The following is a 164,441-nucleotide window of genomic DNA, read 5'->3' as shown; positions in this document are numbered from 1 at the left end:
AAGCCAACGGTGTGGCGATCATCGGTGCGACCGCCGCGACTTATAAGCCGGTCGCGGGGGATGCGGGCAAGACTGTCACGGTCACCGTGACCGGGACTAAGGCCGGGTATGCCACCGCTGCGAAGACGTCCGCGGCGACGGCGGCAGTCAAATAGGGACTTGAGCGGTCTGACTCACCGTCACTGACTGGCATTCCGACTCAGGGCGCCGCCGTACGGCGGTTCGCCTCTCCTGCCCAGAGTTAGCCATGCTGGGACTCTTGGGTTGTCGGGATCCGGTTTTGGGGCGTGGAGATAGTGATGACGGAGGACAACAGACCGGCGACACTACATGGCCCTTCCACGTTCATCGCGAAATGTGGACGGCCCTGCCGTTTGCAGCCTCAGTCAAGCAGCACCCAGGCGGCGTTGTTTGGCTGCAGCCAGCCGTCCCCGGCTAGCGCTGCGGCGCTGAGCAGCACGGTGCCGGAGGGCAGCTTTACGGGTTCGGTGCCCATTGCAACGGCGACGAGGAAGTGCTCATTGCGTTCGCACACGAGGAGGTTTCCGGCCTCGACCCGCCAGCTGCCGCCGTCGTCCGTGGTGAACACCTCGTTCTTCCACAACTGCCGGCGCAGCGCCAGCGCCGCCTTGGTGAGGTTCAGGGTGGACTGCCCGGCCTGCTCCTGACGCTCGACGGCGTGAGTTCCCCATCCCGCCGGGATCGGCAGCCATGGTTTCGCGGCGGTCTCAGAAAGCGAGAAGCCGTGGTTCAGCGTCGCGTCCTGGGTCCACGGCAGCGGGACGCGGGCGCCGTCGCGGCAGACGCCGCCGCGGGCCCACATCGGATCCACTCGGGCCTCGACGGGGACGTCGACCTCGGGCAGCCCGAGCTCCTGGCCCTGGTAGATGTAGGCGGCGCCGGGCAGTCCTAGCAAAGCCACGAGAGCCGCACGCGCACGGACGCTGCCGAGCTCGCCACTGCCAAAACGGGTCACGGAACGGACGATGTCGTGGTTTTCCAGCGCCCACGTGGGGGCTGCGCCGTGAAGCTGCCGGGCGGCTTCGAGCTCGTTGCCGACGGCAGCCCACGCCTCCGCATCCCAGCCGAGCTTCACGAACGCAAAAGCGAAGGCCTGCTGCATCTCGTCGGACCGGGTGTAGCGGGCGGCGCGGGACGGTTCCAGGTTGACCTCCGCCCACCAGCAGCCGGTGCGGCTCGTATTTCTCGGCGAGGGTACGCCAGCGGCGAGGTTGCCGGGATCGTACTTGGCCTTGACTTTGGCGAGGCGGGCGTAGTTCCCCGCGTAGGTGTCCTCGATGTGTGACTGGTCGTCGGCGTCGAGGAAGTTCACGTAGCCCGCACCGGATCCGAGGGGCTGGAGCTCGGCATAGTAGTCGCGCACCCACTTCCTATTGGCCTCATTGTGGGCCGGATCCTCCCAATGGCAGGCAATGTCCACTGCGAAGTCGGCGTCGCGGTACGGGAACGCGGTCTCGTCCCGCCCGACCCGCTGGACGGCACCGTTAATCGGGTAGAAGTGGTTGGCTGTCTGGATGCTCGGAATGGCCTCGCCGAACTTCTCGGCGACACGGACGACGTCGTCGGTCAGGCGGGGCAGGAATGCTGACTTCCAGTAGGCCTGCAGGCCCTTGGGATACATGGGGTCGAAGAGTGTGTTGAGCACCGTGTAGGGAAGCGGACCCAGGAAGGAGCCGGCGACGGGCGCAACGTCAAGGAACGGCTGCCATTGACGCTCCCCTTCGTCGTGGGGGCCCGCCCAGCCGCCCACCAGCACCACCACGGGCTTCCCGTGATATTCCTCAGGCAGGAAGGGGACAGGCGGTCCCTGGTGGAAGCCCAGGAACACTCCCATTTCCTCCGGGGCGGTGGCGATGTAATCCCGGTAAAGCCGTGCCACCGCGTCGGCGTGCTCCAGAAGGTAGATGATCACTCCGCCGTAGAGAACATCCACAGGGTGAAGGTTGAACTCAAAGGAAGTCACGACGCCGAAGTTGCCGGTCCCGCCGCGCAGCGCCCAGAAGAGGTCCTCGTTTTGCGTGTCGCTGGCGACCAGAAATTTCCCGTCGGCGGTCACTACGTCCGCGGATTTCAGGTTGTCGCACGAGAGCCCGTACTTGCGGGCGAGGTAGCCGATCCCTCCGCCGAGAGTTAGTCCAGCAACACCCGTTGATCCAATGATGCCTCCGGTAGTGGCAAGGCCGAATGCGCCCGTGGCGTGGTTGAAGTCCGCCCACGTCACTCCGGCTTCGGCCCGTGCGGTTGCATTGGCAGGATCCACGCGCACGCCCCGGCAGTCTGTGAAGTCGATGACGAGGCCGCCGTCGCAGGTCCCGAACCCGGGCGCGCTGTGGCCGCCGCCGCGCAGCGCCAGGTCCAGGCCGGTGTCCCGCGCGAAGTTCACGCCTGCAATGACGTCCGCGACTTGCGACACGCGCAGAATGGCCGCGGGGCGTTTGTCGATCATTCCGTTGAAGACGGCACGCGCGGCGTCGTAGTCCGCCTGATCGCTCGTGATGACCCGGCCCCGCACTTTCTCCTGGAGGGCCTGGAAAGAGCTGTTGTCCACCGTGTACTCCGATTCACCCGGGCGGGGCATGCCCGGGCAACTGGGCACGGCCGCTGGGGCAGTGCCGGGTCATTGGTTTATCAGCCGATGGGGCCCTGTGTCTGGGAGGGCAAAAGCCTATGCCGCAGGCTTCCACAGCGGCGGAGACCGGATGCACCTTGGCAACTCAGCATGGTCGCGCGGTTTGCCTTGGCGTGATTCAGAAACGAGGTTTGCCCTCGTCTCAACGGGTTACAGCACGGCTACTGGGTAAATTACTCCGGCCCCTAACGGCGGTCAATAACCTGATGCGCGGCTCCCGCCTTGACCGTTCGTCATGGACGCGGAATTGTCGCCCGGCGCTTGAGAGGCCGGGTGCCGGGCGGGCCGTTGCCGGGGCCGACCCCTGGCAAGGACAGGACCAGCCGTTGCTTGAGGGTGGGACTTGCTGTGCCTCTGTCATCCAGACTCGCGGCCATTTAGACTTTCAATCTAGGGCGCCTCGCCAGCTACGGCCAGGGCATCGACCACGAGTTGAATGTCTGCCGTGGCGTTTTTCTAGCGGGCGTTGCAACACTCAATGAATATTGGGAGTTGCGACGACCGTGTCGTCTTTGACGTCAGAACGACGAACCAGCAGGAAATACACGCGGGAGCAAAAGTACGAGTTTTTCTCGGTTCTGGATAGGGTCGGGAGTGTGGCCAGAGCTGCCGAGTCGCTGGGCTTGAGCCGGTACACGTGCCTGAAATGGTGCTGATGAGATGTGGAACGCAGGAGGTTCGTCTTGGCTGTAGCACTTGTACCGCGGTCTGACGCGGAGGTCCGCCCGTACCTCGACTCGCTGGGCTTGCCGGGGATTATTGATCTGCATGTGCACTTCATGCCTTCCCGGGTGCTGGAGAAGGTGTGGGCGTTCTTTGACCGCGTTGCGGACAGCGGGGCTCCCGCGTGGCCCATCGCCTACCGGGACTCCGAAGAGGAACGGGTGCGAACGCTGCGGGATATCGGAGTGAAGGCATTCACCACGCTGAACTATGCGCACCGGCCCGGCATGGCGCAGTGGCTCAACGACTACTCGACGGCGTTCGCCTCGCGCCATGCTGACGCCATCCACTCTGCCACTTTCTACCCAGAGCCGGGTGTGGAAACCGTCGTCGCGGACAGCTTGAAACAGGGCGCCCGAATCTTCAAGATACACATCCAGGTGGGAGGGTTCTCACCCTTGGACCCTCAGCTTGCACCCGCCTGGGAGCTCGTCCAGGACTCCGGTACGCCGGTCGTCATCCACTGCGGCAGCGGTCCGCACCCCGGGGAATACACCGAACCTGCACCCGTGCGCGAACTCGTCAAGAGGTACCCCTCGTTGGTGCTCATCATCGCGCACGCAGGCCTGCCGGAGTACCAGGAGTATGCCGAGCTTGCCGCAAACAATCCTCACGTCTACCTGGACACCACGATGGTTGGCACCTCTTACATGGAACAGGTCGCCCCGATCCCGCCCGGTTACCTGGACACGCTTGCCGGGCTGTCACACAAAGTTGTCTTGGGCACGGATTTCCCGTCGATTCCCTACTCCTACAGCCACCAGATTCAGGTACTCGAAGGCTGGGGACTCGGAAGCCAATGGATGAAAAATGTCCTCTGGCACACCCCGCAGGCACTCCTGGGGCTGGACCGGCTGCCCTAGCCACGCCTGCCTTTGCGGGCATCCGGCATCACCTTCATCCGCTGCCCGAACCCTGCCTCCGCCTGCGCCAGACGGACCGGGAGGTCGCCGCCGAAGGCGAGGCCGCCGTCGTCTTATCTTCCCCTGTGCTGCGCTGCGCCCGGACGCCCCGGCGGCTCACCTTCCGCAGGCGGAGGCTGTGCCGGCAGTCATTGCCCGCTCCTTCGAGCCGCGCGTACCGGCTCGCTGAGGCGCCCGCTGATGCGTGTTAAGTTAGTCGGTGCGCTGCCCGTTGATGATGGCGTCAGCGTTTTCGAAGGCCCAGGCCACCAGCGGAACCAGCAGGGCGCTCAGCTCATAGCCGCGCTCCGTGAGGCTGTAGTCCACCCGCGGCGGAATGACCGGCTGGGCTTTCCGGCTTACCAGGCCATCGCGCTCAAGGGTCTTCAGGGTCTGGGCCAGCATTTTCTCGCTGACACCCTCGGCGCGGCGTCGCAATTCGCTCCAGCGCTGCCCGCCCTCGGATAAGGCGAGCAGAATCAGTACGCCCCACTTACTGGTGATGTGGTCGAGCAGGGTGCGGCTCGGGCACCCGGCCGGGAACACGCCGTCGGCAAGAGCGGCGGGGAGGCGCATGGCGTGGGCAGGGTCAGCCGTACTAACTTCCATGCCAGTACCTTACCTCAAAGTGCGTACTCTCTTTCGGGAAGTAAGTTGAAGAACCCCTTGTTGTGATCGGTGATAGACCACCATCGAAAGGAAAATCCATGAGCATCGTCATCACCGGCGCAACCGGCCAGCTGGGCCGCCATGTAGTCGAGGCCCTGCTGGAGCGCAACGTTCCTGCGGCGGACATCGTGGCCACGGGGCGCTCCACCGAAAAGCTCGCGGACTTCGCCGCGCGCGGCGTCCAGGTCAAGGCCATGGACTACACCGATCCCGACTCCGTGGCGGAGGCGTTGAAGGGGGCCCAGAAGGTGCTCCTCATTTCCGGCAGCGAGGTGGGGCAGCGGGTGGAGCAGCACCGCACCGTCATCGAGGCCGCCAAGGCAGAAGGTGTCGAACTGCTCGCCTACACGAGCATCGCCAACGCGGACACCACCACGATGAAGCTGGCGGTGGAGCACCAGGAAACCGAGACCATCCTGCAGGAAGCGGGCGTTCCTTTCGTTCTGCTTCGCAATAGCTGGTACCTGGAGAACTACACCGATCAGCTGCCCGGCACGCTCGCGCAGGGTGGGATCGCCGGAAGCGCAGGGGAAGGCCGGGTCAGCGCAGCTTCCCGCGCCGACTACGCCCACGCCGCAGCTGCTGTGCTGGTAGCCGGGGACCAGGCCGGCAAAATCTATGAGCTGGGCGGCGACGAACCGTTCACCATGGCTGAACTCGCGGCGGAGATTAGCGCCGCCACCGGCAGGGAAATCTCCTATCAGGACCTCCCCGCGCAAGAGTACGCTGGAATGCTGGCGGGCGTTGGAGTGCCGGAGGCCTTCGCCGACATCCTGGCCGACTCTGACCTGGGGATTGCCCGGGGTAACCTCCTGGTCAGCACCGGAGACCTGCGCGCGCTGATCGGACGCCCCGCCATGTCCCTGGCCGAAGCTGTCCGCTCAGCAGCTGCCTCTGCCTGACCTGCAGCCGGGCGCCGCGGCCCTGACCAGTGCAAGCGGCCGCACCGCGAGAGCGATGTACCCCCGACTGATCAAGTCGCTTGGGGGCAGCCGCGTCGGCCTTTGTGCCAGCCGACCGCACCACTCGCAAGCGGAAGTGTGAAGTACAACTGCGGCCCCGGCTCCAGCGCGAGCTGGAATCGGGGCCGCAGGGCGCAGTTGGTGTGCGTGGGATGGTGGCCGGCGAACTGCAGCGACTCGTAGTTGCTGGTGACGCCGGGGACGAAGCCCAGGATGCCGACCAGCAGGAAGACGGCGCCGACGGCGAGGCTTGCCTTCTGGACGTTCGTCCGGACAGCGGTGCGAACTACCGGAAGCGCTGGGGGCAGCAGCTCAGGCCCCGAGCTCGTGAGCCAGTTCGGTGATGCTCGACGCCGAGAGGTCCCAATCGCTCTCCGGCGTCAGATCCGCAACCTGGCCCGGGCCGTATTCGGTAGGGCGGGCGATGAACGCCGTCGCCAGCCCGGCCTCGCGGGCGGCACGCAGGTCGTTGTTGTGGGCGGCCGCCAGCATCACCTCACCGGGCCTGAGGTCCAGGAACTCCGCAGTCCGAAGGTAGGCCGCCGGCAGCGGCTTGTACGTGCGTGTCATGTCCGAGCCAATGATCACGTCCCACGGAAGCCCGGCGTTTCTGGCCATGTCCAACAGCAGCGAGGTGTTGCCATTGGAGAGGGGACCCACGATGTAGCCGCGGCGGACGGCAGTCAGGCCCTCCACGCTGTCCGGCCATGGGGGCAGACGGTGCCAAGATGAGTTCAACTCCTCCAGGGTTCTTGCGTCCAGCCGATCCGGATCGAAGCCGTGGTGGCGGAGCACCTGGTCCAGGTTTTCGCGGTGGAGTGTGTCCAGGGTGGCGAATTCGCGGGAGCCGGAGCGGATGGCCTCCATTGCCGGCTGGTAGAGGGCGCGCCAGTCATCGGCGAATGCCTCGGCGTCGAGATGCTGCCCGTGTGTCGCGGCGAAGGCTGCCGCCTGCCGGGCGACGCCGGTACGCCAGTCCACCACTGTGCCGAAGGTGTCGAAGAGGACGGCCCGTATCCCGCACCCGGTTGATGGTGAACGGTATGGCTGGATCGTCATTTCTTGTTTCCTTCGAAATGTTTCCTGCCCGATAGTCTGGCAGTATGCGCACTGATTTCGATCCCGCTGCCACGTCCGCCCGCGATTTCTACCGGCTGCTCACCGCGGTGGTGGTGCCCCGGCCCATCGCTTGGGTATCGAGTGTTTCGCCGGAGGGCGTTGACAACCTTGCCCCGCACTCGTTTTTCACCGTGGCTTCCACAAATCCGCCCATCGTGCAGTTCACCTCGGTGGGGGAGAAGGATTCACTCCGCAACATCACCGAGTCCAGAGAGTTCGTGGTGAACCTCGCCCCGGCCGCGCTGCTGGAGGAGGTCAACGCCACCGGCACCAATTTTCCGCCCGATGTCAGTGAGTTTGACGCCGCCGGCCTCACGCGGGAGCCGAGCCTCACCGTGGGGGCGCCGCGGGTCAAGGAATCGCTGGCGGTGCTCGAATGCCGCCTGCACTCGGTCCTGCCGATGGGAGACTCCATCCTGGTCTTCGGCGAAGTGACGCACGCTGCCGTGAGCGACGCGGTTTTGGACGGCAGCCACCCTCGGATTGACCTGCTGGAGCCGCTGACCCGGCTGGGCCTGGACGAGTGGGGCACGCTGGGCACCATCCAAGAGCTCAAACGGATCCGGCTCAAGGACTGGCCGGGGCCTTTCCGCCCGAAGGCCTGAAACCCGTGAAGCCAGGCCGCGTTAGAAAGGGAAGGTGTGTCCTGCATGCAGGACACACCTTCCCTTTCGATGTACGGTGATCAGCCGAGGCCGAGCTGGACGAACACGAACCACACGAGGAGCGGCACCACACCGATCATCGCGATGGCCCAGAGCAGCAGCGCCCGGAAGAACATCCGCTCGTCCTTGGGCTGCGCGCTCGCCATCAGCAGGGCGCCGCTGGTGGACATCGGGCTCACGTCTACTACCGAGGAGCTGATGGCGATGGCCGTCACTACTCCGATGGGAGTGAGCAGCGGATCCATGGCGATGGGTGCGACCACCGGGCTGATGACGCCGAGAGTGCCGGTGGTGGAGGCAAAGGCCGAGACTATGGCCACCACGTAGCTGGTGATCAGGGCGGCAAGGGAGCTGTTGCCCAGGCCGGCGATGCCTTCCTGCAGATGCTTCAGCGCGCCCATCTTTTCCAGCATGCCTACGTAGGTGACGATGCCGGTCACCAGAATGATCGCAGACCACGGCATGCTTTCCACTGCCGGCTTCTGCACGCCCGAGTCCAGGACGATCAGCACTGTGGCAATGATCAGCGAAGCAACTCCGACGTCCAGGCCCAGGACCGTGGTGAGCACCAGAAGGGAGGCGATGCCCACCAAGGTGAGGATCCGCATCGGCGTCGCGGCTACCTTCTCGGGGCCGGTCCTGGTGGTGCTTGCGGCCGCCACAGAAGTGGGCGCCTGGGCGGTGAGCACAGCCGTTCCGGACCCGGACGGACCTGACGCGCTGCTTCCAGCGGGAGCGGCAGCGCCGCCGTCGTGCTTTGCATCCCCAGCCTCACCGGCCTGGTGACCTGCCTCGGCGTTGGCCAGGCGGCGCTTCATGATGGCCTGGACCAGGACGTAGGCAATCGCGGCCAGGATGGCATTGAAGACGAAGCAGTAAGCGTAAAGCTTGAAGGAACCGTCCGCGGCTCCGGCGCCCTCCAGCATTTTGTTGGCAAGCACCCCGAAGGGGTTGACCGGGGAGAAGGCTCCGGCGTTGGCGCCCTGGACGATAACCAGGCCCATGGCCAAGGTGCTGATGCCGAACCGCATGCCCAGCGCCAGGCCCACCGGCGCCACGATGGCGATGGCGGCGGGAGTGAATGCGCCGGCCGACGCCAGGACAGCCGTCAGCAGGAACATCAGGATGGGGACAAGAATCTTCCGGTCGCCGGCGAGTCGTTCAGCCCAGTAGGCCAGCAGGTCGATGGTGCCGTTGATCCGCACAATGGCGAAGAGCAGTGTGGCGCCCACCAGGATGAAGAACAGCCCGGCAGGGAACTGGCCGATGACGTCCTTGATGGACATGCCTGCCAGGAGGGTTCCGACGCCGAACGCGGCGACGGTGGCCAGCAGGCCGGCGTTGATCTTGGTGAAGGAACCGATGGCAAAGGCCGCCACCAGGACCAGGAACGCGATAAGTGACAGGGACATGGTGCCGGCCGCCTACGTGTTCGCCGGCGTGAGGACGCCGGCGCCGGACAGCAGGCTGCCGGCTCCGGTGATGGCGGGCTGGTGGCCGAGAGCCTTAAGGATCTCGTACGTGGTGGCGGTGGCGGCGGTGATGACCGGCAGTCCGAGCTCGTCCTCCACTGCCTGGACCGCAGCCAGCGACGGCATCTGGACGCAGGCGGAAAGCACGACGGCGTCCGCGCCTTCGCGCTGCAGGCTGCGGGCAAGGGCGGGCAGGTTCTGCGGATCAAGGCAGCCGACCTCGAGGTTGTCCGCCACCTCGAGGCTGATGGCGTCCAGTACGGTGATGCCGGAGCCCTCGATGTAGTCCACCACCATCTTGGTGAGCGGCTTCATGTAGGGGGTGATCATGGCCACCTTAAGCGCCCCGATTTCCTGCAGGGTGCGGACCAGGGCGCCGGCGCTGCTGGTGACGGGGGCAGGGTGCCCGTTGCCGGCGGCGGCGTCAGCGATGACTTTCTCCGAGCCCTCATGGGCTCCCGGACCCTGGGCCATGACGGCGACCAGGCAGGCGTAGGCGATGACGTCCACATCGGCGTCGGAAACTGCCTCGGCGCAGCCAGCTGCCTTACCCACCATGGCCAGTAGCTCTTCCCGGGTGACCTTCTTCATGCCGGCGCGGGCGGAGTGGAAGGTGTAGCTGTGTCCGGTTGCCTCGGCCTGGCGCCGGAACAGCTCGGGCAGCTCCGTCTCCATAGTGGTGTTGGAGCTGGGGACGATCAGTCCAACCCTGGAGGAGCCCGGGCGCTTGGGCTCCGGAGCGGTTTCGCAGGTGGCTTCGGGGATGCTCATGGTTTCTCCACGTCGTTGTGCTTTGGGGGCTTCGGAAAAACCCACTAGGTGGGTTCGGCTCCCATGATGTGGGTCACGTGAGTAGAATGTCAAATGGGTCACGTTCCGGGGCCCGCTTCCGACTTACTAGGCTGGAGGCTGCTAGCGGAAAAGTAATGAAGGGACGTTGAAACTGTGGCGACGGAGACGGGCGCCGGGGCCTCACCCCTGCTTGTGCTGCACAAGGTGGCGGAGATCCTGGACTGTTTTTCGGTCGAGGCTCCGGAACCGACATTGCAGCAGATCATCCGGAAGACGGGCCTGCCGTCCAGCACCTGCCAGCGGCTTGTGCAAAACATGCTGCGGGAAGGGTTCCTGGACCGCGACGGCGACCGGTACCGGATCGGCATCGGTCTGGTCCGCTGGGCTACCCCGGGAACGTTCGGGCTGGACGTGGTCCGACTGGTGAAGCCTGTCTTGCAGCAACTGCGCGACGAGACCGGTGAAACTGCCTGCCTGTATGTCCGGGACGGTGCGTTCCGGACCATAGTTGCCGTAGCGGAGACGCGCCACGTGGTGATGCGGCCGTTCATGGTGGGCATGGTTATGCCCCTGCATGCGGGAGCCCCGGGCAAGATTTTCTTGGCGTTCGACCCCGAGTCGTGGGGCGCCCTGGACGAACACGGACTGGACCGCTTTACCCCCGCCACGCCGGCCTCTTTGGAGCTGCTCCGGCAGCAGGCGGCGGTGGCGCGGGAGCAGGGATATTATGCGGCTTTCGGGGAACGGAACGAAGACGTGGGTTCCATCAGCGCACCCGTGTTCGACCACGCGGGGCGGCTCGCCTGCGCAGTAGGCCTGGGATTCCCGACCCAGCGGATTGGGCCCGCCGACGTGGAGCGGCTGGGGCCCATGGTGGCCCGCGCGGGCCTGGAAGCAAGCCGCGCGCTTGGGTATGACGGCAGTCAATCAGCAGGTTGATGTCGGTTACCGGTCAGCACTTCGCGGACGAGCCCGGTAGGCACATCTGGGAGCCGCGCCGCCGGCCATGATGCCGGGAAGCCCGCAGCCGGGCGCTGGCTCACCTCATGATAGCGACGGCTACAGACCCGACCGCCGGTTCAGGACCCACCCCACCGGATCAACTCCGGCTCGAGGCGAACCCAAGTTCCTCATGCGTCCTGGCAGAGTGCCTAGCAACCACACTCGCCTCAGCATTTAGCATCCGAAGACAGCCTTGGACCCTGTGGGTTCGCTGCCATACAACTGCGATGCCTCACCAGCGTCGATGGCCCTCGACGAAACGGAGCCCAACTACCGGCGGATCCAGCTCGACGGCGAAGCCTGCCCGCTCGTGGCGGCCCACGGGGAACGCCCGGAGGAGTTTTCGCTGTTCACCTCGCGCTGGGGCGTGCTGGCCGACGGCGGGAAGCTTCCCTTCCTCGACCAGCCTGCCCTCTTCGGGCTCCTCGCCGGCAGCGGCACCGGGGATCGCCTGGAGGAGGGGAAGTCCGTATTCGACGCGCCGCCGGAGCTCGTTGCCGAGCAACTCGCGATCCCCTCGGTCCAGGCATGGGCCAGGGAATGGTTCAGCTCGGCCGGCCTCGCCGCACCCGTGGACTTCGACGGGCCTTGCACGGGGTAGCCGCCCCTCTGGGACGTCGCCTTCACCGGGCGCCGATGTTCCCGGCGATGTGCTGCGCAATGTACTCGGCATCGCGGCCCACGCCCGCCACGATGGACGAGCCGTGCCCGGTCAGCCACGGCAACCCGACGGCGTACGACGGCGTACACGCCCGGGTGTTCGGTGACGCCGCGGGAGTGCCGGGGGTAGTTCCATTCGTCCAGCACCGGGATGTACAAGATGCTGAAATCCAGCCGGTAGCCCGTGGCCCAGAGGACCGACGTGACGTTGGCGGCCTCGAGATTCAGCCGCGCCGCCTCCGAGGGAAGCCAGTCGTCCTTACGCGGCGGCTCCGGCTCCGGTGCCGACATGCCCGTGGCGGCAATGTAGCTGTCGAACATCGGCTTCATCCGCTGGTAGAACGCCGCCTCCACCAGGCCCAGGCGTTCCGGAAGGTCATCACTGAAGACAAGATCGCCGTCGTCGGCCGCTTCCAAATGGCCGTGCAGCCGGACGCCGCGCCGGCCGAGGTCCCGCAGGTGGATGTCGTGGCCGCCGTCGGCGCCGGACACCAGCGGGTTGCAGGCGAACCTCGCCGCGGGGGAGGGCAACTGCCCCACGGTGAGGCCGTTCAGTCCGAAGTCGGGGCCGAATTGTGCAAGCTGCATCATCCAATAGAGGAGGTCCTGGCCGCGGTACCGGCGCGGTGCTTCCGGGCACGTGGACACCGCCAAGTGGATTTCGCGGCCGACGGCGAGCAGTTCCTCGGCGATCTGGCCGCCGGACTGGCCGGTGCCAACGATGAGCACGGCACCGTCGGGCAGTTGGCCCGGGTTGCGGTAGCTGTCGGTGTGAAGTTGCAGGATGTGGCCGGGGAGTTGCGCCGACAGTGCGGGGATTTTCGGCCTCTGGTAGCCGCCGGTGGCGAGCACCAGGTTCCTGGCCCGCCATTCGCCCTGGGTTGTGGCCACATTGAAGCCGCCGCCCTCCGCGGGCGCGATTCGCGTGACATCCGCACCCGTTCGGACAGGAGCGTCGATGCGCTCCGCATAGTGCCGGAAATGCTCGATGAGGTCATTTCGAAGCAAGAATGCTTCCGGGGCGGGGCCGTCATACGGCATGCCGGGCAGCGCGAGCGAGAAGTTCGGCGTGTTCAGGCAAAACGCGTCCCACCGGTCCTGCCACGCCCCGCCCAGCGTTTCGCGCCGTTCCAGCAACTGATGTTCGACGCCTTGTTGGGTGAGCCAATAGCTGGTGGCCAGGCCAGCCTGCCCGGCCCCGACAATCAGGGTGTTGAAGCTGTGCGGAGCCGCATGTCGGGCGGTTGCTTCGGTCGCCGTCGGGGTCTCCATGGTTCTCCTCCCGTAGCGAAGGGACAGGGATGGATTTGTTGGCAGGATATGCCCGCAGCGCCGCCGCGTACAGGTGCCCGACGACGGCGTGGGGCCGCTCCGCTGCGGGCGGCAGCCGTCGCAAACCTGCGCCGCCACCCACGGCATCAAGCCCCTGCAACGAGAACCTCGGTGTCGGGACGATGTTGGACAAGGGCAGAAGCTGTCACGACAAGTACGACTAGACATGGCGCCCTTAGCCTTGCCGAACTTTCGAACACCGGGGTACGCTCTGATGCCTCGGCCGTGTTCGGCCTGCAAATTGTACGCAGCCCACTCTGGGGGGTGGGCAGTCAGGGCATGACCCGTACGGTTATCGGCGCGCGTTCTCCTCCGATGCTTGGTGGCGCGCCATCAATGAAGAAGCCCAGCTTCTTACTCGATGGAGAAAAATCATGAACAAGACGATGCGGCGCCTTGCGCCTGCTGCGATGCTTACGGCCCTGATGCTCGCGGGAGCACAACCGGCTTCCGCCGCCGACTTTCCGACCTCCGACCCCGTTCCTGGCTGCCCAGGGTTTGACATCACCGTGAGCGGCACCAAAGGCGACCAGAGGGTGAAGGTGACCCGGGAGAAGAACGGTTTCATACGCACGGTTGCAGGCGGGAACGGCTTCATCCTGACCTTTACCAACGTGAAAACAGGCAAGGCCATCACGGTGCCCACGAACGGATCCGTGACACACACATTGGCGCCGAAGCCCCCCGCCACCGGAACGACCACGTTCACCCTGACGGGTCAAAATGTGTTTATTTTCTTCCCGACAGATACGGGTGGTACCCGCACGATTCTCTACACCGGTAGGGCTGTGATCACGAACGACGCGAACGGAAAGTCCACATTCCAAAGCGCCTCAGGAAAGCAGAGGAATCTGTGCGACTCCCTGGCCTAGGGCGTTTAACTGCTCTGTACGCCTGAAGACGGGGATGACCAGCAAGCTCAAGGCGTTTTGCTCCGACGTGGTCGCCTCCTCGGAGTGATAGGGGTTGTGGTTGCAGGCTGCCGCCGCACTGGTGGCAGCCTGCAACTGCGACAGGCAGGGCGACGGCAAATACCGCGGGCCCCTGGGTGGTGTTACATGTAACATTGACTCATGAGCGTCAGAGATCGTGTAGCACGGCACCGAGCTGCCATGCGGGAGCGGGGCTTCCGGCAGATTCAGATGTGGGTTCCGGATACGCGGACAGAGGAGTTTAGGCGTGAGGCCCGGCGGCAAGCGCTGGCAGTCGCGGCCTCCGACCATGCCAGCGACGACCAAGACTTCATCGAACAGATTGCGGAAGACTGGCCTGAGTGAATCGCGGTGAACTGTGGACGGTTTCGGGGGGAACATATGCGCAGAAACCCAGGCCAGCACTCATCATCCAGGATGACCTGTTTGCGACCTCGGAGTCAGTCACCCTTCTGCCGCTCACGACTCACTTGACGGATGCCCCGTTGCTGAGGCTGACTGTTGACCCCGGACAGCTCACGGGCTTGAAGCAACCCAGCCAGATCATGGTGGACAAGCTCACAACAGTGCGGCGTGCCAACCTCGGGGAGCGGATAGGCCGAATCGATTCCAAGACCATGGTTGCCGTTGAACAGTCCCTTGCCGTCTTTCTTGGGCTGGGGAATTGAATGGCTCAGCCCCTGAGCCATTCCAGAGCCGAGTCCCAGCGGATCAGTTCCTGTTCGAGGCGGACGGCTGGTCCGTAGTTGTCATTGCCAAGCGCCTGGTACAGCGCGGCTTCGTCGGTGGTCAACCGGGTCAGTGCAGCCCTCGACGGCGACGGCTCCCTGCCCCAGGCATCCCGGTGGGCGAGGAACGTTGCCTCATCCATCAGCACGCTGGCCACGAGCCTGGCGCGGAAACTTGTCCTCGCCGTAGGCATCCCGCAGGCCGAACAGCACATCGTCCAGGCTGTCGATGAGCTGCTGGCGGCCAAGGTTGCGCTGGTTGGGGCCGGTGAAGGCGGCCATGAAAAAAGAGACGGCGAGCGGCCCGTTCTGTGCGCGCAGCAGAGACCAGCCTGCATGGCTTTCACGCAGGGCGCTGATTGCGTAGTAGTCCATCCGGTCCTCGTGGTGTCGCCCGTCTCACATCCTCTGTTCACTCTAGAGGGCGCCGCGGACATTTTCTGTGGAGGAGAAGTCACCACGACCCGCAACGGGCGCCGGCAGATGAGACGGAACGTACCTTCGCTGGCGCCACGGCAGGCGGTGCTCGTCCAATCGCGGTGTTAGCCGAGGGTGTTCTGGTTCAGGGCGGACTGCCCTATCTTTTCCTATGGCCATGGGCAAGTCTTTTTCGTATGGCCATGGGCAGCAACGGCGCTCTGACCCCGACAGGAATTTCTACTCAGAAGGAGTGGGAACGGTCATGAATCGACGAACCAAAATCCTCTTTGGTGTGATCGCCTTGGTGCTGGTTGTCGGCGGGGTGACATTGTTTGTCTTCGACAACGCAAACAAGAGCAAGGCCGCGGACTACAACCCGCAGATCAACCCAGCAGATTTCACCACTGAAATCACCAACAAGTACTTCGCCCTCCCGGTCGGCAAAAAACTGACGTACGAGACCATGCAGCACGGAAAAGTCACCGAGAGGATCGAGATCGAAATCCTGCCGGAGACCGTGAACATAGCGGGTGTTGAGACTGTGGTCTATCTGGATAAGGAGTACAAGAACGGGCAGCTGGTAGAGGAAACCCGGGATTACCTGGCGCAACACAAAAACGGCGACGTCTGGTATTTCGGCGAGGACGTGGACAACTACCTAAATGGGATATTGGTGCACCACGCAGGTAGCTTTCGCCATGGAAAGGACGGGGCTAAAGCCGGCATCTGGATGAAGGCGGAGCAGCGGCCTGGCGACTCCTACAGGCAGGAATTTTACGTTGGTCACGCGGAAGACATGCGGGACACCGTAGCTACCGGCGAGACCGTCTCCACCAAGTCCGGCACCTACACCGATTGCGTCAAGGTCGACGACTGGACGCCGCTGGAAAAGAACTCTCGGGAGTATAAGTATCACTGCCCCCAGATCGGTGCGCTGGCCCTTACCGAGGACCTGGAAACCGGCAGCCGGTCAGAACTCGTGAACGTTGTCCTGCCCTAGCCTTCTACCTTTTTCGGCCAGGGCTTAGAAACCTTCGGCTCCTTGGGCGGCAGTCCGGCCACATACGAATAAGCCTTCTCCACCCAGGCCTTGGCCCGCGCCTCATCGCCGGAGCCCTCGGCGTTCCAGACCTCCGGCAGTCCGGTGTAGCCACCCATGGGGCGCTCCGGCGGCCCGAACGGAACGGTCCGCTCACTGCCTTCCAGTAGCTCCTTGTCCGCCTCGGCCAGCTTCACGCCGATGGTGGGGCCGAAGAGGCCGGCGAACATGTTCCCGTGCACGAACGCCCCGAGGTTTCCGAACATCGGCTTGATGACCACCTCGGGATGGTCCGGGAGCACCGAGCGGAAGTGCTCCTTGTCGGCGTCGGACGCTTTCGGCATTTCCATGGGTCTTCCTCCGGTAACTGACGGGCACGGCCTGGTCTTCCTGCAGGATATGCCTGCGGCCGGGCGCGGCCCAGGCGAGGCGCGCGGACGGCCGGCGCGGTGCCGGGCGGACGGCCGCGGACGATGGCCCGACGGGGCCGTGGTAATTGGTGTCCGGAATCTCCTGTATGGTTGATCCTGTTGTTGTGTTTATGCAGTTCGTAGTTCAGGCAGTACGCATGGTCGAAAGCCCATGTTCTTCTGAAGCAGCGGTTTTGAGCACCCCAAACAGGAGGACCCGAAAGTCGGGACAGTTCCTCCACCTTCACGAAGGACAAAAATAATGGCTACTGGTACCGTCAAATGGTTTAACGCTGAAAAGGGCTTCGGCTTCATTTCCCCCGATGACTCCTCACAGGACGTTTTCGCACACTACTCTGCGATCAACTCCTCCGGCTTCCGCTCCCTCGAAGAGAACCAGAAGGTCTCCTTCGAAACCGAGCAGGGCCCCAAGGGTCCCCAGGCCACCAACATCCAGGCTATCTAATTTCCTTAGATACCCGGGACCGTTAGGTTTCTAGCAGGGCCCGTCTTCGGACGGGCCCTGCTTTTGTTTAAGTCCACAGATCATCTCGTTGCCATCGGACGGTGTTAACGCCCCCGTCCCCGCCGGTTCACCCGGGCCGTCAAGGCTGGCTGCATGACTTCCTTCACCCGCCGCAATGTCCTCAAAGGTGCCCTCGCCGCCACGGCCGCGGCCGCCGTCGTCCCTGCTCAGGCAAGCACAGCCCAAGCAAGCGCCCGGCCCTCCGCCATCCCGCTGGTCCGGAACCGACTGACCCTTCCGTCCGGCATCGCCACCGGCGACGTCACCAGCGGCTCCGGCGTGCTGTGGTCCCGCGCGTCGGGCCCGGGACGGCTGGTGGCGAGCCTGCTTGCGGTCGACGACGGCGGGTCCCCGCTCCGCGGCGGCCGCGCCTTCCAGCGCGTGCTGCGGGGGAGCGCCGCAACGGCGGACACGGACTTCACCGCCCGGATCGACGCCGACCACCTGCCCGCCGGGACACACTTCGCCGTCAGCATGTACTTCGAGGACGCCGAAGGCAACGCCGGCGAAACCGTGCAGGGCTCCTTCAGCACCGCCTCCGGCAGGGGCCTGCTCAGCAGCGGGCGCCACTCCCGCGGCCAGAGCTTCGTCTGGTCGGGAGACACCGCCGGCCAGGGCTGGGGCATCAACGAGGACATCGGTGGCATGCGCGGCTACGCTGCCATGCACGCCACCCGGCCGGACTTCTTCATCCACTCCGGCGATACCATTTACGCCGACGGGCCCATCACCGCCCAAGTCACCGAGCCGGACGGGCAGATCTGGCGCAACCTCGTCACCGAGGAGGTCGCCAAGGTGGCCGAGACGCTCAACGAGTACCGTGGCCGGCACCGCTACAACATGATGGACAAGAACGTCCGGGCGCTCTACGCCGAGGTGCCCGTGATTGCGCAATGGGACGACCACGAAACCCACAACAACTGGTACCCGGGCCAGATCCTCACCGACAGCCGCTACACCGAACGCCGCGTGGACGTCCTCGCCGCCCGCGGCCGCCGGGCCTGGCAGGAATACCAGCCCATCGCCGGCCTCGGCAACCGCTTCACCGCGCGCAGCACCGGCTTCGAACCCGCCCGCATTTACCGCAAGATTGCCCGCGGACCGCAGCTGGACATCTTCTGCCTGGACATGCGCAGCTTCAAGGACCCCAACACGGACGGCAAGGAACCGCAGCTGATGCACATCCTCGGCCAGGAACAGGCCGACTGGCTGATCAAGGAGGTCAGCAAGTCCAAGGCCACCTGGAAGGTCATCGCCAACGACCTGCCGCTCGGTGTGGTCGTCCCGGACGGGCCCGTCAACCAGGAATCGCTGTCCAACCGCGACGCCGGCGCCCCCTTGGGCAAGGAACTCGAGATCGCCGGAGTACTTTCCGCGTTCAAGCGCAATCGTGTTAAAAACGTTGTCTGGCTCACGGCCGACGTGCACTACTGCGCCGCCCACCATTACGCGCCCGAGCGGGCGGCCTTCACCGACTTCGACCCCTTCTGGGAATTCGTGGCCGGGCCCATCAACGCCGGCACTTTCGGGCCCAACGCCCTGGACGGCACCTTCGGACCCGAGGTCGCCTTCTTCAAGGCCGGCGCCTACGCCAACGAATCCCCACGCAGCGGCGAAAGCCAGTACTTCGGCCACGTGGACCTGGGCGAGGACGACCTCTTCACCGTGAGCCTCCGCAACGCCAACGGCACCGTGCTTTGGAGCAAGGAACTGCAGCCGGAGCGGTGACGCGCTTTTTGGTCCGCTGGCGCGCCACCGCCGTCGACGTTCAGCTCCCGCGCAGCGGCCACGGACGCCACGGGCCCGCGACATCCCGCAGCCGGATCTCTGCGTCGTGGAGTCGGGTGGCGGAGACTGGGCCGGGTTCGCCGCTCCCGCTTTCCGAGCCGGAGCCGTCGAAGGCGGTGAGGGCGTATTCGATCCACCGCCGGCTGCCCACCGGGTAGCGTTCGGCGTATCCGCCGGCCGCGACCGAGAGCACCAGCCGCTCCATCCGGTCCGCCGTTGTCTCAGCCGTTTCGTCGCATGCGTCGCAGCCGCACACGGGAAACGGGAAGTCGTGCAGCACGCCGGCGTGGACCACGACGCCCGGATAGCCGGTCAGCACAAACGTCAGTGCCGCCGCTCCGGAACGCCGCGGGGTGACCCGGACCGCGTGCAGCACGTCCCGGACGTCGATCAGCAGGTCCCTGGCATGGGCCGGATCCTCATGGACCTCGACGTCGTACGCGGTAGCCAGATGGTCCATCAGGGCATGCGCGACGACGTGAAGTCCGGCGAAACGCTCGGGGTGGCTGTCCACGCTGTAGGAATCAGGATCGGGCCCCTCAGCGCCCCACTGCCGGCCGTAGGGAATGGGTTCCCCGTCCGCCGAGTAGTAGGTGGTCGTCGGCAGGTCCGGCCGGACATAGCGGGGCTGTCCTGCCGTCGGCGACACCGGAACGGGCTGCATTGCTGGGGACGAATCCACTTCCTCCCGGGCCCAGTCCAAAAGCGCGGAAACGAACCCGCGCAATGATTTCTCGTCCGCACTGCGCACAGCCACCAGCAGACGGTCGACGTCGAACTGCCGCTGCCGGTTTCCCACCGTGGCAGATGCGCCTTCGACGGCGGTCCACTGCGCGTCCGGTCTCAGGCGGGCGATGGCGTTCCCGGCGAAGACGGCCGCCGCGGCACTGAGCGTGCTGTCGTTTTCAAAGTGAGAGCCGAACGTGCGCAGGAACGCAATGAGCCGCTCAGGATCCGAGGCCAGTTCTTCGGCCCGGACTCCTCGGCCGGTGCAGAATTCGATGAACGGGGCATAGCCACCGAGGTGCCTGATCTTGGCCGGTTCGCCGTCCGGCGGTTGATACCGTGCCCTGCCCCGAGGCATTGGCTCAGGCAATCCGGATGGTTGCCCTTCGAACAAGTCCTCGGTTGGCCCCATACCGCGATCCTAGGGCACCGGGACAGCGCGATGGGTGGTTACTCAATTCCGGCGATGAGAGCTGTGCTCGGTGCGCAGTCCTGCGCTGTGCTGAAGTCGTGCCCGGGCTAATCGCCCTGGGGGATGATGATCCACAGCGCGATATAGACGAACTCACCCACGCCGAAAAGGCCGAAGAACATGAACCCGACGCGCACGAATGCCCGCGGGACCTCGAAGCGGTCGGCCAGGGCCGCACACACCCCGGCGAAGACCTTCCCGCGCCGGGGACGAACCAGGGTTGCTGCCATTTCGCCACCCTAGCACCGGGCGTCCGTCCCGTCAGCAGGAAACTTCGCGCTCGCGCAGCGGCGACACAGCGGCGACACAGAAGCGCCACATCCCCACGGCCTAGCCCGTCGTCAGAGCTGACCGCGCCGCGCCAGATACTCATTGAGGGCAGGGTTGTCGATGTCCTTGGCCAGCCACGGGATGGTCTCAGCGGCGGCGGCATCGCCCAGAACCGCCCGGTGCGAGTGCGCCCGGACCACCAGTTCGCGCAGGGCGCCGCGGCTGGCCATGGTGCCCAGCCGGTCGGCGTAGTCCCCGGCGGCGGGCGAGCCGGCGTCGATCGCGACCTCCGCGGCCGTGTCCAGCAGCCGCGCCCGGTACCAGAGGTACCAGGGCGTGGTATCCAGCCCGCGCTTGAGCCAGGACTCGGCCTCGGCCTGGTCATTCAGCGCCATGCTGAGCCTGGCCTTGGCCCCGGCGGCCAGGGTCAGGTAGCAGTGGTCGCCGGCGACGTCGGCCATCACCCACGAGCGGTCGATCAGGGGAGCGGCGTCCTCCAGCTTGCCGGCGGCGAGGAAGGTCTCGCCGCGGAGCCCGGCGACAAAGGGCTCGAACGCCGTCCAGTGCTCGGCCGCGATCAGTTCCTGGGCCCGGTCCAGGCATTCAGCCGCCGGCTCCAAATCCCCGCGCAGCAGATGCACCCGGCCGGTCAGGGCCTGGCTGAACGCCAGCAGACGGCGGCCTCCTGCGGCGGTGGCGAGCCGGCTCGATTCGGCCAGGGCCGCCAGCGCCTCGCCGTAATGTGCGGTGTCCGAGGCCGCCATGCCCTGGATGGCCAGGATCCTGGACCGTTCGTCGTCGAACCCGTCCGCGGCCCGGGCCGCCTGCTCCAGCCAGCCGGCCGCGCGGTCCGGAATGCCCCGCTGCACGGACAGGTACCCCAGCTCCCGGTACGCGGCCGCCGCCACCCGCGACGCCGGCCGCCCGGTATCGTGCGTTTTTGACAGCGACTCCGGGTCCAGTTCCTCCGACTTCAGCGCCTCTGTTTGTAATGCTCTGTGCAGGAGATCGGCCACCTCCGCGCCGCGTCCGCCGGCCTGATGGATCAGCGCCCCGGACAGCGTGACCAGGGATTCGGCCAGCAGATGGTGGTCACCGGTCCGCTGCGCGAGCTCAGCCGCGAGGCGTAACTGCTCCAGCCCGCGGTCCACCGAGCCTGCCGAAAGCGAGGCCTCGGCGGCATCGAGGTAGGACCGCACCGCGGCCGAGCTGGCCGGCAGCCCGGGCTCAGCCGGGGGCGCCGCGTCGGACAGTGCCCGGCGCACCTCCGCGGGCACGCCGAGCCCGAGCTCCCGGCGGTACAGCTCGCGGCACTTGTCGGCCTGCTCCCGCGCCCGCCGGTACTCGCCCAGGGACACCAGGGCCTTGATCAGCACGGCGTGGCAGTCGGCGTTGAAGGGGTCCAGGTGCAGCGCGCGGGTGGCGAGGTCGACGGCGTCGTCCGCCCTTCCGGCCGCCAGCGCGGCGAGCGAGGCCTCATACAGCAGCGTCAGGACGCAGTTCTCGAGCCGGTGCCGCTGGTCCTCCAGCCAGGATTCGAACACCGGGCAGTCCGCGAAGGCGAGACCCTCCAGGAGTTCGCCGTCGAAGGCGCGGGGGTCGGCGTCTTTGCTCGGGGCCAGGGCTGTAGTCACATCGCAGTGCCAGCCGGCGGGCAACGTGAGCCGCAGCGGGTCGCCGCCGACCGAGTCCGCGCCGAGGGTCCGCCGCAGCTCCGAGAGATTCCAGCGCAGGGCGCCGAGCGGGTCCTCGGCGTCGGGGAACAGGAGCGCTGCCGTCCGCGCACGGCCGGTGCCGCCCGGCTGAAGCGCGAGGTAGGCCAACACAGCCCACGCCTTGCGCCCCCGGGGCTGCCGGGGTGCGGTGCCAGCGGACTCGATCCTGGGCGGACCGAGGAGCCGAATCCAAGTCTCGGCCATATCAGTCATGCTACGCCGCTGGTGGGGGAGCGGGAGGGGCTGTCGGTCAGGGTGCTAGCCGGCGTGCGGCGGGGGAGATCCGGGCACGCGACCGTCGTCGAAACGCACACGATTCCGGGCGAAAAACCCTCACACGGTGGCTCACACGGTGGGCGCGGAAACTGGACTTGTCACCACAAGAGGACCGGAAACCTGAACCACCACCGCAGCCCGAACCCGCACCGATCACTCCGGAACCCGGCCCGAACAAACCTGATCCATCATCCGCCCCAACAACCAACTCCATCACTCGCCCGAGGTGCTTCTCACATGGATTTTGCCGCCATCCTGCTCGCCGGACTCCTGGTTTTCGCAGCCGTCTCCACCGTCGTCGCGGTCTTCCGTGACGGCCGGGGCCACACCCCGCCTGTCCGGTCCACCCGCCCGTGGATGGCCGGCAACCTCCCCAGCGAGCCGTACGCGTCCCTGCGGTCGCTGCGCTGACCGAGTCCCAGCAGCCACACGCCAGCAACCGCACGGGCCTGACCCCCCGCTTCCAGCATTGGAAGTAGGGGTCAGGCCCGACGTCGTGCGGTGCCTTTGTGGAGTTCAGTGCATCGTGGCGGCGTTCTGTGATCGCCTGGTGTCGCTCAACCGGGCGTTGAGTTGTCTTGCATCGCTACCGATTCGAGACGGGAAGGTTTCGAGACACCGAGTTAGCTGGGCACAACGGTGAGCAGCTGCTTCCTAGTAGCGTCGCGCTGAGGGACCCAGTAATCACGGAGAACACGAGGTCCTCAGTGGCCATCAGGCAACTTTGATCTAAGTTCTTCTGCACGGGCAGCGAGGGCCTGACGCTGGTTCCGGGTGAATCTTCTAACCTGCAGGTCGAGGACTACCAGGCTGCCCAACTCTCCCACACCCAACAGGTGACCCACCCGGCGCCTTGCTTCGTCCACGTCCTCTGAATCCTCAATTATCTGGAAGACCTCGTCACGCCGATCCATCGCCTGTACCAGGGCATCGAGGATCATCAATTCATCCCTTACATGCCGCTCATCCTCATCCATGCGGTGATTCTTGCACGACGGAAGTCATTGGGGCATTGCGTCCAGTTGGGGATCCTTCACCAGACGGCTCAGTGAAAACGAGGACCGAAGGCTATGGCATCCATATCATTGCCGTTACGATGGCGCTTTGAGGGACAGGATGCTGCTGATCATGTGCGGGACGACAGAGGTTCCCGCGCCGTGCTAAACCAAAAGCTGGAGACCGACTGACGGAAGGCTGGCGCCATGCGGAAACTGATCTACGGCATGAACCTGACACTGGACGGCTACATCGCCGCGGCCGGCGATGACATCGGCTGGAGCGGGCCGAGCGACGAACTCTTCCAGTGGTGGCTCGACCAGGAGCGGGCGAGCAGCCTGACGCTGTACGGGCGCAAGCTGTGGGAGACCATGAGCTCCTACTGGCCCACTGGCGACCAGCAGCCCAACGCCACCCCGGCGGAGATCGAATTCGCGCGGAACTGGCGGGACACGCCGAAGGTGGTGTTCTCCTCGACGATCGACAAGGTCGACTGGAACACCCGCCTGGTCACCGGCGACGCAATCGCCGAGATCACCCGGCTCAAGGCCGGGGACGGCGGCCCGATGAGCGTCGGTGGCGCAACGCTCGCCGGGGCCGCCATGCGGGCCGGGCTGATCGATGAGTACATGCTGGCCACCCATCCGGTCCTGGTGGGCGGCGGCACGCCGTTCTTCACTGCGCTGGACAGCTGGGTGAACCTGAACCTGGTGGAGACACGGACGTTTCCCGGCGGCGTGGTCCTGACCAGGTTCGAGACGAGGCGCTGAGCGCGATTCCTCTGCACGGTCGGGGAAGTGCACCCACCACCAGCCGCCCCATGGCGGAGCACGCGTTTCACAACGCATAGGTTACGAGGCGCTGGGGTTGCGCGACACCTAACCCGGGGCACCACGCCGATCCGGCCGTCAGTTCTTCGTCTTCAGTTCCTCGGCGAGCATCACGATGATGCCGCTGGGACCGCGGAGGTACGTGAGTTTGTAGACGTCCTCGTAGGTCGCGACGCCGCGTAGCGGCCGGCAGCCGTGCCTCGCGGCGATCTCAAGGGCTTCGTCAATGTCGTCGACCGAGAAGGCGACGCGGTGCATGCCAATCTCGTTGGGACGAGTGGGGCTCGTCTCGATTGCTTCGGGGTGGATGTACTCGAAGAGCTCGAGGCGTCCGTGACCGTCTGGTGTTTGGAGCATCGCAATTTTGGCATGGTTGCCATCAAGGCCCACGGCAGTATCGGTCCACTCACCGCTGACCGTGTCACGGCCGACGACAGTGAGACCGAGGTCAGTGAAAAAGGCGATCGTTGCTTCGAGGTCGCGAACGGCGATGCCGACGTTCTCAAGTTTAATGGCCATGCACCGCACGCTACCGAGTCGGGCCGATTAGCTCTAGTGGGGAGCTGGGACTCAATCGAACAAGTCCCGTGGGCAACCAGGGCAACGGTAGTCCTGGCATGGGCCAAACCCGAGCTGACGGCGGCGAACCCTGATGCGGTCGCCCTCTCAGGACCCGCTTACGTTCTATGCCCTTGAAGGAGCGTGATCCTCGTCAGTTGATGATTTCGCCTCGCTCGTCCGCACGGAGTGCTGCCAGGCGTTCTTTCCACGCCTGTAGCGCCTCGGGCGCCTGTCGTGTCCAGTCGGTGACTTCGCCGACGACCCTGAGCGGGGCACTGCTGCGATATGACCGGGTGGGGTTGCCGGGGAATTTCTTGTCGGTCACGTTCGGGTCGTCCTCGAATGCCCCGGTCGGCTCGACGGCGTAGACGCGCGGGGCGCCCTCACCCGCCGCGAGTTCCGCAGCGAGTCCCGCACCGTTCGGAAGAGCGGTGAAATAGATGTGATTCATCACGACTTCGGGACGGTAGTTCGACCTGAAGCCCGCCCTCAGCAGATCACCGTCCCGGAGGTCGGCTTTCGTGCCGTGAAAAAACGGACCCTCGTCCAGTGGTTCGCTCACAGATACAGCCTAATCCGACGACATCGCCGAACAGCCCCCGCCCCGGCAGACGCCCGATTTACGGGCGATGAGGACGCCATTTATTGCTGCGATAAAGCCGCCATCTATTGCGGCGATTCAGTCCAGTCAGTCCTGATGTTTGTATGCGGCCCGTAAGGGGATCCCTTGGCGGGCACTTGGTCGTGGACAGCCAGCAGATGCCCCGAAGACGAACATCGACCGTGCGTAGGCGCCTAACGGCATCTCGTGGAGTATAGGCTGCATGCCATGATGACCAACCAGCGCCTCAAGCCACTGCTCGAGCAGTACGACTGGGCGACGGAACGACTTCTCACTCGCCTCGCCGGGCCCACCAGCAACTCGGGTGATGACAGCGACGTCGACGTACCGGTACTGACGGACGCCGAGTACCTCTGGGAACCGGTCGACGCGTGCTGGTCCGTACGGAGGCGCGCCGATGGGCCCGGACCGGGCGCCGTCAAGCTCATCGGCGCGGGTGAGTGGGGGCGTGACGGCGCCCCCGAAAGTCCGTGGCCTCCGCCCCTCACGACGATCGCCTGGCGGCTTGACCACATCTCCGAGACGCTGTTGGGCCGATCCAACCACCTCGGGGGCGACCGAACGTTCGATCGGGCGACGTACGAATCACGACCAGATGCAGCCGGCGCTATCGAGAGGTTCCGGCAGGCCGCAGCCGACTGGCGCCGGGTACTACTCAGTGTGGATGAGTCCGACTATGACCGGACCGGGCTAAGCAGCTACCCGTACGGCAGCGATGCCGAGGAGACGTTTCCGTCGATCGTGTGGTGGGAGAACCAGGAGATCCTGCACCACGGAGCCGAGATCGCGCTGCTCCGCGACCTCTACGTTCACCGCGCTCAGTAGCGACGAGCGCGCACCGCGGACAGCGGACAGCTCAGCTGGCGGAGTCTCTACGAAGTCGGAAATTCCATGATTGTGTCCCGGGTCATAGAGAATTTAGCGTCATCTCGTGCACGAGATGATAAAGGGGATTACGTCCGCGTCGATGCATAGGCGCCCGCAAGCCGATCGCTCACCGGACGGTGGCGTTCTGTGCGTCCTCGGCATGATCGGGGTCGGACGAAGCTACGTGAAAGTCCACGACGTCGACGAATGCGTCGGCCGGCATAGCCGGGTAGTGCCGTCGAAGACCTTCGAGGTAGCCCTCGACTGTTCCACCGTTAGAAAGGCGGAGTCGTTCGGGAGTTAGGTCATTAATCCGGTACCGCTGGATCTCAAGGATCTTCCCACGCAGTGGTGGACACTCCGCATCATCCTCGAAATAGAAAATCGCAGGCCCAACTGCAATCCGCTCGTGCCAGCGGACCGAAGAGGTTTTCCGTCCGCTTGCGACCGCGTCATAGTAGCGCCGGTTGAACCGGAACACTCGCTCGGCCTGCGCATCTGGAAAGAAGTATGTGTCCGAAAGGAGCTTGGCGATAGAGCGCATCTGAGGACTAGCAACGGTTGGGACCGCGACAAGAATATCGAGGTGCAGATCGAGCATCACCTGCCGACAGCGGCCACACGGCGAAATGAGGCCACGTCCTCCATCGCCTGCGGCTGCCATCGCGACCAATAGACCAGCTTCGGCGGTTGCGGCAACCCCCAGCGTGACAAGCTCGGCGCAGGGTCCGCCGGTGAAATGATAGACATTCACAGCTGTGTGTATCCGGCCGTTGGTGTCCATGGCGGCGGCCGCCACGGTGTGGTTTGGGTCGTTACCGAGCGATCGAGCCAGCGCCTCGGCCGCCTCGATGACGCGGCGTTCCATTCCCGATGACGCGGCGTTCCATTCCCAAGGGTTCCATGAGTAACAGCATCCCATGAGCCGTGCGACTCGCTAAGGCGTCCGAAAGGTGATCCTTTACCGGGCGCCTCAGCTGTAGTCAGCGGTAACTGTTTTGGTTATTCCGTCGAGCCGGATCGGTCCTCCGTGGGGAAGGATCCATTGGGGTCGGGTGTGGCCGAAGGGAACTCCGACGCAGGTGACCGCGTCCGGGTTGTACGCGCTGACCTGCCCGATTATCACTTCGCTCTGTTCTGCGCGCAGTCGAGCTCGTTCGTCCGCTGCCGGGACAGGTGCCCCTAACCGGCTGACTGGTGGACGGGCGACCAGTACGCCGGCGGCGGCTTCGAGGATTCCTCTCTCGCCCAGGGCCCGCACCCATCCCTTCACCTCGCCCGCGGCAGGCAGTTCCTCGCTAGTTTCGAATAGCAGGATCGCCCCTTCGAGGTCGCCCACAGCAGGCATCCGGTCAGCCATCGCGATCTGGTCAATCACCTCGAGGCAACCGCCCCACGATCGTCCTTCCACGACCGTCTTCGGACCGGACCAGGTCCACGGTTCCGTTGCCTCGCGGACACCGAATTGGGTCAGAGCGCGGGGGTCTGTCCAGGAGATGCCGTAGTCTTCTGACTCTTCAGGATCGGTAAGCTCGATGGTTCCGCCTTCGATTAGTGCGGCGCGAAGCGAGACGAGGTGCACGTTATCCACTCGTGGACCTGCTCCTAGGTGCACCTGCGTGGAACCGCCGTAGTAGCTGGGGATCCCGAGGCCCCACAGGAAGTTGTGCAGGTTCGTGTTGTCGCTGTAGCCGAGGAACGGCTTCGGGTTGTCGGCGATGACCTCGGCATCGATGTGCTTGATGACGGTGATTTGGTCGTTGCCACCGATGGTCGCAAGTACTGCCCGGATAGTGGGGTCGGCGAACGCGGCAGTGATGTCAGCAGCCCGGGCTTGGGGGCTTGCGCCCAGTTGCCTTGTGGTTGCGTACTCGACTGGTATCAGCCCGGTGGTTTCCGTCAGTCGCTTCATAGCCTGCTCGTGAACAGCCTCCGAGACGGCTGGTGCCGCAAATGCTGGAGAGAGAATCGCAACCCGATCACCAGCGCCGGCCTTCGCGGGGGCAGTCAGTTTCTGTGACGTCATCAAAACATTAGAGCAGTCAGTCATCCAATCTCATGGCTTCCACGCCGGTCCGCAAGACGTCCGCTACGCCCACGGGAAGGACATCCCCAACACTTCGGCTAACCGCCCGGATCACACCAGCGCCCCAAGCTGGCAAGAAAACGGGCGCCGTGGTGCCCGTTAACCGATCCCTCACCGCGACAGGATGTTGCAGGTATCCCGCTGATCTAGCGGAATGACAGCGCGAGGCCGAGCATGGCGATGGCGAGTATTGGGAACAGCCAGTTTGTTACCTGAACGATTGCCCTCGCGCTTCGTCCGGCGCTGCCTGTCGTCCCGGTGAGCGGATCGGTGATGTCGTTGTCGTCCTCAGAGTGGGATGACCGGATGGTGTTCATGATTGAAAGTGCCACCATGACGAGAGCGCTTCCTATGAGCCAGGGCAGCGGGTCGATCGCTAGCCATGCTTCGGCCCGGCTCTTGGGAGTCGCGAAGGCTGAGAGGAGGCCTGCCACGACGCAAACAGCAGTGATTCCGATAGCGACCCAGATGCGCCGCATGACGGCGTCGAGGTAGAGCGGCAGGAGGGCCAGGAGTACGAGTGGTGTTGTGAGGAGAGCTAGCTGCGCAGGTGAAACCAGCAGCGGTTCCGACCCTGCCCAGGGGACCACTGCCTGGTTGAAGAGCAGGAAGGCCAGGAGCCCGAGCAGTGACGGCCAGAGTGCTTTTCGCACCCAGTCGTGCTTCGGTTCGGATGGGAGTTCAAGCGCGGCAGCGTAGTCCCGGGCTGGCCCGAACGCTTCCTCGGCCGGTTGGCCGGTATCGCCGAGGAGCTCCTTGGCGCTTGCGATGGTGTCTCCGATGGCACTCCCGTGCACCTGGCGCACACGTAACTCCAAGACGAGCTGGTCGAACCATTTCTTATCGTTGGTTTGCTGCGTCATGCGGGGATCTCCTTCGTGAGCCGCTCGGGGTCGAGGTAATGAGTGCTGGTGACGGCGAAGCGGAGCCAGTCAGCGCTCAGGCGGGTGAGTTCGGCGCGGCCCTGAGCTGTCAGTGCGAAGTATTTGCGGCCGGGCCCGCCGTCGCCGGCGCGCCAGTCCGTGGTTACCAGGCCGGCCGTCTCGTATCGGGTGAGGAGCGGGTACAGGGTCCCTCCCTTTACATTGCCGAACCCGTGCCGTTCGAGTTCGCTGATGATTGCGTATCCATATGAGGGCCCGGCGGACAGTGCGCGGAGGGCAAGGAACCCAAGTGTGGCTCGGAGCCAATCACTTGGCCAGTCCGCGCTTACTGTGGGTTGCGGATCAGAGGCCGAATCAGTCATGGCTAGATTGTCTATCTAAGTAGTTAGCCTGTCAATTGTGCCTTCGAGTGGGCGTGGATGGGCAATGGCGACACGAGCACTTGCCCGTAAGCCGGTCGTCCACCGATCAACCCAAGGACTATTTACGGGGCGGCGACGCTTAACTTCCGCGGTCGGCTATTCCCACAACCATGTCTCGAAACCTGCTGACTGAATCGGTGTTTTCACCGTTAGTTACGAGACACATCGAAGCAGCCTGTCATCACGACTCTGGACCGTCTCGGGCGATTCACCAAGCACATGCTCGCCCACGCTGACTAACTTCCGCGGTCGACACGCGACCCCGCCGGGTCACCGACAATCAGATTCGAAGAGCTGTCCGCCTGGTCGAAGGCAGTAAACCCGTTGCGGAGTTTGCCTGCGATCTCCGTAAAGCCGCTGGCATCCCGGCGGCAAGCCTTCTAGTTCCAGTTGAGGCCAAACTGTCGAGTGAGCAGAGCCTTCTGTCTAGACACCCACAGCGGCGCGGGAGCATCCTAAACGTGTGCGCGTTTCGGGAGGAGAGCGGCAACGGGGCAGGGAGATCCCGCCCCGGCTGGGGAATCCGGGGGAACCGGTGGACCGCTGGCTGTCGGATCCCACTTTCCAGGCGTGCGGACACGATCGGCGAGGGAAGCTGGTACCAGATCATGGACGAAACATCGGATACGCGGCAGAGACTGTCCAACCGCATCGACCAGAAGCAACGAGACCTTCAGTCCTACCTCGGTAGGGAACGACCGCGGCGCACGCGCCTGGCGAGCATCAGTATTGTGGGCAGCGCGCTGGCCGCCTCCCTCACGGCCGGTCCCGCCGTCGGGGGCACGGGGTTCACCGAAGCGGTGGCGAACATCTTCAACTTGGCCGACGACTCGATTGTGTGGCGCGGGCTGTGTCTGCTGGCGGTGATCTGTTCCGTTGCCGCGGCTCTGGCCACGAATTTTGCCACGTCCCGTTCGGTGGCGGACCGTGTGAGCGCGGCCGAGACCGCCAGCGCCCAGCTTGAGGGGCTGCAGGTCTCCCTGAACTTCGGCCACATCGACATCGACGAGGCCGTCAAGCTGTATCAGCAATATGCCACCCAAGTGGCCTTCGTGGAGGCATCGCCAACGCGGTGACTTTCCGCTACCGGTCCTTGGGGATGATGATCCACAGCGCAATGTAGACGAGCTCACCGACGCCGAAGAAGCCGAAAAACACAAAGCCGAGGCGGACCACGGTCTTAGAGATACCGAAGCGCTTCGAGAGGGCGGCGCACACTCCGGCGATAATTTTGCGGTTCCTCGGCCTGACCAGAGATCGTTCCATCCAGTCAAGCTAGCAGTGCCGTAGCAGCGAGTGAATAGCGCGGCGGGGGTGGCCGTTCCTGGGCGGTCATCGAGGGTGGCCGCGCTTTCCGCGCACTGCCGCCGCGCTCAGCCCTGAAACTCCGGCTCGACTTCCACGTCAACCTCGTCTCCGGCATGGATGCCGGCCGCGGTCCTGATGGCCTTCTTGACGGGTAGAAGGTACGAGTTGCTCTTGCTGTCCGGGAAGAGCGACGTCGACCACCGCTGCCCGGCGATGCAGGCGCTTACCTTCACCGAGCCGAAGCCCTTGCGGAACGGGGCGGTTTCGTCCCTGAGTTGCTCCGCAAGATCGGGCGGCAACGTGATGAAGTGCCAGCCGGCTTGCTCGGGGTAGTGCCACAGCTCGGCACGGAACGCGTACGACGTCGTCACGCTCCGAGTATGCCACGCGGGGCGAGGCTGGCTGCCGCATGCCTCGGATATCCACAACGCCGACATCTGGGCCTTGAGCGGCGCTGGACTTCTGGCAAGATGGCCAGCATGCAGACCGTCCCGGCTTACGACCTCCGGATCAGCATCCAAGGCACTCAGCCCGAGATCTGGCGCCGTCTCCTTCTGCCGGAGACCGTCACCGTCACACAGTTCCATGAGGCAATCCAGTGTGCGTTCGGATGGGAGGACCGCCACCTATATGGCATCCGCTGCCATGACCGCAGCGGCGAGCCCCGCGTCATTGTTGGCCCTGACGAGGCGGCAGATGGCATCGACGCGGAGCCGGCCGCCGGCGTCGTCCTCGCTGAACTGATAGATCCCCACGGGACCGAACTGGCTGATTTCGAGTACACATACGACTTCGGCGACGACTGGACGCACAAGGTGGAACTAGTGGGATCCGCACTGGTCCCGGAGGGGACCATCACATGCGTGGAGGGCGCCAACCGCGGCCCAGTAGAGGACTCCGGCGGTCCCGACGGCTACCGACGTCTGGCGGAGGTCCTCTCAGATGAGAGGCACCCGGAGTTCTACAACGCCGCCACCTGGTTTTCGGAGGTCACCGGCGAACGGGCCACGGCATTCGACGTGACAGCTTTCGACCTCGACGCCGTCAACCGGAGCCTCGGGCGGCTCAGCCTCCAGCTGTGGCCGCGGCCACTCACACCGGCCGAGCGGGACGCCGTGCTGCGCCCCATCATGTGGTTCCTGAAAAACTCGGCGGGGGAGGGGCTGGACCTGACGAAGAGCGGCTTCCTGAAGCCAGCGATGGTCCGGGGGACGCTGGATGAGCTCGGCTGGCACGACGAAATCATGGGCAAGGGCAACCGTGAACTCAACGCCACACACGTGCTCAACCTCCGCCTGCACCTGCTGGACTGGAAGCTGCTGCGAAAGCGCAACGGCCGGATGGTGCTCGGCACCGTGGGCAAGATTGGCCTTGAGGACCCGGACGCGCTCTGGGACTACATGGTTAAGACGATTGGAACCCCGCACAACGACGCCTTGAAACTCATGACCAGGCTTGCCACACACTGGCTGGTTCAGGGACCTGCCCCCTCCTACATGCTGCGCGACCAGGTCATCCTCACTGCCCTCGAAGGCTCCGGCTTCGTCAATCGGTCCGGGGACCCGATCCCGGACTCCTGGGCGTGGGACATCGACCGCACGGTGCGGGAATCCTTGGACTGCCTCCAGCTCACGGTCCCCGGCCCGCGCTTCGCGCTCGCCGAGAAAGAGCTGACCGCCGGTGGCCTGAAGTTCCTTCTCCAGGTACAGGCGCTGCTGGGGGACAGATAGCCGCCGGTGCGGCTAGCTCAATGAGTTCAAGAGCGGGGATGGCGGCAGTCGAACGTCCCATGTTCGGCGTGGTTACGCGCAGGTCTACAGGCGTGTGACCCACTACATAAAAGTCCGACGACGGCCGGCCGGCCTGTGGGGGCTGTTGGGGCGGCCGGATTCCGCGAGGTTCCGGGGATTATGACGCCAGGAGGCGTCTCAGGGGGCGGATTTGTGCAGGGTCCTCCCGGCGTGTAAAGTAATTCGAGTCGCCGCCGCTGATGCGGAAAGAAAGCGACCGACCCCCTTCTAAACAGCCTGAAAATGGTTCGCAAATTTGCGTTCCAAATAACGGTGGGGACCTTCTTGAGAGAATGTAAATCGCAGAAATGCGAATTTGCAAACACCGCCATCCCGTGGTGTGGTCTGGTTTTTACAGCTGGTTTCAAATTTTGTGCATTGTGTGCATCCCGTTTTCCCGGGGGCGCATGGTGTGTCTGTTTTACTTCAACGGAGAGTTTGATCCTGGCTCAGGATGAACGCTGGCGGCGTGCTTAACACATGCAAGTCGAACGATGATCCCAGCTTGCTGGGGGATTAGTGGCGAACGGGTGAGTAACACGTGAGTAACCTGCCCTTAACTCTGGGATAAGCCTGGGAAACTGGGTCTAATACCGGATATGACTCCTCATCGCATGGTGGGGGGTGGAAAGCTTTATTGTGGTTTTGGATGGACTCGCGGCCTATCAGCTTGTTGGTGAGGTAATGGCTCACCAAGGCGACGACGGGTAGCCGGCCTGAGAGGGTGACCGGCCACACTGGGACTGAGACACGGCCCAGACTCCTACGGGAGGCAGCAGTGGGGAATATTGCACAATGGGCGAAAGCCTGATGCAGCGACGCCGCGTGAGGGATGACGGCCTTCGGGTTGTAAACCTCTTTCAGTAGGGAAGAAGCGAAAGTGACGGTACCTGCAGAAGAAGCGCCGGCTAACTACGTGCCAGCAGCCGCGGTAATACGTAGGGCGCAAGCGTTATCCGGAATTATTGGGCGTAAAGAGCTCGTAGGCGGTTTGTCGCGTCTGCCGTGAAAGTCCGGGGCTCAACTCCGGATCTGCGGTGGGTACGGGCAGACTAGAGTGATGTAGGGGAGACTGGAATTCCTGGTGTAGCGGTGAAATGCGCAGATATCAGGAGGAACACCGATGGCGAAGGCAGGTCTCTGGGCATTAACTGACGCTGAGGAGCGAAAGCATGGGGAGCGAACAGGATTAGATACCCTGGTAGTCCATGCCGTAAACGTTGGGCACTAGGTGTGGGGGACATTCCACGTTTTCCGCGCCGTAGCTAACGCATTAAGTGCCCCGCCTGGGGAGTACGGCCGCAAGGCTAAAACTCAAAGGAATTGACGGGGGCCCGCACAAGCGGCGGAGCATGCGGATTAATTCGATGCAACGCGAAGAACCTTACCAAGGCTTGACATGGGCCGGACCGGGCTGGAAACAGTCCTTCCCCTTTGGGGCCGGTTCACAGGTGGTGCATGGTTGTCGTCAGCTCGTGTCGTGAGATGTTGGGTTAAGTCCCGCAACGAGCGCAACCCTCGTTCCATGTTGCCAGCGCGTAATGGCGGGGACTCATGGGAGACTGCCGGGGTCAACTCGGAGGAAGGTGGGGACGACGTCAAATCATCATGCCCCTTATGTCTTGGGCTTCACGCATGCTACAATGGCCGGTACAAAGGGTTGCGATACTGTGAGGTGGAGCTAATCCCAAAAAGCCGGTCTCAGTTCGGATTGGGGTCTGCAACTCGACCCCATGAAGTCGGAGTCGCTAGTAATCGCAGATCAGCAACGCTGCGGTGAATACGTTCCCGGGCCTTGTACACACCGCCCGTCAAGTCACGAAAGTTGGTAACACCCGAAGCCGGTGGCCTAACCCCTTGTGGGAGGGAGCTGTCGAAGGTGTGTGTGGGGTGTGTGGTACGGGGTTGTTGTTTGAGAACTACATAGTGGACGCGAGCATCTTTTATAAGAAGCAATTTCCAAGAATATGAACCTGGATCTGTCGCTGTGCCCTTTTGGGGGTGTGGTGGTGGTTTTCATGGTTCTCTCGTGAATTACTCCTTGATCTTTTGTGGTCAAGTTTTTAAGAGCACACGGTGGATGCCTTGGCATTAGGAGCCGAAGAAGGACGTAGGAATCTGCGATAAGCCTGGGGGAGTCGATAACCGGACTGTGATCCCAGGGTGTCCGAATGGGGAAACCCCGCCAGGGGCGCGAGCTGCCTGGTGACCCGCATCTGAACACATAGGGTGCGTGGAGGGAACGCGGGGAAGTGAAACATCTCAGTACCCGCAGGAAGAGAAAACAATAGTGATTCCGTCAGTAGTGGCGAGCGAACGCGGATCAGGCTAAACCGTTCCATGTGTGATAGCCGGCGGGCGTTGCATGGTCGGGGTTGTGGGACTTCCCACTCCAGCTCTGCCGGGCTGGGAAGGTGAGAGTGCAGGCATAGGTGAACGGTCTTGAAAGGCCGGCCGTAGAGGGTGTGAGCCCCGTAACCGAAATGTTGTGCACCGCCTGGTGAAGTATCCCAAGTAGCACGGGGCCCGAGAAATCCCGTGCGAATCTGTCAGGACCACCTGATAAGCCTAAATACTCCCTAATGACCGATAGCGGACCAGTACCGTGAGGGAAAGGTGAAAAGTACCCCGGGAGGGGAGTGAAACAGTACCTGAAACCGTGTGCTTACAATCCGTCGGAGCAGCCTTGTAGCTGTGACGGCGTGCCTTTTGAAGAATGAGCCTGCGAGTTAGTGTTACGTCGCGAGGTTAACCCGTGTGGGGAAGCCGTAGCGAAAGCGAGTCTGAATAGGGCGTTGCAGTGGCGTGATCTAGACCCGAAGCGAAGTGATCTACCCATGGCCAGGTTGAAGCGACGGTAAGACGTCGTGGAGGACCGAACCCACTTCAGTTGAAAATGGAGGGGATGAGCTGTGGGTAGGGGTGAAAGGCCAATCAAACTTCGTGATAGCTGGTTCTCCCCGAAATGCATTTAGGTGCAGCGTTGCGTGTTTCTTACCGGAGGTAGAGCTACTGGATGGCTAATGGGCCCTACAAGGTTACTGACGTCAGCCAAACTCCGAATGCCGGTAAGTGAGAGCGCAGCAGTGAGACTGTGGGGGATAAGCTTCATAGTCGAGAGGGAAACAGCCCAGACCACCAACTAAGGCCCCTAAGCGTGTGCTAAGTGGGAAAGGATGTGGAGTTGCGAAGACAACCAGGAGGTTGGCTTAGAAGCAGCCATCCTTAAAAGAGTGCGTAATAGCTCACTGGTCAAGTGATTCCGCGCCGACAATGTAGCGGGGCTCAAGTACACCGCCGAAGTTGTGGATTTCAGATATTAGCTAAGCCGCCCCTTTGTGGGTTGGTTCAGGCGTCTGGAGTGGTAGGGGAGCGTCGTGTGGGCAGTGAAGTCGCGGTGGAAACCAGCGGTGGAGCCTACACGAGTGAGAATGCAGGCATGAGTAGCGAAAGACGGGTGAGAAACCCGTCCGCCGGATGATCAAGGGTTCCAGGGTCAAGCTAATCTGCCCTGGGTAAGTCGGGACCTAAGGCGAGGCCGACAGGCGTAGTCGATGGACAACGGGTTGATATTCCCGTACCGGCGAAAAACCGCCCATGCTGAACAGGGGACACTAACCGCCCGAAACCTGCCCTAGCACCCTTCGGGGTGTGTGGGTTTTGGTGGAGCGCGGGACCTGATCCTGGGAGGCAAGCGTATTAACAGGTGTGACGCAGGAAGGTAGCCGAGCCGGGCGATGGTTGTCCCGGTCTAAGGATGTAGGGCGAACGGTAGGCAAATCCGCCGTTCATGATGCCTGAGATCTGACGGGACCCCCGTATGGGGGGATTCGGTGATCCTATGCTGCCGAGAAAAGCATCGACGCGAGGTTTTAGCCGCCCGTACCCCAAACCGACACAGGTGATCAGGTAGAGAATACTAAGGCGATCGAGAGAATTATGGTTAAGGAACTCGGCAAAATGCCCCCGTAACTTCGGGAGAAGGGGGGCCCCAACCTTGAACACCACTTGCTGGTGGGAGGGGATCGGGGCCGCAGAGACCAGGGGGAAGCGACTGTTTACTAAAAACACAGGTCCGTGCGAAGTCGCAAGACGATGTATACGGACTGACTCCTGCCCGGTGCTGGAAGGTTAAGAGGACCGGTTAGCCGCAAGGCGAAGCTGAGAATTTAAGCCCCAGTAAACGGCGGTGGTAACTATAACCATCCTAAGGTAGCGAAATTCCTTGTCGGGTAAGTTCCGACCTGCACGAATGGAGTAACGACTTCCCCGCTGTCTCAACCATAAACTCGGCGAAATTGCAGTACGAGTAAAGATGCTCGTTACGCGCAGCAGGACGGAAAGACCCCGAGACCTTTACTATAGTTTGGTATTGGTGTTCGGAGTGGCTTGTGTAGGATAGGTGGGAGACGTTGAAGCCCGGACGCCAGTTCGGGTGGAGTCATCGTTGAAATACCACTCTGGTCACTTTGGACATCTAACTTCGGCCCGTAATCCGGGTCAGGGACAGTGCCTGATGGGTAGTTTAACTGGGGCGGTTGCCTCCTAAAAAGTAACGGAGGCGCCCAAAGGTTCCCTCAGCCTGGTTGGCAATCAGGTGTCGAGTGTAAGTGCACAAGGGAGCTTGACTGTGAGAGAGACATCTCGAGCAGGGACGAAAGTCGGGACTAGTGATCCGGCGGTACATTGTGGAATGGCCGTCGCTCAACGGATAAAAGGTACCTCGGGGATAACAGGCTGATCTTGCCCAAGAGTCCATATCGACGGCATGGTTTGGCACCTCGATGTCGGCTCGTCGCATCCTGGGGCTGGAGTAGGTCCCAAGGGTTGGGCTGTTCGCCCATTAAAGCGGTACGCGAGCTGGGTTTAGAACGTCGTGAGACAGTTCGGTCCCTATCCGCTGCGCGCGCAGGAAATTTGAGAAGGGCTGTCCTTAGTACGAGAGGACCGGGACGGACGAACCTCTGGTGTGTCAGTTGTACTGCCAAGTGCACCGCTGATTAGCTACGTTCGGATGGGATAACCGCTGAAAGCATCTAAGCGGGAAGCTCACTTACACCACACACCACCCCGCGAACCCGTTTCAAAAGGGGTTCGCACCAGGGGTGGTACAAAGAAACAAGACTGCTTGCGTCCACTATGTGGTTCCCAAACAACAAACCCGTTGCTTGAGAACCGACAACAAAATAACAACACCACAGATGTTGTAACACCAGTTTTCCCACCCCCACGCCCCCAGGGCCGCGGCGGGTGCGGACACAGGGTTACGGCGGTCATAGCGTGGGGGAAACGCCCGGTCCCATCCCGAACCCGGAAGCTAAGACCCACAGCGCCGATGGTACTGCACCCGGGAGGGTGTGGGAGAGTAGGTCACCGCCGGAACAYCATTAACGGTCGAGGACCCCCAACCACGTTGGGGGTCCTCCCGCATTTAACCGACACTTCACCAACCCCGGCGCCGGCCCGGCTGAGAGGCGCGGGTAGAATAAATGCCCATGGATAACCTCTTCAGCCACGCACCCGTTGAACTGCCTGATGGTCCCGAACCGGAGGCAACCGACGGCCTGGAGCCGGTTATATACACGGTGGTGGTGCCCGGCGCCGTCGCCCGGGCTTTTGTGGGATTCACCGAACATACGCACCTCTGGTGGCCGCTTGAGGACCACAGCGTCTATGGCATCGGCTCCTACGTGGAGTTCGAAGAGAACCTGATCATGGAAACCGCTGATGATGGCCGGACGGCCGTGTGGGGATCCATTGACGACTGGCAGCCTCCACTGTCCTTCCATGCCAGCTGGCACCCCGGGACCACTGCCATGTGGTCCACCGAGCTCCGGGTGGCATTCAGGGCGGTCGCCGAGGGAACAGAGCTCCGTTTGGTCCACAGCGGCTGGGAAGGCGCAGAGGACCCTGCGGCAACCCGGGCCGACTACGCGGCCGGCTGGCCCGGCGTCCTGGACCGTTTCGTGAGGTTCATGGGCGGTGGCGGGGACTGAGTTTGCTTGGTCTGTGCGCCGCATCCAAGCGCTGCTTCCCAGTTGCTGGGAGGACCGGGGCTCGGAACTCGTAGGGCCTCCCCGGCTTGCCGGGCCGTTCTGGGCAGAAGGCCAGGCAATGGGGCGAGGAACTGGGCAGGAACGCCGCTGGCCGGGCCGCAGCCAAGCTTTCCTAGCGCAGGGGGCCCTGTTCAAGGGGCGGAACAGCCGTGCTGGACCGGATGACAAAGCGTGTGGGGTATTCGGCGTGGGCGGCCGCTGTGTCTGCGGCGCCGTCCAGCCTGGCCAACAAGCGCCGCACGGCCAGCGCGCCCTGGCCGCGTGCATCCTGATCGAACGTGGTCAGCCCGAAGACCTCACCAAGCTCGTGGCCGTCGATGCCGATGACGGAGAGGTCCTGTGGCACCCGCAGGCCGAAGTCCCGGGCAGCGAGGATCGTGCCAATCGCCATCTCATCGGAGGCGGCAAAGACGGCCGTGGGGCGCTCCGGTGAGCTGCCCAGCAGCTGCCGGGCGTTGGCATAGGCGCCTTGGATTGTGAAGTCAGCGGAGACCTGCCATTCCGGCCGGACCGACAGCCCGGCGTCGCGCATGGCTGTCTTGAAGCCCGCCTGGCGCGTCCCGGGGAGCCGGAAATCCTGTTCGTAGGCTGCATCGCCGGTCATATGGGCGATCTTGCTGTGGCCAAGCTGGATGAGGTGGCGTGCTGCGGCCTCCGCGATGCCGGCGTCATCGATGCGAATGGTCGACGCCCCAGGCAGCGGGCCGCCGATCCCCACGATCGGACGGTGGATGGCCAGCAGCTTGTCGATCTCGGCCTCGGAGAGCTCCAGGGACACGGCGATCACGGCATCCACGCGTTTGCGCAGCAGGAAGTCGTTCAGCACGCAGTGGCGGCGCTCCCGGCCTTCGCTGACGTTGTACAGAGTGAGGTCGAAGCCGGCATCAAGCAGGGTTGCCGAGACTCCTTCGACCACCGAGGAAAAGAACCACCGGTGGACAGAAGGGACAACAAGGCCAACATTGTGGTTCCGACCGGAGGCCAGGCTGGAGGCCTGGTACGACACGACGAAACCGAGTTCGGCGGCGGCGGTCCGGGCACGCTCCCTGCTTCGCGGGGACACATTGCCTTTGCCGCTCAAGGCGCGCGAAACGGTAGCGATGGAGAGGCCGGCCCGTTCCGCGACGTCCTTGATGCCGGGCATCCCTAGCCCTCCGTGTCCTCGATGTCGATCTCCAGCCAAACAGTTTCACCTGAGCTTAACGGATGGCCGGCGCTGGCCATGTCCCCTGCGTCGTAGCCGGCGTGAGGAGGCGTCGAACTGCGCAGCAGCACGCGACCCGCGGGCAGTTCCAGGGGCTCGTACCCCACATTCAGGAGCACCAGCGTGGAGCCGTTGAGGAAGGCAAGGCTGGTGTCCGTGCAGAGGTCCTCGTACCAGGACAGTGAGCCGCGGCCAAGGTCCAGCCGGCGGCGCAGCTCCAGCATGCGCTTGTAGAGGCTCAGATGCGACGACGCCGAGGCGGCCTGCACGTCCCGCGCCAGCCGCGCGAAGCTCTCCGGCTGCGGCAGCCAGGGGTCCTGCCCGTGGCCGAATCCTGCATTGGGTTCCCCGGCCCGCCAGGGCAGCGGCACGCGGCAGCCGTCGCGGCCCAGCCGCGCGCCGCCGGTGCGGGCGAACGTGGGGTCCTGGCGCTGGGTGTCCGGGATGTCGATCCCATCCGGGAGGCCGAGCTCTTCACCCTGGTAAAGGTAAGCTCCGCCGGGCAGACCCAGCATGAACAAGGATGCCGCTGCCGCCCGGGACCGGCCGAGGTCCTCCTCCGGCTGTGGATCCCAGGTGCCGATTCCGTCGCCGTCGCGCGGCGCCTGCCCGTTGTAGCCGAAGCGGGTGGGATGGCGGACGACGTCGTGGTTGGAGAGCACCCAGGTGCTGGGAGCGGCGACGGCGTCCAGCGACGTGAGTGACTCGGTGATGACGTGGCGCATGCGGCGCACGTCCAGGCCCGCATGGAGGTACGGGAAGTTGAAGGCCTGATGCATTTCGTCCGGGCGGACCCAGTCGGCAAGCCGCGGGAGCGGGTCAACGTTAGCCTCGGCGCAGAGGATCCGGTCAGGGCCGTACTCGGCGAGAATCCGCCGCCACTGGCGGTAGATGTCATGGAGGGCAGGCTGGCCAAACATCGGAGCGTCGCGTCCGGGGAACCCGTCGGAGCTGCTGCCGTCGGCGCGGCCGCCCCACTCCGGCAGGCCGGGGGCCTTCACGAGGGCATGCGCCACGTCCACCCGGAAACCGGCGACGCCGCGGTCCAGCCAGAAGCGCAGGACCCGCTCGAATTCGTCGTGGACGGAGGGGTTGTCCCAGTTGAAGTCCGGCTGGGAGGAGTCGAAGAGGTGCAGGTACCACTGGCCCGGGGCGCCGTCCGGTTCGGTGATCCGGGTCCAGGCTGAACCGCCAAAGTGGGACTGCCAGTTGTTCGGGGGTTCCTCGCCGAATGCTCCGCGGCCGTCGCGGAAGATGAACATGTCCCGTTCCGGGCTGCCGGCGGGCGCGGTCAGGGCGGCCTGGAAGGCCGGGTGCTGGTCCGAGCAGTGGTTGGGCACGAGGTCAACGATCATCCGCATCCCCAGCCGGGTGGCCTCAGCCATCATGGCGTCGAAATCGTCCAGCGTGCCGAACAAGGGATCGACGTCGCAGTAGTCACTGACGTCATAGCCCGCGTCCCGCTGCGGCGAGCGGTAGAACGGGGACAGCCAGACGGCGTCGATGTCCAGTTCCGCAAGGCGGGGAAGCTCGGCGGTAATGCCGGCGAGATCGCCGATGCCGTCGCCGTTCAGGTCCCGGAACGAGCGCGGGTAGACCTGGTAGATGACTGCAGAGCGCCACCATCCGGGAACGTGGTCTGCGGCGTGCACCGGGGTCAGCGGGCCCGAAAGGGGGCCGGCCAGCGCTGCGGGGGAGAAAAGAACTGAATCAACGGACATGACGGCAATCGTAAGGGCCTGCGACCAAAAAGTGAAAACGCTTCCAGTCATCTTTCTGCAGGTTCTTTTGACCAGTGTCTGGGCTTCCCGCCGCAGGCTTGGAAGCGCTTGCAACTGTGAGCCACATCACCGACAATGCACAGCCTTAGACTGGGATCCGGATTCGAACGAACTGGAGACCGCATGCGCAGCATCATCGATGAGCTGACCTCTTCCCTAGGCGCGGCGAAAATTGCCGCGGACGCCGCCACACTGGCCGCCTATGCCGTGGACCAGGCTCCCGTGCTGGACTATCAGCTCCCGCTGGCCGTGGTCCGGGCAGAATCGGTGGCCGACGTACAGGCAACGGTGCGTGCCTGTGCCGCCCGCGGCGTCGCGCTCGTGGCGCGCGGGGCCGGCACCGGCGTGTCCGGCGGCGCCCACGCGAGCGAGGGCTGTGTGGTGCTTACGCTCGAGGGGATGAACCGCATCCTGGACCTCAATCCGGATGACGAGACCGCCGTCGTGGAGCCCGGCGTCATCAACGCTGACCTCAACGCGGCCGCCGCCGTGCACGGGCTGATGTTCGCCCCGGACCCCGCGAGCTTCAAGATGTCCACCATCGGCGGCAACGTGGCCACTAATGCGGGCGGGCTGCGCTGCGCGAAGTACGGGGTGACCCGGGACTCGGTCCTGGCCCTCGACGTCGTGCTCGCGGACGGTTCCCTCATCCACACCGGCCACCAGACCTTCAAGGGCGTTGCCGGCTATGATCTCACCGGGCTGTTCGTCGGCTCGGAGGGGACCCTGGGGATCGTGGTCGGTGTCACCGTGCGGCTGAAGTACCTGCCGCGCGAGGTGCACACCATCGCCGCCTTCTACCCGGACTTCCGCAGCGCCGCGGCTGGCGTCCTCGCCGTGGGCAGGGCCCGCGTGCAGCCGGCCATCATGGAACTGCTCGACGGCGGCTCGCTGGCCCAGCTCGATGACATCCACGGCTCCGACCTGGCCGCGCGCGGTGCGTCCCTGCTGCTGATCCAGACCGACGGCTTCGGCGCGGCGGCGGAAGCCGCTGCCATCCGCCCGGTCTTGGCTGCGGGGGGAGCCGTGGTGACCATGGAGGCCAACGCGGAGGCGGAGCAGCTTGTCGAGCTGCGCCGCAACAGCCGCGGCACCGAGGTGGACGACGAATACCGGGTGGGCGAGGACGTGGCTGTACCACGCTCCCGCCTGGTGGACTACGTGGCCGAGCTCGAGGCCATGGCGTCTGAGCACCAGGTCCAACTCAAAGTCGTGGCCCATGCCGGCGACGGCAACCTGCACCCCACCTTCTGGATCGACCGGACGGACAATACCGTGGACCCCGATGCCATGGCCCGCCTCGGCGCGGCCCTGGACAGGTCCATTGCCGTGGCGCTGGCCATGGGCGGCACCATCACGGGCGAGCACGGGATCGGCCAGTACAAGCTGCGCTGGCTGGGCCTGGAGCAGAAGGAACCCGTGCGCGAACTGCAGCGCCGGATCAAGGAGCTGTTCGACCCTGCAGGGATCCTGAATCCCGGCAAGGCGATTTAGCTGAAGCGATTTGGCTGAAGCGATTTAGCCCAGGCGTGCCACAATGCGTCCGGCGCGTAGCTCAGTCGTCGGAGTCGGGGTATTCGTCGATGGATTCGTCGCCGCCGTAGCGTGATTCCTCGGTCTCCACCTCGAGGATCTTGAGCAACCCCGTGTCCGGGTTGAGCATGATGGCGGCCTCGTCCCGGCGGTGGCGCAGTTCGTTGTCAATGTAGGACTGGACGGCCTCGGCCAGGGGGATGTGCCGGTTCTCCTTCTCGGACATGTACCAGCGGTGCTCCAAGACCTCATGCACCGCCTCGGCCGGTTCGAGCTTGCCGGAGAGATCGCGGGGGATGGCTCGCACAATCGGTTCGAAGATCTGGCTGACCCAGAGGTGGGCGCTGTATTCCTCGTCCATGCCCGGATTGTTGTCCGCCCGGAACGAGTCCATGTCGTTCAAAAGCCGTCGGGCCTGGTTTTCCTGGGCGTCCAGGCCGGTCAGGCGCAGCAGCCGGCGCTGGTGGTGCCCGGCGTCGACCACCTTGGGCTGTAGCTGGATGGTGGAGCCGTTCTGCGTGGTCTTGATCGCGTATTCCCCGACGTCGAACCCCAGCTCGTTGAGCCGCCGGATGCGGGCGGCCACGCGCCAGCGTTCACCGATCTCAAACGACTCTTTCGCCGTTAGCTCGGTCCACAATCGCCGGTAGCTGTCCATGATGAGCTCGCTGGTGGCCACTGGGTCCACCTTCTCCTCGATCAGGCCGCCGTCGAGCAGGTCCATGAGTTCCCCGGCGATGTTGACGCGGGCGATTTCGAGGTCGTACTCGCGCTGGCCGGTGGACAAATCCGGGTAGAGCTCGCCGGTCTCGGCGTCTACGAGGTAGGCGGCGAACGCGCCGGCGTCGCGGCGGAACAGGGTGTTGGAGAGCGAGACGTCGCCCCAGTAGAAACCGATCAGGTGCAGCCGGACCAGCAGCAGCGCCTGGGCGTCGATGAGCCGGGTCAGGGTGTCCTTGCGCAGCATCTGGGAGAAGAGCGCGCGGTAGGGCATGGAGAACTTCAGGTGCCGGGTGACCAGCACCGGGTTCAGCGGCCGGCCCTCCGGGGTGGTGCGTCCGGTAATGACGGCCACGGGCTCCACGCCGGGAACGTCCAGCCGGGCGAGCTTGCGGAGCATGTGGTACTCGTGGCGGGCCACGTGCTCCGAGGTTTCCTTGATGGCGATGACGGAGCCGCCGAGGTGGGCGAAGCGCACGATGTGCCGCGAGATGCCGCGGGGGAGCGCTGCCAGATACTCTGCCGGCCAGTCCTCGAGGGCGATGTGCCAGGGCAGGTCCAGAAGCTCAGGCTCGGTGGCGGCGGCCGTGATGCTCAGCGAACTGGACGCTATCGCGGCCTTTTCGTCATTCGCACTGGCGGCCTCGTACCGAGGCAATTTTCCGATCTGACCATAGTCAGTGGGCTCGTCGTGCCACTGGGCGCTGTATTCCTCGGTCATGGGGTTTCCTCGGTCATGAATCAATTCTTCCGTATTTTGCAGATCCCGCCTAAAGCGGAGCAGTTAACGCCCGACGGCGGCCCTCCCCAGGGGAGGACCGCCGTCAGTTGCACCGTTGTGGTCAGTCGCCGAGGCGCAGGCCGGTCTTGGTGTCGAACAGGTGTACGTGGCCCGACTGCGGGCGGACCCAGATGGACTCACCCTTCATCGGGGGGCGGCGGCCGTCGACGCGGGCCACGATGTCGTGGCTCTGGCCGTCCAGCGTGGTGTGGCCATAGACGTAGGCGTCGGCGCCGAGTTCTTCGACGACGTCGACCTCAACCTGGAGGCCATCGCCCTCGGCAACCGTCTCAAGGTCTTCCGGGCGGGAACCGAGGGTCACGGTCTGGCCGTGGGCCTCTTCGAGGACGTCGCGCGGTACCGGGTAGACGGTCCCGCCGAATTGCACGCCGCCGTCGACGACGGGGAGCTCGAGCAGGTTCATGGCGGGGGAGCCGATGAAGCCAGCCACGAAGACGTTCTTCGGCTTGTCGTAGAGGTTGCGCGGGGTGTCGACCTGCATCAGCAGGCCGTCCTTCAGCACGGCGACGCGGTCACCCATGGTCATGGCCTCAACCTGGTCGTGGGTCACGTAGACCGTGGTGACACCGAGGCGGCGGGTCAGGGACGCGATCTGGGTGCGGGTCTGCACGCGCAGCTTGGCATCAAGGTTGGACAGCGGCTCATCCATGAGGAACACCTGCGGGTTACGCACAATGGCGCGGCCCATGGCAACGCGCTGGCGCTGGCCGCCGGAGAGGGCCTTCGGCTTGCGGTCCAGGTACGGTTCGAGGTCGAGCAGCTTGGCGGCCTCACGGACGCGCTCGGCGCGCTCTTCCTTGCTGACGCCGGCGATCTTCAGCGCGAAGCCCATGTTGTCCGCCACAGTCATGTGCGGGTACAAGGCGTAGTTCTGGAACACCATGGCGATGTCGCGATCCTTCGGCGGAACGTCCGTGACGTCACGGTCGCCGATGAGGATGCGGCCGGAGTTGACGTCCTCAAGACCTGCAAGCATGCGCAGGGAGGTCGACTTTCCGCAACCGGAGGGTCCAACGAGGACCAGGAATTCGCCGTCGGCGATATCAATGTTGAGCTTGTCAACGGCGGGCTTGTCGGTGCCCGGGTATAGGCGTGTTGCGTTGTCAAAAGTAACTGTAGCCACAGTTATCAATCCCTTCACCGGCAGGTACGTGCCGGACGATCCGTAGTGAATGGTCATCTTATTCAGTTGTTAATTCAATTTTGGGTCCTCATGCGCATACTCCTCGGCCGAAGCCGAGGAGTATCCAATGACGCCGCACGGTAGTTGTGCGCCACATCACATACAGAGTATGTCAGATTTATGGCATTTGGGCCAAAATGTTACGGATGTCACAGGTGATGGTGCCCACTTGGCGGCGTGGCGCCTGTGTTTCCGGCGTTTCCCGTGCCGGTCTGTTAGTGCGTGACGGCCCGTGTCCGCTCCCTCAGGAGGGCTTCGAGCAGTTCGCAGATGTGTTCCGGTGCCTCGACCCGGAACTCGGCCTGGGTGAAATCGAGCCCCACTTTTACGCCGAGATCGCCCGGGACGAGGCTGCCGAGGGCGTCCTCGTCGGTGGTGTCGTCGCCGGCGAAGACCACGGCTGTGGCTCCGGTGGCCTGCCGCAGGAAGGCAATGCCCTCTCCCTTGGAGGCGTTGACCACGGAGGTCTCCAGGACCCGGTGTCCGGTTTTCAAGAACACGCCACTGCGGTCCTGCAGGACTGCCCGTGCCGCGGCGACGGCGTCCTCGGCGACGTCGGCGGACGCGAGACGGGTGTGCAGGACGACGCCGGCCGGCTTGTCCTCCAGGAGGGTTCCGGGTGCCTGCTCCGCGATCTCCGCCAGCTCCCTGCGGACGTCGGCCAAGAGTTCCCGCTGCGCGTCGTCGAGCATCAGCTGCGAGGATCCGGGTCCCATCCAGACCTCGGCGCCGTGGCTGCCGATCAGCAGCGTGTTCTCCGGCGGGAAGGCGACGGCACGCAGGCTGTCCAGCGCGCGGCCGGAGATGAGGGCCGTCGTCGTCCGGGGAAGTTCCGCCAGTGCCGCGAAGGCGGCCGCCGAGCGCGGGAGCGCGCGGGAGTCGCCTGCGTGATCCACGAGCGGCGCCATGGTGCCGTCAAAGTCCATCGCCACCAGCAGGTGCTCGGTGCTGGCGATGCGCCGCACCGCGGCCAGCAGTTCAGGGGAGAGCGAGAGCGGGGCCGTGCCCGGGTTGTCAGGACTCATCGCGTACAACCTTTTCGGCGAGGGCGTTCAGGAAGTCGGAGGACCAGAGGTCGACGTCGTGGTCCAGGATCTGCTTGCGCATGGCCCGCATGCGGCGGGCCGCCTCGGCCGGCGGCATATTGACCGCCCGCATAATGGTGTCCTTGAGGCCGTCGATGTCATGCGGGTTCATCAGCAGCGCCTGCTTGAGCTGGTCGGCAGCGCCGGCAAACTCACTCAGCACCAACGCACCGTCGTTATTCGTCCGGGCAGTGACGTATTCCTTGGCCACGAGGTTCATGCCGTCGCGCAAGGCGGTGACCAGCATGACGTCCGCGGCCAGGTACAGCGACACCATCTCCTCGATGGGGTAACTGTGGTGCAGGTAGCGGACGGCCGTGTTCTGCATGGTGTCGAAGGTGCCGTTGATGTGGCCCACCGTGCCCTCGACCTCCTCGCGGAGCAGGCGGTACTGTTCCACGCGTTCCCGGCTGGGGCTGGCCACCTGGATCAGGGTGGCGTCCTCCACGGTGACCTTGCCGTCCTGCAGCAGCTCCTCGTACGCCTTGAGCCGGTGCCGGATGCCCTTGGTGTAGTCGAGCCGGTCGACACCGAGCAAGATGGTCTTGGGGTTGCCGAGGTCCCGGCGGATCTGCTGCGCGCGTTCAATGACTTCCGGACTCTTCGCCAGCTCGCTGATCTGCTTGACGTCAATGGAGATAGGGAATGCCTGGGCCCTGGCAATGTGGGTGGTCTCGCCGTCGGCGCCCCTGACGTGCACTTGCTGCTGCTTGACGCTGGCGCCCAGGAAGCGCCGGGCGGAGCGCATGAAGTTTCCGGCGTCGCTGCTGCGCTGGAAGCCCACCAGGTCCGCGCCCAGCAGGCCGTCGATGATCGCGCGTCGCCACGGGAGCTGGGCGAAGATCTCCGGCGGAGGGAACGGGATGTGGTTGAAGAAACCGATCTTCAGGTCCGGCCGCGCCTCCCGGAGCAGTTTCGGCACCAGCTGGAGCTGGTAGTCCTGCACCCAGACCGTGGCGCCCTCGGCCGCATGGCGGATGACGGCATCGGCGAACCTTCGGTTGACCTTCCGGTAGGAGTCCCACCAGGTGCGGTGGAACTCCGGCGGGGCGATGACGTCGTGATAGAGCGGCCACAGGGTGGCGTTGGAGAAGCCCTCGTAGAAGAGCTCGATGTCGTCCGTGCTCAGCTGGACCGGGATCAGGTCGATGCCGCCGTGGCTGAAAGGCTTGACGGTCTCATCGGGGGCGCCGTGCCAGCCCACCCAGGCGCCGTCAGTTTTGGTCATCATCGGGGCCAGAGCTGTGACGAGGCCGCCGGGGGAGCGGCGCCAGCCGTCCTCGCAGCCGGTTTCGTCGGCTGAACAGCGGTCGACTGGCAGCCGGTTGGACACCACCATGAAGTCGAACTGATCCCCTGCCTCGGCACGTGTGGGCGCGCCGTCGCTGGCTGCTGCCGCTGCTTCAGTGGTGTCTTGACTGCCGTGTCCGGCGCTGTCGGTTGCTTCCATTGGTGCCCCCTGGGGTCCGCTCGTGGCTCTCCGTCAACCCTAGCCGCACGGAATCTTCCGGGCTATTCGTCCGTTGGGCAGGCGGAAGGGAAACTTGAAAGCGCAAGTTCTCGGGTTTCTCCCCTAAAATGATGAAGTTGCCACTGAGTGGACCGTCCCTGGCCGAACGACCCGAGGAACCAATGAGCCCCGCAAACGAACCCCGACAGTCAAAGGCAGAGCGCACTGCCGCGGCGCGCGAGAAAGCCCGTGAGATCCGCGAGGCGCAGCTGAAGAAAGAGAAGCGCAACAAGCTGCTGATCGGCTGGGGCATTGTTGCCGCCGTCGTCGCCATCATCGTGATCGTTGCGCTCGTTGTCACTTCCAACATCAAGAACAACGCCCCGGTGGCCGACGAGGGACCCACTCCGGCCAACGGCAACATCCACGGCGGCGTCACCTTGCTGGCGAACACTGCGGTTGCCAAGACCGATCCCGCGACCGTGAAGCTGTCCGACCTGCCGGCCGCACCGGCCACGCCGCCGGCTACGGTCACGGCACCCGGCGCGGAGGCCGAGGCCGGCAAGCCGGTCAAGGTGGTCCTCTATATCGACTTCATCTGCCCCGTCTGCAAGGACTTCGAGGCGAAGTACAACGAGACCCTCACCAAGCTGCGCAATGACGGCAAGATTACGGTGGAATACCGCCCGCTCGGCTTCCTGGACAGCCGGTCCACCACCAACTACTCCTCGCGCGCGGCCAACGCCGCAGCCTGTGTGGTGAATGAATCCCCGGAGAAGTACTCGGACTTTGTCGACCTGCTGTTCGCGAAGCAGCCGGCCGAAGGCAGCGCCGGCCTGTCCGACAACGAGCTGAAGAAGCTGGCTACCGACGTCGGGGCCAAGAGCATCGAGACGTGCGTGGATGGCAAGACGTACCGCCCGTGGGTAAAGCACACCACCCAGGAGGCCGCGGTGATCGGCGTGACCGGCACGCCCACCGTGTTCGTCGATGGCAAGCAGTGGGGCACGGGCGACAGCGCCAAGACCCCCTTCGACCAGTACCTGCAGGCCGCGGTCGACGCCAAGAAGTAACGGTTCACGGCACTGCCGTTGAAGGCCCGCAGTTGAAGGCCCGGCCCCGGATCGCTCGGGGGCCGGGCCTTCTCGTTTGCCTCGCTTCGCGGCGGGGGCGTTGCGCGTTTTTCTCAGCGGGCGTGGGTGGGCTAACCTTGTCTAGCGTCCTGGTATCTGCCCCATTTGGGTCTGGTGCCGTCAGGTGCGCAGGAATGCCTCCTTAGCTCAGTTGGCCAGAGCACCGCTCTTGTAAAGCGGGGGTCGTCGGTTCGAATCCGACAGGGGGCCCCACGAACCCCTCCTTTCCGGTGATTTTGCCGGAACGGAGGGGTTTTCTCATGCCCGAAAACGGGGCACGGCTGGCCGGAGCCGGGAACTCAGATGCAGGACTTGTTGTAGTCGAAGCCGCCCGAGATGTACTGGGCCATGGTGACTTTCCCGCCGCCTGTCAGTGGCGCTGCTGAACACATGCTGCTGGCGTTTTGGAGGGAACTCCCGCCGGCGAGCCAGCTTCGCTGGGCATACAGGCTGCTTGTCGAGGGCACGGCGCCGACGACCTGTGCCCATTGGTATCCGGTCGAGTAGAGCCCTGTCTTGGCGCCGATGCTGGCAAAGTAGGCGGCCATGCCCTCCAGATCGGCTCTGTTGGCGGCCTTGTCCTTTGACCAGGTGTTGTCAGTTTCGACGTCCAGCCACCAGGTGTAGGAGGCCGGGTTCTTGACCCCGCGGATGGTGGCGTCGTCGTAGGCCTTTGCGTACCCGTACATATAGGAGCACGCCGAGCCGACCGAGCCCTTGGTGCACTGGCCATAGGGGTTGGTCACGGTCTTCCCGGCATAGGTGTTGCTGGTGGGCCACCAGGAGCCGGCGGTCCCGGGGTTTCCGGTGTTTACGTACAGGGCCACGAGGGGCTGGCCGGTCCCGCCGGTGGACGTGGCCGCCCAGGACAGCTGCGTGGCCAGGCACGAGTTGGTGTTGTTCGCCAGACCGTTGTTCACACCGATGATCGCGAAGCTCTGGCCCTTGGGCAGAGGTTTGCCGCACTGCGGCCAGGACACGTCGACGCCGGGTCCCGCGGGCGTGACTGCGGCTGTGCCGGCCGAAGTCTTGGCGGCGGTGGTGTAACCGGCCTTCGTTCCGGTGACAGTGACGGTGATGGCCTTGCCGGCCTGCGCTGCGGCCAGTTTGTAGGTGGCGGCGGTCGCGCTGGTGATGACGACCCCATTGGCCTTCCACTGATACTTCAGGGTGACGGGTGCCGGACCCCATGTGCCTGGGACCGCGGTGAGGGTGTAGCCGGCTTTTGTCGTGCCGGTAATCGTCGGCACCGGGGCAGGATCGAGCGTGCCAGCGGCGATCGCTGCGGTGGGGGTCGAGGTCTTCGAGGCGGTGGTGTAGCCGGCCTTCGTTCCGGTGACGGTGACGGTGATGGCCTTGCCGGCCTGCGCTGCGGCCAGTTTGTAGGTAGCGGCCGTCGCGCCAACGATGACGGCGCCGCTCGCCTTCCACTGATACTTCAGGGTGACGGGTGCCGGACCCCATGTGCCCGGGACCGCGGTCAGGGTGTAGCCGGCTTTTGTTTTGCCCGTGACCGTCGGCACCGGGGTCGTCTTCAACGGCGCGGCGGACGCTGCAAGCACCGCCGTCGTCGTAGCCGACGCAGCGGATGCGGGGGCAAGCGGTGCCAGGGAAAGCATCATGCCCACAACCAGGAACAACGGAATTGGAAGAGTCCGGACGCGGTCGAATAACAGCATAAAAATTTCCCCCAAGTTGCCGCGCCCGGAACAGGCTGCGCTAGAGCCCGCAGAATTGCAGACAGCGTGAAGCAGACAGCGTGAATCTAGCACGGGGAGGTGTTCCTCAACGAGCATTTGCAGCTTTGCGGGCGACGGACGCACGCAAAGGTGCTCTTCAGGAACGCTGACTCCTGCCGCGCTTCCTGAGCGCAAAGAAGATGACGACAGCCGCGGCACCGCCGGCAACAAGCAGTGATCCCAGAGCGATTAGTGAAGTCGCACCTGCTTGCGTGGTCGGGGTGCCCTGGGCCGCCGGTGTGCTGGCGGGCGGGGTGGCTTGGGCAGACGGAGCCGTGAGGGACGGTGTGCTCCGGCTCGGAGTCCCTGCAGCAGAGCGAGAAGGAGGAGCTGTGGCGGCGGCAGGAGGGGCCGCTGTGAAGACGTCGTTGACCACTCCCATGATGAACCGGTCGCCGGGACCGAGTGTCTGCACTACCCGCGTTGAGGTCGCGAGTGTTGTGGAGACGCATCCTGCCGAAACCCGGTTCCCGGCGCCGAAGAAGATCGCGTAGTCGGCGCCCGGGATGGGCACGGTATCCGGCAGGCGGTTGTAGTTGATGACGGCAGCTTGCTCATATGTGCCCTGGTTCATCCAGTACCAAAGGTTCTCGTCAGCTGGGGATCCGCCGTCCACATAATTGTTGTAGGCGGGGCTGCCCGGTCCGCCCCACCGCGATCTCCGATTGACCGTGTGGTAAAGCAGTTTGGTGCCCGGATCCGCCTTGCCTAGGGCCTCGGTGGCCGAGAACGAACCAGTGGGTGACCGGTACTCGCCCTCCCGCAACTGTCCATGCGGGGCGAACCCGTTCTTGCCGATGAAACCGGTCTGCTGCCACTCCTGGACATACATGTCGCCGTTGCGTACACAGCCTGTGATCAGCACAGCGTTCTGTGACGCCTCGGCGGCAGTGACGAACACCACTCTGTTAGCCGCGCCGGTACTGTACCGGGTCTGGTGCGCGCTTAACTTTGCGCAGGGTGCGGTTTCCTGCGGCGATGCTTGGGCGGCGGGAGGGAGCGCCGGGAGGACCCCCATGGTGAGCGCAGTGAGCGCCGTGAGCGGCAGAATCCCACAAGTATGGCGTAGGGCCATGGCTTCATTTTAGACCGCATGCGTACGGCCCTGCCCCGGAATCCGGTAGCAGGGCCGTACGCATGCGGTGCTGAATCGAAAGCCTGGCGGCTACTCCGGAACCACCAGGGCGGGGGTGTCCTTCCGGATGGTCTCGCCCCGGAAGAAGCCCGGATGCAGCTTCACGGTCACCAGCATGACCACGACGCCGAGGGCCAGGATGCCGATGCCCAGGACGAACACCAGGCCCACACCGAAGACCTCGGAGCCGCTGCCGAATTCCGGCGCCCAGCTGTCCACGGCGGTCTGGAAGAAGACCACGGTGAGGACCAGACCGCCCAGGACCGGGAACAGCAGCCGCATGAAGAAGTTGCGGACGCTGGCGAACAGGCTGTGCCGGAAATACCACGTGCAGGCGAACGCGGTGAGGGCGTAGTAGAAGCAGATCATGAGGCCCAGGGCCATGATGGTGTCGTTGAGGACGTTCTCGCTGACCACCTTCATGACGGCATAGAAGCCGCCGGAGATCACGCCGGCAATCACCGTGGCGTAGCCCGGGGACCCGAAGCGCTTGCTGACGGATGCGAAGCGCGGCGGCAGTGCCCCGTAGTGCCCCATGGCCAGCAGGCTGCGGGCGGGGGAGGCCATGGTGGACTGCAGGGAGGACGCGGTGCCGGAGAGCACGGCCAGGGACATCAGGATGGCCAGCGGACCCATGACGGGGGAGGCCAGTGCTGCAAAGATGTTCGCCTGGTTGTCCGGGTTGTTCAGGCCGATGCCGTCGGCTCCGGTGCCGGCCACCATCATGGTGGCCACGATCACGGCGAGGTAGAGCGCCAGGACGGCGACCGCCGTCGTGGTTCCCGCCCGCCCGGCGGTGCCCCGGCCGCCCTTGGTTTCCTCGTTCACGGTGAGGCAGACGTCCCAGCCCCAGTAGACGAAGACGGCCAGTGACATCCCAGCGGTGAACTGCTCGAAGCTCTCGATCTTGGCCGGGTTGAACCAGTCCCAGCTGAACGCGAGCGAGGTGCCCGCGTCACCGGAGGCTGCGTGGCCGAGCGCCATGATGATGAAGACCGCCAGGACCAGCACCTGGAAGCCGACCATGCTGTACTGCACGAGCTTGGTGGCGTGCAGGCCGCGGTAGCTGACCCAGACGGCGAGTGCCACGAACACCAGGCAGGTAACAATGTTCACTGCCGTGTTCGAGGTCAGGTCCGCGAGCCCGGGGTTGTTGAACACCTGGGCCAGGAACAGATAGAAGAAGTCCACCGCGACGCCGGCAAGATTGGACAGGACGATGATGTTGGCGGCCAGCAGCCCCCAGCCGCCCATCCAGCCGACAAACGGGCCGAACGCCTTCGTGGCCCACGTGAAGGTGGTGCCGCTGTCCGGGGAATCGGCGTTGAGCTCGCGGTAGGCGAACGCCACCAGGATCATGGGGATGAACGCGACGATGAAGATCGCCGGCAGCTGCACGCCCACGGCGCCGACTGCCGGTCCCAGCGAACTGGTGAGGCTGTAGGCGGGCGCCACGGAGGAGATGCCCAGGACCACGACGGCCAGCAGGCCAAGCTGGCCGCCCTTGAGCCCCTTGCCCGTGATGCCGTGTTTGGAACCGGCCGGATCGACGACGTCGTGCGTGGTGATGCCGTCTTCACGGCCGATAGTTTGACTCATGGCTGACCTTTGTTCTGGGAGGCGGACGGTTGCTGTTGGGTGATGCAGTGGATGCCGCCGCCGCGGGCGAAGAGCTCGCGGGCGTCGATGCCCACCACTTTGCGGCCGGGGTAGGCGTCGGCGAGGATGCGCAAGGCTTTTTCGTCCATGGGGTCCCCGAACGTGCAGGCGATGACGCCGCCGTTGACCACCAGGTGGTTGATGTAGCTGTAATCGACGAAGCCTTCCTCGTCCGTCAGGGTCTCCGGGGCGGGGACCTCAATGATGTTCCATTCGCGGCCGGCCGCGTCCCGGGTGGTGGCGAGGTGGCTGATGATGTCCCGGCTGACCTCGAAATCGGGGTGCGCCGGGTTCTGCTGGGAATGGACCAACACGGTGCCCGGGGACGGGATGGCCGCGACGATGTCGACATGGCCGCGGGTGCCGAACCGTTCCGAATCCCGGGTCAGTCCGCGCGGAAGCCAGACGACGTGGCTGGCGCTCAGGGTCCGGGCCAGTTCTGCCTCGACGTCGGCCTTGCTGAGCCCGGGGTTCCTGCCCGGATCCAGCTGCACCGTCTCGGTGACAAGGACCGTGCCTTCGCCGTCGACGTGGATGCCGCCGCCCTCATTCACCAGCGGCGAGACGAGGTGGTTGGCACCTGAGCGTGCCGCAACGGCAGCTGCCACGAGCGAGTCCTTGTCCCATGCGGCCCAGTCCTGGCCACCCCAGCCGTTGAACACCCAGTCCACGGCGCCGAGCCGGCCGGCGTCGTCCAGGACGAAGGTGGGGCCGATGTCTCGCATCCAGGCGTCGTTCAGCGCCGCGGTGACCACCTCGATGTCCGGGTGGAGGTAGCGGGCAGCGGTCTCTGCATCCGCTGGGGCCACCAGCATGGTGACTGGTTCGAATTCCACGACGGCGTTCGCGACGGCGGCCCAGACGGAGCGGGCGGCGTGGGCTTCTGCCGCACTGTCGCCCAGCGTGTAGCCGCCGGTGGGGAACGCCATCCAAACGCGGTCCTGGGGTGCCGTTTCGGATGGCATCCGCCAGGCGCTCATGCCGTGACCTTCTGCGCCGTGGGGTTCAGTGCGGTGGGCTGCAGTGCGGTGGCCTCATACGCATCGAAGCCGAGCGGGGCGTCGGCACGTAACGGTTCGGTCAGCCGGGCGTAGGTGTCCGGCCGGCGCGTGGCCAGGAACGGGAAGAGCGTGAGCCAGTCCTTGCGCTGGTCAAGGTCCAGTTCCGCGACCAGGACGGCGGATTCGTCCCGCGGTGCCTGGGCGAGGATCCGTCCATAGGGATCGGAGATGAAGGAGGAGCCGTAGAAGTTCAGTGTTCCTTCACTTCCCCAGCGGTTGGGGACAACCATGAACAGTCCGTTGGCAATGCCGTTGCCCACAATGACCTGCTGCCACAACGGCTGGGTGTCGAAGTCCGGGTGGTCCGGCTCGGAGCCGATGGCGGTGGGGTAGACCAGGAGCTCCGCCCCGCCGAGGGAGTAAATCCGTGCCAGCTCGGGGAACCATTCGTCCCAGCAGGTGGGCATGCCCAACCGTGCGCCGCCGAGTTCGGCGGGGGCATGGACCTCGTAGGCGTCATCGCCGTCCGGGGCCTGGCGGAAGAACTTGTCCTCGTAGTAGCCGGCCGTGACGGGGATGTGCAGCTTGTGCGTGCGGGCCAGCAGTTCGCCGTCGGGGGATACCAGAATGGCAGTATTCAGGCCCAGGCCGTCGTCGGAACCGTCCGGGTTCTCCGCCTTCTGGTACAGCGAAGCGTGGACGCAGATTCCATGCCGGCGGGCCGCGTCCGCCGCGAAGCGGAAGGTGGGGCCGGTGAACAGGTCCTCGGCGATGTCCGAGGGCCGCGGGCGGCGGGCCCCGCCCCGGGCGGTGTCGTTTTCGGGAAGCGTGTCCGCAGGGTACCGGGACAGTGTGAGCTCGGGCAGGAAGACGACGTCGGCCCCCAACCGGGCGGCCCGCCCGATGCCTTCGTCCAGTTCGGCGTGCAGGGCCGCGGCGTCGGGCTGCCACCGGTGCTGCACGACGCCGACCCGGAGTGCCGGCCGGCTGGACGGTGTTGTGCTGGACGGTGTTGTGCTGGACGGTGTTGTGCTGGACGACGCTGGGCGGGCGGGGGAGTTCGGGGTGTCGAGGGACGTGATTTCGATCATGGCTACTCCAGTGAGACGGGGGTCACATAAATGAACGCTGTTCATTTAGTATTGGGCTGATTGCGGTGCGGGGCAAGACCTAATATGAATAAAGTTCATTTATTTATTGGCGGCCCTACGGGTGCACCGTGTCCGGGGATGCTGCCGGGCGCCGCTGGCCCTCGGTGGGCGCTCCGTAGGCGCGGGACATAAGGCCCTAGACCGCGGTTTGGACGCGGCGGACTCTGGGCGTATGACTCCAACGAACCCCGGGGCGGCTCCGGACATCAATCCCGCTCAACTCAAGGAACAGCCGACTGCAGTGGTGCGTGAGACTGTCCCGATGAATGCGCTCCGGGACTTCTTCGGCCGTGCCTTCGGCGCCGTCATGGGTGCGGTGCAGGAGCAGCATGTCCAACTGGCTGGACCTCCGTTCGCGCTGTACCGAGGCAAGCCGACCGACGTCGTCGACGTCGAGGCGGGGTTCCCCCTCGCGGCACCTTTCACAAATCCAAGCGGCGTGGATACCGCGGTGGTAGCCGGGGAACTCCCCGCATGCCGGGCCTACGAGGCGATGCACATCGGGCCCTACGAATCGCTACAGCAGACCTACGGCGCGATCATGGCCCGGATGCGGCAGGACGGTGCGAGTCCGGGCGAAGCAATGTGGGAGTACTACCTCACCGATCCCGGCGCCGAGCCCGACCCGGCGAAGTGGCAGACGCTGGTGGTCTGGCCGGTCGCCTGAACTGCCCTCGCGCTGGCCGCAGCCGGGGTTCCGGACAGGGCCGCTGCCCTGGGCTTCCGCACCCCCTCCGTCTCATTCTGTCTGATTGGCCACACTATTCCTCAACTCCGTGCATAATGTCCTAAACTGCTTCACTGAGGTGCCTGAAATGGCGCTGCGCAGCAACGAAAGTGAACCCCGATATGGCTACCGATTACGACGCCCCACGCAAGACAGAAGAAGAATCTCCCGCTGAGTCGCTGGAGGCCCTTCAGGCGTCCCGCAGCGGCGGCGCGCAGACTGCTGTGATCGACGTCGATGAGAACGACACCGCCGAAGGCATCGATCTTCCGGGCGCGGATCTGTCCGGCGAAGAGCTGACGGTCATTGTTGTTCCCGAGCAGTCCGATGAATTCACCTGCTCCTCCTGCTTCCTGGTCCGCCACAGGTCCCAGGTGGCCCTCGAAAAGAACGGCATGAAGTACTGCCGCGACTGCGAAGGCTAAGAACCTTCCCGCGGCCAGCTGCTCCGCAGCTGGCGATGCCCCGGAATCGACGAGACAGCAAGCCGCACGAAGCGCCGGACCCGCGAGGGTGCCGGCGCTTCGGCGTTTCTGGCAAAGCCCACGGCTGCGCGTGTTATCTGTTCGTGAAGGAAGGTCTCGGGATCTGTCTGTGAAATCCGTCCGTGACCAGGGACAGGCCTCATTAACGGTTGGGCGCCGAAACGCTTGAGGACCTCGCCCGCCGGTTCCGCGCCGCCTACGCTGGAAGCGTCTGACCTGCACTGACTGTTCAGCCAGCCCAAGAGCTCAGGCAGCACCAAGGGTGGCCCGCAGTGATGAAGATCCAGTTGAAGAAGTTCCAGGTGAAGAAGACCCACGCTTTGCTCGGGGCAGTGCTGATGGCAGCCGGTCTCGGGGTGCTTGCGCCGGCACCGGCCGCCGGCCTCGGGGAGCTTAGTCTGGCGCCGGCCGCCGCGGACCCGTACTGCGGACAGGTCTGGGGTTCGCTGAGCAAAACGGATCCGGCCATGAGCAAGGCCAAGGTGGTGAACGTGCGGACCGGTCAGCATTACTGTTTTGACCGGCTAGTCATTGACCTGAACGGCCCTGTAGCCGGCTACACCATCCGGTACGTGCCCCAGGTGGCACAGGACGGGTCCGGCCTGCCGATCCCGCTGGAAGGCCAGGCCTTCATTCAGCTCACGGTCAATGCGCCTGCATATGACGACGCCGGCAATCCCACCTACAACCCGGTGAACAAGAGTGAACTGACGGACGTGACCGGCTACCAGACATTCCGGCAGGTGGCGTGGGCTGGCAGCTTCGAAGGTTACAGCAGCCTTGGCATGGGAGTCCGCGCACGGCTGCCGTTCCGGGTCCAGACCCTGTCAGGGCCGGGCGCCGGGTCACGGCTCGTCGTGGACGTGGCGCACTTCTGGTGACGCCCGGGGCTGCGCAGCGTCGAGCTGCCCGGAGCTGCTCCGAGGCGCGCGCCTTGCTCCGCGGACTGGCTAGAGCAGGTGTATTGGCTAGAGCGAGCCGAGCTCGGCCCGGAGCGGGAAGTCACGGCCGTCCAGCACCAGCTGCGTGCAGCGGCCCGTGCCGGGGTTGAGAACGATCGGCGCCATGAGGTTGACCGTCGTGGAGCCGGGGGAGTGGTTGACCACGATCAGCACCTGGGGGGCCTCCTGCTCGTCGAGTTCCAGGGCCTCCAGCGATGCTGCCGGGATCGGTGGAGCGTAGCTCGGGGCAAACACGGCGGCGTCGGCCAGGAACAGCCGCACCGGACTGGACCCGGCCTCCAAGGCGTACAGTCCGGCCGCGCCCTCGACGCTCCGCAGCACGAAATCGTGCAGGTCCTCGAAGCCCGGCATGGGTGCGGTGAAAGTGAGGGGAAGGCTAGCGACGGGAGTGTCCATGACCGGGGCGCTCACCGCAGGAAGTCCATCAGGGTGGGCTGAAGCACCCGGGCCGTCGCGGCGAGGGCCACTTGGTAATTGGTCTCCTGAAGTTTCAGGTCCATGATGACGCTGCCAAGGTCTGCCGTCTCAATCCCGGTTTTCTGTGCGTCCAAGGTGGCCTCCAGTTCTGTGTTGGCGCTGCCAGCCCGATCCAGCCGCGCCTGGCGCGTTCCAATTTCCGAACGGCCGTTGACGATGTTCTTGAATGCCGTGTCCACTTGGGCGGCCCGGGGCGATGTGTCCGTCCCCGCCCGCAAGTCGGCGGCCATCTGGCTCACGATATCGAAGACAGAGCCGGTGCCGCTACCGAAGATCGCGGCACCGTCGGCGTCGACGCGGACGGTTTCCGTGGCGCTGATGCGGCGCTCCACGGGGCTCTTGGGCAGCCCGTCGAGCGCGGGCGGGGTACCGGTGAAGGCACTGGCGGCATCCGAGCTGCCGGCAAAGATGTTGCGGCCCAGATTCTTGCTATTGGCGATCGAAACCAGGTCCTTGGTCAAGGAGTCCAGCTCGTTGGCGATTGCGTCCTTGCCGGTTTGGTTGAGCGAGCCGTTACCGGCCAGGACCGTGAGATCCTTGATCCGGTGCATCACGTTGGTGGCTTGTTCCAGTGCGGAATCCGCCGCCGTGAGCCACGTGTTGCCGTCGTCAATGTTGCGGCTGTACTGGGCGTTGGCGGCGAGGAGGGCGCGGGTCTCGAGGGCCTGGGCGGTGGCGGCAGGATCGTCCGACGGGCGCGAGATCTTCTTGAGCGTGGTCGCTTTTTCCTGAAGCTCGGCCAGCCTGGACTGCTGGGTCTGCAGCGTACGCTGGGCGTTCGCGCTCATGGTCAGGTTGGTTACCCGGTTCAGCATGTGGCTACCTTCCTACCAATCCGGTGCGGTTGATCAGGACATCGAGGGCTTCGTCGACGGCGGTCATCACACGGGCTGCGGCCTGGTAGGCGTGCTGGTTGGTGAGCAGGCTGACGTTTTCCTCATCCAGGCTTACTGACGCCTGGGAGGACCGGCTTGTCAGGGCGGATACCTGAGCGGCATTGGTGAGTGTTTCGTGTTGCTGGGCTCCGCGGGACTGAACGCCGATGTTTGTGACAATGCCTGACCAGGCTTTGTCCGGCGAGGTTGAACCCGTACCGAGCTGCGAGATCTTGTCCGCGATGCTGGCGTCAAGGGCGCCGCCAGTCGACGCCTTGAGGGCGATGTCGGCGGTGTTTGCGGGTCCCTTGATGTTCAGCGCAGCGGGGCCGGCACCGGTGATAGTGAAGAAACCGACGCCGGTGGCGCCGGTGCCCGTGACTCCCGTCGCGTGGATAGGGTTCACGGCCGTGGCGAGGGCCGCGGCGAACTTGTTAAAGGACTCGGCGGCCTCGGCGATGGCGCCGCCGGAGCCGGGCGTGGACGGCGGTGTGGCGGCGGGCGCCAGCACGGACAAGGCGCCGGCGATTTCGCCACCGTCGACAGGTACGGCGACACCGCTCCGGTCTGCCCATTCAAGTTGAACCGGCGTTCCCATCCGGTCCGATGAGGAACCCGAGATGGCGAGCGTCCGGACTGACCCGCCGGTGACCAGCGCGTTGCCGCCGACAAGCACGTCGACTGTGCCGTCGGATTGCTCGCGGACAGTGCCCCCGACGAGTCCGGCAATCTTGTCCGTGAGCTTGGCCCGTGCATCGATCAGTTCATTGGCCGACCCGCCGGCGGCCAGGGTAGACCGGATAGTGGTGTTGTACGAAGCGACCTGGGCGGCGGCCGCGTTGACGGCGTCCACATTGTCGGAGACCTGGGCGCGGGTCCTGCTCCACTGCGAGTCGAGGGCCTGGTACGCGGAGGAGATCTTGTCCGTCACGGAGTTAGCGGCATTGAGCAGAAGCCCTTTCGGGCCGTCCTCCGTGGGCTGGTTGGCAGCGGCTTGCCACGCGGACCAAAAACCCTGCAAAGCGGTCGAGATGCCGTTCTCTCCGGGCTCCTGAAGCACGCCTTCAATGCCCTGCAGAGCGGACGAACGAACACTTGCGTAGCCGGCTTGGGCTCCGGCCGAGCGGACGGTGCCGTCGAGGAAGCTGCTGCCGAGCCGTGCGATGGCGTCCACCGAAACACCCTGGCCGGGCTGCAGTGTACCGCCGCTGAAGAGCCCGCGGGCAGGCGCGGCCAGCGAGGACTGCTCTACACGTTGACGGGTGTATCCCTCGGTGGCGGCATTGGCGATGTTCTGCCCAGCCACGTTCATGCCTTGCTGGGCAGCGGTCAACCCGCGGTAGGCGGTGTTCAGGGCGCCGAAGGTGCTCATGGTCGCTTCCTTAGAATTGCTGGTCGAAGATGCGGGAACCGGCGGATTGCCCGGTCTTGCCGTGGGCGTCGTAGGTGCCGGCTGCGGCCGCGGGGTTGAGGTCGGCAAGCGACTCCTGCGTGGAGCGCACCGCTGTGCGCAGGTACTGCTCGTTGGAATCCCGCAGTTCCTTGATTAGGGCGGTCTGGCGGGTCAGTGCCGTCAGGTGCGCAGTAAGGACCTCGGCCCAAGCGCCTTCCGGGGCGGCGGCGGCGAGTTCGGCCAGCGAGGCGTCGGTGGGGAGTCCCCAGACCTCGGCGACGACGGCCGCTTCGATGGTGCGGGCCAGGCTCGCCTGGGAGAGGTGACCCAACACCTGCTCCACTTCCTTGGTCCCGTGGGGCAGCCAGCGGGACTTGCCCGAGGTCAGCAACAGCTGTTCTTCCTCAAGCTTGAAAGTCAGAACGTCCAGGAGTTCACGCTCCCGCCACAGCAGGGCTGAAAGTTCGTGGATGGCCATGGTCCGGACGGCTCCCTCATGTGTGAATGGTGCGAGTGACTGGTGCGGTGGTGTCCCGAAGCGTCTATGTCATCGTGCGGACGATGCGCCAACAGCTGGGCTCGTAGAAACTATCGGCGGGGCCGGGGGATCCGTTAGCGGAATAAGACTGGTAACACGGGGAATTTGGCGCGAAGGAAAATCCGAAAACAATTTTGGATTTCTCCTTACCTGTGCTTCCCAAGTGGCGATAACTACTCCTGAAGGCCCACGGACGGGCCATCGCATACAGTCCCACTCACGGAGGAAACATCATGGGCTTCGTTATTAACAACAACCTCGCGGCTAACAACTCGTACCGTAACCTCAACGCTACTCAGAGCGACCTTTCCAAGTCATTGGAGAAGCTGTCCACCGGCCTGCGCATCAACCGTGCAGCTGACGATGCAGCCGGTCTTTCAATCTCCGAGGGCCTGAAGTCTCAGGTCAGCGGTTCTGCCCAGGCAGCCCGCAACGCTCAGGACGGCATCTCGGTTATTCAGACCGCGGAAGGCGCCCTGACCGAGGTCCACTCCATTCTGCAGCGTATGCGCGATCTCGCTGTCCAGGGCGGTAATGACACGAACAATGGCGACGCTCGCACAGCGATCCAGACCGAAGCTGACGCCCTCGGCAAGGAACTCGACCGCATCACGACGTCGACGAACTTCGCTGGAATCAAGCTGCTCGATGGTTCGGCAGGCGCTGCGACGAACGGAAAGCTCAGCATCCAGGTCGGCGCGGATGGCTCGGCCGACAATGTGATCTCGGTTGATCTCGGAAACGCTGCTACCAGCATCAACACGGGCGGCAAGACGTTCTCCTCGACGACCGGTGCTACCGACTTCAAGGTGGACACGGCTGCGAACGCAACGCAGACCATCGCCGATCTTGACGCCAGCATCAAGGCGGTTTCCACGCAGCGTGCTGACCTCGGCGCCTCCCAGAACCGCCTCGAGCACACGGTTAAGTCCCTGAATGTTGCCGGCGAAAACCTGCAGGCCGCTCAGTCCCGCATCGCCGACGTCGACATGGCTCAGGAAATGGTCAAGTTCACCAAGGCCAACATCCTGTCCCAGGCTGGCACCGCCATGCTGGCCCAGGCAAACCAGTCCAGCCAGGGTGTTCTTTCCCTCCTGCGCTAAGCCCGGTTCCGGCAGTCCGGTAGTCCAGAAATGAGTCTGCCACCCTGATCGGACGAAGAGACACCCCCGATCACTATGCTGCGGAAGGGCCGGACGATGGCATAACCATCGTCCGGCCCTTACGTGCAGTATTTGTATTTAGAAACAGCATCAGCAACAAAGCAGATTTTGACAGCAAGGGGAGGCAGCGATGGGGATCTCACTCGACGGACTGGCCAGCGGGCTCGATACCACCGCGCTTATCAGCTCCATCATGCAGTCGGAAGCAATCCCGCAAACGCTGCTCAAGAACAAGTCCTCGGACATCCAATCCATGGTGTCCGCGCTCCAGGGACTCAACAGCAAAGTAGCCGCCCTCGCGACGCAGGCCACGGCCGCAGCCAAGCCGGGCGCCCTGGACCTTTACACCGCGACTACGAGCAGCGACAAGGTCGTGGCCACCACTACTGCCGCCGCCAAAGCAGGCTCCATCGACTTCCAGGTAAACCAGCTGGCGCAGACCCAGGTCACCGTGACACCCAAAGTGAACGCCGTGGTTGGGTGGCCGTACACCACCATGACGATCAACAGCGGGGGCAAGGACTATACGATCGAGCCGCTCGGGAGCAACCTCGACGACGTCGTTACCGCAGTGAACGCCGCGGGCGCCGGCGTAACTGCAACAAAAGTGGCCGTCGGCGGCGGGGACTTCCGAATCCAGTTCGCCGCCACGAAGTCCGGCGAGGCCGGTGCCTTCACTATTTCCGATGCCGGCACGACTTTCACGGATGTCAAGACCGCTCAAGACGCAGAGATCACCCTCTGGCCGACGAGTCCAACTGCCGCTCAGGTCGTGAAATCTTCGACCAACACCTTCACCGACCTTCTGCCTGGCGTGACCCTCACCGCCAAAGAAGTGACCGCCGCTCCCGTGACCCTCACCGTTGCCCGGGACGACGCCGGGATCACGAAGCTGGCCTCGAATCTAGTCGACGGTGTCAACGGCATTTTCTCCCTCGTGGCGAGCAAAACCGCGGTGAGCACTACGACCAACACCAGCGGCACCACCACGAGCGCCGGGGTTTTTGCGGGCGACAGCACCGTGCGTTCGGTGAACCAAAGCATTCTCTCGGCCGCATCACTGCCAGTCGGCACCCCGCCGCGGTCGCCGTCGGAAATCGGCATCAGCATCACCAAGACCGGCACCATGGAATTCGACGCCACAAAGTTTGCTGCCGCCCTGGCCGCTGATCCCGCAGGCACTGCGGCTAAGGTCCAGGAGATCGCCGGGCGCATCGCCAGTGCGGCCACCGCGGCGTCGGACAAGTACGACGGCACGTTGACCACCACCATCACCGGCCAGCAGTCCGAGGTCCGTGACCTTGCGAATCGGATCGGCGACTGGGACACCCGCCTCGCCTCCCGCCAAGCCACCCTGAAGAGCACCTACTCGGCCCTTGAGGTGGCGCTCAGCAACATGAAGGCCCAGCAGACGTGGCTCTCCTCCCAACTCGCCGGCCTCTCCTCAGGAAGTAGTTCAGCATGACCACCACGTCCTACGGAAGCGCGGCTCAGCGCAACCAGTACCTCGAAGACTCCGTCATGTCGGCGCCGCCGGCGCGCCTGCTCACCATGCTCTACGACCGCCTCCTCCTGGACCTCGGCCGCGCGGAAACCGCGCAGCAGGCCGCCAACTGGCCCGTCGCCTCGGAAAACCTCCTGCATGCCCAAGCCATCATTGCCGAGCTCGTCTCGTCCTTGAAGACTGATTCCTGGGATGGCGCAGACGGGCTGATCGGCGTCTATAACTACGCCTTTACGGCCCTGGTCAACGCCAACATCCAGCGCGACCCGGCTTTGACCCGCGAAGCCATCGAACTGATGGAACCCTTGCGCCAGGCCTGGCACGAGGCCGCGGCCGTCATCCCGGCGCCTGCCACCGCCAGCCGCGGAACCGACGCAACCTTCCCCGCCGCAGCCCCCACCGCCTTCTCGGCAGCCAGAGCCTGGAACTCCCAGCCCGGAACAGGTGGCGGGAGCCTCGGTTTTGGCTGAGCGGGCTGACGCGGATACCGGCCTTGAGGAAGCCGGTGACAACCACACCGCCGCAACCCTGCCCGAATCCGCGGCCGCTGACACAGCCCTGACGGCTTGGACGGCTATCTTGGATGTGCTCGAAATGGCGGTGCAGGCCGCCGAACGTACCTTGAAGGATCCTCTGGGCCCGCTGTCCGCCGCAGCGCCTCACCACGTGGCGCCGCTGCCCGTGGAACGCTGGACACCGCCTTCCCGGCCCGGACCGTTGCCGGCGGCCGCGCGGCGTCGCGCGGCCGCGCTGGCCGCAGCCCAGGAACGTGTTGCGCACCGGCTCGATGAAGCCCGAATGGACGTGGCCCGTCAGCTCCAAGCGGTGTCCTCAGTGCCCGGTGTGGGCGAGTCTTCGGCCGCGATCTACCTCGACGTCAACGGCTGAAATCTCCTCAGCTCAAATCTTCGAAAGAACTGTTGCATTTTCACCTAACGCGGCGCTGACCAGTGCCGATAACCACTGTTAGAGCACGGATCGCTCGCTTACCGGCCACGGATCGGCCACCCCCACCTTTCCCAGGCAGGACTCTGTGCTCGAATCCGTGACTTCCGCCGCCTTGGCCAGTGCCATGGACGGGCTGGCATTGCGCCAGCGCACCATCGCGAACAACATCGCGAACATCAACACGCCGAATTACCACGCGAAGCGCGTCAGCTTTGAGGACGCCCTCGCGGCGTCGGTGAAGTCCGGGGACGGCAGCGTCCAGGCAACCACCGCAGAGTCCCTGGAGCCCACCCAGCTCAACGGCAACAACGTCAACTTGGACACCGAAACGCTATCCAACATCGACACCGTGCTGCGCTTCCAATTCGCCGCCCGCGCCGTCAACACCGAATTCACCGCCGTTCGCTCCGCCCTGAGGACCAGCTGATGACTTTCGACGCTATCGGCATTGCAGGCTCCGCCCTCACCGTCCACCGCAAGTGGCTCGATGCTGTCTCGGACAACCTCGCCAACATGAACAACGCCTCGGCCACGTCCGGCCCTGCCTTCCAGGCCCGGTACGTCGAGGCCGCCGAAGGCTCGGAGGGCTCGGGCGTGTACGTCAAGAGCACCCAGCTCGGAAACGCCGCGGGCAGGATCGTCTACCAGCCGGATCACCCGCTGGCGGACGCCAACGGCAACGTCAAGTACCCGGACATTGACATGGCCGAACAGATGGGCGCGCTCATCATCGCCCAGCGCGGCTACCAGGCAAACGCACAGGTAGTGGATCGCGCCCGCGAAACTTACATGGCCGCCCTTGAGATTGGACGCTCCTAATGACTGTCGCCCCCATCGCCCCCGTCCAGGGTGTCCTGCCAACAAGCTATGTCACCGGCGCAAGCAACGGAGCGGCCCCGGTTGCCGGCACGGACGGCTCCGCCTTTGCAACGTCCCTCACCGGCGCGGTGGATAACCTCCAGCAGCTGCAGTCGACGTCGAACCAGCTGGCTGTCTCTGCCGTCACCGGCAACCTGGACGACATCCACACCGCGACGCTGGCCGCTACCCGCGCCCAGGTGACGCTCGAGCTCATGGCCACCGTGCGCAATAAGGGCGTTGACGCCTTCAACGAGATCATGAGGATGCAGGCCTGATGCCTCCGCAGATAACCGCCTTCTTCCAGCGCTTCGGCGCGAGCCTGAAGAGCTTCACCGCCGGCCAGCGCACCTTGGCCGTGCTTGGCGCTGCCCTGCTGGTGGTCGGCATTGTGGCTTTGTCCGCCTGGCTCACCCGCCCGGTGCTCACCCCCCTGTTTTCCGGCCTCCAGATCACCGACGCAAACGGCATCGTCGAACAGCTCCGCAAGGACAACGTTCCGTACGAGCTCAGCGACGGCGGATCCACCATCCTGGTGCCGCAGGACAAGGTCTACGACGAACGCCTCAAGGCCGCGGCCGCGGGCCTGCCGACTGCCGCCGCCACCGGGTACTCCCTGCTGGACAAGATGGGCGTGACGTCCTCGGAGTTCCAGCAGTCCGTGACGTACAAACGCGCCCTCGAGGGCGAACTTGCCAGCACGATCTCCGCCATGGACGGCGTGAAAACCGCCGCCGTCCGGCTCGCTATCCCCGAAAAGACGGTGTTTGTGTCCAAGACTCCGGACACCACCGCCTCGGTGTTTATTGAAACCGACGCCGGAGCCACCCTGTCCAGTGACCGCGTGCAGGCGATCGTCCACCTGACCTCTGCCGCCATCGAAAACCTCAAACCCGCCAACGTCTCCGTGGTCGATTCCCAGGGCAACGTGCTGTCCACTGTTGGCGGCGGGACCGCAGGCTCGTCCACCAAGCAGGCCAGCGACTACCAGCAGCGCACTTCGGACGCCGTCAAGGCCGTCATGGACCGCGTAGTGGGCCCGGGGAACTCCACGGTCGCCGTCGCCGCCGATGTGACGGGCGAATCCGCACAGCAGAAGAGCGAAACTTTCTCCAACACCGCCGGCGCCCTGCCGCTCAGTGAATCGTCCAAGACCGAGAAATACACCGGAACCGGGGGAGGGGCCGCCGGCGTCCTCGGCCCGGACAACATCGCTGTGCCTGGCAACACAAGTGGAAACGGCAACTTCGATTCCTCCACCGCGACCAAGAACAACGCCGTCAACAAGGTCACCGAGGACCGGGTCATCCCGGCCGGTGCCATCAAGCGGCAGACCATCTCCGTAGCCGTCAGCCAGGCTGCCGCCGGCGGCCTGAACCTCGCTTCGCTGAAGAACCTGGTCACCTCCGCAGCCGGAGCCGACACCGCGCGCGGCGACGTTGTCACCGTTGAGGTTGTGCCGTTCAGCACCGCCGCCGCCGACGACGCCGCCAAAGCGCTCGCCGATGCCAAGGCCAACGCCGAAGCCGAAAAGCAGGCCGCGTTCTTCGGCACCATAGTCACCGCGGGCAGCATCCTGCTGGGCCTGCTGATCCTGGCCCTGGTGGTCACGATCATCCTGCGGCGGCGCCAGAAGCGCGAGCCTGTGGACCTCGGCGAACGCCTGGACCTGGAGATCATGCCCGTGGCACCGCCCGTGGTGGCCCTTCCCCCCGCCCCAGCGACGTCGGCGATCCCGATCACCGCCCTGCCCCCGCTTCCCGGCCCGAGCATCGAGCAGCTGGAATCCGAGCGCCGCCGGTTTGAGATCGACAGCATGGTCGCCGCCAACCCGGAGCGGGCCGCCGATTACCTGCGCAGCCTCATGGATGACAGGCAATCGGTATGAAAACAGCCGATACGCTCCTCTCCGGCACCCAGCGTGCCGCCGTCGTCCTGATGCAGATGAGCCCCGAGAATGCCGCCAAAGTCATGGCCCAGCTCACGGACACCGAGGCGGAGGAAATTGCCGGGGAGATCGTCAAGCTCCGCAAGGTGGACCCGGACGTCGCCGAGCAGATCATGAAGGACTTCCACCAGACCGCGCTGACCAGCCCGCGCCAGGCCCGGGGCGGCCGGGAACTCGCCGAGGGCTTGCTGGAGGCGTCCTTTGGCTCGGAAAGGGCCGCCGGACTCATGAACCGTCTCACGGTCAACATGGCTGGCAAGTCCTTTGAGTTCCTCGAAGACATCGAGCCCGTGCAGGTCCTGGCCCTGATCGACGGAGAACTGCCGCAGACCATCGCCCTGGTCCTCGCCCACCTCAGCCCGCGCAAGGCCTCGGCCGTGATGTCCGGGCTGCCCGGCTCCCTGCGCGCCGACGTCGCCCTCAGCATCGCCACCATGGGATCCGGCGCGCCCGAGGCGATCGGGATCGTCGCCGACACTCTCAAACTCCGCGGCGGCGCCGCTGTGTCCCAGCAGGCCTCCAAGGTGGTCGGCGGCATCCAGCCGCTGCTGGAGATCATCAACCGGACCGACGCCGGCACGGAACGGTCCGTGCTGGACGGCCTGGACCTGCTCGATCCCGACCTTGCGGTGGAGATCCGGGCCCAGATGGTGACGTTCGACGACATCGTCAAACTGGAGCGCCGCGACGTGCAGCTGGTGCTGCGCGGACTCGACGCCGCCGTCCTGGCGATGGCCATGAAGGGCGCCTCCGAGCCGGTCCTGGAAACCATCACCACCAACGTCTCCGGGCGCAACCTGGAAATCCTCGAATCCGAGATCGCCGGCCTGGGGCCGCTGCGGGCCTCGCAGATCGAAGAGGCGCGGGCCGCCGTCGTCCGGTCCATCCGCGAGCTCGAGGCCGAAGGCCAGATCACCATCCAGCGCGGGGACGAGGAAGACTATGTCTACTGACAGCGGCGCTGCCCCTGCCCCGGCGCGCATCGTCTTCCCCTCGCTGCGGTCAAGTGGCCCGGCCGCCGAGCAGGCTGGCTACACCGAGGGCCACGCCGCCGGCTATGCGGCAGGAGTGCGTGCCGCTGCGAAGGAACAGCGCCGCTGGCGGGACCGGATGGCCGCGGAACAGGCCGCCTCCCTGGCCGCCGGGCAACAGGACCTGGACCGTGCCGTACGTGCCCTTGCCGTCGCGCGGACCGATTTTTCGCACCGCAACGTGCAGGCCCTGCAGGACGCCGAGGAAATCCTGGCCCGCACGGCCCTGGAACTGGCGGAGGCCATCCTCGGCTACGAATTGGCCGAAGGCACCCGGACCGCCCGTGCCGCCCTGGCCCGCGCCCTTTCCGGGAACGATGCCGCAACGGTGCTGGCCATCCGGCTGCACCCGGCGGACATCGATGTCCTCAGCCGGGAAGGCCAGGACCTACCCGCCGGGCTGCCGCTCATCGCGGACCCCTCCCTGGGCCGCGGCGACGCGAAGGTCGAGTACCAGCAGGGCTGGTTCGATGCCAGCCTCCGCACAGCCCTGGGGCGTGCCCGCACGGCACTCTTGGGAGAGGCGCAGTTGGGAGAGGCACTGTTGGGACAGGCCGGACAGGCCGACGCCGATCCTGCCGGCGGCATTGCCGCCGGAACTCCCGGTGATTATCCCGGCGGCGCTTACCGGGGACAGGCATGATCGCCGAGTGGCGCCCGAAAGGTGCCGACTATGCCGCCGCGCTGGCCGCGGCTGCTCCGCAACGGGTTGGCGTCGTCACTTCAGTGATCGGACTGGGCCTGGAAGTGTCAGGACTGGATTGCGCGCTGGGCGACCTCGTGACCGTGGGGGAGAACCCGGGCCTTGACGCCGAAGTCGTCGCCGCACTGGACGGCTCCGTGCGCTGCATGCCGCTGGGTCGGCTGGCCGGCGTGGCCGCCGGTGATCCCGTCCGTACCAAGGGCAGCGCGGTGCTGGTTCCCACCGGGCCGGGTCTGTTCGGCCGCGTCCTTGACGGCCTGGGACGGCCGATCGACGGCAAGGGCCCACTGCTCAGCGGACCGCGCGTGCCGATCGACAACGAGGCGCCCAACGCCATGAAACGCGCCCGCATCGACACCGCGCTGCAGACCGGCGTGCGCGTCCTGGACACCATGACGACGCTCGGCAAGGGCCAGCGCATGGGCCTGTTTGCGGGCTCGGGCGTCGGCAAATCCTCCCTGCTCTCCATGATCGCCCGGGGGACCGACGCCGAGGTCTCGGTGATCGCCCTCGTGGGCGAACGCGGCCGCGAAGTCCGTGAATTCCTCGAGGACGACCTCGGCGCCGCCGGCCTGGCGCGCTCCGTGGTGGTGGTCGCCACCTCCGACGAACCAGCCCTCATGCGCATGCGCGCAGCCTTCACCGCCACCAGGATCGCCGAGTCCTTCCGTGACCAGGGCCAGGATGTGGTCCTCATGATGGACTCCCTCACCCGCGTCGCCATGGCCCAGCGCGAGATCGGCCTCTCGGCCGGCGAGCCCCCGGCCACCCGCGGCTACCCGCCGTCGACCTTCTCCATCCTGGCGCGGCTGCTGGAACGCGCCGGCACGGCCGAAACCGGCTCTGTCACCGGCATTTACACCGTGCTGGTGGATGGCGATGACCACAACGAGCCCATCGCCGACGCCGCCCGGTCCATCCTGGACGGCCACGTGGTCCTGGACCGCAAGCTTGCCATCACGGGCCACTTCCCGTCCGTGGACGTGCTCGGCTCCGTGTCCCGGGTGGCCAGCAAGGTCAATTCGCGGCCCCAACTCGAGTCAGCGGCCACGCTCCGCCGGGTCCTCGCGGCCCGCAAGGCGGCGCAGGACCTGATCGACGTCGGCGCCTACCAGACCGGGACCAACCCGCTGGTGGACGCAGCGCTGAACCACGAGCACGACGTCAGCGGCTTCCTCCAGCAGCCGATGGACGAATCCACGGCCCACCCCGAGTCCTGGCAGCGGCTCGGCTACCTCACTTCGATCCTGGGAGCAGCAGCATGAACCGCGAATTTTCTCTAGCTGGCCTCCTGCGCCTCCGCCAGCTCCAGCAGGACCAGGCGGCGACCGGGCTGGCCCGCGCGCGCTCACGTTCCAGCTCCGTGCGGGTACGCGAGGCCGCCGCCCGCCGCGAGCTTGCGGCCACGGATGACCCCATCTCCAGCTCGGCATCCTTGCGCGCTGTGGCCGCCGCCCGCTCGTCCTCGCACAGCATGCTCGCGGACCTGCAGAACCTCACGCACCTGGCCGAGGTTGACGAGGCCAAGGCCCGCGCGGAGTTCATCGCGGCCCGGACGCGGTCCGTGGGGCTGGAAAAACTGGAAGCCCGCCACGACGCCGAGGTCAACTCCGCGGACCTGCGCGCCGAACAATCCGCCCTGGACGAGATCGCCTCGACGCTCTGGCACCGCGACGAACTGCAGGTGAAGCCATGAGCATGACCGAAGCGATCAGCCGGATGCAGGGCATTCAGTCCATGATTGCGGAACTGAGCCGGCCCGCGGCCACGGAAACAAGCGCCGCCAAGGCTGCGGCGGCGACCTCGCTCGCGACCGCGACGGGCACAGGCGACTCCGGCACGTTCACCCAGGCACTTGCCGCGGCGTTGGGCGGGAACGGCACAACGGATGCCGCTTCCCTCACGGACGGCCTGGGCCTCGGCACGTCACTGGGGCTCGGCGGCACGACGGCGGCCGGGACCGCCGCGCTCACTGGCGCCCAGTCCACGGGAACCATACACACCGGCGGTGCCGCCACCGGCAACGACGTCGTGTCAGTGGCAAAGAAGTACATCGGTGTTCCCTATGTGTGGGGCGGAACCAATCCGGCCACCGGCATGGACTGCTCCGGCTTCACCCAGAGGGTCTTCAAAGACCTCGGTGTGGAGCTTCCCCGCGTGGTGAGCGACCAGATGCGCCAGGGCACCCCGGTGGCCTCCCTCGCCGAGGCGAAACCCGGAGACCTTCTGGTGAGCTTCGGCGGCAACCACATTTCCATCTACCTGGGCAACGGGAAGGCAATCGACGCTCCGGTGCCCGGCAAAACCATCCAGATCCGCGATGCCTGGGAGCAGCAGTCCAACCTGACCTCCATCCGGCGCATCGTTCCCGCAGGGACGGCATCATGAAGGCCGCAGCATCGATGGCTCTCGCGGCTGCGCCGGCAACAGCCGCACCGGCCCGGGCAGCCCGGCAGGGCACGGAACCGCGGGGCGGCAACGGGAACCCGGAGGCCGCGTCCTTTGACGCCGTCCTCAACGACGTCCAGGGTGCAGAAGGCAACGGCAGCGCTGCCGGGCCGGGCACCGCCACTGAAGTACCGGTGACCGACGACGGGGCGCCGGAACGTCCGGAGCGCGACGGCGGCGCGGATCTCGCTTCGCCGGCCGGCCCCGCCGGAAACCCCGTGACGGCTGACGCCGCCCCTTCTTGGGCCGCTCCGGGAACCGATGCCGCCTCGGCTGCCGGCCCTGGGCCTGCGCAGATTGCCTCAGTCCAGGTCGCCCCAGTCCAGGTCGCCCCAGTCCAGTACGCAACGGCTCAGCTCTCCTCGGCCCAGTTCGTCTCCCTTACCCAGACAGGACCGTCAGCCCAGGCCCGTGCGTCAGCGCAGCCCGGACAGGCAGCGCAGGCCCTTGCGCCGGCGTCGGATCGTATCGATCGTTCCCCTGCTCCGGGACAGACCGGCGCCGCCTCCGTAACCGCGGCCGTTCATCCGGCCGTTCCTCCCGCCGTTCTTCCCGCCGCGGTGGCGGCCGCCGCCGCCCAGGGCCCAGTTATCGCGGCCACTGGATTGTCCGCGACGCTGCAGCAGAGGCCTGTCTCCGTCCCCGACCGGACCGTGCGGGAGGGCAACCCGCCCGCCGGTGCGGCCGCACAGACCATGGGCGCAATCCCATTTGCCGGGGCTGCCAGCGGATCCATTGCGCCCGGCGCCCTGCCAGCCACCGCCCCGGTTTCCGCCCCTGCAGCTGCCCCTGCCTCCGCCCAGATTTCTACACCGGCCGCCGCGTCTGCCATCGCTGTGGCCTCTCCGCCGGTTTCATCGGTCTCCGGCACGGAGGGGACCACTGCTGCGCCCGATCTCGCCCAGGTGGCCAGCGGGTCGCCCGCGGCTGCATCTACCGTTGGAGTCCCGGCCGCCACCGTGGAGGCGGCCCCCGCCGCCTCCACCACACCGGCCAAAGCGGTAGCAATGACCGCGTCAGGACTTGGCGGACGTGGTTCTGTGCATGAGGCTTCGCCAGCGGGCACCGCCTCAGCGGCAACCGGGCCCGCGGGCAACGGGACAGGCGCCACCGCCGTAACCACCGTCGTCGCTGCCGTCGCGCCGCCCGCGTCTGGGCAAGCCCCGACCGCCACCGCCGCCACCGCCGCCAGCGCCGTGGGTAGCGCCGTGGCTCCCGCGGCCGCTCCGGCGCGCGCCGACGTCCTGTCAGGTCCGGCCGCCGCGCCGGCGGGCAAGCCCGCAGAGACACCGTCCGCTCCGGACAACACGGGCCCGGCGCTGGCAGTAACACCCGCCCAGCCGCCCACGGCCGCAACGGTGAGTCAGCCTGCGTTCCAGCCCGCAGCCCAGCCTGTGTCACAGCCTGCGTCCCAGCCGGCCCCCCAGTTCGCGGCGGCCCTCCAGCCGCAGCTGGCCAAACCGCTCTTCACGCTCGTGGGGGCGCCGCACGGCCAGCACATCATGACGCTCAAGGTCAGCCCTGAAGATCTCGGCCCGCTGACGGTCCGGGCCCAGATCGACGCCGCGGGCGTCCGGATTGAGCTCTTCGCCCCGGGCGACGCCGGACGTGAAGCGGTCCGCGGCATCCTGCCTGACCTCCGCAAGGAACTCCGCGACGCCGGATTCGGGGCCAGCCTCAGCCTTTCAGATCACAGCGGCCCGGGAGGCTCCGGACTGAGCGGGGGCCACAACGGCACCGGCCAGGACCGGGCCGGCTCCGGCGCCCAGTTCGCCGCCGGCCGTGACCCCGGCGGTGGCGGCTCCGGCCCGGGCGGCCGGAACGGGCCGTCCGAGCCGAGGCCCGGACACCGCTGGGACGCGCTGGCCGATGATCAAGCCCTGCGCACCGCAAGAAAATTGAACGGCCCCCAAACCACCCTCGACATTCTTGTCTGACACGAAGGAACGCGACTTATGACGATTCAGCCGATCGCATCCCAGCCGGTAACGGCGGTGGGGGAGGCCTCCCAGGCATCCGCCGTGCGGACACCTGCGCAGAGCATGGATGCCAACGTGTTCATGCAGTTGCTCGTGACGCAGCTCAAGAACCAGAACCCGAGCGCGCCCATGGACACCAACCAGATGATGAGCCAGACACTCCAGCTCTCCATGATGGAAAAAATGACCGAGCTGACCACCAACAGCAAGGAGGGATTCTCCCTCCAGATGCGGACGGCAGCCGCCCAGCTGATCGGACACTCGGTCGGCTACACCCTCGCGGATGGCACCACCGGGGCCGGCATCGCCAAGTCCGTCTCCTACGCGGGCTCGGTCCCGTCCGTCATGATCGGCGACCTCGCCGTTCCCCTCGACTCCGTCACCGGGCTCACTGCTCCGGCCGCTTCCTAACCAGTTTCTTCACCCGTAGAAAGGCAGTTCCCATGCTCCGCTCGCTGTACTCCGGAATCTCGGGCCTTCGCGCCCACCAGACCATGCTGGACGTTACCGGCAACAACATCGCCAACGTCAACACCGCCGGCTTCAAGGCCTCCTCCACCCAGTTCCAGGACACCCTGTCCCAGCTGCAGCAGGGCGCCACCGGCCCGCAGCCCGCGACCGGCGGCAGCAACCCGGCCCAGATCGGCCTCGGCGTCCGGGTGGCCGGTGTCACCACCAACTTCTCCCAGGGCTCTTCGCAGAGCACCGGCCGCGCCAGCGACATGATGATTTCCGGTGACGGCTTCTTCGTCACCAGCAAGGGCGGCAGCCAGCTGTTCACCCGAGCCGGTGCGTTCAGCCCGGACGCGGCTAACCAGCTGGTGAGCCCCGACGGCGGCATCCTGCAGGGCTGGACCGCCACCAACGGCGTCATCAACGCTGGCTCTCCGGTCGGCGACATCACGCTGAACCCCAACACCATGGTGGCCAAGGCCACGGATACGGTGACGCTGGACGGGAACCTGCCCAGCGACGTCGCAAATGGCACCAAACTGGACCGTGTCGTCAATGTCTACGACGCCAACGGGAAGGAAAGCAGCCTGACGCTGACGTTCACCAAAACGGGGGCAGGCTGGGATGCTTCCGGCGACGGCGGCGCAACAAACGCGGGTTCCCTGGCCTTCACCAACGGGAAGCTGAACGCTGGTGCCCCCATCGCCATCAACGGCATCACGATCGACGTCTCCAAGGTCTCCGGCTACGCCACCATGAGCTCGCTGGCCGTCAGCGGCCAGAACGGTGCCGCCGTCGGCAAGCTCGAGTCCTACTCGCTGGGCAGCGACGGCTCCCTGATCGGGTCGTTCAGCAACGGCATCAAGCAGGTCCTGGCCAAGATCGCCCTCGCCAAGTTCACCAACCCGGCCGGCCTGGAGAAGGCCGGCGGCTCCTCCTACGTGGCAACCGGCAACTCCGGCGGCGTGCAGCTCGGTGCCGCGGGCGACCCCGGCATCGGCACCCTGACCAGCGGCTCACTGGAAATGTCGAATGTTGACCTGTCGCAGGAGTTCACCAACCTGATCGTTGCCCAGCGCGGCTTCCAGGCCAACGCCCGCATCATCACCACCTCCGATGAGGTCCTGCAGGAACTGACCCAGCTCAAGCGCTAGTCCCCCTGGCGCTAACCCCCCACCCCCCGCGTTGCCCTATCACGTACGGCTGTCACCTTTTAGCAGCCAAAAGTGATAGGGCAACGGGTCTGTTAAGGCAGAGGGCAGGGGGCGCGGGCAGGGCCGGGGGCTCGCCGTCAGGCAGGCTGCCAGGACACGGGAAGTTGTTTCACTCCGTAAACGATTGTGCTTTCCATCCGCTCCAGCTGCGCCTCGGGAGCCACGGCCAGCCCGGGCAACCGGGAGAGCACTGCCTGCAATGCGATCCTGGCCTCGAGCCGGGCCAGGGGCGCGCCGAGGCAGAAGTGGACGCCCTGCCCGAAGGCGAGGTGCCGGTTCGGTGAGCGTCCGACGTCGAACACCTCAGGGTGCGGGAACTGCTCCCCGTCACGGTTCGCCGAGCCGATCCAGGCCACGATCGGCGAGCCCGCAGGGATGGGCAGGCCGCGCAGGGTCGTGTCGACGGCGGAGATCCGGTACATGGACTGCACGGGGGAGCGGTACCGCAGCACTTCTTCGATCGCCTGCGGGAGCAGCGCCGGCTCGGCGATCAAGCGCTCCGCTGTGCCCGGCGCTTCGGTGAAGCACAGCACCGCATTGCCGATCAGGTTGGTGGTGGTTTCATTGCCGGCAACGAGCAGGAGGGCGCAGAATCCGAGCAGCTCCATGACGCTGAGCTTCTGCCCGTCGATCTCGGCGGCGAGGAGCGCGCTGATGAGATCATTGCCCGGCTGGCGGCCCCGCTGCTCGATCATGCCCGTGAAGTACTCCGCCATTTCCCGGTGCGCGGCCATGTGTCCGGTCTCGTCGGCGCCCGGGCGGGTCTGGCTCACGATCACGTCGGACCACTGTTTGAACCGGTCCCGGTCCGCGGCCGGGATGCCCATCAGCTCCGCGATCACGATCACCGGCAACGGATAGGCCAGCCGGTCGATCAGGTCCGCGGCGCCGGCACCGACCACCGGGTCCAGCAACTCGTCGCTGAGTTCCGAGATCCGCGGGCCGAGCGCTTCCACTGACCGTGGGGTGAACGCCTGGGACACCAGGGAACGCAACTGGCGGTGCCGGGGAGGGTCGGTGTTAATCAGGCTGGCGGCGAAGAGCTGGCCCGTTTCGGAGGGGTTGTCCCCGCCGATCCGGGAAGAAAACGTGGCGTGCTCGGACAGGACACGCTGCACGTCGTCGTAGCGGAACACGTGCCACACCCCGGTCTCCTGGTCCTGGAAAACGGGTTCACTGTGGCGCATGGCTTCGTAGCGGGGAAACGGGTTCAACGGCTGCTCCAGAGCCGGAAATGGCACCATGGCTGGCCTTCCTGACGAGGCGGACGGCCGTCGCTTGCTGGGACTGGACCAACTGCAAGGGACGAGTTGCCACCGAGCAGGCGTCCGACGGGGCGGGCCGCGCGGCCCCGTCAGCCCCCACCCTAATACGGCGCAACAGCCTTGGCATGGGGATTCTGGCCCAACTCCGCCAGCTGGCGGAACCGGCACGTTGCCGCGGCGCCTAACGAAGGGGCCGGTCCTGCCGACAGTACGGAGGAGAACACCCTTCCCCTCACAGAGCAGAATCGGCCCATGATCGTCGTCACACGCCTCAACGGAACGCGCTTCGCGGTCAATCCGGACCTCATTGAACGCATCCACGAGAGCCCGGATACGCACTTGGTGACGCTCGACGGCGCCGCCTACGTGGTGCTGGAAAGCCTCGCCGAAGTGGTGGAGCTCATCGCCGACTACCGGGCATACATCCTGAGCAAGGCCCGGGACTTTCCGGCCATCACCGGATATCCACTCAGCCTGGTCCGGACCGACGATCAGGACGACGACCCCTCCGACGACGGCGCCGGCCCCACGGCGCCCGCGCAACCCAGAAAGTAACGATGGATCCCGCAACAGTCATCGGACTGCTCCTCGCCTTTGGCTCCGTTATCGCCATGGTGTCGCTCGAGGGCGCCAGCCTGTCAGCGCTGCTCCTCCCCGCCCCCATGATCCTGGTCTTCGGTGCCACGCTCGCCGTCGGGATCGCTGGAAACACCATCAAGGATGTTCTCCAGGCGTTCAAAGCCCTCCCCAAGATGTTCCTCGGCAAGACCGCCAAGCCGCAGGAAAGCATCGACCAGATGGTCCGCTTCGCGGAGAAAGCCCGCAGCGAGGGCCTGCTGTCCCTGGAAGAGGAAGCGGCCAGCGTCAAGGACCCCTTCCTGGCCCGTGCCCTGCAGAACATAGCCGACGGCACCGACGCCGAGGACCTCCGGATGCTGATGGAGGACGAGATCGATTCGAAGGCCCGCAGCGACCACGCCAACTCCAAATTCTTCGCGAGCCTCGGCGGCTACGCTCCCACCGTGGGCATCATCGGCACCGTGGTGTCCCTGACACACGTCTTGGAAAACCTCTCCACGCCGGACCACCTGGGCCCGATGATCGCGGCAGCCTTCGTCGCGACCCTGTGGGGCCTGCTCTCGGCCAACTTCATCTGGCTTCCGTTCAGCGCCCGGATGGCCCGGCTCTCGGAGCTGGACATCGAACGGATGACGCTGCTCATGGAAGGCATGTTGTCGGTCCAGTCCGGCGCCCAGCCGCTGCTGCTCGCCGAACGGCTCCGCGCCATGGTCCCGGAGCACCAGCTCAAGGCCTCCGGCGGCGGTAAGAAGGCCGGCGCGGACAAGTCCGACAGGATGGACGAGGCCGCGTGAGCCCCCGGCGGCGCGGGCGGAAGAAGCCGGAAGAACACCACGTCGACGAACGCTGGATGGCGTCTTACATGGACATGGTCACCGTGCTGATGTGCATGTTCATCGTGCTGTTCGCGATGTCCACGGTGGATGCCAACAAGTTTGAAAAGCTCCGCAACTCCCTGGCCACCGGGTTTGGCGCGGTCGCGTCGGAAACCGTGGACACGGCGTCGGGTACGGTGGTGCCGCCGGAACTCGTGAACCAGGACCTTGAGGCCTTCGCCGCCGTCAAGGGCGCGGCAACCGCATCCCCCGAGAAAAACATGGCAGAAGCGGTCAAAGAAGTAAACAAGCTCAAAGAGCTGCAGAAGAAAATGCAGGCTGGGCTGGCAGCCGCCGGGCTAAGCGAGAACGTCGAGTTCCAGATCGACCAGCGCGGCCTGACGGTCAAACTCGTCGGATCACAGGCCTTCTTCAAGCCCGACCGGCCCGAGCTCACCTCCCGGGCCACCCGCGTGCTGCAGGTCATCTCCCCGGTCCTGAAGCCGGCCCACATGGAAATCATGATCGAGGGCCACGCTGCGAACGGCATCACATCCTACCCCTCCACGTGGGAACTGTCCTCCGCGCGCGCCGTCAACGTCCTGCGGTACATGGTGGACAACGGCCGCATTGCCCCCGGCACCATCGGCGCCGTCGCGTTCGGATCGGCCCGCCAGGTCAACGATGACTCCACCCCGGCGCTCATGGAGCGGAACCGCCGGGTGGACATCGTGGTCCTATCCGACAAGCCCGACGTCGTCCGGGCGCTGATCCCGGAGGCATTGAAGCAGAGCGGGAAGTAGGCGGATATTGCCTTCGGTATTGGCAACTGCTTTGCCTGCGGTTGCCTGCGATTGCCTGCCTGCAGGTATTGCCTAAGGCGTACTGCTTACGCCACGAGTTCTCTTGCCGATAGTGGCAACCGTGAGTGTTCTGGATGAGCGGGAAGTGGCACGGGAGCGGACCGTCAGCGTCTATGACTTCCGGCGTCCCGCGACGCTCGCCCGGGAGCACAGCCGAGTACTGGAGCTCGCCTTCGAGACCTTCGCGCGCCAGTGGGGCACGCAGCTCACCGCCAAGGTCCGCGTCAAGTCCGTGGTGCGCCTTGAAGACGTCAGCATGCTCAGCTACGACGAATACGCCGCCTCGCTGCCCGCCGTCACGGCCATGGTCCTGTGCACCGTGGAAGCCCACGATTCCAAGCTCGTAGTGCAGTTCCCCGGCCCGGCCGCCCTCGGTTGGGTCAACCGCATGCTCGGCGCCTCCACCGATTCGCCCATGCCGGACCGCAAGTTCACCCAGATCGAACAGGCCCTGGTCAAGGGCCTCATGGACGAGGCCCTCGAAGACCTCGGCTACTCCCTGGGCCCGCTGCTCAGCGAGGCCGTCCGGGTGGACACGATCCAGTACAACTCCCAGTTCGCCCAGGCCGCCGCGCCGAGCGAACTGATGATCGTCGCCTCTTTCACCATGAGCGTCGGCGACGTCAACGCCCCCGCCACCCTGGCCGTTCCGGCCGGCATCCTGCTGGGACGGCTCAAGAAGGTCAACCCGACCGACTCCCGCGACGACGCGCCCGCGCGCATCAGCGCCCAGCTGGAGCAGGTGCCGGTGGAACTCTCGGTGCGGCTCTCGACGTCGTTCGTCACCCCGAGCCAGGTCCTGGGACTCGCAGTCGGCGACGTCCTGACGTTGCCGCACCTGGAAAACAGGCCCTTTGATCTCACCCTGGACGGAACCCGGCTGGCAACCGCCGCACCGGCCCGCAACGGCTCCCGCGCGGCCGCAGTAATTGTCACAATCGAGGAGAACCAACGATGAGCATCACCCTGACCAAGCACGAATTGTCGGCGGAACGGCTTGTCGAGGAGCTGCCGAGTCCGGTAGCCCTGAAAGTTGTCGCCCTGGTGCCTGCCCGGTCCGCGGCGGCCTACGCCCGGCAAGCGGTCACGGCGACCTTCGTGGGCGCGGTGACAGCTGACCTCGCCCTCATGCTCAGCGACCGCACCTTCCTTGACGAGGCCGCCGGGGCAGGGTCCCAGCTGGGGCACGTCTCTGTGACTGACGTCCTGCGCCCCGCGATGGAAAGCGCCAGCTCGGTCTTCGGTGCCGGTGTCCTGTCCGACCTGCGCGAATCCGACGTCTCCGGGCTCCTCTCGGACCCCGACACGGCCGTCTTTGAACTCTCCGACGGCAGCAACGCCGCGGCCTGGTTTGCCGTCCGGCTCCGCGAACACGGCACCAGCCAGGACCGCTCCGGGGACTTGTTCGCCGGCGGCGACACGGTAGCCGGCCGGCTCGGCCGCATCAACAACATTGAAATGGCACTGACCGTGGAGATCGGACGCACCCGGATGTCGGTCCGGGACGTGCTTTCGCTGGAACCGGGCAAGATCATCGAACTGGACCGCTCCGCCGGCGCCCCGGCCGATGTCCTGCTCAACGGCCGCCTGATCGCGCACGGCGAAGTTGTGGTCCTCGACCAGGACTACGCGGTGCGGATCACCCGGATCCTCGACGTCGCCGAGGGGCTCAGCTGAATGGACGCACTGATCCTCGGGCTACGGGTAGTCGTGGCCCTGGGCGCGGTGCTTGGCCTCATGTGGCTCCTCCAGCGCCGGCTGGGCCAAGGCGCCGGGCGGCGCCGGGCTGACCGCGCCCTGACCATCGTCGGCCGGCAGAGCCTCGGACAGAAAGCCTCCGTGGTGGTGGTCGACGCCGCCGGGCAGCGCTTCCTCCTGGGCGTCACCGAGCACGCCGTCAACGTCCTGCACACGGGGGACATCCCGCCCGAACCCGAAGAAGTCCCGGTCCCCGGCATCAGCCGCGGCCTCGGCGATTTCGCCCGGATCCTGGCCGAGGCCAGCCCGCTCGCCGGAAACCACTTCAGCAGCCGGCCTGCAGGGCCCACCGGTGATGCCGCCGCCGGCGACGGCGCTGACGGCGCAGATGAGGCCGCCGACGGCGACCGGGACCTGCCGCCGTCCCGCCGCAGCTCCCTTCACCGCAACTCCCATGCCCGCGGCCCCGCCAGCCGCGGCGGCGCAAGCAGCGCTTCGGGCCATCCGCCCCTGCACGGCTCCATCCTGGCCGGCTCCACCTGGAAGCAGGCAGCCGCCGCGCTCAGGAGCGGACGACGCAATTGATCTTCCCGCTCGCCACTGGCACCACCCGTCCGCGAACCGCTGTCGCACAATCCCTCAGGCTCTTGGGCCTGGGGGTCGCCGTCGTGCTCTTTGCCGTCCTCCTGCTGTGGCTCAACGCCACGGCCGGCCACGCCGCCCCCATCGACCCCGTGGCGCCCGTACCGCCGGCAGACCCCGCCAGTCCCGACGGCGGGAACGTCAACATCCAGATCAACGGGATGGACGGCAAACCCTCCACCGCAGTCCTGACCCTGATCGGGATTACGCTCCTGGCCGTTGCACCGTCGCTGCTGCTGATGATGACGTCCTTCACCAAGATCTTCGTGGTCCTGGCCATGACCCGCAACGCGCTGTCCCTGCCGTCCATCCCGCCAAACCAGGTCCTGGCCGGGCTGGCCCTGTTCCTCTCAATCTTTGTGATGTGGCCCGTCATCAACGAGATGAACAATCTCGGAATCCAGCCCTACCTCAACGGCAAGCTGGACTTCAATGGTGCGGTCAGTGCCGCGTCGGGTCCGCTGCAGCACTTCATGCTCGCCCACACGCGGGAAGAGGACATCGCCCTGATGTCCCGCGCCGCCGGCGCCGAGAACCCGGCCACTCCTGAGGCCGTCCCGCTGCAGACCCTGATCCCGGCGTTCATGATCTCCGAACTCCGTGCCGCGTTCATCATCGGCTTCGTCATCTTCATCCCGTTCCTCGTGATCGACCTCGTGGTGTCCGCTGCCCTGATGTCCATGGGCATGATGATGCTGCCGCCGGTCATGATCTCGCTGCCCTTCAAGATCCTGCTGTTCGTCCTCGTGGACGGCTGGGGCCTGATCATCACCGCACTCGTCCAGAGCTACGCGGGTTCAGGATGAACGCCAACGCGGTCCTGGACATCTGCCTCCAGGCCATGATTGTGGCCGCGAAGCTCGCCGCGCCGGTGCTGGTCACAGCGCTGGTGGTGGGCCTGGCCATTTCCCTGCTGCAGTCCATCACGCAGCTGCAGGAAGCCACCCTGTCCTTCGTGCCCAAGGCGGCCGCGGTTGCCGTGGCCCTGATCGTCTGCGGACACTGGATGATCTCGGAGATGGTCTCGTTCACAAACGACCTCTTCGCGAAGATCCCGTCCCTGCTCGGAGGCCTGTGAGGTGGGCATCCCCATCGACCCGACCTGGCTGGAAGTACTGCTGCTGGCTACGGTCCGGATGACCGCCTTCCTGATCGTGGCTCCGCCTTTCTCCCACCAGGCCTTTCCGGGGCGTGTGAAGGCGATGCTGGGACTGGGGCTGGGCCTGGCGGTGACGCAGCGCATGGTCGGGGGCTACACGCCCCGCGACACTGCCGGATTCGTCACCGGTGTGGTCCTGGAGCTCGTCACGGGTCTCATCCTTGGCTTCCTGGTCCTGGTGATCTTCTCCGCCATCCAGTCCGCCGGCAGTCTGATCGACCTTTCCAGCGGATTCCAGATGGCGCAGGCCTTTGATCCCCAAATGATGGTCAACGGCGCTCAGTTCACCCGGCTTCTGCAGATGGCGGCGCTGGCCCTGTTGTTCGCCTCGGACGGCTACCAGCTGGTCATCACGGGCCTTACCGGCAGCTTCGCGGCCCTGCCGCTGGCCGGGGGAATAGACCTGGCCCAGCCGGTGCAGGCCATCATCGCGGCAGTGTCCGGCATGTTCCTCGCTGCCGTGCAGATCGCTGGCCCCCTCATGGTGGTCCTGTTCCTTGCCGACGTCGGACTCGGCCTGCTGACCCGCGTGGCGCCGGCGCTGAACGCCTTCTCACTCGGTTTCCCGCTCAAGATCCTGCTCACCCTGATGCTGGCCGGCTTCATGTTCGTGGCCCTGCCCCGGATCGTTTCCAGCCTCGCCGGGCAGGCGGCCAAAGCCGTGCTGGGGGTGGGCTGATGGCGGATTCACAGGAAAAGACCGAGCAAGCCACCGACAAACGCATGAGGGAGGTCCGCTCCAAGGGCCAGCTTTCCCGTTCCCAGGACCTCACCGCCTGGGTCGGGGTCGGCGCCGCCGCGCTCATGCTGCCCAGCACCGTGGACCGGGCCGCCAGCGCCGCCACGGACCAGCTCTTCAGCGTCCGCGGGGTCATGTCCGCCCCGGATCCCGGCAAAGCCGTCCGGGCGCTGGAAGACGGGTTCGCGTCCATCGCTGGGATCATCGGACCCCTGCTGATCGTCGTGTTCCTGGCTGTCCTCGCCGGTTCCGCCCTCCAGGGCGGTGTCCACCTGAAGAAATTCAGGCTCGAATTCGAACACTTCAACCTGCTCAGCGGGATCAAGCGGCTTTACGGCGCCCAGGCGGTGTGGGGTGGCCTCAAGGCGCTGCTGAAGGCCACGGTGGTGGGGCTGGTGTTGTACAGCGTGGTGCAGGGGCTGGTCCCGGTGCTGCTGACCGCGGGAGGACTGCCGGTTGCCGGCGTCACGGCCGCCGCGGCGGGCGGCGTTGCATCGCTGGTCCAGTTTGCGGTGGCCGCCGGAATCGTGCTGGCCGCGGCCGACTTCTTCGTCGTGATGCGGCGCAACCGCAAGAAGACCCGGATGTCCAAGAAGGAAGTCCAGGACGAGAACAAGAGCAGCGAGGGCGACCCGCTCATCCGGTCCCAGCGCCGGGCGCGCCAGATGGCCATGAGCCGGAACCGCATGATCGCCGCCATCGGAGACGCCGACGTCGTCCTGGTCAACCCCACTCACGTGGCGGTGGCGCTCAAGTACGATCCGGGCAAGTCCGCGCCCCGCGTGGTGGCCAAGGGCGCCGGCCATGTGGCTGCGAGGATCAGGGAAGAGGCCGAAGAGAAGAACGTCCCCATGGTCCAGGACATCCCGTTGACCAGGGCCCTGCACGGGGCCTGCGAGCTAGGGGACGAGATCCCGGTGGACTTTTACCGGGCAGTTGCCGGAGTCCTTGCCTTCGTCATGGCCCTCAAGGCCCGGGGCGCCGGCGCCGGGATGCACCGCATGACCAGCACGGCCGCGGCCATATGAGACGCGACAAGCCACACACCGTGAAACACGGCAAGCACCGCAGCACCCAACACACCGTGACACGCGGCATGAACACCTTGGGAACCAGCGTCTGTGAAAGGACCGCACCATGAACAACAGGCTGAACCGGCTGGCGGTGCCCATCGGCATCGTGGGGATCGTGCTCCTGCTGGTGGTTCCCGTGCCCGCGCCCCTGCTCGACTTCCTCATTGTCTGCAACATCCTGCTGGCGTTGCTGGTCCTGCTGACCAGCATGTTTGTGAAGAAGCCGCTGGACTTCTCCGTGTTCCCGTCCCTGCTGCTCGTTGCCACGCTGTTCCGGCTGGGCCTCAACGTCGCCTCCACCCGCCTGGTCCTGGGCAACGGGTACGCCGGGCAGGTCATTGAGGCCTTCGGCAAGGTCACGGTCGGGGGCTCCATGATCATCGGCGCCGTCGTGTTCCTCATCCTCGTCGTGATCCAGTTCGTCGTGGTCACCAAGGGCGCCGAGCGCGTGGCCGAGGTGGGCGCCCGGTTCACCCTCGACGCCATGCCCGGCAAGCAGATGGCAATCGACGCCGACCTCAACGCCGGACTCCTCACCGACACCCAGGCCCGGGAGCGGCGCGCCGAGGTCTCGGCCGAGGCCGACTTCTACGGTGCCATGGACGGCGCCTCGAAGTTCGTGAAGGGCGATGCCATCGCGGGCATCATCATTATCATCATCAACTTCATCGGCGGCATCGCCATCGGCATGGTGCAGCGCGGCATGGAAATCGGCGATGCACTGAACACCTACGGCCTCCTGACCATGGGCGACGGGCTCGTCACACAGATCCCGGCACTGCTGATGGCCGTCTCCACCGGCATGATCGTGACCCGGTCCAACGCTGAGTCGGACATGGGCCGGACGGCCTCCACACAGCTGCTGCAGTCGCCTAACGCGCTCATGATCGCCGGCGTCGCCGCCATCGCCATGGCCTTGATTCCCGGCATGCCGCCCCTGCCGTTCATCCTCGTCGGCGTAGGCCTGATCATCGCCTCCCGCCGGACCGCCGCAAACCAGAAGCTGGCGGAGACAGCCCGGGAAGCCGAGTCGACCGCGCTGAACTTCCCGGAAATGGATCCCAACGAGAAACTGCTGGAGGACATGCGCGTCCACCCCGTGGAGATCCTGCTGGCACCGGATCTCGTGGACATGGTCTCCGGCGCGTCCGACGACCTCCTGGCCCGGGTCCGGTCGCTCCGGCACAAGATCGCCATGGAGCTGGGCCTCGTCATCCCGCCCGTGCGCACCAGGGACAGCGTGGACCTGCCGCCGGCCACCTATTCCATCCGGATCGCCGGCGTGGAAGCCGGGCGCGGCACGGCCCCGAGCGGCCAAATGCTGGCGCTGGGCGAAAACCTGGACTCCCTGCCCGGCCCGGCCATGATCGAACCCGTGTTCGGCCTTGCCGGCAAATGGATCCCGGGGGAAATGCGCCACAACGCCGAAATGACGGGCGCCACCGTGATCGACCGGGTCTCCGTCCTGGTCACCCACCTGTCCTCCATCGTCTCGGCCAACGCGGCCCGGCTACTGTCCCGTGAGGACGTCCGCGTGCTGACCGAGGGCGTGCGCAAGCAAAGCCCCTCCGCCGTCGACGAACTGACCCCGGCCCTGCTCTCCCTGGCCGAGCTGCAGCGGGTTCTCCAGGGCCTCCTGGATGAGCAGGTGCCCATCAACGACCTCGCCCGGATCTACGAGGCCCTCACGCTCCGGGCCAAGATTTCCACGGACCCGGAATCGCTGGTGGAAGCCGCCCGGCAGGCCCTCGGCCCCGCTCTTACGGCCAAGTTCATGGACGGGCCCGTGCTCAACGTCATCATGATCGACCCCGTCCTCGAACAACACATGCTCGAGGACATGCGCCCCGCGGAAGGCGGCAGCCAGATCGTCATGGGGCAGGACAAGCTCGATGCCGTGCTGCGCTCGGTCGGCTCCGCCGTTGACGCAGCGGCCGCCGCCAACCGCCAGGCCGTACTCGTGTGCGCACCGGCGCTCCGGCCCGCCATCCACCGTCTCATCGGTGCGCAGCCCGGGTCCGTGCCGGTGTTGTCCTACCGCGAGGTGACCTCTGCCAACGTCCGGATCGAAACAGTAGGAGTGGTGCGCCATGCCGAACCGCTATCGGCTTAAGGGAGCCTCGCTCGAGGAAATCCGCCGCAAGGCAGAACAGCTCTACGGACCCGCGGCCCGAATCGTGTCCGCCGAACGCGTCATCAGCCCGGGAATCGCCGGTCTCTTCGCCCAGGACCGCTACGAGGCCATGATCGAGATCCTGTCCAAGCACGAGGTGGTGACCGGTGAGGTGGTGCCCGACGCCGACATCCTGGCCGCAGGCGAGCCGGGCACGGCCGCCGGTGGGCCCGCCGGTGGGGCCGGGGGTCCCGCCGGTGTGGCCGCCGGGGGTCCCGCCGGAGTGAGCACTGCCGGAGTGAGCACTGCCGGCAAGGATGACGCCGGAACGGCTTCCGTAGCGCCGGCCCGGTCGGCAGCCCAGGCCGGAGCGCCGGCGGGCCCTGCGACGGCACCCGCCGCCCCAGGCCTGACTCGTCCGCTGCCGTCCCATCAGCTCCTGTCCCATCAGCTGCAGGGCGCCGCCATCGCCGCACTGCTGGAAGAGGCAGATGCCGTTGAGCTGAGCCTGCACCGGCCCACAACAGCCGGCGTATCCACCGAGTCGCCGGACTTCGCAGAACTTCTCGAACAGCTCGGCGCCGGGCTCCGGACCCCGGCGGAACCGGCCGCCGTCGTCGGTAACCCCGGGCGGCCGGCTCCCTCGGGCGATCCGGGCCCCGCTGCCGTACCGCCCGCTCCCGGACTTCCCGGAGCCAACGACGGCGGTCGGCTGGCCTCAGCTGCCGCGCCGGGCAGCTCGCCGGGCGGCGCGGCGGCCCGTGCGCCGGGCGCCCCTGCTCCGCTGACCGGCGTCGGCGATCTCGTGGTCCTGATCGGGCTGGGGGAGGACGCCATGGACGCTGCCCTGACAATGTCCATGGCGGCCGGCGGTGCCGATGTGCGGACCGCCGGCGAACTCTCCGCGTATGGCCACCTCCATGTCGACGGACGCCAAAGCGCCACGGCCGCGCGCGCCCACGCCGTGGTGACGGAGCGCACGGTCCTGGTGGCGTTCGGACTCGACAAAGCCCGTCACGCCCTGGCCCGGGTGCAGTCCGTAGCCGCGCTCTCGGCCGACCAGATCTGGGTAGTGGTCGACGCCGGGCGCAAGCACGAGGACACGGCGCGCTGGGTCAGCGTGCTGTCCGCCCAGCTCAACGTCAGCGCCGTAGCCGTGGTCGGCGCCGCGGAGACCGGGTCACCCGAAAGCGTCAACGGCCTGGGACTGCCCGTGGGCTGGATCGACGGGCGCCCGGCAGGGCCTGCTCCGACATGGCAGAACCGGCGGGAATCGTCCGACGCTCCCCGCGCGGAAGGGTAGATTGAGAGGATGCTGGTACTTACACGCAAGCCGGGCGAACAGATCATGATCGGCGACGGCATCGTCATCACGGTTCTGGAAGGGCGCGGCGACGGTGTTCGGATAGGCATTGAGGCACCCCGCGGTGTGCCCATCCAGCGCCGGGAAGTCATCGAAGCCATCGCGGCTGCAAACCTCGCGGCGGCGGAAGCTGGCCCAGACGCCGAGGACGCGCTGCGCGGGCTCGTTCCCCCGCGCCCCACTCCCGCCGAGGGCTGAGGACCCGCACCGGATCAGTCCTGGTCCCCGCCCAGATACTGGGCCAGGAGCGGCTGGGCTGAACGTCGCACCACGGCCACGGACCTCTCCAGGTTTCCGCCCGTGGTGAGCTGGTCCAGCAGCCCTGCCGTCCCCGCCGGACCGGGGCGTCCCGGCAGGGGGAGGGTCCGCAGTGCCTCTTCGTTTACACGGGCGGCCTCGCCAAGCCGGGCCAGGAGTGCGTGCAGGGCCTCCAGATGCTCGCGCAGGATCTCGGACCAGGGCCCGGCGGGTGCGGCAGCAATCAGCTCGACGAGCGTGGTCTGCGCCGGCAGGCCCCACAGGGCCGCCACAGCGGCAGATTCAACACTCCGGGCCAAGGCTTCAAACCGCAGGCGGTCCAGTACGGTTTCAATCTCGGAGGCCATGAAGTTCAGCCATTCCAGATTTCCGGCCACGATGTGCAGACGCTGCGTTTCCAGCCTGAACAGCAGTAACTCCAAGTGCCGCCGCTCCTGCCACAGTGCCGCGGAGAGATCGCTTGCGCTCATTGGCCCCATTCTCTTTCCGCCCCGTGAATCACAGCTTTGGGACGGTCACCGCATTTTTTGCCAAGCTTTTCCCTGAGGGTACACGCAGATCTTGGATCAGGTGATAAGTTTCCTCCATGGGTGCTGCGCCCTACTTGCGAACGCTGACTCCAATGGGGGGAGCACCGGTCGGTTTGGGTGCGGCTCTCGGCGTTTTAAGGGTCTAGGACCCTTCGGATCCGGTCTCATGGGGGGACACAGTAGTGAATCGCGTGGAACGCAACGAGATGGTCACGCAGCACCTTCCGCTGGTGGGGTATCTTGTCTCAGATTTGTGCTCGAAAGCGTCACACCTTTCTCGCGATGACTTGGCCTCGGCCGGTGCTATTGCCCTGATAACGTCGGCCGATTCGTTCGACCCGGACCTCGGGGTGCCCTTCGGCGCATTCGCACGCCGGCGCATCCTTGGTGCCTTCGCGGACGAGATGCGGGCCAGTGACTGGGCCACCCGCTCCGCCCGCCGGCGGATCAAGGAAACCATGTCCGTGCAGGAAACCCTGGCGTCCGCCCTGGGCCGCACCCCCACCGTGGAGGAGATCGCCTCCGCCCTGGGTGTCCAGCAAAGCGTTGTGGAGGCCGCACTCGCGGATGCCTCGCGCACCCTGACGCCCCTCGACGAGGCCGTGGTGGATACCCTCGCCGCCGAAACCCTCACACCGGAACACTCCGTGCTCGCTGACGAACGGCTCCAGTACCTGCGGGCGGCCGTGAAATCCCTCCCGGAACGGATGCGCTACGTGGTGGAGGAGATCTACTTCGGCGACCGGACGGTCAAAGACCTGGCCGCGGAACTCGGATCCACGCATGCGGCGGTGTCCCAGCAGCGTTCGGAGGCCATCCGGCTCATGCGCGACGGACTGGCCGCACACTACGCCGACGACCCCGAGCAGGCCTTCGAACCTCAGTCCAGGATTACCCCGAGGCGCCGCAACGACTACCTCACGCAGCTCTCCCAGTCCACCTCCGGCGGCATCACACGGGCCGTGTTCACTGGCGGCCCGGCTCTCAACGAGGCAGTCTAAGCCTCCCCGAAACAGTTAGTAAGCCGACTTAGTAAGCTGACCGAGAAATTTCTCCCCGAACCGTCGCGGCCGGTCGCTGCCCTGCGGTAGCGTCGAAAGCATCGGCCGGGGTGCCTGCAAGTGGCGCCCGCGGCCCGCAAGGTACCGGTTCTATCGAGGAGGACGCATGAAAGCAACACCTACACTGACGGCCAACCTGCAGGCGGTCCTAGTGGACCTGATCGAACTCCACGTTCAAGGCAAGCAGGCGCACTGGAACATCGTTGGGACTAATTTCCGGGACCTGCACCTCCAGCTGGACGAGATCGTCGACGCCGCCCGGGAATTCGCGGACGACCTCGCCGAGCGCATGCGCGCCCTCCACGCCCTGCCGGATGGCCGCAGTTCCACGGTTTCCAAGTCCACGGCACTCGCCGAGTTCCCCACCGGCCTGATCAACACGAAGGACGCCATCGAGCGGATTGTCGCGGCCCTCGAGGCGGCCGTCGGCACGATGCGCAAAGTGCACGATGAAGTGGATGAGGAAGACCCCACCACCGCTGACCTCCTGCACGCGTTCATTGCCAAGCTTGAGCAGTATGCCTGGATGGTGAATGCCGAGACCATGCGGGCAAACGCCAGCGTGACCACTCCGGACAAGAAGTAGGGTTCCCACCAGTCCGCTCCTAACAAAAGAGCAGCGTCCGGTGCCGGGTTTCTCCCGGCGCCGGACGCTTTTTTTCTAAGCTATTTGGCCTTCGGCACCGTCCGCAGGACAACGGCGGCGAGGACGCAGGCCCCGGTCATCAGGACCAGCGCGATTGACGCCGTGACGTGGACCCCGGAGTCGAAGGCCGTGCGTGCGGCCGCCGTTACTGCTTCCGCCAGGGGAGCCGGAAGCATCCGGGCGAGCTCCACCGCGCCGGCGAGGGTTTCACCGGCCTGGCTGGTGGCCGCGGCCGGGGCGAGCTCGGCCACGCCCGAGGGGAGCCGGAGGTTGCCCTGGTAGGAGGCCGTCAGGATCGAGCCGAGGATCGCCGTGCCCAGAAGGGACCCCACTTCGTAGCCGGTTTCGGAGATGGCCGCGGCGGCCCCCGACTTGTCAGCAGGCGCAGCGCCCAGGATCAGGTCATTGGAGATCGTCTCCGCGGCGCCCACGCCCAGGCAGAGAACCATCAGTGCGGCCAGGAGCAGGGACGGGCCGTGGCTGTGGTCGCCAAATGCCACCAGGAAGTAGCCCGCCGCGCTCAGCAGCAGCCCGCCGGCCACAACAAAGCCAGGCCGCACCTTTCGCACCAGTGGCACCACCAGCAGCCCCGCAACAACCGTGGCGATGAGGGCCGGGACCATGGCGACCCCGGAGGCCGAGGGGGACTGGCCCTCCAGCAGCTGCAGGTGCTGGGCCAGGAACAGAATGAAGCCATTGAAGGAGAAGAGCGCCAGGACATTGGCAATGATGGCCGTGCTGAAGACCGGGTTGCCGAAGAGGCTGACATCGAGCATCGGCGCCGTACCCTCCCCACGGGCAAGTACGCGCTGCCGCCGGATGAACACATAGCCCATGAGCAGGCCGGCTCCGATGCTTGCGAACGCCTCTGGTGCCGGTCCGTGGGTGGCGAGGGTCTTGATCCCGTAGACAACGGGCACCATGACCAGCAGCGACAACACAATGCTGGGCACGTCCACGCGCCCGGGCTTCGGGTCGCGGGATTCCGGTATCAGCGCCGGACCGAGCAGCAGCAGGGGCAGGATGATCGGCACCGCGACCAGCAGGACGGCGCCCCACCAGAAGTGTTCCACCAGCCAGCCGCCGGCAATCGGGCCGAGGGCGGCGCCGCCGGAGAAGCCTGCAGCCCAGATCGCCACAGCCAGCCTGCGCCGGTTGGGCTCCGGAAAGATGTTGCGGATCAGGGAAAGCGTGGACGGCATGAGCATGGCACCGAAGAGGCCAAGCCCGGCACGGCCGGCGATCAGCCATTCGGCGCTCGGTGCGAATGCCGTGGCGGCCGACACCGCGGCAAAACCTGCGCTGCCCACGAAGAGCAGGCGGCGCCGGCCGATCCTGTCGCCCAGGGAGCCCATCGCCACCAGCAGCCCGGCCAGGACCAGTGGATAGGCATCGACGATCCAGAGCAGTTCGACGCCGGAGGCGTCCAGGCTGGTGGCGATGGCCGGCAGGGCGAACGTCAGGGCGGTGTTGTCCACGGCCACGAGCAGGACGGGGAACATCAGCAGGGCCAGAGCCACCCAGTCGCGCCACGGGGCGCGGGGGCCGGTGGCCGCCGGGGTGCTGGTGACGGCGGTGATGGACGGGATGCTCATAAGACGTAACTATACCGTCTGGACGGTACAGTTAAGAAATGCGCGTGCGGGCAGGCATGATGGGAGGCATGCCCAGGAAACCTGTCGCCCGCGAGGCCGTACTCGATGCCTTCGAAGCACTGCTCATCGAAGTCGGTGAACGCGCTGCGACACTGGACGCCGTCGCGCGCCGGGCCGGCGTCTCCAAGGGCGGCCTGCTCTACCATTTCCCGACCAAGGAAGCGATGATCGCGGTCCTGCTGGAACGGCTGGACCGGCATCTGGCTGCGGATGTTGCCGCCATGGCGGCGGCCCCGGAAGGGGCGGCGGTGTACTTCATCAAGTCCTCGGTGTGGGCGGACACGCCCATGGACCGGGTGTTCGTGGCGGCGACGAGGCTCGCCGAAGTGGCGCACGGGGAGACCCTCCGCCGCTTCGCCGCCGCCCAGGCGGGCTGGCTGGAACTGCTGGCGGCCGACGTCGGACCCGCCATGGCGAAGGCCGTCCTGTACATGGGGGACGGGCTGTACTTCAACGCCATGCTGGGCCGGGGCCCCGGCGGACCCCTTCCGGAGGTCGAGGCGGAGGTCGAGAGCCTCCTCGCCGCCGTCGAGCGGCTGCGCCGCTAACACCGGCGCCCTCCCCGGCGAAGCCGCGCCGAACTCGCCGGAAGCATGCGGCTTTCGCCGGAAAATTACGGCGACCCCGCAGCTGTCCGGCGAATTCGCGTTCGCGGACCCACCCGGCGCGGCTCCTCGCCCGTAACCTGGGTGCGCCGGTCGCCGGGAGTTTGCGGACACGCGCCCGGCATAGGACAATGAGAGCTGTGACTGTTGTCACCCCCAATTGAATACGCCTTTGATCTGCGGCGGGAGAGTCCTGCAAGTAGGTACAAGCAGGCGCCGTAGGAGCAAATCCTCCCCAGGAATCTCTCAGGCCCATGTACCGCCGCGGCAAGGCATCTCTGGAAAGTAGCAGGCGTGTCCCGGACATGCTGTGCTCACCGACGGTGCAAGCGGAGCCCTGAAACTTAGGCTGCGCGGAAACTCTCAGGTCCAATACAGAGCGGGGAGGAACCCGAATCAATGTGGCGTACCCTGCGCCGCCTGAGTTATGGAGTTCCTTGTGACTGTTACCCCAGCCTCCACGTCCTTCGTTGACCGGCACATCGGCGCGCGCCGCCAGGCCGACGTCGACGCCATGCTGAAGGCTGTCGGCTACGACACCGTCGACGCCCTGGTGGACACCGCCGTTCCGAAGGACATCCGCCAGGACTCCGACCTCGCGCTCGCCGCCGCCCTCAGCGAGGTCGAGGTACTGGCGGAGCTGCGCAAGCTGGCCGCGAAGAACAAGACCGCCGTGCAGATGATCGGCCAGGGCTACTACGACACGCTCACCCCGCCGGTGATCCGCCGCAACATCCTCGAGGCCCCGGCCTGGTACACCGCGTACACGCCGTACCAGCCGGAGATCTCCCAGGGCCGGCTCGAGGCCCTGCTGAACTTCCAGACCATGGTCCAGGACCTGGTCGGCCTGCCGATCGCCAACGCCTCCCTGCTGGACGAAGCAACCGCGGTCGCCGAGGCCGTGCTGATGATGCGCCGTGCCAACAAGAACAAGACGGCTCACGACGGCAAAACCGTCCTCGACGCCGACTGCCTCCCGCAGACCATCGCCATCGTCAAGGGCCGCGCCGAAGCCCTCGGTTTCGAGGTCGAGGTCGCCGACCTCTCCAGGGGCCTGCCCGAGGGCGTCATCAACGGCGTCGTCTTGCAGCAGCCGGGCGTCTCCGGCCGCGTGTTTGACCACACGGCCGTGATCGCCGACGCCAAGGAACGCGGCGCCCTCGTCACGGTCGCCGCCGACCTCCTCTCCCTGACTCTCATCACGGCCCCGGGCGAGCAGGGCGCGGACATCGCCGTCGGCTCCGCCCAGCGCTTCGGTGTGCCGTTGTTCTTCGGCGGGCCGCACGCCGCCTACATGGCCGTGCAGAAGGGGCTGGAGCGCTCCATGCCCGGCCGCCTGGTGGGTGTCTCCAAGGACAACGCCGGCGTCCCGGCCTACCGTCTGGCGCTGCAGACCCGCGAGCAGCACATCCGCCGCGAGAAGGCCACGTCCAACATCTGCACCGCCCAGGCGCTGCTGGCCATCGTGGCCTCCTTCTACGCCGTCTACCATGGCCCGGACGGCCTCAAGGCAATCGCCGAGGCCGTCCACGTCCACGCCAAGACCATCGCCGCTTCCCTGAAGGCCGCCGGCCTTGACGTGCTGCACACCTCCTTCTTCGACACCATCACCGTCTCCGTCCCGGGCCGGGCGGCAGAGATCATCGCGGCCGCCGACGCCAAGGGCGTCAACCTGCGCGCCATCGACGCCGACACCGTCGGCATCTCCGCAGATGAGGCCACGACCGTGGAAATCGTCGCGGATGTCATCGCCGCGTTTGGCGCGTCCGTGACTGACACGACTGCAGGCACTGACACTGCGTTTGGCCTCGACCCCGCCGTCGAACGCACCTCCGACTACCTGCAGCACCCGGTGTTCAACACGCACCGTTCCGAGACCCAGTTGCTGCGCTACATCCGCCGGCTCTCGGACCGCGACCTGGCCCTGGACCGCACCATGATCCCGCTCGGTTCCTGCACCATGAAGCTGAACGCCACGGCCGAGATGGAAGCCATCTCCTGGCCGGAGTTCGCCTCCATCCACCCCTTCGCCCCGGAATCCCAGACCGCCGGCTGGCGCGAACTGATCGAGGACCTCGAAGCCCAGCTGACCGAGATCACCGGCTACGACCAGGTCTCCATCCAGCCCAACGCCGGTTCCCAGGGCGAGCTCGCGGGCCTGCTGGCCATCCGCGGCTACCACCACTCCCGCGGGGAGGCCCAGCGCAACGTCTGCCTGATCCCGGCCTCCGCCCACGGCACCAACGCGGCCTCCGCGGTGCTCGCCGGCATGAAGGTCGTCGTGGTGGCCACCGCCTCGGACGGCACGATCGACCACGCGGACCTGTCCGCGAAGATCGAGGCCAACAAGGACGCGCTGTCCTGCATCATGATCACGTACCCGTCCACGCACGGGGTGTACGACGCCGACGTCCGCGAGGTCTGCGACGCGATCCACGCCGCGGGCGGGCAGGTCTACATTGACGGCGCCAACCTCAACGCCCTCGTCGGGCTGGCCCAGCCGGGCATGTTCGGCGGCGACGTCTCGCACCTGAACCTGCACAAGACCTTCTGCATCCCGCACGGCGGCGGCGGACCGGGCGTTGGCCCGGTCGCGGCCAAGGCGCACCTGGCCCCGTTCATGCCGGGCAATGCTGCGGACCCGGCCAACGGTGCCGACGGCACCCCGATCTCCGCCTCCCGCTACGGCTCCGCCGGCGTCCTGCCGATCTCCTGGGCCTACGTGAAGCTGATGGGCGGCCAGGGCCTCACCGAGGCCACCAAGTCGGCGCTGCTCGCGGCGAACTACATCGCGGCGCGCCTGAACGACTCCTTCCCGGTGCTCTACACCGGCGAGGGCGGCCTCGTGGCCCACGAGTGCATCCTGGACCTGCGCGACCTCACGGCCAAGACCGGCGTGACCGCCGAGGACGTGGCCAAGCGCCTGATCGACTACGGCTTCCATGCCCCCACCCTCGCGTTCCCGGTGGCCGGCACCCTGATGGTGGAGCCCACCGAGTCCGAGGACCTGGGCGAGATCGACCGCTTCATCACGGCCATGGTGGCCATCCGCGCCGAGATCGACCAGGTGGCCAAAGGCGACTTCACCGTGGAGCACAGCCCGCTGCGCAATGCCCCGCACACCGCCGCTGCCGTCATCAGCACGGACTGGACCCGCGAATACCCGCGCGAACAGGCCGTGTTCCCGGTCCACACGCTCCGGCAGGACAAGTACTTCCCGCCGGTCGGTCGCATCGACGGCGCCGCCGGGGACCGCAACCTAATCTGCTCGTGCCCTCCCCTCGAAGCCTTCGAAGAAGACACAGCAGTCCACTCCGACGACTCCGCCAACCCCACCTCTGACAACTAGGGACAGCCAACGATGACTGAGAACTACACGGCCCTGTACGAAGAGCACAAGAAGCTCGGCGCCTCCTTCACGGACTTCGGCGGCTGGCAGATGCCGCTGAAGTACAGCTCCGAACTCGCCGAGCACCACGCCGTCCGCAAGTCCGCGGGCCTGTTCGACCTCTCCCACATGGGCGAAGTCTGGGTCACCGGCCCGGACGCCGGAGCATTCCTGGACTACGCCCTCGTGGGCAAGATCTCCGCGATGGCCATTGGCAAGGCCAAGTACTCGCTGATCTGCAACGAGGACGGCGGCATCATCGATGACCTCATCACCTACCGCCGTGGCGAGCAGAAGTTCCTGGTGGTCCCCAACGCGGGCAATGCCAGGGTGGTCGCAGCAGCCATGGCTGAGCGGGCAGGTTCTGCCCAAGAAGGCGGGTTCGACGTTACGGTCCAGGACGCCTCCGCCGGGACCTCGCTGATCGCGGTCCAGGGTCCCAAGGCCCAGGAGATCCTGTTGCGCCTGGTTCCCGCCGCGCAGCACGAACTCGTCACCGGTCTGAAGTACTACGCCGCCGTGGAAGTCCCCTTCATGTTCGGCGGCGCCAGCCAGGACCTCCTGCTGGCCCGCACGGGCTACACCGGTGAAGACGGCTTCGAGATTTTCGTTGCCAACGACGACGCCGCCGCCCTCTGGCAGGCGCTCGTCGCCATCGCCGAAGACGGCGAGCTGACCCCCGCCGGGCTGGCGTCCCGCGATTCGCTCCGCCTCGAGGCCGGCATGCCGCTCTACGGCAACGAGCTCTCCCTCGAAGGCGATCCGTTCGCCGCCGGCCTGGGCCCCGTCGTCGCGTTGTCCAAGGAAGGCGACTTCATCGGCAAGGCCGCACTGGCCGCCAAGAAGGAAGCCGGCGCCGGCGCCACGACGGGCCGCAAGCTCGTCGGGCTCAAGGGCCTCGGACGCCGGGCTGGCCGCGGCCACTACCCGGTCCTCAAGGACGGCGACGTCGTTGGCGAAGTGACCTCCGGCCAGCCCAGCCCCAGCCTCGGCTACCCGGTCGCGATGGCCTACGTCGACGTCGAGCTCACCGAGCCCGGCACCGCCCTGGACATCGACCTCCGCGGCAAGGCCGAGCCCTTCGAAGTGGTCGCACTGCCCTTCTACAAGCGCCAAAAGTAGCCCCCCGGGCCGGGGCTGCGTGACAAAAGGTTGCGTTAGCCCGTCGAGCCCGACATCCTCTGCATGCTCGGTCGCGAAGACGCCCGCTGAGCGGACGTGACGCTCCCGAAGGGGCCCACGCTGTCCGGGTTCCCTGACCGAGCTTGCGAGGTTAGGGGGTCGGCGGGGAGCATGCTGCCGGATGTCGGGCCCTAAGGGGCCCTGCTCACCTCGGGTTCAACTCACCTCCCGTACAAGGCACCGCTGGAAGCGCCTTCGAAAGCCAAGGTGCTGGGGGATATACGGCCTACCGCGGCTCTGGTTTGTCCCAAGCTCGATCATTGGGGGTTGAGCTTGATGACACTCTTAAAGCCAAGATGTAGCCAGGCCCTAGAAGAATATGAACGGCCACGGTTTCTTCCGGGACAGGTGTCTTTTCGAAACTGTTGGCGTCCAGAACTGAACTGAATATCGGCGGGTGAGGGGATTCCGGAAGCGTGCGTCTAAGGGAGCGACGCGTCCGCCCAGCGGGCGCTTTTCGCGACCGAGCACGCGGAGGAATTGCCTCATCCGCCACCCAACCCGAGCAGTCCCGCCGCGTAACCCGGCCACAATTGATGTAGCCCACGACTTTCAAACGTAAAGGAAAAACACATGGCAAAAGTTGCCCCTGAACTGCAGTACTCCGACGAGCACGAATGGGTTGCGCGGGAGGCCGGGAACGTTGTGTCCATCGGCATCTCCGCCGTGGCCACGGACGCCCTCGGCGACATCGTCTACGTGGACCTGCCCGAGGTCGGCACCGCGGTGACAGCGGGGGAGACCTGCGGCGAGGTCGAATCGACCAAGTCCGTCTCGGACCTCTACGCCCCGGTCACGGGCGAGGTCACCGAAACCAATCCCGCCGTCGTCGATGACCCCTCGCTGATCAACAGCGACCCCTACGGCGCCGGCTGGCTGTTCAAAGTCGCCGCCGCATCGGATGGCCCGCTGCTCTCGGCAGAGGACTACGCGTCCAAGAACGGCGGCGAACTGTGAGCGGGGCAGTGACCGGGACCGTGGCGTTTGAGCAGGTCGTTTCGGCGAGTCTGGACGCGGACCTGTCGGTGCTGGATCCGGAGATCGCCGTGAAGATCGATGCCGAGCTGACGCGACAGCGGGACGGCCTGGAGATGATCGCTTCGGAGAACCACACCGCCAGGGCTGTGATGCAGGCGCAGGGTTCGGTGCTGACGAACAAGTACGCGGAGGGCTACCCGGGCAAGCGCTACTACGGCGGCTGCGAGCATGTTGACGTGATCGAACAGCTCGCCATCGACCGGGTGAAGGCCCTGTTCGGTGCGGAGTACGCGAACGTGCAGCCGCACTCGGGCGCGCAGGCCAACGCTTCGGTCATGCATGCCCTGATCCGTCCGGGCGACACGATCATGGGCCTGAACCTGGCGCACGGCGGGCACCTGACGCACGGGATGAAGATCAACTTCTCCGGCCGGCTCTACAACGTCATCCCGTACCAGGTCCGCGAGGAGGACCACCGGATCGACATGGCCGAGGTCGAGCGCCTGGCCCAGGAGCACAAGCCGGCCCTGATCGTGGCCGGCTGGTCCGCGTACGCCCGGCAGTTGGACTTCGCCGAGTTCCGGCGGATCGCGGATTCGGTGGGCGCCTACCTGATGGTGGACATGGCGCACTTCGCCGGGCTGGTGGCGGCCGGGCTGCACCCGTCCCCGGTCCCGCACGCCCATGTCACCACGTCCACGACGCACAAGACCCTCGCCGGTCCGCGCGGCGGGATCATCTTGTCCAACGACGCCGACATTGCCAAGAAGATCAACTCGGCGGTGTTCCCCGGGCAGCAGGGCGGGCCGCTGGAGCACGTGATCGCCGGCAAGGCCGTGGCGTTCAAGATCGCCGCGTCCCCGGAGTTCAAGGAACGCCAGGAGCGGGTCCTGGCCGGTGCCAGGATCCTCGCGGAGCGTCTGGTCCAGCCGGACGTGACCGCGAAGGGGATCAACGTGATCTCCGGCGGCACCGATGTGCACCTGGTCCTGGTGGACCTGCGCGAGTGCGAGCTCAACGGGCAGGAAGCCGAGGACCGCCTCGCGGAAATCGACATCACCGTGAACCGCAACGCCGTCCCGTTCGATCCGCGTCCGCCGATGGTCACCTCCGGGCTGCGCATCGGCACCCCGGCGCTGGCCACCCGCGGCTTCGGCGAGGCAGCCTTCGCCGAGGTTGCGGAGATCATCGCGGAGGCTTTGATCGCCGACGCCGGCGCGGACCTGTCCGGCCTGCGCACCCGGGTGGAGGCCCTCGCCGCCGCCCACCCGCTCTACCCCTCGGTTGATAACCTCGCCTAAGCGACGTATGACTGAAGTAAGACACGACGCCGGGCGGGCCGCGGCCACAAGCCGTCGCCCGGCGTCGTGCATCGGCGGGACTGCCGCCTACCTGCGGCCGCGCCGCCTTCCGGCAAGACCCTCTGCCGGGCCACAGCAAGACCTAGTTAGGAACCGACAATGGCTGTTGGAGTCTTCGACCTCTTTTCCATCGGAATTGGGCCGTCCAGCTCGCACACCGTGGGGCCCATGCGGGCCGCGGCCGTCTTCGCCGAGGAACTTAAGTCCCTCGGCAAGCTGGCGGAGGTGGCGTCGCTGCGGGTGGACCTTTACGGCTCCCTGGCTGCCACGGGCCACGGGCACGGCACCATGACCGCCATCCTGCTCGGACTTGAGGGCTTCCACCCCGAGCAGATCCTGCCCGAGGAAGTGGAGGACCGGCTGGCCACGATCGCCGGGACCGGCACCCTGCAGCTGGCCGGATCCGTGGCCCTGCCGTACGGGGTGAAGGACATGGTCCTGCGGCCGCTGACCATCCTGCCCCGGCACACCAACGGCATGACGTTCACGGTCTCGGACGCCGCGGGCGAGACCCTGCACCAGGCCACGTTCTTCTCCGTCGGCGGCGGCTTCATTGTCCGCGAGGGTGAGGAGGACGCGGCCCTGAAGGAACTCGCGGAATCGAAGAAGGAACTTCCGCTGCCGTTCCGCACGGCCGCCGAACTCCTGGGCCGCTGCCAGTCCAAGGGCCTCTCGATCGGTGAGATCATGCTGGTCAACGAGCGCGCCTCCCGCACCGAGGCCGAGATCCGCGAGGGGCTGCTGCACATCTACTCGGTGATGGAAGGCTGCGTCGAGGTCAGCCTCAAGCGCGAGGGCCTGCTCCCGGGCGGGCTCAAGGTCCGCCGCCGCGCCCCGGACTGGCATGAGCGGCTCATGAAGGAAACCCGCGGCCAGGATCCCGACTACCGGGATCCGAAGTACTGGCAGGAATGGGTCAACCTGATCGCCCTGGCCGTCAACGAGGAAAACGCCTCGGGCGGGCGCGTGGTCACCGCGCCCACCAACGGCGCGGCGGGCATCATCCCGGCCGTGCTCTACTACGCGCTGCACTTCGCCCCAGGCATGGACAAGGCAACCCAGGCCGACCGCGACGACGTTGTGGTCAAGTTCCTGCTCACCGCCGGCGCGATCGGGGTGCTCTACAAGGAGCAGGCCTCGATTTCCGGTGCGGAGGTCGGCTGCCAGGGCGAGGTCGGCTCGGCGTCCTCGATGGCGGCCGCCGGCCTGGCCGAAGTCATGGGCGGCACCCCCCAACAGGTGGAGAACGCCGCGGAAATCGCGATGGAGCACAACCTGGGCCTTACCTGTGATCCGATCGGCGGGCTGGTCCAGGTCCCGTGCATCGAACGCAACGCGATCGCCGCGGCCAAGGCCATCAACGCCGCCAAGATGGCCCTCTGGGGCGACGGCACCCACCGGGTCTCCCTGGACGAGGTCATCGTCACCATGCGCGAAACCGGCAAGGACATGTCCTCCAAGTACAAGGAAACCGCGATGGGCGGCCTCGCCGTCAACGTCGTGGAGTGCTAGGGAGCTGATCGAGGCGGGTGGCGCTGAATGGCGCCATCAGTTGTGCAGCGCCGCCCACAGGTTCAGTGAGGATGCGAACACGATCCAGGACAGGTAGGGCAGCATCAGCAGTCCTGCCGTCCGGCTGATCGGACCGAAAAGCACCACCGTCACGGCCACGGCCACGGCCAATGCCACGATGATCCCGAACGCGATCCACAGCGCCGGCGTCCCGAGCACCGGGTAGAGGGCAAAGAAGACCGGAGTCCAGAGCAAGTTCAGCACCAGCTGCACGCCGTAGGCTGTCAGGGCCGTCCTGGACCGCGCGGCGCGGCTGCGCCAGACCAGCCACGCCGCGACTGCCATGGCGACGTACAGGACCGTCCAGACCGCCCCGAAGACCCAGTTTGGTGGCGACCAGGGTGCTGTGTCGGCCGTGGCGTACCAGCCGTTGACGTGGTTGGCGGTGGCGAGGCCGCCTAGGGCCGCAACCAGCGCCGACGCGCCGAGGAACAGGAGCAGTGCGACGACTTGGGAGCCGGCGCCGAAGCCGCTGCCGGCGCCCCGCGAGCGGCCGCCGGGTGCCCCGGGCCGGCCTTCCAGCGGGTGTTGCTGAGCCTGCATGAGACCAGCGTAACCGCCTTGCCGGGACCGGCGGCAGGGTGCGGACCGATAGACTTGGGGCTGCATGTCCGCATGCCGCCGAAGCTCGTACCGCAATGATTGGATACCGCACCCTTGCGTGAATTCACTGCCCGCTTTGCCTCTGCCGAGGAGATTGCCAGCTGGGATGCCCTCGTCACCGCGAACCCCAACGGCGGCAATCTCCTGCAATCTGAAGCGTTCGCCGAGGTCAAGCAGCACTTTGGCTGGAAGCCCCTGCACCTGGTCTATGAGTCGGCCGATTACACGAGCTACAACCTGGTCCTCGAGAAGTCGTTTCCGCTTCTCGGCAAGCTCTGGTACCTGATCAAGGGACCCGACGTGGCGTCCGTCGAGGACATCCCCGGGATCGCCGCGGCGAACGCGGACTTCGTAAAAAAGGCCAAGCTGGGCGTCTTTGCGATCAAGATCGAGCCGGACATCATTCTCTCGGACGAGGCCGTGCGGATCCTCGAAGGGGCGGGTTTGGTCAAGACCCACAACCTGCAGCCCAACGACTCCACGGCGCTGCTCGATATTGCGCCCGAGGAAAACCAGTTGCTGCGCAATCTCCACTCCCGGGGCCGAAACGCCGTGCGCCGCGCCATCCGCGAGGGCGTGGAGGTCCACAACGCGGAGCCCACGGAAGAGAACTTCCGGGCCATGTATGCCCTGATGACCACCACGGTGGAAGCCAAATCCCAGGTCCGGGTGCGCGAGTACGAGTACTACCGCCGGTTCTGGACCAACTTCCTGGCCCGTGACCAAGGCAGGCTGATGTTCGTGTACGAAAACGGTGTGCCCTCAGTTGGCGCGTTCGTGATCAACTACGGCCGCAAGGGAACGTACAAGGACGGCGGCTCCCTGCAGAAGCGCGGCCAGTACGGCGACTCGCACCTCGTGCAGTGGACTGCGATCAACCAGGTCAAGGAACTCGGCTGCACCGAATACGACTTCTGCGGCACCCCGCCAAGCGACAAGCTCAAGGACACGTCCAACCCGTTCCATGGGCTGGGCCTGTTCAAAACCAGCTTCAGCAAGACCGTGACCGACTTCGTCGGCTGTTACGACCAGGTCCTGAGCCCGCTGAAATACAAAGCCTGGATGACGGCGGGGGAGCGCGTGGCACGCCAGCTCTACACCCGGCGCACGGGCCAACAGTTCTACTAACCCGAGACAAAGACAATCGAGGACAGCCTTGGACAGTGAGGAGGCCGGAATGAACAACGGAATCGACGGCCACCGCAGGCCACCCACGGACGGCCTGCCCCGGACGCAGCCGATGTCGCCCGTGGAGGTGCGCCAGAACGCGGCCGCGAAGCGCATGTTGCGCAGGCTGGTCCAGGGCGAGAACCCGCCCACGGCGCCCATGAGCATCGTGGACCGGCTCGCCGGCAGCCCCTATGCGAACCCGATGATCCAGGTGGGCGGCGTCGACGCCTCGGCCCGCAAGACGATCGACTTCGCGCTGCATTTGGCGGAATCGATGTTCCGGTACGGCGCCGGAGCCCTGGAAGTCGAGACCAGCATCATCGCCATCACGGCCGCCCTGGGACTCAAGAACATCGAAGTGGACATCACCAACCAGTCGGTGGCCATCAACTATGCCCCGAAGGACCAGACGCCCATAACCTTGCTTCGTGTCGTGCGGTCCTGGACCAACAACTACGCGGGCTTGGCCAAGGTGCACCAGCTCGTCACGGACATCGTCTCCGGCGGCGTGGGACGCGAGGAGGCTGTGCGCCGGCTCGACGAAATCACCCACAGTTCCAAGCCTTTCCCGCGCTGGATGGTCACTGTGGCATTCGGCGTGTTCTCGGCCGTCTTCGTCGGTGTTCTCGGCGGCGACCTCGGAGCCTCTGCCGTCGCCTTTGTCTCCAACCTCATGGTCAGCCTGCTGGCCAGGCAACTGGGGCGGTGGCGCACACCTGACTTCTTCGTCACAGCCTCGTGTTCCTTCCTGGTCACTTTCATCGCCCTGCTGTTATGGCGTTTCGGCGGCATGGTAGGAATCCAGATTCCGCCAGCCATCGTGGTGGTCGGCGGAATCCTGCTGCTACTGCCGACCGGCCGGCTCGTCTCCTCGGTGCAGGACGCGATCAACGGCTTCCCGGTCACGGCGGCCGGCCGTTTCGTCTCCACCATGCTGACCTTCGGTGCGCTCGTCGCCGGCATTGCCGTCGGCTTCGTTGTCGGAGACATGACCGGCATGAAGGCGATCAATGTCACCGAAACATTCCCCCCGGCATATCCGTGGTGGGCCGTGGTCATCATGATCGCCATCGCTGTGCTGATGATCGGCATAACGGAACAGACCAGCTGGACGCTGCTGCTGCCGACGGCGGCCGTGGGGGTGGTGGGCTATCTGGTCCTGATCGGCGGTGATGCTCTGGGCATCGGCTCCCGCTTCGCACCGGCCGTCGCGGCTGTGGTGATTGGCCTGCTGGCCCGCGTGGTGGCCCTCCGGATGGGCGCTCCCCAGCTGGTCGTGGCCGTCCCCGCAGCCCTGATCCTGCTCCCCGGGCTCACTATATTCCGGTCCATGTATGTATTGACCATCGAGGAATCGGAGATTCTCATGGGCGCCGGCGGGATGCTCAACGCCGGGGCGATCGTGCTCGGTGTCGCCGCCGGCATCGTGCTCGGTGACACCTTGGCGCGGCCGCTGACGCGGAGCCTGGCGAGCAACGAGCGGCGCAGGGCCCGTCGCCGCTAGGTAGTCCGGAGGGATCTAGCCGCTGGGCCTGGTAACGCCAGATCTTGTGGCTGGATCTGGCGCTCTTAGATCTTGCGCCGTTAGATCTAACGTTTTAGATCTTGCGCCGTTAGATCTTGCCGATGGGGAGCTTCTTCTCCGCCTGGAAATCGTCCTCCATGCGGCCCCTGGCCCAGTAGCCCGACAGGGAAACCTGCGCCCGCTCCAGCCCGCGCTGCACGTAAAAAACCTCCCGCAGGCCTTTCATGTAGCCCCGCTCGCCGTGGGCAAAGACCTGCACCCGCCCCTCAGGCCACTCGGCTTCGCGCACGGCCGTGACCAGCAGGTCGCTCTCTCCGGCGGGGACGCCGCCGCGCAGGAGCCAGCGCAGTTCGACGCCGGCCGGTCCGGCGATGGGCTGGATGTCGGCGTCGCTGTCCACCTCGAGCAGGGCCAGGCCGCGGGCATCCTCCGGCAGGGATTCGATCGCGGCGCCGATGGCCGGCAGGGCGGACTCATCGCCGGCAAACAGGTACCAGTCCGCCGCCGGATCCGGGTTGTATCCGCCGCCCGGGCCAGTGAAGGTCAGGCGATCGCCGGGCTGGGCGGCGGCCGCCCAGGGGCCAGCGAGGCCCTCGTCGCCGTGGATCACGAAATCGATGGCCAGTTCCTGCGCCGCCGCGTCCACCCAGCGGACCGTGTAGGTCCGGGTGTGCGGCCATTGATCGCGCGGCATCGCTTCCCGGACGGCCCACAGGTCCAGCGGTTGCGGGTATTCGATACCGGGTTGCGGAAAGACGATCTTGACGTACCGGTCCACATAGTCATTGTTGACGTACCCGGCGAACCCTGGTCCGCCTGCGATGATCCGGACCATGTGCGGGGAAAGTTGTTCTCTGCGCAGGACCGTCAGGTCGGTCTGGGGACGCGAGTTCCGGGTGGCGGTGGTGGCGGCGGGGACGGAAGTCATGCAGCTAAGCCTAACCAAGAACCCTGGCCGGGAGCTCCGGATGGAAGCCTGTTACGGCAGCGGCGGCAGTTCCCAGTCGACCGTCCCGTTGCCCTGCTCCTGCAGCAGGGCGTTGGCTCGGCTAAAGGGCCGCGATCCGAAGAACCCGCGCGAGGCCGAGAGCGGGCTGGGGTGGGCGCTGGCGATCACGGCAGCGGAGCCCAGCAGCGGCCGCACGGATTCGGCATCCTTCCCCCACAGGATCACCACAAGGGGAGCGCGGCCAGCGCCGGAGGCGGACGGGCGGTCCGCGACTGCCCGGATGGCCGCCGCTGTGACAGCCTCCCAGCCCTTGTTCCGGTGCGAGCCAGCCGCGCCTGCCCGGACACTGAGCACCCTGTTCAGCAGCAGTACGCCCTGCTCCGACCAGCGGCTAAGGTCCCCGTGGACGCGCGGCGGGACGCCGAGATCGGCCTGAAGTTCCTTGTAGATGTTTGCCAGGCTGCGGGGGATCGGCCGGGTGGCGCCGTCCACGGCGAAGGACAGCCCTACGGCGTGCCCCGGCGTCGGATAGGGATCCTGCCCTACTACCAGCACCCGGACACCGGCGAGCGGCTGGCGGAAGGCCCGCAGCAGGTCTGGCGGCGACGGCAGCACACCATGCCCGGCGGCCATTTCGCCGGCGAGGAAGGTGAGCGCCTCCCGCAACTGTGCCTCGACCGGTGCCAGCGCTTCCGCCCAGTCCGGAGCGACCAGCTCGGTCAGCGGCCGGTGCGCCAGGTCCGCGAACCGGATGCCGTCTGCGGCTTCGGGTTCCAGCTCGAACAGCGCGTCGGAATTAGATTCGGAGGGAAGTTCGGAATTGGACACAGCCCCCATTCTTCCGCAACTGCCGTCCGCTCCGGCACCCCGCCAAATGACAACCCTGTTATTCGGCCGTAGCATGGGATTGACTTTTACCGGACTCTTACCGGAACCAGCAAGTTTTTTCGGAATCAACCAGGAGTGTGCCGTGGCCGAAACAGCGCAAGAGCACGTGCCCGCGGAGGATTCCGCCGGATTCCCCGCTGCCGGCGGGGACCTGGGTGGGGTGTCTGCGGAGTCTCCGCTCAGCGTCCGCGACCAGCAGATGCTGGCCCTGGAGCGGCAGTGGTGGAAGTACGCGGGGGCCAAGGAACAGGCCATCCGCGAGCTGTTCGATCTGTCCGCCACGCACTACTACCAGATCCTCAATGCCCTCATCGACACCGAGGACGCTCTGGCCCACGATCCCATGCTGGTCAAGAGATTGCGTAGACTACGTACATCACGCCAACGTGCCCGCACTGCCCGCCGTCTGGGAACAGATTCGTAAAGTAGCGTCACGAGCAGCCGGATACGCACGTCCTGTTGCGTCCGTTCCGGCCTCGGGCACCCCGTATGAAATCAGCAAGGACGTCGTTTCACCATGACCAAATACGCTCGGGATGAATTTGATCGGGTCCCGGAGACCTCTACCCGGCAGGGTGTCCACCGGGCCGTCGCCGGATCACGCCGGCGGAGCCTGGCGCCCATCTTGGCGGCCGGCTTTGTGGCCCTGGCCATTGGCCTGGTTGCCTTTCTGATCCTGCCGAAGCTTGGTTTCTCCGGAGGCCAGGCCGCGGCCGTGACAGCCGGTGACAGCGCGTCAGCATTTGCCAGCAGCAGCGCGTCCGCATCGAGCCCTGCTAGCCCCAGCCCCGCGCAGACGAGCCCGGAACCCGCCGGCGCAACGCCGTCGGCAACGCCTTCAGCGACGCCCAGCGCCACAGCCGCCGGTGTGGACAAGGCGCAGCCGGTGACGATCTACAACGGGACCACCACCGCTGGCCTCGCCACCCGCGTCGGCGGCACCGTCAGCTCTGCCGGCTGGACCGTCGGCCAGACAGGGAACTGGGGCGGTGTCCCGCAGCAGACGTCGGTGATTTTCTACAACGGCGTGGAGCAAAAGGGCAATGCCGAGGCGCTCGGAACGCTCCTGGGCATCGACACGCTCGTGGACTCCGCCGAGTTCAACTTGCCCCTCGTCGTTGTGCTGGGACCCGGCTTCCAGTAGTCATTTCCGGTTACGCCTCAATAACTATTCGACGGCGGACCTGCCCGCCGTCGGCGTTCCTGAGGGACGCTGTGGGTACAGTATCTGCGGATTTCTCTTCGCAGTCCGCGGCGCACATCGAGGTGGGCCGCACGCAAGCTAGCTGAAAGTGTGGACACCATGGCACTGGGAACCGTCAAATGGTTCAACGCCGAGAAGGGCTACGGCTTCATCACCGTGGACGGTTCCGAGAACGACGTCTTCGTGCACTGGTCCGCGATCGTCGGGGAAGGCTACCGCGCCCTGGACGAGGGCCAGCGGGTGGAGCTGGAAGTCGGCGAGGGCGAAAAGGGCCCGCAGGCTGAAAGTGTCCGGCCCGCCTAGTGGCACTTGCTTTCGTTAAGAACGCCCCGCGGGACGCGGCAGGTCGCCCAGGAAGAACTTTGCCGCTGCGCCGCGCCCTAGTGGCTGGCACACTCGCGGCCGTGTCCCTGACGGGCTGCCTGGGACCTGCAGGCAGCGCCCGCGTGGCCAGCGCCGACGCCAGCGGCGACGGCACCCTGCGCATAGGGCTGATCCTGGACAACACGGGGCGGCAGGCCTTCCTCAACGCCCCACAGTTGGCGGCCGCCAAACTCGCCGTCAAGGAGATCAACGCGGCCGGTGGCCACAAGGGCAAGCTTGTGGAGCTGCTACCGGAAACCATCAGCACGGACACGGCTGCCCAGGCGAAAGCGCTGGTCGCCAGCAAAGCCGACGTCGTCATCGGTCCGACCGATTCCAGCCGCGCCCCTGCCGCGATCGACGTGCTGGCCAACGCCAAGGTAGCCGTCATCTCGCCGGCCAACTCTGCCAGCGGGCTCAGCAACTACAAGAGCGGCGGCTACTATTTCCGCACCTCGGCGGCCGACATCGCACAGGCCTCCGTCCTCGCCAAGCTGGCCCAAGACGGCGGCGCCAAGACCCTGGCCGTGCTACACGAGGAAGGCGACTACGGCAAGGTCGTCGCCTCCGCCGTCGCCGGTGCGGCGAAACAGTCCGGGCTCGACGTCGTGGCGGACGCGGAGTTCACTCCCGGCCAGGCACAGCAGGCTGCCGCCACCGCCAAGGCCGCAAATCCCGACGCCGTCGTCCTGGTCTCACGCGACGGCGCGCAGGGTGCCATCGCCGAACTGAACAACGCCGGTCTGGCCGGGAAAAAACTTGTCCTCAGCGACGCGGCCGTCAGCCGGTACGGCTCCGGAGTGGGCACGCGGGCGCTGGAGGGCGCACGCGGGGTCCTGCCCGGCGTGTTCCCCTCCGCCAGCTTCCAGAAGGACCTTGTTGCCGTTGACCCCGGGCTGAAGGACATGGTGTTTGCCGCCGAGACGTACGACGCCGTCATCCTCGCCGCCGTCGCTGCCGCCGCGGCCGAAGACGACGCCGGAACCTCCATTGCGGCATCCCTCGTCGGGGTCTCCGGCGGAACGGCGGCAGCTGGCGGAAATGCCGCGGGCGCCGGTCAGCCCGCCGGCCAGCCGCCGAGTGAGTCGTGCACGAGCTACCAGGCCTGCGTGGACGTCCTCCATGCGGGCAAGCGCCCGGACTATGACGGCCAGTCCGGACGGATCAAGTTTGATTCCCACGGGGACATCACCGAAGCGAACTACATGGTCTACACCTACGGCGAGGACAACCTGCCCACAATGACCGGCACGGAGAGCGCCAGCAGCAGTGGCGGCTGATCGCTCCTAGCGTATTGTGCCCGCGTGGCGGGCGGTTTGGGCCGGGCACTGCTTGCACTCTCCCCGGGGGAGTGCTAATTATTGATTTAGCACTCCAGCGCACTGACTGCTAACACGACGCCCGGTTCGCCCGGCCGTGAAGTGGGGCAGCCGGTCCAGGAGCTAAAGGAACACCTTGCTGGGGTGAGATCCCGGACCCAGCGGCATACAGAGGCCGCGGGGTAGGGATCGTCCGTCGCGGGCACCACAGCGAAGGTTCATTCTTAACGACTGTCCCGAAAGGACTACTGCCGTTATGGCCAAGATCATTGCATTTGATGAAGAGGCACGCCGCGGTCTTGAGCGGGGCCTGAACATCCTCGCCGACGCCGTCAAGGTCACCCTCGGCCCGCGGGGACGCAACGTCGTCCTCGAAAAGAAGTGGGGCGCCCCCACGATCACCAACGATGGTGTTTCCATCGCCAAGGAGATCGAGCTGGACGACCCTTACGAGAAGATCGGCGCCGAGCTGGTCAAGGAAGTTGCCAAGAAGACGGATGACGTCGCAGGCGACGGCACCACCACGGCAACTGTGCTCGCACAGGCCCTGGTCAAGGAAGGCCTGCGCAACGTCGCGGCCGGCGCTGACCCGCTGTCCCTCAAGCGCGGCATCGAGAAGGCTGTTGACGCCGTGACTGTCGAGCTCCTGGCGTCCGCCAAGGAAATCGAGACCAAGGAAGAGATCGCCGCCACCGCGTCCATCTCCGCTGGCGACAACGAGATCGGCGCCCTGATCGCCGAAGCCCTCGACAAGGTCGGCAAGGAAGGCGTCATCACGGTCGAGGAGTCGAACACGTTCGGCCTGGAGCTGGAGCTGACCGAAGGCATGCGCTTCGACAAGGGCTACATCTCCGCCTACTTCGTCACCGACGCCGAGCGCCAGGAAACGGTCCTTGAGGATCCGTACATCCTGATCGTCAACTCCAAGATCTCCAACGTCAAGGAACTGGTTGCTGTCCTGGAAAAGGTCATGCAGTCTTCCAAGCCGCTGCTGATCATTGCCGAAGACATCGAGGGCGAGGCCCTGGCCACCCTGATCGTCAACAAGATCCGCGGCACCTTCAAGTCCGTCGCCGTCAAGGCCCCGGGCTTCGGCGACCGTCGCAAGGCGCAGCTGGCCGACATCGCCATCCTCACCGGTGGCCAGGTCATCTCCGAGGAAGTCGGCCTCAAGCTTGAGACCGCCGGACTCGAACTCCTTGGCAAGGCCCGCAAGGTTGTTGTCACCAAGGACGAGACCACGATCGTCGAAGGTGCCGGCGACGCCGACCAGATCGCCGGCCGCGTGTCCCAGATCCGCGCCGAGATCGAGAACTCGGATTCCGACTACGACCGCGAGAAGCTGCAGGAGCGCCTGGCCAAGCTGGCCGGCGGCGTTGCAGTCATCAAGGCCGGGGCCGCAACCGAGGTCGAGCTCAAGGAACGCAAGCACCGCATTGAGGACGCTGTCCGCAATGCCAAGGCTGCTGTCGAAGAGGGCATCGTCGCCGGCGGTGGCGTTGCCCTGATCCAGGCCGGCGCCAAGGCGTTCGCGAACCTGCAGCTCTCCGGTGACGAGGCAACGGGCGCGAACATCGTCCGCGTTGCCATCGACGCGCCGCTGAAGCAGATCGCCTTCAACGCCGGCCTCGAGCCCGGCGTCGTGGTGGACAAGGTCCGCGGCCTGCCCGCAGGCCACGGCCTCAACGCAGCCACCGGCGAGTACGTCGACCTGCTGGCCGCTGGCATCAACGACCCGGTCAAGGTAACCCGCTCTGCCCTGCAGAACGCGGCTTCCATCGCCGGCCTGTTCCTCACCACCGAGGCCGTTGTAGCCGACAAGCCCGAGAAGGCTGGCGCCCAGATGGGCGGCGGCGACGACATGGGCGGCATGGGCGGCATGGGCGGTTTCTAACCACCCGCGCTAGCCTCCACCGGCTGTTCGACGACGGCGGTCCCACCTTCGGGTGGGGCCGCTGTTGGCTTTAACGCAGCTCCGGCCAGCACCCTCCCGCCGCTGTTGCGGTGGGTGTCGGCAGGGTCTGGCAGGATAGGTCAGTGACGATTACAGCAGCGGCCGACGGTTCGGCCTTAGGAAATCCCGGCCCGGCCGGCTGGGCCTGGTACGTGAACGATGACTGCTGGCGGGCCGGCGGGTGGCCCCACGGCACGAACAACCAGGGCGAACTGATGGCGGTGCTTGACCTGTTCCGGGCCACGGCACACATGCCCGGGGAAGACCTGCTGATTCTCTGTGACAGCCAGTACGTCATCAATGCGGTGACCAAGTGGATGCCGGGCTGGAAGCGGAAGGGCTGGCGCAAGGCCGACGGCAAGCCGGTTCTGAACGTGGACCTCCTCAAGGACATCGACCAGGCGCTCGTGGGCCGCAAGTACACCTTCGAGTGGGTGCGGGGCCATGCCGGGCACGAGCTCAACGAAGCGGCCGACGTCCGTGCCCGGGCAGCGGCCACGGCGTACCAGCAGGGCGTGGCGGTCCGGCAGGGTCCCGGGTTCGGGACGCCCGAGGGCCAGCCGCCGGAGGGCAAGGCACAGCAGGACCAGACCCGGCAGGGCGAGACGACGCCGGCCGGCCAGGCTGGTTCCGCGATGCCGCAGGCCACCCAGCAGACGGCCCCAGCGCAGGCCGCAACCCGCGCGCAGTCGGCCCCGGCGCCTTCCGGCCAGCAGGAACTCTTTGGCGCACCAGGGAGCTACGACGAACCGGACCTCTTCAGCGAACTCGAAGAGGAACCGGCCGTGACCCTGGCGGAGACCAGCCCCGAAGCCGTCGTCGAGTCCCTCGAGCGCGAACTGCTCCGCCCGGAAACCCGGGCGGACCTGGGCCGCACAGGCGTCCTGCTCCATCCGGACTTCACCGAGATCGGCAGCTCCGGCCGGCTCTGGACTCGCGACGCCATGATGATGTCCCTTGAGGACAACCCGGGCGGGCCCGTGGAGCTCGAGCTGCTGGGCGCGGACCGGCTGGGCGAGAAGACCATGCTCCTGACCTACCGCAGCCACACCCGCGAGGGCTCAGCCCTACGCAGCTCCCTGTGGGTCCTTGAAGGCGCGCAATGGCGGCTGCGCTTCCACCAGGGCACACCCGAGGCCTGACGCCCCGAGAGGCTCACGTGAAGCGCTGCGCATTGCCCAGTTCCGCCTGCGCATAGGTAGCGGCGGCGGAATTCAGCGCGAGGTTTATGGACGCCAGGGAAGCCTCGACCCTGCCCTGGGTCAGCGTCCACTCGGCCACCAGGGTTTGGAAGTTTGTCGCCGCGGAGCCGCGCCAGCTGCCCTCGAGTTCGTCCAGCCCTCGTTTCATGGCCTGTACGTCGGCGCTGATCCGCTCCACCGTGGCCTGCACGTTGGCGGACTTGAGCTGCAGGAGCTCCGTATCGACGGAGATGATGCTCATGGGATTGCCTCTCGAAATGGTCGGGAGGCAGCCGCAGGCCCGGCGGAGCACGGTGAACGTCAGCAGTGGGGTCTGTGATGTGAGTCTGCAGTGAAGGCGTGTGGGGGAGCGGCTGCCTCGTCCGGAATTTCCGGACACCTCGAGCGTATGCGGGCAGTGCACCGGCCGGACACCGCCGCCGGCCCCTATGTGGACAAACCTGCTGCGGACAGTTCCGTGGCGTCTTCGTCCAGGAACGGGATGCTGACCACCAGTGTGGCACCGCCCCCGTCAGTCTCCCCGACCTGCACGGACCCGGAATGCGAGCCGACGATGGCGGCCACGATCGCCAGGCCAAGTCCGCTGCCGCCGGTCTCCCTGGTCCGGGACGTGTCCGCCCGGTAGAAGCGCTCAAAAATGCGGGCCGCCTCGTCCTCCGGGACACCGGGTCCGTGGTCTCGTACCTCGATCACGGACTGCCGTGCTCCGTCCGGTGCAGTCCGGGTCCCGACGCCAATTTCGATCGGCGTGCCTTCCGGCGTGTACCGCAGGGCATTGCCGACCAGGTTGCTGACCACCTGGCGCAGCTTGGCTTCGTCCCCCAGCACCGGGGCCGGCGCGGGGGCCGCGCCGTCGAGCCCGGTGAGGGTGATGGTGCGGCTGCGGTCGCTCGCCTGGGTGTCCACCACGGCGTCGTTGGCCAGCAGCAGCAGATCTGCGGGTTTCTGCTGCAGCGGGCGCTGCTCATCGATCCTGGCCAGAAGGAGCAGGTCTTCCACCATGGCCCCCATGCGCTTGGCTTCGCTTTCGATCCGCCCCATCGCCGTGGCCACGTCCTCCGGGGTGGACAGCGCCCCGTGCCGGTACAGCTCGGAGAACCCGCGAATGGTCACCAGCGGGGTGCGCAGCTCGTGCGAAGCGTCGGCGGCGAAGCGACGCATCCGTTCCTCGGACGCCATCCGCGCGGCGAACGCTGTCTCAATATGCGCGAGCATGGCATTGAGCGAACTGCCCAGCCTCCCCACCTCGGTGTTGGGGTTTTCGATTTCCACGCGTCTGGAGAGGTCTCCGGCGGCGATCGCGGCGGCCGTCTTCTCCACCCGGGCCAGCGGCCGGAAAGAGCGCGAGACGGTCCACGTGGCGATGAAGAACGCCAGCACAAGCGTCAGCAGACCCACCCCCACCACCACCAGGGCCGCATGTTCCATGACGGAATCGACGGGATCCAGGGGCAGCCCGATGACCACCACCGCGCTGCGCTGGTTGTTGTCCACGACGCTCAGGGCCACCACCCTCCAGTTGCCGCCCTCGGTCCCGCGGACCTGGAAGGGTATCTGCTGGCGTTCCCGGGCCTCGACCGCGGAGAAAGTGCTGATGGCGGGGTGGGAGTCCTTGTCGCCGCCAAACGGGATTGCTGGGAGGCCCGGGCTGAGGAGCATTAGCGAGTAGTCGGTGGGAATGGTGGAGCTGGCCTCCTGCAGCTGGGTGAAGGACTTCTCCAGCCGCACGGAGTCGACGGCGGCCCGGAGTTTGTCATCCACCTGTCCCTGCAGGAAGCTGTGGAGCAGCGTCAGCGTGCCCGCCCCAGTGGCCGTGAGGGCCACCAGCATCAGCGCCATCATGATGGCCACGAGCTGCGACCGCAGCGAGGCCGATTTCCAGCGGTGCAGCAAAGTCAGCGCTTCTCGGCGGTCCGCAGAACGTAGCCGACGCCGCGCTTGGTCTGGATCAGTGCCGGGGCATCGGGATCGATATCCACCTTGCGGCGCAGGTAGGAGATGTAGGACTCCACGATCGAGGCATCGCCGTTGAAGTCGTACTCCCACACATGGTCCAGGATCTGGGCCTTGGACAGGACCCGGTTGGGGTTGAGCATGAGGTAGCGCAGGAGCTTGAACTCGGTGGGGGACAGCTCGATCACGGTGCCGCCGCGGCGGACCTCGTGGGCGTCGTCGTCGAGCTGGAGGTCATCGACCCGGATCACGGCGTCGTCGTCGACCTGGGGCTGCGTGCGCCGGAGCACCGCGCGGATGCGGGCCACCACCTCGTCGAGGCTGAAGGGTTTGGTGACGTAATCGTCCCCGCCCACGGTCAGGCCCGTGACCTTGTCCTCGGTGTCGTCCTTGGCTGTGAGGAACAGGACCGGGAAGTGTTTGCCGGCGGCGCGCAGGCGGCGGGTGACGGTGAAGCCGTCCATGTCCGGCAGCATGACGTCAAGAACTGCCAGATCGGGGGCGTGCAGCTCCGCGGCGGCAAGGGCCTCGCGCCCGCTGCCAGCCGAGACAACTTCAAAACCGGCGAAGCGCAGGGACGTTGATAGCAGCTCGCGGATGTTCGGTTCATCATCGACGACGAGCAGCTTTGCTTCGGGTCCGTTCTTTTTCATGTTCCCATGATGCTCCCAGACTCTGGGAGTTTTCTGAAGGGCGGATGGGTGTTGCATGGGTCGTGCCTGTTGCGGGCACGCCCGGGCGCCACCCGGGGCCCGGGACCTTCTGACTAGCCGGCGGTGCCGACGTCCTTGGCGTCCATGATCCTGTAGGCATAGCCCTGCTCGGCGAGGAAACGCTGCCGCTTCGCGGCGAAGTCCTGATCGAGGGTGTCGCGGGCCACCAGCGAGTAGAACCGCGCGGATCGGCCGTCTTTCTTCGGACGCAGCAGCCGGCCTAGGCGCTGGGCCTCCTCCTGGCGGGAACCGAACGAACCGGAGACCTGGATCGCCACCGACGCCTCGGGCAGGTCAATGGAGAAGTTGGCCACCTTGGACACCACCAGGGTCTGCACCTCGCCGGCGCGGAAGGCATCGAAGAGCCGCTGGCGTTCCTTGACCGACGTGTCGCCCTTGATGACCGGCGCGTTGAGGCGCTCGCCGATCTCGTCGAGCTGGTCGATGTACTGCCCGATCACCAGGAGCTGCTCGCCGGCGTGTTCGGCGACAAGTTCTTCCACCACCCGGGTCTTGGTCTCGGAGGTGGCGCACAGGCGGTATTTGTCGGCGTCCTCTGCCATGGCATAGGCCACCCGTTCGTCGCGGGGCAGGTCCACCCGGACCTCCACGCAATCGGCGGGGGCGATATAGCCCTGGTTCTCGATGTCCTTCCACGGCGCGTCGTAGCGCTTCGGGCCGATCAGGCTGAAGACCTCGCCCTCCCGCCCGTCCTCCCGCACCAACGTGGCGGTGAGCCCGAGCCGGCGCCGGGCCTGCAGGTCCGCCGTCATCCGGAAGATAGGCGCCGGCAGCAGGTGGACCTCGTCGTAGATGATCAGGCCCCAGTCGTTGCCGTCCACGAGCTCCAGGTGCGGGTACAGGCCGCCGCGCTTCGTGGTCAGGACCTGGTAGGTGGCGATCGTGACTGGACGGACTTCCTTGACGGAGCCGGAGTACTCGCCGATCTCCTCCTCGGTCAGCGACGTGCGCTTGATGAGTTCGTCCTTCCACTGCCGCGCGGCGACGGTGTTGGTCACCAGGATCAGCGTGGTGGTGGAGCTAGTGGCCATGGCGGCAGCCCCGACCAGCGTCTTGCCGGCGCCGCAGGGCAGGACGACGACGCCGCTGCCGCCGGCCCAGAAGTTCTCCGCTGCCAGTTGCTGGTAGGGCCGCAGCTTCCAGCCCGATTCGTTGAGCATGATGGGGTGCGGCGTGCCGTCCACGTAGCCGGCCAGGTCCTCAGCCGGCCAGCCAATCTTGAGCAGCAGCTGCTTGAGCTGGCCGCGCTGGGAAGAATGCACCACCACCGTCTCGCCGTCGATCCGCGGCCCGAGCAGCGGGGCGATCTTCTTGGCGCGGCTGACTTCTTCCAGCACCGGGTAGTCGGACGTGCGCATGACCAGGCCGTGCTGCGGGTCCTTTTCCAGCCGGAGCCGGCCGTACCGGGACATGGTTTCTTCGACGTCGATCAGCAAGGAATGCGGCACCGGGAACCGGGAGTACGTGAGCAGGGTGTCCAGCACCTTTTCGGCGTCCAGCCCCGCGGCCCGGGCGTTCCACAGCCCCAGCGGCGTCAACCGGTAGCTGTGAACATGCTCCGGCGCACGTTCCAGCTCGGCGAAGGCCGCGATGGCGTGCCGGGCCTCGGTTGCGAGTTCGTGGTCGACCTCCAGCAGGATGGTCTTGTCACTCTGGACGATCAGGGGCCCGTCATTCACTGAAACAATTCCTCTGTAGCTTCTACGTCGATAATCCGGTGGATGGACAGGACCCGCTCGATCTCCTTCTCCGGATCGAACACCCGCACCCGCCCGCCGTTCACAGCTACCGGAACAACCGTCTCGCGGCTGGCATTCCCCATGCTGTCAACGACATTCATGACCACCCGCTGCCTGAGTCGGATCGCCTTCAGGAGGGTTTCCAGCCCCAGCTGCGTCGCTTCCTCGCTGCCCGGGGCAGCCGCCGGCGAGTGAGCCCCGGGACCACGCGCCCGGGACCCGTCACCGCGCAACACGGCCAGTTGGGCGTCGATGTCGGCCTCCGGCGGAGCGGTCCGCGGGGCCGTGTAAACCGGCCGGCCGCTGCCGGCGCCCGAGGTGCTGCGGCGCAGCCCGACGACGGCGGATACTGCTTCCTCCAGGACGGGGGCGAGGCCCAGGCCCCTGAGGATCTGGGCGGTTTCCCGGGGTGCGGCGTGTGAGACCACCACCGTGGGCGCGATGCGCACCAGCCCGAGGCCGGCGGCGGCCGGGGCATTGAGCAGTTCCAGCAGGGCAGTCTCGTCCTCGCATTGGATAAAACTGGCCGCCGCCCCCACGCGGAGCCGGGAGTGCCGCGCGGCGGTGTCTTCGATGAGGTACTGGAGTGGCTGCGGGACGGCGGTGGCCGAATGCTGGCGAAGGAAGTCCAGGATCGCCGCGGCATCCTGGCCGGCGTCGAGGGCCCGGCGGACGGAGGGGACGGAGAAACGGTAGATGGTGGCCGGTCCCTGCCCCTCGGCCGTGGCCATAGTCAGGAGCCGTTCGCTCAGTTCGGGGTCGAGGTAGCCCGGCGCCACCGCCGTCAGATCTGCCTGTAGCAACACGTGTTGCAGGGCTGCCGGCAAGTGCTCACCCAGGATCCCCAACGCCTCATCCGGCTTTTCGGCGGCGATCGCGGCCCCCAGCTGGCTGAGGGCGCCGGAACCGATCAGGCCCAGCATCTCGGCTTCTGTGAGGATGCCGCGGATCAGGGAGCTGAAACGCCGGGCCATTCGGGGCTGCATCCACTCGGCCCGCTCCAGAACAGCGGCGGCATTGAGAACCGGGGCCTGCCCGTCGGGTGCCGCGGCTTCGAGGGTAAGTTCATGCAGGATTTCCAGGACCCGTTTGCGGACCACCGGCGCGTCAGGCCGCTGCGCCTCGGCAGAGAGCGCATTGATGGTGGTCCCGGCCGCGCCCCGGTGGCCTGCCATGCCCTGGACAACAGCATTCACGGGCTGGCCCACGAGGGAGGGCGCGCGCTCGCTGGCCAGCCAGGCATTGACCAGCCACAGCCATTGTTCCTGCCGCGGCAACGCCAGCCACTCCAGCTGCGGCGGCTGCACCCATGCAGAACTGTCGACGTCCAGCCGCAGCAGTCCGCCCATTGCGCAGAACTCCGCCAGAAGGCCGGCCTCGTGCACGTCGATCCGGAGCGAGTCTGCCAGCCGCTTCATCTCCCGGACCCCGACGCCCCCGCTGCGCAGCGTCGCCAGGGGCTGTTCGCGCACGGCATAGAGCACTTCGCCCACGAGCCGCAGAGTCTCGGCAATAGCTCCCAACGCGGCGTTCCGGCGCAGCCCTGCGCTCGTGTGGCCAAGGTGGGGGAGGGGCGGCGCCAGGGAGAAACTCTCGACGACGAACCCGCCGCGCAGCGAGACTCCGACGCTATGGGGAAGTTCGACGTGCGCGGCGTCCAGCGGCACCAGCAGCCCCCGGGCCAGCAGCCAGTCCACAGGGCCGACGTCGGAGCTTTCGTGGAGCACGGACGCCCGGCGCTGCGCCTGCGGAACGGCGCCCATGGCCCAGTTTCCGAACCTGGCCAGCAAGGCGCCCGTCCGATCCGGCGCGGTGGTCAGGATTTGCTGCAGCGATTCCGGTGTTGCCGTCCAGTGCTGCAGGGACAGGGCCGCCTCCATCGGCGTCGTGGCGGGGGAGATGGACGCCCCGCCGCGGTGCAGTTCCCCCACCAGCTGCACCACGCGCTGCGCAAATGCCGGCTGGAGCCGCACGAGTTCGGTGTAGCTGCGCCCCAGCCCCGCAGGGTAGATGCCGATCACATCCTTGAGGCTGCCCACCGGAAGGTAGTGGCGCTGCCTGGCGGCGGCGGGAGCGGCACCGTGCGGCGGGTCGGTGCGGTGGACCAGGGCCAGTTCCTGCAGGGAATGGAGCAGGCGGTCGATGGCGGCAGCGGAGGAGCCGCAAATCAGTTTCTTCAGCATCGCCGCGGAGGCGCTGTGCCCGGTATCGGAGTTGGTGCACAGGTGCAGGGTTTCCAGGACCTGCATCTGCGGGCGGTTGAGCCGCTCGAGCGCCCGCTGGACGCTGACTCGTCCGCTGGCGCGGGCTGCGAGGGCGGCGAAGTCCGGGACGCCGGGAGAAATCAGGTCCGGCCGCGCGGAAAACAGGGCCCGCAACGATTCGTCGCTTCGTGCCTGAAGTTCCTTGCTCAGCGCGCGGATGAGGGACATCGCTCCAACGTTACCTTTCGCCGGGCCTGCGCGGGCGGCGCCGTGCTGCCACCGCGTCCACAACGAGGGCCAGCATGAGCAGGAATGCCACCGGGAGCCCGTAGAGGGCAGCCGAGGTAATCCAGGCAGGCGCCACGACATTGTTCGACGCCATGGCCATGACAGCGCCGACGGCAGCGAGGGACAGCACAGCAAGCGTGGCCGCGATGATCATCAGAGGCCGCCGGGATCGCATGAGTGTCATGTGGGCAACGCTAACAGTCCAGCATCGCCCGCGCCTCAAGCCGCTATATTGAACCAGGCAGGATAACCTTGGAGATACAGACCAACACGGTCCGGGCAGTCATACCCTGAACCCGCGTATCCATGCGGATGCGGTGACCGCCGGCCGTGTCCCCGCAGAACGAAGAAGGTTGATTACGTGCCTACCGGCAAGGTCAAGTGGTATGACAAGGAAAAAGGCTTCGGATTCCTCGCGGGCGAGGACGGCCAGGAAGTCTTCCTGCCCAAGTCCGCGCTGCCCGAGGGCATCACGGAACTCAAGGCCGGAACGCGCGTTGAATTTGGTGTAGCCGACGGCCGCAAGGGCGCCCAGGCGCTCGGCCTGCGCGTGCTGGACAAGACGCCGTCCATCGCCAAGGCAAAGCGGCCCAGTGCCAGGGACCTTGCCCCGCTGGTGCAGGACCTCGTCAGCGTGCTGGACAACCTGTCCGGAACCTTGTCCGCGGGCAAGTACCCGGAAGGCAACAAGGGCAAGGCGATCGCAGCGGCCCTCCGCAAGGTTGCCGACGAGCTGGATGTATAAGGCTCTTGATGACTCAGGAACCTGATCAGTTGCCGGCGTCGGATGCCGGATCCGCCCTGCCCGCCGATTCCAAGGGAACCGGCTCAAAGCAGGGAAACCGCCCCCGCGCCGGCGTGCCCGTCTGGCGCACCGGCAAGCCTGACGCCTTCCTGGCCGCCGCCGTCGACGTCGCCCGCACAGCGGTGGAAGGCATTGCCTCCGCAGGGCAGGTCGGCGAGCACCTCGGTGCCCGCAGCGAAGGCGACCGCCTGGTGACCCACCTCTTCGAATCCAGGCTGCCCGGGTATCTGGGCTGGCAGTGGTACGCCGTGCTGACCCGCAACTCGCGGTCCAAGGTGGTCACGGTGGACGAACTCGGCCTCCTGCCGTCCGAGGACTCCATCCTGGCGCCGGCCTGGATTCCGTGGGCTGAGCGGGTCCGCCCGGAAGACGCGCAAGATGACGAGGCCGCCGAAGAGGCGTCCGGCTCAGAAACGCCGTTGCAGGCATCCGACACCGGCGCCGACGTCCAGAACGATGGGGAGCCCGAGGAGACCGACGACGACGAGACCGAAGGCGCGGAAACCGACGACGACGAGCGGGAACGCTCCGCGGACGAGGCCGACTAGCGGTTGACAGCGTCTAGGAGCGTGTCTGGGGAGGGCTGGGGCTGATGTCCACGTTCAAGTCCCTGCACATCCTGAACTATCGCATCTGGTTCCTCGGTGCGCTCATCTCCAACATCGGCACCTGGATGCAGCGCACTGCCCAGGACTGGCTGGTGTTCGCCCACCTGACGGCGCACGATGCCGGCGCGGTGGGGATCACCATGGCACTGCAGCTGGGTCCGCAGCTCTTCCTGGCGCCCGTGGCCGGACTTCTCGCCGATCGCTTCAACCGTAAGCGGCTCCTGGTGCTGACCCAATCCGCCATGGCGCTGCTGAGCGCCGGACTGGGCGTCCTGGTGGTCTCGGGCGCCGCCCAACTCTGGCACGTCTACGCTTTCGCCCTCATGCTCGGGGTGGTCTCCGCACTGGACGCTCCCGTGCGGCAGACCTTCGTTTCGGAACTGGTTCGGGACGACTACCTCCCCAACGCCGTGGCACTGAACAGCGCTTCCTTTAACGTCGCGCGGATGATCGGCCCGGCAGTCGCCGGCGTGCTCACTGCCGTCGTGGGGCCCGGCTGGGTCTTCCTCATCAACACGCTGACCTTCGTCGCCATGTTGCTGAGCCTGGCGAAAATCCCGGCCGCGTCGCTGCGGCAGCTGCCTCGGGCACGGGCGGGCAAGGGCAGGATCCGGGAGGGCCTGCGCTACGTCCGGTTCCGCCCGGACCTCATCGTGGTTCTCGTAGCGATCTTCATCGTGGGAACCCTGGGGCTGAATTTCGCCCTGTTTATCGCGGCCATGGTGGGTACGGAATTCGGCCTCGACGCCGGGGCCTTCGGCCTGATGAATTCCATCATGGCCATCGGTTCGGTCGCCGGCGCGCTGTTGTCCGCCGGCCGCGGCAAGCCACGGATGCGGTTCATCTTCGGGGCGGCGGGGGCTTTCGGCGTGACCTCGGGCATCGCCGCAATGGCCCCAAACTACTTCTGGTACGGCGTCGCACTGGTGCCCGTGGGGCTGTTCGCGATCACCATGATGACGAGCGCCAACGCGTACGTCCAGACCACCACGGACACCGCGATGCGGGGCCGGGTGATGGCGCTCTACATGGCAATATTCATGGGCGGAACCCCCATTGGGGCGCCGCTGGTCGGCTGGGTGGCCAACACCGCCGGCCCCCGCTGGTCCATGGCGGTTGCGGCGGGATCCGGTCTGCTGGCGGCCCTGATCGGGCTGGTGTGGATCATCCGGGCCAAGCACCTGCGGATCCACTTCAACCGCCGCGCACACGGGCTGCGGTACTTCCGCGTCGAAAGCGCGACCGGCGCCGCCAGCCCGGGTTCCCGGCAGGCCGGGCCGCAGGGTGGGCCGCCGGCCGGACGTGCCTGAAAACGACGGCGGCGCCGCCACAGCCTACGTTTTGATAGGCCGTGAGGACGCCGCCGGACGCGGAGGCTACTTCTTCAGTTCCGCCACGACGAAATCGATGCACTCGAGCAGCGCCGAGACATCGTCCGGCTCGATCGCCACAAAGGTGGCGATGCGCAGTTGGTTGCGCCCCAGCTTGCGGTACGGCTCGGTGTCGACGACGCCGTTTGCGCGCAGCACCTTGGCGATGGCCGAGGCATCGATCGATTCGTCGAAGTCGATCGTGGCGATCACGTTGGACCGGTCCTCGGCCTTGGCCACGAACGGCGTGGCGTAGCCTGACGCCTCGGCCCAGCGGTAGATGCGGCCGGCGGAATCCGCGGTGCGGCCGGCTGCGAAGTCCAGGCCGCCGTTGGCGTTGAGCCACTGAACCTGGGCATCCAGGGTCACCAGGGTGGCCAGTGCGGGGGTGTTGTAGGTTTGGTTCAGCCGGGAGTTGTCGATCGCCGTCTGGAGGTCCAGGAAGTCGGGGATCCAGCGGTTGCCGGCCTTGATCCGGGCCGCCCGCTCAATTGCCGCGGGGGAGAAGAGGCCAAGCCACAGGCCGCCGTCGGACGCGAAGTTCTTCTGCGGCGCAAAGTAGTACACATCGGACTCCGCCACGTCCACGTCCAGCCCGCCCGCGGCCGAGGTCGCGTCCACCAGCACCAGCGACCCCTCGTCGGCTCCCGCCACGCGCTGGACGGGGGCGGCCACGCCGGTTGAGGTTTCGTTCTGCGGCCACGCATAGACGTCGACGCCGGCCTCCGCCCGGGCGGAGGGGCGGGTGCCGGGTTCGGCCGTGATGATGGAGGACTCGGCGAGGAATGGCGCCTTGTTGGTGGCCGAGGCAAATTTCGAGCCGAACTCACCAAAGGACAGGTGCTGCGCCTTGGTCTCCACGAGTCCGAAGCTGGCAATGTCCCAGAACGCGGTGGAACCGCCCACGCCGAGCACCACTTCGTACCCTTCGGGCGCGCGGAAGAATGCGCTGAGGCCGCTGCGTACCGAGCCGACCAGGTTCTTTACCGGTGCCTGGCGGTGCGAAGTCCCCAGCAGCTTCGCCGATGCGGCAAGGGCGTCCAGCTGTTCCGGTCGGACTTTGGACGGACCGGCGCCGAACCGTCCGTCCTTGGGCAGGAGGTTGGCGGGGATCGTGATGCTGGTGTTGCTCACAGTGGCTCCAATATTCGGCTGGTTCGTGGCGTGGCTGAGAGGTGGCCTGGCAGGGATGGCTACATCGGACACCCCTTTTCATTCTTCCTGTTTTATTCTGCCTGACAGCCCACTGCGATTCGGAAATAGCCCTGTCATAGTCCGGTCATTGAGACGCCCGGAAACGGCCGGACTGCGGCACCGGGAGGGCAGCCCCGGTCCGAACGAAATATTATCCGGAGTAATTCAAAATAGGCTAGGCTGGCATGCGAACGTACGGCGGTTCTCGCCAGGGCGCATCCTGCATGCAGCCCGCACGCGGTACGGTGGGAATGACGCTAGGACTGCGCTCGAGGAGCTGAGCTGAATGACGGATCTGATCGATACCACGGAGATGTATCTTCGGACCATTCTGGAACTTGAAGAAGAAAACATCGTTGCCCTCCGCGCCCGCATCGCCGAACGGCTCCGCCACTCCGGCCCCACTGTTTCCCAGACCATCGGCCGCATGGAACGTGACGGGCTTGTGGTTGTTTCGGGCGACCGGCATCTTGAACTGACCGAAACAGGGCGGAAACGCGCAATCGGCGTCATGCGCAAGCACCGCCTTGCGGAGCGCCTGCTCGCGGACGTGATCGGACTCGACTGGGCCTACGTCCATGAGGAAGCGTGCCGCTGGGAGCATGTCATGAGCGAACGCGTCGAGCGCAGAATCTTCGAGATGCTCGACCACCCGACCGTTTCGCCCTACGGAAACCCCATTCCGGGGCTTGCGGATCTTGGTGGTGTGCCCAATGGTGCCCCCACGGATAGGGCCGTGAACCTGCTGGAGGCCATGGCCGGCTACGGTGCTGGTTCGCGGATCACGGTCAACCGGCTCGCGGAACCGATCCAGGTGGAGCCGGAGCTTCTCACCCAGCTCGACGAGGGTGGAATCCGCCCCGGTGCCCTTCTCTCGCTGGAGCGGGTGGGGGAGTACATCTCGGTCCGCGTCCCCGATATCGAGGGCGCCCTGGAGCTGCCGCCCGAGGTTGCCGCGCACGTCTTTGTAACTGTGGCCTGACCAGCAATAACTCGTCGGTCATGGGACGACCCATGAGTTCTGCACAATTGCGATTACGGATTTATTACCGGGCGGCTTAATCGCCTATAGTTAGTGGCCAGTACCGATACCAAAGCGTTACCTGATCCGAAGCCGAGCCCTGCCAGCGGATCAGTCGCGGAACCATCTCCTGGCAGGGGCGGGGGAACCACTTTCGGCTGCTACTTCAGCAGCCTTGGGGTGAAGTCCGTCAGCGGCAAGCAGCTTCCACCGAAGGATCCCCTGGGATGCCCCTGTGCCTGGCTGCTTGCAACGGCGGACCGGGTCTTTGATCTCTCTGACCCGAATCCGACAGCTAACTTCGCAGGCTCTCCAGAGAGGAACCGTTCTTGACCACCCAGACCGCCAGGGGCCGTCGCCGCGCGACCGGTCCCGCTCCGGAGCCGCGTCCCGTCGTCGAGCATATGGCCGAACGCCCGCGCGACGCGCACCGCGATGAACGGCGTCGCCGGCGCAGTCCGTTCCGCCAGGTAACGGAGTTTGCCTCGGCCAGCGGGGTCGGCCAGAAGGCCGGTATTGCCCTGGCCGCAACCGGTCTGGTTCTTACGGTGACGGTCCCCGTCACGAGCCCGGTGATGGCCTCCAACACCGCCGGATCCGGCGCTCTGTCCGCTGCCGTGCAGCCGGATGTCACGGCCGCCGCGGCCGCAAAGGTCGACTTCAGCCGGACCGCCGTCACCACTAAGGGCGACCCGGATGGGAAGCTAAAGCAGCTGCTCAGCGCCCAGTCTGTGGGCAGTATCACTCGCGCGGCTTCGGCAGGCACCCTTGGCGCGCCGCTGGATCATCTGGTCACGGCTTCGCCCTTCGGCTACCGTGTCAGCCCGATCACCGGGGGCGCGGGGGAGTTCCACCGCGGCCAGGATTTCGCTGCCCAGTGCGGCACGGCGGTCCATGCGGCTGCCAGCGGCACCGTGACGTTCAACGGATGGCATCCCTTCGGCGGTGGAAACCGGGTGGTCATTGACCACGGCAACGGCCTGGGGACCACGTACAACCACCTTTCCTCGGCCTCGGTCAAGGTCGGCCAGAAGGTGTCGCGCGGTGACGTCATCGCGATGAGCGGGACCACCGGCGCCTCCACGGGCTGCCACCTCCACTTTGAAGTGATGGTCAACGGCGACGTCGTTGACCCCCTCGGCTGGCTCTAAATAGACGATGGGCCGCTCTCAAGTGCTTGTGACACGCCGTGATCTGAATGTGACATTGGGCCCGGACTCCTGTAGGGTTTGAAGCACGCCAACTTTTCCGAAGTTGGCGCTCTTGAGTGGATTGCCTAGCTCTGCCACCGCTCAAGGTCCGTTCGCATTACATCGTCTGGCAGGGGCGGGGGAACCAATTTTGGCCTTCGAAAGAAGGCCTTGGGGTTAAGTCGCAAAGCTTCCCAGGAAGCAGCGCGGCCGGGTGACTCCCATCCGAATCCGACAGCTCACCTCGTAGGCATTGGGAGAGGCTACTTTCGTGTCTTCACGCCACAATTCTGCGCGCATGCGCACCGGCGAGGTTCTTTCGAGCCCGCTGGAATCCACATCACGTGCCGCCCTTGTCGGCGCCCGGATTGGATCACGTTCCGCAGGCTCAATCTCTACCGAGTCCGGACCGCATGCAGTTTCCGCTTTTGGCGCGTCTTCGCAGTACACCCTTCGCTAAGTAACCCATTTCGGGGCGATCCGGCGTACCCCCAAGATGCCGGAGCGTCCTCAAACCGTGCCCGAAAGCGCGCGGTCCAAGGATCACGAAAGAGAGAACTTAATGACTACTCGTGCAACCGTTGCACGGCACCGCGCCGAGGTCACCAAGACCAACTCGCTGGCTGTTATTGCCAAGGCTGTCGGCGACAACGCCGGCGGCATGGGCCGTCAGGCCGCGGTCATCGCCGCAGCCTCCGGTCTGGTTCTGACCAGCGGAATCGCAGCCAACGCTGCTGAGACCAATGTTCAGCGCGAATCCACCTCCGCTTCGGCCCTGGAAGTCCAGTCCGCTGCTCCGGCCACCATCTCGGCCGCGTCCACCATCGCGATCTCCTACGAGAAGCCCGCTGTGACCACGTCGCCGGCTCCGGTCGTCGAGGCTCCCAAGCCCGTCGTGAAGGTCCAGGACTCCACTGCCACCCGCGCCGGTGGCACCGCGCTGGGCGTCAGCGGCGGCGTCGCTGCCCAGGCTCCCGCCGGCATCGGAAGCGGCGCCGGCGCGACCATCGCTGCCGCTGCCTACGCACAGCTCGGCGTGGCGCAGGACTGCACCGCCCTCGCCACCAACGCCCTGGCCGCGGCCGGCATCCACTACCACGGCTGGCCGGCAGGCTACCTGTCCCTCGGCCGCACCGTCAGCGCTGCCGAGGCACGCCCGGGCGACCTCGCCTACTACCAGAACGGCGGCGTGGGCATGGCTCACATCGCGGTTTACGTCGGCAACGGCATGGCAGTCCACGGCGGCTGGAACGGCGGCACCACCGCGCTGTACAGCGTAAACGTCGGCTCCGGCCCGGTCTTCATCCGCGTCGGCGGCTAAGTAAGACCCGCAGCACCTTCGAAAGACCCCCGCCTGTTGGCGGGGGTCTTTTGCGTTGCCGTGCAGTGAACTTTCCGCGCTGAGGACATCACCGACGAAAAAATATTCGGTGATCCGGCACCCGAGTGTTTACTCTTGTGTAATCGATCCATAGCCCGACCATGCAGAGGGCAGCCGGCCCTCGTGCCGCTGGCGGGTGCGGCCGTGAAGAGGTATGCGGATGCGCACTCTCGTTCTGAATGCTGGATATGAACCCCTGGCGGTCATCACCTTCCGCCGGGCGCTCGTCCTTGTCCTCACCGGAAAGGCCAGCGTGGTGGCCGAAGGGGACGACCCCGTTGTCGGACCCCAGGACATTCTGGGCCGCCCGTCCGTGATCCTGCTCAACCGCTACATCCGGCCGAGATACAACACCATGACAACGGTGAGCCGTCGCGGTGTGCTCCGACGCGATGCCCACCGCTGCGCCTACTGCGGCAAGGCTGCCCACACCATCGACCACGTCCAGCCAAAATCCCGGGGCGGGGCCGATTCCTGGGAGAACCTGGTGGCGGCGTGCCTGCGGTGCAACAACGCCAAGAGCGACCACACGCCAGCGGAGATGGGCTGGAAGCTTGGGTTTGTTCCGGGCCCACCCAAGGGCGCCATCTGGCAGATCAAAGAACTCGAGAAGCCGACGCCGGCCTGGGATCCGTTCCTGCTGCCTGAATCAGCTGCCTGAACAGTTGTTCCCTGACCCAGCTCCCTGAACTGTGTTGCCCGTACTGCCGCCTGAACGTCTGAGGGGCCCGCCACGCCTCATTTGCCGGCAGCGGGCGCCGCGCTAGGCTGAACCGGTGGAATTCGATGCCATCATTCTCGCCGGGGGGCGGTCCTCCCGCCTGGGCGGCGTGCCCAAATCCGGGCTGATCTACGACGGCGCAACCCTCCTTGAGCGGTCACTGCGCGCCGCGGGCGCTGCGGGACGCATCGTCGTCGTCGGGCCCGACCCCGGCGACCTGCCCGAAGGCGTGCTGACCTGCAGGGAAGACCCGCCCTTCGCGGGGCCCGCCGCGGCCATCGCCGCGGGCCTGGCCGCGCTGGCCGCCCACCAGGCCGGCGGGGACCAAGCAGCCGCACCGTCACCGTTCACCCTGGTTCTTGCCTGTGACATGCCGCGCTCGGCCGAGGCGGTCCGCGCCCTGGCCGCAGCACTGGGCGAACCGCTGGCCGCCTCTGCCGCAGTCGCGCCGGAACGGGCGCCGGAACGGGCGCCAGAACGGGAAGGCAGCGACGGGGTCATGGCCGTCTCGGCCGACGGCCGGAAGCAACCACTCGCAGGGTTTTATGGCACGGCCGTGCTACAACGTTGCGTCGTGGACGCCGCGGGCAGGAGCGGCCTGGAAAACGCGTCTGTCTTCGCCCTTCTTGCTAGGCTGGACGTGCGGGAAGTTCGCGTTCCCCCCGGTTCCACAGATGATGTTGACACCTGGGATGACGCGTCCGCATTGGGGGTATCCGGGAGGATTCCAGACCACGGTCCGGGCCCCGGTCTGGAACTCCGCAGCTGAACTCGACCATGGAGGCAAACGGTGAAGAGCCAGGATGAAACGCTTGAAGACTGGTGCCGTGCCCTGCTCCAGGCCCTGGAGCTGGAAGACGTTGAGATTGACGTGAACGAGGTTCTCGCCTTGGCCGGGGTGGCCGCCCACTCCGTGGTGCGCCCGGCGGCGCCGCTGACCACATTCATTGCCGGCTTTGCCGCCGGTCTGGCCTCCGGCTCGGGGCAGGCCACGGATTCGGTGTCCATGGAGGCCGCGATGGCCGTGGCGCGCCGGCTCGCCAAAGACTACGCAGCCGCCGAAGCTTCCGGGGCATGACGGATACGGCCCCGGACGGCAGCGGACCCCTCGCCGCCGCAGGGGGTGATGCAGTCAGAGATGGCGGTGGAGATGCAGGCGGAAATGGAGTCAGAGATGGGGTCCGAGGCGGCCTCGAAGACGGCCCCATAGGCCCCGGCATCCAGACGGATCCGGACATCGCGGAGGGGTACACTGCCGGCCAGGACACGACGGACCAGGATGCAGGGGACCCGGACGCGGCGGATACTGGCCAGGACACAGTCGACGACGACGAGTCAGAGGAGCCGCACAGGCACCTGGCCCACACGTGGCAGGAGGCCCGGCAACTCGCGTTCGACTGTGCCGCTCCCATCCCGGCCGCCCCCGTCCCGCTCCGGCAGGCGCTGGGCCGGACCCTCGCCGCGGACGTCGTTGCCCTGCAGGACATGCCCCATTACGCCTCCTCTGCCATGGACGGCTGGGCGGTCAACGGCAGCGGTCCCTGGATCCTGGCCGAACCCACCCAGAGGCTGGCACCCCATCAGGCAAGCCCGATTGCCACCGGCGGCCTCATTCCGGCCGGGGCCAAGGCGGTGCTGCGCAGCGAAAGCGGCGTCATCGACGCCGACGAGGACGGCCTGCCCGTCCTGAAACTGGGCGGCTCCGCGAAACCCGGCGACCCTCGGAACGGGGACCACATCAGGAAAGCGGGGGAGGAAGCCGCCGCCGGAGACCTCCTGATTAGAGGTGGCACCGTCCTGAATCCCGCGCATCTGGCTCTCGCCGCGCTGGCCGGAAGCGACACCCTTCCGGTGCTCGGCAGGGCCGTGGTGCGGCTCGTCCTCACCGGCTCGGAGGTCGTGACGTCCGGGATGCCGGCTCCCGGTCAGGTTCGGGACACCTTCGGACCCCAACTGGCAGCCGTGGTGGGAATGCTCGGCGGGATCTGCACCGAGGAAGTGAAAATCGGCGACACCTACGCCGAATGGCTCGCCGCGCTCGAGGATACAGATCCTGCCGCAGAGAGCCTGCCTGCCGACGTCGTCATCACCACCGGCGGCACCGGCCGCTCCGGAACGGACCACCTCCGGCGTTCGGTCGCCGAGCTCGGCGGCCGCCTGCTGATCGACGGGGTGGCCATGCGCCCGGGCCACCCCGCCGTGCTGGCCGAACTGCCGGACGGCCGGTACATTCTCGGCCTACCGGGAAACCCGCTAGCGGCCATGATGGCACTGTCCACGATCGGAGCCCCGCTCCTCGCGGCCTTGGGGCACGGGCCCATCCCACCACTCAGCGAGGTGCCCTGCGGCTCGACGATTGACGCCGATCCGGGCCGGACGCGGCTCATGCCCTTCCGGCTGCTCTATGGGATGGCGTCGCCGGCGCAGCACACCGGCCCGGGCATGATGCGGGGCTTGGCCGCCGCCGACGGCGTGCTGGTTGTCCCGCCCCACGGCGTGCAGCTGGGGGAACTGGTCCCCGCCTTCGCACTCCCGTGGGGTGCGCCGCTGCCTGACCCTGCGCCCGCGCCCGCCGCGCAGAAGCCGGCGGCGAAGCGGACCGCCAGGAAGACCACGGCCAGCGACGGGCCGGTGGACTGGAGCGCCCTCCTGGGCTGAGCCCAGGTTGAACTCTGGTTGAACTCTGGTGGAGCTCTGGCCCGCTGCGCTGGCTTCAGGATCAGGCACTTACAATGATGGAACCAGCCAAAGAATCACCACAACCGCACAACATGTTGCATAGGAGCACCGGATGGGCCGTGTCACGCAGCGCCGCAAAGTGCACAAGATCGTCCTCGACGGGTCCCCGCAGGCCCTCGAATTCCCGGTCCGGCACCGGGAAGACGTCCTCGCCGTCGAGGAACCGCTGGAAATCCGGCTAGGAAATATGTCTTTTTCCGTCACCATGCGGACGCCGGGCAATGACTTCGACCTCGTCGCAGGGTTCCTCGTCTCAGAAGGGATCATCTGGGCCCCCGAACAGCTGGTCTCGCTCAGGTTCTGCGCCGGCGAAGACGCCGACGGCATTCAAACCTTCAACGTCGTGGAGGCTCAACTCCGGCCCGACGTCGTCCGGCCTGAGACCGGACGAAACGTCTTTACCTCCAGTTCCTGCGGGATATGCGGGACGGACTCGATCGATGCCGTGCGCAAGTCCTCGCACTACAGCCCGGCACAGGATCCGTTGACAGTTCCGGTGGAAACGCTCGCGGCCCTCCCGGACACCCTCAGGTCCGCCCAGGAGGTCTTTGACGTCACCGGTGGCGTGCACGCCGCCGGACTCTTCAGGATTTCCGACGACGGCTCGGCCGAGCTGCTGTGCCTGCGCGAAGACGTCGGACGGCACAACGCGGTGGACAAGGTGGTGGGCTGGGCGCTCCGCGAAGGCCTGCTGCCGCTCCGGGGCACCGTGCTACAGGTGTCCGGCAGGGCATCGTTCGAGCTCGTCCAAAAGGCGGCCCTCGCCGGAATTCCGGTCCTTGCCGCCGTCAGTGCCCCCTCCAGCCTGGCCGTCGAGCTGGCCGACGCCAGCGGTATGACACTGGCCGGCTTCAGCCGCCGGACCAGCCTAAACGTCTACGCTGGCCAGCAGCGCGTCGCGGTTCCGGCCCCCGCGGCCGGCTAACGGCAACACTTGGCCAACAGGTTCCCCACGGCGTAAGTTTTATCCATCGATTGGAGCCAATCGGACCACCAGCGCTGAAGAGGATCACATTGCACGACGACCGCCGTCTTACGGAAGTCCGGCTGGACCGCTTTCTGCGTGACCGCATCGCCCCGGCCGTCTACCCGCGCAGCATCCCGTTGACCCTGAGCAGCTGGGACGCGCCGGACGAACCCGTGCCGGCGCTGGAGGCCCTGCGGCAGGATTTCACGGCGCAGGAACACGGCGCGGCGTGGGGCCGGCCCTGGAGCACCAAGTGGCTCCGGCTCCGGGGTGAGGTGCCGGAGGGTTGGGGAACCACAGCTGGCACGTCGGTGGAAATCCTCGTTGACCTGGGTTTCAGGGGCGATCTCCCGGGCTTCCAGTGCGAAGGCATCGCCTGGCGGTCCGACGGGACCATCATCAAGGCCATTTCGCCACGGAACCAGTACATCCCGCTCAAGCTCCTGGGCTCGGGCATGGCGGTCGACTTCTACGTCGAAGCCGCGGCCAACCCCGACCTGTCCCAGAACTGGACCTTCGCCGCCACCCCCTACGGCGACAAAGCGACGTCGGGCAATGAACCGAAATACCGGCTCGGCCGGATCGCCATCGCCGAACGCAAGCAGACCGTCTGGGAACTGCAGCAGGACATCCTCACCCTGGCCGGGCTGATGCACGAGCTGCCCATGGAGCTGCCCCGCCGCCACGAAATCCTGCGGGCGCTCGAACGCATGCTGGACATCATGGACCCCGACGACGTTGCCGGTACCGCAGAGGCCGGACGGACGGCCCTCACCGACGTTCTGTCCCGGCCGGCCTACGCCTCGGCGCACCAACTCGTGGCCACGGGCCACGCCCACATCGATTCGGCCTGGTTGTGGCCGGTACGGGAAACAATCCGCAAGTGCGCCCGGACGTTCTCCAACGTCGTCGCGCTGATGGACGAGCATCCCGATTTCATTTTTTCGTGTTCCTCGGCCCAACAGCTCGCGTGGATGAAAGAGTACTATCCGGAACTCTTCGGGCGCATCCGGGACAAGGTCCGCGCCGGACAGTTCGTTCCCGTCGGCGGGATGTGGGTCGAATCAGACTCCAACATGCCCGGCGGCGAGGCCATGGCACGGCAGTTCCTCGAGGGCAAGAGCTTTTTCCTGGCCGAATTCGGGGTGGAATGCGAGGAAGCGTGGCTCCCGGACACGTTCGGGTATTCCGCGGCGCTGCCGCAGATCATCAAGTCCGCGGGCAGCCGCTGGTTCCTGACGCAGAAGATCTCATGGAACCAGGTCAACAAGATGCCCCACCACACCTTCAACTGGGAGGGAATCGACGGCACCCGTATCTTCACCCATTTCCCGCCGGTGGACACCTACAACTCCGATCTCGGTGCCCGGGACCTGGCGCACGCAGAACGGAACTACCGGGACCACGGCCGCGGAGGCACCTCGCTGGTTCCGTTCGGCTACGGCGATGGCGGCGGCGGGCCAACACGCGAGATGCTGGCCGCGGCACAGCGCACGGCGGACCTGGAGGGGGCCCCGAAGGTGCGGCTCGGCTCGGCAGCCAGCTTCTTTGGCCAGGCCCAGGCCGAGTATGAGCCCCTGCCGGTCTGGGTGGGGGAGATGTACCTGGAACTGCACCGCGGCACCTACACCAGCCAGGCCAGGACCAAGCTGGGAAACCGGCGCAGCGAGCACCTTCTCCGGGAGGCAGAACTCTGGTGCGCCACCGCGGCAGTGCGTGCCGGGCACAACTACCCGGCGGCGGAGCTCAAGCGCCTCTGGCAACTGGTCCTGCTGCAGCAGTTCCATGACATCCTGCCTGGAAGTTCCATCGCATGGGTCCACCAGGACGCCGAACGGAACTACGCCGCCGTCGAACGGGGTCTTGAAGCGATCATCGCCGACGCTGCGGCTGCGGCGCTCGGCACCGGCAGCCGGGAGTTCCTCCTCAACGCTGCCCCGCAGGAGCGCCGGGGCGTGCCTGCCCTGGCCGTTGCGGAGCCGGTCCGGCCCGGGCAGCCGGTAGAGGTCACCGAAGCGGACGGCGGCTACATCCTGGACAACGGCATCATCCGGGCAGTGGTGGATGCCAACGGACTGCTGGCCTCGCTCACAGACCGTGCCACGGGACGCGAGGCGATTGCTCCCGGTGAGTTCGGCAACCTCCTGGAGCTCCACCGGGACACCCCGAATGAATGGGATGCGTGGGACATCGACGCCTTCTACCGCAGGAACGTTGTCCGACTGGTCGGGGCGCATTCGGTGACGCTGGAGCGCGACCCTCGAGCGGAAAGCCCCGACGCCGTCGTGGTGGTGGAGCGGATGGCAGGCTCCTCGCCTCTGACCCAACGGATAACACTCGCGGCGGGCGCCGACTCGCTCGCGATCACCACTGAGGTGGACTGGCAGGAGAGAGAAAAACTGCTCAAGCTGGGATTTGCCTTGGACGTCAAAGCAGACCGCTCGGCGGCAGAGACGCAGTTTGGGCACGTGTTCCGCCCCACCCATGTCAACACATCCTGGGAAGCTGCGAAATTCGAGATCTGCGCCCACCGCTGGATCCACGTCGCCGAGCCCGGCTACGGGGTGGCCATCTCCAACGCTTCCAGCTACGGCCACGACGTCACCCGCAACGTCCGGGAGGACGACGGCGGGACCACCACCACAGTGCGGCTTTCGCTCCTGCGGGCCCCGCAGTTCCCGGATCCGTCCGCGGACCAGGGCAGGCACGAGCTTCGCGTCACGATCCGCCCGGGCGCCACCATCGCGGACGCCGTCGAGGAGGGCTACCGCACCAATCTGGCCCCGCGGGTGGTGCAGGGGGCCCACGGTGTGGAGCCGCTGGTAACCGTGGTCAACCGGGCCCTCGTGGTTGAAGCGGTCAAACTCGCTGAAGACGGCTCCGGCGACGTGATTGTCCGGCTGTACGAATCGCTGGGAGAGCGCTCAACAGGTCTCCTGAAGGCTAATTTCCCGGTCCGCGGGCTGCACGCCGTGGACCTGTTGGAACGGCCCGTCGACGCCCCGGGCGTGACGGCAGGCCCCGACTCCGCCGAGCTCACGCTGCGGCCGTTCCAGCTGGTCACGCTTCGGTTTGTCCGCTGACGGCTGGGGGCCGACTGTCCCGACCTCCCGCAGGGACAACACCCGCCGGGACAACACCCGCCGGGACAACACCCGCCGGGACAACACCCGAGGGTAAAACCTGAAACTCCCTTAAACAGGCTGAGTGGGAGCGGTCCTTGCGGACCGCTACCACTCATCCCCCCAATGGCGCTTGGACGGCTGCCTCTGCCTCGCACGGCTGACTTCCGTACACGAAGCGATTGCCGCTTTCACACATTCATGATTCTTTCACGGTCTAATGATTTTGTGAATGCCTATCGCTGGTTCTTGCGTAATGTTGCGCCATTGTTGCCAGTTTTCTTGGCGGCGAGCCCGGAAGCCCAGAACAGACCGAGGCCCAGGACATAGCCCACGACGGCCAAATAGTTGACGGTCTGCTGCGCGAGGAGCCAGGTTTCGGGGCCGAAGGAGGCGGGGAGGCTCAAAGTGGTGGCGATGGCGCCGAGGCATGTCAGGAAGGCTGCGGCACGCACCAGCCGCGGCAACTGGCTCCTAGTGGTGGCCAGCAATGCCGGCAGCAGTGCGAGGGAAACGAAGGCAGGATAAGTGCGCCCTGCCGCGGCATAGAACGGCGCCAGGACGGCGTTGCGTCCACCGTTGTCCGTGATGCCGAGCATGCCGGCCGAGGACCCGCGGGTGTCCATGAGGAAGAAGGTCAGGGCCACGGCGGCAGCACTGACCGCCAGGGCCCAGCGTCCGGGCGGCCCCGCGATGAGGTGGTAGCCGCGCTCGTCTGTCAGTCCCTGCGCCACGCGCAAACCGACCAGCAGGACGGCGGCGAACACGAGGAAACGCAAGATCAGGTGGGTGAGGTTCCATCCGCCCAGCGCGGCGTCGATCGCCACGTAGGGGCCGGGCACCGAGAGCAGGCTGCACAGGGTGGCGAGAAACAGTATCCAGAAAACGGTCCTGTTGCGCCCCCGGATCGCATCCGGGAGGCGGAGCAGGAGCACCACGGTACAGATGATCAGCGTGCCCCACTGGAGGGTTGCAATCATTCCGTGTTCTCCCACATCGCTTGCCTGCTCAGCCCCAAGATGGTCAGGTCATGCCAGCTTGCTTCTTAGTCGCCCGCTTAGCAAGCGTCTTGGCCAACCAGATCAGGGACAGTCCCAGGACGATGCACAGGACGGCCGAGTAGTTCAGGACGAACCGCATGAATCCGAGGGACGGGGGAATGACCGGAGAGAGCAGGCTCAGGGTGATGGCCACGGTGCCCAGCGCGAGCAATGCCGCGCTGGACCGGACGAGGACCGGGAGGCGGCTGCGCAGGGTCCGCACCATGGCCGGAAATAGGGCCACGGTGATGAACGCCGGGTAGAGTCGCCCGGCGGCCCCGTAATACTCCACCAGGGCGGCATTGCGGTCACTCTTGGCGGCCAGGGCCACCAGCCCGGCCGAGGAGCCGGCAGTGTCCATCATGAAGAAGACGGCCGCCACCGCGGCCGAGGCACCCGCGGCTACTACGATTCCAATAGGGCCGGTGATGAGCCGCAGGGCGTCGTCGGCGCTGAAGCCCCGGGCCAGCCGGAATCCCAGGAAGAAGATGCCGGCGAAAATGATGAAGCGCAGCACCAGGTTGGCGATGTTCAGGCCTCCCAGGACGTGGTCCACGGCCTCATACGGGGCATCGATGCTGAGCAGGATTGCCAAGGTCATTAGCGCAAAGATGGCGAACAGGGACCGGTTTTCGCCTCGGAGGAGGCTGGGCACGCGGGTGAGCGTGGCGGCGCTGCAGACCCCCAGCGTGGTCCACTGCAGCGTCGTGATCATCCGAGGTTCTCCCAAATTTTTTCTGTTTGTGCTTGCTCCTGCTCGTGGCGCCGCAGCGCTTTGCCGAGCGCCTGAAGCCGCTCCCCGGCCAGGACACTAAGTTCTCCATCGGAGAGGGCATCCAACGCGGCCTGCTTGGCCCCTGGCGTCCAGCCGGCCTCAGCCTCTGTTATCAAGCCCGTGGCGACGAGCCCGCCCGTGAAGCCTACGCCCGCCGCTCGGGCGGTCGCGACCGCCAGTTCGGGGGAGAGCCTGTTGGCTGTGAGCTGGGCCGAGTAATTTTGCGGTGCGACGCCGGTGGCAGCCGAAACCCGGTGACGCAACTCACCGTCGTCAATCGCGTCCACCCAGTTCCGGACGGAAGTGGCGTGCGGGGCGGGTGTCAACGCCGGGGTCATGGAGCTGCCGTGGTCGCCGTAGCCTCCGTAGGCGGGGGAGGAACGGGAAATGACTCCGCGCAAGAGGTCCATGGTGGCAACCTGGCTGACGAGTTCGGCCGGGGTGGGTTGCTGCGGCGCGGCGGTGAGGTCCGCATAGTGGTCGAAGGAGCCGAGTTCCACCAGCGGACTCAAATCCAGGGCCCGGCTGATGCTGACCAGGGTGGATTCGGCCACTTTCCCGCGCACTAGCTGCTGGGCAAGGGTGGTGCGCTTGATCCCGGAGATCCTACAGATATCGGCTGTGCTCGCCGATGGGGCAACCCGATGAAGCCAGAGTTGGAACGCCTTTGCGGGTAGTGGCATCTAGGGCTTCCTGCGGAGTCGATGGGCAGTATGGCTACTGGCATGCGGTGGGGCAGCGGAGATTGAGGCGGGGCGTGGAAGCGGTGCGGCGGTGTGGGCTGTGATTTTACGTGAGGTCCTAATTCAACTATGCTAAATGGTCGAACCCGCTGGTCCGTACACCCCCCAAGTCCGGACCGGCGGGTTCTTCTATGCCCGGCTGGTTTTCGGCCGCCGGGACGGGCGGGTTCTGCCCGTCGGGGCGGTCCGTTTGGGCCGCAGTGAGAGGATTAACTAATGACTGCAACCCTTGTTGCCAAGGACCTTTCCGGTGGTCACGATCACCGCACACTCTTCTCAAAGCTGTCCCTGACCGTAGCACCCGGAGACGTCGTCGGCGTCGTGGGCGCCAACGGTGCCGGTAAGTCCACCCTGCTGCGCCTGCTGGCCGGCGTCGACGATCCGCAGGAAGGCACCGTGAGCCTGGCACCCTCCGACGCCTTCGTGGGCTGGCTGCCGCAGGAACACGAACGGATCGCCGGCGAAACCGTCGGCGAATATATCGCCCGGCGCACAGGCTGCGCGCAGGCCACCCTGGAGATGGAGTCCACCGCAGAGGCGCTGGGCTCCGGCGCGCCCGGCTCCGATGACGCCTACTCGCTGGCCTTCGACCGCTGGATGGCCTCCGGCGCCGCCGACCTGGAGGACCGCATCCCGTCCGTCCTGGCGGACCTTGGCCTCGAGGTGGGGCCCGACGCCGGAATGACCGGACTCTCCGGCGGCCAGGCGGCCCGCGTGGCGCTCGCCGCCCTGCTGCTGAGCCGGTTCGACATCGTGCTCCTGGACGAACCCACCAATGACCTGGACCTGAACGGCCTGGCCAAGCTGGAGGCCTTCGTGCAGGGCCTCCGCGGCGGCGCCGTCCTGGTCTCGCATGACCGCGAGTTCCTGGCACGCTGCGTCACCACCATCGTGGAACTGGACCTCGCCCAGAACTCGGTGGCGGTCTACGACGGCGGCTACGAGGCTTACCTGGAGGAACGCGCCGTGGCCCGCCGGCACGCCCGGGAACGCTTCGAGGAATACGCCAACACCAAGGCCGACCTCGTTTCCCGGGCCCGCACACAGCGCGAATGGAGCTCCCAGGGCGTGCGGAATGCCATGAAGAAAAACCCGGACAATGACAAGATCCGGCGCGCCGCCAGCACCGAGTCCTCCGAGAAGCAGGGCCAGAAGGTCCGGCAGATGGAGTCCCGCATCGCGCGGCTTGAAGAAGTTGAAGAGCCGCGCAAGGAATGGCAGCTGCAGTTCAGCATCGGGGCGGCCCCCCGCTCCAGCGCCGTCGTGGCCACCCTGCGCGACGCCGTCGCACAGCAGGGCGGCTTCACCCTGGGCCCGGTGAACCTGCAGCTGAACGCGGGGGAGCGGATCGGGATCACGGGCCCCAACGGCGCCGGCAAATCCACCCTGCTCCGGCTCCTGCTCGGCGTCCAGCAGCCCGACTCCGGTGACGCCTCCATGGGTGCGTCCGTGGCCGTCGGCGAGATCGACCAGGCGCGTGGCCTGCTGGCCGGCGAGCTGTTGCTGTCAGACGCCGTCGAAGCCGTGCTGACCGAGCAGACCCCGGCGGAGGTGCGCACCCTGCTGGCCAAGTTCGGCCTCAAAGCCGATCACACCGGCCGGTCCGTCGATTCCCTCTCACCGGGGGAACGGACCCGGGCAGCCCTGGCGCTGCTGCAGGCCCGCGGCGTGAACCTGCTGGTGCTGGACGAACCCACCAACCACCTCGACCTGCCGGCCATTGAACAGCTCGAGGAAGCCCTCGACAGTTACGACGGCGCACTGCTGCTGGTCACCCACGACCGCCGGCTGCTGGAAAACGTCCGCCTCGACGCGCGCTGGAACGTCACGAACGGCGTCGTCACCGAACTGCACTCCGATGCCGCGAAAGGCAACACCAAATGAGCATGGACCGGGTCGCCTGGAGTTCCCTCTACAACATCACCCGCGCCTCCAGCGGGTCCAAGCCGTTCTCCAAGGAGACGCTGAAGCGCGTCTTCAGTTTTGCCCGCCCCCACCGCGGCAAACTGATCGCCTTCGTGCTGCTGTCCATCGTGATGGCGTTCCTGGCTGTCGCCACCCCGGTCCTAGCCGGGCAGGTGGTTGACGAGATCATCGCCCACGCGGATACCGGAACGGTGATCTGGCTTGCTGTCCTGATCGCCATCGTCGCCGTGGCAGAGGCGGGGCTGGGCCTCGTGACGCGCTGGCTGTCCTCCACGATCGGCGAAGGCGTGATCGTGGACCTGCGTACCAAGGTCTTCGACCACGTCCAGAAGATGCCGATCGCGTTCTTCACGAGGACGCGTACTGGGGCCCTGGTCAGCCGGCTGAACAACGATGTCATTGGTGCGCAGTCGGCCTTCGCCGGCACGCTCTCCGGCGTGGTCAGCAATGTCGTGGCCCTGGCGCTGACCCTTGCGGTGATGCTGAACAAGTCGTGGCTGGTGACAGTGCTCGCCATGATCCTGCTGCCGATCTTCCTGATCCCGGCCCGCCGCATGGGCTCCAAACTGGCCGATCTGCGGCGCGAAGCCGCCGAACACAACGCCACCATGGGCACCCAGATGACCGAGCGCTTCTCCGCGCCCGGCGCCACCCTGGTCAAGCTCTTCGGCCGCCCAGACGAGGAATCTCGAGAGTTCGCCCTCCGGGCCGGCCGGGTCCGGGACATCGGCGTCCGCACCGCCATGCTGCAGTTCACCTTTGTCACGGCGTTGACGCTGGTCTCGGCCCTGGCCCTGGCCCTGGTCTACGGACTGGGTGGCTCGCTGGCACTCTCCGGGCAACTGGCCGCGGGCGACGTCGTGGTGCTCGCGCTGCTGCTCACCCGCCTGTACGCGCCGCTCACGGCACTGTCGAGCGCACGGGTGGAAGTCATGAGCGCCCTGGTCAGCTTCGAGCGCGTCTTTGAGATCCTGGACCTCAAGCCGCTCATCCAGCAGAAGCCGGATGCCGTGGCTTCCCCGCCGGGTCCGCTCTCGGTGGAGTTCGACGACGTCCGTTTCGCCTACCCCTCGGCAGAGAAGGTCTCGCTGGCCTCCCTGGAGGATGTGCTGACCCTGGACACCCGAGGCGGCGAGGAAGTGCTGCACGGCATCAGCTTCCGGGTGGAGCCCGGGCAGACGGTGGCCTTGGTCGGCTCCTCGGGAGCGGGCAAGTCCACCATCGCGCAGCTCCTTTCGCGCCTGTACGACGTCGACTCGGGCGCCATCCGCTTCGGCGGCACCACGCCCGGCACCGACGTGGACGTCCGCGACCTCACGTTCGACTCGATGCGCGCCACGCTTGGCATGGTGACGCAGGACGGTCACCTGTTCCACGAGAGCATCGCCTCCAACCTGCGCCTGGCCCGGCCGGAGGCCACCGAGGAGCAGATGTGGGATGCGCTGCGGCGTGCCCGGCTCGAAGACATGATCCGTTCCCTGCCCGATGGCCTGGACACCGTGGTGGGGGAGCGCGGCTACCGGCTCTCCGGCGGCGAGCGGCAACGCCTGACGATCGCCCGGCTGCTCATCGCGCAGCCGCGGGTGGTCATCCTGGACGAGGCCACCGCCGCGCTGGACTCCACCAACGAGGCCGCCGTCCAGGAGGCGCTGGGCGCCGCGCTGGAAGGCCGCACCGCCGTCGTGATCGCGCACAGGCTCTCGACGATCCGGGCAGCCGACGCGATCCTCGTGGTGGAGGACGGATCGATCGTGGAGCGCGGTACGCACCGGGAGCTCCTCGCCGCCGAGGGCCGCTATGCGGAGCTGTACCGGACACAGTTCTCCGAGGCCACTGCTGTCGCCGAGGAGGCTGTGCCCGGGTAACTGGGCTGGGGTGCTTGGAGGCAGCGGTGGTTGAGGTCCGGCGTTTGGGGCCGGCGTTTGGGGCCGGCGCCTGGGGCCGTTTTTGGGGACCCGTGCGGTGCCGGGCCTAGCCCGCTGACGGTTTAGCGGACAGTGCCGGCAGCACATGGTCGGTCAGCAGTGGTGCGAGGTCGCCGGGCAGCTCGGCGGCGAGGTCCAGCCAGCGGATCTCGGCGATTTCGGCCGACGGCCGGGCGCTCCACACCCCGGGAGCGGTGAAGACGGTGGCCTCAATCTGGGTGGCCGCCTCGTTGGCGGCATCCGCCAGCCAGCAGCCCAGCAGGTCCAGCCGGTCCGGGGCGAGCACGATCCCGACTTCTTCCTGGAGCTCACGGGCCGCAGCCTGGGCCGCCGTTTCGCCCGGCTCGGGTTTGCCGCCGGGATGCATGAACTTGTCCGTGCCCCGTTTGCGCACGGTCAGGAGGCGTCCGGAGCGATCAAAGACGCAGACGGCCGAAACGACGATGCGCGGGTTCACTCCGCGCCCCTTGCGTCCTGAGCTGCGTCTGGAGCTGCATCGAGTGCTGCACCGTGCGATGCGTCGGGTGCCGGGCCTGGTCCTGCTTCCAGCCGTTGCAGGACGGACTCCAGCAGCTGGTCCTTGGCGGGCCCGGTGACGTCCCAGCGGTAGCCGCATTCGTCTGGCCCGACGAACTTGTACGTCACGCGGTACGTGTCAGGGTCGCACCAGTGCATGTCATGGTTGGCCTGCCCGGCGAAGCCCATGCGGTGGAAAGGGCGGCCGTCAGGGAAAAACACGTCCAGCACATCGGGCGTGTCGGCCGGCTGCAACAGATATTCCCGGCTCGCCGGGCCGGTGAACGGCGCACGGCCCAAGGATGCCCCGTCCAAGGGTTCCCACTGCACGGTGCCCTCTTCACGCCACAACAGGCCGCCGTCGTCGAGGGCAGTGAAGCGGACGACGCCGGTGAAGGTTCCGCTTATCCCGGTGCTGCGGTCCAGCAGGGTGCGGGCGACGGACCAGGAGCCGCGCAGGTAGGCGCGGAGGTCAAAGCCCGGGCCCGTGTCCGGGGTTTCGTCCGGGGCAGGAATGTTCAAGTGCCCTCGATTGGAATCGAACCAACGACACCGGCTTTAGGAGAGCCGTGCTCTATCCACTGAGCTACGAGGGCGGGCATCCGCGTGCGGGCGGCCAGCGGCCGGTCCGGTCGGACACGGATATAAGCATACAAGGTGAGCGCGCGTACTACGCTCTTGGCATGACTGCAGGAACCACCGAGCTTTCCGCCGGAGCCCTCTACTACCCGGATGTGGCCGCGACACGGTTTTACGTCGGTGCCTTGGCGAAGCTGAGCGTGCTGCAGTATTTCGTGGCGGAGGCGGCCGTGATCGGCGCCTGGGCGGGAGAGGAACCATACAGCCGCCGCACCGGCTACATCAGCGACCTCGGGGCCCTGGCGTGCGGGGATTTCGGCGGCCGGGACGTCTGCTCGCCGGCGCATCTGCTGATGAACGCGTCCTTTGTGATTCAAGGCCTCGGCATGGTGGTCGGTGCCCTGCTGCTCGGCTCGGCGCTGATGTGCTGTGCTGCGCGGCCCGGCGTGCCCATCCGGCGCGGCCGGGGGCCGGGCCGGGCGCGCTGGGGCGCCGGGGTGGTGGCAGCGGCCGCTGCCCGGATGCTGACCGGCACCGCCGGGGCAGGAACGATCATCGTGGGCCTGGTGCCAGAAGACACGGGATCGGCTTGGCATGTGGCCGGCGCCCTGATGTACTTCGCGGCCGGGGCCCTGGCGCTCCTGGTCCTCGGCTGGCTTTGGCTGCGGCAGACGCCGCTCGGGTGGTTCATCCTGGCCTGCGGCGCCGTGTCACTGGCGGCACTCATTGCGGGCGGGCTGACGGGCATGCACGTGCCGGAACCAGGCACCCTGGAGCGGCTCATGGGATACCCCATAACGCTTGGCATCGCAGCGGCCGGCCTCGTCATCGCCCAGCGGGTGCAGCACGAACGCACTGTGCGCAAGCTTGCTCGGGCCCAGGCCCGCTGAGGCGGGCCCCCGAGCCGGGGTCTGACGCGCGTCAGCGGGCCCACAAGGGGCCCTGACGCGCGTCAGCGGGCCTGCTGACGCAGGCCCGCCGACGATAGTCGGATGGAGCAGGGCCTCTAGGGAGCCGGCGCAGCAGTCGCCGTCGCTTTGGCCATGATCTTCATGAGTTCCTCGTCCCGCAGCTTGGACCACGGCGACTCCGGCGATCCCTGCAGCGCAGCCTCGGGACTGTCGGTTTGGGTCCACCATTTTGCTTCGAAGACCCGGCCTTCGAACAGCACCCGGTCGCCCTTGCGGTAGACCTTGGCCGGTTGCCACGCCGGGGCCGTGCCGGCCGGGGCCGTCAGCTGCGGCGTCGGCCTGTCTGCTGCCAGGACCGGCCCAATGATGCGCCAGGGGGTCGCGGTGCCTTGCAGGACGGGATCATCCGGGGTGTCAGCGCGGGTCCACCATTTGGCCTCGTACACGTTTGAATGCCACACGATCCGCTCGCCGGCGGCGTAGGCGGTGTTTTCTGACCACACCGGATACGGGCTGGTGGAGGGGTTGTCGCTGACAGCCGGGACCGGGGTCTGGGCAGCCGCAGCGGCCGGGGACGCTGCCGGGCTGGCCATGACGCCCGCGCCGAGGATCGTGGCGAAGGATGAGCTTCCCTGGTCCACGCCGCTGCAGCCATCCGAGACCTTCGTGACGTCGGGAAAATTCTGGCTGCAGGTGCGGTCACGGTTCAGGGACCACATGGAAAGCCTGCCGATTCCGTGGGCGCTTGTGTACGCGCTGAGCTCCTGCGCGTCTTTGAGTGTGAAAATCTCGCCGGCGATGTCGTTCTGGCCGATCATCGGCGTCAGGCCGACCTTGCGCCATACGGTTTCGCTGCCGAGTTCGCTGCCGGCCGCCTGGTACAAACCGGTCAGCTGCCGGTGGGTGGCTTCCGCGGCGGACGCCGCGTTCTCAAACATGGACCGGCCCGGCAACTTGCTCCCGCCGTAGTCCATGGTCATGGCGTTCACTCCGGCGAGGTCGACGCCTGCGGCAATCATCCGTTTCACGGCGTCTGTGCCCGCCGTCGTGAGGCCGTTGGGATCAGCCGGCAGGGTCAGCCAGACGCTCAGGGACTTGCCGTCGCGCTGGCGGTCCTTCTGCAGCGCGGCGACGGCGGTGGACCGCCGTTCTATGGCTGCCGCGTTGGAAAGGGCCTCGCCTTCCACGTCCAGGTCGATGCTGCTGACGTTGTAGCGGTCGACGACGGTGCCGTAGGCCGCCTTCAGCTTGGCAGGATCTGTGCAGCTCACGGCAAGTTCCTGGTTGGTCAGGCCGCCAAAGGATACGGCCACGGTGCCGCCGAGTTGCTGCAGGCGTGCCACGCGCCGGTCCAAGTCCAGCGCGGACGCGGCGTCGGAGGGTGAGTAGGCGGCGCCCCAGGAAGGCGCGCACGGATCCTTGGGGTCGGCGACAACGAAGGACAGTACGACGTTTTGGGCTTCCTTGGAGACCGGGGCCTCGAAGGCGTACCGCGGGGTGGCTGTGACGTCCACATATCCGGAGAAAACGGACGGGATGGCCTCGGCTGCCCTTACATCCTGGAAGTTGCCCCACGCGGCCACGCCGCTGGCGGCGGCAGCAACCACGGCGCCAATGAGCACGCCCAGCCGGACTGCCGATAGTTTGCGGCCTGGGAATCGTTCGGACACAGGGCCCCCCTTGTGCGTCTTTAGTTGGACAGCCGGGCACGCGCCCGCTGCCGGTATAAGCCTGTGTAATTTCCGGGGTGTCTGATGTCCGGCAAGCGTCTGACCTTGCATTATCATAAGGGCACTCACCGGAACATTCCGGTGCGGCGTGCGGGTTTTGCCGTAGGCGCGCGCCAATCTGCCGACTTTGCAGTCTTATGGGGACTAATGCCAGATCAGCTTGTCTTGCCGCGCGTAGAAGCGGAAAGCGTTATCACCGAACAAAAGGGTGCGGTCCGGCGCCGTCAATGGGGGGCCGAGCGGCGTTCCGAGCCGCTGTCCATTGTTCATCCGAGACCGTCCCGGCGCAAAATAATCCTTGGCCGACTGGGAATTCTCACCACGCTGGCGGCCTGGATAACTTACGTCATTTCGACAATTCTGAAAGAGCTCGCTGACAACCCCAATGCAGGTTTCAGGTTTCAGTTTGAGACGGTTTCCTATCTTGTCGTCGTAACATTCCTGACATTTTCTGCGCTCATGTATCTCCTGGCCCGGCAGGGGGCCCTTTATCGGTTCCGCGACCACACCAGGGTGCCGCGCGGCGAGCTGGACCGGCACTTCGCCGACTATTCCGAGGGCATCACGGTGTTGGTGCCCTCGTACGCGGAAGAACCCCAGGTGGTGCGCGCCACGCTCTGGTCCGCGGCCCTGCAAGAGTTCCCGGATCTCAAGGTGGTCCTGCTCCTCGATGATCCGCCGCACCCCTCGGACCTCGGCGACGCGGCCCGGCTGGACAAAACCCGTTCGCTGACCGCGGAGATCGCCGCCGAGCTCAGCGTCCCGGCCGCCCGCTTCAACGCCGCCCTGGCCGATTTCCGGCGCCGGGGTAAGCCGGCCGGACCCGGCCAGGCTGCCGAGGTGGCTCTGCTGATCGCCGAATATGAGGCAGCCGCCGCATGGCTTGAATCGATGGCGGCCGGCGAAACAGTCGAGGACCACGTCGACGAATTCTTTGTCGACCTCGTACTGATGGGCCTGGCCCGCGAGCTGAGGCTCGTGCTCCTGGGACTGAACGGCGCACTGGCCCAGCAGACCTCGCCGCCGCGCTCGCGGATCGAAGAGTTGTACCTGCGGCTGACCTGGATCTTCAACGTCTCCACCGAAACGTTCGAACGCAAGAAGTACGCCAGCCTGTCACACGAGGCGAACAAGGCCATGAACCTCAACGCCTACATTTCGCTGATGGGCCACACCTGGCACAAGGAAACCACCGCCGACGGCGTGGTCCTGCGCAAGGTGGCGGACGGCGTCGTTCCTGCCACGGACGCCGAGATGATGGAGGTCCGTGACACGACCTATCTGTTGACGCTCGACGCCGATTCGCTGCTTCTGCGGGACTACTGCCTCCGGCTGGTCTACTTCCTGGAATCGGCCGGGAACGAGCGCGTCGCGGTGACCCAGACGCCGTACTCTTCCTTCCGTGGCGCCCCCACCCGCATCGAGCGGGTCGCCGGAGCCACGACTGACCTCCAGCACATCCTCCACCAGGGCATGAGCTATTACGGTGCGACCTTCTGGGTGGGCGCCAACGCCGTCATCCGCAAGCGCGCCCTGGAGGACATCGTCGAGGTGGAGACCACTGGCGGCTTCGAGATCCGGACCTACATCCAGGACCGGACCGTCATTGAAGACACCGAGTCCAGTATCGACCTCGGCCAGCACGGCTGGACCCTGGTGAACTATCCGGAACGGCTCAGCTACAGCGCCACGCCCCCGGACTTCGGCTCGCTCGTGGTCCAGCGCCGGCGCTGGGCAAATGGCGGCCTGCTGATCCTGCCCAAGCTGTGGGTCCAGCTCCGGCAGCACAGGTCCGAGCGCCGCGCGATCCTGTTCCGGGAGGTGCTGCTCCGGGTGAACTACATGGCGTCCATCGCCTGGGCAAGCTTTGGCCTCGTCTTCCTCCTGGCCTACCCCTATGACAGCCGGCTGCTGAGCCCGATCGTGTTCCTCGCGGCCCTGCCGTACTTCCTCGCCATGGGCAGCGACCTGCGCGACTGCGGGCACCGCTTCAGCGACATCCTCCGGATCTACGGCTTCAACCTGGTGCTGCTGCCGGTCAACCTGGCGGGCGTGCTGAAGTCGCTGCAGCAGGCAGTCACCGGTGACAAGATTCCCTTCGCCCGCACCCCCAAGGTCAAGGACCGCACAGCGGCCCCGGCAATCTACGTCCTCACGCCGTACGCGATTGTCGCCTTCTCATTGCTGACCGTCTGGCGCGACGCGCAAGTAGGGAACTGGGGCAACGTGGCCTTCGCCACCGTCAACGCGGTCCTGGCCGCGGGCGCGATCCGGGCCTACATCGGAGTCTTCAACTCCGCGGTGGATATCTTCCTCGGGATGGTTAACTGGCTGTATGTCAGCCCCCGGCCCAAGAAAGTGCAGGAGAGCCCCGTGATTGCCAAGACTGCAGAGGAAGTCGACTGGGAAACGATTCTCTATCACGGCGACCGACGGCTGAACCGTGACCTCCGAGGCTCCGCGGACCGCCGACGTCGGATTGCGGTCCGATGACGCTCGAGGCCCTGGCCGGGCCGGACGAACGGCTGCCGGAGGGGGCGTTGGCTGATGAGCAGTTGCCTGAGGCGGCGTTGCCTGAGGCGGCGTCGCCCGACGAGGCAGCCGGCGCCGCGGTCGGCGCCGCCGGCACCATCCCGGATGCGGCGGCCGTTGCAGCGGCCCGGGCGATCGACGGGGCCTTCGTGGATGGCCTTGCCAGCCGGGCCATCGGCGTGCGGATGCTCGACGGCGGAATCATCGAGGTCCTGCTGCCCGCCAACCAAGAGATCGAGGGTCCCGAGGCGCGCATCGCCGGTGAAACCGTCCGTTCCCTCGCCGCGGGACGGCGGATGCCGGTGCTCTTGGTGATCACCGGCGTCGTCGGCGTCAATATGGAGGCGCGGCAGGTTTACAGCGGTTCCATAGCGGCAACGGCGTTCGCGCTGGTAGGCGAGAGCCCGGTGGACCGGGTCATTGCCCACTACCTCCTGCGATCCAGAAGCGAGACGATCCCCGCGCAGTTCTTCACCTCAGAGTCCGCGGCCGTCGAATGGCTAAGGCAGCATGTCCGTGAAGAATGAGGCGCCGGACCCCAGGCTGCACGCCCTCGTGGAAGGCATCGTGCGGATCGCCGGGGGCGATCTGAGCACCAGGATCCCGCATTCCGGAGCGCGTGACGACGTGGCCGCGGTAATTGCCGGCATTAACTTGATGGCCGATGACCTGCAGACCATCTACCAGGAGCTGGAGGACCGGGTCGAAAGCCGCACGGCCATGCTGCGGGCGGCGCAGGTGGAACTCGAACGCATGGCGCTCACTGACCCCCTGACCCAACTCGCCAACCGGACTGCACTGAACTCGGTCCTGAGCCATGCCCTGGCGGAGTCCTCGCGCGGCGAGATGCCGCCGGCACTGCTGATTCTCGATCTCGATTCCTTCAAGGGCATTAACGACACTCTGGGGCACAGTGCCGGCGACGACGTCCTGCGGGTCATCGCGCGCCGCCTCCAGAACGCCGTCCGCGAGACGGATACCGTGGCGCGCCTCGGCGGCGACGAATTCGCCGTCATGCTGCCGAAGTCCAATCTGGTCCGGGCACGGAGAGTGGCGAACAGGATCCTAACGGCGCTCAGTGAGAGCCTCGACGTCGGTGACCTGAAAATCACCTGCGGAACGAGCATCGGCCTGCGGATCGCGGAACCCGGCCAGTCAGTTGACGATCTGGTCATGGAGGCCGACACGGCGATGTACGCGGCCAAGGCACAACCGCACAGCAGCATCAAAGTGTTCGAACCCGCCCTGCTGTACGCCCGCCGGCTGCAGAGCGTCATGATTACGGAAATGCGCGAAGCCATCCTGCAGGACCAGCTAACCCTGCACTACCAGCCGGTGGTGGACCTCGCCTCGGGCCGGATCGAGGGCGTCGAGGCGCTGGTCCGGTGGAACCATCCGGAACGTGGACTTCTCATGCCGGATCAGTTCATTCCCCTGGCCGAGGAAACCGGCATGATCGTTGACTTGGGCCACTGGGTGCTGCGCAATGCAGTGCGTCAATTACGGCAATGGCAGCAGGAACAGCAGGTGGACAGCACGTTCAACGTCCGCGTCAACATTTCCACCACCGAACTTCAAAACCTCGAACTGATCGAACATGTGCGCGACATCCTCAGGGAGACTGGCGTGGATGCGTCGAACCTGATCGTGGAACTGACGGAGTCGATGGCCGTCAACGGCGGGGACGTGGACCAGTATTCGCTCAACGGCCTGCGGCGCCTCGGGGTCCAGCTCGAGATCGATGACTTCGGCACCGGCTATTCCTCCATCAGCTACCTGCGCAAGCTGCCGGTGAACGTGGTCAAGATCGACCGGAGCCTGATCAGCGGCCTGGGCGACGACGAGGAGCAGCGGGACTTCGTGGCCGCGGTGCTGCATCTGATCCACGCCTGCGGACTCAAGGCGCTGGCCGAGGGCATCGAGACGGCGGAGCAGGCCGACGTGCTCCGGGAGATGGGCTGCGGCAGCGGCCAGGGCTACTATTTCGGCCGGCCGGCCCCGGCGGCGGAGATTATGGCGTTGATTGGCGGGGGTAAATAGCGTTTGTGGCTCCGGGCCTGATGGTTGTTGCGCGATGCAGGCCGAAGGTTAAACAACGACGGCGGGTGTCGGAATCAGTTCCGACACCCGCCGCCTGTCAATGCAGTCTCCGTTACTTCTTGATGGAGTCCGGCCACCAGCCGATAGCGGCGACCGTGCTCTGTCCGGAGGTGTCAGCTGCAGCAGAAATCGCTGCGGAGGCAGACAGACCAGCGGCGGCCAACGCACCGGCGACGAGGAGTGTTGCAAGGGTCTTCTTCATTAGGACTCCTGATACGTAAGAGGCTGATGTGACTCATGTGACATGTGGTGCAGATTTAGTATAGGGCTAAACGACACGCCGTTGTATAACGTTTCGTTCCGCAATGAATGGTTTCGTGTTATTCGCGCGAAGCTGCGGAAGTCCTGAGTCAATATTGCGCAGGTCTTGCTTGCGCGGTTTGTTCGTTTCCGCTCCCGCGGCAACGGATAATTGAGACATGCAACAAAGCTCCGTTTCTCCCTCGTACGCCGCTGCAGAGCTGCAGGCGCGCGAACACCGGTCCAGCCACGACTTCCGCGAGGCAGCGAACGCCGCACGGGCGGCGGCAGACATTGCCAGTGCCGAGGGTGATTCGTCTTCGTGGTGGCACATGACGTTGTTCCGGGCCGAGAGCCTCATTGCCGCCGGAGACATTGAAGCCTGTGCGGAACTTGCCGGCACGTTGATCGCGGAACCCCAGGACGGCAACCGGCAGCTCCAGGCTCAGGTGCACATCCTCCTGGCCCTGACCCGCCGGGGCATGGGTCTGCTCGAAGAGGCCGCCGACGAGGCCAGAATCGCGGCGGATCTCATGAAAGGCGAGGACGACGTCGAGATCGCAGTCAAGGCCCGGCAGGCGCTCATTGCGGCCCTCGCCGACAGCGGAAGGCTTGACGAAGCGTGGGCGGAAAGCCTCATCATGGCCGACGTCATTTCGGGTGAAGTCGATGATCAGTTGGTGGGCAAAGCGTACTGGGTCATCGGTAATGTCGCGTTTCTTTGCAGCAAAATCGCCGAGGGGCTGCATTATCACGAGCTCGCGGCCGGCACTTTTTCACCGGCTCGAAACCTCAATGTTTGGGCCAAATTCAACAAGGCCTCCGCGGCCATGCGCCTCGCCGCCGACGTTGCGGATTCGGACACGCTGCGCTGTATTGAACGTGCGGAACTCGCCACCGACGTCATTGGCGGCACCGAAGAAGATCACATATTGCTCAAGCTGAACCGCGGCCACTGGAATTTCCTGGCGGGGGATCAGAAATCGGCGGTTGATACTCTTGATGAGATTTTCCCGGTCCCCGAAAAGACGTCGCCGCAAATACTGGGCGAGGCATATCTGCTTCTGGGCCGCTCCCACGCCGCCTTAGGAAACTCGGTCGAGGCTCGAAACTATCTGCTGGAGGCCGCCGATCAGTTTGAAAAGGCAGGCGCTCCGCAGCGTGCTGAGCAGGCCCTTGAATTCCTAAACGACGTGCCCTGACCCTCCGCTGACGTGGACACGCACTCTGCTGGCCGTGAGGACTGGGCAAGCCCCTCGCACAGACGGGTGGACCTGCCCTAACCAGGGCTTAAAGCTGGACATGCTCTCCGCTGGCGATGAGGACTATGCATGTCTCAGGCACGGGTGGGTGGACGTGCCCAGTCTGGGGCTGGGGTGGACATGCCCTCCTTTGGCGGTGAGGACTGGACATAACAGCAGAATGTCCACGGGGCGGGCCTAGCATGGACATGCCCCGTGTTCTAGGCCGAGTGCGAGGGATGAGTCCAGGGGCCGCGACTAAGGCTGGACATGTCCCATGTTCTAGGCCCGAGCGCGAGGGAAGACTTCAGCGGCCGTGGCTAAGGCTGGACATGCCCCGTGGCAGGTGAAGCAGCGGCAGCTTTGCGGCCCAGGAATACGGCCGCGCCGCCGGCGACGAGGCTCAGCGCCAGGAGTGCCCAGCCGGCCACGGTGAGCATGGATGCCAGCGCGACCTGACCGCCGTCGAGGGTTCCGGCGGACATCATTGCATCGATCACGGTGTTGCCCCACAGCCTGACCGCCGCGAAGATCAGCGGCAACGCCCACAGCGCCCAGCGCAGGGATTTCCGGGCCACGTTGGTTCCGATCAGCAGCAGCCAGGTGAAGCCAAAGATCAGCGGGAAGAGCATGCCGGCCGTCTTGTGGACGTAGTTCAGTTGGCCCTTGGCGTCGGCGTCCATGGCCGCGCGCAACTGCTCCACGAAGCCCTGGTCGAAGCCGCCGATCAACGAATCCGGCATGGGCTGCCCGCCCGACAATTGCGTGAGCTGGTTGAGCGTGAGCAGGTGGAGATACCAGAACAGGAACAGGCTGGCCACGACGCCGGCGATCACAATCAGATTGCTGTTGCTCTGTGCCTTCTGCGGTGTCCGGGCGGTGCTCGGATTGATCACTGGGGGGAGGTGGTGCTGGGGGACCGCCGCGTTAGCGCCGTGCTTTTTGATCCGCTGCGCGGGTGTCTTGGCCATGGCTCCATTATCGCCCGTCCTGCACAGCCGCCCTGCACAAGCTCTCTGACGCCTCCCGGCACCGCATTCGTGCATCGGCTGTTCAGTGCCAGCGGGCGCCGATAGTCTGGGACGCGTGACCGAACTAGGAAAACACCGGCTTGGCCGGCATAGCACCGCAGATCTCGACCCGTCGCTGGACGACTACCAACTGGCCGAGGCCCTGGTCCGTGAGGCCGGCACCCTCGCGCTGTTGATGCGGCAGGCGGGGCTTGAGGGCAAGCAGAAGACGTCGGTCTCGGACGTCGTCACGGCCGCCGACCACGCCGCCGAGTCGTACGTGCTCGAACAACTTCGGCGCTGCCGGCCCGATGACTCTGTCCTGGGCGAAGAGGGCGCCTCCGTGGCGGGCAGCAGCGGCCGGACCTGGGTCATTGATCCGGTCGACGGGACTTTCAACTTCCTGCATGGGTCCACATACTGGTGCTCGGCCATTGCCCTGAAGGATTCCTCCGGTGCAGGGCTCGGCGCCATCTTCCAGCCGGAGGAGGACAAACTCTGGCTCGGCGGGACGTCCCGGGCGGCAACGCTCAACGGCGAAAAACTTGTCTCGTTCCTCCCCGGCGCATCCGGAGGCGCGGGGCGTTCTGACACGCCGCTGTCAGAACTCGGCGCGGCAACGTACATCCACCCGACCTGGCTTGCCGATCCAATGTGTGCCATGCCCTGGCACGCAGCCGCGACGTCGGCAGCGGCGCTTCGCATGTTCGGGTCCGGCTCCTGCGATCTCGGCCGGGTCGCGGACGGTGAACTCGGGTGCTGGTTCCAGCACAGCTGCCCTGAGTGGGACTGGCTGCCCGGAAAGGCGATCGTAGAGGCGGCCGGGGGCGCCACCGACGTCGTTCGCGTCAACGGACTCAACTGGTTCATCGCGGGAGGCACGACGGCGGTGCGGCAGGTGCGTGCCGCGCTCAGTTCCGGGGCCGTGAGCTAGGCGTCCCGCCAGCTGGACCTGGCCGGAGGGCATGCTCATTCTTTGCTGCCATCTTTGTGGGACATGCTCATTCTTTGCTGCTGGGGCTGGGCATAAGGGGACTATGTCCACTGGGCGCGGGCGGCGGAGGGCATGCGCGTCGCGCCGGCTTGTGTCCGGGGGACATGCTCATTCGTCAGCGAGGTTCCATGGAATATGCTCATTCTTTGCCGCCAGGGCGGGAAGTCTCCGTGGGGGATGCTCGTTCTTCGCGGCTAGCGCTGAGCATATGGAGACTATGTCCACTGGGCGCGGGCAAGGGAGCGCATGCTCGCTCCGCCGCACACCCTCCATAGGACAAGCTCACTCTCTAGCGGAGTCTCCGTGGGAACTAGTGAACTGTCCGTGGGACATGCTCATTCTTAGAGGCCAGAGCTGTGCTTAAGGGGATTATGTCCACTCGGCGCGGGCTGCGGAGGGCATGCCCACTCCCTAGCTAAGTGTCCGGGGGACAGGCTCATTCCTAGCGGCCAGCGCTGGGCATACGGGGATTATGTCCTCTGGGCGCGGGCAGGGGAGGGCATGTCCACAGGGGCGGACGCGGCCGTCAGTGGCACCGCCTAGACTTGTTAACACCATGGATATGTTGTTTGACCCTTACGCCGACGGACCCTTCCAAGCTGCCTCCAGAACGGCGGCGGCCACAAAATCGTCCCTCGGAACAGGTGCGGCCGCGGTGGGTTCCGCTCCCGGCTGGGGCGCAAACAGCGCAGGCAACGGCCCGAGCAGCGATCGCCACGAGGGCGGCCACGAGGGGGACCGTCCGCGGCTCCCGAGCGCCAGCGAACTCCTGGAGGGGCTGAACCCCCAGCAGGAAGAAGCGGTCAAGCATGCCGGCAGTGCCCTGCTGATCGTGGCCGGTGCGGGCTCGGGCAAAACCCGCGTGCTCAGTAACCGGATCGCGTACCTTATCGCCACCCGTCGGGCGCACCACGGCGAGATCCTGGCCATCACCTTCACCAACAAGGCCGCGGCCGAAATGCGGGAACGGATCGAGGCACTGGTCGGCGGCCGGGCCAAGACCATGTGGATCTCCACCTTCCACTCCTCCTGCGTCCGGATCCTGCGCCGCGAGGCCAAGAATGTCGGGCTGAACTCCAACTTCTCGATCTACGACTCCGCGGACTCACTGCGCCTGATCACGCTGGTGGCCAAGAACCTGGATCTGGACCCCAAGCGCTTCGCACCCAAGGCCATCCAGCACAAGATTTCCGCGCTCAAGAACGAGCTGATCGACGCCGACAGCTACTCCTCCAGCGCCAACCACAACGATCCCTTCGAGCAGGCCGTCGCCGAGGTCTTCAAGGGGTATACCCAGCGCCTGCGCCAGGCCAACGCGATGGACTTCGATGACCTGATCGCCGAGACGGTCTACATGTTCCGGGCCTTCCCCGCGCTCGCCGACTCCTACCGGCGCCGCTTCCGGCACGTCCTCGTCGACGAATACCAGGACACCAACCACGCCCAGTACGCCCTGGTGCGCGAGATCGTCGGCGAGGGCCCCGACGCCGCCGAGCTCACCGTCGTCGGCGATTCCGACCAGTCCATCTACGCGTTCCGCGGCGCGGACATCCGCAACATCGTGGAGTTCGAGAAGGACTACCCGGACGCCCGCACCATCAAGCTCGAACAGAACTATCGCTCCACCCAGACCATCCTCAGCGCCGCCAACTCGGTGATCTCCCGCAATCCCAACCGGCCGGAGAAGCGGCTCTGGACGGCCGAGGGCGACGGCGAGAAGATCGTCGGCTACGTCGGCGAGAATGAACACGACGAGGCCCAGTTCATCGCGAAGGAGATCGACCGGCTCCAGGACGAGGGCAACCTGCGCCCCGGCGACGTCGCCATTTTCTACCGCACCAACGCCCAGTCCCGCTCGATCGAGGACGTCCTGGTCCGGGTGGGCCTGCCGTACAAGGTGGTCGGCGGCACCCGCTTCTACGAGCGCAAGGAGATCAAGGACGCCCTCGCCTACCTCCGGGTGCTGGTCAACCCGGACGACGACGTCAACCTCCGCCGCATCCTCAACGAACCCAAGCGCGGGATCGGTGACCGTGCCGAAGGGGCGGTGGCCTCCCTCGCGCAGCGGGACCGGATTTCCTTCATGGCCGCCGCGCGCCGCGCCGACGAGGCCCCCGGCATGGCGACACGCTCGGTCAACGCCGTGCTGGGCTTCGTGAAACTCCTCGATGACCTCGCCGAGGTGGCCTCCGGCTCCGGCGCTTCCGCGGCGCTGGAAGCCGTACTGGAACAGACCGGCTACCTCGCCGGGCTGCGTTCCAGCACCGACCCGCAGGACGAATCGCGGGTGGAGAACCTTGCCGAGCTGGTTGCCGTGGTCCGGGAATACGAACGCGACAACCCCGAAGGCTCGCTTGGAGCCTTCCTGGAGCAGGTATCGCTCGTGGCGGACGCGGACCAGATCCCGGACGCGCCCGGGGCCGACATCGATGCCGCCGTCGCCGAGGCCAAGCGGCTCGGCGTCGTCACACTGATGACCCTGCACACTGCCAAGGGCCTGGAATTCCCGGTCGTGTTCCTCACCGGCATGGAGCACGGACTGTTCCCGCACCAGCGCTCCGCCACCGATCCCAAGGAACTGGCCGAGGAACGCCGGCTGGCTTATGTGGGCCTGACCCGGGCCCGGAAGCGGCTGTACCTGACCCGCTCCGAGGTGCGCAGCATGTGGGGCCAGAGCCAGTACAACCCCGCGAGCCAGTTCATCGAGGAGATCCCGGCCGAGCTCGTCGAATGGAAGCGCGAAGGCGCCAGCCGCCAGAGCGGGGGCTGGGGGAGCGGCGCCGGGATCGGCTCCAGCCGGTACGGCGGATCGTTCTGGGGTGCCGGGACCGCCCGCGGCGCCGGTGCCGGCCCGTCCGCGGGCTTCAACGCCGAGGTACCCGCCGCGGTGGCCAAGAACAGGGTCCAGCCGCAGAAGGAAGTCGTCGCCGTCAGCGTGGGGGACAAGGTCAACCACACGGCCTTCGGCAACGGCACCGTGCTGGCGGTTGAGGGCGCAGGGGACAAGACGGTCGCCAAGGTGAAGTTCGACGTCGGCGAGAAGCGGCTGCTGTTGCGCTACGCGCCGCTGACCAAGCTGGACGCCTAGCTGGCCGCGCAGCTCGCCGCATAGGGGAGCTGGGAGCGGACCCGGGAGACGGGGCCGCGCCGGTACGCTACGCCGCCGGCGCCGCCTGCTTGCGCGTTCGTTACGAAAGCGCATCTGCAGCGGCCCCCTCGGCCTCCTGCACGCCGTCGGACACCCCAAAAACCGCGTAATCTAGCGGTTTTTCTACGCTCCATAGAATAGTGTCCTTACTCACATAACCGGTACTCTGGAACGGGCTGGTCCGATCGAAGGACTAGAGTTCCCAGAGGAGCATTGCGCCGTGTGGCTCGTTTCCAAGCTTGTCGCAGGGTGCGTTTATTCCGCAGCCCGGTAACCGCGAGTACGTGGGGTCCGGCTGTACAGAAACTACTTCGACGTAGAAGGACACTAAACCGTGGACCTGTTTGAATATCAGGCGCGCGATATGTTCGAGGCGCACGGTGTACCCGTGCTTGCTGGCATCGTGGCGCACACCCCTGAAGAAGCAAAGGCAGCTGCCGAGAAAATCGGCGGCGTAACTGTCGTAAAGGCGCAGGTCAAGGCCGGAGGCCGCGGCAAGGCCGGCGGCGTCAAGGTCGCGAAGACCGCTGACGACGCGTTTGAACACTCCACCAACATCCTCGGGATGGACATCAAGGGCCACACCGTTCACCGTGTGATGATCGCCCAGGGTGCAGACATCGCCGAGGAATACTACTTCTCGGTTCTCCTGGATCGGGCAAACCGCAACTACCTGGCCATGTGCTCGGTTGAAGGCGGCATGGAAATCGAGCAGCTCGCCGTTGAGCGCCCCGAGGCCCTTGCCAAGATCGCGATCGACCCGGCCGTAGGCATCGACCAGGCCAAGGCCGACGAAATCGTCGCCGCTGCGGGCTTCGCCGAGGAACTGCGCGGCAAGGTCGCCAGCGTAATCCTGAAGCTCTGGGACGTTTTCAAGAAGGAAGACGCCACCCTCGTGGAGGTCAACCCGCTGGTCCTGACCGGCGCCGGTGACATCGTTGCCCTCGACGGCAAGGTCTCCCTCGACGAGAACGCCGACTTCCGTCACCCCAAGCACGCTCACCTTGAAGACAAGGACGCGGCTGACCCCCTCGAGGCCAAGGCCAAGGCGCAGGACCTCAACTACGTCAAGCTGGACGGCGAAGTCGGCATCATCGGTAACGGTGCCGGCCTGGTCATGTCCACCCTCGACGTCGTTGCTTACGCCGGCGAGCACCACGGCAACGTCAAGCCCGCCAACTTCCTGGACATCGGCGGTGGAGCTTCTGCCGAGGTCATGGCAGCAGGCCTCGACGTCATCCTGGGCGACCCGCAGGTCAAGTCCGTCTTCGTCAACGTCTTCGGCGGCATTACCGCCTGTGACGCCGTCGCCAAGGGCATCGTCGGTGCACTGGCCGAGCTGGGCCACTCCGCGAACAAGCCGCTGGTAGTCCGCCTCGACGGCAACAACGTTGAGGAAGGCCGCCGCATCCTGGCCGAGGCCAACCACCCGCTGGTTACTCTGGCCGCCACCATGGACGAGGGCGCCGACAAGGCTGCCGAGCTCGCCAACGCAGCGAAGTAGAGGGACTCGACTATGTCTATTTATCTGAACAAGGACTCCAAGGTCATCGTCCAGGGCATCACCGGGGGCGAAGGCACCAAGCACACCGCACTGATGCTCAAGGCCGGCACCAACGTTGTTGGCGGCGTCAACGCCCGTAAGGCCGGCACCACGGTCCTGCACGGCGACGCCGAGATCACCGTTTTCGGCACCGTCAAGGAAGCCATGGCGGAAACCGGCGCTGACGTTTCCATCGTCTTCGTGCCGCCGGCATTCACCAAGGACGCCGTCGTTGAAGCCATCGAGGCCGGCATCGGCCTCGTCGTGGTCATCACCGAAGGCGTGCCGGTCCAGGACTCCGCCGAGTTCTGGGCACTGGCCCAGTCCAAGGTCGACGCCAACGGCAAGCAGGTCACCCGGATCATCGGACCGAACTGCCCCGGCATCATCACCCCGGGTGAGGCCCTCGTCGGCATCACGCCTGCGAACATCACGGGCAAGGGCCCCATCGGCCTCGTCTCCAAGTCCGGCACCCTGACTTACCAGATGATGTACGAACTGCGCGACCTCGGCTTCTCCACCGCCATCGGCATCGGCGGCGACCCCGTCATCGGCACCACCCACATCGATGCCCTCGAAGCCTTCGAAGCTGACCCGGAGACCAAGGCGATCGTCATGATCGGCGAAATCGGTGGCGACGCCGAAGAGCGTGCCGCCGACTACATCAAGGCGCACGTCACGAAGCCGGTTGTTGGCTACGTGGCTGGCTTCACCGCTCCGGAAGGCAAGACCATGGGCCACGCAGGCGCCATCGTTTCGGGTTCCGCGGGCACCGCGCAGGCCAAGAAGGAAGCCCTCGAGGCTGCCGGCGTCAAGGTCGGCAAGACGCCGTCCGAGACCGCCAAGCTCCTGCGCGAGGTCTTCGCGACCCTCTAGGTCCCAGCACCACAGAAATACAGCACCACAGCAAAACAGCAACGCGGGGTCACTTGCGGCCCATTCCACTCGGTGGCATGGGCGTGAAGTGACCCCGCGTTGCTTCTTTAAGTACGACGGCTCTAGTACGACGGCGGCAGGCCACCTTCCAGGCAAAGGTGGCCTGCCGCCGTCGTACTTTTTGGCTCTTTGAGTCCGGACCCGCGCGGTCCTAAACCTTCGCACCGCTGAGTAGCTCATCCAGCCGCTCGTAGCCCTCGGTCATGCCGCCCTCCATGCCGGACTGCGCCATGCCGTCGCGTGCCTCCTGCGTGGGGTAGACGGAATGGCCACGGATGCGGCTCCGTCCATTGCCGAGGTCCTCGAAGGTCAGGTACTCGATGCTCACCACGTCGGGGTAGCCATCGAATTCGAAGGTCTGGATGGCGAACTCGTTCTCGCGGACTGTGTGGAAGACTCCGTTGAAGCCGTAGGAGGTGCCGTCCGGGTCGAGGTGGGTGTAGCGGTAGCTGCCGCCGGTGCGGAAATCGTAGTGGTCGATGTCCATCTTCAGCCGCCGCGGACCGAGCCACTGGGCCACGAGCTCCGGGTCCTTGTGCGCCCGGAAGACCTCGGAAACGGGGAACTCGAATTCCCGCTGGTAATCGATGAAGGGCAGACCCTCGGGGACTGTCAGTGTCAGTGCGTTGCTCATGATGTGTCCTTTGCCTGTGTGCCGCCACGGGCGGCGCGGTTTTCAAGCACGGCGTCAAGGCTGCGAAATTGCCCTTCGCGGACCAGCCGGTACTGGTCGATCCAGGCGGTGAGCGCCTCCAGCCGTGCGGGGTTCAGATGCACGGGCCGGCGCTGGGCGTCACGGGTGCGCGTGACGAGCTGCGCCTGCTCGAGGACCTGGATGTGTTTCGAGACCGCCTGTTTGGTGATCGCGAAAGGCTCCGCCAGTTCGTTGACGGTGGCCGGGCCCCGGCTGAGCCGGGCAATGATGCGGCGGCGGACCGGATCGGCGAGGGCCAGGAAGGCCGCGTCGAGCTCGCCGTCGTCGCGTGTTTCCACTCGGTGTCCCACCTCCTCGTCCCATGGTCCGCCCAGCAGGATCTCTGCCCGGCCGGGTGCTGATCAACTCCTGCATAATCAACGATCTAGTTGATCAACCTCTAGGTTGTTAACGCTACTCCTGGCCGTTCGCCCGCGCAATACCCCAACGCGGGGTCACTTAGCGCCCATCCCGGGCTCCGCAATGGGCGCTAAGTGACCCCGCGTTGCTGTATGCCGGCGGGGACACCCTTGCCTGACTCCGCATTAGTTTGTTAGTATGTCAGGACAAACTACCGAAGGAGATGCGAGTGCCTCTCGTGCGAATCGACGTCAATCAGGGCCGCAGCGCGGAGCAGCTCCGCGGCCTCAGCCAGGGAATCCATGCCGCGATCGTGGCTGAATTTGGCATTCCGGAGCGGGACTACTTCCACGTGCTGACGGAACATCCCGCGGGGCAGATTGTCGCCCAGGATGCCGGGCTTGGCTTTGAGCGGACGCCGGATGTGGTGATGATCCAGATCTTCACCCAGGCCGGGCGCAGTCAGGCCACCAAGCAGTCCCTGTTTGCCGCCATTGCGGACCGGCTGGCCGCCGCGGGGGTCGCCGGCGGGGACGTTTTCATCGGTTATGTCGAGAACACTGCGGGGGACTGGTCGTTTGGTTTTGGGCAGGCGCAGTATGTCACCGGCGAACTTGGGGTCCCCGGCAGGTAGCCGCAGCGGCGCTTCTTGCGCCGTCACCACACCCGCGCGGCGGGGCCCATCGGACCCTCCGTGTCATGTTGTAAATATGTCAGTACAAACCTTTGACAGTACATGGATTCTAGGGCAAAGTAGTGGTTGTGGCCAGGCTCACGCCGGCCCCTAAGCACCGAAGCTCAGGCTGCGCAAAGGTACCGAGTTCACACCAGAAAGGTCCACGATCACCGTGACCCACGAACTGCTCACGATCGGGCGAATCAGTGTTGATATCTACCCGAACGACATCGGGGTGGATCTGGAGGATGTCACGTCCTTCGGAAAGTATCTTGGCGGATCCCCGTCCAACGTAGCGGTGGCCGCTGCCCGCCACGGCCGGCGCGCCGCCGTCATCACCCGCACCGGCGACGACGCCTTCGGCAAATATCTGCACCGCGAACTGCGCAAGTTCAATGTGGACGACTCCTTCGTCACGGCGGTCAAGGAATGGCCCACCGCGGTCACGTTCTGCGCGATCAAGCCGCCGGAAGACTTCCCGCTCTACTTCTACGGACGCTTCCCCACGGCACCGGACCTGCAGATCAAGGCCGAGGAGCTGGACCTGGACGCGATTAAGGACGCCGGAATCTTCTGGTCCACCGTCACCGGCCTGTGCCAGGAGCCCAGCCGTACCGCCCACCTCGCGGCCCACGAGGCGCGGCCCCGCACCAAGCTGAAGCCCGGCCAGTTCACCATCCTGGACCTCGATTACCGGCCGATGTTCTGGGCCTCCGAGGAAGAAGCGCGGGAGCAGGTCGCCAAGATCCTGCCGCATGTCACCGTCGCGATTGGCAACGACAAGGAATGCGCCGTCGCCGTCGGCGAGGGCACCCCGGACGAACAGGCGGACCGGCTGCTCGCGGCCGGCGTCGAAATTGCCGTCGTGAAGCTGGGCACGGAAGGGGTCATGGCCAAGACCCGCACCGAGCGGGTGGTCTCCGCCCCGGTGCCGGTGGAAACCGTCAACGGCCTCGGCGCCGGCGACTCCTTCGGCGGCGCCTTCTGCCACGGACTGCTCTCCGGCTGGCCGCTGGCCCAGGTCCTTGATTTTGCCAACGCCGCCGGCGCCCTTGTCGCCTCCCGCCTGTCCTGCGCCGATGCGATGCCGACTCCCGAGGAAGTCACCGGACTGCTCGCCGAGCGCGGCCGCCTGGTGCCGGGCACCTACGCCACCGAAGGAGCAGCACTGTGAGTGTCAATCCAGCCGCCGCCACCCTCTCGGTGAGCGATGATCCCCGCCGGTACGAGCACCTGAGCATCATCCGTCTCGAAGACCCGGAAGCGATCGCCCGTGCCGCCAAGGCCCGGCGCCGCCACCCCGGCGTCAGGGCACGCAGGCAGAACTTCATCGTCGCCGCCGACCATCCCGCCCGCGGAGCACTCGCGGTTGGCAGCGATCCCGTGGCCATGGCGGACCGCCGCCAGCTCCTGGACCGCCTGCAGATCGCCCTGGCCAACCCGGACGTGGATGGTGTTCTGGCTTCGCCGGACATCATGGACGATCTGCTCCTGCTCGGCGCGCTCGAGGGCAAGCTGCTCTTCGGCTCGATGAACCGTGGCGGCCTTGCCGGGCTGGTGAACGAATTCGATGACCGCTTTACCGGCCACACCGCGGCCGCGCTCAAGGCCCTGGGCGCTGACGGCGGCAAGATGCTCACCCGCATCTGCCTCGGTGACCCGGACACGGTGGCCACCCTGGAAGCGACCGCGAGGGCCATCGACTCCCTCGCCGAACGCAAGCTGATCGCCATGGTGGAACCGTTCCTCTCCGTCCGCGAGAACGGCAAGGCCCGCAACGACCTCTCCACCAACGCCGTCATCAAATCGGTGGCCATCGCCGAAGGCCTCGGCGCGACCAGCGCCTACACCTGGATGAAGCTGCCTGTGGTGGCCGAGATGGAACGTGTCATGGCGTCCACCACCATGCCCACGGTGCTCCTTGGCGGCGACCCGGAGGGCAGCCAGGACGACGTGTTCTCCAGCTGGCAGGCAGCACTCGCGTTGCCCGGAGTCCAGGGCCTCACCGTCGGCCGGACCCTGCTCTATCCGCAGGACGGCGACGTCGCCGGAGCCGTGGCAACCGCTGCCTCACTGCTGCACCAGACCAAATCCACCCGCACCGAATCCAGCCGCACCACAACCACGCACGCCGAGTCAGGCCGCACCGAGTCCGCCCGCACCGAAGAAGTATCGGAGTAACTTCCCATGGGAACCAGCACTGCCTCAGGAACACGCAGAATGACAGTCGCCCAGGCCGTCGTCGAATACCTGTCCAAGCAGTACACCGTCGATTCGGTTGGCGGCCAGGACTTCCGGGAACGCCTGATTCCCGGCACGTTCGGCATCTTTGGCCACGGCAACGTTGCCGGCGTCGGCCAGGCGCTAAAGCAGTACCAGCAGCTCGATCCGGCCATCATGCCGTACTACCAGGGCCGCAACGAACAGGCCCAGTCCCACCAGGCGGTCGGCTTCGCCCGGCACACCCGGCGCCGCCAGACGTTCGCGATCAGCACCTCGATCGGCCCGGGGTCCTCGAACCTGCTCACCGGCGCGGCGCTGGCAACCACCAACCGGCTGCCGGTCCTGCTGCTGCCGAGCGACACATTCGCCACCCGCGCCGCCGACCCCGTGCTGCAGCAGCTCGAACAGCCCTACGCCTACGACATCACCGTCAACGACGCCTTCCGGCCGCTGTCGAAGTTCTTCGACCGCGTCTCGAGGCCCGAGCAACTGTTCTCCGCGTTCCACCACGGACTCCGCGTCCTCACCGACCCGGCCGAGACAGGCGCGGTCACGATCTCGCTGCCGCAGGACGTCCAGGCCGAAGCCTTCGACGTGCCCGAGGAGTTCCTTGCCGAACGCGAATGGCGGATTCGCCGCCCGGAGGCCGACGACGAGGACATCCGCCGCGCCGCCGACGCGATCCGGGCCGCCAAGCGCCCGCTGATCATCGCCGGCGGCGGCGTGCTCTACGCCTACGCCAACGAGGAACTCGCCAAGTTCGCCGAGCTGACCGGCATCCCGGTGGGCAACACCCAGGCCGGCGTCGGCGTCCTGCCTTGGGACCACAAGTTCTCCCTCGGCGCGATCGGCTCCACCGGCACGACGGCGGCGAACGCCTTCGCCGCCGAAGCGGACCTGATCATCGGCATCGGCACCCGCTACGAGGACTTCACCACCGCGTCCCGGACGGCGTTCCAGAACCCGAGAGTGTTGTTCATCAACATCAACGTCGCCGCGATCGACGCCTACAAGCACGGCACCTCGCTGCCGATCGTCGCGGATGCCCGCAAGGCCCTGGTGAAGCTGAACCAGGCCCTCGGCGGCTACCGCATCGGCGCGGACCTCGAGCAGCAGATCGCGAACGAGAAGAAGCGCTGGGACGCCACGGTGGACGAAGCCTTCGACACCCGCTTCACGCCGCTGCCGGCGCAGAACGAGATCATCGGCGCCACAAACCGGGCCATGGACGCCCAGGACGTCGTCATCTGTGCCGCCGGCTCGCTCCCCGGGGACCTGCACAAGATGTGGCGCGTCCGGGACCCGTTCGGCTACCACGTCGAATACGCCTACTCCTGCATGGGCTACGAGATCCCGGGCGGCCTCGGCGTCAAGCGCGCGGCCCTGGCCGAAGCCGCCAAGGGCGGGGCGCAGCGCGACGTCGTGGTCATGGTGGGCGACGGCTCCTACCTGATGATGCACACCGAACTCGTCACCGCCGTCGCCGAGCGGATCAAGCTGATCGTGGTCCTGATCCAGAACCACGGCTACGCCTCGATCGGCTCGCTCTCCGAATCCCTCGGCTCCCAGCGCTTCGGCACCCAGTACCGGGCCCTGGACGAGGAGCACCACAGCTTCGACGACGGCGACCGGCTTCCGGTGGACCTGGCCCTGAACGCCGAAAGCCTCGGCGTGAAGGTGATCCGGATCGAACCGGGGGAGAAGGTCATCGCGGAGCTCGAGCAGGCTATCCGCGACGCCAAGGCTGCCCCCGAACGCGGCGGCCCCATCGTCATCCACGTCGAATCCGACCCGCTGCTGGATGCCCCCAGCTCCGAGTCGTGGTGGGACGTTCCGGTCTCCCAGGTCTCCGAGCTCGACTCCACGAAACAGGCCTTCCAGACCTAC

At 66.1% G+C, this 164,441-nt stretch carries 152 protein-coding genes, 2 tRNA genes, 3 rRNA genes, 2 pseudogenes and 4 riboswitches (1 of these 163 cut by a window edge); of the genes and pseudogenes, 98 read left to right on the top strand and 61 right to left on the bottom strand.

Features of this window, described 5'->3' with window-relative positions:
* Positions 1–382: 382 nt before the first annotated feature.
* A complete protein-coding gene (locus AC1DKQ_RS12115) occupies positions 383–2,569 on the bottom strand; it encodes an FAD-binding protein (RefSeq protein WP_476919111.1) in 2,187 nt (728 codons plus the stop codon).
* A gap of 764 nt (positions 2,570–3,333) precedes the next feature.
* Between AC1DKQ_RS12115 and AC1DKQ_RS12110 the strand changes: the two genes are divergently transcribed.
* Positions 3,334–4,236, top strand: a complete 903-nt coding sequence (locus AC1DKQ_RS12110; RefSeq protein WP_476919110.1) for an amidohydrolase family protein — start codon at positions 3,334–3,336, stop codon at positions 4,234–4,236.
* Positions 4,237–4,488: 252 nt separating this feature from the next.
* Here AC1DKQ_RS12110 and AC1DKQ_RS12105 read toward each other — a convergent pair whose 3' ends face one another.
* Positions 4,489–4,884 carry a winged helix-turn-helix transcriptional regulator gene (locus AC1DKQ_RS12105; protein ID WP_476919109.1) on the bottom strand — a complete coding sequence of 132 codons (396 nt, stop codon included), beginning with the start codon at positions 4,882–4,884 and terminating at the stop codon, positions 4,489–4,491.
* A 98-nt stretch (positions 4,885–4,982) separates the two neighbouring features.
* On the opposite strand from AC1DKQ_RS12105, the gene AC1DKQ_RS12100 reads away from it, so the two are divergent.
* Entirely contained in the window at positions 4,983–5,846 is an 864-nt protein-coding gene (locus AC1DKQ_RS12100; protein ID WP_476919108.1) for an SDR family oxidoreductase, read from the top strand.
* A 215-nt stretch (positions 5,847–6,061) separates the two neighbouring features.
* Here the strand turns inward: AC1DKQ_RS12100 and AC1DKQ_RS12095 are convergent.
* Together AC1DKQ_RS12095 and AC1DKQ_RS12090 are read right to left on the bottom strand one after the other, a co-directional pair.
* Positions 6,062–6,214: pseudogene (locus AC1DKQ_RS12095) on the bottom strand (DUF4383 domain-containing protein); the annotation flags it as partial.
* A gap of 4 nt (positions 6,215–6,218) precedes the next feature.
* Positions 6,219–6,965 carry a haloacid dehalogenase type II gene (locus AC1DKQ_RS12090; protein ID WP_476919107.1) on the bottom strand — a complete coding sequence of 249 codons (747 nt, stop codon included), beginning with the start codon at positions 6,963–6,965 and terminating at the stop codon, positions 6,219–6,221.
* A gap of 44 nt (positions 6,966–7,009) precedes the next feature.
* Here AC1DKQ_RS12090 and AC1DKQ_RS12085 point away from each other — a divergent pair, with 44 nt between their 5' ends.
* Positions 7,010–7,630, top strand: a complete 621-nt coding sequence (locus tag AC1DKQ_RS12085) for a flavin reductase family protein (protein WP_476919106.1) — start codon at positions 7,010–7,012, stop codon at positions 7,628–7,630.
* A gap of 80 nt (positions 7,631–7,710) precedes the next feature.
* Here the strand turns inward: AC1DKQ_RS12085 and AC1DKQ_RS12080 are convergent, their stop codons facing one another.
* Together AC1DKQ_RS12080 and AC1DKQ_RS12075 are read right to left on the bottom strand one after the other, a co-directional pair.
* Positions 7,711–9,102 carry an SLC13 family permease gene (locus tag AC1DKQ_RS12080; protein ID WP_476919105.1) on the bottom strand — a complete coding sequence of 464 codons (1,392 nt, stop codon included), beginning with the start codon at positions 9,100–9,102 and terminating at the stop codon, positions 7,711–7,713.
* A gap of 12 nt (positions 9,103–9,114) precedes the next feature.
* Complete coding sequence (locus AC1DKQ_RS12075; RefSeq protein ID WP_476919104.1) at positions 9,115–9,933, bottom strand: maleate cis-trans isomerase family protein; 819 nt, start codon at positions 9,931–9,933, stop codon at positions 9,115–9,117.
* Between the two features lie 174 nt (positions 9,934–10,107).
* Here AC1DKQ_RS12075 and AC1DKQ_RS12070 point away from each other — a divergent pair, with 174 nt between their 5' ends.
* A complete protein-coding gene (locus AC1DKQ_RS12070) occupies positions 10,108–10,893 on the top strand; it encodes an IclR family transcriptional regulator (RefSeq protein ID WP_476919103.1) in 786 nt (261 codons plus the stop codon).
* 265 nt (positions 10,894–11,158) lie between these two features.
* Positions 11,159–11,557, top strand: a complete 399-nt coding sequence (locus tag AC1DKQ_RS12065; RefSeq protein WP_476919102.1) for a hypothetical protein — start codon at positions 11,159–11,161, stop codon at positions 11,555–11,557.
* 22 nt (positions 11,558–11,579) lie between these two features.
* Here AC1DKQ_RS12065 and AC1DKQ_RS12060 read toward each other — a convergent pair.
* A pseudogene (locus AC1DKQ_RS12060) lies at positions 11,580–12,888 on the bottom strand (flavin-containing monooxygenase).
* A 434-nt stretch (positions 12,889–13,322) separates the two neighbouring features.
* Here AC1DKQ_RS12060 and AC1DKQ_RS12055 point away from each other — a divergent pair.
* From AC1DKQ_RS12055 to AC1DKQ_RS12045, 3 genes are all read left to right on the top strand, one after another.
* A complete protein-coding gene (locus AC1DKQ_RS12055; RefSeq protein ID WP_476919101.1) occupies positions 13,323–13,820 on the top strand; it encodes a hypothetical protein in 498 nt (165 codons plus the stop codon).
* Positions 13,821–14,021: 201 nt separating this feature from the next.
* Positions 14,022–14,225, top strand: a complete 204-nt coding sequence (locus AC1DKQ_RS12050) for an antitoxin MazE family protein (RefSeq protein ID WP_091564276.1) — start codon at positions 14,022–14,024, stop codon at positions 14,223–14,225.
* Positions 14,222–14,548, top strand: coding sequence for a type II toxin-antitoxin system PemK/MazF family toxin (locus tag AC1DKQ_RS12045; RefSeq protein ID WP_476919100.1), 327 nt, complete (start codon positions 14,222–14,224; stop codon positions 14,546–14,548). The genes AC1DKQ_RS12050 and AC1DKQ_RS12045 overlap by 4 nt, the downstream gene beginning before the upstream one ends.
* A 5-nt stretch (positions 14,549–14,553) precedes the next feature.
* Here AC1DKQ_RS12045 and AC1DKQ_RS12040 read toward each other — a convergent pair whose 3' ends face one another.
* Both AC1DKQ_RS12040 and AC1DKQ_RS12035 read right to left on the bottom strand, forming a co-directional pair.
* Positions 14,554–14,751, bottom strand: coding sequence for a Wadjet anti-phage system protein JetD domain-containing protein (locus tag AC1DKQ_RS12040; RefSeq protein ID WP_476919099.1), 198 nt, complete (start codon positions 14,749–14,751; stop codon positions 14,554–14,556).
* Positions 14,744–14,983 (bottom strand): DUF3375 family protein, encoded by a 240-nt coding sequence (locus AC1DKQ_RS12035; protein WP_476919098.1) that lies wholly within the window; start codon positions 14,981–14,983, stop codon positions 14,744–14,746. The genes AC1DKQ_RS12040 and AC1DKQ_RS12035 overlap by 8 nt, the downstream gene beginning before the upstream one ends.
* Before the next feature lie 307 nt (positions 14,984–15,290).
* Here AC1DKQ_RS12035 and AC1DKQ_RS12030 point away from each other — a divergent pair, with 307 nt between their 5' ends.
* A complete protein-coding gene (locus AC1DKQ_RS12030; RefSeq protein ID WP_476919097.1) occupies positions 15,291–16,028 on the top strand; it encodes a hypothetical protein in 738 nt (245 codons plus the stop codon).
* On the opposite strand, the gene AC1DKQ_RS12025 is transcribed toward AC1DKQ_RS12030, so the two are convergent.
* Entirely contained in the window at positions 16,025–16,417 is a 393-nt protein-coding gene (locus AC1DKQ_RS12025; protein ID WP_476919096.1) for a TfoX/Sxy family protein, read from the bottom strand. The two genes, AC1DKQ_RS12030 and AC1DKQ_RS12025, sit on opposite strands and share 4 nt — an antisense overlap.
* Before the next feature lie 322 nt (positions 16,418–16,739).
* Between AC1DKQ_RS12025 and AC1DKQ_RS12020 the strand changes: the two genes are divergently transcribed.
* The gene (locus AC1DKQ_RS12020; protein ID WP_011690916.1) at positions 16,740–16,943 is read left to right on the top strand and encodes a cold-shock protein; all 204 of its coding nucleotides are present in this window, start codon (positions 16,740–16,742) and stop codon (positions 16,941–16,943) included.
* Positions 16,944–17,096: 153 nt separating this feature from the next.
* Positions 17,097–18,731: an alkaline phosphatase D family protein gene (locus tag AC1DKQ_RS12015; protein ID WP_476919095.1), complete on the top strand. Its 1,635-nt coding sequence runs from the start codon at positions 17,097–17,099 to the stop codon at positions 18,729–18,731.
* Between the two features lie 40 nt (positions 18,732–18,771).
* On the opposite strand, the gene AC1DKQ_RS12010 is transcribed toward AC1DKQ_RS12015, so the two are convergent.
* The 3 genes from AC1DKQ_RS12010 to AC1DKQ_RS12000 form a co-directional block, all read right to left on the bottom strand.
* Positions 18,772–19,875 carry a DUF6226 family protein gene (locus AC1DKQ_RS12010; RefSeq protein WP_476919094.1) on the bottom strand — a complete coding sequence of 368 codons (1,104 nt, stop codon included), beginning with the start codon at positions 19,873–19,875 and terminating at the stop codon, positions 18,772–18,774.
* Between the two features lie 161 nt (positions 19,876–20,036).
* Positions 20,037–20,219: a PspC domain-containing protein gene (locus AC1DKQ_RS12005; protein WP_377988331.1), complete on the bottom strand. Its 183-nt coding sequence runs from the start codon at positions 20,217–20,219 to the stop codon at positions 20,037–20,039.
* A gap of 111 nt (positions 20,220–20,330) precedes the next feature.
* Complete coding sequence (locus AC1DKQ_RS12000) at positions 20,331–22,178, bottom strand: AfsR/SARP family transcriptional regulator (protein WP_476919093.1); 1,848 nt, start codon at positions 22,176–22,178, stop codon at positions 20,331–20,333.
* Between the two features lie 309 nt (positions 22,179–22,487).
* On the opposite strand from AC1DKQ_RS12000, the gene AC1DKQ_RS11995 reads away from it, so the two are divergent.
* Positions 22,488–22,661 carry a hypothetical protein gene (locus tag AC1DKQ_RS11995; protein WP_476919092.1) on the top strand — a complete coding sequence of 58 codons (174 nt, stop codon included), beginning with the start codon at positions 22,488–22,490 and terminating at the stop codon, positions 22,659–22,661.
* Between the two features lie 293 nt (positions 22,662–22,954).
* Here AC1DKQ_RS11995 and AC1DKQ_RS11990 read toward each other — a convergent pair whose 3' ends face one another.
* Positions 22,955–23,227: a DNA gyrase subunit A gene (locus tag AC1DKQ_RS11990; RefSeq protein ID WP_476919091.1), complete on the bottom strand. Its 273-nt coding sequence runs from the start codon at positions 23,225–23,227 to the stop codon at positions 22,955–22,957.
* Between the two features lie 225 nt (positions 23,228–23,452).
* On the opposite strand from AC1DKQ_RS11990, the gene AC1DKQ_RS11985 reads away from it, so the two are divergent.
* Positions 23,453–24,016 carry a dihydrofolate reductase family protein gene (locus AC1DKQ_RS11985; protein WP_476919090.1) on the top strand — a complete coding sequence of 188 codons (564 nt, stop codon included), beginning with the start codon at positions 23,453–23,455 and terminating at the stop codon, positions 24,014–24,016.
* Positions 24,017–24,154: 138 nt separating this feature from the next.
* Here the strand turns inward: AC1DKQ_RS11985 and AC1DKQ_RS11980 are convergent, their stop codons facing one another.
* Entirely contained in the window at positions 24,155–24,595 is a 441-nt protein-coding gene (locus AC1DKQ_RS11980) for a VOC family protein (protein WP_476919089.1), read from the bottom strand.
* A gap of 193 nt (positions 24,596–24,788) precedes the next feature.
* The gene (gene arr, locus AC1DKQ_RS11975; protein ID WP_476886060.1) at positions 24,789–25,199 is read right to left on the bottom strand and encodes an NAD(+)--rifampin ADP-ribosyltransferase; all 411 of its coding nucleotides are present in this window, start codon (positions 25,197–25,199) and stop codon (positions 24,789–24,791) included.
* A gap of 267 nt (positions 25,200–25,466) precedes the next feature.
* Here arr and AC1DKQ_RS11970 point away from each other — a divergent pair, with 267 nt between their 5' ends.
* The gene (locus tag AC1DKQ_RS11970; RefSeq protein ID WP_476919088.1) at positions 25,467–26,084 is read left to right on the top strand and encodes a DinB family protein; all 618 of its coding nucleotides are present in this window, start codon (positions 25,467–25,469) and stop codon (positions 26,082–26,084) included.
* Between the two features lie 169 nt (positions 26,085–26,253).
* On the opposite strand, the gene AC1DKQ_RS11965 is transcribed toward AC1DKQ_RS11970, so the two are convergent.
* From AC1DKQ_RS11965 to AC1DKQ_RS11950, 4 genes are all read right to left on the bottom strand, one after another.
* Complete coding sequence (locus AC1DKQ_RS11965) at positions 26,254–26,994, bottom strand: hypothetical protein (protein WP_476919087.1); 741 nt, start codon at positions 26,992–26,994, stop codon at positions 26,254–26,256.
* A gap of 105 nt (positions 26,995–27,099) precedes the next feature.
* Complete coding sequence (locus tag AC1DKQ_RS11960) at positions 27,100–28,152, bottom strand: S66 family peptidase (RefSeq protein ID WP_476919086.1); 1,053 nt, start codon at positions 28,150–28,152, stop codon at positions 27,100–27,102.
* A gap of 206 nt (positions 28,153–28,358) precedes the next feature.
* Positions 28,359–29,075: a hypothetical protein gene (locus tag AC1DKQ_RS11955; protein WP_476919085.1), complete on the bottom strand. Its 717-nt coding sequence runs from the start codon at positions 29,073–29,075 to the stop codon at positions 28,359–28,361.
* A complete protein-coding gene (locus tag AC1DKQ_RS11950) occupies positions 29,072–29,458 on the bottom strand; it encodes a PadR family transcriptional regulator (protein WP_476919084.1) in 387 nt (128 codons plus the stop codon). Before AC1DKQ_RS11950 ends, AC1DKQ_RS11955 begins: the two co-directional genes overlap by 4 nt.
* 668 nt (positions 29,459–30,126) lie before the next feature.
* Here AC1DKQ_RS11950 and AC1DKQ_RS11945 point away from each other — a divergent pair.
* Entirely contained in the window at positions 30,127–30,594 is a 468-nt protein-coding gene (locus AC1DKQ_RS11945; protein WP_476886055.1) for a hypothetical protein, read from the top strand.
* 7 nt (positions 30,595–30,601) lie between these two features.
* On the opposite strand, the gene AC1DKQ_RS11940 is transcribed toward AC1DKQ_RS11945, so the two are convergent.
* Both AC1DKQ_RS11940 and AC1DKQ_RS11935 read right to left on the bottom strand, forming a co-directional pair.
* Entirely contained in the window at positions 30,602–30,784 is a 183-nt protein-coding gene (locus AC1DKQ_RS11940; protein ID WP_476886054.1) for a PspC domain-containing protein, read from the bottom strand.
* Between the two features lie 107 nt (positions 30,785–30,891).
* Entirely contained in the window at positions 30,892–31,197 is a 306-nt protein-coding gene (locus AC1DKQ_RS11935; RefSeq protein ID WP_476919083.1) for a DUF1905 domain-containing protein, read from the bottom strand.
* Positions 31,198–31,305: 108 nt separating this feature from the next.
* Between AC1DKQ_RS11935 and AC1DKQ_RS11930 the strand changes: the two genes are divergently transcribed.
* The 5 genes from AC1DKQ_RS11930 (at position 31,306) to AC1DKQ_RS11910 (ending at position 38,612) form a co-directional block, all read left to right on the top strand.
* Entirely contained in the window at positions 31,306–32,556 is a 1,251-nt protein-coding gene (locus AC1DKQ_RS11930; RefSeq protein WP_476919082.1) for a plasmid pRiA4b ORF-3 family protein, read from the top strand.
* 486 nt (positions 32,557–33,042) lie between these two features.
* Positions 33,043–34,563: ribosomal RNA gene (locus tag AC1DKQ_RS11925) — 16S ribosomal RNA — on the top strand.
* A gap of 106 nt (positions 34,564–34,669) precedes the next feature.
* Positions 34,670–37,792 (top strand): 23S ribosomal RNA (locus AC1DKQ_RS11920).
* An 89-nt stretch (positions 37,793–37,881) separates the two neighbouring features.
* Positions 37,882–37,998, top strand: a 5S ribosomal RNA gene (rrf, locus tag AC1DKQ_RS11915).
* The 16S, 23S and 5S rRNA genes sit together here, the layout of an rRNA operon.
* A 113-nt stretch (positions 37,999–38,111) precedes the next feature.
* Positions 38,112–38,612 (top strand): SRPBCC domain-containing protein, encoded by a 501-nt coding sequence (locus AC1DKQ_RS11910; protein ID WP_476919081.1) that lies wholly within the window; start codon positions 38,112–38,114, stop codon positions 38,610–38,612.
* A gap of 172 nt (positions 38,613–38,784) precedes the next feature.
* Here AC1DKQ_RS11910 and AC1DKQ_RS11905 read toward each other — a convergent pair whose 3' ends face one another.
* On the bottom strand, positions 38,785–39,816 hold the full coding sequence (locus AC1DKQ_RS11905) for a LacI family DNA-binding transcriptional regulator (protein WP_476919080.1): 1,032 nt from the start codon (positions 39,814–39,816) through the stop codon (positions 38,785–38,787).
* 2 nt (positions 39,817–39,818) lie between these two features.
* Positions 39,819–41,597, bottom strand: a complete 1,779-nt coding sequence (locus AC1DKQ_RS11900) for a glycoside hydrolase family 13 protein (RefSeq protein ID WP_476919079.1) — start codon at positions 41,595–41,597, stop codon at positions 39,819–39,821.
* Positions 41,598–41,780: 183 nt separating this feature from the next.
* Between AC1DKQ_RS11900 and AC1DKQ_RS11895 the strand changes: the two genes are divergently transcribed.
* Positions 41,781–43,151 (top strand): FAD-binding oxidoreductase, encoded by a 1,371-nt coding sequence (locus AC1DKQ_RS11895; protein ID WP_476885094.1) that lies wholly within the window; start codon positions 41,781–41,783, stop codon positions 43,149–43,151.
* 61 nt (positions 43,152–43,212) lie between these two features.
* Here the strand turns inward: AC1DKQ_RS11895 and AC1DKQ_RS11890 are convergent, their stop codons facing one another.
* The 4 genes from AC1DKQ_RS11890 to AC1DKQ_RS11875 form a co-directional block, all read right to left on the bottom strand.
* Positions 43,213–44,631: a DUF4032 domain-containing protein gene (locus AC1DKQ_RS11890; protein WP_476885093.1), complete on the bottom strand. Its 1,419-nt coding sequence runs from the start codon at positions 44,629–44,631 to the stop codon at positions 43,213–43,215.
* 121 nt (positions 44,632–44,752) lie between these two features.
* On the bottom strand, positions 44,753–45,835 hold the full coding sequence (locus AC1DKQ_RS11885) for an ABC transporter ATP-binding protein (RefSeq protein ID WP_277528136.1): 1,083 nt from the start codon (positions 45,833–45,835) through the stop codon (positions 44,753–44,755).
* Between the two features lie 275 nt (positions 45,836–46,110).
* On the bottom strand, positions 46,111–46,920 hold the full coding sequence (gene otsB / locus AC1DKQ_RS11880; protein ID WP_476885092.1) for a trehalose-phosphatase: 810 nt from the start codon (positions 46,918–46,920) through the stop codon (positions 46,111–46,113).
* The gene (locus AC1DKQ_RS11875) at positions 46,910–48,430 is read right to left on the bottom strand and encodes an alpha,alpha-trehalose-phosphate synthase (UDP-forming) (RefSeq protein WP_476885091.1); all 1,521 of its coding nucleotides are present in this window, start codon (positions 48,428–48,430) and stop codon (positions 46,910–46,912) included. The genes otsB and AC1DKQ_RS11875 overlap by 11 nt, the downstream gene beginning before the upstream one ends.
* 182 nt (positions 48,431–48,612) lie before the next feature.
* Between AC1DKQ_RS11875 and AC1DKQ_RS11870 the strand changes: the two genes are divergently transcribed.
* Both AC1DKQ_RS11870 and AC1DKQ_RS11865 read left to right on the top strand, forming a co-directional pair.
* On the top strand, positions 48,613–49,503 hold the full coding sequence (locus AC1DKQ_RS11870; protein ID WP_476885090.1) for a DsbA family protein: 891 nt from the start codon (positions 48,613–48,615) through the stop codon (positions 49,501–49,503).
* Positions 49,504–49,699: 196 nt separating this feature from the next.
* Positions 49,700–49,776, top strand: a tRNA-Thr gene (locus tag AC1DKQ_RS11865).
* Positions 49,777–49,862: 86 nt separating this feature from the next.
* Here the strand turns inward: AC1DKQ_RS11865 and AC1DKQ_RS11860 are convergent.
* From AC1DKQ_RS11860 to AC1DKQ_RS11840, 5 genes are all read right to left on the bottom strand, one after another.
* Complete coding sequence (locus AC1DKQ_RS11860) at positions 49,863–51,242, bottom strand: hypothetical protein (RefSeq protein ID WP_476885089.1); 1,380 nt, start codon at positions 51,240–51,242, stop codon at positions 49,863–49,865.
* A 157-nt stretch (positions 51,243–51,399) separates the two neighbouring features.
* Positions 51,400–52,206, bottom strand: a complete 807-nt coding sequence (locus AC1DKQ_RS11855) for a hypothetical protein (RefSeq protein ID WP_476885088.1) — start codon at positions 52,204–52,206, stop codon at positions 51,400–51,402.
* A gap of 261 nt (positions 52,207–52,467) precedes the next feature.
* Complete coding sequence (locus AC1DKQ_RS11850; RefSeq protein ID WP_476885087.1) at positions 52,468–54,036, bottom strand: APC family permease; 1,569 nt, start codon at positions 54,034–54,036, stop codon at positions 52,468–52,470.
* Positions 54,033–55,076, bottom strand: a complete 1,044-nt coding sequence (locus AC1DKQ_RS11845; protein WP_476885086.1) for an agmatine deiminase family protein — start codon at positions 55,074–55,076, stop codon at positions 54,033–54,035. Before AC1DKQ_RS11845 ends, AC1DKQ_RS11850 begins: the two co-directional genes overlap by 4 nt.
* On the bottom strand, positions 55,073–56,188 hold the full coding sequence (locus tag AC1DKQ_RS11840; RefSeq protein ID WP_476885085.1) for a nitrilase-related carbon-nitrogen hydrolase: 1,116 nt from the start codon (positions 56,186–56,188) through the stop codon (positions 55,073–55,075). Before AC1DKQ_RS11840 ends, AC1DKQ_RS11845 begins: the two co-directional genes overlap by 4 nt.
* Positions 56,189–56,420: 232 nt before the next feature.
* Here AC1DKQ_RS11840 and AC1DKQ_RS11835 point away from each other — a divergent pair, with 232 nt between their 5' ends.
* From AC1DKQ_RS11835 to AC1DKQ_RS11825, 3 genes are all read left to right on the top strand, one after another.
* On the top strand, positions 56,421–56,915 hold the full coding sequence (locus AC1DKQ_RS11835; protein WP_476885084.1) for a GyrI-like domain-containing protein: 495 nt from the start codon (positions 56,421–56,423) through the stop codon (positions 56,913–56,915).
* Between the two features lie 182 nt (positions 56,916–57,097).
* A complete protein-coding gene (locus AC1DKQ_RS11830; RefSeq protein WP_277527784.1) occupies positions 57,098–57,400 on the top strand; it encodes a DUF4193 domain-containing protein in 303 nt (100 codons plus the stop codon).
* A 362-nt stretch (positions 57,401–57,762) separates the two neighbouring features.
* A complete protein-coding gene (locus AC1DKQ_RS11825) occupies positions 57,763–58,341 on the top strand; it encodes an AMIN-like domain-containing (lipo)protein (protein WP_476885104.1) in 579 nt (192 codons plus the stop codon).
* 87 nt (positions 58,342–58,428) lie between these two features.
* Here AC1DKQ_RS11825 and fliW read toward each other — a convergent pair whose 3' ends face one another.
* The 4 genes from fliW to AC1DKQ_RS11805 are packed head-to-tail and all read right to left on the bottom strand — an operon-like array spanning position 58,429 to position 61,645.
* Positions 58,429–58,818, bottom strand: a complete 390-nt coding sequence (gene fliW / locus AC1DKQ_RS11820) for a flagellar assembly protein FliW (protein ID WP_476885083.1) — start codon at positions 58,816–58,818, stop codon at positions 58,429–58,431.
* 11 nt (positions 58,819–58,829) lie between these two features.
* Positions 58,830–59,714: a flagellar hook-associated protein FlgL gene (flgL, locus tag AC1DKQ_RS11815; protein WP_476885082.1), complete on the bottom strand. Its 885-nt coding sequence runs from the start codon at positions 59,712–59,714 to the stop codon at positions 58,830–58,832.
* 4 nt (positions 59,715–59,718) lie between these two features.
* Positions 59,719–61,146 (bottom strand): flagellar hook-associated protein FlgK, encoded by a 1,428-nt coding sequence (flgK, locus tag AC1DKQ_RS11810; RefSeq protein WP_476885081.1) that lies wholly within the window; start codon positions 61,144–61,146, stop codon positions 59,719–59,721.
* A 10-nt stretch (positions 61,147–61,156) separates the two neighbouring features.
* Positions 61,157–61,645: a flagellar protein FlgN gene (locus tag AC1DKQ_RS11805; RefSeq protein ID WP_476885080.1), complete on the bottom strand. Its 489-nt coding sequence runs from the start codon at positions 61,643–61,645 to the stop codon at positions 61,157–61,159.
* Positions 61,646–61,938: 293 nt separating this feature from the next.
* Between AC1DKQ_RS11805 and AC1DKQ_RS11800 the strand changes: the two genes are divergently transcribed.
* From AC1DKQ_RS11800 to AC1DKQ_RS11725, 16 genes are all read left to right on the top strand, one after another.
* Entirely contained in the window at positions 61,939–62,808 is an 870-nt protein-coding gene (locus tag AC1DKQ_RS11800) for a flagellin N-terminal helical domain-containing protein (RefSeq protein WP_476885079.1), read from the top strand.
* A gap of 190 nt (positions 62,809–62,998) precedes the next feature.
* Positions 62,999–64,333 carry a flagellar filament capping protein FliD gene (fliD, locus tag AC1DKQ_RS11795; protein ID WP_476885078.1) on the top strand — a complete coding sequence of 445 codons (1,335 nt, stop codon included), beginning with the start codon at positions 62,999–63,001 and terminating at the stop codon, positions 64,331–64,333.
* The gene (gene fliS / locus AC1DKQ_RS11790) at positions 64,330–64,842 is read left to right on the top strand and encodes a flagellar export chaperone FliS (protein WP_476919078.1); all 513 of its coding nucleotides are present in this window, start codon (positions 64,330–64,332) and stop codon (positions 64,840–64,842) included. The genes fliD and fliS overlap by 4 nt, the downstream gene beginning before the upstream one ends.
* The gene (locus AC1DKQ_RS11785; protein ID WP_476919077.1) at positions 64,835–65,260 is read left to right on the top strand and encodes a hypothetical protein; all 426 of its coding nucleotides are present in this window, start codon (positions 64,835–64,837) and stop codon (positions 65,258–65,260) included. The genes fliS and AC1DKQ_RS11785 overlap by 8 nt, the downstream gene beginning before the upstream one ends.
* Positions 65,261–65,405: 145 nt before the next feature.
* Positions 65,406–65,747 carry a flagellar basal body rod protein FlgB gene (locus AC1DKQ_RS11780; protein WP_476885075.1) on the top strand — a complete coding sequence of 114 codons (342 nt, stop codon included), beginning with the start codon at positions 65,406–65,408 and terminating at the stop codon, positions 65,745–65,747.
* Positions 65,747–66,139, top strand: a complete 393-nt coding sequence (locus AC1DKQ_RS11775; protein ID WP_476885074.1) for a flagellar basal body rod protein FlgC — start codon at positions 65,747–65,749, stop codon at positions 66,137–66,139. The genes AC1DKQ_RS11780 and AC1DKQ_RS11775 overlap by 1 nt, the downstream gene beginning before the upstream one ends.
* Positions 66,139–66,456, top strand: coding sequence for a flagellar hook-basal body complex protein FliE (gene fliE, locus AC1DKQ_RS11770; RefSeq protein WP_476885073.1), 318 nt, complete (start codon positions 66,139–66,141; stop codon positions 66,454–66,456). The genes AC1DKQ_RS11775 and fliE overlap by 1 nt, the downstream gene beginning before the upstream one ends.
* Positions 66,456–68,066 carry a flagellar basal-body MS-ring/collar protein FliF gene (gene fliF, locus AC1DKQ_RS11765; RefSeq protein ID WP_476885072.1) on the top strand — a complete coding sequence of 537 codons (1,611 nt, stop codon included), beginning with the start codon at positions 66,456–66,458 and terminating at the stop codon, positions 68,064–68,066. Before fliE ends, fliF begins: the two co-directional genes overlap by 1 nt.
* On the top strand, positions 68,063–69,079 hold the full coding sequence (fliG, locus tag AC1DKQ_RS11760) for a flagellar motor switch protein FliG (protein WP_476885071.1): 1,017 nt from the start codon (positions 68,063–68,065) through the stop codon (positions 69,077–69,079). The genes fliF and fliG overlap by 4 nt, the downstream gene beginning before the upstream one ends.
* Positions 69,069–69,800: a FliH/SctL family protein gene (locus AC1DKQ_RS11755; protein WP_476919076.1), complete on the top strand. Its 732-nt coding sequence runs from the start codon at positions 69,069–69,071 to the stop codon at positions 69,798–69,800. The genes fliG and AC1DKQ_RS11755 overlap by 11 nt, the downstream gene beginning before the upstream one ends.
* Positions 69,797–71,125, top strand: coding sequence for a FliI/YscN family ATPase (locus AC1DKQ_RS11750; RefSeq protein ID WP_476919075.1), 1,329 nt, complete (start codon positions 69,797–69,799; stop codon positions 71,123–71,125). The genes AC1DKQ_RS11755 and AC1DKQ_RS11750 overlap by 4 nt, the downstream gene beginning before the upstream one ends.
* Positions 71,122–71,556, top strand: a complete 435-nt coding sequence (locus AC1DKQ_RS11745; RefSeq protein ID WP_476885068.1) for a flagellar FliJ family protein — start codon at positions 71,122–71,124, stop codon at positions 71,554–71,556. Before AC1DKQ_RS11750 ends, AC1DKQ_RS11745 begins: the two co-directional genes overlap by 4 nt.
* Positions 71,553–72,248 (top strand): C40 family peptidase, encoded by a 696-nt coding sequence (locus AC1DKQ_RS11740; RefSeq protein ID WP_476919074.1) that lies wholly within the window; start codon positions 71,553–71,555, stop codon positions 72,246–72,248. Before AC1DKQ_RS11745 ends, AC1DKQ_RS11740 begins: the two co-directional genes overlap by 4 nt.
* Positions 72,245–74,245, top strand: a complete 2,001-nt coding sequence (locus AC1DKQ_RS11735) for a flagellar hook-length control protein FliK (RefSeq protein WP_476919073.1) — start codon at positions 72,245–72,247, stop codon at positions 74,243–74,245. The genes AC1DKQ_RS11740 and AC1DKQ_RS11735 overlap by 4 nt, the downstream gene beginning before the upstream one ends.
* Positions 74,246–74,263: 18 nt before the next feature.
* A complete protein-coding gene (locus AC1DKQ_RS11730) occupies positions 74,264–74,698 on the top strand; it encodes a flagellar hook assembly protein FlgD (protein ID WP_476885065.1) in 435 nt (144 codons plus the stop codon).
* Between the two features lie 32 nt (positions 74,699–74,730).
* Positions 74,731–75,894, top strand: coding sequence for a flagellar hook protein FlgE (locus AC1DKQ_RS11725; RefSeq protein WP_476885064.1), 1,164 nt, complete (start codon positions 74,731–74,733; stop codon positions 75,892–75,894).
* Positions 75,895–76,031: 137 nt separating this feature from the next.
* Here the strand turns inward: AC1DKQ_RS11725 and AC1DKQ_RS11720 are convergent, their stop codons facing one another.
* Positions 76,032–77,198, bottom strand: a complete 1,167-nt coding sequence (locus AC1DKQ_RS11720) for a cytochrome P450 (RefSeq protein WP_476919072.1) — start codon at positions 77,196–77,198, stop codon at positions 76,032–76,034.
* A gap of 273 nt (positions 77,199–77,471) precedes the next feature.
* Between AC1DKQ_RS11720 and AC1DKQ_RS11715 the strand changes: the two genes are divergently transcribed.
* From AC1DKQ_RS11715 to AC1DKQ_RS11655, 13 genes are all read left to right on the top strand, one after another.
* On the top strand, positions 77,472–77,774 hold the full coding sequence (locus AC1DKQ_RS11715) for a flagellar FlbD family protein (RefSeq protein WP_277527762.1): 303 nt from the start codon (positions 77,472–77,474) through the stop codon (positions 77,772–77,774).
* 2 nt (positions 77,775–77,776) lie between these two features.
* Complete coding sequence (locus tag AC1DKQ_RS11710) at positions 77,777–78,592, top strand: motility protein A (protein WP_476919071.1); 816 nt, start codon at positions 77,777–77,779, stop codon at positions 78,590–78,592.
* Complete coding sequence (locus tag AC1DKQ_RS11705; protein WP_476919070.1) at positions 78,589–79,416, top strand: OmpA/MotB family protein; 828 nt, start codon at positions 78,589–78,591, stop codon at positions 79,414–79,416. The genes AC1DKQ_RS11710 and AC1DKQ_RS11705 overlap by 4 nt, the downstream gene beginning before the upstream one ends.
* A 121-nt stretch (positions 79,417–79,537) precedes the next feature.
* Positions 79,538–80,434, top strand: coding sequence for a flagellar motor switch protein FliM (locus AC1DKQ_RS11700; protein WP_476885060.1), 897 nt, complete (start codon positions 79,538–79,540; stop codon positions 80,432–80,434).
* Positions 80,431–81,153, top strand: a complete 723-nt coding sequence (gene fliN, locus AC1DKQ_RS11695) for a flagellar motor switch protein FliN (RefSeq protein WP_476885059.1) — start codon at positions 80,431–80,433, stop codon at positions 81,151–81,153. The genes AC1DKQ_RS11700 and fliN overlap by 4 nt, the downstream gene beginning before the upstream one ends.
* A complete protein-coding gene (gene fliO / locus AC1DKQ_RS11690; RefSeq protein WP_476919069.1) occupies positions 81,154–81,759 on the top strand; it encodes a flagellar biosynthetic protein FliO in 606 nt (201 codons plus the stop codon).
* Positions 81,756–82,622: a flagellar type III secretion system pore protein FliP gene (gene fliP, locus AC1DKQ_RS11685; protein WP_476885057.1), complete on the top strand. Its 867-nt coding sequence runs from the start codon at positions 81,756–81,758 to the stop codon at positions 82,620–82,622. The genes fliO and fliP overlap by 4 nt, the downstream gene beginning before the upstream one ends.
* Entirely contained in the window at positions 82,619–82,894 is a 276-nt protein-coding gene (gene fliQ, locus AC1DKQ_RS11680) for a flagellar biosynthesis protein FliQ (RefSeq protein WP_090582752.1), read from the top strand. The genes fliP and fliQ overlap by 4 nt, the downstream gene beginning before the upstream one ends.
* A 1-nt stretch (position 82,895) precedes the next feature.
* Positions 82,896–83,654 carry a flagellar biosynthetic protein FliR gene (locus tag AC1DKQ_RS11675; protein ID WP_476885056.1) on the top strand — a complete coding sequence of 253 codons (759 nt, stop codon included), beginning with the start codon at positions 82,896–82,898 and terminating at the stop codon, positions 83,652–83,654.
* Positions 83,654–84,742 carry an EscU/YscU/HrcU family type III secretion system export apparatus switch protein gene (locus tag AC1DKQ_RS11670; protein WP_476919068.1) on the top strand — a complete coding sequence of 363 codons (1,089 nt, stop codon included), beginning with the start codon at positions 83,654–83,656 and terminating at the stop codon, positions 84,740–84,742. The genes AC1DKQ_RS11675 and AC1DKQ_RS11670 overlap by 1 nt, the downstream gene beginning before the upstream one ends.
* A gap of 109 nt (positions 84,743–84,851) precedes the next feature.
* Positions 84,852–86,900 carry a flagellar biosynthesis protein FlhA gene (locus AC1DKQ_RS11665; protein ID WP_476919067.1) on the top strand — a complete coding sequence of 683 codons (2,049 nt, stop codon included), beginning with the start codon at positions 84,852–84,854 and terminating at the stop codon, positions 86,898–86,900.
* Positions 86,878–88,203: a hypothetical protein gene (locus tag AC1DKQ_RS11660; RefSeq protein WP_476919066.1), complete on the top strand. Its 1,326-nt coding sequence runs from the start codon at positions 86,878–86,880 to the stop codon at positions 88,201–88,203. The genes AC1DKQ_RS11665 and AC1DKQ_RS11660 overlap by 23 nt, the downstream gene beginning before the upstream one ends.
* A gap of 9 nt (positions 88,204–88,212) precedes the next feature.
* Positions 88,213–88,461, top strand: coding sequence for a carbon storage regulator (locus AC1DKQ_RS11655; protein WP_476885052.1), 249 nt, complete (start codon positions 88,213–88,215; stop codon positions 88,459–88,461).
* A 14-nt stretch (positions 88,462–88,475) separates the two neighbouring features.
* Here the strand turns inward: AC1DKQ_RS11655 and flgN are convergent, their stop codons facing one another.
* A complete protein-coding gene (gene flgN / locus AC1DKQ_RS11650; protein ID WP_476885051.1) occupies positions 88,476–88,991 on the bottom strand; it encodes a flagellar export chaperone FlgN in 516 nt (171 codons plus the stop codon).
* A gap of 242 nt (positions 88,992–89,233) precedes the next feature.
* Here flgN and AC1DKQ_RS11645 point away from each other — a divergent pair, with 242 nt between their 5' ends.
* Together AC1DKQ_RS11645 and AC1DKQ_RS11640 are read left to right on the top strand one after the other, a co-directional pair.
* A complete protein-coding gene (locus tag AC1DKQ_RS11645; RefSeq protein WP_476919065.1) occupies positions 89,234–90,052 on the top strand; it encodes a sigma-70 family RNA polymerase sigma factor in 819 nt (272 codons plus the stop codon).
* Between the two features lie 166 nt (positions 90,053–90,218).
* Positions 90,219–90,698, top strand: coding sequence for a Dps family protein (locus AC1DKQ_RS11640; RefSeq protein WP_476885049.1), 480 nt, complete (start codon positions 90,219–90,221; stop codon positions 90,696–90,698).
* A gap of 80 nt (positions 90,699–90,778) precedes the next feature.
* Here AC1DKQ_RS11640 and AC1DKQ_RS11635 read toward each other — a convergent pair whose 3' ends face one another.
* On the bottom strand, positions 90,779–92,353 hold the full coding sequence (locus AC1DKQ_RS11635; RefSeq protein ID WP_476919064.1) for an MFS transporter: 1,575 nt from the start codon (positions 92,351–92,353) through the stop codon (positions 90,779–90,781).
* Positions 92,354–92,421: 68 nt separating this feature from the next.
* Between AC1DKQ_RS11635 and AC1DKQ_RS11630 the strand changes: the two genes are divergently transcribed.
* From AC1DKQ_RS11630 to AC1DKQ_RS11605, 6 genes are all read left to right on the top strand, one after another.
* A complete protein-coding gene (locus AC1DKQ_RS11630; RefSeq protein WP_476885047.1) occupies positions 92,422–92,961 on the top strand; it encodes a TetR/AcrR family transcriptional regulator in 540 nt (179 codons plus the stop codon).
* 230 nt (positions 92,962–93,191) lie between these two features.
* Positions 93,192–93,290: riboswitch (glycine riboswitch) on the top strand.
* Between the two features lies 1 nt (position 93,291).
* A riboswitch (glycine riboswitch) is annotated at positions 93,292–93,406 on the top strand.
* Between the two features lie 39 nt (positions 93,407–93,445).
* Positions 93,446–96,367, top strand: a complete 2,922-nt coding sequence (gene gcvP, locus AC1DKQ_RS11625) for an aminomethyl-transferring glycine dehydrogenase (protein ID WP_476885046.1) — start codon at positions 93,446–93,448, stop codon at positions 96,365–96,367.
* Positions 96,368–96,379: 12 nt separating this feature from the next.
* Positions 96,380–97,528 (top strand): glycine cleavage system aminomethyltransferase GcvT, encoded by a 1,149-nt coding sequence (gene gcvT, locus AC1DKQ_RS11620; protein ID WP_476919063.1) that lies wholly within the window; start codon positions 96,380–96,382, stop codon positions 97,526–97,528.
* 633 nt (positions 97,529–98,161) lie between these two features.
* Positions 98,162–98,545 carry a glycine cleavage system protein GcvH gene (gcvH, locus tag AC1DKQ_RS11615; RefSeq protein WP_476885044.1) on the top strand — a complete coding sequence of 128 codons (384 nt, stop codon included), beginning with the start codon at positions 98,162–98,164 and terminating at the stop codon, positions 98,543–98,545.
* Positions 98,542–99,867: a serine hydroxymethyltransferase gene (gene glyA, locus AC1DKQ_RS11610; protein WP_476919062.1), complete on the top strand. Its 1,326-nt coding sequence runs from the start codon at positions 98,542–98,544 to the stop codon at positions 99,865–99,867. The genes gcvH and glyA overlap by 4 nt, the downstream gene beginning before the upstream one ends.
* A 159-nt stretch (positions 99,868–100,026) precedes the next feature.
* Positions 100,027–101,439, top strand: a complete 1,413-nt coding sequence (locus tag AC1DKQ_RS11605; protein ID WP_476919061.1) for an L-serine ammonia-lyase — start codon at positions 100,027–100,029, stop codon at positions 101,437–101,439.
* Between the two features lie 36 nt (positions 101,440–101,475).
* Here the strand turns inward: AC1DKQ_RS11605 and AC1DKQ_RS11600 are convergent, their stop codons facing one another.
* Positions 101,476–102,042: a TspO/MBR family protein gene (locus AC1DKQ_RS11600; RefSeq protein ID WP_476919060.1), complete on the bottom strand. Its 567-nt coding sequence runs from the start codon at positions 102,040–102,042 to the stop codon at positions 101,476–101,478.
* Positions 102,043–102,156: 114 nt separating this feature from the next.
* Here AC1DKQ_RS11600 and AC1DKQ_RS11595 point away from each other — a divergent pair, with 114 nt between their 5' ends.
* A complete protein-coding gene (locus AC1DKQ_RS11595; protein ID WP_476919059.1) occupies positions 102,157–103,230 on the top strand; it encodes a lipid II:glycine glycyltransferase FemX in 1,074 nt (357 codons plus the stop codon).
* 49 nt (positions 103,231–103,279) lie between these two features.
* Complete coding sequence (locus AC1DKQ_RS11590) at positions 103,280–104,776, top strand: threonine/serine exporter family protein (RefSeq protein ID WP_476885039.1); 1,497 nt, start codon at positions 103,280–103,282, stop codon at positions 104,774–104,776.
* 109 nt (positions 104,777–104,885) lie between these two features.
* Here the strand turns inward: AC1DKQ_RS11590 and AC1DKQ_RS11585 are convergent, their stop codons facing one another.
* Both AC1DKQ_RS11585 and AC1DKQ_RS11580 read right to left on the bottom strand, forming a co-directional pair.
* Positions 104,886–105,725 carry a siderophore-interacting protein gene (locus tag AC1DKQ_RS11585; protein WP_476919058.1) on the bottom strand — a complete coding sequence of 280 codons (840 nt, stop codon included), beginning with the start codon at positions 105,723–105,725 and terminating at the stop codon, positions 104,886–104,888.
* 51 nt (positions 105,726–105,776) lie between these two features.
* A complete protein-coding gene (locus AC1DKQ_RS11580) occupies positions 105,777–106,583 on the bottom strand; it encodes a uracil-DNA glycosylase (RefSeq protein ID WP_476885037.1) in 807 nt (268 codons plus the stop codon).
* Between the two features lie 133 nt (positions 106,584–106,716).
* On the opposite strand from AC1DKQ_RS11580, the gene AC1DKQ_RS11575 reads away from it, so the two are divergent.
* From AC1DKQ_RS11575 to AC1DKQ_RS11550, 6 genes are all read left to right on the top strand, one after another.
* On the top strand, positions 106,717–107,058 hold the full coding sequence (locus AC1DKQ_RS11575) for a DUF3263 domain-containing protein (protein ID WP_476885036.1): 342 nt from the start codon (positions 106,717–106,719) through the stop codon (positions 107,056–107,058).
* Between the two features lie 93 nt (positions 107,059–107,151).
* The gene (locus AC1DKQ_RS11570) at positions 107,152–107,778 is read left to right on the top strand and encodes a LytR C-terminal domain-containing protein (RefSeq protein ID WP_476885035.1); all 627 of its coding nucleotides are present in this window, start codon (positions 107,152–107,154) and stop codon (positions 107,776–107,778) included.
* 159 nt (positions 107,779–107,937) lie between these two features.
* Positions 107,938–108,141 (top strand): cold-shock protein, encoded by a 204-nt coding sequence (locus AC1DKQ_RS11565; RefSeq protein ID WP_026266832.1) that lies wholly within the window; start codon positions 107,938–107,940, stop codon positions 108,139–108,141.
* A gap of 101 nt (positions 108,142–108,242) precedes the next feature.
* Positions 108,243–109,481 (top strand): ABC transporter substrate-binding protein, encoded by a 1,239-nt coding sequence (locus tag AC1DKQ_RS11560; protein ID WP_476885034.1) that lies wholly within the window; start codon positions 108,243–108,245, stop codon positions 109,479–109,481.
* Between the two features lie 295 nt (positions 109,482–109,776).
* Complete coding sequence (groL, locus tag AC1DKQ_RS11555) at positions 109,777–111,414, top strand: chaperonin GroEL (RefSeq protein ID WP_229993821.1); 1,638 nt, start codon at positions 109,777–109,779, stop codon at positions 111,412–111,414.
* A gap of 143 nt (positions 111,415–111,557) precedes the next feature.
* Positions 111,558–112,616, top strand: a complete 1,059-nt coding sequence (locus tag AC1DKQ_RS11550; RefSeq protein ID WP_476919057.1) for an RNase H family protein — start codon at positions 111,558–111,560, stop codon at positions 112,614–112,616.
* 13 nt (positions 112,617–112,629) lie between these two features.
* Here AC1DKQ_RS11550 and AC1DKQ_RS11545 read toward each other — a convergent pair whose 3' ends face one another.
* The 6 genes from AC1DKQ_RS11545 to AC1DKQ_RS11520 all read right to left on the bottom strand — a co-directional run bounded on the left by AC1DKQ_RS11545 (position 112,630) and on the right by AC1DKQ_RS11520 (position 119,778).
* Positions 112,630–112,917: a WXG100 family type VII secretion target gene (locus AC1DKQ_RS11545; protein ID WP_476919056.1), complete on the bottom strand. Its 288-nt coding sequence runs from the start codon at positions 112,915–112,917 to the stop codon at positions 112,630–112,632.
* Between the two features lie 185 nt (positions 112,918–113,102).
* A complete protein-coding gene (locus tag AC1DKQ_RS11540; RefSeq protein ID WP_476885031.1) occupies positions 113,103–114,569 on the bottom strand; it encodes a sensor histidine kinase in 1,467 nt (488 codons plus the stop codon).
* A gap of 2 nt (positions 114,570–114,571) precedes the next feature.
* Positions 114,572–115,282 carry a response regulator transcription factor gene (locus AC1DKQ_RS11535; RefSeq protein WP_229993817.1) on the bottom strand — a complete coding sequence of 237 codons (711 nt, stop codon included), beginning with the start codon at positions 115,280–115,282 and terminating at the stop codon, positions 114,572–114,574.
* A 113-nt stretch (positions 115,283–115,395) separates the two neighbouring features.
* Positions 115,396–117,042, bottom strand: coding sequence for a DNA repair helicase XPB (locus AC1DKQ_RS11530; RefSeq protein ID WP_476885030.1), 1,647 nt, complete (start codon positions 117,040–117,042; stop codon positions 115,396–115,398).
* The gene (locus AC1DKQ_RS11525) at positions 117,039–119,534 is read right to left on the bottom strand and encodes a helicase-associated domain-containing protein (RefSeq protein ID WP_476919055.1); all 2,496 of its coding nucleotides are present in this window, start codon (positions 119,532–119,534) and stop codon (positions 117,039–117,041) included. Before AC1DKQ_RS11525 ends, AC1DKQ_RS11530 begins: the two co-directional genes overlap by 4 nt.
* Before the next feature lie 10 nt (positions 119,535–119,544).
* Entirely contained in the window at positions 119,545–119,778 is a 234-nt protein-coding gene (locus AC1DKQ_RS11520; RefSeq protein WP_476885028.1) for a hypothetical protein, read from the bottom strand.
* 177 nt (positions 119,779–119,955) lie between these two features.
* On the opposite strand from AC1DKQ_RS11520, the gene AC1DKQ_RS11515 reads away from it, so the two are divergent.
* From AC1DKQ_RS11515 to AC1DKQ_RS11505, 3 genes are read left to right on the top strand one after another with little or no spacing between them, the layout of a single operon-like run.
* Positions 119,956–120,339 carry a cold-shock protein gene (locus AC1DKQ_RS11515; protein ID WP_018776003.1) on the top strand — a complete coding sequence of 128 codons (384 nt, stop codon included), beginning with the start codon at positions 119,956–119,958 and terminating at the stop codon, positions 120,337–120,339.
* 8 nt (positions 120,340–120,347) lie between these two features.
* The gene (locus AC1DKQ_RS11510; RefSeq protein WP_476919054.1) at positions 120,348–120,947 is read left to right on the top strand and encodes a DUF3027 domain-containing protein; all 600 of its coding nucleotides are present in this window, start codon (positions 120,348–120,350) and stop codon (positions 120,945–120,947) included.
* Positions 120,948–120,991: 44 nt separating this feature from the next.
* Positions 120,992–122,317 carry an MFS transporter gene (locus AC1DKQ_RS11505; RefSeq protein ID WP_476919053.1) on the top strand — a complete coding sequence of 442 codons (1,326 nt, stop codon included), beginning with the start codon at positions 120,992–120,994 and terminating at the stop codon, positions 122,315–122,317.
* Between the two features lie 66 nt (positions 122,318–122,383).
* Here the strand turns inward: AC1DKQ_RS11505 and serC are convergent, their stop codons facing one another.
* On the bottom strand, positions 122,384–123,511 hold the full coding sequence (serC, locus tag AC1DKQ_RS11500) for a phosphoserine transaminase (protein WP_476919052.1): 1,128 nt from the start codon (positions 123,509–123,511) through the stop codon (positions 122,384–122,386).
* A gap of 346 nt (positions 123,512–123,857) precedes the next feature.
* Here serC and AC1DKQ_RS11495 point away from each other — a divergent pair, with 346 nt between their 5' ends.
* The 9 genes from AC1DKQ_RS11495 to AC1DKQ_RS11455 all read left to right on the top strand — a co-directional run bounded on the left by AC1DKQ_RS11495 (position 123,858) and on the right by AC1DKQ_RS11455 (position 134,673).
* Positions 123,858–124,553: an iron-dependent transcriptional repressor DtxR gene (locus AC1DKQ_RS11495; protein WP_476885024.1), complete on the top strand. Its 696-nt coding sequence runs from the start codon at positions 123,858–123,860 to the stop codon at positions 124,551–124,553.
* Between the two features lie 150 nt (positions 124,554–124,703).
* Positions 124,704–124,917, top strand: a riboswitch (cyclic di-AMP (ydaO/yuaA leader).
* 4 nt (positions 124,918–124,921) lie between these two features.
* Positions 124,922–125,743, top strand: coding sequence for a M23 family metallopeptidase (locus tag AC1DKQ_RS11490; protein WP_476919051.1), 822 nt, complete (start codon positions 124,922–124,924; stop codon positions 125,741–125,743).
* A gap of 136 nt (positions 125,744–125,879) precedes the next feature.
* Positions 125,880–126,049, top strand: a riboswitch (cyclic di-AMP (ydaO/yuaA leader).
* Between the two features lie 295 nt (positions 126,050–126,344).
* A complete protein-coding gene (locus AC1DKQ_RS11485; RefSeq protein WP_476885022.1) occupies positions 126,345–127,103 on the top strand; it encodes an NlpC/P60 family protein in 759 nt (252 codons plus the stop codon).
* A gap of 220 nt (positions 127,104–127,323) precedes the next feature.
* Positions 127,324–127,824: an HNH endonuclease gene (locus tag AC1DKQ_RS11480; protein WP_476885021.1), complete on the top strand. Its 501-nt coding sequence runs from the start codon at positions 127,324–127,326 to the stop codon at positions 127,822–127,824.
* Between the two features lie 115 nt (positions 127,825–127,939).
* On the top strand, positions 127,940–128,653 hold the full coding sequence (gene mobA, locus AC1DKQ_RS11475) for a molybdenum cofactor guanylyltransferase (RefSeq protein WP_476919050.1): 714 nt from the start codon (positions 127,940–127,942) through the stop codon (positions 128,651–128,653).
* 21 nt (positions 128,654–128,674) lie between these two features.
* Complete coding sequence (locus AC1DKQ_RS11470) at positions 128,675–128,962, top strand: DUF6457 domain-containing protein (protein ID WP_091563988.1); 288 nt, start codon at positions 128,675–128,677, stop codon at positions 128,960–128,962.
* Positions 128,959–130,542 (top strand): molybdopterin molybdotransferase MoeA, encoded by a 1,584-nt coding sequence (locus AC1DKQ_RS11465; RefSeq protein ID WP_476919049.1) that lies wholly within the window; start codon positions 128,959–128,961, stop codon positions 130,540–130,542. Before AC1DKQ_RS11470 ends, AC1DKQ_RS11465 begins: the two co-directional genes overlap by 4 nt.
* 133 nt (positions 130,543–130,675) lie before the next feature.
* The gene (gene fdhD, locus AC1DKQ_RS11460; RefSeq protein WP_476885017.1) at positions 130,676–131,548 is read left to right on the top strand and encodes a formate dehydrogenase accessory sulfurtransferase FdhD; all 873 of its coding nucleotides are present in this window, start codon (positions 130,676–130,678) and stop codon (positions 131,546–131,548) included.
* An 89-nt stretch (positions 131,549–131,637) separates the two neighbouring features.
* Complete coding sequence (locus AC1DKQ_RS11455; protein ID WP_476919048.1) at positions 131,638–134,673, top strand: alpha-mannosidase; 3,036 nt, start codon at positions 131,638–131,640, stop codon at positions 134,671–134,673.
* A 275-nt stretch (positions 134,674–134,948) separates the two neighbouring features.
* On the opposite strand, the gene AC1DKQ_RS11450 is transcribed toward AC1DKQ_RS11455, so the two are convergent.
* Genes AC1DKQ_RS11450 through AC1DKQ_RS11440 form a run of 3 tightly spaced genes read right to left on the bottom strand, consistent with a single transcriptional unit; the run spans position 134,949 to position 137,210 of the window.
* Complete coding sequence (locus AC1DKQ_RS11450; protein ID WP_476919047.1) at positions 134,949–135,692, bottom strand: hypothetical protein; 744 nt, start codon at positions 135,690–135,692, stop codon at positions 134,949–134,951.
* A gap of 43 nt (positions 135,693–135,735) precedes the next feature.
* Complete coding sequence (locus AC1DKQ_RS11445) at positions 135,736–136,467, bottom strand: hypothetical protein (RefSeq protein ID WP_476919046.1); 732 nt, start codon at positions 136,465–136,467, stop codon at positions 135,736–135,738.
* Positions 136,464–137,210, bottom strand: coding sequence for a hypothetical protein (locus AC1DKQ_RS11440; RefSeq protein WP_476885013.1), 747 nt, complete (start codon positions 137,208–137,210; stop codon positions 136,464–136,466). Before AC1DKQ_RS11440 ends, AC1DKQ_RS11445 begins: the two co-directional genes overlap by 4 nt.
* Before the next feature lie 276 nt (positions 137,211–137,486).
* On the opposite strand from AC1DKQ_RS11440, the gene AC1DKQ_RS11435 reads away from it, so the two are divergent.
* Positions 137,487–139,154 (top strand): ABC-F family ATP-binding cassette domain-containing protein, encoded by a 1,668-nt coding sequence (locus AC1DKQ_RS11435; protein ID WP_476919045.1) that lies wholly within the window; start codon positions 137,487–137,489, stop codon positions 139,152–139,154.
* Positions 139,151–141,061 (top strand): ABC transporter ATP-binding protein, encoded by a 1,911-nt coding sequence (locus AC1DKQ_RS11430; protein WP_476919044.1) that lies wholly within the window; start codon positions 139,151–139,153, stop codon positions 141,059–141,061. The genes AC1DKQ_RS11435 and AC1DKQ_RS11430 overlap by 4 nt, the downstream gene beginning before the upstream one ends.
* 106 nt (positions 141,062–141,167) lie before the next feature.
* Here the strand turns inward: AC1DKQ_RS11430 and AC1DKQ_RS11425 are convergent, their stop codons facing one another.
* From AC1DKQ_RS11425 to AC1DKQ_RS11415, 3 genes are all read right to left on the bottom strand, one after another.
* Entirely contained in the window at positions 141,168–141,578 is a 411-nt protein-coding gene (locus AC1DKQ_RS11425) for an NUDIX hydrolase (RefSeq protein ID WP_090582659.1), read from the bottom strand.
* Entirely contained in the window at positions 141,575–142,159 is a 585-nt protein-coding gene (locus AC1DKQ_RS11420) for a DUF6314 family protein (RefSeq protein WP_476919043.1), read from the bottom strand. The genes AC1DKQ_RS11425 and AC1DKQ_RS11420 overlap by 4 nt, the downstream gene beginning before the upstream one ends.
* Position 142,160: 1 nt before the next feature.
* Positions 142,161–142,233, bottom strand: a tRNA-Arg gene (locus AC1DKQ_RS11415).
* 87 nt (positions 142,234–142,320) lie between these two features.
* Between AC1DKQ_RS11415 and AC1DKQ_RS11410 the strand changes: the two genes are divergently transcribed.
* The gene (locus AC1DKQ_RS11410) at positions 142,321–143,106 is read left to right on the top strand and encodes a DUF998 domain-containing protein (protein ID WP_476919042.1); all 786 of its coding nucleotides are present in this window, start codon (positions 142,321–142,323) and stop codon (positions 143,104–143,106) included.
* A gap of 116 nt (positions 143,107–143,222) precedes the next feature.
* On the opposite strand, the gene AC1DKQ_RS11405 is transcribed toward AC1DKQ_RS11410, so the two are convergent.
* Positions 143,223–144,797 carry a chitinase gene (locus AC1DKQ_RS11405; protein WP_476919041.1) on the bottom strand — a complete coding sequence of 525 codons (1,575 nt, stop codon included), beginning with the start codon at positions 144,795–144,797 and terminating at the stop codon, positions 143,223–143,225.
* A 519-nt stretch (positions 144,798–145,316) separates the two neighbouring features.
* Between AC1DKQ_RS11405 and AC1DKQ_RS11400 the strand changes: the two genes are divergently transcribed.
* From AC1DKQ_RS11400 to AC1DKQ_RS11390, 3 genes are read left to right on the top strand one after another with little or no spacing between them, the layout of a single operon-like run.
* Positions 145,317–147,350, top strand: a complete 2,034-nt coding sequence (locus AC1DKQ_RS11400) for a glycosyltransferase family 2 protein (protein ID WP_476919040.1) — start codon at positions 145,317–145,319, stop codon at positions 147,348–147,350.
* Positions 147,347–147,916, top strand: a complete 570-nt coding sequence (locus AC1DKQ_RS11395; protein ID WP_476919039.1) for a DUF7793 family protein — start codon at positions 147,347–147,349, stop codon at positions 147,914–147,916. Before AC1DKQ_RS11400 ends, AC1DKQ_RS11395 begins: the two co-directional genes overlap by 4 nt.
* The gene (locus AC1DKQ_RS11390) at positions 147,900–149,429 is read left to right on the top strand and encodes a putative bifunctional diguanylate cyclase/phosphodiesterase (RefSeq protein ID WP_476885005.1); all 1,530 of its coding nucleotides are present in this window, start codon (positions 147,900–147,902) and stop codon (positions 149,427–149,429) included. Before AC1DKQ_RS11395 ends, AC1DKQ_RS11390 begins: the two co-directional genes overlap by 17 nt.
* 112 nt (positions 149,430–149,541) lie before the next feature.
* Here the strand turns inward: AC1DKQ_RS11390 and AC1DKQ_RS11385 are convergent, their stop codons facing one another.
* Positions 149,542–149,691: a hypothetical protein gene (locus AC1DKQ_RS11385; protein WP_377987686.1), complete on the bottom strand. Its 150-nt coding sequence runs from the start codon at positions 149,689–149,691 to the stop codon at positions 149,542–149,544.
* Between the two features lie 217 nt (positions 149,692–149,908).
* Here AC1DKQ_RS11385 and AC1DKQ_RS11380 point away from each other — a divergent pair, with 217 nt between their 5' ends.
* Positions 149,909–150,931 (top strand): tetratricopeptide repeat protein, encoded by a 1,023-nt coding sequence (locus tag AC1DKQ_RS11380; protein ID WP_476885004.1) that lies wholly within the window; start codon positions 149,909–149,911, stop codon positions 150,929–150,931.
* Between the two features lie 359 nt (positions 150,932–151,290).
* On the opposite strand, the gene AC1DKQ_RS11375 is transcribed toward AC1DKQ_RS11380, so the two are convergent.
* Complete coding sequence (locus AC1DKQ_RS11375) at positions 151,291–151,941, bottom strand: hypothetical protein (RefSeq protein ID WP_476885003.1); 651 nt, start codon at positions 151,939–151,941, stop codon at positions 151,291–151,293.
* A gap of 115 nt (positions 151,942–152,056) precedes the next feature.
* Here AC1DKQ_RS11375 and AC1DKQ_RS11370 point away from each other — a divergent pair, with 115 nt between their 5' ends.
* From AC1DKQ_RS11370 to sucD, 4 genes are all read left to right on the top strand, one after another.
* Positions 152,057–152,914, top strand: a complete 858-nt coding sequence (locus AC1DKQ_RS11370; RefSeq protein ID WP_476919038.1) for an inositol monophosphatase family protein — start codon at positions 152,057–152,059, stop codon at positions 152,912–152,914.
* A gap of 622 nt (positions 152,915–153,536) precedes the next feature.
* A complete protein-coding gene (gene pcrA / locus AC1DKQ_RS11365) occupies positions 153,537–156,062 on the top strand; it encodes a DNA helicase PcrA (RefSeq protein ID WP_476885103.1) in 2,526 nt (841 codons plus the stop codon).
* A 394-nt stretch (positions 156,063–156,456) separates the two neighbouring features.
* On the top strand, positions 156,457–157,626 hold the full coding sequence (gene sucC, locus AC1DKQ_RS11360) for an ADP-forming succinate--CoA ligase subunit beta (RefSeq protein ID WP_476885001.1): 1,170 nt from the start codon (positions 156,457–156,459) through the stop codon (positions 157,624–157,626).
* 12 nt (positions 157,627–157,638) lie between these two features.
* Positions 157,639–158,541, top strand: a complete 903-nt coding sequence (gene sucD / locus AC1DKQ_RS11355) for a succinate--CoA ligase subunit alpha (protein WP_028275595.1) — start codon at positions 157,639–157,641, stop codon at positions 158,539–158,541.
* Between the two features lie 211 nt (positions 158,542–158,752).
* Here the strand turns inward: sucD and AC1DKQ_RS11350 are convergent, their stop codons facing one another.
* Both AC1DKQ_RS11350 and AC1DKQ_RS11345 read right to left on the bottom strand, forming a co-directional pair.
* Complete coding sequence (locus tag AC1DKQ_RS11350) at positions 158,753–159,235, bottom strand: SRPBCC family protein (RefSeq protein ID WP_476885000.1); 483 nt, start codon at positions 159,233–159,235, stop codon at positions 158,753–158,755.
* Positions 159,232–159,594, bottom strand: a complete 363-nt coding sequence (locus AC1DKQ_RS11345) for an ArsR/SmtB family transcription factor (protein WP_476884999.1) — start codon at positions 159,592–159,594, stop codon at positions 159,232–159,234. The genes AC1DKQ_RS11350 and AC1DKQ_RS11345 overlap by 4 nt, the downstream gene beginning before the upstream one ends.
* Positions 159,595–159,884: 290 nt before the next feature.
* On the opposite strand from AC1DKQ_RS11345, the gene AC1DKQ_RS11340 reads away from it, so the two are divergent.
* From AC1DKQ_RS11340 to iolD, 4 genes are all read left to right on the top strand, one after another.
* Positions 159,885–160,289: a tautomerase family protein gene (locus AC1DKQ_RS11340; RefSeq protein ID WP_476884998.1), complete on the top strand. Its 405-nt coding sequence runs from the start codon at positions 159,885–159,887 to the stop codon at positions 160,287–160,289.
* 214 nt (positions 160,290–160,503) lie between these two features.
* Positions 160,504–161,505 (top strand): 5-dehydro-2-deoxygluconokinase, encoded by a 1,002-nt coding sequence (gene iolC / locus AC1DKQ_RS11335; protein ID WP_476884997.1) that lies wholly within the window; start codon positions 160,504–160,506, stop codon positions 161,503–161,505.
* Positions 161,502–162,512 carry a Cgl0159 family (beta/alpha)8-fold protein gene (locus AC1DKQ_RS11330; protein ID WP_476884996.1) on the top strand — a complete coding sequence of 337 codons (1,011 nt, stop codon included), beginning with the start codon at positions 161,502–161,504 and terminating at the stop codon, positions 162,510–162,512. The genes iolC and AC1DKQ_RS11330 overlap by 4 nt, the downstream gene beginning before the upstream one ends.
* 39 nt (positions 162,513–162,551) lie before the next feature.
* Positions 162,552–164,441, top strand: partial view of a 3D-(3,5/4)-trihydroxycyclohexane-1,2-dione acylhydrolase (decyclizing) gene (gene iolD, locus AC1DKQ_RS11325; RefSeq protein ID WP_476884995.1) — the 5' portion only. Its footprint extends 39 nt past the window's final position; only the first 1,890 of its 1,929 coding nucleotides appear in the window; its start codon is at positions 162,552–162,554; the stop codon falls past the right edge of the window.

This window comes from Arthrobacter sp. 05L421, from assembly GCF_056397785.1.
The sequence above is the reverse complement of the archived record's forward strand: the minus strand, read 5'-3'. Positions and strand labels throughout refer to the sequence as shown.

Excerpts from the sequence above, each read along its gene's own strand:
- AC1DKQ_RS12105 (WP_476919109.1), bottom strand. The coding sequence starts at position 4,884 with ATGGAAGTTAGTACGGCTGACCCTGCCCACGCCATGCGCCTCCCCGCC.
- AC1DKQ_RS12100 (WP_476919108.1), top strand. The coding sequence starts at position 4,983 with ATGAGCATCGTCATCACCGGCGCAACCGGCCAGCTGGGCCGCCATGTA.
- AC1DKQ_RS12090 (WP_476919107.1), bottom strand. The coding sequence starts at position 6,965 with ATGACGATCCAGCCATACCGTTCACCATCAACCGGGTGCGGGATACGG.
- AC1DKQ_RS12085 (WP_476919106.1), top strand. The coding sequence starts at position 7,010 with ATGCGCACTGATTTCGATCCCGCTGCCACGTCCGCCCGCGATTTCTAC.
- AC1DKQ_RS12080 (WP_476919105.1), bottom strand. The coding sequence starts at position 9,102 with ATGTCCCTGTCACTTATCGCGTTCCTGGTCCTGGTGGCGGCCTTTGCC.
- AC1DKQ_RS12075 (WP_476919104.1), bottom strand. The coding sequence starts at position 9,933 with ATGAGCATCCCCGAAGCCACCTGCGAAACCGCTCCGGAGCCCAAGCGC.
- AC1DKQ_RS12055 (WP_476919101.1), top strand. The coding sequence starts at position 13,323 with ATGAACAAGACGATGCGGCGCCTTGCGCCTGCTGCGATGCTTACGGCC.
- AC1DKQ_RS12050 (WP_091564276.1), top strand. The coding sequence starts at position 14,022 with ATGAGCGTCAGAGATCGTGTAGCACGGCACCGAGCTGCCATGCGGGAG.
- AC1DKQ_RS12040 (WP_476919099.1), bottom strand. The coding sequence starts at position 14,751 with ATGGATGAGGCAACGTTCCTCGCCCACCGGGATGCCTGGGGCAGGGAG.
- AC1DKQ_RS12035 (WP_476919098.1), bottom strand. The coding sequence starts at position 14,983 with ATGGACTACTACGCAATCAGCGCCCTGCGTGAAAGCCATGCAGGCTGG.
- AC1DKQ_RS12030 (WP_476919097.1), top strand. The coding sequence starts at position 15,291 with ATGAATCGACGAACCAAAATCCTCTTTGGTGTGATCGCCTTGGTGCTG.
- AC1DKQ_RS12025 (WP_476919096.1), bottom strand. The coding sequence starts at position 16,417 with ATGGAAATGCCGAAAGCGTCCGACGCCGACAAGGAGCACTTCCGCTCG.
- AC1DKQ_RS12020 (WP_011690916.1), top strand. The coding sequence starts at position 16,740 with ATGGCTACTGGTACCGTCAAATGGTTTAACGCTGAAAAGGGCTTCGGC.
- AC1DKQ_RS12015 (WP_476919095.1), top strand. The coding sequence starts at position 17,097 with ATGACTTCCTTCACCCGCCGCAATGTCCTCAAAGGTGCCCTCGCCGCC.
- AC1DKQ_RS12010 (WP_476919094.1), bottom strand. The coding sequence starts at position 19,875 with ATGCCTCGGGGCAGGGCACGGTATCAACCGCCGGACGGCGAACCGGCC.
- AC1DKQ_RS12005 (WP_377988331.1), bottom strand. The coding sequence starts at position 20,219 with ATGGCAGCAACCCTGGTTCGTCCCCGGCGCGGGAAGGTCTTCGCCGGG.
- AC1DKQ_RS12000 (WP_476919093.1), bottom strand. The coding sequence starts at position 22,178 with ATGGCCGAGACTTGGATTCGGCTCCTCGGTCCGCCCAGGATCGAGTCC.
- AC1DKQ_RS11995 (WP_476919092.1), top strand. The coding sequence starts at position 22,488 with ATGGATTTTGCCGCCATCCTGCTCGCCGGACTCCTGGTTTTCGCAGCC.
- AC1DKQ_RS11990 (WP_476919091.1), bottom strand. The coding sequence starts at position 23,227 with ATGGATGAGGATGAGCGGCATGTAAGGGATGAATTGATGATCCTCGAT.
- AC1DKQ_RS11985 (WP_476919090.1), top strand. The coding sequence starts at position 23,453 with ATGCGGAAACTGATCTACGGCATGAACCTGACACTGGACGGCTACATC.
- AC1DKQ_RS11980 (WP_476919089.1), bottom strand. The coding sequence starts at position 24,595 with ATGGCCATTAAACTTGAGAACGTCGGCATCGCCGTTCGCGACCTCGAA.
- AC1DKQ_RS11970 (WP_476919088.1), top strand. The coding sequence starts at position 25,467 with ATGATGACCAACCAGCGCCTCAAGCCACTGCTCGAGCAGTACGACTGG.
- AC1DKQ_RS11965 (WP_476919087.1), bottom strand. The coding sequence starts at position 26,994 with ATGGAACGCCGCGTCATCGAGGCGGCCGAGGCGCTGGCTCGATCGCTC.
- AC1DKQ_RS11960 (WP_476919086.1), bottom strand. The coding sequence starts at position 28,152 with ATGACGTCACAGAAACTGACTGCCCCCGCGAAGGCCGGCGCTGGTGAT.
- AC1DKQ_RS11955 (WP_476919085.1), bottom strand. The coding sequence starts at position 29,075 with ATGACGCAGCAAACCAACGATAAGAAATGGTTCGACCAGCTCGTCTTG.
- AC1DKQ_RS11950 (WP_476919084.1), bottom strand. The coding sequence starts at position 29,458 with ATGACTGATTCGGCCTCTGATCCGCAACCCACAGTAAGCGCGGACTGG.
- AC1DKQ_RS11945 (WP_476886055.1), top strand. The coding sequence starts at position 30,127 with ATGGACGAAACATCGGATACGCGGCAGAGACTGTCCAACCGCATCGAC.
- AC1DKQ_RS11940 (WP_476886054.1), bottom strand. The coding sequence starts at position 30,784 with ATGGAACGATCTCTGGTCAGGCCGAGGAACCGCAAAATTATCGCCGGA.
- AC1DKQ_RS11930 (WP_476919082.1), top strand. The coding sequence starts at position 31,306 with ATGCAGACCGTCCCGGCTTACGACCTCCGGATCAGCATCCAAGGCACT.
- AC1DKQ_RS11910 (WP_476919081.1), top strand. The coding sequence starts at position 38,112 with ATGGATAACCTCTTCAGCCACGCACCCGTTGAACTGCCTGATGGTCCC.
- AC1DKQ_RS11905 (WP_476919080.1), bottom strand. The coding sequence starts at position 39,816 with ATGCCCGGCATCAAGGACGTCGCGGAACGGGCCGGCCTCTCCATCGCT.
- AC1DKQ_RS11900 (WP_476919079.1), bottom strand. The coding sequence starts at position 41,597 with ATGTCCGTTGATTCAGTTCTTTTCTCCCCCGCAGCGCTGGCCGGCCCC.
- AC1DKQ_RS11895 (WP_476885094.1), top strand. The coding sequence starts at position 41,781 with ATGCGCAGCATCATCGATGAGCTGACCTCTTCCCTAGGCGCGGCGAAA.
- AC1DKQ_RS11890 (WP_476885093.1), bottom strand. The coding sequence starts at position 44,631 with ATGACCGAGGAATACAGCGCCCAGTGGCACGACGAGCCCACTGACTAT.
- otsB (WP_476885092.1), bottom strand. The coding sequence starts at position 46,920 with ATGAGTCCTGACAACCCGGGCACGGCCCCGCTCTCGCTCTCCCCTGAA.
- AC1DKQ_RS11875 (WP_476885091.1), bottom strand. The coding sequence starts at position 48,430 with ATGGAAGCAACCGACAGCGCCGGACACGGCAGTCAAGACACCACTGAA.
- AC1DKQ_RS11870 (WP_476885090.1), top strand. The coding sequence starts at position 48,613 with ATGAGCCCCGCAAACGAACCCCGACAGTCAAAGGCAGAGCGCACTGCC.
- AC1DKQ_RS11860 (WP_476885089.1), bottom strand. The coding sequence starts at position 51,242 with ATGCTGTTATTCGACCGCGTCCGGACTCTTCCAATTCCGTTGTTCCTG.
- AC1DKQ_RS11850 (WP_476885087.1), bottom strand. The coding sequence starts at position 54,036 with ATGAGTCAAACTATCGGCCGTGAAGACGGCATCACCACGCACGACGTC.
- AC1DKQ_RS11845 (WP_476885086.1), bottom strand. The coding sequence starts at position 55,076 with ATGAGCGCCTGGCGGATGCCATCCGAAACGGCACCCCAGGACCGCGTT.
- AC1DKQ_RS11840 (WP_476885085.1), bottom strand. The coding sequence starts at position 56,188 with ATGATCGAAATCACGTCCCTCGACACCCCGAACTCCCCCGCCCGCCCA.
- AC1DKQ_RS11835 (WP_476885084.1), top strand. The coding sequence starts at position 56,421 with ATGACTCCAACGAACCCCGGGGCGGCTCCGGACATCAATCCCGCTCAA.
- AC1DKQ_RS11830 (WP_277527784.1), top strand. The coding sequence starts at position 57,098 with ATGGCTACCGATTACGACGCCCCACGCAAGACAGAAGAAGAATCTCCC.
- fliW (WP_476885083.1), bottom strand. The coding sequence starts at position 58,818 with ATGGACACTCCCGTCGCTAGCCTTCCCCTCACTTTCACCGCACCCATG.
- flgL (WP_476885082.1), bottom strand. The coding sequence starts at position 59,714 with ATGCTGAACCGGGTAACCAACCTGACCATGAGCGCGAACGCCCAGCGT.
- flgK (WP_476885081.1), bottom strand. The coding sequence starts at position 61,146 with ATGAGCACCTTCGGCGCCCTGAACACCGCCTACCGCGGGTTGACCGCT.
- AC1DKQ_RS11805 (WP_476885080.1), bottom strand. The coding sequence starts at position 61,645 with ATGGCCATCCACGAACTTTCAGCCCTGCTGTGGCGGGAGCGTGAACTC.
- AC1DKQ_RS11800 (WP_476885079.1), top strand. The coding sequence starts at position 61,939 with ATGGGCTTCGTTATTAACAACAACCTCGCGGCTAACAACTCGTACCGT.
- fliD (WP_476885078.1), top strand. The coding sequence starts at position 62,999 with ATGGGGATCTCACTCGACGGACTGGCCAGCGGGCTCGATACCACCGCG.
- fliS (WP_476919078.1), top strand. The coding sequence starts at position 64,330 with ATGACCACCACGTCCTACGGAAGCGCGGCTCAGCGCAACCAGTACCTC.
- AC1DKQ_RS11775 (WP_476885074.1), top strand. The coding sequence starts at position 65,747 with ATGACTTTCGACGCTATCGGCATTGCAGGCTCCGCCCTCACCGTCCAC.
- fliE (WP_476885073.1), top strand. The coding sequence starts at position 66,139 with ATGACTGTCGCCCCCATCGCCCCCGTCCAGGGTGTCCTGCCAACAAGC.
- fliF (WP_476885072.1), top strand. The coding sequence starts at position 66,456 with ATGCCTCCGCAGATAACCGCCTTCTTCCAGCGCTTCGGCGCGAGCCTG.
- fliG (WP_476885071.1), top strand. The coding sequence starts at position 68,063 with ATGAAAACAGCCGATACGCTCCTCTCCGGCACCCAGCGTGCCGCCGTC.
- AC1DKQ_RS11755 (WP_476919076.1), top strand. The coding sequence starts at position 69,069 with ATGTCTACTGACAGCGGCGCTGCCCCTGCCCCGGCGCGCATCGTCTTC.
- AC1DKQ_RS11750 (WP_476919075.1), top strand. The coding sequence starts at position 69,797 with ATGATCGCCGAGTGGCGCCCGAAAGGTGCCGACTATGCCGCCGCGCTG.
- AC1DKQ_RS11745 (WP_476885068.1), top strand. The coding sequence starts at position 71,122 with ATGAACCGCGAATTTTCTCTAGCTGGCCTCCTGCGCCTCCGCCAGCTC.
- AC1DKQ_RS11740 (WP_476919074.1), top strand. The coding sequence starts at position 71,553 with ATGAGCATGACCGAAGCGATCAGCCGGATGCAGGGCATTCAGTCCATG.
- AC1DKQ_RS11735 (WP_476919073.1), top strand. The coding sequence starts at position 72,245 with ATGAAGGCCGCAGCATCGATGGCTCTCGCGGCTGCGCCGGCAACAGCC.
- AC1DKQ_RS11730 (WP_476885065.1), top strand. The coding sequence starts at position 74,264 with ATGACGATTCAGCCGATCGCATCCCAGCCGGTAACGGCGGTGGGGGAG.
- AC1DKQ_RS11725 (WP_476885064.1), top strand. The coding sequence starts at position 74,731 with ATGCTCCGCTCGCTGTACTCCGGAATCTCGGGCCTTCGCGCCCACCAG.
- AC1DKQ_RS11720 (WP_476919072.1), bottom strand. The coding sequence starts at position 77,198 with ATGGTGCCATTTCCGGCTCTGGAGCAGCCGTTGAACCCGTTTCCCCGC.
- AC1DKQ_RS11715 (WP_277527762.1), top strand. The coding sequence starts at position 77,472 with ATGATCGTCGTCACACGCCTCAACGGAACGCGCTTCGCGGTCAATCCG.
- AC1DKQ_RS11710 (WP_476919071.1), top strand. The coding sequence starts at position 77,777 with ATGGATCCCGCAACAGTCATCGGACTGCTCCTCGCCTTTGGCTCCGTT.
- fliN (WP_476885059.1), top strand. The coding sequence starts at position 80,431 with ATGAGCATCACCCTGACCAAGCACGAATTGTCGGCGGAACGGCTTGTC.
- fliO (WP_476919069.1), top strand. The coding sequence starts at position 81,154 with ATGGACGCACTGATCCTCGGGCTACGGGTAGTCGTGGCCCTGGGCGCG.
- fliQ (WP_090582752.1), top strand. The coding sequence starts at position 82,619 with ATGAACGCCAACGCGGTCCTGGACATCTGCCTCCAGGCCATGATTGTG.
- AC1DKQ_RS11670 (WP_476919068.1), top strand. The coding sequence starts at position 83,654 with ATGGCGGATTCACAGGAAAAGACCGAGCAAGCCACCGACAAACGCATG.
- AC1DKQ_RS11665 (WP_476919067.1), top strand. The coding sequence starts at position 84,852 with ATGAACAACAGGCTGAACCGGCTGGCGGTGCCCATCGGCATCGTGGGG.
- AC1DKQ_RS11660 (WP_476919066.1), top strand. The coding sequence starts at position 86,878 with ATGCCGAACCGCTATCGGCTTAAGGGAGCCTCGCTCGAGGAAATCCGC.
- AC1DKQ_RS11655 (WP_476885052.1), top strand. The coding sequence starts at position 88,213 with ATGCTGGTACTTACACGCAAGCCGGGCGAACAGATCATGATCGGCGAC.
- flgN (WP_476885051.1), bottom strand. The coding sequence starts at position 88,991 with ATGAGCGCAAGCGATCTCTCCGCGGCACTGTGGCAGGAGCGGCGGCAC.
- AC1DKQ_RS11640 (WP_476885049.1), top strand. The coding sequence starts at position 90,219 with ATGAAAGCAACACCTACACTGACGGCCAACCTGCAGGCGGTCCTAGTG.
- AC1DKQ_RS11635 (WP_476919064.1), bottom strand. The coding sequence starts at position 92,353 with ATGAGCATCCCGTCCATCACCGCCGTCACCAGCACCCCGGCGGCCACC.
- AC1DKQ_RS11630 (WP_476885047.1), top strand. The coding sequence starts at position 92,422 with ATGCCCAGGAAACCTGTCGCCCGCGAGGCCGTACTCGATGCCTTCGAA.
- gcvP (WP_476885046.1), top strand. The coding sequence starts at position 93,446 with ATGGAGTTCCTTGTGACTGTTACCCCAGCCTCCACGTCCTTCGTTGAC.
- gcvT (WP_476919063.1), top strand. The coding sequence starts at position 96,380 with ATGACTGAGAACTACACGGCCCTGTACGAAGAGCACAAGAAGCTCGGC.
- gcvH (WP_476885044.1), top strand. The coding sequence starts at position 98,162 with ATGGCAAAAGTTGCCCCTGAACTGCAGTACTCCGACGAGCACGAATGG.
- AC1DKQ_RS11605 (WP_476919061.1), top strand. The coding sequence starts at position 100,027 with ATGGCTGTTGGAGTCTTCGACCTCTTTTCCATCGGAATTGGGCCGTCC.
- AC1DKQ_RS11600 (WP_476919060.1), bottom strand. The coding sequence starts at position 102,042 with ATGCAGGCTCAGCAACACCCGCTGGAAGGCCGGCCCGGGGCACCCGGC.
- AC1DKQ_RS11590 (WP_476885039.1), top strand. The coding sequence starts at position 103,280 with ATGAACAACGGAATCGACGGCCACCGCAGGCCACCCACGGACGGCCTG.
- AC1DKQ_RS11585 (WP_476919058.1), bottom strand. The coding sequence starts at position 105,725 with ATGACTTCCGTCCCCGCCGCCACCACCGCCACCCGGAACTCGCGTCCC.
- AC1DKQ_RS11580 (WP_476885037.1), bottom strand. The coding sequence starts at position 106,583 with ATGGGGGCTGTGTCCAATTCCGAACTTCCCTCCGAATCTAATTCCGAC.
- AC1DKQ_RS11570 (WP_476885035.1), top strand. The coding sequence starts at position 107,152 with ATGACCAAATACGCTCGGGATGAATTTGATCGGGTCCCGGAGACCTCT.
- AC1DKQ_RS11565 (WP_026266832.1), top strand. The coding sequence starts at position 107,938 with ATGGCACTGGGAACCGTCAAATGGTTCAACGCCGAGAAGGGCTACGGC.
- groL (WP_229993821.1), top strand. The coding sequence starts at position 109,777 with ATGGCCAAGATCATTGCATTTGATGAAGAGGCACGCCGCGGTCTTGAG.
- AC1DKQ_RS11545 (WP_476919056.1), bottom strand. The coding sequence starts at position 112,917 with ATGAGCATCATCTCCGTCGATACGGAGCTCCTGCAGCTCAAGTCCGCC.
- AC1DKQ_RS11535 (WP_229993817.1), bottom strand. The coding sequence starts at position 115,282 with ATGAAAAAGAACGGACCCGAAGCAAAGCTGCTCGTCGTCGATGATGAA.
- AC1DKQ_RS11525 (WP_476919055.1), bottom strand. The coding sequence starts at position 119,534 with ATGTCCCTCATCCGCGCGCTGAGCAAGGAACTTCAGGCACGAAGCGAC.
- AC1DKQ_RS11520 (WP_476885028.1), bottom strand. The coding sequence starts at position 119,778 with ATGACACTCATGCGATCCCGGCGGCCTCTGATGATCATCGCGGCCACG.
- AC1DKQ_RS11510 (WP_476919054.1), top strand. The coding sequence starts at position 120,348 with ATGACTCAGGAACCTGATCAGTTGCCGGCGTCGGATGCCGGATCCGCC.
- AC1DKQ_RS11505 (WP_476919053.1), top strand. The coding sequence starts at position 120,992 with ATGTCCACGTTCAAGTCCCTGCACATCCTGAACTATCGCATCTGGTTC.
- AC1DKQ_RS11495 (WP_476885024.1), top strand. The coding sequence starts at position 123,858 with ATGACGGATCTGATCGATACCACGGAGATGTATCTTCGGACCATTCTG.
- AC1DKQ_RS11485 (WP_476885022.1), top strand. The coding sequence starts at position 126,345 with ATGACTACTCGTGCAACCGTTGCACGGCACCGCGCCGAGGTCACCAAG.
- AC1DKQ_RS11480 (WP_476885021.1), top strand. The coding sequence starts at position 127,324 with ATGCGCACTCTCGTTCTGAATGCTGGATATGAACCCCTGGCGGTCATC.
- AC1DKQ_RS11465 (WP_476919049.1), top strand. The coding sequence starts at position 128,959 with ATGACGGATACGGCCCCGGACGGCAGCGGACCCCTCGCCGCCGCAGGG.
- fdhD (WP_476885017.1), top strand. The coding sequence starts at position 130,676 with ATGGGCCGTGTCACGCAGCGCCGCAAAGTGCACAAGATCGTCCTCGAC.
- AC1DKQ_RS11450 (WP_476919047.1), bottom strand. The coding sequence starts at position 135,692 with ATGATTGCAACCCTCCAGTGGGGCACGCTGATCATCTGTACCGTGGTG.
- AC1DKQ_RS11445 (WP_476919046.1), bottom strand. The coding sequence starts at position 136,467 with ATGATCACGACGCTGCAGTGGACCACGCTGGGGGTCTGCAGCGCCGCC.
- AC1DKQ_RS11440 (WP_476885013.1), bottom strand. The coding sequence starts at position 137,210 with ATGCCACTACCCGCAAAGGCGTTCCAACTCTGGCTTCATCGGGTTGCC.
- AC1DKQ_RS11435 (WP_476919045.1), top strand. The coding sequence starts at position 137,487 with ATGACTGCAACCCTTGTTGCCAAGGACCTTTCCGGTGGTCACGATCAC.
- AC1DKQ_RS11430 (WP_476919044.1), top strand. The coding sequence starts at position 139,151 with ATGAGCATGGACCGGGTCGCCTGGAGTTCCCTCTACAACATCACCCGC.
- AC1DKQ_RS11410 (WP_476919042.1), top strand. The coding sequence starts at position 142,321 with ATGACTGCAGGAACCACCGAGCTTTCCGCCGGAGCCCTCTACTACCCG.
- AC1DKQ_RS11400 (WP_476919040.1), top strand. The coding sequence starts at position 145,317 with ATGTATCTCCTGGCCCGGCAGGGGGCCCTTTATCGGTTCCGCGACCAC.
- AC1DKQ_RS11395 (WP_476919039.1), top strand. The coding sequence starts at position 147,347 with ATGACGCTCGAGGCCCTGGCCGGGCCGGACGAACGGCTGCCGGAGGGG.
- AC1DKQ_RS11390 (WP_476885005.1), top strand. The coding sequence starts at position 147,900 with ATGTCCGTGAAGAATGAGGCGCCGGACCCCAGGCTGCACGCCCTCGTG.
- AC1DKQ_RS11385 (WP_377987686.1), bottom strand. The coding sequence starts at position 149,691 with ATGAAGAAGACCCTTGCAACACTCCTCGTCGCCGGTGCGTTGGCCGCC.
- AC1DKQ_RS11380 (WP_476885004.1), top strand. The coding sequence starts at position 149,909 with ATGCAACAAAGCTCCGTTTCTCCCTCGTACGCCGCTGCAGAGCTGCAG.
- AC1DKQ_RS11375 (WP_476885003.1), bottom strand. The coding sequence starts at position 151,941 with ATGGCCAAGACACCCGCGCAGCGGATCAAAAAGCACGGCGCTAACGCG.
- pcrA (WP_476885103.1), top strand. The coding sequence starts at position 153,537 with ATGTTGTTTGACCCTTACGCCGACGGACCCTTCCAAGCTGCCTCCAGA.
- sucD (WP_028275595.1), top strand. The coding sequence starts at position 157,639 with ATGTCTATTTATCTGAACAAGGACTCCAAGGTCATCGTCCAGGGCATC.
- AC1DKQ_RS11350 (WP_476885000.1), bottom strand. The coding sequence starts at position 159,235 with ATGAGCAACGCACTGACACTGACAGTCCCCGAGGGTCTGCCCTTCATC.